Genomic DNA, 230,686 nt, shown 5'->3' with positions numbered 1-230,686 from the left:
CGGTTTTCTCCCAATATTGATGAATAAAAACGCCTGCGACGATAAGACTCCCCGCAGACTCATTCTGTTATTACCATGAAAATACGTCAAAGATCGGTCGCGACAACGGCGTTGAAGCCCAGTTGACTCAGACACGCGGCACTGGCGCTATCGTTACAGATGACTTGAAGTGACGACCATTCGCGTCGTTCCTGATAATGCTTACGCAGACGATCAAAACCACCACTTAAATGTGCAGCCTGACGTAATAACGCATCATCGCGGCGCACATCATACACCAGATGCACCAAACGCTTTAATAACGCCTGATTCAGCGGCGATGTCAGCACCACTCGGGCAAATTCTGGCTCAGGCAATAAGGACGATAAAACGACCTGCTCAGGATGGCCGATAAACGCACTCCATGCCTCAAACACCTGAGTCGTTCCTCGCGCCTTACCCTCCAGCGTATAGCCAGCGATATGCGCCGTCCCAATATCAACGAGCGCCAGCAGTTCAGTCGATAACGCGGGTTCAGGTTCCCAGACATCAAGGATCACGCTGAGCTGTTTTCCCTTTTTCAATGCGGCGAGCAATGCGGTGTTATCCACCACCGGGCCGCGACAGGCATTGATCAGAATGCGCCCATCGGCGAAATCATTCAGAACGGCTGCATTGACCAGATGCTTTGTTCGGTAAGGGCCATCGGTATACAGCGGCGTGTGTAAGGTTAAAATATCAGCATCTCGAACCAATGCATCCAGCGGCAAGAAATGTTCAACATCACCACGATCGGCTCTGAGTGGATCGCACAATAGCGTCTTTACCCCCCATGCCCGCAGCCTGTCATTTAGCCGACGTCCAACATTTCCCACGCCGACGATCCCGACAGTTTTATCTCGTAGCTCAAAACCATCGCGTTCGGCAAGCATCAACATGGAGGAAAAGACATATTCGACCACCGCGATGGCATTACACCCCGGCGCAGCGGAAAAATGAATGCCGTTCGCGTCAAGCCAGCGCTGATCGACATGATCAGTGCCTGCGGTCGCACTGCCGACAAACTTTATCGTCGTTCCAGTCAATAATTCGGCATTCACTTTCGTAACCGAACGCACCATCAGGGCGTCCGCGTCTTGCAGACATTCCGGAGGGAGCGGACGACCCGGTACGACCTTCACCTCGCCCAAGCGACGAAATAACTCGCGGGCATACGGCATATTTTCATCAACCAGAATTTTCATTTTCGTCCCCGATAACCGGTCAGCCTGCCAAAATAGGGTCGTTATTCTGCCACTGAATGAAGGATAAGCCCAAATGCTTATTCTCCGTTCAGCACAGTGTTAAACTCAACGTTTTACCGCATTATGAGAAGCATCAATTTGAATACGCTGTTCCCCATCATCGCCGTTCTGATTTGGTCCGCCAATGTGATCGTTAACAAACTTTCCGCCACCGCCATCGATCCGGCCGCGATCTCGTTTTATCGTTGGCTGCTCGCCTTTATGGTTATGACGCCGTTTATGCTACCGGGCGTACGCAAACACTGGCGGACCATTCGTCAATATGGCTGGAAACTAATGTTTCTTGGATTTTTGGGGATGGCGCTATACCAAAGTTTGGCCTATTACGCCGCACATACCATTAGCGCGCTGATGATGGGTATTTTGGGATCGTTAGTGCCTTTATTAACCGTGATCGTCAGTATCCCTTTACTTCGCGTCGCGCCGACACAAGGCATCATCATAGGGAGCCTGCTGTCGTTCGGCGGTATCGTCTGGCTCGTCAGCGCTGGTCATCCAGAAATGATTCTTTCTCAGGGTATTGGTATCGGTGAAATTCTCATGTTCTGTGCCGCAGGAGCCTATGCACTCTATGGTGTGCTAACCAAACGCTGGGATATTCCCCTGCCTAACTGGCTGTCGTTATATACACAAATCACGTTTGGCGTATTACTTCTGCTCCCCAATTTTCTGTTCGCTGACAGCATAGAACTCAACCACCAGAATATTCCGTTGGTTGTTTTCGCCGGAATTATGGCTTCCATCATCGCACCATTCATGTGGATTCAGGGCGTCATGCGTCTGGGGGCAAACACGGCCTCTATCTTCATGAACCTGACGCCGCTATTTACCGCGATTATTGCCATTATCTTTCTGCGTGAGTCACTACATGACTACCATTTGGTTGGTGGTGGCATCACATTACTGGGCGTCATTCTTGCACAACGACTGAGACGTCCGATTACTCACCGAAAATCATCGTAATTAGTACCCGATTTTACCGTGTATTATGCTATCGAAGGTGCAGAGAGCTTGCTATGATTCCTCCCATTAACGGCCAGCGGCGAGGATAGCCAGTATGCAACCTGTAAGCGGACCTGGTGCGCCATTGCCGGGTGAACGTTCGGTCACATCATCAACATCGTCATCCGTTGCGGGTACAGCCAGCAGCGATCATGGCGATCAGCCACTCACCCCGGCACAACGTACGACGCTGGAAAATCTGGTGCTTAAAGTGGCGGCGTTAACCACCTCAAAAGCGACAGAAATATGGAATAACGTGAAGCAAGGGCTTGGATTGACGGAAAATGCAGAGCTGCAATCACGTCATTACCAACCTGCGGAACAACTGTTGCAAAATCGGTTAACGCAGGCACAGGATAGCGGTGGGCGTCAGCAGTTATTGCAACAACTGACCGATATGCTATCTCAGGGGAACAACCGACAGACCGTCAGCGATTTCATTCGCCAGCAATTCGGTCATACTGTCCTGGGTTCGCTCAGTAAGGCGCAACTGCAACAAGTGGTCACGCTATTGCAAAATGGACGACTGACGCAATCCTCCACCACGGCGTCACCCTCATCACAGACTATCGTTAACACCATTGAGCGACCGCTAAACCCTGCCGAACAGAACAGCCTGAACCAATTAGTCAATCGGGTAGCCTCTCAGATGCAAGAGCAGCCAGCCAAAATCTGGTCGACGCTGATGTCCATGCAAAACTTAAAAGCGGGTGAGGCCATCCCGCTAAAAAACCTGCCATTCTTGACTCAATTTATTCAGGCACAGTCAACGCTGCAACTGGTGCATCATACCCAGCAAATGGCTTCACCGTTACCTGCAGCACCGCAACCACAGCCGGGTCAGGCCGGTATTGCCGATTCCAGCCAACCGGGACAACCAGCCACCGCCAATAGCAATGCCGCAACGCAGGCCAACGCATCTCTTTTAACATCGCAGCCCAATCCACAAACGGCGGCAACGTTCGCCGCATCGAGTCTCTCCGTGCTGCAAAATGCCTTGCAACAGCCCCTAACGGCACAAGAACAGCAAATGCTGCTGGATTACACTCAGAACCGTTTTCATCTCGGGTTACAAACGCCGCTCACGCCAATGCAAATGAATGACATCCTGACGCTTCTGTTTGCGCAGCGTATTCAACGAGCACAGGAAAATGGATGGGCAACATTCGCCTCCCATCCACAACCGTTGCTTAACCCTTTAATTGCGTCACTACCGCTGAATTGGCAATCTTTATTCCAGAAACCATTGTTTCTGGTGATTGTCAGCGTTTGCGTCGTCACGTTTCTGTTATGGGTTCTACTCTGACAATAGATAGGTCGGCAAAGGATAGGCAGTGCGGGCGTAAGCATAGCTGTGTTTAAACAGCTATACCCGTCATACTTCAAGTTGCTTGTGCGTTGGCTACCCTTACTCACCCCAGTCACTTACCTGAGTAAGCTCCTGGGGATTCATGCGGTTGCCGCCTTCATGCAACTCGAATTATTTTGGGTATACGTTTAACGTTAACTGAAGGGAATTACTTTTCGAATTTGCTCATGACCAACGCGGCATTCGTTCCACCAAAGCCAAAGCCGTTGGACATCACCGTCGTCAGTTTTCTCTCGGTAGGTTCCGTGATGATATTCATCCCTACGGCGTGTTCATCCAGAGTATCGACGTTAATGCTTGGTGCAATAAAGCCGTGTTCCAGCATCAGCAGGGTATAGATAGCTTCCTGTACGCCAGCCGCCCCCAGTGAATGACCGGTCATGGCTTTCGTCGCAGAAATTGCCGGAATGTTATCGCCGAAAACTTCACGGATCGCCCCCAACTCTTTCACATCGCCCACTGGCGTAGACGTCCCATGCGTATTGATGTAATCAATTGGGGCGTTAACATCCTGCAACGCCATCTTCATGCACCGCACCGCACCTTCACCAGAAGGCGCAACCATGTCGGCACCATCAGATGTCGCACCGTAACCAATCACTTCGGCATAGATATGGGCACCACGCGCTAACGCATGTTCAAGCTCTTCGACCACCACCATGCCACCGCCACCCGCGATAACAAAACCATCACGATCCGCATCGTAGGTACGAGAGGCTTTTTCTGGTGTGTCGTTATATTTGGTCGACAACGCGCCCATAGCATCGAATTCACACGCCAGTTCCCAGCACAGTTCCTCACCGCCGCCAGCGAATACAATATCTTGTTTGCCCATCTGAATTTGCTCAACCGCATTACCGATACAGTGTGCTGATGTGGCACAGGCAGAACTAATCGAATAGTTAACACCGTAGATTTTAAACGGCGTCGCCAGACAGGCTGAAACGCCCGACCCCATTGCTTTGGTCACCACATAGGGACCAACCGCTTTCAATCCACGCGGGCTACGCATTGCGTCAGCGCCCAGAACCTGATTACGGGCAGATCCGCCGGAACCGGCGATCAATCCCACGCGAGGGTTACATTGATAGACTTCTGGAGCCAGCCCCGCATCTTCAACGGCCTGCTCCATTGACAGGAAAGCATAGATAGAGGCATCACTCATGAAACGTACAACTTTGCGCTCAATCAGTCCGGCAGTATCCAGTTTAACATTGCCCCAGACGTGACTACGCATGCCGGAATCTTTCAGCTCTTGAGAAAAAGTAATACCTGAACGTCCTTCACGCAAAGAAGCCAACACTTCCTGCTGGTTATTACCTATGCTTGATACGATCCCCAGACCAGTAATCACTGCACGTTTCATTCAATACCTCTTCCACTTATAAAATTGGGATTTCGCCACGCACTTTAGCGTACAGTTGTAAGCTGAACAAGTCCGATCAGCCGAACTTTTGCTAAATTTGCCCCCAGACATTCCGCTCGTTAAAATCATTGCATCGCTTGAATAATGAGTCAGTTGCCGTGAATAGCCTTCCCCTCCAGCACGCCTCCCTGAGCTGGAATGAACAGGGTACACCTGTATCGCAACAGTTTGATGACGTCTATTTTTCTAATCAGGATGGACTGGCAGAGACACGCTATGTCTTTTTACAGGGCAATCAGTTCCCTGAACGATTCCTGACACACCCTCGCGCCAACTGCATCATTGCAGAAACAGGTTTCGGCACAGGATTGAATTTTCTCACGCTGTGGCAAGCCTTCGATCAATTCAAAAAACAATCGCCAGATGCCACGTTACAGCGATTACATTTCATTAGTTTTGAAAAATTTCCGCTTCGTCAGCACGATCTTGAGGCCGCACATGCTCAGTGGCCTGAGCTATCACCGTTTGCTGACGAGCTACGTCAGCAATGGCCAATACCGCTAACAGGCTGTCACCGACTCATTCTGGCCGAAGGAACCATTATTCTCGATCTCTGGCTTGGCGATGTGAATGCGCTATTGCCGGAGTTGGATGACTCACTGACCCATCAGGTCGATGCCTGGTTTTTAGATGGTTTTGCCCCTGCTAAAAACCCGGACATGTGGACAAATAACTTATTTCAGTCCATGGCACGGCTATGCCGTGAACACGGGACATTCGCCACGTTTACCGCGGCAGGGTTTGTTCGCCGCGGATTACAACAGGCCGGATTCAACGTCAGCAAAATCAAAGGGTTTGGTCAGAAACGCGAAATGCTGAATGGCATGTTGCCTTTCGCACCGCCCCCCTCGTTGTCTGCACCGTGGTATCACCGTTCAGCCGGGGAACGCCCCCATGACACAGCAATCATTGGCGGCGGTATTGCGAGTGTCTTAACGGCACTCGCCCTACAAAGGCGCGGAGCCCGTGTCACACTCTACTGCGCAGAGGCACAACCCGCCGCCGGCGCATCAGGCAACCGACAAGGTGCGCTCTATCCGCTACTGAATGACAAACACGATGCCCTTTCTCGCTTCTTCTCAATTGCTTTTACCTTTGCCCGGCGTCAATACGCTGCGCTCGCCGCGCAAGGTGTGGACTTTGAGCACCAGTGGTGTGGCGTCAGTCAACTCGCTTATGATGATAAAAGCGCCCGCAAGATTGATCATATCCTGCAAGGTGCATGGCCAACTGAACTGGTGTTTAGCGCAACCGCACAACAACTCGAAACAGAGAGTGGGTTAACGCTGGGGGTTGGGGGCATCACCTACCCTGATGCAGGATGGCTATGCCCAGCAGAACTGACCGCCTCAGCAATGGCGTTGGCTCAGACACAAGGGCTAACGGTTAGCATGAATACGCGGGTTTCCTCGTTCGAACAAACGGTTGATGGCTGGACATTAACACTTGGCGATGGGCAGCAGGTCACCCATGCAACGCTGGTACTGGCGAATGGCGATCAGATATCCGACTGGGCACAAACTCAGCAATTACCAAGCTATCCGGTTCGCGGACAAGTCAGTCATATCCCGACGACACCCGAACTACAGCAGTTGAAACAGGTATTGTGTTATGACGGCTATCTCACGCCAGTCAGCCCACAACATCAGGAACATTGTATAGGCGCCAGTTATCAACGAGGCGATACCCGTTGCGATTATCGCGAAGCAGAACAAATTGAGAATCGCCAGCGGCTATGGCATTGCCTGCCTGAAGCCGACTGGGCAAGACAAATCGACATTAGTGGGAATAAAGCCCGTCAGGGAATACGTTGTGCGTTACGCGATCATCTTCCGTTACTGGGTGCCGTTCCACACTATCAACAAACATTGACCGCTTATCAGGATTTGCACCAACAACAGCATCCGGCGGCAAACATCCCTACCGCACCTGTTTATCAAAATCTCTTTATTATCGGTGCATTAGGATCGCGAGGACTCTGCTCTGCACCGCTCTCAGCAGAAATATTGGCCGCGCAAATTTATGGCGAACCGCTGCCGTTAGACAGGGAAACATTAGCGGCGCTAAGTCCAAATCGATTTTGGATCAGAAAGTTATTAAAAGGCAGACCTGTCTGACTGAACATCTGATGCCCCTCGATGATATCGACAGCAATTTTGTTCTATACCCAAGGAGGCTCAATGTGTAGGAATAAACCGCTACGTAAAACAATAAAGAGTTAACCCCATCGCAGCATGAGAGAGATTAAATGAACGAAAAGGAAAAAAGCCAGGAGCTAACCCAATTCAGCCATCTGAAGGAATTTGGCGGTCTTGAAATGCTTCAGGCCCACTATAAAAAGCAACGATTCTCCCGACATGCCCATGAAAACTTTTGCATCGGCGTCATTGAGGAAGGTGCGCAGCGGTTTTATCGCACGGGTGGTGAGCATGTCGCCCCCAAAGGCGATATTATTTTGGTGAATGCCGATGAGATTCATACGGGATATTCCGCGATGGCCGATGGATGGGCATATCGAGCGATTTACCCCAATCCTGATTTACTCTGTTCTCTTTCCCGTGATATGCAACAGCCACAAGGGTCGGTGCCTTGGTTTCCCGATGCCGTCGTTCACGATCCTGGCCTGTCGCAACAATTGCGTATGACGTTTACTCTGCTCACGCAGGAGGGAAATACGCTACTGAAGGAGAGTCTGCTTTTCTCTTCTCTCGCCTGGTTGATCATGCGCTACGGTAAAAGCAGGATCCACGAACGGCATTTACCTGATGCAGATCATCATATTACCAACGTCAAAGCGTTAATGGATGCCTGCCCTGAACGTGACCTTTCTTTGATCGAATTGGCCGATTTCGCCATGCTCAGTCCATGGCATTTCTTACGACAATTTAAAAAATCCGTCGGTATGCCTCCCCATGCTTATTTGATTCAGGCTCGCCTGAGAAAAGCAAAATCATTACTCTTAACAGGACACAGCATATTATCCGCCGCTTCCCGATGTGGTTTTTCCGATCAAAGCCATTTCAATTGACATTTTAAAAAAGCACAGGGCGTCACACCCGGCGAATTTATCCGTTCGCTGCATGTCCCTGCCGCTGATTATCAGCTGTTACCTTAAAAAACCCACGCTAGTCCGCGCAATTTCGTCCAATACATCCGTTTTTTATCATCGTAGGCTACATCCATAAATATGATTTTAGGATGTCGTCATCAATGAAAACTGACGTTTCTGACACACATTTGTCTGAAAAAAATAAGGGAAATAAAACGCTATCTCCCTGGCGTGGTTTTATTTCTGGTTCGATAGAAATGCTACCGCTATGCCTCTCGGTCATTCCCTGGGGATTATTAGCAGGGTCAATGGCCATTCAGTCCGGCCTGACACTATGGCAATCTATTGGTATGTCAGCCATTATCTTTGCCGGTGCCGCACAGTTGGTAACGTTAGGGCTATTGCTATCTGGAGCCAGCGTATTCACTCTGCTGGTTTCCGTATTTTTTATCACTGCCCAACATTTTATTTACGGATTAACGCTCAGGTCTTTTATTGCCCATTTAAATATTCGTTTTCGTATTCCTATCGGTTTTCTCCTTACCGATGAATTATTTGCATTGAGCATTGCCAAAAAAAATAAAAAAACGCTGACGCCCGGCTATCTCATCGGAGCTGGTCTGGTTTTTTATCTCACTTGGAATATCGCTAGCCTGCTGGGCATTTTTATGGCGACGGCTATTCCCGATCTGGATAAGTACCATCTGGATTTTTCAATCATCGCCACGTTTATTACGCTAATCGTCCCAATGATTAATCGGCTCAGCGTCGTGGCCGGAGTGGCATTATCACTCCTGCTTTCCATACTGCTGTCTTATTACCATGTTGAAGGCGCCGTGATAATCGCTGGCCTCTGCGGCATGCTTTTCTCCGTCATTATTTCTCGTTTACTCAAGGAACATGCATGAGCTGGTTATTACTTTGTTCACTTGCCGCTATTGTTTTTTTTAATCGGTATGTTTTCCTTGAACCACGAACACCGGTTAAATTACCCGGGATCATTAAAGATATGCTGAACTATTCTGCACCTTGCCTACTCACCGCACTGTGTGGACCGATCATCGTATTCGCACAAGGAGAACTGCGTCCTTTTCCCGATAATCCTTATTTTTGGGGCGCGATCCTCTGCGTCATTATTGCGTTTTTTATTCGAAATATGGTGGTCTGCGTGCTAGTCAGCCTGACTCTCTTTTATTTGCTGAGCTCACTCATGTAGACAGAAAGCTTACTGATGAACCCATAAAATGGGTTCATCATCGCCAGCGGCGTTAGTGCGTTTGCGAATGCTGCGCCTGTTGGAACAACGTATCCCACATACGGTTAACCAGAATCTGATCCGGTGGGGACAACTCACCGTTTTTAATCGCCTTGTCGATACTTTCACTCACACGACGGTGCAACGCCTCTAATGTCTGCTCACCCTGTTCTTCGGCTTCCGCCACCGACACCGTTAAATGACCACGCAAGTAGCCACCGGCAAAAAGCTCATCGTCGCTGGCATGCTCTACCATGTCATCAATCAGCGCCAGAATACGCACTTCAAATTCTGCGATCATTTATTACCCTCGGTTAATCTCTTCTTCACGCATTCAGCAAAGATCGGCTGGATACGGGAAATGTTCTGCCGTCAGCGACGGTGTATGGTAAAACGCTTGTAATGCACGAATAAAGCGTGCTGGACGTGGGGGAATGCCCTTCTCCAGATATGTCATCACCTGCGCATGTACGCGTCGCTGGAATGCGATCCGATCCGGCTCGCTGCTGCCATTCAGATTGTCACAACTGACATTAAACGGAAAATCCGCCGCAACACAAAATAGCCAGTCAAAAGCCTGTGGTTTAATTTCAACCGATTCAAACTGCTTTTGCGTATCGTCATCTCTGCCATCAGGACAATACCAGTAGCCAAAATCAACCAGCAAACGACGCTGAGCCCCCGCGATACACCAGTGAGAAATCTCATGCAACGCACTGGCATAAAAACCATGGGCGAAAACAATCCGATGGTAGGGAACATGCTCATCAGCGGGCAGATAAATGGGTTCATCATCGCCTTTAATCAGACGGGTATTGTATTCACTGCTAAAACACTCGCCAAAGATATCAATCAGTTGCTGGTAGTGATGTTTATCCATTTTCTTATTCGTCGTCATCAGAAAAACTGCCCCAACCAGGCACCGATCTCCGTTCCATGGCTATCGTAAATGAGCTTACAACTCATCACGGCAGAGACTATCACCAACATTGGGCGAATCAGTTTTTGCCCTTTGTTTAGCACCATTTTTGCGCCAAGCCGCGCCCCGAGAAACTGTCCGACCAACATCACGGCCCCTAGCCCCCACATCACCTTTCCACCCAAGATAAAGAACAACAGGCCGCCGAAATTCGACGTGAAGTTAAGTATCTTGGCATGCGCCGTCGCTTTTGCCAGATTAAAACCGCTCAGCATAACGAACGATAACGCATAAAATGACCCGGCTCCTGGACCAAAAAAACCATCGTAGAAGCCCACACAGCCGCCTGCAACCATTGCAAACGGCAGCCCGGAAAGACGGCGCTGACGATCCTCATCTCCGACTTTGGGTGACAACAAAAAATAGAGGCCAATACCGATGATCAATACCGGTAGTAGCTGCCGCAAAAAGTCAGCATGGATCTGTTGAATCAGCCAGGCACCAAACGTCGATCCGGCAAAAGTGAGCGCAATAGCCAACTTCTGCTCACCGAGATTGACTGCACGTCGACGGATAAAATACAGACTGGCCGAAAAAGAACCGCCAACAGCCTGAAGTTTATTGGTTGCCAATGCCTGAGCAGGAGAAAGCCCAACCGCCATCAATGCAGGGAGACACAATAGACCACCGCCTCCGGCAATCGAATCAATAAATCCCGCCAAGACAGCAACAAAAAACAAAATGCCCAACATTTCGGGCCCTACAACAAACCAGTCCATGAATTATTCCGCTGCAAAATGTCTGTCGACCAAAGCCTGGCAAGACGGAGGTAAAGGAGGTGGAGATGTTTTGACCGGTGATTCGCCGCCCGGTTGTTTAGGCTGGAACCAACTGGTTAACTCAGCACCGCACCCATCTCCTGCCGGGGGCGGATCTTGATCCTGACATTCCAGACTATCGGCTGGACAACGCAGGCGAACATGCATATGTGCCCGATGAGCAAACCAGGGACGAACCTTGTTCAACCAATCCCTATCGTGCCCTGCTTCGGTACACAACTGCTTTTTAATCGCCGGATTCACAAAAATTCGGGTAACGTCATTATCCTGCGCCGCCAATTTAATCAGCGTGGTGATTTCACTCTGCCAGTGACGCGGATTAACCTGGCGGCCATTTGCCGTCACCAGATCAATCGGTTGAGGGTTCAGCAATTGCTGCTGACTCCAACGCTGCTTCGGCAATTGCAGCCAGATATCCACATCCAGACCGGATTGATGGCTGGCGTGCCCACTGCTGAATCGACCACCCGCTGGCATCCCCATATCACCTACCAGCAGGTTACCCGTTGTACGACGTTTTACATTAACGCTCAGACGATGAATAAACGCCAAGAGATCGGGATGACCAAAATAACGTCGCTGATCGACTCGCATCACCTGATAGTCAGATGCCTGCAATGGTAAAGGCTGCGCGCCAATGATACACCCATTGGAAAAGCTACCGATGGACTGCGACGTGCCGCCCACCGGATGGGTTATTTCCTGCCAGGGGGTTTTCGCCCACGCCATTTTCATTAACAATGGCGCACTCAGCACCAGTGCCATCACCCCAACAAACCCTTTTTTCATGATTTTCTACCAGCGGGGAACCTGACTCGCCACATCACCACACTGCGCACGCTGACGCAGCAGGTGATCCATAAGCACAATCGCCATCATTGCTTCGGCAATCGGCACCGCACGGATCCCGACACACGGGTCGTGACGTCCGCGCGTCACCATTTCCGTGGCTTCGCCCTGACGATTAATCGTCCTGCCGGGCACCATAATACTGGATGTCGGCTTCAGCGCCAGATGCGCGACAATCTGCTGTCCACTGCTAATCCCACCCAAAATGCCGCCAGCATGGTTACTCTGGAAACCATCGGGAGTAATCTCATCACGGTTTTCACTGCCGCGTTTGGTCACCACAGCAAAACCGTCGCCAATTTCAACGCCTTTTACCGCATTAATGCTCATCAACGCATGCGCTAAATCCGCATCCAGACGATCAAATACCGGTTCGCCAAGCCCGGCCGGGACAGATTCCGCCACCACGCTGACTTTTGCGCCGATAGAATCGCCTTCCTTTTTCAGTCCGCGCATTAATTCATCCAGCGCATCCAGCTTATCCGGATCCGGACAGAAAAAAGGATTCTGCTCAACCTGTTCCCAATCCTTAAGCTCACAGGCTATGTCGCCAATCTGCGATAAATAGCCACGGATCTTCACACCATATTTCTGTTGCAGATACTTTTTGGCGATAGCACCCGCTGCCACACGCATCGCGGTTTCACGAGCAGACGAGCGGCCACCCCCGCGATAATCACGCAGGCCGTATTTTTGTTCATAGGTGTAATCTGCGTGGCCTGGACGGAAAACATCTTTAATTGCGCTGTAATCCTGAGAGCGCTGATCGGTGTTCTCAATCAGCAGGCCAATACTGGTGCCCGTGGTCACGCCTTCAAACACGCCAGACAAAATGCGAACCTGATCGGGTTCACGACGCTGGGTGGTATAACGCGATGTGCCAGGGCGACGGCGGTCCAGATCGTGTTGCAGATCGGCCTCCGTTAAAGGAATACCTGGCGGCACACCATCAACAATACATCCCAGAGCAATACCGTGGGATTCACCAAATGTGGTGACACGGAAAAACTGCCCGATACTGTTTCCTGCCATCACAACTCCTTAGCGTATAGGTATGTAATAGGTATATATAGGTATAAGGTTTCGCGTGAACCATGCGCCCATTCGGCGCACTGCCGCGCGGCTTAATCACGATAAATGCTGAAATGCGCTTGGCTGTCGAGCAGTTGCGCTTTGGTCAGCATAAATACCCCGTCACCACCATGTTCAAATTCCAGCCAGGTGAACGGGATGTCTGGGTATTGATCAATCAGGTGCACCATGCTGTTGCCCACTTCACAGATCAATACCCCATCATGACTGAGATAATCCGGCGCACAGGCCAAAATACGTCTGACCAGCGCCAGACCATCGTTGCCAGCAGCCAGTCCCAATTCAGGTTCGAAACGGAATTCCTGTGGCAAATCCGACATGTCCTCTTCGTCAACATAAGGCGGATTCGTCACAATCAGGTCATATTGAATCGCAGGTAATTCACGGAACAAATCGGAGCGAATAGGGATAACCCGGTCTTCCACACCATGCTGCTGGATATTCTGCTCGGTGACCGCCAATGCATCCTGAGAAATATCGACGGCATCGACTTCCGCTTCTGGAAACGCCTGCGCGCAGGCGATCGCGATACAGCCACTGCCCGTACACATATCCAGGATATGATTGGGTGCTTTGGGCAACTGATCGCCGAAATAATTGCCGATGAGTTCGCCAATGGGCGAACGCGGTACCAGAACGCGTTCATCGACATAGAACTCCAGACCACAGAACCACGCTTTATTCGTCAAATACGCGACGGGAATACGTTCATTAACACGGCGAATCACCCGTTCAACGATCCGGTGACGTTCACTGTTCGTGAGCCGGGACGTATACATATCCTCAGGAAGATCGAGCGGCAGAAATAGGCTAGGCAAGACGAGTTGAACGGCTTCATCCCAGGGATTATCCGTACCATGACCGTAATAGATGTTGGCTGCGTTGAATCGACTGACAGTCCAGCGCAACATATCCTGAATGGTATGAAGATCGCTGACGGCTTCATCGACGAAAATTTTGTCCAAAGTTGCCTCCGCAGACACATCGGAATAAGAAATTGGCGCTTAGTTTGCCATGAAGCCCACGACAAATCAGCAGATATCACGGCGCAAACACACGGTTATCCAGACTTTTATTTAGCGACAGGACAGAGACAGGGTAAACTGAGCGAATGTTGACGCACGAAGAACGAGCGATGAGTAATAAATATTCACTGAATGACGACGAGTTACAGCTTTTTCGCTCGTCGATTTCTGGTACGAAAAAGCTACATCAGGATACCTATACCCACAAACCACGACGCAGGAAGCTCGGTGAACTTCCCGCCAAACGGGTTTTGCAGGAACAGGTCGATGCCAGCTTTTACTTTTCAGACGAGTTTCAGCCGCAGTTGGAAACCGAAGGACCAACACGTTATGTCCGTCCCGGTGCCAGCCATTATGAGTTAAAAAAACTGCGCCGGGGGGATTATTCTCCCGACCTGTTTCTGGATTTGCATGGGCTGACGCAACAACAGGCCAAGCAGGAACTGGGCGCACTGCTGGCAGCCTGCCGCCGGGAACATGTTTATTGTGCCTGTGTGATGCACGGTCATGGCAAACATATTCTGAAACAGCAAACCCCCTTATGGCTCGCTCAACATCCTGATGTACAGGCTTTCCATCAGGCTCCCAAAGAGTTTGGTGGCGATGCCGCATTGCTGGTGCTGGTTGCATTGGAAGCACCCAGTCTTGATTAGACTGGGGGAACACAAGTGCAAACCTTATGGCTTTGGTGTTAATTGTGTCGGACCGATCTTCCAATCCAAAACGCCATGGCCTGTTTGCGCATCCACAGTAACCTTAGCGATAGCTGATGTGGCAAACATTGGCGCGGTTTCCTCTGGGCATAGTGCCGCGACCAGATAGCCAACCATCGGAAGGTGAGACACCACCAGCACCGCGTTGGTCCCCTCGTTGGCCAGCGTTTGCAAATAATAGCTGACCAGTTGCGCATCTCCGCCTGGCGTCAGTTCGGTCAGACAATCATTTTCTTCAGGCAAAGACAGGATGGACTGCACCACACTCAGCGTTTGCTGAGCACGTAAATAAGGGCTGACCAAGACACGATCAATGTCTATTTGTTGGTCACTTAACCAAAACGCCATTTGGCGCGATTCATCACGACCCCGCTCGCTGAGTGGTCGTAACGCATCGCTGACTGCGTCAGGAACAGCATCACCATGACGCATGATTAAAACTTGCATATCACACCGCTACATTGATAAGACATAGTCATTAAATGCTTTACAAAACAGTGAACTGAATTGTAAAAGCGATTTAACTCAAGACGACATCCAACTACGAAGGCGGTTATTATCGCAGATTCCGATCGTAAATTTAATCACTAAGTAAAATCCCCTTTTCTTCCTCGGTCTGCGCCGATATCAATGCCCTCACCCCAATGGGTGACCTTATACAAGCGACAATACTCCAGTCGATGTTCGCTACTCGCCCTAGCAAACCCAACGCGGCATGTTGTTCAACACGATGAGGCTCTGCCCGATGGCTCAAATCATTTTGGGTATAGACATCAAACTCGAACATGTTAATAATTTGTTTTTATTAATTAATACAACATAAAAAACCACAAACAAACAATAAAAAGAACGAAAAAACCACATTAATATGATTTATAGGCTTTTTATCATATATCAATTTTATCGCGTTGTTAAATTTCACCAGAGCCTCTATCTTTAAAATCATCTCATTAATCTATTTTAATAATTAAAAATGAGAATAAATAAACCAGTATTGTATTGATAATGACCGTCACTTAATTTTTATATTGTTCGGCGTCATCGTTTATTTATCCAAAGCCACTGATTTATCGTCAAAAACATACTAATTATTTTAAATATTGCAGTTATTTTTGTTTCGCCTTCATTATTTCACCAGGTAGAAAACTTATGTAAGAAATAAGGCACTACCAGCGGCCTTATTAATAACAAGTCTAAACAGTTATCGTGCTAATGATAAAACGTATTTTTATCGGTGAAAGAAAGCAATATAGAGACAAAAGGATCGTTATGAATGCGAAAAAGACAGCATTACCTACGTTAATTGCCTTGTTGATATTGGGTGCAACGTCAACGGCCCGAGCAGAAACGATCACTGGCACCATTGGGGTAACCTTAGCCATTACCTCAGCCTGCATTGTTGATAACGGTGCAGGTACGGGAACATCATGGGGAACGTTAGATTTCGGTTCCTACACTAATCTGGCAACCGATATCGATGCTCAAGTCACCAGTACCGTGGGAAATGGCCTGACAATCACCTGCTCAATAGGCCTGCCAGCTACCGTCTATATTCGTCAAGGTGCCAATGACTCGGGTTCCCTACGCACACTATCACCCAGCGCAGGCACCTATAGTATTCCTTACCGCCTTTATTCCGATGCAGGAAGAACGGCAGAAATCCCACCGGACGGTGCATCCGGAATACCGTTAACATCAGACGGAACGCCGCAGTCTATTCCTATTCATGCTCGAATTCTGTCTTCCGATCAAACCATTATTGCGCCAACGGCCGGTGCTTATACCGATACCGTTTCAGCAACCATTGAGTGGTAAAACATGAATATCGCTGGATCACTGATTGATTAATGCGGGTAAGAAAAATGCGTCTTCAGTTGGTATGGTTCTCATCTGTTGCGCTTTTTTCCTCACCGCTGGCTGCGCTGACGGTGGATAGCACCTTTACCGTTAGCGCCACGATCCAAAAAGGATGTGCATTCGGCAGCAACCAGAGCAGCAATCAAACCGCAATGGGAACAATCAATTTTGGTACACAGAGTGCCGCCGCAACCAATATTGATATAGCAAGCACCGTTGGCAATGGATCCATTGTTATTACCTGTACGCCAGGCATCAACATCTCCGTTGCCATGGACTATGGCCTTCACGGCGGGAATAGCGCCCAACGCTATGTAATGAATGCCGCAGGAACGCGCTCACTACCTTATCAACTCTATCGTGACGCCGCCCGAACCGAGGTGTGGGGAACCGGTGCGCAGGCACTGAATATCACCGCCTTTCCCACAACCACACAGACTTACACCGTCTATGCCCGTTATTTTGGCGCGCAACCCTTGCCACCCACGGGGCAATATAGCGACAGCATAACGGTCAGCCTGACCTATTAAAATAAATAGGGTAACTGCATGAAAAGCAAACTGGTGATATTTATTCAATGGATGACTGTAGCATTATTTACACTAAGCGGATCGACCTTTGCCGCAAGTAGTCTGCTTGTCTGGCCGATTTATCAGGTGATCGAATCAAATGAAACCAGCGCAGCATTATGGCTGGAAAATAAAGGCAACCAACCTGTCGGATTACAAATCCGCATCGTGGCCTGGAAACAGATTGATTTTCAAGATCGCTATGCTGAGCAAAAAGACGTTATTGCCACACCGCCATTTACCACGTTAGAGCCGGGTAAACGGCACCTGATACGACTCATTCGAGTCATTCCATCAACAGCCAAGACGCAGAAAGCCTACCGTATCATTATTGATGAAATTGCAGAGCCCTATAATAAAACATCGGAATCGCCCCAAATGGGTATTCAATTCCAAATGCGCTACCTGTTGCCTTTGTTTCTTGATGGCGAAGGGATCTGGACACAAATCCGTCCAGAGAAAAAGCGTGCCAGCGGCACCCCCAATCTTCCCGAACTCTATTGGCGCGTGGAGAACGTCGCAGGAAAACCACATCTGTATGTGCACAATAAAGGCATCGTCAGTGCCCGCTTAAGTAATGTGTTCTGGGCCGCGTCTAAAGAAGGAACGGGAAATAAAATCCAAATAAATAGCGGTTTCCTCGGTTATGTATTAGCCGGGCAGCAAATGCGCTGGCCTCTCCCGTCTGGGATATCCGTACCTGGAAACGCTTTACAGCTCTTTACCCATTTATCAGATATGGCCGAGCCTGTTTTAATTAAACGTGAATGACGTGATATTCAATAACGGGAATAGAATCAAACGAGACACCCCATCAGGAAAACTGGCCTCACTAAAACATTTCCTGATTGGAACGGTCATCACGAGTTTATTGTTTAATTCTGCATTATTTGCCGCGGAAGAGTTTACCGATTTACCCGCCCCACCTCGGAGCAAGCCCACCATTAATGACGCGATCTATTATTTAACGATTAGCGTCAATGGACAAAGTAATCAGGATGCGGTGCCCGTGAACTATCGCAACGGCCATTATTATGTTGATGCCTCAGAACTGAAACGTAACCATATCAGGCTACCGGATGATGGCCGCGCCGATCGCCGCACCACGCAGATTAATGTTAACGACCTACCGGACGTTACCGCAGAATATGACCCCGGTTCGCAACAGCTAAAACTGAGCGTTCCCACTGACTGGCTCCCCCTTCAGGAAGTAAACGGCCACAGTACGGGCACCGAACGTCTTATTCCTCGTAGCAGTACAGGACTGCTATTCAACTACAACCTTTATTATTCTTCTCCAGCAACCGGTAACGATACGATTAACACGTTGATGGAGCAGCGTCTCTTCAGCGATTACGGCATGATAACCAATACCGGTATTTATGATGTGACAACCGGAAAAAATAGCGCTTCTCAACGGAATGGTTATCGGCGTTTCGATACCTATTGGCGTCATAGCGATAGTGAACGTATGCTGACCTATCAGGTTGGCGACCTGATCAGCAATTCATTAACCTGGAGTAATTCAGTACGTATGGGAGGCGCCCGCATCAGCCGGGATTTTGGTATCAGGCCCGATATCATTACCTATCCGTTAATGCAGTATACCGGTTCCGCGGCAGTCCCTAGCACATTGGATTTATTCATCAACGGCTACAAAGCAACCAGCTCGACACTTAATTCCGGCCCATTTACGTTAACCAATACGCCCTATTTAAACGGTGCAGGCGAAGCAACCGTCGTTACCACGGATGCTCAAGGGCGGCAAATTTCTACGACCGTACCGTTTTACGTCTCAAATGAATTACTACGTGCCGGACTCAGTGATTTCGATCTGTCCGTTGGTGCTCTGCGTCAAGATTATGGTTTCAGGAATGAATCTTATGCTTCTGACCTCGCCGTTAGCGGTCTCTATCGCTATGGATTAACCAACTGGTTAACGCTATCCAGCCACGTCGAAACGGTAAAAAATCTTTATTTACTCGGCGCTGGCGCTGACTTTACCGTTGGGCGCTGGGGAACCATCAGTTCGTCTTACAGCCAAAGTGAAAAAGAAACCACAGGACACCAATATACCATCGGGTATTCCTATTATGCCCGGACGTTTGGCCTCAACCTGCAACATGCGGAGCGCGATATCCACTATCGCGATCTCACGGTAGCCTATCAGGAAAACCAGCTTAGCCGTCAAAGTAATCAGGCCACCTTAAGTAGCCAACCATTCGGCTCAGGAAACGGCACATTTGGGGTAGGTTATTTCGATATACAGTCTTTCGACTCTGCACGAACACAGTTACTGAACCTGTCTTATACCCGCCAACTCTGGCAAGGGAGTTCTGTTTATGTCGCGCTGAATAAAACGCTGGGTGAAGACGACTACAGTGTGCAGTTGCAATTTGTTATGCCCATTGGTTCACGCGACTCAATCAATGCCGGTATTCAACGTAATAATCGCGGGGATTATGCCACGCGTCTTGGTATTACCCGCTCCACGCCGACAGAAGGTGGGTTTGGCTGGCATGCGGCCTACGCTGCGGGCAAAGATCCCTATTATCAAGGCGCACTAAGCTGGCGCGGACCTTACAATCTGGTTCAGGGAGGCGTTTATGGTAACGAGGGAAATACCACACAATGGGGGGAAGTCAGTGGTGCGCTGATCTACATTAATGGCGGCCTGTTCCCCAGCAACCGCATCAACGATGCGTTCATTGTTGTCGATACGGAAGGTTATGAAGGCATCCCTGTTAAATACGAAAATCAGTTGGTCGGTCAAACGAATAAACGCGGCCAGTTGCTCGTTCCCTGGGTGACATCCAACTATTCCGCGAAGGTCGAGATTGACCCATTACAACTTCCTGCTAACGTTGAAACGCCGAAGGTAGAAGAGCGAATTTCCGTCAAAGAAGGCAGCGGAACCATCGTAAAATTTCCGGTTCATCGCGTCTTATCCGCCAATATTATATTACATAACACAGATGGTCAGCCGCTTACCGTTGGCACCTGGGTAACGGACGAAACCAGTGGCACCACCACCGTCAGCGGTCATGAGGGACTGACGTATTTCTCCAATCTAAGGGCATCCAACACGCTGCGTTTTACACAAGAAAATGGGCAAATCTGTCGGGTTGAATTTTCATTACCGGAAACGCAGGAAATGATGGCAACAATAGGGCCGCTCATGTGCCAACCTCATCCAAAAGGATAACAGCATGCAAAAAAAAGCGTGGTTACTGCGTCTGGGATTTCTCTTCGGTCTATTTGTGGCACACGATAGCATCGCGGACTGTAGCGCACCGCCCAGTTCCATCCTGATCGGCCCATTCGCCTCATCGATTGTCGGACCGCCACTCACTGGCGGCGCATCGCAAGTTGTGACATCTGGCAGTGGTTTCAAGTGTAGCGGTAGCCTGTTAAGCATTGCTGGGACCAACACGATCACCGCTACCGTGATCTCTGATACCAACCCCAGCGGAACAACCATGCGAATGCGACGTGGCAACAGTTCAGACTACATCCCCTACAGCCTGTGCATGGATTCAGGTTGTAGTACGCAGTATAACATTGGCTCCAGTAACACCTGGAGCCAGACGACCTTTCTCGGCATATTAGGTTTGTTCAATTCGGCCGACGGCACCATGCCAATTTACATCCGCACCAGCGTGGGAAACAACGTGGCAGCGGGCAGCTACACCGATGTGATCAGTTTCCGATGGGACTACAACCTTTGCGCTATAGGGGTAGGACTGCTTTGCTTCCAGGATCGAGGTTCCATCACCTCTACGTTGAGCATCACGATGAATATCACGAATGACTGCCAGATCGCCAGCGCACCGAACATCAGCTTTGGATCCGCAGCGCTACCTGCCGACTTTCCTATCATCACCAATAACTTAGGGGTTCGTTGCACCAATCTGGGCGCTTATACCGTAAAACTGACCAGCACTCATCCTGACGATGCCAACTGGCGCAGGATGACAGCGACAGTGGGCGGAACGCCTCATTATCTGCAATATCAGATTTACCACTCCGGCAACGTAGCCTGGACAGAAAATAACGACTATTCCGGTATCGGGACCGGAATCGCTCAAACCATTCCCTATACCGCTCGAATTAATACAAATCAGGCCAATAAACCTGAAGGAACCTATACCGACACGGTCACCGTTAGCGTGACGATTAACTAAACGCATGACGTTTGATGTTGACAACCGTTCCCTGCGAGATCCCTCCGCCTGACAAACCGGTGCGCGCACTTGAGCCTTCCCTGATAAGAAGAAAAGTGAGAAACAGAGGTATGGATTAACTCTCCATACCCGAAGCATAAAATGTTTGCTGATTTTCCTGCATCGACAACAGGCGCTCACAAGGCGCGAAACGATCGCCATATTGTTGCTGCAACACCTGCAATGTTTTCACGACCGTGGTCATACCAAGGCGATCCATATAATGAAACGGCCCGCCCAAAAACGGGGGAAAACCGATACCAAATACAGCCCCGATATCGCCATCTCGGGCACACCGGATGACCGCCTCATCCAGACAGCGAGCCGCTTCATTCAGCATCATCATGACACAACGCTGGCTAATCAATGCAGGATCAATATGAGCTTTCGGCGTAACATCCAATAATGGATAAATCGTATTATCGACGTCTCTTTTCGATTGCCAGAAATAGCGTTTCTCGTTATAGCGGTAAAATCCTTTCGCATTTTTTCGCCCTTTTCGCCCATCCTTCAGGATGGCATCAAATGTCGGCGGCGGGGTAAACCGTGCACCAAACGCGTCGCTTAACACGGGGACAATTTTCGTCGCGATATCTATTCCAACTTCATCCAACAACGTCAGCGGACCAACCGGAAAACCAAATCGTACTAGCGCCCGATCAATAGACTCGACAGGTTCGCCTTCCAACAGACAATAGGCTGCCTCATTAATGTAAGGTGCAAGGATACGATTAACATAGAACCCGGCGCGATCGGCAACTACTATGGCGATTTTGCCCTGCTTTTTTGCCAACGAAACGGTCGTGGCGATGGTTTCCGCGCTGGTTTGTGCGTGAGGAATCACCTCAACCAATGGCATTTTTTCTACCGGACTGAAGTAATGCAAGCCAATAACCTGCTGTGGACGACTCGCTTCTGCGGCAATCTGGTGAATGGGTAAAGATGACGTATTAGAGGCAAAAATAGTCTGTGGAGCCCCGAATTGCTCAATCTCAACCACCATTTTCTGTTTGAGAGACAGTTCTTCAAATACGGCTTCAATCACGACATCAGCATACTCAAACCCACGGTAATCGGTGCTCCCCGAAATGAGCGTCATCACTCGCTGCCGCTCAGCAGGTTTCATGCGCTTACGCTGAACACGCTGCGTCAGGAACTGCCAGCTATATTTCAGGGCATGATTGATGCCTTGCTCATTGATATCTTTAATTCGCACAGGCAGTGCCCCGCGAACCGCCGTCACGCTGGCAATACCGCCCCCCATTAGCCCGCCGCCAAGAATACCAATTCGATGAAGTGGCTTGGCTTCAACGGAAGAACCCGACTCTTTTTTCAGCGACGTTGACGCAAAAAACAGGTGACGCAGTGCGGCAGACTCCCGCGTCATCACCAATTTGCCAAACGCCCGAGCCTCTTGTCGATAACCTTCGTCAATGCCTTTTTCCATACCGCGACGTATCACCTGAATGATACGATCGGTAGCCGGATAATTACCGTGCGTTTTTGCTCGGGTTTTTGTCTTAACAATCTTAAATAACACACGTCGAATCCCCGGACTGCCTAACAAACGAGCTCGCCATCCCAGGGGGGAAGCTTTCCGTTTTCCCTTCGCAATCAGCGCAACAGCCGTCTCCAGTAAAATACTACGCGGTACGGCATCATCAACCAGCCCTATTTTTACCGCCTGACGAGCGCCAAGGTGCCGCCCCGTCAGTATCATATCCAGCGCTTTATCCACCCCAATCAAACGGGGCAGACGCTGCGTTCCCCCCGAACCGGGCAATAGGCCAAGTTGGACCTCTGGTAAACCGAGCTTGGTTTTATCATCCAGCGAACACACCCGATAATCACACGCCAGCGCCATTTCCAGCCCGCCGCCCAGGCAAGCCCCGTGGATAGCAGCAACAACAGGGAATGGTAATGATGAAAGATGAGAGAAGACAGCCTGCCCCTGCTTTGCCAAATCTTCAGCTTGCTCAGCGCGAGTACATTCGCCCAACATGGCAATATCGGCCCCGGCAACAAAGGTATCCGGTTTGGCGGAAATCAGAATCAGCCCACGCAGAGACGCATGTTGCTGTGCCTGTTCAAAAATAGCCATGATCTGAGAAGCAAATTCGCTTTTCAGCGTATTCACTTTTTCTCCCGCGACATCAATGGTGACAATGCCAATATTGTCTGTTCGGATAGTCAGCGAAAACGCCCTATTTTCGACTTTTTCTGCAACTAAAACGGATTGTTCGGTCATGGTGTTACCTCCAGAACCATGGCTGCGCCAAGTCCGCCTGCGGCACAGGCCGTGGTTAACCCCAATCCACCGCCTCGTCGACGTAATTCATTCAGCGTCTGGGTTATCATGCGCGCGCCCGTTGCAGCAAAGGGATGTCCATAGGCGATAGAACCACCAAGCACATTGAACTTATCCCTATCGACTTCCCCTAACGCCGAAGACCGTCCCAACTTATTACGGGCAAATGATTCACTGGCAAACATCTTCAGGTTTGCCAACGTCTGGGCGGCGAACGCTTCGTGCATATCAATTAAGGTTAAATCCGACAGCGTAATACCGGCCCGTGCCAATGCGAGCGGCGAGGCATAAGCCGGGCCGAGCAACATGTCTTCCCACACATCAATGGCGCTAAATGCATAGCTACGTAAATATCCCAACGGGGTGATCCCCAAACGGTTAGCCTTATCTTCACTCATCATCAAAATCGCGGCAGCACCATCCGTTAATGGCGTACTATTCGCCGCCGTCACGCTTCCATGCAGGCGATCGAAGGCGGGTCGCAGACGGGCATAATGCTCCGGAGCCGAATCGTGGCGTACGTTATTATCTTCGTGTAACGCCTGTTGGTAGGGAGGAATATAAGCGGTGATTACTTCGTCGGCCAACTTCCCTTCTTCCCATGCTCGTGCCGCCAGACGATGTGAGCGATGGGCCAATGCGTCCTGTTCCTCACGCGAAATATCATAGGTTTTTGCCATTTGCTCAGCCGTGTCACCCATCCGTAATCCGGTGGAATATTCAGCCACCGGAGGGGCGACCGGCAGTAAATCGCTGGGGCGTAGGCGGGATAATAGTTTAAGCCGTTGGCTTAACGAGCGGGCTTTGCTTAAATCCAGCAATGTTCTGGCCAATTTTTTGCTCACGCCAATAGGCAAAACAGAAGAAGAGTCCGCGCCCCCCGCAATACCGACATCAATCGTTCCGGCCATAATACTTTCTGCAATATTGACGACGGCCTGGAAGCTCGTTGCGCAGGCACGGGAGACACTATAAGCGTCGGTATGAACACTCATGCCCGTTCCCAGTACGATTTCTCTGGCGATATTCGGTGCCTCTGGCATCTGAACCACCTGACCGAACACCAACTGCTGTACCTCATCAGGATTGATTCCGGTCCGAATAAGGAGTTCACTCACCACCATCTTTCCCAAATCCATCGCGGGCACACCGTGATATGCCGTTGCCTGACGGGCAAATGGCGTTCGTAACCCGTTAACAATCGCCACGCGATCGCCACGACGGGTTATCAGTGGTAATACCTCGTTCATAAACGCTCCTGTCTAACAGAGGAATACAACACGCGCACAACAGGTCTGACCTGATCTCATTGTTAACGAAATAGTTACATTACGCAAACGGGAACGGCACAAAAGTGTGAATATGAACAAGGAGTAATACGAGAAAAGAGAAATAAAAAACAATAAGGAAGGAAAGCTCATCGTAGCCGTCAACACCGTAATGATAACGGCCACCATTCTTTATCTAAAGTTCGGATGCCCGACCTTCAATAAGGATAACGCTATTAACGCAGACCGAGTTGAAAAATCATCGTTTCAGCCTGGCAACTGAAGGTAAAATCGATATCCAATTTCACGCCACCATCGACCGCATCAATCTTACTTTCGATCAGGCAAGGCTCAGACTCTACGGCGCGTGCTTTTCCCGTCAATGCGCTTAATGTCTCTTCCGCTTCGGCGCGATTGGTGAAAACTCTACTATAAGATGCTGTACAATCGGTATTGTCCATCACGGTACCCACATCCACGCAGCAACAGGCAGCGGTTTCTTCAGCACTACATTTGTTTATCGCGTTTGTCATCGTTCATTCCTCTATGGTGCGGCAACTTGATCCAGTTCAAAAATCCTGCATTCCTTTTTATTTTACCTGCCAGACTTCATCAGCACTAGAATTTACTGGTTGCAGAGAAATTTAGTGACACTCATCACATCCTATTGTTATGACTAAGTAATCTTCACGTAACCTCTCATTACCAAAATTAACCAAACTGTTAAGTGGATCTAATTTCGCATCATTTTAGACATCTTTTTAATACACAAATGCAACATTTTGACATTCCCAACTTATACTTTGGCAACTGGTCTGATTTGTCAGACTGACCGCGCCCCCTACAATGCGCGTCCCTTGTTACCCCGCGTAACAAAGTTAAATAACAAGCACATAAAGAGGTTTTGGTCATGAGCCAGAAAAACCTGTTAAAACATACTGCAATCGCTGTCGCAGTGGCACTGATTTCAACGAATGCATACTCCGCTGGCTTCCAGCTTAATGAATATTCATCATCAGGTCTGGGGCGGGCATTTTCAGGTGAAGGCGCGGTAGCGGACAACGCGACTTCCGGGAGTCGTAACCCCGCGACCATGACAATGTTCGATCGCCCTTCCTTTTCGGGTGGTGTGACCTATATCAATCCAGATATTGACGTTCAGGGCAAAAACTCACAAGTCCCAGGACAAAATACTAGCGCCAAAAATATCGCCCCTCATGCCTGGGTGCCAAACCTGCACTTTATTATGCCACTCAATGAACAATGGGCGATTGGGGCATCGGCAGTGACCAACTATGGTCTGGCAACCGAATTCAACGATAACTATGCCGCAGGTTCCATCGGCGGAGAAACCGATCTGGTGACCTCTAACCTGAACCTGAGCGCCGCTTACCGTCTGAATCAACATTTCAGTTTCGGTCTGGGTGTGAATGCTGTTTATGCCGATGCAAAAATCGTTCGCCGGGCCGGTGAACTTGCCCCAGCATTTGGATTGCAACCCTCCTCTGAACTCGCACATTTAGAAGGTAAAGAGTGGGGATATGGCTGGAATGCAGGCATTTTATATGAAGTGAATGATAAGCATCGCTTTGGTCTGACTTACCGCTCTAAAGTCGATATTGATTTCAAAGGCGATTATCGTAGCGATAAGTCATCATTGATCCCAGGTGCGCCAGTTGGTACAAATGGTGCAACCATCCCCGGCAAACTGACATTAAACTTACCTGAAATGTGGGAAGCTTCCGCTTACCATCGAGTCGACCCTAAATGGGCGGTTCACTACAGCCTGACCTACACGAGCTGGAGCCAATTTCAGGAGTTGAAAGCCACGGGGAATAACGGGCAGACCTTGTTCCAAAAAGAAGAAGGATTCCGTGACGCCTATCGTATCGCACTTGGAACAACTTACTATCATGACGATAACTGGACGTTCCGTGGTGGTATTGCGTTTGATGACAGCCCGGTCCCCGCGGATAAACGTTCCATTTCTATTCCCGATCAGGACCGTTTCTGGCTAAGCGCCGGCACCACCTATGCTTTCAACAAAGATGCCTCTGTCGATGTTGGCGTTTCTTATATGCATGGTAAGAAGGTGAATATCAGCGAACCTATCTCTGATACCGCTGGATCTCCACGCTATGAATTCAGCTCTAAAGGCAAGGCCTGGTTATACGGTGTGAACCTGAACTACGCGTTCTAATCTTGCTGTTTAGTTTGCGGTACAGGCAGGTAAGCGATCTTACCTGCCTTAGATTTGAAAGGTTTTAAACGGATAATACTGAATTTACTCGGCGTCGATTTCGTCGAGCGAATCCTGAATTGCTGCTGCATTTGGATTAGCCTGCGGGGTAATTTGCCCATCGCTCGCCAGGAAATCATGACGCTGGAAATACGCTTCACGCATCAGCAGATAGGGATCGGAAGAATTACGCAACAGGCCATCAGAATCAAGCAACTGTGCACGCGTTTCCACCCCTTCAATCGCCCATTTACCAGCAGACATCCAGAATGTCAGATAACTCAGCACCGGATACAGGGTATCCACCACACCGCCCACATCTTCCCGCGGTGTCACACTACCATAGCCAGGTAACACCACATAAGGGCCGTATCCCATACCATAATTACCCAACGTGCTGCCGAATCGGCGAGACTCTTCCTTTGCCAGTTTCGGGTTAGCCATCGTAGCCACGTCGATCAGCCCCCCCATCCCCAGCAACGTGTTCAGGAAAAAGCGGTTAAAGTGAACCATCGCTTTATACGGTTTTCCCTCAACAAAGTAGTTCACCATGGTGGCTGGTTCTTCCAGGTTACTGAAAAAATTGCCTAAACCATTACGCGCAGGTTTGGGGACATAATCACGCCACGCCACCGCGACCGGGCGCAACACATAGGGATCCAGCACATCGTAGTTAAACGTGAACATGGTACGGTTAAAGCCTTCAAGCGGATCAGAACGTCCCTCCTGAGACCGTTCACCCGAACTGGCGCAGCCGATAAGTAGCACACTGGCAAACACCACCCCACTCAGGCGGTAATTCATATCTGTTCTCCCTGATTATATTGCGTTATGCCCTGTCGCTGAGAATAAACATTCTCAACCTCATCCGACCCAGAGGATAGCAAGTCAGAGCGCTGTAATACCAACAGTGTAACATTTTATCGTTTGGCTTCTACTTTGGTTTATTGATTCCCACTTAAGAGGAAAAAGAGAAAGATTGCTGACAGTTTAAGCAATCGCACCGTTAAGTGCTTATTCTCAGGAAGAAAATGAGTATAATAACCCCGTTTTAAGGCCTCATAGTTAAATGGATATAACAAGCCCCTCCTAAGGGCTAGTTGCAGGTTCGATTCCTGCTGGGGCCACCATTCACACTTCTCCTAACGTCTACTCCGGTCAACAAAACCCAGTAATACCAAGCCTTCACACCAGATTTCATTATCTCAACGTCTACGACAATCTATTGCAATCAACACATTTCAGGGGGTACATTTGGGGGTATTCTGTGTTCGGTCTAAAAGAGATACCCCCAAATGAAATTAAACGCTCGTCAAATCGACACAGCCAAACCCAAAGATAAGCCTTATAAGCTGGCTGACGGCGGCGGTTTATATCTGCTGGTCAATACTAACGGGGCGCGGGACATAGCATTGCCGCCACAGTGAGCCGGAATCGGGGGACGGGTTGCTTTATCAAGCGACTGGCGAAACTGACCGCTCAAACGCAATAAGGGCTATGTTGGTTCACATAAATCCAGTGCTGGCGAGGCTTAGCAGCCTGTGAACCAACCGAACCGACACCTTTCTGCTGATCTATAGGGAAATTTGGCGGGAATAAAAGATAAAAAAACAGGAAGCAGCAGCCCAGCTAACTGGGCTACGTTCAGGCAGCTTTCGGTGAAAACTTCTCTATAAACTCCTGTTTCACCTGAATATCAAAATCGGTGAACATGGCTACCGGCTTAACACTTCTGCCCACTTTTTCCAGTCTTACAAAGCCATGCGAGTTCAGTGTCTTGAGCGTCACAGATAAATTGCTTTTCTGACGACCAGACATTTCCGCCAGTTCGGTGAGGGTTTCGGGTTTTTGTTCATCCATAAGTCGCAGCAAAGCGATATTCTCATTACTGAGTACCTGAGCCAGCGCATTCATGGAAGTAAACCAGACTTTAGGCTCCCCTTCTTCCGGTTTGTACTGACCTTTGACGATGGCAAGCATTCTTGCGCGGATCACGGCTTCAGGCATAACGCCAATCAGGGCTTTCATCGTATTAACCTCTTTTTTCACGTTCTGCGATGACTTCATCTATTCGGGTAAAGAAATCTTCAAGTAACTGTGCGACAGACACAAACTCATACGGATAACCTTTATCCACAGGCGTTCGGTGTACATGGTCATAGACCAGACGCCCCGAAAACTTCCCTTTCTTGGGCGGCTTAATGGCGTGTGCGTTATCCATTCCGAATACCCGTGTATTGTGTTTGTCATGCAACGTCAGCGCATACCGGATACCATGCGGGATGAAAGCCGTCGCTTTAACTTCCCAGGCATCCACTTTCCACCAGTATCCATCTTCTCGGTATACCGTCTCGCCATGCAATGACAGCAGGTAATCTAAAGCACTATCACGTTCCATATGCTACCCTAGTATTGTTATGATCCAATCATAACAATAAGTATGTGTATGTCAAATTCAGTCAGACAATAATCCACATTCTGCTTGCCCCAATCATCAATACGCGCTAAATTCGCGAAAGATACCGGAGTATGGCTTAAGCCCCACGCCGGTATTTTTTTGCCTAAAATCTGCCATAACCCCCAAGCCTGCAATGGTTCGCCTTGCAGGCTTTTTTCATGGATAAATACAATGGAACCCAACGAATTAGTCGAAGCTCTGCGCGAAGAGGAAAAGCATCAAGACTGATTAAACCTGTAACGGGTTTAATCAGGGAAGGAGAAACAAGACATTCATATCATCTGATTTTTAATCATAAATCAGAGAGTTGATTTTAGCCGAGACTTGTTCTTGATCCATCGATTGTCGAACATTAATTCCCATACCCAGCACGTTGAGCTGATCGTGTAATTTTTGCAGCAAGGTTTCATCATCCCTCAGGCAAAGAATATAAGCATTTTCAAAAGGGAGAAGATCCACGAGCCTGACGCCATAGGGTTTCAGATAGAAATTGATATGTTCGAGCCAAGGCATAACATACGGTAACTCATCAGGATCAACACTGGCCGTTGACCAATCAATCTCCTCAATAAGCGAGAAAATAAACTCGGCAGGATCCTCTGATATCGCTAAGTCCGACAGCGGTTTTAATTCCGGAATATCGCCGCTATATTCTCCCCACTCCTCATAAACCATCAGTCCTTGTTCACTCAGTTGCTCATACAACCAGTCCAATACCGTTCCCTGTTCGCTGCTTTCAGGAAGGCTGGCCAGCATTGGGCCAATATCTAATCCTGGAAGGCATTGCTCCAAGGTTACTACCAGGTTTTTTATCTGTTCCATTAACATTTCCTTTTGTTTTAGATGAATAACCTAGCGCTCATCATAACCGATTTCGACCACATTTCACTGGCTGGAATGAGCGTTGATCTAAAAAACCGACACGCCACGTTGTTCAAGGCGATAACATTTTGAACCACATAAATTAGTGATCATCATGTTGACAGCAGGGACATACATCAACCTCTGAAACGTGCATGGAGACAACCCCATCAGAGTCCCATTCAACGCGGATGGGATGCCCCTCAGGAAGCGAATGATGTAAATATTTACTGACGGGGCTTTCCGTCATTCCGGAGATTTCTTCTGTCGCAATCAGCGTCTCCCCGACAAAAACTCTGGCCGTGGCTAAAGACGCAATTCGCTGCTCTCCCGCCAGTTGGTACAAATAATCAATAGTCAATTTGATACGAGACATGACAACCAATCGGCTCCTTGTTTAGTAATAAAAAGAATAAAAATTATGCAATTTTGATATTAATGAAAAAAATAAATCAGCCGATTTACTTTACGATAACATATCTTTTGCAAGGTTATACCCTCAACCATTCGAGTTGCAGGAAGGGTCGGTCATGGGTGCGATTAACGCACATACAATTTGAGGTATGACGGATATATAAAAAAGGAGTTATATTGTGGTCATTCCAGATATTCAGTCCTTAAATGTCAATCTCCAGTCTACTATGCCGACAACGGGCGTCGCTACAAATGCAAACGCCGTTGCTGCCATCAGTACTGGTAATAACACCGACACATCGACGACAAACTCTGATTCATCTTCCTCAATGGAGTCAAACAGCGCAACAAAAGTCACGCTGTCATCGGATAGAAAGCGCGTAATTGATAGCGAGCGTGCAGAGAAAAAAGCGGTTGAAGACAGAGAAGAACAGCCTGATGCCACTGCCGAATATTCGCTGTCTACAACAGGTATTCCTCTTTATAACGGCAAACTCGTTTCCGTCATTAAATATCCCGATGGGCAATCCGAAATGTTTGATGCCTTTACTGGGAAACGCATAACACAAGAAGACCTTGCTTTATTGAGTTTCCTGCAAGGGTCAGATCCAGAGCAGGTGTTGACATTCGAAAGCACGACATCCTATAGCAATATGTCTGCGGCTGAAGTTTACCAGCAAATTCAGGAAATGCTGCACGGTAAAGGTAATACCGAGTGACGGTAAACAATCATTTCTCTGCCACCGCGTCGAGTACCGATGTATCGTCACTGCGAGCCGTCTTCGCTGGGCAAATTCATTTCTAATGAATCCCGCCTGCTTACAGTCCTCGGCCCGTAGTGACAATCCATCCTACCCGCGTTATTTTAACAACCTGACTTTGCAGTTTTTCCCTTTTATTTTTCCTGATTGAAGTTGCTGCATCGCCCGTTTCGCGCTGGATTGACGAATCGCGACATAAGCATGCATCGGGAATAGATCAATTTTACCGACCTCTGCGGCGGTAATCCCCGCCTCCCCTGTCAGTGCTCCCAAAATGTCGCCGGGACGAATTTTAGCTTTACGCCCCCCGTCAATACACAATGTCATCATTTCTGGTTCCAGCTCAACCGCATGACCACGGCTGATTTCTGCGGTCGATGACCATTTAATCGTTATACCTAAATAATCTTCCAGCAGGTGGGCACGGTTCATCTCCTGAGGCACGCACAGGCTGACCGCCACGCCTTGCATCCCCGCTCGCCCGGTACGACCAATCCGATGAACATGCACTTCCGGATCGAAAGCCAGTTCGAAATTTACCACCAACTCTAATTCTTTTATGTCCAGACCGCGGGCAGCAACATCGGTCGCCACCAATACGCGACAGCTACGATTGGAAAAACGAACCAATATCTGATCGCGATCGCGTTGTTCTAAATCGCCATGCAACGCTAATACACTGATCCCTCGAGAATGCAACGCATCAAATACGCTTTGGCAATCACGTTTGGTATTACAGAACACCACACAGGAGGCTGGTTGGTAATGGCCCAAAAGCGAAATCAGCAAGGGTAAACGCTGCTCTCTTGTCGTTTCGTAAAAACGCTGTTCAATTGCAAGTTCTGCTTCTTCGTCAATAACATCAACGTTCAAAGGTTGGCGCTGAAACCTGGCGCTGATCTGCTCGATTTCATTCGGATAGGTAGCAGAGAACAACAATGTCTGACGATCCATGGGGGCATAGCTAACCACATCCTCAATCGCGTCAGTAAAGCCCATATCCAGCATGCGATCGGCTTCATCCAGCACAAATATTTTCAAAGCATCCAGTGAGAGCGATTTTTTACGTAAATGATCCTGGATACGTCCGGGGGTACCGACAACAATGTGCGGCGCATGGACCAGTGAATCCAACTGATGCCCCATGGGCTGGCCACCACATAACGTCAGTATCTTGATATTCTGAGCAAAACGCGCGAGGCGACGCAATTCTTTACTAACCTGATCGGCCAGCTCACGTGTCGGGCACAACACCAACGCCTGCGTGACGAATGATTCAACAACAATCTGGTTGAGTAGTCCGATACCAAAAGCAGCCGTTTTACCACTGCCGGTTTTTGCCTTGGCTCGCACATCGGAACCTTGCAGAATCGCGGGTAGCGTCGCGGCCTGAACGGGTGTCATTGCGGCATAACCCAGTTCATTCAGATTAGAGAGTTGCTCAGCCGGTAGAGCAAGGGAAGAAAACGAGGGTGTACTCACCATAATGACTCTTATTACCAACGGTAACACAACAAAAGATTACGCCAGACTAAAGACAAAGACGGGCGCGGAATTTGCCGCAATAATAACAGAGATGATGAATATTGCCCGATTTACCTGATATCAGCCATTAAGAGGGAATATCTTTGTACCGGTCTTATCGAAACACGGAAGAAAAACCATATTGAACTAAACCGCCTTGCCCCTGTGTTGATAACAGGTATTGAGCCAATAATCGTGCTTCATGACGAACCGGTTTGAGTGTGGCAAACATATATTCCGCCGTCACCGCATAAGACTCAGGAAGAAATACAACGTGTAAATCTGGTTGATTCATCAACATAGGCGCATAGCTAGAGTAGCCGATGTGCATATCGCTTTGCCCGGAACGAATCAGATAGCTGCCCGCCGTCATCCCCGCTGGAATCTCATGCTGCATTGAACCACCCACCAACGGTCTGGCTTTTTCCCGTAATGTCACCCCGACCCCACGATGGTGCCGTTCTATCTTATCGAACAACTGCAATGCATAGTCTCCACCGGGATCGTTACCGGGCGTAGACGTTGATAGCACAAAACGGGGATCGAGTAACGCCTCAAGCCATGACTGCGACGTCAGTTCGGACACATTACGCATCACGATACATAACCCGTTCGTCGCAAAAATCGCCGTTTCATCCGCCATGCCTAACGCTTTTAGCCGTTGCGGATGAGTACAATTGGCCGAAGCAAAGAGATCGACTTCAGTTCCCTGAATAATGCTTTCACAAAGCATGCCGGCTGGCCCAAAAGTGGAGGCAACCGTCACGGCATATTGTTCACTAAATGCAGCTAACAACGGAGAGAATGCGCGACGTAGACTACCTGCGGCATAAAGACGTAAAGGCTGATTCATTGGTCCTCCGTAAGCGTAAATACCGGTACCAACGTACGATAGCGTTGTGATTGAATATCGATCGTCACTTGCTTAACCGCGATGCCATAAAGTCGCAATAAATTATCTTCATTCAATACATCCTGACTGCGACCATAAAGATATTGCTGATCATCCATTAATAGCAATGCCAGGTCTGCCATCGCCAATACCTGTGCCGGATCGTGTGTCGTCAACACAATGCAAAGCCCCTGCTCTTTAGCCAATCGCTTCAGCAAACGCAATACGATGGCTTGATTTTGCAAATCAAGCGCCGCCATCGGTTCATCTAAAATCAGCGTTTGACAACGTGAAGCAAGCGCACGAGCAATCAGCACCAATTGGCGCTGACCACCAGAAAGCTCACTGAATGGCTGATCCATCAGTGATGCGATATCCAGCGTTTCCAGGGCTTCGGTAGCAATGGCGATGTCTTGTGCGGACGGACTCACAAACCACGGAATACTCGCCGCTCGCCCCATCAACACCATATCCAAAACACGATAAGAAAATGGCGGAGTAAATATCTGGGGCACAAACCCGATTTGTCCGTTGCGGTGAACCCGCCCCGAAAGCGGATTCAGGTTACCCAGCAGCGTATGCAACAACGTGGTTTTGCCACGCCCGTTCGTCCCAAGAATGGCAGTGATCTCTCCCACATGGCAACACAGGTTCAAAGGCTCAAAGAAACGTTTTCCTTGTGCATAACCGTATGTGAGTGCATCCGTAGACAACATAACGGGTGACATGCTAGCGGCTCCCGTCCTTACGCTGATTACGATAAAGCAGCACGGCAAAGAGCGGTGCCCCAAGAAGGGCCGTAATAATACCCAGCGGGATCTCCGCCTCGCTGAGATTACGGGCTACATCATCGACCAAAATCATAAATCCCCCACCCAGCCACAGCGCAACAGGAAGTAAACGACGGTGGTCTGCCCCTACAAGCATTCTCGCCACATGTGGGATCACCAAACCAATCCAACCGATGCTACCGCTTACTGCAACCTGCGCGGCAACGATCGCCGCGCATAAGCTCAAAATCAACCAACGCAATGGCTGAACGGCCACCCCGAGAGTACGAGCATCCTGTTCCCCCATCGACAGCACATTAATCTGCCAGCGTAATCGCCACAGCAAACCACCCGCAATCAGCAACGGAATAAACAGCATGACAAACTTATCCCAATGCGCGGTTGCAAAACTGCCGAGTAGCCAGAAAACGATGCTAGGTAGCTTTTCCTCAGTATCGGCCACATATTGCATCAGGCTGACCAACGCACCAAAGAAACCGCTGAGGATCACGCCAGCCAAAATAAGGATAAGCATATTATGTTTACCCAATACCGCCGCTATCATGAACACCAGCAGCAGAGCCAACATGCCAAAAGTGAACGTTGAAAACAGCAATATCAGCGGTGTCCAGCCAAGCAGAATCGCTAATGTGCCGCCAAAAGCCGCACCTGCCGAGACACCAATAATATGCGGATCAACCAGTGGGTTACGAAAAATACCTTGTAAAGCCGCGCCACTCAATGCCAACCCGGCACCGGCACACAACGCCAACAACACGCGCGGTAGGCGAACACGCCATACCACCTGTCGTTCAATATCACTGAGCGCATCGTTCATTCCGATAAACGGTTCAAACAGGATCTGTACTATTCTCCAGGGGGACAGGCTAAAACGACCCATCCCCAGTGAAAATACAGCAATAGCCAGTGTTGCACCCGCCACAATGAGCAACGTCATGCGGTATGACTGAGGTTTCATTGCGCCACAGAGGCATCGGCCTGATAGTCAGTGCGATAGAAACGCTGGTAATAATCTGTCGCCGCCTTCTGCATATCAATATCGCCAAATCGTTCTGGATAAAGTTTCTTCGCCATCCACAATTCACCAATAGCTAACGCTTCCGGCATTGGGTATCCCCATGCTTTGGCATATTCCGGCATCAGATAAACCCGATGGTTTTTCACCGCATCGATCGCTTGCCATGCCGGGTCACTGATGATGTGTTTCACCACATCAGGATAACGATCCTGCACAAAAATGACCTGAGGATTCCAGGACAGCACATTTTCAATAGAGACTTGCTTAAATCCTTTAATAGTGGCTTCCGCGACGTTCAACGCACCAGCATGTGACATCATTAATCCAGTGTATTTACCTGAACCATAAGTGGTGAGGTCTGGATTCGCCATATAGACGCGTACGCGTTTTTCCACTGGGATGTCACGCAAACGCTCTCCCACTAACTGACGCTGAGAAAAGGTATAGTTGATAAGTTCCTCTGCCTGCTTCTGACGACCAACCACTTCACCGATCAGGCGGATACCTATTTTCAGCCCTTCGTTATAGGCGGTGTTCTCATCGCTCATCGTTGGATTGATTTTATCTGCTTCCCCCGGCTGGTCCTGACGCAAAGATACCGCGATGACAGGAATACCCGTGCGCTCAATCTGTGAAATCATTTCAGGCGGTGCGTAATTCGCGACGAACACGACCTGGGGTGATAACTGCAACAAACTTTCAATATTGACCTGAGTCAGATCGCCAGGCATGGGTAACTGGGCCAAATTAGGTGCCAAACGCAAATAACCTTCACCCAACTGCTTTTTCCAACTGGATAGCACACCGACCACACTATCTTGAGCATCTAATTGAACCAAAAGATTAAGCGTTTGATGCTGAAGCACGACGACCCGATTGATCTGGTCAGGCAGAGTCACATGGCGTCCCAGTTGGTCCGTCACCTGACGGGTTGCCCAGGCATTAGAAAAAACAAATAGCAGTGCGACCCACCATAATGTGCGGCTATATTTCTTTATCATCATTGTGTCCTGAATTATCGATATATATAAAACAATACAACGATTGAGATAAAGAAAATACTGATCTCACTCATAATAATATCCAGATACTAATTTAGAGGTAGAGGCCTAATCACGACCGAATCGCCCAGGCAGACTCACGACAAACCTTCGTTAATCCACTCAGATATTCACCTCGGATCTATCCATGATCTGCCTCCGACGCTTTTTAATGCTATTTCCGTAAATTTTGTACGATTTCCATAAATATTGTATCGAAGCCCTCTTGAATTGTGCCCCTGACTCAGCGTAGATTGAGCGCCGATCCCGTCATAACTAGTGTGACCCCTGGTGATGACAGCGGGGATGTGTTTTTCCGTGAAAAAATAGCAAGCGGTAAACATGTCTCTTTCATAATAAAACGCACAATCGGGATCGTTGCTGGCGTGGTTTCTTTCTGCTGGAGAATATATCGGTGAAGTATTTTTTTATGGGTATCTCATTCTGTCTGGTTGTTTGGGTGAGTACTTTTATGCTGATGGTGGAATAACCCGTCATTTGCCTGACAGAAACCCATTACTGAAAGGCACAATACAGTGGTAGACAGAATAACGGGCATAAATCGGGCTGAAAGTGTTTGCACTTTCGGCCTTTTTACTTTTCAGTTTTCCTGCCTGTCAGTTTTTACGGCATGAGCCAAACATCGGCCCCTTTAGCCATATATACCCAAAATAATTCAAGTTTCAGGAAGGCGGCAAGAGAAGGAATCCCGATGAGCTTACTCAAGTAAGTGATTCGGGTGACTGAACGCAGCCAACGCACATGCAACTTGAAGTATGACGGGTATATTACATGTCATAACGCATCAAGTAGCAGACTAACACTGCCGCCTAGCGCCAACCAGGGGCCGAATGCCAGGGGTTCATCGACATTTTTATGCCGTATTTTGCGCCACACAAAAATAACAACCAGCCCGCTTAGCGCAGCGATAATGACCAGGTGAGGCAACCCTCGCCATCCCATCCAGGCCCCCAGCGCCGCTAATAACTTAAAATCTCCGTATCCCAACGCCTCTTTCTGCCTGAGCAGTTTGAATCCCCAAAATAGCAGCCAAAGTGATACATATCCTGCCATCGCCCCAATAACTGCATCGTTTAATGGTACAAACGTTCCTGAAAGATTAAACATCAGACCGAGCCAAATCAGCGGCAGCGTGATCACATCCGGTAGCAGCCCGGTTTTGATATCAATAACCGCCAGCACCAGTAGAGATGATAGCAAGATCAACGCCCCTAACAGCATCATACCCGGCGGCCATCGTTCTACAGCAATAATAAAAAGTAATATGGTCAGCACTTCAACCAAGGGATATTGCATGGAAATGGGGCGCTGGCAGCAGCGAGATATCCCCCGTAAAAGTAGCCAGCCGAATACGGGAATATTGTCTCTCACAGCAAGAGTGTGCTGGCAATCGGGACAATGGGAAGGCGGCCAGCAAAGGTTGTAACGCGAGCGCGCGGCAGACAGTGGTACGCCAGACCGCAAATAGGTCTCTCGTCGCCATCGTTGCTCCAGCACGAGCGGCAGTCGACATATCACAACATTCATAAAGCTACCAACAATCGCGCCCAGCAGCGCGAATATTCCCAACCACCACGCAGGAAATTCCTGAGCAAATTCAGCTATCGCATCCATGTGACCTTGTCCTAATGACCGCGTTGAGTGAAGCATTCCCTTCACTGCGCATATTTTCACATCGGATGTGACACGCCAATCGTTCCAATGAACAAAAGTGGATTATTGCGTATTGCTACGCAATTCTGTTTGTTAGGGCAAGATGGACAAGGCATCAAACATGACAGCGATCGTATAAGCAGATATGGCAGGATAATCAGGACGATAATCCTGGATAGGCTCTATACCCAAAATAATTCGAGTTGCATGAAGGCGGCAAGTGAGGGAATCCCGATGAGCTTACTCAGGTAAGTGATTCGGGTGACTGAACGCAGCCAACGCACAAGCAACTTGAAGTATGACGGGTATAAATACCCGCGCCGTTTAGCGCGGGATAATGCCTTATTCCTGTGCGGCCTCAAGATTAATCGTTTCTTCTCCCGTGGTAGTGATAACACCACCGCGATTAACCTTATCTTCCAACCTGATATTTTCAACATGACCAAACTTCCAGGCCGCAGCAACATTTTCAAAAATCACATTTTTGAATTCGCTCGCTTTCAGGAAGGTGATATCCGTGGCTTTGGTATTTTTGAATTTCACATTTTCAAAATGAAACCCTTGATGATAAGCATCGCGATCAAAAGAAAAGCCATATGCATTGGCCATTTCAGCAACGGTCATGCCGTCGATCAGAATGCTATTTTTACTCGCCGTACCATCGATAGTGACATTAGAAACATTCACGTCTCGAAACTGAGCAGGTTGAGCAGCGGGTTTAGTATCGTTTACGTCGGCCTTGTATTTGATGGTAAAGACAAAAGGTTCCTTGGCAATATCGCGCATGGCGTTATGACGGAAAACCACATCACGCGCGCCACCACCGTAATAGGGGCGACTTTTCATTCTCAGCCCCACATCCGTCTGATTCATGACGTTATTTTCAGCGACAATCTTCTCAATCCAGGCACCCGTATGACTCCCCGTCACAACCGCACCATGCCCTTTCCGAAAGTAATTGTTGAAAATCCATGCGCCACTTTGCGCTTTTTGCCCCAGCGTTGCCACTTCAGCACCATAGCCCGCCGCAAAGTTAACGCTATCATCCCCAGTATCAAAAAAGTTATTGAATACAATGACATTCTGGCTATTACCAAATTCGATGCCGTCAGCATTATTTGCATCATAGGTCGTATGCACCAGCGCATTCATGGCAACATTTTCAGATTCCAACACCATGATACCGTGATATGCCGGATTCAAAATCGTCAGCCCTTCCAGATAAAGATGACGGATGCCACGTAATGTCATCAGGCTGGAGCGGCGATTCTTATAGGCTTCATCAATCGGCATCCCGTCAGCCACCGCTTTCTCCGTTTGATTTTTAGCCAAAATTCCATCCGTAGAGACATTGGCAGCCTTACTGGCACGATACTGCGGCAGTACATTCCCTAGCTCATCGGTCACCGTTGCCGCACCACCGGCTTTTACCCCACGCGTCCAGCCATTACCGTCTATGGTTCCTTTACCAACAATACGAATATTTTCAAATGTCCCCACATGCGTATTGCCTTTATCATCCTGTTCCAGCACGTTAATTAATGAAGGCGGACGTTTTGGCAATGCTGGCGACGTGTAGGGATAGAGGTAATAACCGCGCGCTATCGGATAATCATCACCATTATCAGAGCCGCGCAATATTGCGCCTTCAGCCACTTCAAATGTCATATTACTGTGCAAAAACAGCGCGCCAGTCTTAAACTCTCCCCCTTCAACCACGACCTTACAACCCTGTGGATAGGTTGCTACCGTACACGCGTCAATCGCTTTCTGAATCGCCAGAGTATCGTTAGCTACGCCATCCCCAACCGCACCATGGCGAGTCACGCTAATGATATGCGGCACTGGCGTGGTTTTCTGAACGATAGTTTCGCTATCAATGGATTCCTTACCGTCGGCATAAACCGCTCGTACTGTAAAACGATATTCCGTGTCTGGCGATAATCCGGTCGCTTTAAAATTATGGAAACTGATACGCGTGTGCCATCCCGTCGTGTCAATTTTATTATAAAAATTATCGATATAAGGCTTAGCGGGGGAATGGGCATTCTGATTATCGCTGACATTTCCCAGCAATGACCCATTCATATAGACATGGTAATCCTTAATGGCTGATTCCGCCTGGAGCGGCTTTTCCCACACTAACGTCACGCTCGAACTATCATAGGCCAGCGCGGGAATTTTCACGTTTTGTGGCGCAAATGAGCGGTTCATAGAGGGTGTTGTCGCCGCGCTACTATTGCTATATCCAACAAATAAACCGCTTAATACCAAAGCGGCCCCCATCGTCATGCTGGTACGAGGTAAGAAATAAGCCATATTATCGTTTCCTGTATCTTCTTTTGATCGTGGTAAAAAATAAAAAAGAAACACAACACCTCAAATAATAAAACGTAATTTTATTAAATCTCTTTCACATCTCTTTTTTGCGACGCTCATCAAAATTTCATCGCTAACCATTTTTAAAATAAGACATTTTTAATGAAATTTGGACTCACTCATATCACCACCTCCCATCAGAATGACACGCCATCACAGACATAAAACAAACGATATGTCGCATCAATAAAACGCTTTCTCTTTACAGAAAAACAAGAAATGTTAATTCATTGTTATTCCAATCGATTATTTTTTACCCATCGATCCAGCTCACAAATTAAGCTAAAAGCGATTGTCTCTTTTTTTGGCTTAAAATAGATTGCTAACTCGAGTTAGCAAGTGAGGTGTCGCGATGAAAGATGATTATTTTATTGGTGTAGATGTGGGCTCAGCCAGTGTCAGATCGGGCGTTTTCAACCATAACGGCCAACGCCTTGCTTTTGCCGTTCGCCCAATAAGCCAGTCCCATCCACGCACCAATGTGGTTGAGCAATCATCTGCTGAAATCTGGCAAGCCGTCTGCGACACCATTAAAGAAGCCGTGTCATTATCTGATATCGAGCCTGAACACATTCGGTCAATTGGATTTGACGCTACCTGCTCACTGGTGGTGGTCGACAAGCATGGCGAAGCCATCTCGGTTTCCGAGCAAGGCGAACCTGAACGCAACATCATCATGTGGATGGACCATCGTGCCGATGTTGAAACAGCCGCGATTAACGCCACGAATGACGAAGCATTACGCTATGTTGGTGGCGAAGTCAGTATTGAAATGGAACTGCCGAAAATCATGTGGCTTAAACGGCATTTTCCAGAACGCTATCAGCAAGCATGGCGTTTGTTCGATCTGGCTGATTACCTGGTCTGGAAAGCCACTGGCGAGGATGTTGCCAGCATCTGCACACTGACATGCAAATGGAACTATCTGGCTCATGAAAATCGTTTTAGCCAGTCCCTGCTTAACGCGATAGAACTCGCCGATCTCCCTGAAAAAATCCCGACTCAAATCCTGAATATTGGTGAGAAAGCGGGTTACCTTCAAACACACATCTCCCAACAATGTGGATTGCCACCTCAGGTGGTGGTCGCCAGCGGCATGATCGACGCGCATGCTGGCGGACTCGCCCTCGTTGGTCAACAGCCTGAAGGCAGCCTTGCACTCATTAGCGGTACGTCTAATTGTCATATGCTGGTCAGCCGTGACCCTATTATGGTTCCAGGCGTTTGGGGCCCTTACTGGGGCGCCATGCTGCCACATTGGTGGCTAAACGAAGGCGGACAAAGCGCGGCTGGTGCGCTGGTTGATTGGACGCTGCGTCAACATAGTTGTTGGGAACCGTTACAACAGTCATCAGAAAAACAGCAATGCAGTCCCTATGTATTACTGAATCAATGGGTTGCTGAACTAGAACAACGGGATCCTCACCCTACTCGGCATTTACACGTACTGGCAGACCATCATGGCAACCGTTCCCCGCGAGCAAACCCTCACGCCCGCGGTGCCGTTTTGGGGCTGACATTAGAACAAGGCCCTGACGCCCTCGCACGACTCTATCTCGCGACATTACAGGCCATTGCTTATGGCACCCGCCATATTATCGAGAGCCTCAACGAAGCGGGTCACAACATTAGCCGGATAGTGTTATGTGGAGGCGCGACCAAGAACCCACTGTGGTTGCGTGAATACGCCAATATTACTGGCTGTGACATTCATCAGGTCAGCGAAGACGACGCCGTCACGTTAGGCGCAGCGCTACTGGGCGCAGTAGCCTGCGGGAAATACCGCTCATTACCCGAAGCCGCAGATGCATTGGTTAGACCTGGTAAGGTGGTGAAAGCCGACCATTCACAACGTGCTTTCCATGATGCCAAATACCAGATCTATCTCCAGATGTATCAGGATAGCCAATTGGCCAGGCAACGGATGGACGCATTGCTCTGATACTCCGAAATAAACCGACTCGTCCGACGTTTGAACGCAAACAGAACATGACTTTTTCATTTAGACCAGGAGAAAACTATGCTGAAACTCACACTCCCGCCCTCTCCGGCAACGATTACGGCGGCACAAAACGAAGTCCTGCTGGTGACAAACGCTGATTTACGCGAATCGGCAAACGTCACCTGCTGGCCAACGCAGTTGCAATTCGAAACTCGCTTGCAGACCGCATTAGAAAATCTCGGATACAAAATGAAACGCGCCCATGCAATCAACGAACAACGCGGACACGGTTTCATTAGTAGCCAAAAAGAAGGCAGCGATTTATTTGCCGCAATTGATCCCGAAGCACCAGTGATTGTATTACTGACCGCCTGGCAGTATTCCCACCATATCGCGCCGTCACTCGTACACCACCGAGGCCCTATTCTGCTGTTAGCCAACTTCGACGGCACCTGGCCCGGCCTGGTAGGCATGCTGTGTATGGCTGGCAGTTTAACCAGTCTTGGTCGTCCTTTTTCTCGCCTATGGTCTGAAAGCTTTGCAGATGAATCCTTTTTACAAGGGCTGAACACATGGTTGCGTGACGGTGCCGTCAATCATAAAACACACTATCTGCACGACATTCCCCCCACACATGAAGTGATGTCCACCCACGCCGGACAAATCGGTCGGCAGGTCGGTCAATATATTCTGCAACACAAAGCGATTGTCGGATTGTTCGATACTTTCTGTATGGGAATGATCAACGGCGTGTTCCCTCATCAGGCAATGATCAATACGGGGATCCCTGTCGAATCACTATCCCAGTCAGCTCTGCTGGTTGAGATGGCAAAAGTACCGCTTTCGCTACGCGAAGCGTGTCTGCAATGGTATGAACAACGCGGGATGCAATTTCAATTCGGTCATGATGGACGCCAACATTTAACGCGAGAACAAGTGTTGGAACAGTGTGCCATGATGATTGCAATGGCACGGTTCGTGAAACGTTTTGGCTTAAGTGCAGTCGGTGTGCAATATCAACAGGGGTTGAAAGACTCTTGCGCCGCCTCCGATTTCGCCGAAGGTGCAATCGGAAATGCGGAGCGCTTCCCTATTCCAGACGAAAATGGCGAAATTATCTGGCCTGGCCGCTCAATTCCTTGTATTAACGAGGTCGATATGGGCAGCGCCATTCCACAAGTCATGTTGTGGCAGCTATTACAGGCGCTAGATATGCCGACAGAAACTACGCTGCACGACATCCGCTGGGGAAGTGAATATGAAGGAACGTTCTATTGGGATTTGGAGATCTCCGGCGCGGTTCCCTTTGCCCACTTGAAAAACGGTATCGCCGGAGCAACCGGTTATCGCCAACCTGCGATGTTTTTCCCCTACGGTGGTTCAACCATTGCTGGTCAAGGAAAGGCAGGCCGCTTTATCTGGGCTCGGGCACACTATGAAGGCACGCAAGTGATTATGCATATTGGCACAGGAACCGGCGTCGAACTGCCAGAGGCTGAGTTTGAACGCCGCCGCCGGGCGACAAATTATGAATGGCCGCTGTTAAACGCCGTACTGGATGGCGTGACTCGCGATGATCTGATGGCCGGACACCAGAGTAATCACCTGACGATTGCTTATGTCGACGAGGCCTCGCTCGCCGACGTACTGAAAGCCTTTGTTGCTCAAGCGCTGACGCAGAACATACGGGTCCGCCTTGCCGGTGATGCCCACAACACGCTCATAGGGGCCGAATAATGTCCAGCTCACATCAACAACACCAGTCTGCGCAATGCCAGAATGAACCACACCGAAACGTGCAGGATAAGTACGTCGGTGTCTGGCCAGTGATGCTGACACCGTTCAACGCACAACGCGAGATTGACTATGACTCTCTCGCGAATCTAGTGGAATGGTATCTGGCGTCGGGTGTGCATGGTTTATTCGCCGCCTGTCAATCCAGTGAAATGTTTTTCCTCAGCGATAAAGAGACTCAGGAACTGGTACGTTTTGTCGTTCAGCAGGTTGATGGGCGAGTGCCCATCGTCGCTTCCGGCCACACGGCAAGTGGCGCGAGTCAGCAAGTTGAACAACTTAACGCCATGGCTGAAACGGGCATTGATGGCCTCATTCTGATCAGCAACCGTCTGGCGTTAGCAGGTGAATCCGACCAGCAAGCGCTTCAATCGCTACAGCAACTGACCGAACAATTACCGAAACAGGTCGATTTAGGCATTTACGAATGTCCTTATCCCTATAAACGCCTGCTGTCAGATGACATCGTGGAGTGGTGTGCTGAAAGCCAGCGCTATACCTTTATCAAAGATACCTGCTGTGATTTACCCACCATTCAACGACGACTGCAACGTGTTGCGGGGTCTCGTTTGCACCTTGCCAACGCGAATAGTCAGACATTGCTAGCGTCGTTCCAGGCAGGATGTCAGGCGTATAGCGGTATCATGGCGAACTTCCACCCACAGTTGTATGTATGGCTATATGAAAACTGGCGTGATCAGCCGCAACAGGCCCTGGCATTAGCAGATTATCTGTCAACCTCGGCACTGGTGGAAAATCTGGATTATCCGGCCTGCGCTAAATTTTTCCAACAGCAGATCGGGAACTTCGCCACGCATGCCTGTCGGGTACGTAACAGTGACGCCTACAGCAAAGGATTCTTTCCCGAGGCCATCGACAGCATGGTACGTCTGGGAGAAGCATTCCAGCAGGATTTAACACAGAGATAATGGGTTAACCGATGAAACTACAGAGTGAATGGCAAGAGAGCCTGATGCCAGCCGATCACCATTATTTTGGCAACTGTCATGCTTCCACACTGGTGGCGTTGCCGAACGATCAATTACTGGTCGCCTGGTTTGCCGGACAGAAAGAAGGCAGTGGGGATACGGCTATCTGGCTTGCGAGACGTAGCCAGGATTCGTGGTCGGTCCCCCAAAGAGTCGTTGCACAAGACGGTCTGGCACATTGGAACCCGGTATTACACCGGCAACATGGTCGAATCTGGTTGTTTTACAAAGTTGGCCCAGATGTACATCACTGGACAACTCGCCTGGTGACCTCGGACGACGATGGTGTGAGTTGGTCATCGCCACAGCAATTGGTTGAAGGTGACTCACGACCTCGTGGCCCGGTAAAAAACAAACTACTGGTGATGTCCAATGGGCAATGGTTAGCCCCTTCGTCGGTAGAAGACGATCGCTATTGGGATGCCTTTGTTGATATTTCAAATAATGCAGGCAAACAATGGCAATCCGTCGCCATTCCTCTGGTACATGAAACACCGGAAAACGCTTCTCAAGACCAGATGTGGCAAGGCTTGCAGCAGGATGCTCTGTGGGAAAACGATCTGTCTCGCGTCTTCCAGTGGGATGGGGTGATACAACCCACAGCGTGGGAATCAACGTCCGGCCACATCCACCTATTGATGCGCAGTACACGAGGACGCATTTACCGTAGTGATTCATCAGACTTTGGTCAACATTGGACAGTGGCTTATCCTACTGAATTACCGAATAATAATAGTGGCATTGACCTAGTACACCTTGGAGAAGGGAAACTGGTATTAGTCTATAACCCGATTCCCGGTAACTGGAACCGACGTTATCCCTTATCGGTCGCTTACTCAGCCGATAATGGGCTGACATGGGAAAAACAATGCGATTTAGAAAGTGAAACTGGCGAGTTTTCCTACCCGGCGATCGTTGTCGAACGGGAAAATATTCACATTACCTATACCTGGAACCGTAAAAATATTATTTATCAGCGCATATGCCCTAAATAACTCGAGTGAATGACGTACTTGCTCCAACCCTACCTATAAGGATAAGACGATGAAAAAGTATTTATTTCTATTATTAGCATCAGCACTTCCCTTCTGCGCAAGTCAGGCTCTGGCAGAGTCAACCATTACCTATGCTAAAAAGAACATTGAAGTCGTCATACCGAAAAATCCCGGCGGTGGCACAGATACCTCTGCTCGTACGCTAATTGAATATGCTAAGGATCGCTTACCAAAAGGCGTTATCTTTGTTCCTGTTAACAAGCCAGCTGGAAATGGCATCACCGGATTAATTGAAGTCGCCAAAGCTAAACCCGATGGTTATAAACTGGTCATGACGACAGTGGAACTGGCAATGTTCCCTTACCAGAATAAGTCTCCCGTCACTTATAAAGATTTCACACCGCTGGTAACCACCATTGCCGATCCGGTAGCCGTTGTGGTGAAAGCCGATTCTGGCCTTAACACATTGGAAGATTTTATTAATGCAGCAAAACAGCAGCCTGGAAAACTCAAAGTCGGTAACTCCGGCATGGGCGCAATTTATCATCTGGCTGCGGTGAACATCGAGAAAAATACAGGCACCAAATTCAACCATATCCCTTATAACGAAGGCACAGGGCCTTCCATTGCTGCATTGGTTGGAGGCCATATCGACGCGGTATTAACAACGCCTGGCTCGGTGAAATCTCAGGTTGATGCCGGTATTCTTCGCGTTCTGGCTGTGATGGATGAGAAACGCTTTGAACTGTTTCCTGATGTCCCCACCATCAAAGAAGCGCTCGATCTGGATATTAACGTGAAAATGCGCGCCTGGGCGGTCCTGGCCACGACAGCCAAAGTCCCTAATGACGTCACCGACCAGCTAGTTAAAGCTTTTACCGACGTTATTAACGATCCGGCTTATCAGGATGCGGTCAGAAAACAAGGGATTATGCCCGTCAGTATCGTCGGCCAGGATGCGCTCAAGATGATGCAGGAAGATGATGAGATGTATAAACAACTCATTGCCGATACGCTGAAAAAATAATAGTGCAGACACTCCTGCTGGCCTTAGTCAGCAGGAGGGAGAATATCTATGCGCAAATTTAATATCCTCATCGGTTTCATATCCGTAGGACTGGGCGGGTTGATTTTGTTCCTGTCAAAAGATATGTCGATGTTTGATGAATATGGTGTACCAGGGGAAAGATTTTGGCCTTATGGTCTGGCATGGTTATTTATTGGATTAGGCATTCTTCAATGGTTTGTCGTTATCAAAGACCGCCTGGCGGCTGATAAACCGGTTGATTTATCGTCTAAATTCGTCCGATTAACCTATGTTCTGAGCATGATTGCCGTTATATATGGCGTGGTACTTTATTGGGCTGGTTTTATTCTGTCCGCAATTGTCTTTATTCCGGTCACCATGCTGTTTATGAATGAACGTCGAACATGGTATATCGCGTTATCCACATTACTCATCGTGGCCGCGGTTTATTTCTCTTTCACTTATTTATTTAATTCGCCGTTACCAACTTCAGTTTTCAGCGAATCCTGAAAAGGGAATCATTATGAACGACGTCCTTATGGCTTTTTCTATTGTGTTCAGTTTTGACACAATAATAGTGGTTTTCTTAGGTGCGCTGGCTGGTATTCTCATTGGTATTATTCCCGGTCTGACGGTGAATATGGGGATCGCATTACTCCTTCCCCTAACCTATTCCTTTCAGGGCGTCAGCGGCATTTTATTATTACTCGGTGTGTACTGTGGCGCGATTTATGGCGGTTCAATCACCGCGATACTTATCAGTACACCAGGCACCCCGGCCTCTGCGGCAACCGTGCTAGATGGTTACCCGATGGCGAAACGGGGCGAGGCAGGCCGTGCTCTTGGACTGTCTACGATGGGGTCACTCTTTGGCGGCGTATTCAGTACCATCGCATTGATTTTGGTTGCGCCGATGCTGGCAACCGTCGCCACAGGTTTTTCCGCACCTGAATACTTTGCACTGGCTATTTTCGGCATCAGTATCATCACCAGCGTGTCATCACAATCGATGATCAAAGGGCTGATAGGTGGCGGTATCGGGCTTGCGATTGCAACCATCGGGCTCGACCCGATGACCAGCGGCATGCGTTTCACGTTTGATTCGGTCTATCTGATGGGCGGAATTTCTTTTATCCCGGTATTAGTCGGTCTGTTTGCGTTCTCCCAAGGCTTGCTTAGCTTTGAAGAAGACTACCGTGAACGCTTCTCCAACACAGTTCAGCGAAATGTCGCCAAGATCACCCGCATCTTGCCAAGTTGGGAAGATTTCCGTCGCTGTCTGCCAACCTGGGTACGCTCATCTGCCATTGGTACCGCTATTGGAACCATTCCTGGCGTCGGAGGTGATATCTCATCCTGGATTGCCTACAACGAGGCCAAGCGCTGGTCAAAAAAACCTGAAGAATTTGGTCATGGCTCACCTGAAGGTGTCTCTGCACCGGAGGCCGGAGCCAATGCCGTATCGGGTGGATGCATGGTGCCCTTGATGACATTAGGTATTCCTGGCGATGGAGCCACCGCCATCATCATGGGGGCGTTCCTCGTACAAGGGCTGGCATTAGGACCACAACTCTTTACCGAACACCCCGTTGAAGTGAATACCATCTTTATCGGCCTGATGCTGGCTAACCTTTTCATGGGGTTGCTAGGCTTTATGGGAATGAAAGTGTTCGTTAAGGTAATGGATATTCCACGTACTATTCTGGTTCCCAGTATCCTGTTGTTATGTACCGTCGGTGCATACACCGTCAACCACAGTATGGTTGACGTGTTTGTCATGATGGGGGCAGGCATTGTGGCTTATATCCTGATTAAGCTAGAGTTTTCCATGTCGCCCATTGTCATCGGCATCATTCTTGGTCCTTTGGCGGAAACCAACCTACGGCGCTCGCTAATGATGTCACAAGGCGATCCGTCGATTTTCTTCACTCGTCCAGTGTGTGCCGCATTCATCATCATTGCGCTATTAACGCTGTTTCTGCCAATATTCTCCCCAGCCATTAAGAAATGGCGGAAGAAAAGAGGGAAAGTGAGCGAAAATGCAAGCTAATATACGTTGATTCGCCCCACACCATTCAGCATGGCAGAAATCTCATGACCTGAAGCCCACGGATGGGCTCAGCCTTGTATGGCACCTTACTGCATGTGAACGATGAGAAGTTGAATAACCAATAATCTTAATCTGGCGCCCACCTATGTCAAAAACGGTAGAACAAATTGCTAATGCATTAAAGATATCAATCACTACCGTACGTTTAGTGCTCAACGGCAAGGCAGAACAGTACCGTATTAGTGAAAAAACACAGACGCGGATTAATGAATACGTTGCAGAGCACGGTTATGTGGTAAACCATACGGCTCGTAGCCTCAAACTCAATAAAACCGACACGTTGGGGCTGATCGTTCCTCGTCTCTCCAACCTGTTTTTCTCCACACTGGCGGAAAAACTGGAAATGCGCTGCCGGGAAGCAGGCTATCAGTTAATGATCAGTTGTACTTACAGTGATGACCGTTATGAAAACAAACTGGTCGAATCGCTACTACAACGCAATATTGATGGTTTATTTGTGGTGCCATCAACCCGGCAAACACAACTCCATCACCTGAAACTCATGAACCGACCATTGGTGTTACTTGACCGTGATTTTGGTACCAGAGATGCCTCACTGGTCGTGAGTGATAACTTTCAGGGCGCGGTTCAACTGACCCAAACCATGTTGGAGAGCAATCCCTCCGCACCATTATTCTTTATGGCTGGCGATACACTGCAACCAGCTATAAAAGAGCGTTTACGTGGCTATCAACAGGTAATAACGCAGCAAGGTTTACTTGATGAAGGCAAGAACTGGATTCTGGAAGCCAGCCATAACCGCCGGGAAGACGGTGAGCAGATGATGCGTCAATTCCTCAGCGATCATCCTAATGCGCCGGAGGCTTTTATCGCTTCATCCTTACCCGTGCTGGAAGGGGCTCTGAGCGTATTACGTGAACGCTACGGCTACATTCCTGCTGAAATGAATATCGGTACATTCGATGAACACGCAATGCTGGGCTTTCTCTCAAATAAAATCTGGTCTATGCGCCAGAATGAAGACGCTTGGGTAGAACACGCCTTTGCTGCGATGCAGAACGCATTACAGGGCAATACCGACATCAGTAAATCCGTTATTCCGATGAAAATGCTCCATCGCCATCGAGCCGCCGTCACCCCAGAAACATGATTTCCTCCCGTCCCAATAGGCAATACAGGTTGGAAACGTATACTGATATTACGGAAAAAATATTCCCGACTATAAGCCGGGAATAAAGGAAAAATTGGCTAACACGAGGAAATTTTATTTAGGCTGTATGAGTTTTGTCGACGGCAAAAGTCCATCGGCACGAAACATCGCTTTAATACCCCGCACTGCCTGCCGGATTCGATCCTGATTCTCAATCAAAGCAAACCGCACATGGGTATCACCATAATCACCGAATCCAATACCGGGAGACACACAGACCTTCGCTTCAGCCAACAAGCGTTTAGCAAACTCAAGCGATCCTAAATGCGCATAGACATCTGGAATTTTTGCCCAAACATACATCGACGCTTTCGGCTCATCCACCATCCAGCCAGCTTCATGCAGGCCACGCACCAGCACATTGCGCCGCTGCCGATATTGCTCGGCAATATCGCGTACACATTGCTGATCGCCTTCTAATGCCGCGATAGCTGCCACCTGTAGCGGCGTAAACGTCCCATAATCGTGATAACTTTTGATACGAGCAAGCGCGCTAACCAGTTCCTGGTTCCCCACCATGAAACCGATACGCCAGCCCGCCATGTTATAACTCTTTGATAGGGTGAAAAATTCGACGGCGATGTCTTTCGCCCCCGGAACCTGCATAATAGAGGGCGCTTTCCAACCGTCATACACGATATCGGCATAGGCCAGATCGTGAATAACCAACACTCCATACTGTTTCGCCAACGCTACAACCCGCTCGAAGAAATCCAGCTCAACACACTGAGCCGTCGGGTTAGAAGGGAAACCAAGAATCATCATCTTTGGTTTTGGAATCGTTTCCCTGATAGATCGTTCTAACTCATTGAAGAAATCAACACCATCGACAAGCGGGACCGATCGTACCTGCGCACCAGCAATCACCGCACCATAAATATGGATAGGATAACTGGGATTCGGTACCAACACGGTATCACCGTGATCCAACGTTGCCAACATCAAGTGCGCCAAGCCTTCCTTGGAGCCAATGGTGACAATCGCTTCACTTTCCGGATCAATATCAATCTGATAGCGATCGGCATACCAACGAGAGATCGCACGACGTAAACGCGGAATACCCCTGGAGGTAGAATAACCGTGGGTATCTTCACGCTGTGCAACCGTACACAATTTTTCCACGATATGAGGCGGTGTTGGCCCGTCTGGATTACCCATGCTGAAATCAATAATGTCTTCGCCACGACGACGAGCAGCCATTTTTAATTCAGAAGTGATATTGAATACATAGGGGGGAAGACGATCGATGCGCGTAAAACGGCGCGGAGAAGTAGAATCAGCCATAACATCCTCATAGTCACGTGAGCGCCCGGACCGTCCGAGCGACGCTTGGTTCCGATTGGCGGAACCGACATTAAAGCTATCTCAGATTATGGCGTCTGTCGATATGGTCTCTCATAAATTTTTATCACTGAAAACTGGCTAACTTTGAATCGTATGTGCAAGGATTGTTCACTTAAATTCATCTGTTGCGCACAGAATTAATCTCAGAGGAGAACGTTTAATGCCGCCACGTATTGTGTTTGTTGATGGTCATTACGTCGAAGAGGACAAAGCTCAGGTTTCAGTGTTTGACCGTGGCTTCCTCTTTGCCGATGCCGTCTATGAAGTCACCGCCGTTGTAGACAGCGCTCTGGTAGAATTTGATGGTCATATTGAACGCTTACAGCGTTCTTGCCATGAATTATCACTAACATTGCCAGTAACACTACCCGAACTGAAAGATATTCACGATATTCTGATCGAGAAAAACAACCTGAAAGAAGGAGCCATTTATTTACAGCTCAGCCGAGGTAACGCAGGCGATCGCGATTTCCATTATCCACCGACTGACGTCAAACCTACGCTAGTATTATTTACCCAGACAAAATCGATCATTGATAATCCCAAAGCAGAAACGGGGCTACGAGTTGTCACCTGTCCGGATATCCGTTGGCATCGCCGAGATATTAAAACGGTCAGCCTGCTAGCGGCATGCATGGCCAAAGAGTATGCACATTATCATCATGCCGATGATGCTTTTATGGTTGAAAACGGTTTCGTCACAGAAGGAAGTTCATGCAACTGCTATATCGTGTTACATGACCGCACTGTTGTCACTCGCCCACTAAGCAATGACATTCTCCACGGAATTACTCGCCGTTCATTATTGAAACTGGCTGCAAACAACGATATCAGGCTGGAAGAACGGTTATTCACCCCCGAGGAGGCCTATCACGCAGCCGAAATTTTTATCAGCTCTGCGACCACATTTGTTTTACCCGTCGTTGTTCTGGATGGAAAAAGAATTGGCGATGGGAAACCTGGCCCCATCACCCGCCGTCTGCGAAACATTTATATTAATATGACCAAACAGCACGTTAAATAATGGATATTGCCATCAGATTGATTTATAACGATAATCCCCATTACCTTTACTTATATATCCGTCATACTTCAAGTAGCATGTGCGTTGGCTACTCTACTCGGCCCCTCGTGGGCCTCGCCCTAAAGGGCCGCTATAAGCAGCGTTCAAACCTGCCTCTGGCAGATTTGTAAGTCACCCGAATACTTGCTCAAGTAAGCTCATCGGGATTAAATGAGAGACATCCGGTCTCTCACCGGAGGCCAGCCGTTGGCTGGTCAAATTCGTTTCCGACGAATTTGTCCTTCTCTTGCCGCGTTATTCGGCCTTATGGCCTCACCCCTTCGGGGTCAGCGCAAGCGCTGTTCAAAAACGCTTTGCCGTTTTTGTCCTGAAACTTGAATTATTTAGGATATAGAGATAACGGGGTGAATCGTTTACTCACGATTAACTTTTATCTTCCAGAGCACTCCCTTCAGACATCACGACACCATTCTCCAGCACCATTTTCTGCGGCACAGCTAAAGGAATGCTCGCGGCACGTAAACGTTTGATGATCTCAAACAATAAATCGCTTTTTGCCTGTGCCACCATTCCCGGACCACTAACGTACCCCGTCACACTCAGCACCATGCCTGTCGGTGTTAACTGCGTAAATTTAACCGAGGGGGCTGGCCCATCAAGGATTGCGTCATGGTTAAGGAATGCATCCAGTAGAATAGTGCGAGCATCTTCCGGATCAATATCCAAAGGAAACGTCAGCGCTAGTGTTGCCACCCCCAACGGATGACCCATTGTGATATTGCGTACGTTCTGTGAAATAAACTGCGAGTTAGGGACGATCACCGTTGAACGGTCACTTAATTGAATTTCCGTCGCCCGAACATTAATCCGCCGAATATCACCTTCCACCCCGCTAATATTAACCGTATCTCCAACTTTTACCGGACGCTCTGTCAGCAGAATCAGACCAGAAATAAAATTCTTTACGATCTCTTGCAGACCAAAACCAATACCAACAGAAAGCGCACTGACGATCCAGGCTAGCTTATTCCATTGAATACCAAGCGTCGCCAACGTTAATAAAATAATCAGAATGTAGCCAATATTACTGAATAACGTCACCAGCGACGCTCTTATACCGCGTTCAAGCGTCGTTTTTGGCAAAAACTCATGCTCTAACCAACGTTTTGATGAGCGTAAAACATATACCCCGACGACTAAAAACAGTGCCGCATTCACCAAATGAGCCGGCACAATACTTAACGTTTCTAATCCTTTTCCACCCCAGATTTCAACGGCCTTTTGTACCAGTTCAAGTGGAGTTGTTGTACCAAATGTACCGTTGAGAAGCGCGACTGCCGCCATCAGTATCAAGAAGACTTTGCTACAGGCAGAAAGCAACGACGTCGCCTGCGCTAGGTGTCGATCATCCAGATTAAGAGAATTTTTGATACGTTTGCCACTGGCATTGTTGGGAGAAAAAACACTTTCACAAATATCGGCAATAAACGTGGAAAACAGATAAAGACACGATAATACGATGCCGATCCAGATCAACTCATAAGTTAAAAAGCGCGCTAACGAAATATAACCAATCATCAGCGACACTAATACAACCAACGATGTCGCCAGTACTGCCAGATGAATAAGCCCAGCAAGCGTGGATCGCGCTTCCGGTTGCTCACCTGAATGTACCATTTGGCGGCGAACCTGGTCGCTCTTGAGCGTAATCGCGCCAACGGTAAGGGATAAAAACAAAGCTGATAATCCCGTTACCATAATGGTTGCAGCAACGGAAGCCCCGACGGTTGCCGTAATCTGCTCAACAATGCCAAAGATTAAGATGAACACAGCCGCCACAATTGGAAATGGCTTCATTGCCATTGCAACAGGGTTAGAGATCGATGGCAATCGCCAGGAAGGCCTCTGGTTGGAAAGAAAAGCACGGCCTAACCCGGCAACCATAGAGGAAAATATCGCTAATCTGACAAGTGCATCTAAAAATGACGATACGCGTTCAGATGTTTCCCCATGGCGAGTGAAGGTAATATCCAACAGGTTTGCAGCAATACCTATTGTCAGGACGGTAGATATCACCCCAGCCGTTGCCAAAAAGCTTCTACGCAGCCGCCCTTCGGGCAATAGATGAATCCCGGCCCAGGCCAAATACTTTTCAAGTAGTTGCCGCCCGGTAGTCACCAGAATACCCGCTAGCAATAACAAAAATATCGAACCATAGCGCCAATCCGGTGCCCACGATGCCATAAATGCATCGCTTAATTGCGCTTGAAAAACACCAAACCGTCTCTGATCCTCTGCTTGGGGAGCAACAATGGGTGACCAAAACCGGGAGCCTAAAATACTACCTGAGTTCAATGCCAACTGCGTTTTCAACGCATTACGTCGCAAAGTCACAATTTGCGCGGATAAGTTAGTTGCATTCGCGCGCAGTGCCTGAATCTGATCAATCTGCGCATCCATTTTGGATTTTTGGGTATTCAGGCTATTGCGTTTACGCGTTACTTCATTGGTCTCATTAATGCCTAAGTCAGCTTCTGGCGCAGGCCCAAGGACATCTAGTTGTGCCTGAATTTGTGCCCGCAAAGGGGTGACCGCCGCAGAAAGTTCATTCGTATTGTTGACCAACTCCTGCGTCGTATCATTCAAGGCACCAAACTTACCATCGCTATTCGCATTTGATACCTGCTGTTTAATACTATCCAACTGTTTTTGTAGCTTCGCCAGTTCAGCATCAACATTTATCTTTACCACCGACTCAGTTTGCGCTGGCAACGGTTCAGCATCTGACTCTGCTGCAATCGCATATCCGACAGGCGACATAAACGTCGCAAGCAGGAAAATACGCAATAACACGGATAATAATGTATGCATAAATCAAAACGTTCCTCGTTCAACAAAAATCTCAGATGCTGTAAAAAATAGAGGTGATGAGCAACATTAACCGAATCAAACAACCTGTAGAAAAATCAAACACACTTCTATTCTAGTGTATCAACGCCAGATTCCGACGAATACGCCTGAATACAACTTACACGGGATTTTTGAAACCAGGCCGCAGAAAAAACTGAAAGACTTCATTTTTTCATCATTGTCTACAATGTCTCCCGCAACCACGCCAGAAACCGTTTACCATAATGAGCAATAGAACCAAGCTGTACAGAGATTCACCGTATAGCGTAAATCCTACCTCAATCCGTTGACTCATTGAGGTGTGTGGGTGGCTTTGTTGAATAAATCATTTACGAGATACAGCAAAGCCGTTTTCCCCGCAGATCAGCCAATGCGTACACTGTGCGGCATACCCTGCAACGTCATGATGTTGAGCGCTTTCACTAACGCCATGGCTTCGCCCTACCTGCGTATCGTTGTTCCGCAGCTCTGTCGGTGAAATCCGCACACAGCTATTCATAACCGGCAAAGTAACCCAGGTATTTACCCAAACTGCCCTGAAAATAGAAAGAATCAATAATGCTGTGGAGAGCTTTCGAATGGAGAAACCCTTGCGCAGTGATATAACGCAACAAATAAAAACTCTCCGACACATTACCTGTACTTTATGACATTTTCTTGGCGTCCATAACGATAGCTTACGCTGACATTGAAATTTCATCCCTCAATTCGAGCCATGTGTAAAAATGGCTCATACAAAAACAATTATCATTTGATAAATAAATTATGTAGATTAAACACATCGCTATAAATATTATTTTATAACGATATACTGTATTTCAATCCACGCTATTTATGATCATCATCAATATACATTAAAATAATCTCGTCTGAAATTCCGTGTCCGCCCTACCCTTCAATCAGATAAATCACCGCCACAAGGGAGAAAAACGGGATATATAGAAAATACTAATAATGGCATATCGAAAAAATCCATTATCCTTATACAGTATATGGATATAGTATTTTTTAACTTAAATAACAGCTTTGATAGAATTTAACAAACAAACAACAGATAAATAAAAAACAGTCAAAAATACATACAAAAAAAAATAAAACATATTGTTTCACTAAATTAGTGTCATATTTCCCTATATAAGCCAGCACGAGGTGAATGTTATTAATACTTCGTTCAACGATGACATTGTCGTAACGTCTGATTGTATCCGAAATAAAAGCCGGAGAGTCGAATGTCGGCTATGCACAGAGGCATGTTCATCTGCAGCTCTGTTTATCACCAACGCTGGTATGGTCAACATTATTCCTGATGCCTGCTCAGGCTGCGGCGGATGCATAGCAGCGTGTCCAGTAATGGCGATAACAGGCTCATTCCCCGAACGTCAAACTGTTGCTGACCATTTATATTTGGATGCGATTACCGCCCCGTCGGTGAAAGAACTTTTACTCTATTATCATGCAGGGTACCGTACGCTGGTTGTAGATGATAATCATTTCTCATGGTGTGATGTCGTCGACCGCACAAATAACCTATTACGTGCATGCCACCAAGCGCCCTTCTCTCTGAATAATTACCGGCATGATGATAATCATGCCAGCACAGAACCATTAGATGTGGCTATCGCGCGGCGTCGTTTTCTGCGGATTGGAACTGTTCAGCGGTATTTAGGAAAAAATAGATCGCCAACAAACAGATTAATCAGCGATATTCTCCCTGATTATCAATTGTTCAGTATCAATATCAATAAAGATACCTGTTCATTATGTAGTAGCTGCTTGAAATTATGTCCAACGGGCGTTTTCCATTATCAAAATAAGCAATTGGTTATTGAGTCAGGAAAATGTGTTGGGTGCCGGCTCTGTCAGGCAAGCTGCCCGGAATCCGCTATTGAGATGAGAGAAGAAATAACAAAAAAAACACAGACGCATTATTCCTTTAACGTTGCATTTTGTCCTCGCTGTCAACAACCGTTCCCATCGTTGAATCCAGATGAGCACCTGTGCCCTGCCTGTTCCATGCAAGAAAAGCTCCGCTTCACCGGGGATCGTATCGGCATGAAAAGCCTGAATTTCTCTGCGTAATGGAGGATAAAAAATGAACATCATCAATAGCACGACCTTTCCGTGTATTAACGATCCTGATTTCGCACAGTACGCTCAACGATATATCGAGATTGAGCAAAAGACCCTACACGCCATCACACAGTATGGTCTGCCGTTTGAATCCACCAGCGAAAGCAACGATGAAGCACTTGCCCTAAAACACCAACTGCGCGCCATGGGAGCCCTGTTTTCCAACAATGATAAAAGCATTCACATCAACTGGATTTCTGGTGCATGCGTTGCCTGCCGCACAGGAGAAGGAAGTTACACTGCGTTCATTTCGCTAAAATGCCATCGTCAATGCTATTTCTGTTTCAATCCCAATCAACAGGATTATGACTACTACCAACACCATCTGCGTCAGGCAGCAACGGAAGTTGAACAGATTGCCGCCAGCGGGGAGCCCTTGCAATTTGCGGCATTGACCGGGGGAGAACCACTATTACACAAAGCGGAAGCGACCGGTTTTTTCAAACAGGTTCAGCACCATTTTCCTGATATTCACACACGGCTCTACACTGCCGGCGATCCCTTGGACGAGCAAACCGCACAACAACTGCAACAAGCCGGGCTAAAAGAAATTCGGTTTAGCATCAAAATTGATGATCCGGTAGAGAAGCAAGCCCGCATACTGCGGCGCATTCGCCTGGCAAAAAAGTATATTCCCACTGTAATGGTGGAAATGCCGGTTATTCCCGGCAGCGGCGAACAGATGAAAGCGTTATTGCGCAAACTTGATGCCCTCGGCGTTGACGGTATCAACCTGCTGGAATTTTGTTTTCCTCTGACGAATGCCGATGCGTTTCGCGAACGCGGTTTTACTCTGAAATATCCCCCCTATCAGGTGTATTACAATTATTGGTATGCCGGCGGATTAGCCATTGCCGGTAGCGAAACATTGGCACTGGAGTTGATGCTGTTCGCGTTAGAGCGCGCGTTGAGGCTGGGCGTACACTATTGCTCTTTGGAAAATAAACATACCGGCCAAGTGTTCCTGCAAAACCACCTCAGCCCAGTTGATAACACCTACTATTTTTCTCCCCGAGACGCTTTTTTCAAATGCGCCAAAGTATTCGGCTCGGCCATTACTGCCGTGAAAAAACTTCTGGCCCAGAACCACATTCCCGTCAGACACAATCAGCAACATCACTGTATTCAGTTTCACCCCACGGCCATTTCCTTGCTTGGTGCATTGCCCGTTGAGGTTTGTCTTTCACTCAACGTTATTGAACACCTTTCAGAGACCGAGCATTACGTGAAAGAAGTGCAATTACAACACGTGACGCCATCCACCTTTTCACTGGCCGACATTTAAAGGATATGACGATGACCCCTCATCAATTCCCGCAATACCTCATCCAACGCACCGTGGGTTACGATCTTTTACGTCGGTTGCTGATCGAAGAACCCACGCCTGCACTGTTGAATTTTCTCCAGCAGCAAGATCTGTCGACGCTGTTCCCTGCGATCGCTGACGCAAATTTCTCTTCCGCAGTAGAAAGTGTGCAGCACGCGCTGGCAGAAGAACCCTTTATCATCGGTGAGAGCGCCTTTGAAAACCTGCATTGGGATTTCACCCGCCTATTTATCGGCCCCGAGACGCCCCCTGCACCACCGTGGGAATCCGTCTATGTATCGCGCGATAAGCTGTTGTTTCAACGTTGCACCCAAGAGGTAAAGCAGGTTTATCAATCCTGCGGGTTGGCCATGTCTGACGATGACAGTGAGGCCCCAGACCACATCGGGTTCGAGCTCGATTTTCTTTATCAGCAAAGCCAGTCCGTTGCCGAAGCGTTGCACAACGGCGCGGCACTTCAGAGCGTCATGCTTTCTTTGCTAAGGCAACGTGATTTTCTCCAGCAGCATACGCTGGCGTTCTGTGATGCGTTTTCTCATAACGTAAAAACACACGCAGAGACCGATTTCTATCGCGGCATCGCTCAGCTATTGCCGGTGTTTTTAACCCACGATGCACAGCAACTCAATCAGGTCGTTGACATGGAGACTGTGCAGGCAACGTCATAACAAAAACGATAACACGCTATGCCCACCGCCATGTCGGCAATGCCGTATTGGCAGATCCGACGGCGGCAGGGTTTTTTATGCAATGTGAAAGTAGGAGTATTACATGATCAATAATTTACTTTCTGGAATCAGTCGACGTGCGTTTATCCAGATAAGCTCCGCGGCAGCCGCTATCGCAGCGTTGCCCATGAGCCGCGGATTGCGCGCTGAACCGACTGCCGCCCAGCCGGCAACGGCTGTGACGGACAAAACAGGCACCTGGAAACCCGCGGCATGCTGGCACAACTGCGGCGGCCGCTGCTTGAACAAGGCGTTGGTGGTAGATGGCGTAGTAGAGCGTCAAAAGACGGATGATACTCACAGTGACACCCCTGATAATCCTCAACAGCGGGGATGTCTGCGCGGCCGCTCTCAGCGTAAACAAGTCTTTGGTGCCGACCGTATCCGTTATCCCATGAAGCGTAAAAACTGGGCTCCTGGCGGCGGTGATAAATCGCTCCGTGGGCGTGATCAATGGGTACGCATCAGTTGGGACGAAGCGCTGGACATTGTGGCCAGCGAAACCAAGCGTATCAAAGAAAAGTATGGCAATGAGTCAATCTGGCTCACTGGCTCTAACGGCACGCATTACCTTAATGTGTACGCCAACTACGGCGGTTATACCTCAGACTGGGGAACGACATCCTGGGGAGCATGGAAAGACACGCCGGGATATATCGGCGTTCATGATGGTTGGGTCCGTTTCGGCACCAACGATCGTCTGGATTTACGCAAATCTCAGCTGATTGTCCTGTGGGGAGCTAACCCCGCCTGGAGTAGCCCAGGCAGCCCGACCTATCATTATCTGCAAGCGAAAAAGGCGGGGGCCCGCTTTATCTGTATTGACCCGAGCTACCATGCAACCTGTGAGTTGCTCGACGCCGATTGGGTTCCGGTCAACCCTGGCACAGACCATGCGCTTGCATTAGGCATTATGTATGCCCTATTGGAAGAGGACGATCCGCAAAACAACCCGCTGATAGATTGGGATTTCCTGAACCGTTGCTGTGTTGGCTTCGATAGGGATCACATGCCTGCAAGCGCTAATCCCGATGATAATTTCAAAGATTATCTGTTGGGCACCTTTACCCACGAACCCAAGAATCCTGAGTGGGCCGCCGAAATCTGTGGTGTTGCGCCAGACACTATCCGTAGCCTGGCAAGACAAATCGGTGGCACTCGCCGCGTCGCCCTGCTCACTGGGTGGGCACCAGCCCGTATTCACAATGGTGAAGGATGGGTTCATGCGTTTTCTACGCTAGGTTTTATGACTGGGCATATGGGCCGTTCTGGCCGAATGACTGGCGTATGCTGCCATTACACGGCTGGCAACGGCGGTACACGTTTGGTTAACGGAGGCGGCACAGGACTCCCCAACTTCCCAAACCCGATCAGCAGCACCATTAATCACAACGAAATCAACCGGGCATTGAGGGAAGGCACATTTCGCCAGCGCGGTAAGGGTGAGAAACAAGTGGATATCCAGATGATGTTCCACACCTTCAATGCCACGATGCAAACGCGAGCCAATATTACGCAAGGCATCGCTGCACTAAGGGAGAAAGTCGAGTTCATCGTCTCTCCCACTTATGTGTTGCACACCAGCGCCAAGTATTCTGATGTGGTCTTGCCGGTCACGACCGAATGGGAACGGGAAGGCACCATTTTAAACCCCAGCAACCGCGACGTGCTGATTGTGGCAGTGAATATTGTTAAACCGCTTTATGAAGCGAAAAGCGATCAATGGATTGCAAAAGAGATCGGCAAACGGCTGGGCGTTGATGTTGATAAAATCTTCCCGATTTCTGAAAAGCAGCAGTTTTTCAATACGCTGCAAGGGGCTAACGTCATTGATGAAGACGGTAAGACCAAGGTTCCCTTGTTAACCATCACTGAACAGGATCTGGCAGCATGGGGGGTTAAGGGGAAAACGCAGCAGGGCAAAACCTCGCTGAATGCATTCCTAACCCGTGGCACCTATCAGGTAGAGCGCACAGAAGGGGATAATTACGGCTATATCGCCTATAAAGATTTTGTCCAAGCTCCTGAGAAGAATCCACGCGACACGGATAGCGGGAAGTTTGAAATTTATTGCGAGAAACTCAAACGAATCAGCCATGAGTACGGCTGGAATGAAGTACCTCCTATTCCTGCCTATACCGCCAAGCCCAAAGGGTATGAAGAAAGCTTCGCAGATTGGAACGCTAAAGTGAAAGGTGAGTATCCCTTCCAAGTTTACAATCCGCACTATTTAAGACGTTCACACAGTACGTTGGATAACGTGCCCTGGCTTAGAGAAGCCTGGCCCTCACCCGTCTATCTCAATAAATCTGATGCCACTCGCCTTGGCATCCACCACGGTGAAACCGTGCTCATTACCAGCTCCTCAGGAAAAACACTGCGCCCAGCCTGGCTGACCGAAACGTTGAAGCCCGGCGTTGTCGCGCTGCCTCACGGCAGTTGGTTCGAACTTGATGAGACCAGCGGCATTGATTTGGCCGGGGCGGATAACGCTATATCGGAACAGGTCGCGACCGGTTTTGGGACATCGGGCTGGAATACCGTGCTGTGCGACGTGAAAAAGTGGCAAGGCCCTGCATTGATTCCTGATGTAGACAGACCACAACGTATCATTTTTGGTGAGGAGCGATAACGATGGAACAGGTTGGATTCTATTTTAATGCCGCCGCGTGCATCGGTTGCAAAACATGCGTCATCGCCTGCAAGGATAAAAACGATCTGGAAGTGGGACGTAATTTTCGACGGGTCTACGACTTTGAGGAAGGTACGTTTCCCAAGCCGAAACGTTGGCATCTTTCTATCGCGTGTAATCATTGCGACTCGCCTGCCTGTGTCAGCCATTGCCCCACCAAAGCGATGCATAAGCGCGAAGAAGATGGGGTGGTTGTGGTTGATCACTCACTGTGCGTCGGCTGCCGCTACTGCACTTGGGCATGCCCTTACGAAGCACCTCAGTTTGATGAGAAGTCTGGCATGATGACGAAATGCGATACCTGCTTGAATCTGCGCGCCAAAGGGGAAAACCCTGCCTGCGTGGATGCCTGCCCCATGCGAGCCTTGGATTTCGGCTCCATCAGTGAACTACGGAAAAAATACGGCAACAATGCGGATATCGCAGGTCTGCCCGACTCATCGCTAACTCGCCCCAACTTGATCGTGGGTACTAAAACACAGCGAGGATACTGACATGCACGAATGGCCATTGATCTTTTTTACCTTGCTGATGCAAATCACTATCGGTTGTGTCGTCACCGTTTGGTATTGCCATACATTCATTTTCACTACGTTGACCGATGACAAACGGCTGAAGCTTGCGAGTCCCGCACTCTTGTGTGCGTTACTGTGCGGCGGCATTGGCTTATTGGCATCCGTTGCGCATCTGGGTAACCCGTGGCATGCGCTATTTACACTTAGCCATATCGCCTCATCCTGGATGAGCCGCGAAATCCTGTTCACAGCGCTGTTTATGGGCTTGCTATTTTTGACACTGGTTTATGCACTAGTGAAAAAACAGCTACCTACCACACTGCTGGGGCTCACCGCATTGGTCGGCGTGTCGGATATCTTCGTCATGTCAGCCATTTACGACCATAGCCGTTTTATCCTTTGGCAAGGATGGGGAACCTATGCAGGCTTTTATGGTTCGGCGTTTATGATGGGCAGCCTGTTGTATGCGCTGTGCCTGTGGCCGCGGTTACACCAACTGGCAGAGGATGAGAGTGCGCGTGCCATGACACCTTTGCTTCGTTTCTACCTGCTGGGTTTTGTGCTGGTTACGGTTGCAATCATTGTCATGTTTTCTGCCTTTGCCCCCAATCTTGCGCAAGGTATCAGCATTAAAACCGCTGCTGTGAATGTCGGAACACTGACGCTGTGGCGTTATCTGCTGTTGGGCATCACACTGGTCCTGCTGGTGACCTATGTAACCCGATTGCCACGAAAATCATTGCCCGCTCTGCTCTCACTGGCGTTGATGATAACCATCATTGGCGAGTTCTTAGGGCGCTACGCGTTCTTTAGCGTTGGAGGGTAATCGTGCGCTAGCCATCAATGGGCTGGCTAACAGCCCATTGATGGCACAGAACAGGGGGATGATTACGCATTTTTTTGTTTACGGATGAAATCTATCAATATTTCAGCGCTGGGCAGCAAAGGACGCGCTTGTAACCACACGGCCCCAATATCCATCGAAGGGATCACGTTACTCACATCCCGCCGGACAATACGATTGCCTTCCAACGACCAGGGACGATACACAAAATCAGACAAAATGGTGACACCGTGGCCTTGCGCCACCATACCTCTTATCGCCTCAATGGAGGTCGATTTAAATTTGATGCGTGGTTGCAGATTTTGCTCAGCCCAGTAATGATTGACGGTAGGGATATGGTCATCCATATCGAGAAGCAAAAAATCTTCTTTCGCAATACTTTGCAACGTAATCGTTGGCGCATTCTGTAATGGATGACCAGCACAGGTCCATAATCGCCGAGTCGATCGAATGAATATCTCTGTCGCAAAATCCTCTGGCAGCACGATGTTAGACACCAGCATCAACGCCAGATCAACCATCCCTGCCCTTATCGCCTGACATAGTTGGGGAGAAGGATACTCAACCAGGCTAAATTGCAAAGAAGGAAAGCGCGCCGTAATCGAGTTCAGTAGCGCTGGTAGCATATAGGCCGAGAGGGTTTCAGTGACACCAATGCGCAGCGTTCCACTCAGATCGTTAGACGGAATCAGCATATCATCCGTCGCGAGCTGAACGGTGTTTAATACCTTTCTGGCATGACGTAATAGACGTTCTCCGGTTTCCGTCAGGCGTATTCCTTTAGCATGACGGGTAAACAGCGCTCTTCCGCATTGCTCTTCCAGATTTTGCAGCGCAACCGTCATTGACGATTGGGAAACGTTACAAAACAACGCTGCCTTAGAGATTTGTCCGGCATCGGCAACAGCGACAAAAAATTCAAGTTGGCGCAGCGTAAATAACATCGAAAATCCATAGCATAAATGTGGATAATCCATATTATCATTCATCAGCCGCGATGAATGTCGATGAGATCAGATCATTCCAGTAAAATGACCTGATGCTGCCTCTTTAACATCAGTCCGCTTAAAATCTTCAAAACCGAGAGCTACCTTGGTCAAGCGTGCTGCATCGGCGATATCGTTTACCGATCCAAGGTAATACCAGTTGTGGATAACATGCATCTGCCGCACATCGCCGTGCTACTCCACCAGCCCGACTGCACCCAAGTAGAGCCAGTTGAGCACGCGTATCTGTTGCCGCCTATCGAGCAAAAGATCACACAACGGCCAACGGATCCGCAGCATCCGATATGTCTGATAATAATGTCACTACACCTTTGTGGTCAGGTTTTATGAAGACAGGCTGGACAAGAATGGACAAACGTTGATGCAGGGATTCATAGAAACCAATTGGTGGCATGGACCATCATCACAAGCCATGCGCATGGATGAAACGACAGTACGGGAACCGATGCCTGCCGATCGTGCCGAATACAAATTTGGCGTAAAAGGAAATGTGATGCATAACCTGAGTGTGACGGGCGCTATCGGTGTAGATACCAATATGCCATCTTATAAGGCAGGACGGGTCTCACTTGGCGTGAATTATTCCTGATAATCGCTCGCTGTTATCATTATCGGTAATGATAACGGCTTTCCGACATAGCGTACTGAACGATGGACTCGCCAATAGAACTGTACAGCGATTCACCGTACGGCAGAAAATCAGGCGCAATCCGTTGACTCATTGAGGTGTGTGGGTATAATCCAGCCCACTGTTTATCCCACTAACAGTAGCATCTCTTTGCATGCGCCCTTAGCTCAGTTGGATAGAGCAACGGCCTTCTAAGCCGTAGGTCACAGGTTCGAATCCTGTAGGGCGTACCATTCCTTCGTCTTTTGACGTCAATTAAAGTCTACTAATCCCTTTAAAATCAGCATATTTACCTAATATCAGGTCTTCTGACGTCCACCTGTGTCTCTTGTGTTCTACGCTCAAGTGGGGGTATGTTTGGGGGTATCCGCAGGTTCAATAAAAGTGATACCCCCAAATGAAGCTAACAGCACGGCAAGTTGACGTCGCTAAACCCAAAGATAAGCCTTACAAGCTCGCTGATGGTGGAGGTTTGTATTTACTGGTTAACACCAACGGCTCACGCTATTGGCGTTTAAAATATCGCTATGCCGGTAAGGAGAAACTACTTTCCATAGGCACCTACCCTGATGTGTCACTGGCAGATGCCAGAGCGAAACGAGGCGAAGCGAAGAAGCTTCTTGCCAATGGCGGCGATCCCAGTGAAGAGAAACAAGTAGAAAAACAGGCCAAAATTGCTGCAGTCAATAACAGCTTTGAACTGATCGCTTTGGAATGGCATGAGCACAAGCGACCTAACTGGTCAAAAGGTTATGCTGATGACATCCTAGAATATCTGAAAAAAGATATTTTCCCCCATATTGGTAAAAGACCTATAGCTGACATCAAATCCAAAGAGATGTTAGATGTTCTGCGCAAACTGGAACAGCGTGGCGTACTGGATAAGTTAAAGAAAACTCGTCAGGCATGTCGGCAAATTTTCACTTACGCCATCATTTCAGGACGCGCTGAGAACAACCCCGTCACCGATCTGGTTGGCATACTGAAAGCACCAAAACAAAAGCACTTCCCTCACCTAATGGCTGATGAGCTTGGATCGTTTATGAATGCCTTAGCCAGTTATAGTGGAAGTCGCATTACTCAAATTGCCACTCGCCTGCTGATGTTGACAGGTCTACGCACCATTGAACTAAGGGCTGCGGAATGGCAGGAAATCGACTTTAACAAAGATATCTGGCAGATCCCTATTGAACGCATGAAAATGCGCCGCCCTCACCTCGTGCCGTTATCCAGTCAGGCAAAAGCTTTACTTTTAGAACTGCAGGAAATTACAGGCGGTTATTGTCTGGTTTTTCCCGGTCGTAATGACTCCAGAAAGCCAATGAGTGAAGCCAGCATTAACCAAGTGATAAAACGTATTGGCTATGGTGGCAAGTTAACGGGTCACGGCTTCCGTCATACCATGAGCACCATTCTTCATGAACAGGGCTACAACACCGCGTGGATTGAAACCCAACTGGCGCATGTTGATAAGAATGCTATCCGTGGCACCTACAACCATGCGCAATATCTCGATGGTAGACGTGAGATGCTGCAATGGTATGCCGACTACATGGCAAGCCTTGAGAAAGGCGGCAATGTGGTGCAGGGAGCGTTTAATCGACGTGGGTAAGGATAACTGCTGATGAAAGAAGGGCTATGTCTTAACGGGCATAGCCCTTTTTCTTGGCTAAAGCAGATAAGAATTAAGTCAGAATTTAAACTGATATTGATTAACCAATTGATTAATATGTAAATTATAAAATACCTTAAAACAGCAAAATAAATAGCACTTATTGATAAATCGCTCTACACCCCGCCCAGTGACAGCTCTCCCGCCATTTCATCTTTTTTTGTATGAAAAACACTCAATTCAAGTTCAATTCTGATTTTCCGAGGCTTGAACGTCATAAGCGATCTGCAGATACTACATTCATCAAAACAACAACGGAGAAATATATGACAACAAGAAGACTTATTCGCCTGCCGGAAGTGATGAATAAAACAGGATATAGCAAAGCATGGATTTATCGACTTATTAGCCGGGGCGTATTCCCAGAACCGATAAAGATTGGAATAAGAGCCAGAGCTTTTGTTGAAAGTGAAATCGATGAATGGATTGAAAACATTATTCAGTTTTCACGTAAACACGCTGATCAATGAAAAATACATTATTAATACGATGAGGAGGTTCTATGTAAAACGTTAAACGCTGTGTTTTTTACAATACTATAAAATAAAAACTAAAATATTTCATGCATTAATAATGCAGGGTGTTTTACACTATAAACAAAGAAAAGGAAAAATATATGAATAAGAAAAATAATGGTTTTGATAGGATCGCTACTGAGATGTTTCTAATATCAGCGATGAAAGAGTATTACCGTATCTATTGGGATATAGTCAAAAAAGGGCCAAAAGAGGCATTTAATTTACTTACTGATAATCATTATATGGAAACAGTCTATGACCAAGTAATCGAACGAGCTAAAAAGGGTGTGGCAAAAAATAAGCGCTATCTTATCGATTTCGAAGGAGTAAGAATGGAGGTAATGACGCTGCATACCAAAGCATTAATGTTAGCCTATATGTAAATCTATTTGGCCCCTTCTTGGGGCCGAAAATAAACTAAATATTAAATAACCATATAAAAGTGAGAGTTAATTATGTCTAAAAATAATAAAGTTAAAAACAAATCTACAAAACTGTTCCTTGATCTTGCTAAAAGATCGTTTGAGGCAAGTTGGATCAGTTTACAAAATGATCACGATGGGGATATAAGAGAGTGTATTAGTGATCATGATTTTATGAGTGCAACTATCATGTGCGTGATAATGCATATTAAAAATAACTTTCAGAGTTTAACACAGAAAGAAGGAAATACTGTAAATATTGACGAGGTTGATCTTAAGGTTATCGCTAATCTGCTGGTAAGGCATTCGTATTTATTTGTTCATAAATCTTTGTAGTTTCCATTGATGATATATTTGCCTCGTAAGGGGCAGATAAACAATGTTTATTATAATAGGAGAAATCTGATGATTGATGAGTTCCACGTTATGTTTATGTATAAAAAAATCCAAGCTGAAGCCGCTACTACTGACATGAAAACACTGAATCAACTGTTGAAGAAGTTTAGAAAAGTGGTAGAGGAGCGGCGTGAGGAGTATTATCAGGAGATTGGTGAAAATAAGGTGCGTAAGCTGAGGATGAAGAGGCTCCTCAAGCTGATGGCGCGAGATGGTATTTCACCACAGGAACTATGTGACTGGCAGTAGCCAGTCTACAAGAAATATACTCATTAAGTTCTATCGAAAAATTAGTAAAGTTGGTGTTTGCGAAAGTTTGGTGGCTATTAATATTTAAATTTTACATTTTGTTATTAGCGGCTATCGCCACGATCATTAATGAATAAATCCATCATTAACAGGGGCAAGCCCTGTCCAGCAAAGTGATTGTTGGCGACAATCACCAAGTGCTGCTTTGATAAATGGCTTTTGATCCAATAGGAAAAATATTTTTATGTCAGCATTAGGGCGTAGCCGTGCGTCAGCACATGAGCGTTAGCTCATAGATGGTGGGGATTTTCAAAAAAAAGATTTTAGTTAAATAGAAAGTAATAATTAGCAATAAATTATTAGAAACCCTGTATGGCGATCATAAAAATCGCCCGGTTTCTTTTAATCCTCTTAAATATTATCTCTTACTTCTTGCAAAATTAAGTTAAGACAAAAACGGCCTGTAGCCCTTGGGGAATAAGGCTTGTGTTGGAAAACAACGACTGACTATACGGTCAGTATTACTGACTCTATGGTCAGCATTACTGGCTGCACAGTAAGTTTTCCTGACTCTGTAGTCAGTTCTTATATCATTTTTACGCTAAAAAATGACAGTAATTTAAATCATCGTCACGGGAAAACTTGCGATTTATAAAGTATTTTCGCAAAAAAATATGCAAAAAAACTTGATATCTGTTTCATGCATGGTATTTACTTTATTATAAATAAAATAATAAAAGGTGATAATATGATTAAAGAAATGGAAGTTGACTTGGATTTAGGTTTAAACCCTTTTTGCTTTGAGACAGAACTAAAGATTGAGACAAGAAAGAAAAATCTGACTGTTTCAAGGGGAACGGAACTTATAGAAAGAAAAGATGCCAGTCGAAGCTACTTTGCTAATATTGTGCATACACAAGAGGTTGATAAAGAAGAGTTCATCAAACTCTATACATCACAAATAAAAGCCTATTTTGATCTCACGAAAACAGCATACAAAGTATTTTTTATCTTTTTACGTATTTATCAGGATGCGATAGGCAAAGATCATTTCTACCTGAGTTGTAAAAAAGCAATGTCTCTTGCGGAAAAGATAGATCATTTTGTCTTATCTGAATCTATCTTTTACCGGGGGATAAAGGAACTCATCGAGAAACGTATTATTGCTAAAACTAATGAAAAAAACTGGTATTTCATAAACCCTGCAATTGTTTTCAACGGTGATAGGGCTCGCTTTGTTTCTGAGATTAGAAAAAAGAAAGAAACTATAGAGATTGAACGAGATGAAAGCGTTACTGATAGCGGAGGAGACTATACTAAAAATGAAGATAAGCGTAGGTCTATTGAGTCAGTCATTCAAGATGTAAATAGTCAAGAAGACATCGATGTGCTAATCGCCAGATTACAGGCTAAAAAGTCGCAGGGATTCGCAAAGCGCGGAAGTATAAAAGTCAGCACCTCAGTTGAAAACATAAGTCTTGTGCCACCAGATGAACCATTATATTGGGATGATATTTAGGAAGACGATTGATTTACAAGAAAGGTGAACAACTAATAAATCAATACGACACATGAAAAAAATAATATAGTAATGATAACAGTTTTTTTTTCAGATAGTGCCGTCGATCGGATGACGGCCTATTAATTATTTATCTGCTTTGCAAAATCAATCCAACAACCCACGCGATACCTTACTCGCCGTCTGGCTGAAATTATATCGGTCAACAACATTTCCCTTGAACCAGATCTCAAGGGAGTTTATGTGAGCCGTGTTGCTGTTCTTAAGCAGGGCCAGACCGGGAATGTAGTTTGAGATCTGACTCTCACCTGACATGCTGGAGTAGGACCACATTTCCTGTCCCTCATTGGTGGCTCGCGTTTGTGGTTCCCCGAATGCGTTAATAACATCTTGCTGGGTAGTTTTCCCTTTAACGATTTTGTTTCTTACGGTTTGTTGCGATTCGTCTTTAAGGGATTTGTTGCCGTAGGTGGTGCAAGCGGTAAGAGGCAGGATCACCAACGCAGCGATAAAAAGTTTTTTCATGTTAACTCCATATAAACAGTAAACGTAAAATAGGCGTAAAGAGACCGGGACCAGCGTTGTGTCGCATCTGGCTATTAAAGTTTGTGTTAATCAATAGTGAAGAAAGCCGCTTATTAAAAGCCTGTGTGTTTTTTTATCTAATCAGCTAACGGCATCCCTTATGGTTGTTTTCCCTGATGTTGCATTAATAAAGGCTAAGCAAGGGTCATAGGGCAGTGCTGGCTGTTGGTCATAGGGTTTGACTTTCTATCCCTACAAACCAGCGTGTAAACGGTCCTGAGGTCCTTCCGCTCACTTTATCCAGTAACGATTCATCTAGCAAGAAAATGATCGATAACTCAGATCGATAAATTGATATTGATAGATATTAGCGATTAATAATGCTTTTTCGATCGGTATGTTAATTGATTTAATCGATCGAATAATAAAATATGATAGTTAATATCTATCATTATTTTGATTTTGATCGTTACAAACGATATGACGGCCCACAAAAATAATTGAATCCTATCAATTGGTTAATCAGATGGTTTTGCTGCGTTATGCCAGTAAGAACAAGCTTTAACGACTACAGGTGTGCAGCAGACTACCTCTACATAACAGCATTGGTGATTATCAGGATGGATAGGAAGATGAAGAAAATTTTATTCGTTACTTGCACAGCCCTTGTTCTGGCGGGATGTGGTGAGAAAGGCGATTTTGAGAAGGCGATTAACGCGAAAATTTCAAAGTCAAAGGTGTGCTACTCACTGCAAAACAATGACTTTGCGTTCAACAAAGGTTTTCCAGTAAAGGTTAATCATGGTTACCGTTCTGCTGGATACAATGCCAGCGATGAAATCCTGAAAGGGCTTGTTGAACAGGGATTGCTCACTGTTTCACAGCAGGCAAATGGCTTTAGCAGTGTTGATGTTCTGGAAGTAACAGACAAAGGACAAGAGGTTGAGTTTTGGGACCGTAAGGAAGGTGCCTGTGTTGGTAATCGTGTTGTTGCTGAGATCACCAGTTGGACTGAACCGAGTGATGGCGCTAGAGCTAAAATGACGCAAGTGACCTATACGTGGAAATTGGATGGCGTTCCGGGCTGGGTAGATAAAAATGCGTTCTCTGGCGTGAAAGGGATGGCTGAACCAGAAGATGGCAAAATTGTTCTGGTGAAAACCAATAACGGCTGGGCCGCTCGGTAATTACAGGAAAAGACGCTATGAACACTATCTATTGGGTGTTTTTCACTGGTCTGCTGATGAACATACCATCACTGGCTCCGGTGCTGTTTATCGGTAATAGACAAAAACAGGTGAAGGTATCGATGGCTGTCAGGCTTTACCTGCTTAACACTTTCTTGGTGCTGTCGCTGGTGACGCTGTCGCAAAACATTACGCAAAAATACGGGCTGTTTCCTGTATGGCTGGTGTTAGTTGCTATCGCGCTGTTTGTGGTCATGCTGATGCCAACCGTGAGATTCATACGTAAGCATTTAACCGTCGGGAAAAGTCGGGCTGTTATCCTGTCATCATTCTTGATTGTCTACGCGATTAGATTTCACGGCGTGTTTTCAGATGTGAATGGTAGTGGATATACGCTTAACGGATTCAATGTGGTGTGGACATTTTTCTTCTTGTTTGCCAGTCTGTTGGCTTATCTCGATTGTGCTGGAAGTAAAACATATTCTGGCTCTTATGCGCCGTCATCCGCACTGAAATCCGATTATTTTAAACCGACCAAAGAATATGAAATACAATCTCAAATTGACTACGATATTGCTGTGAAGGGCGCAAGTGTTCTGTCTGATCCCAATCTGAGTATCGTTGAACAGCAGCGTTATCGGGATGCCCTTAAAAAAAGAGACGAAAATCTTTAATTTCAATATTGAACGTTGTTCTTCCTAACCCTGTGAGTGACATTGTTGGGTGAGGTCCTGACTGCTATCAGCTCTCGGCTGTTTATTCATACCGAGTTCTTCTTGTTTTTCAATTGGCTATAGTAAAGAATAAGACAGGTGCTTGGGACAAATTATTACAAGGAGTTTTCTTGAAAAATTTCGCATTTGTTAACGATGCCGCTGAAAGGGAATACAAAGCACTTCCTGCTGATGTGCAAGATGAGTTTGGAAAAGATTTACGTCGTATTCAATTTGGGCAAGATCCTGAATTGCCTATTGATTTTCTTGATAGCGTTGGTATAGGCGTTATTGAGCTGAAAATAAATGGTAGCCCGGCATACCGATGCACCTACGTCGCAAAGTATCTTGATACCGTGGTAGTTTTACATTCCTTTAAAAAAACTACCAACGGTGTTGATCGTAAAGCTAAAGACGTAGCTGAAAAACGACTCAAGGAACTTATGGCTGATGTCAGAGAGGCTGAACGCTGTAAAAAACGTTAAGCGGCTGCTTCGGTTTCTGTAATTGCGATTGATGCCTGATGCAGACTTGTCATTGACATTTTAGCTCTGAAACCGAGTGCATCTAACATGTCGAACATGGCATCAATAGTGAAAAGCTCAATTTTGGCATTTTTCAGTTCTGAAACACGGGATTGGTTGATGCCGAGTTTTTCAGCCGCTTCTTTTTGCGTCCAGCCTTTCTCTTTGATCAAATTGATGATCATGATCGATAAATCCATTTTCATTGCCATTTTGCTGGCAGTATCAGCATCATGTGTCACATGGAAAGGACTTTCGTAGAATTTTAAGGCCATATACACCTCCTGATAACGATGTGTGGATTATCTAATATTTTAGATAATCCGTCAAGTCTACTGGACAAAAAGTGTTCTGTTTACTGATCACTCTCTATCGCGATAACCGGGTGGGCGCAGTGTGGGGAAAGGACCTTTTCTAATCTGCTTCGATGAGATAATTGAAGTGAGACACATACTGTTATCTGTTTCTGGCTGCTTCTGTCTGGGACGACTCGGAAAACGTGCGATCTCTTCCTTGGTTGGCTTGTAATCATCACTGTTGAACCTTGTGCGTCTTTCATGTTCAGCGCGTGGAACATAGATCCCCTGCACCTCATCAAAGACATAGTTTTCGGCAATACGCTTATCGTGCTCAACATCAGGGATAGCAGGCTTCTTCTTGGCCCAGACTAATTTCTCCCTTATATATTCAACCACCAGTAGGGTGAAACGCTTGAACAAACCATCCTGACTAGGTTTAACCTGCTTCCTATTACTTTTAACGGGAGCGCGTTTAACCGCTCTGGCAGTTGAAGAGGATGGGGTTTTCAATTTAGTGCGTGTATGAGATGCAGGGGCAACCAGAACAGGCTGTTGCTCTTCGGATGATGACGACTGCGAACCTGTTTCCGGTAATACGATTTCAACAGGCTCAGGAAGCTCGGACACGGTGAAACTTCTGAGGTCAACAACGACCTGAAGATCCAAATCTTTGAAGGTGTTGTATGTGGCCTGAGCTTCTTGTTTCATCTCATCACGAACAGCCTGTTCAGCAGCACGTTTATCCTGAACGCTTTTGCTGTTCCATTTGGCACGATGAACACGTTGCATAGGGGAACGGCTGGTCAACGTTGCCTTGGCAAGCCATAGCGCTTTTTCTTCCACGTCTAAGGTGATAGCGGCGTTTTCGAGTGCTTCATTGTATTGGGTATCAATAGAACGGTGATCAATACGCTCATTGCTGCCAGCAGCAGTAAGATAGCGATTGGCAATCACTGACCATGATTCGCGCCAAAGAATTACGTTTTTCTTGTCGTTCCAGCTTCTTTCTTTTTTGCCGAAGCCATCAGCGGTGATCGGTTTTAAAGTCAACATCACATGAGCATGAGGATTTTCACCATTGAGATCATGAAAAGCGATATCAGCAATCATCCCTTTATCAACGAAATTCTTCTGGCAGTATTCAACAACCAAGTTTATCTTATCTTCATTGTTCAATTCACAGGGAATAGCCACATCAAAATAACGGGCTGTTTGACCGTCTTTCTGACGCTCAACCCTTTCTACTTCATTCCAAAGAGCTGTAGAGCTTTCAATAATATGAGAAGGAGCAGAATCAGGGGATAATATCTGATGGTGGAATAAATCAGAACGATGGCTGAAATCGTAGGTATTGCCAGTGCGATCATCTGTTATCTTGCAACGCGCATGGTAGGCAGCCTTCCTACAGGAAGACATGCCCTCAGAACGTTTCACAATTTTAAACTCCAGATGAAATATCGCCATATACTAATTAACCTCAAATATAACCATGCTGCTGTTAGTTTTTCGTAAGAAAAACTCTATGTCTTGACCTTGGTTTTGCTTTTAGCCTGCGGCAGGCAACCCCCGGTAGGGCCCACACGCTCACGCAGTGAGTGTATAAGTGGGCATTGTTTTCTTAAAAAAAGAAAAAATGTAAAAGCCTTCTTATTAATTAATACGAAATATATGAGTGCCTGTAAAACAAAACGCCGAATTAAGCGGCGCAATCTAGATAAAAGGACGAAGTATTCCGCAATATTACCCCAATGGCTTTTAGATGGCGTCCGAAGGACAAGAAAAGTGTTAATTTATCCCGCCGTAAGGCGGGAAAGACCTAAAACAGAAAATAAGAGGCTTGTTAGATAGTTTTCCCTGTTGCACAATTCACAGGCTAGCCATGAAAATCAGAATAAAATTTAACAGGTGAAAACAAAAGCACTAGTTAACAAAAATAAGTAACGCGGAGAGATCGAGGTTTTAAGCACAGGGTGGTTTTGCACACTATGTTTTTAAATTTCATTTTCCTCTTCATTTTATCACAATTATCTTTTATGGTCTGACCTATTTTACGTAAGTGAGCACTAGCAAAATATCTAACTAAAAACCATGATTGGACAAATCCAATATTAACAGGGGCAGGCTCTGTTTTCAGCGATGTGATTGTTTGCGACAACCACAAAGTGCTGCTTTTGACAAAGATAACCATATCGAATAAAACCAGTATAGTCATCGAACTAAAGGATAAATATAATGAATAAAAAAGATGAGAGACCAATAAAAGCAAAGAAACCGTTTGAGCATATCAATTTATGCATAACACGAGATTTCTATTTTTATGGTAAATTTTATGATGAGTTAAAGGAAATCATAAAAACATATAATGATGAGATTATAGAAATAAAAAGAGATATAGGTGAAGAAGTATCTTTAATTCTTTTACGTGATCCTAACGATAAAATAAACAGTGAAATGGAAAAGGTGATAGAGGATGCTGATATACAATTTAATGCAGGTGTTGAAAAGTTCAAGAAGATAGCTTTGGATAAAATAGTTAATTGGCTAAATAGCGGTAGGGGCGTGCATTCTGACGTTCCAATGGTTATTACTATTTTTCAACAAGAAGCCTATGGGTTTAATTTTCGAAAACTAAAAATAAGATCATACATAAATGACGGATTGATTAAAGAATTTGGTAAAAGTATCGATCATGGGATGGTGAAGTGGTAAGTGTATAAATTAATAACTATGGCCTCATTATGATAATTTGTCATTTCAATAAAAATAAAGTAAACAATAACAGACGTGAAAGAAAAGGAGAATAACATGAGGCTTGGTGAACTGGATGAAACAGCATTAATTTTAATGACAATAAATGCTGTGGCTTGGGGAATAAATATTGGGCTGTTGAGTTTGTGGTTTATCAGATAAAAATATAATTCTCTATCCTGTTGATAATTATTCAAAATGTGTTAATTGAATTGCACTGAATATTACAAGGAGAGAGTATGCATAAAAATCATGATGAGGCCATTGATTGGGTAGCAAGACGATTAATTGAGGATGGTATCTACACCAATATTGAACAAGCTTATTCCCATGCAACAGATATCATTAATAGAAAGAGAGAGGAAGTTAGAAAAAAAGAAGAAAAGGATTATTTCCGTTTTCGTATTAAATCCATAAAGAAAAGAATAGCCTCTGGATACGAATACACAAATATTCCATACAAACCAAAAAAGCCGATAGTTAAAAACGACCATTCAGATTCATTTTGGGATTGGGACGCTGATAATAAATAAAATTATAAAGGAGAAACAATGATAAGAAAAACCATCAAACAGCAAATTGCTTCAGCACAGGAACGCCTATACTTCTTGGAAGCCAAAAAGAAACAACAAACGAAAAAAGAGAATACACGCCAGAAGATTATTTTCGGTGCAGAGGTTGCCAAAGTCTTAGGATGTGATATTGGTTATGTAGATAAAGAGTTAGTTTTTGGGATTCTGCTCGATATCCCTAATCTTCATGAAAATGATATTGAAAGGTATAAAGCACAAGGCCAATACTATATCGAAAATGTTTTAAATAAATCCAAGTCCTAATCATGTTTTTCACGTCCGAACGGTGAGCCGACCTAAAACTTGTTTCTAGGTCGGTACCATTTATATTAAAATAATTATGACTATTGGTCAGGTTTTCGGTTTGTCGCTTGTTCAAGCCTTTTCATGAGCAAAGATTTTAATTCTGTATTATTTTTGTATTCAGGGCAATTGTAAGCGGCTAAGTCGAAATGAATTTTTGTGCCAAACTTCCTGTAAAGAATAACTCTTCGCCCTAAAGAATGGGCATATCCTATCTCGTAATAAACACTAGGACGTTCATCGGTTAGATCTCCTAAAAGAAATTCACTATATTTTATTTCTTCAATTATTTTGCTGGTTATGACTTCATCATGCTCGATCTCATCCGCTCTTACGGCTTTAATTCCAAATTTATCAAAACATTCTTTATATATATTATAAATATCTTCATTTTCAGGGGAATTATTGATTGACATCATAATAAAAGCCGTGTTGGGCTTATAAGATTGTGGTAAATTTTGGTTTTTTGTAATTAACCCATTAGGGATATTTGTAGGCGTTAATTTTATTAATTGCAGAATATCCTCTAGTTGTTCAACACATTCAAAGAACTCTTTCCTTGCATCATCTGGGAAGTTGTATCTATCTTCGGATTGTCCGGGGGGAGATACCCCTAAGACAGAGCCTTCATCATGAAGAACCTCGATATCCCAAGACTTAAATTTTCGAAGCCTAAGTGTAGCACGCATACGTTTTGCACAAATACCTACATCTTTCTCATCAGCATCATTAAGTAATGAGGAATTTTTAAGTATAGGTATAATTATGGCGATTACTTCTAGAAGTTTTTCTTGGGTCTTTTGTGACTGCTTATGAGTTTTTTGAGAAAGAGTTTCCCAATAAACATTTCTGTCGGCTCTTACGAATGGATATTCTTCTTCTTTATTAACACACTCTAATCCTGCTAAGTCAAAAAAGATTTTTGCTTCTTTTTTTAGTGTTTCAATTTCGTCTGAAAATTCTTTTATATCCATTTATTATCCCCTTTACTACTATTAGATCTCAAAATCTTCTAGGCGATTATCGTTTTCCAGCGCTTCCTTGATAACTTTAGGAGTACGGCCCTGACCTGTCCACGTCTGCTCATTGCCATTTTCATCAACGTATTTATATTTAGCAGGACGAGGTTCACGTTTAGCTTTTGCAGATTTTGGTGATATACCTTCAAGCAGTTCAGCCGGATCAATTCCATCAGCCAGTAATTGAGCACGGAAGGCTTCAAGCTTGGCCTGACGTTCTGCATTTTGTTGTTGGGCGTTGGCTTCTTCTTCACGGCGGTCTTCAACAATCGCGGTCAATTTTTCCAGCATTTCTTCTAATGTTGCCAAATCAAGTTCACGCGCCTGAGCACGCAGGGTACGAATATTGTTTAATACTTTTAAGGCTTCGCTCATAGTCGGCCATCCTGATAAAGAGAAATAGGTTGTTGTTGAGTAGTGGGTCAAAAATTTGACAATCAACAACGTTAAATTATATATCAATATAACTAAGGAGGAAACAATGAAGAGGGAAAAATTAGGTATCTACTCTGGATTTATTTATACAATAGTATTTTTAGCCGTTTTAATCGTTCCATATGGTTTGGGATGGGCACTTTTCCATATCAGTCATGATTTTTTAAGCCATCTTATTTTGTATTCTTTGGGGGCTGCTGGGGTTGGTGTGTTTTTCATGTTGTTAGGTATCGTACTGATGATAACTAACAGTTTATGGTGTTTTTTAAAGAATGCTCAAAAATATTTCTGAGAGGAAACATATTAAAAAAATAACAAAAGGTCGATATGGTTTTGTTTATGTGACTGTATTTCTTATTATCTTGGCTGTTAATGTAATTATTGATTTTCCATAGGTACTTATTATAAAAAGTCAGCAGTGATATAAATATGGTAGCCATTGCATCATCGTGTCAGTCTGGTGGAAACAGCAATACGATTACTTTCACTTCATTGTAAATAAAAGGGCGCTCACCCTTTTATCAATTAATCCATTATAGATATCTTGACCCCATTTTTATTTTTGTTAATTAAAGAGTACGTAAAAATGAAAAAGGACGATGAAATGAAAGTAACAAATAAAAAAGGGTTTTCTCTATTAGAAATAACATTGGTGTTAGGCGTCGGTGTTGCAATGGCATTCATGAAGTTTCAGGATATGAAAAAAGATCAAGAAAATATCTTGGCTAATACCGTAGGTTCACAGATGAAACAGATGGGAGAAGCGGTAAATCGTTATATCAGCATCCGCTATGACAAGCTTTCAACGCTCTCATCCAGTAGTAGCCAAACCTGCGATCCGGGTCCGAGGACCTGCTCGGCTAATGGCTGTGAAATTACTTATCAGACGTTGGTGAATGAAGGGTTGTTGCCTGCGGGTCATACTGGTATCAACATGCAAAAGTCTTCTTATAAGATTCTGTTAAAACGTGCAGGAACTACGCCCAACTACGTTATTAACGGACTTGTTATCACAACGTTGCCTTGGTCAGAGGGGAACCGTATTCGTTATGACCTGTTAGGCCGTGCTATGCAAGCAGCAGGAATTGACAGTGGTATGACGCAATCCGCTACTGTTGCATCAGGAACCGGAGGTCAATGGACGGAAGCGTCGGCGGATTACAATGCGATTAATAAGGCAGGGTTGTTGGCCTACCGTGTTGGATACGATTCCGCTATGTATTCGGTTTACCTGCGTCGTGATGGCACACTCCCGATGACAGGGGATCTGAATATGGGAGGCCAGAGCATTAATAATGCCAAAAATATTACTGCATCAGGCGTGATTCAAACTACAACACTTACCGCATCAGGAAATATTTCATCTGATGGCACGGTTTCGGGCCAATACTTAAAGCTGACATCAACGGTGGTATTAGGGGCAGCCTGTGAATCTACAGGGCTTATCAGTAAAGACGCCAATGGTATGATGCTAATTTGTCGAGCGGGCGTATGGAAAAGCATTTCTGATTTTCCCGTAGGGAGTCCTATTCCTTGGCCTACTGCCACACCACCAATAGGCTGGTTAGTTTGTAATGGTCAGGCATTCAATAAATCCGCTTATCCATCATTGGCGAAAGCGTATCCGACAGGTTTTTTACCCGATTTAAGAGGTGTATTCATTCGTGGCTGGGATAATGGACGTGGGTTGGATGATAACAGAGCGTTATTAAGCTATCAGGAAGGCCAAAGCGAAGGAAGTGTTGTTCCTAACTATGGTGGCTATTTAAAAGGACATCATAGCGGCATGACTTATTATGTTCCTGCTTCTTCTATGGGATTAGAAACAAGACCAAAGAATGTGGCATTTAATTATATTGTGAAAGCTGAATGATTTTTCAAAACAAATAATAAATAGCGCCTTGCCAAGAACAAATAAATTGATTATCTCCTGAGTATACAGTAATAAACTTCAGGAGAATGTATGATATTCAAGAGAGCAAGATGGCTATGTTTATTTCTAGCCAGTGGTTTTACATCACAAACTATGTCGTCCGATAGCATTTTCAAAGCGCCAATCGGTAGCCTATATTTATTGGAATATAATTCAGAATATATTGGTGCTAATGTTTTAAAACTGACGCTAAGCCATGTGCCAGATAAGTCCTGTGCGACATTGGCAACACAATTAGCAGGTCAACATTTTGAAGTGATGGTTAATAATCAATATGTGCCATTAACACCACCGGCTTCAGGAACCACATGGAACAGAAACACGGTTGTGACGGATAAAACAGCCGCATTATGTAAATCAGGAAAAGATAACACAATTGTCGTCAACCATTTTGTTTATCCGAAAACCTACACCCTATATCAATCTGAGGGGGATATTGTTCATTCCTCTGGTGGTTCTTCTGAAAAAGAAAATATCGTAAACGTCAGTTATGAAATTTATCGAAAAACCATGCAGGCCAGAGAAAATCATCAGCTATCGATAAAATAAGGATAAATATTATGATAATAAACAAAAAGGGATATTCAGTATTAGAGATTGTTTTAGCGCTTGGGATTGCTTCGGGTATTGCCTACACCGCATTAAGCTTTTATCGTAATGAAAAACACGATGCGGCAGTCAGGGAAACCGTTCAACAGGTTCGTACTATATTCAACACGGCAGATGCTTATCTGATGAGTGCCAAGCCGGATGGAAGCGTTCAGGAAACCTATCCTATCTCTATGCAGATCTTAAAAAACACGTTGTCCTTTCCGTTGAATCTTGGGGAACTGCGTGAAGGCTCTGAGGCCGAAGTAGCAGCAAGCACGGCAATATCGACTTCTGCATCCAAATCTGCCAGTACGTCTGCATCACTGTCTACGAGTAAATCAGCGTCAACATCGGCATCGGTGAGCGCCAGTAAGTCGGTATCATCGTCTATATCAAATTCGGTATCTGCTTCTAAATCAGCCTCAGTGTCGGCCAGCGTGAGCGCTTCAAGTAGTGCATCTGTATCGGCTTCCAAGTCAGCAAGCACAAGTCAGTCAATCAGTGCTTCTGTGAGCAACAGTATCAGTGCCAGCCAATCAGCTTCGACCTCTGCGTCTAAATCTGCTTCAACATCGGCAAGTTTAAGTGCTTCAACGAGCGCCAGTCTGTCGGCATCAAAATCAGCCAGCACCAGTGCAAGCCTAAGCGCGTCCAAATCTGCATCGTTATCTGCCAGTACATCGGCTTCGTTATCGGCAAGTAAATCAGCCTCGACTTCCTCGTCGATCTCAACAAGTTTGTCGATCAGTCAGGGAGCAGCAGAAAATAAGACGACTCCAGATGTTGAACAAATAAAAAATAGTATAAAAGAAATAAGCACATGTAATTTAGGTCCATCACCAACAGGCCAAATATGCGGCAACTATGCGTTTATACAATTTAATCGTTATATTAGTTTTTCTGGAGAAGATGAGTCTCCTGCTGGCTATTTTGATAGTAGTAGCAAGAGTAAAAGAAATAAAGAGTTAAATGCCGACCCGATTGCTTATTCTTATAAAATATTAAGCATCTTCTTCGCGCCAACTATATACTATGACGCTTCTGTTTTAACTGAGGCTGAAATAAAAAATATGCCACTTTATAAAAAATGCGGTCGTGGTTGTGAATTACAGGCTAAATAATCATATTAGAATCAACTAAAAGGGCTATCAGGCCCTTTTAGCGTTTTATAATCTGAACGAGGAATATTAGCTTACAGCTTCTTTATGATAAGCCAGATGAAGTGTGTTGAGCCTTTCCCACAGAACAAAAGACAGGATCTCTTTTGCTTTAGGCTCATCCAGCTCAACAACCGCATAAATTAATGCCCGACACTGATCGATGATTTCCTCCAGTTCCAGAGGTGTGTTATCGAACATGATAAGCCTCCTCTGCTGGATATGGCAAAAAAGTAGTAGCCAGATGCAGATTTTCAGGCGGGGAATAGGTAAACTGACAGACAGCCATAGCGTTATCCTTGTAACGTTGAGGTTAGCCCTTGTCTGGTATCGCAAGTACCTTTCAGGGGCGACAGGTTCATAGGTAGTCCTGTATACAGACGTGAACTTTTTCGGCTGCAATTTAGTCTCAAGGTGTGTTACTAGTCAATTACTAAATTTGATATGAGAATATCCACGGCGGTAAGCTTCTGACATTTCAAATCTGCATAGCCTCGGAACTGAGTTAACTATTGGATGAAGTTTCTACGAATTCGGATATAATTGGTTTAAAGTTTCCGTTCTAAAAGGACCAAAAAATTTGGTAGCATAAGGATGATGTGTGGTTTAATATTGAGCCGTTATTAGTTCCGCAATTGAAAAGCTATGTGTTTTTTACATATGAGGATATCAATGACATATGTCGATTTTTTCTGATAATTATTTTTCTTTAACTAATTGGGAAATTATTTTAGTAAATCATATCGTATTGAATATATTTATTTAGATAATTCCCCTTCACTCTCCTATTTAACTGTTACTTTGAGGTCCTAGGTTGTTTTCTTCTAAATAATTTATTGTGTTGTTACATTGCTCTTTATTTTTTAAATAAAAGAAAACATTCTTTAATAATTCAAAGTCTATGAGAATTATTTTCTGGAATAAATAATCTATAATGATGTTGTCATTAATGTTTTTTCTTTTTTTACATATGCTAAGCATTATATTGTAATCGGTTTTCTTATTATCTTTGAAAATTAAATCATTGGGGTTTTTCTTATTATCTAATTCCATTGTTTCTAGAAAAAAATACTTCTTCCCCGAAGGACTGATTTCTTTTGATATTAATTCCTTTTCCTTTGGGGATGGTGTATTTATAATAAATGGCATTTCATTGAAATTGATATCATAAATTATAATTTGTTTCTCACTAAATAAAGTGTTATAAGACTTATTTTCTGCTAAAAATGACGAGTTTAGGTTTGCTCCAATAAAGTTTGTTAAATAAATTAAATTACCAGAAAAAGCAGAGAAAGATATATCGCTATGATTAAAGTTTGCCAACGAAAAATTTGAATCACTAATTGTCGCACCTCTTATTTTTGCATGACTTAAATTAGTATTTATTAAGTTGGAATTAAAGATATAAGCTCCGTCTAGTGTTGATCCTGATAAGTTTGCTCCTTGCAGTTGGGTATCACTCAGAACAACCCCTTGTAGTTGCGAGAATAATAAATTAGCTCCCTGAAGTTCTGAGTTTGTAAACCATACTCTAGGTAGATTTTGCATAGGTAAAGCTGCATACCTTAAAGATCGATTTCTTAAGTCAACTGACATTCCTCTGGTAAGAAAATTATGTAAGGAACTACTATCCTTCATTAAAATATTAGTGCCAAAAAACTTACTATCTTCGCTTTTGGCTATCTGGGTAGTTCTGTCGATCTTTATTATTGGCAACAAACCATAGAAATCATTAATGGATCCGTCATCATCAGTGTCATTGTAATAGTGATAGATTATATTTTTTGAAAAAGAATCACCCCAATCTCTTATGAATACATCCCAACAAACCACTGCTTTGATAATAATAAAAAAAAGAAATATGTGAACCAAATAATTTAATGTTTTATTATATCCAAAAGGTAAAAGAATTGAGTTTGGCATTTCATTTCTATTTTTCACTCTACTAGGTTTTTTGTTAAATGATTTGCTAAAAATGATAATACAAGCGAGATCAAGGGATAATATAGCTAAGTGTAAAATGAATATAGTAGTGCTTTGATAATCTGAGAATCTAAAAAAGGTTACTGATAATACAATAGGGGCTGCATATATATATAATATGTTTGCCAATACTTTGTACGTTTTAGAGTGGAAGTTGTTATTGCTTAGAATTGCTATATCTAAAATATTATTTTTTATCTTTATATCCGGCACTAAGCTATTATATGTATCATTTAGGCTCCTTAGTTTTTTGCAGGTGATTAACGCATGCAAGATTAAGTTAGCATGTATGAACAATATTAATAAAGGAGCTATTATATAAAAACCCACTAAAGAAACATGTATATTAAGAAGTGGTAGTATTATTCCTTTTTCCTCTAAAAGGAGTTGTAAATCTGTAGTCGATGATACAATAATAAGTACATAAGTTAGTAAAAATATGTATACCAAGAAGAATCGGTGATTTTTTTCAGATGATTCGTATGCTTGATTTTCAACTTCTTTTTTTATATTTTCTATTTTTAGTTTCTTTTGATTTATAATGTTAAAGCTATTTTTGCTCATAATTTAACCTGTTTTAAGATTGGGCGTTATATGTGTTGATACTATGATTTTTTAATTTATAGGTTGAAATTTAATCGTCTATTTGTGCGGTCGAATTATTTAAATATCTCAAAATCTTCATTATTGAAAAAATCAATATAGATAGGCCATTTGTTGATCTTACAGATACAAGTGATACTATCATTATTCTTTTTTGTATGATTTTTCTCAGGTTCTATTGTATCTTCAGGAATATAACTGACTAACTTAAGATACAACATCCTAGTGTGCGAAAATCATAGACACATAGATCGATATCACTGTTTGCGCCATAGCTAATGATTTTTTAGCTCTTCTAAAATACCTAATTCTTAAAAATACACAAGAACAGTATATCCTTTAGTTTCCTATCCACCATATCTTGGATGATATCAATTGGCCATCGTTAGCCATAAAATCTAAGCTTCCTGCACAAACCCAAACGGCCTAACCATCCCATCCCTGTTAGCATCCAGAAAATCAGCTTACCATTGCAGCTTCAGGCGGCGTTGCTTAAATAGGCAGTACGAACGTTGTTCTTTTCCATGTAGCTCATCTGGCTACTACGATTTCGTATTAACATAAGATCAGATTAACTCAGCACCCACAAACCTAATTTTTTGACCACTGTATTGGTGCTCGGTATGCTTTGTATTTTGAAGAAAAAATCCTCGTTCAATACAGCAAGCTAAGGCTGGGGGTATTATTGGGGGTGTCGATTCGCATTGAATACAAACATTTACAATAAAAACAATTAACTAATTATTACTATCGAATCCTGTAGGGTACCATTTTAAGTTCTCCCAGACTCTACCGAATTCAACAAAACCCCGTTATATTCATTGATACCACTAGGATTTTCTGTCGCTGAGCTCTACCGAGGTCAACCCAGCATACCGGAAATCAAGTCGATGTTGGGGGCCTCTATGGGGGCTCTTCTTGTTCAATGACTATTAGGGGCCCCCACCATGCCACTTAATGCTCGACAGATAGAAACCGCCAAGCCACAAGACAAAGAGTACAAACTCACTGACGGCACAGGTCTTTACCTTCTGATAAAGCCGAACGAAGCCAAATATTGGCGTTTGAAGTACCGTGTTGCAGGGAAAGAGAAAAAATTATCTATCGGTGTTTATCCCGATATCTCGCTAGCAGAAGCGCGACTAAAACGGGAAGAGGCTCGAAAAATCGTCGCCTCAGGTGGCGATCCTAGTGAACGGTAAACCCACCCCTGACAACCGTGGCAATATCTCTACGCAATTGATGGAACAGATCCGGGAGAATCCGGCTAAGGAAGCTTACGAAGATGAATGGATTTCTATGAATAATATTAATAATGCTAAACGGATTTTAGATGAGAACACCAAAGTGCTTTATGGCATCTTTGGTGTCATTAGTTCTTCTGGCTATTTCCCTCCTTTGCCCTTTCTGAATGAATTCTTCCTGATTGGCAGTGATCCATGTGATCAAGATGGAAGAATGGGTTGTTGGCGTCCATTCACCCTTATACTCTCGGAATATGAAGTGGTAAAGGAATGGTGGTTTGCATCTCATCTGGGTACAGTTGAGTCACGACTTGGTTGTGAATGTTGGGGGGATTGGGTTCAAGAGATCCTCGAAATGTAAGTGTAAGTATCCCTCTTAACCGAGCTATTCACTTTTAGAGCTCTTCCAACATACTGATTAACCAGATTGACCTGTAAACATCACAGCATCCCCCCATGAAAAGCCCCAGATAAACCTATCCGGGGTCTTTAAACAGCCAAAAAAACCGTCGCCGTTTCAGACTTAGCCGCGGTTCTCTTCAATATAGCGAGCCAAATCCGCCGGGGTCTTCAGAACGGTGGCAACTTCGGTCGGCGGGATCACGCAGCCGTAAACGTCCTGCACTTCCAGCACCAGATCGACCGCCAGAATCGAGTCGAGGATATCGGACTCAATCAGTTCATCATTGAAGCCCACTTTACGGGATAAGATCTTTTCAAACAGCACGAGTATTTCTTGTTCCATAATTTCTCCTGGGATAATTAAATCGTGCGGGCATGGGTGTCCAGCAATTTACGGTCAATCTTGCCGTTAGGATTAAGCGGCAACGCATCTTTGATAATAATTTGGGAAGGCACCATATAGGACGGAATCACCTTAGAGAGCGAGGTTTTAATCGCTTCTGGTGCTAAGTTCGTCACGCAGAATGCGGCAATACGCAGCACGCCACCGCCCGATTTCATCAACGGCAGGACAACCGCTTCGCTGATGTCGGATATCGCCAGCAGGCGGTTTTCAATCTCGTTGATTTCAATACGGTAGCCATTGAGTTTAATCTGACTGTCATTACGCCCCTGACAGTAAATCAGCCCGTCCGCGGTCTCGTAGCCCAGATCGCCGGTTCTGTAGCCCCGGAACGCTTCGCTTTCTCGACGCAGTAATTTTTCGGCATTCTCCTGCGCGAGCCCAAGATAGCCGCGCATCACATTTTTACCCCAAATGATCAGCTCGCCTTCAGCGGTAATGTCCATTCTGGAGTCCGGCATCATCGTACCTACCGGCAGCAGATCGTTGTCGTTGTGCAGAATTTCATCGGTGATTTCGATGACGGTGGTCGCGATAGTCGCTTCCGTTGGGCCATAGGAATTGAGAATTTTGGCATGCGGGAAGCGGCGGCGTAACTGTTTTACCAGCGCCTTGTTGAGCACTTCGCCAATAAATACAAAGACATTGAGTTCAGGTAAATATTCACTGTTGAACTGAGGAGAAAGTAGTTTCTGGTAAGCGAAAGATGGCGTGGAAACCCAGACGGAAACACCGTTGTCTTTCAGGCGATCGAGCCAATTTTCTGCTGCAATATCCTCTTTGGCATTCAGAACGATGTGCCCCCCGGTTGCCAGATTCGCCAGTAGCGGAATCAACGAGAGATCGAAGCTGAACACCGCATGGTTCATCAGCACCGGTACGTCCGGCAGCGAAAAGTCCTGACGCACCCACTTCATGAAATGCCACAGGCTTTCGCGCCCGATCTGCACCCCTTTCGGTTTTCCGGTGCTGCCGGAGGTGAACATGATATAGGCGAGGTCTTGCTCGACTAACGCCTGCCCGTCTTCTCCGGTTGCAATAAACTGTCGGGTCGCCACATCGTAGTAGTAAGGAGCACTCGCCAGATGGCAAATCTCGTTAAGCCGCTCCTGCGGATAGATGCAATCCACCGGGATATACGGAATGTTATGCAACAGGCAGCTATAGATCGCCACGGCGAACTCCGACTGCTGGTGCCCATATAACACCACTGGCGGACCAGCAGGCTGCCGACATTGCTGGTAACGATGTGACCAGTCAGTAACGGCAACCGATAGCTGTTGCCAGGTCATCACTTCATCGCTGCCGCTAATCGCCAACCGATCTGGGTTCGCGGGGTCGAGTAATACCGCACGGAGGAAATCTTGCAGTTCCTGAAGCTCGCAGTGTTGATTCATAGAGGAGACATTCCGCTAAAGATGTAGAGGGAAGCCGCAGCGCTTGTCAGCGTCAGAATTCGGCCGATGAACACACTAACCGGATGATGTAGAAAATTATTCAACGCCGGACTACGTTTGGCAGACCACTGCAACATGTTATGAACAACGGAAATGGCACCAAATAGCGCGCCGCTAATAACATAGTGTCGTTCAAGCCCGTTCCATGCTCCCATACAAAACAGGGTGCAGAAGATGCCAATATTCTGCGCCAGCGTTTTGTTCTGTCGAAAAAAATCGAGCTTCATCAGATTCATATAAATCGGCATAAAGACTACGTCTCTCAGCCATTCAGACAGGCTGACGTGAAAGCGTCGCCAGAAATCCTGCGGGTTTTTAGCCAGGATGGGCATATTGAAGTTCGCTGGGATATTCAGGCCAAATAAGCGCCCTGCCCCGATAGCCATATTGCTGTAGCCGGCAAAATCAAAATAGAGATAGGCGCTGTAGGCCAGTGACATCACGACACCCACGCTTAACGTAAACGGACGCTGGCTCCACGACTCAATCACCAGATTATTGATCAGCATAGCGAATAAGAACTTCTGAATAATGCCGGTAAAAATTTGTTCCATCGCCACTAAAAACTGTTCACGGGTAATGATGAAAACGGGCTTATTAATATCATTAACCCATGTCCGCCAGCGATACATCGGGCCAGCCAGAATAATGAATGGCATAAAGAGATAGCAGAAGTAATGCAGGAAATGCTGGCCGTCTTTTTTATTGCGATAAAGCAGAACATCAATGGCGCGGAAGGTCATAAAGGACAGACCGATCATGCCCCAGTGGTTGTTAAGGTGTAATTTCACTAAAAACAGCGGGAGCAACGTCAGGCTGACTGCCAGCCAGGTTTTTAACCACCCTTTCTCTTTTAAGGTAACGAGAATATAAAAGCTCAGGAAAACCGCGATGGGAACAACATAATCCCCCTGGAAAATATATCCCCAGCCTAACACCGCCAATACAGAAAAGGCGGATAAATATGTCAGTCGATAACTGAATACGCGATTAGTCAGCGCAAACAATAATGCTGATGAAAATAGAAGGAGAAAAAACATTCCGGAGCTGTACATCATTCATCCTTCAGAATTTTTGATATTCAAAATGCACTTTTAAACTCATGCTTTCGTCAACAGAGGTCCACGCAACAATAGTGATTGCCAGAAAGAGATAAAGGAAAAAAAGGCGAATCGCGGTTTTCATCATTTAAAACTCTCAGCAATAAATTGATCCATCGCGACCCATGCTGGCTCGGTTGGATGCAGGCGATCCCAATTCCAGCCGTTCTGATAAGGCTGCGCATACATATCAAAATAGCGAACCTGATTTTCCTCCAGCATCGCTCTAATCTGGCTATCGACGGGCTGGAATTTCTCAGAATTTTTAATTGCCCACGGATTGATCGGATCAACAATGACGACAAACTGCGCATTGCGCACTTTCAGCAATTTGATCGTCGCGGATAACGCCTCCATTTGCGCAGGAACAATCGGCGCGTCATCCCACTCTTCTCGCGTTTGATCGTCTGCAAAAATAGATTTATCCATCCACAGCGTGGCTGCGCTTTGCTGGCGAGATTTATTCAGCTCATGAGCCTGAACCCGTTCACGATCCCAGTCAGGAATCACGTTGGTCGTTGGCACATGAGGCCACGGTCGTACAGGCTGAGGAACAATGCGTAACATCGCTAACCAGTCTTTTTTTATCAGCTCGCAGAAATTAGCAAATTGATAACTCACTTCCTGCCAGATTATTTGCGAGTCCCAGCCATAGACTTTCATTTGGCCGAACGTTAAATGGCTTATCTCTTCTTTATCGATATGGTGTAAGTAATTGACCAAAAAGGGACGCGTCTGGTCGTCCTTTATTAACGGGTTAAAAATAGATGTTGGAAAGTTGTTGGCAAAAATGGCCGGAGGAATACCGTCAGAATAAAAGCTATCGGGCGCAAGCAGTAAAACAACTTTACTGTTAGCGTTAAGATCATTTTTAAAACGTGAAAGCAGTAAAAAATGCGTGACGCTATCAACATAACTGTCACCATAGGCCACAACCTGACGATGCAGTTGGTTATTAAAATAATTATAGACCGCGTAATGTTCATCTTCAGAAGTAGAAACTTCGGATGCCCCAAGGAAGAAGATCGCATTTCCCTGCAACACATGAGAAATAGTCGCTATTTTTTCCCTTTGTTCTTTCGACGTGCCTTCCATGGTGTTAATCAGCGGTTGGAATGTTAACGCCGGATCAAAGCTTGTCGCTAGCGGGTGAACGCTGAGAAACAGGATGGCGAGAGTCGCCATCAGGATATGTAGGCAGAAAGTATTTTTTATTTTCATTATGTAAAGTGCAACGACATGATATTAATTTATTTAAAATTTGTTAATTTATATTCACTGTCAAATTCTTGTGCTGTCTGGATTATATATCAGGCTTCTTTCCGATGATGAGCGTTGCTGTGTAACGGTATGTACAGTGGTTATCTCCGTCACAATAATTCGTCTTACATCCTGTATCCGTCATACTGCAAGCGGTATTCAAACCGATAACGTTTGTCACGCCACTCGAACTATTTTCGGCCTATACTAGGTGGATAACATGGTCGTTAATCGATTAAAACATTCTTAAATTAACGTCTATAAAAATTAATCCATAAAAAACATAAAGAAGCGCTTATGAAAAACTATCAGGTCAATCTATCTCGGCTATTCGTCATTTCAGGTGCGATGTTAGTTATGGCCTGCTCATCCAGTACGAAAAGTCCCCCCGATGCTGAAACGCCAGCGTGCATGAAATATCATTCAATGATGACAGCGCCCTTACCACCCATGGAAATGATGAAGCTAAAAGATCAGTGTGAGCAATCAAGACGTTGACGACATCTCGTCGTCATGGCCGTGCTTATTGCTAAACTAAACGCAGGCGAAATGATTGATGGCATTCCAGCTCGAATTCAATGCAAGATATAGATATTGATAACACCGACGTAAAAGTACGGTCTTCATCTGATCGCTAATGAATGCCCCTTACATTCCCATTAATCGCAACGAACAAGAAGAAAAAAATGATTAACTTTAACAGTCTTTCAAAAAGTACGGTGGCAGATGCACAATCTGCCAATGACAGTCGCACAATACATAAGCAGGAAAATGTGCCTGAAAGCACACAGTCCATGTCTGAAACGATTGATGGTTATTCAAATAAAAAAAATACCGGTATCACAACACTGGCAAAACAGCTTAGCGATGCCGCGGTTAGGGCCGAAGCCAGAGACGCCACCAGCGATCGCAATACATTGGCAGACAGAGCCAGAAGCGTGGATGATGAACTTGTCGGCATGAGTTACGTCAGTAGCAAGAAAACACACGATGCTGAAGTTCCTAATAGTGATGACCCCGAGCGATTAGCCCGAGCGGAACAAGCTACGGCCTACGCCAATGGTAAAGGGAGCAACCCTTTTAGAGGTCTCTCTCGTGAACAATTGGCACTGATTACCTATGACGATAGCGGGACTTTTACGGTGAATGAGCGGCGCGCAGCCTGGAGCGAAGCTTATGACCAGGAGCAAGTATGGCGCACCTTCGCCATAGCACAAAGCAAGCTGGAGTGGAGTCGTGGTGAGTTTAAACAAACTGAATTTTTCAAAATGGTGTTAAATCACCATGAAAGCTTGCCGTTAATTGTGCAAGCGCAGGCACCGGAAGGCTATGTACCACGTCTGAAATACCTGATAGAAATGGACTTTAATTTTATGACCGGGGAATCAGGCAAAGATGCCGATCCGTTCAAACGCCTGTTTGAACTACTTACCCCTACAGCGCTTCAGGACCCGTTCGATGTGCCGAGGTCTAACCTCTCAGCCCAACAGGTAGGTTAAACATTCACCAAAGCAACCACGTGTACTAAGTACGGAAGCCACTGCCGATATCTGTTTTTTAATCATGATCACCATGGTTCAGGCAAGCGAATAAGGAATATTCAAGAAATTAATGTTTACGCAATGCCTGACAGCAGGCGCGGCTTCTGACAAAATAGTGCCATTCCCCCGTACTTAATACAGATGGATTTCATCTCAGATGTCAGCAAAGATTATTGATGGTAAAACGATTGCGCAGCAGGTTAAAGACGAAGTCGCTGCACAGGTAAAACTACGTCTGGCTGCCGGTAAACGTGCTCCCGGGCTGGCCGTTGTTCTGGTTGGTGAGAATCCTGCTTCACAGATTTACGTTGCCAGTAAACGCAAAGTTTGCGAAGAGGTCGGTTTCATTTCCCGTTCCTACGATTTACCGGCAACGACGACCGAGCCGGAACTACTGGCGCTAATTGATAAGTTGAATGCAGACAAAACCATTGACGGCATTCTGGTTCAACTCCCACTGCCAGCAGGTATTGATAACACGAAGGTCATCGAGCGTATTGCACCAGATAAAGATGTCGATGGTTTCCACCCCTACAATGTTGGCCGCCTATGCCAGCGCGCACCGTTGCTACGCGCCTGTACACCACGTGGCATCATTACGCTGCTGGAACGCTATAATATTGATACTTTTGGGCTTAACGCGGTCGTTGTTGGTGCCTCCAATATCGTTGGTCGACCGATGAGCCTGGAATTGCTGCTGGCTGGCTGCACAACCACCGTCACACATCGTTTCACTAAGAACCTACGCCACCACATTGAGCATGCGGATTTGCTGGTAGTTGCCGTAGGTAAACCAGGTTTTATCCCAGGTGAATGGATCAAACCGGGTGCGATCGTGCTTGATGTCGGTATTAATCGCCTTGAAAACGGGAAAGTCGTGGGTGATGTGGTATTTGAAACCGCACGGGAAAAAGCGGCGTATATCAGCCCGGTTCCAGGTGGTGTTGGGCCGATGACCGTTGCGACCTTAATTCAAAATACACTTCAGGCATGCGAAGAATACCACGATAGTGCCGAATAATTAGGCAGATTACCTAAGCATAAAAAACAGGAAATTATGAACACTTTTCATCTTGAAAACCATCCACACGTTGAGCTATGTGACCTGCTGAAACTACAGGGATGGAGAGAGAGCGGCGCAACCGCCAAGCTGGCAATTGCAGAGGGCCGAGTCACCGTAGATGGTCAGGTCGAAACCCGCAAACGCTGCAAGATCATTGCAGGTCAAAAAGTCGAATTTGATGGCGAAGCCGTCAATGTTGTTGCCTGAGGCTTCATCGTCTGCAAAGCCAATAACATCATGGTTGTAAAATAAAAAACCCCGTCAGTGGCAACATCGACGGGGTTTTTATTTGCTCAGCACCATAACCGATTATTTGCGGCGCCAGGTTGTACCCTGTGGACCATCTTCCAGAACAATACCAAGCTCATTCAACCGATCGCGCGCCTGATCTGCCAACGCCCAATCTTTGGCCGCTCTGGCGTCTTTACGCTGTTTGATCAAGCCTTCTATTTCCCTGACTTCATCGTCATCAGACTGCGCACCACTTTGCAGGAAGACATCTGGATCTTGCCCCAAAATACCCAGCACGCTGGCCAGTTTTCGCAATGCAGATGCTAACTGATTGGCCGCATGCGGATCTTCTGCTTTTAGACGATTGACATCCCGCGCCATGTCAAACAGAACTGAATACGCTTCCGGCGTATTGAAGTCATCATCCATCGCTTCACGAAAACGCGCTTCAAACACTTCCCCGCCCTGAGCATCGACACGACTATCCGTACCACGCAATGCCGTATAGAGCCGTTCAAGCGCTGAACGCGCCTGTTTTAAGTTCTCTTCGCTGTAATTCAATTGGCTGCGATAGTGACCTGACATCAGAAAATAACGCACCGTTTCAGGATCATAATAGGCAAGTACATCACGCACGGTAAAGAAGTTGTTCAACGACTTTGACATCTTTTCCCGGTCAACCATCACCATGCCTGAGTGCATCCAATAGTTCACATAAGGACCATCGTGGGCACAGCTGGACTGCGCAATTTCATTTTCATGATGCGGGAACATCAAATCAGATCCCCCACCGTGAATATCAAAATTCTCACCTAACTGTTTACAGTTCATGGCCGAACATTCGATATGCCAGCCTGGACGCCCTTCCCCCCATGGAGATGTCCAATGTGGCTCTCCCGGCTTAGACATTTTCCACAGCACAAAATCCATCGGATTACGTTTAACTTCGGTAATCTCGACGCGCGCTCCCGCCTGAAGTTGCGTCAGGTCCTGACGGGAAAGCGCACCGTAACCCGGCGCCGTATCCACAGAGAACATGACATCGCCATTTGAAGCGACATAGGCATGTCGGCGAGCAATCAGTTTTTCAACCAATTCGATAATTTCAGCAATATGGTGAGTGGCACGCGGCTCGGCATCGGGGCGTAAAATATTCAACGCATCGAAATCAGCATGCATTTCTGCAATCATTCTGGTGGTCAGTTGTTCGCTGGTTTCGCCATTTTCCGCAGCACGTTTAATAATTTTATCGTCAATATCGGTAATATTTCGCACATATTTCAGCGAATAACCTAAATAACGCAAATACCGAGCCACCACATCGAACGACACAAAAGTACGCCCGTGACCGATATGACAGAGATCATATACGGTGATCCCGCACACATACATCCCCACTTGACCAGCGTGGATAGGTTTGAATTCCTCTTTTTGACGACTTAGCGTATTAAAAATCTTTAGCATCAGGGCATTCCATGGTGTTCGCAGGATAGGTGTCAATCATCTTTCACTGTCGGCGTAAATAACATCAATTGATAAGGGCGTTGCAACCCTAACAGCGTATTGAAACCTGAACCCCATCCTATTGCAAGGCTGATACAACGGAATAAACAGATAATTGACAGGGATTAAAATCGTGACAGCACATCCGCGCCAAGCGACGCGAAAGCAACGCAACAAAAAATAGGAGATAGCAGATCGTAAAAAGGTCCGGATTTACCGGACCTCTTACCAATCGTACTTGTTTTGTCTGATGCAGTATTAACGCCAGCGAGGATTCGACATGACGGAATATTTACCACTCCCCAACAACGCAATTGCCAGGCCAGCAAAGAAGAAGACCGCTGTTCCTTCTACACCCCATGCCCCCGTTTTTGCCAATGAGACAAACCCTTCAGGATGTACCAATAATGTTGCGACAACCATGGTAGAGGAAAAAATCAGCGCTGAGGGGCGAGTCAGGATTCCCAAAATCATTAGCAATGGCGTAACAACTTCACCAACATAGACACCATAGCCAACAAACGCCGGGATACCCGCCGCGGTGAGCATGCCTTCGATACCGCCGATCCCACCGTGTACCTTGTGCCATCCGTGAAACAGCATCAAAACACTGAAAGAGACACGCAGAAGCAATTTGCCGAAATCGGGCTTATCTAATACTCGATTAATACTATCCAGCATAATTCACCTATCTATTTAGAGTTACTCGGGGGTAATACGAATCACTCTCAGATTAATCTGAGTCATTACCAATGAACACGTTGATCATTCAATACATTGATCTAGCGCAAGAAAAATATTATTCAAATAAATTAACTAAAAAAACAATATTTGATCAATTTATTTGCATTGATGATTTTTCTTCTTATTGCCAAATCAGTTTCCCCTTCTTCTCCTGTGTTTAAAAGCCCTGCTATAAAGGCTCTGCTGACTCATCGAGCCAGTTATGTTATAAGAACGCACTTGATTGCTCGTCATACACAATGAGCAATCATTCTCATTACTTATGGCTATCTAGGGTTCATCACTATGATCACGTTGCATACAAACCACGGCGATATCGTTATTAATACCTTCGCAGATAAAGCGCCGGTTACCGTAGAAAACTTTCTGAATTACTGCCGAGATGGTTTTTACGACAACACTATTTTCCACCGTGTTATCAATGGTTTTATGATCCAGGGCGGCGGTTTTGCACCAGGAATGGCGCAGAAAAGCACCAAAGAAGCGATTAAAAACGAAGCCAATAATGGCCTGAAAAACACACGTGGTACGCTCGCCATGGCACGAACCAACGATCCACATTCTGCTACTGCGCAGTTCTTTATTAATGTTGTCGATAACGATTTCCTGAACTTCCGTTCAGAGCGTGCCGATGGCTGGGGCTATTGTGTCTTTGCCGAAGTCACTGAAGGCATGGATGTCGTTGATAAAATTAAGGGTGTCGCGACAGGACGCAGCGGCATGCACCAGGATGTCCCCAAAGAAGATGTCGTGATCACCAGCGTTACCGTTAGCGAGTAATCGCGCCTACATGACGACGCTGTTCATTGCCGATCTTCATTTAAGCGTTCACGAACCGGCGATCACCGCCGGTTTTCTGCGTTTTTTACGCCGTGAAGCCATGAACGCCGATGCTCTTTATATTCTGGGCGATTTGTTCGATGCCTGGATCGGCGATGATGATCCGCAACCACTGCATGCAACGGTTGCCACAGCACTGCGCGAGCTGCATCAACATGGTGTTCGCTGTTATTTTGTGCACGGTAACCGTGATTTTTTGATCGGCAAACACTTTGCTCAACAAAGCAGGATGATTTTGCTACCAACAGAAACAGTGTTGGATTTGTATGGTCAGCGAATACTCATTTTACATGGCGATACGCTGTGTACTGACGATCCGGCTTACCAAAAATTTCGCCGTCGGGTACATAACAAATTCATACAACGTCTTTTTCTACTATTACCTTTGCGTTTTCGGCTCAACATAGCAAAAAAAATGCGAGCGGCCAGCCAATATGCCAACCAGAGCAAATCACAACAGATTATGGATGTGAATGCTGAAGAGGTGATCCGGCGACTCGACTATTATCAGGTAAACACGATGATCCATGGTCATACTCATCGTCCGAAGATTCATCAGATTGCGACTGAGCATATTCATGCACAGCGTGCCGTGTTGGGTGCATGGCATCACGAAGGATCGATGATCAAAGTGACCGGACAGAACATTGAATTAATCACATTCCCCTTCTGATTTTTTATTTCCGTTAATGCTTTTTCTCCCATTAGGTTAGTTTGTTATCACAGCATTAATCCGTATTTCAGGCTTACGCAACCGTTTTCCTTACTATAAGGTCATGGTATGCTCTACGCCCTTAACGCCAGCGCATTGTCCATCTGGCTGATGAGGTTACTCACGCCGCATCACGATCATGTAAAATCACAGGAGCTTTACAGGCATGTCATCCAACGTTGCCCCGGCTAAAATCGCCATCGTCATGGGTTCAAAGAGTGACTGGGCCACTATGCAGTTTGCGGCAGAGGTTCTCACCACGCTGAATATTGCTTTCCACGTCGAAGTCGTTTCTGCACACCGTACCCCCGATAAATTGTTCAGCTTTGCCGAGCAAGCTTCTCATAACGGCTTTGACGTTATTATTGCCGGAGCCGGTGGCGCCGCACACTTACCGGGTATGCTGGCCGCTAAAACGTTGGTTCCCGTGCTGGGTGTTCCGGTGCAAAGCGCCGCGCTCAGCGGTGTTGATAGCCTGTATTCTATTGTTCAAATGCCGCGCGGTATTCCTGTCGGCACCTTGGCCATTGGTAAGGCTGGCGCGGCGAATGCCGCCCTGCTGGCCGCACAAATTCTTGCTCTGCACGACAGCAATATCGCCACTCGCCTGGCAGACTGGCGACAGAGCCAGACCGATGAAGTGCTATCCAATCCCGATCCCCGGGAGGAAGCATGAAGCCAGTTTGCGTATTAGGTAATGGACAACTGGGCAGGATGCTGCGTCAGGCTGGTGAACCGCTGGGTATCGCGGTTTATCCCGTAGGTTTAGATGCAGAACCGGAATCGGTTCCTTTTCAAAACAGCGTGATTACCGCTGAGATCGAACGTTGGCCGGAAACAGCGCTCACCAATCAACTTGCCGCTCACACCGCCTTTGTTAACCGTGATATTTTCCCACGCCTAGCCGATCGCCTGACGCAAAAACAGCTGCTGGATTCATTGAATCTGGCAACTGCCCCCTGGCAGCTTCTTGCCAGCGAGGAGGAATGGCCCCACATTTTCACCACGCTGGGTGAACTGGCTATCGTCAAACGCCGCGTTGGTGGCTACGATGGCCGCGGTCAGTGGCGCTTACGCTCGGGTGAGCAGTCAACACTACCCGCCGACTGCTATGGCGAATGTATTGTCGAACAAGGCATTAACTTCTCTGGCGAGGTGTCACTAGTCGGTGCCCGCAACGTTCACGGCAAGTGCGTATTCTATCCGCTAACGCACAATCTGCATCAGGATGGCATCCTACGAACCAGCGTGGTGTTACCACAACCCGCCCGTCATCTCCAAGATCAGGCGGAACAGATGTTATCGGCCATAATGAACGAGCTGGAATACGTCGGCGTGATGGCGATGGAATGTTTCATTGTTGATGATCGTTTGCTGATCAATGAACTCGCACCACGTGTACACAATAGTGGACACTGGACGCAAAATGGTGCATCCATTAGCCAGTTCGAACTGCACCTTCGCGCCATTCTGGATCTGCCCATGCCTTCTCCGGTTGTCGGCACGGCATCTGTCATGGTCAATTTGATCGGCACCGATATCAATATCGAATGGCTGTCTTTGCCATTGGTGCATCTGCATTGGTATGAAAAAGAAGTGCGTCAAGGCCGAAAAGTCGGGCATCTGAACTTACAGGCTCAGGAAAACCTCCAACTTCAACAGACATTAGCTGCTCTAGCGCCCATGCTCCCTGAAGCGTATCAAAGCGGTTTACTGTGGGCACAGGAAAAACTGTCTGCTCGGTAATCGTTACACCTCAGATAACCATTTCACCGTTGTCTGAGGTGTCTAATTATTTAAAGTACGTCATGATCAAGCGAGTATATCGCCACAAAAATGAAAGCAACCATCGGAAAGGTAAGATAAAAAATCATTTTTTAACGTGACATCACGATGTTTAGGTTTATTATTTAAACATCATATTCTTTGTAATAGTCCTATTAATAATTACCGCCGTCATTTCAGTATCGAATAAAGCATCAATAAAGAGCCATTAAAAATAATTAAAATAAAGTATCATCATTGATATTTTATTTTCCGATTAATTTTATTAAAATAATCCCCGTCAATTCATTTATGTGATCGCCACAATATTATTCGCTGACCGCCACGATATAGAATGCAACCCACAAAAACAGTATTGACTCATCAGCATAATTATTATGCTCTGTTCGCTTTTTAAACTCTGTAACGGTAACTTTCCGCTACTGTAATTATATGTACTCTACACAATTCAGGTTTCAGAACAAAAACGCCAACGCGTTTTTGAATATCACATGCGATTTGAAGTATGACGGGTATAAACTGTGTTCACCGAGGAGACACAAGTATGAGCACAATTCAAGACAACAGTCAGGTATTAGAACAAACGTCAAGCTGGCGTAAAAGCGATACCGTTTGGATGCTGGGCCTCTATGGCACAGCGATTGGTGCCGGTGTGCTATTCCTGCCGATAAATGCCGGGATTGGTGGGTTAATCCCATTAATTATTATGGCAATTATCGCTTTTCCCATGACGTATTATTCCCATCGTGCTTTATGCCGTTTTGTATTATCTGGTAAAAAAGGTGGTGAAGATATTACAGAAGTTGTTGAAGAACATTTCGGCGCTGGCGCTGGGAAATTAATCACATTGCTGTATTTTTTTGCAATTTATCCGATTCTTCTGGTTTACAGTGTCGCAATAACTAATACGGTTGATAGTTTTATCACACACCAATTACATCTTCCCTCACCACCGAGAGCTGTACTTTCATTAATATTGATTCTTGGCTTAATGTTCATTGTTCGTTTTGGCGAAGCCGTCATCGTTAAAGCAATGAGTGTTCTTGTTTATCCATTTGTTGCAGTATTAATGCTCTTGGCTTTGTATTTAGTTCCTCATTGGAATACCTCTGTTTTTGAAAATATTTCACTTGCCAATAATGTCACTGGCAATGGATTACTGGCGACATTATGGCTAGCCATTCCAGTCATGGTTTTCTCTTTTAACCACTCCCCTATCATCTCTTCATTCGCTGTTGCGAAACGTAAAGAGTACGGAGATGAAGCGGAGAAAAAATGTTCACGCATTCTGTCCTATAGCCACATCATGATGGTACTTACCGTCATGTTCTTTGTTTTCAGTTGCGTATTAAGTCTGTCACCTGCTGAACTGATGGAAGCGAAAGCACAGAACATCTCTATTTTGTCTTATCTGGCTAACCATTTTAATAACCCGATCATGGGCTATCTGGCGCCGATTATCGCAACTATCGCGATCTCCAAATCATTCCTGGGGCACTATCTGGGGGCAGGTGAAGGCTTTAATGGCATGATAACGAAAGTGTTACGCAGCAGAGGAAAAACCATTGCCAACACAACACTAAACCGAATCACCGCCCTGTTTATGCTGATCACCACCTGGATCATCGCGACGAAGAATCCAAGTATTCTCGGCATGATTGAGACACTCGGTGGCCCGATTATTGCCTGTCTGCTGTTCCTGATGCCGATGTATGCGATTCAGAAAGTCCCCGCCATGAAGAAATATAGCGGTCAATTGAGCAACGTCTTTGTCACCATTATGGGATTGATTGCAATCAGCGCGATCGTTTACAGCCTGTTTGGCTAATTCGCTCTGATTCACTCATCTCAACACCGGTACGTTATATAAACACACGCGAGTCTATTCGAGTTGCAGGCAACGTTCTCACGTAGAACAACGAGCCTGCAACTTGAAAGATGATGCGTATATATGCCGATGTTTCTTAGAGGAAGTCGCTATGGTCAGCGTATTTGATATTTTCAAAATTGGTATCGGACCATCCAGTTCACATACCGTAGGCCCGATGAAAGCTGGCAAAATGTTTACCGATGATCTGGTCAGTAAATCACTCATTTCATCCGTAACGCGCATTGTTGTAGATGTTTATGGTTCACTATCTCTGACAGGAAAAGGTCATCATACCGATATCGCCATCATTATGGGATTGGCGGGGAATCAGCCGGACAGTGTCGATATCGATGCCATTTCCACCTTCATACAGCGAGTCAAAGATACCCAACGGCTCCCTATATTCGATGGTCAGTACGAAGTCAGCTTTCCACTGGACACGTCCCTGTGTTTCCAGCCAGAAAATCTGCCTCTGCATGAAAACGGGATGATCATTCGTGCCTATAACCAACAGGAAGTGGTTTACAGTAAAACCTATTATTCCATTGGCGGCGGGTTCGTGGTTGATCAAGAGAATTTTGGTAAAGTTCACCCGACAGAGGAAAGTGTGCCTTACCCCTTTTTCTCTGCACAAAAGTTACTCAAACACTGTCACGATAACTGCCTTTCCTTATCCGCGATCGTCATGAAAAACGAAATCGCGATGCACGGGCGTGACGCGATTGAACAGTATTTTGCTGAAGTCTGGAAAGTCATGCAAAACGGTATTCATCGCGGTATGAATACTGAAGGCGTGTTGCCAGGCCCTTTGCGCGTGCCGCGTCGCGCTTCTGCCCTGCACCGCTTGTTATTTATTAATGATCGTTTCTCTAACGATCCAATGGATGCCATGGACTGGGTGAACATGTTCGCGATGGCTGTTGCGGAAGAAAACGCCTCTGGCGGCCGTGTTGTGACCGCACCAACCAACGGCGCTTGCGGCATTATTCCTGCAGTTCTGGCTTACTACGACCATTATATTCAGCCCGTCACGCCAGAATCCTATCTGCGCTATTTCATGGCATCCGGCGCAATTGGTCTGCTGTATAAAATGAATGCTTCCATCTCCGGCGCGGAAGTCGGCTGTCAGGGGGAAGTTGGCGTAGCATGCTCCATGGCCGCCGCCGGGCTGGCCGAATTGCTCGGTGCCAATCCTGAGCAGGTATGCATTGCCGCCGAAATCGGCATGGAACATAACCTGGGATTAACCTGTGATCCCGTTGCAGGACAAGTTCAGGTGCCCTGTATTGAACGCAATGCCATCGCATCGGTAAAAGCCATCAATGCGGCCAGAATGGCCATGCGACGCACCAGCGAACCTCGAGTCTCTCTGGATAAAGTCATCGAAACCATGTACGAAACGGGTAAAGACATGAATGCCAAATACCGTGAAACCTCACGAGGCGGGTTGGCGATTAAAGTTGTGCTGTGCGAATAAACCGTACTACGGTTTACCATCAGCACCATGCTTTATCTGTGTCAAAAAGCACATCATGCCTGCGAAAGCAGGCATCTCTTGCCCTGCTCTCTTTTCAGATACAGACACAACCAATGAATATAGGGACGACGGATGGGGGAAATGAAACAAAGGCCAGCAGTTTACTGACCTAACGATTAACTGTTTTTACTTTTTTCATTCTCAGGCAACGACCAAATAATATTGTTTTCAGCCGCAGCAATGTACCAATCGACGGTACTACTCGATGGTTTTTTCACACTCTCATGTTTGGCAATCGATTTAGCGGGAAATGCTGCTGATTTCTTTCTAATACGCAGCGGCGTATGTTTTTTCTCACCACTGACCATGTTATTAAACGACTCAACTTCAGCGTCAAACAACACACCTTCCAATTGATGCAAGCGATTTAAGCCGCGCAGAATGCACAAAAGACTACTGAGCGTGATCGATTCCCCCATTTCAGCACGCTTGATGGTCGCAATCCCCAGACCGGCACGTTCAGCCAGATCGACCTGCGACAAACGTTGCTGAATACGGGCATTTTTTATTCGACGACAAAGCTCTGCAACGATGTCCTCTTCATTCATTGTGCTGAATCTCATTTTTCCTGCGCCATCCAAACGATGAAATTGCGTGCATTTTATCATCAGTTTTTCAAATGGCACGGGCAATTGATGTACGACACCAATAATCTTGATCTATGACATAAAAAAGGACAAAAACACCAGATAACGGCAGTTAAAGGACGTAAATATCAGGATTCATAATAGCTAAAGATAAAAAAACTTTTTCTTACCTTCTTTGCTTCATACTAAAATACCAAATAAAGACACAACTACAGACTTAACCAAAACGGCCCGTAATATAATCTTCTGTGCGTCGCTGTGTTGGTGACGTAAACAGATCATCTGTTTGATTATATTCGATTAGTGTCCCCTGATTGATAAAGGCGGTGTAATCGGAAACGCGCGCCGCCTGTTGCATATTGTGCGTCACAAGCACTAGCGTAAAGTGCTGTTTGAGCGTGCCAATCAACTCTTCAATCACCAGGGTTGAGATAGGATCGAGCGCTGATGTTGGTTCATCCAGCAGCAGAATCTCGGGTTCAATGGCAATAGCACGAGCAATGACCAGGCGCTGTTGCTGACCACTGGACAGCGTTAACGCATTATCACTGAGTCGGTCTTTCACTTCATGCCATAATGCTGCCGCGCGCAGTGCTTGTTCCACCGCCTCATCCAGCAGACGGCGATCTTTCACACCTTGTAACCGTAAGCCGTAAATCACGTTTTCATAGATAGATTTAGGAAACGGATTGGGGCGTTGGAATACCATACCGATCCGGCGCCGTAACATCGCCACATCCAACAGAGGATCGGTGATCGGCATGTCATGTAACCAGATCTCGCCCTCAGTCCGGCAATGATCAACCAGATCGTTCATTCGGTTAAAACAGCGCAATAACGTAGATTTACCACAACCGGAAGGCCCAATTAACGCCGTCACCTGATTTCTGGGAATACGCAGTGAAATATCGTTTAGTGCCTGCTTCTCACCATAGTACAAATTAAGATGTTTGACGGTCAGCGCTGTCTGCTCGTCGCTTAACTGGTGAACGTTCAACGGTAACGCCTTTTCCATCTGCATCCTCAATCCCATATCGCTAATTCCATCATTGCGCCTTACATTACATTCAAAACGATAGCGTACGATATTTCTCACGCAGTACATGGCGGATACCGATCGCCGCAAGATTCAGTCCCACCACAATCAAAACCAGTAGCAGTGCGGTGAGATACACTAACGGTCGGGCCGCTTCCACATCGGGGCTCTGAAACGCCAGATCGTAGATCTGGAACCCCAGATGCATAAACTTCCGCTCCAAATGAAGGTACGGAAAAATATCATCAACCGGCAGAACGGGAACGGATTTCACCACGCCAACTAACATGAGCGGTGCCGTTTCACCCGCTGCGCGTGCCACGGCGAGGATCAACCCGGTCATCATGGCAGGCACCGCCATCGGCAACACAACATGCCACAGCGTTTCCGCCTTCGTCGCGCCCAATGCCAGAGAACCATAGCGCACCGACATCGGAATTCGCGATAACCCTTCTTCCGTCGCAACAATCACCACTGGCAGCGTTAACAGCGCCAACGTCAGAGACGCCCAAAGTATGCCAGGTGTACCAAATGTCGGGTTTGGCAACGCCTCAGAATAGAAAAGTTGATCCAACGTACCGCCGATAAGATAGACAAAAAAACCTAACCCAAACACGCCATAGACAATGGATGGCACCCCCGCCAGATTGACTACCGCAATTCGAACCCAGCGAGTAAGAACATTTTTACCTGCATATTCATGTAAATACACCGCAGCAATCACACCCAGCGGCATAACGATGATCGACATCAAAATCACCATCAATACCGTACCAAAGATCGCAGGAAAGAGATGCCCAGCGCTGTTACCGTCAGGAGAATAATGAGTCAGCATATAGCCAGCTTGTTTACCCCAATGCCGGATTTTATCACCTAACCCCATCGCATTAGGAAACCAACCTTGTTCAATGTCTTTCAGTGGCACCAGATGAATCGCGCCATTCGCATCACGCAGTTGCACCTGGTCACGGTTAATTTCCAGATTCAACGCCGTCAATTGCTGTGATAGTTCATCAAAACGCCGCTGTAGCTCAATACGTTCAGCATTCAATCGCGCCTGACTCTGGCTATCAAACGAATTCGCCTGTCGCCGACGCCGTTCTTCCAAACGCAGCGATTCAGATTGCTGATTCAGTTTCGCCATTTCGCCAAGCCGGATGGACTGAGACATCGCCAGTAACCCCTGCACCTGCCCTATACGCCTCTGCAATGTGCCGGGTAAATCATCGGCCAATAGGGGTTGCCCATCCTCCAGCATCCCAGCCAGATAACCATAAGCCGTACCGTTATTTGCTCGCTTCAGCACCAGAATATCGACTGGCTGACTCATGCTGGCAATATCACGGGATAGCAATGTTCGGAAACTTTGCCCATGGATTTCACGCTGACCGATTTTAATCAGGTAACGCGTTTCTGGCTGTTCATGCTGTGCGGACGATAAACCTGCATTGTGGAGTTGTTGCGGCGATAATATTTGTTCTGCATAGATTTCGCCGATCAGAGCCCTTGTTTCCGTCGGTGCATCAGGTGGCACATCACCTTGCGTCACCTGATTTTGCAACGTCAATAACCAAACCGACTGTGGCCATAGATAGCGCATTCCCTGCCCGGCCAATAGCATAAAAATCGTCAGCATCGCCAATAAACTGATGCTGATCGATGAGGCTGTGAGCCATACCCATGGCCTGCCGGAACGAAACCAACGCCTCACGCATTTTCTCCTTCATCACGATAACGTTGTCGCAGCCGCTGACGAATGGACTCAGCCAGTGTATTCACGATAAAAGTGAAGACAAAGAGCGTTAATGCCGTTAGGAATAACACCCGATAGTGTCCACTGTTTGTTACCGCCTCCGGCATTTCGATCGCAATATTGGCCGCTAACGAACGCAAACCTTGTAACAAACTCTCATCCATAATTGGCGTATTTCCCGTTGCCATCAGAACAATCATGGTTTCCCCTACCGCGCGGCCAAAACTCAGCATTAGCGCCGCAAAAATCCCGGCGCTGGCAGACGGTAAAACCACACGCCACAGGGTTTGCCACGGTGTCGCACCTAACGCCAATGATCCTTGACTCAAGCGAGAAGGTACGCTGAATAACGCATCTTCCGCCAGTGAGAAGATCAAAGGAATCAACGCAAACCCCAATGCCATTCCTGCCACCAGCGTATTGCGTTGCACGAAATCATCCCCCAACCATTGATACAGCGGTTGACCAAACATCCAGATTTCCAATATCGGACTGAGCCAGCAACCAATCAGCAACGTCAGAAAAATCGTCGGCAACAGGAACACTGCATCCCAACCGGTGGGAAAACGGCGATGTACGCTATCAGGAAGGCGTTCAACCAGCCAACCGCAGCCCAACACTGCCAATGTCCAGAGGAACGGCATGATCAAAATGGCGGACAGATAAGTCTCCAGATGAGGAGCGAGCCAAATCGCAGCGACTAAACCAATCACTACCGTAGGCAGTGCGCCCATAATTTCCATTGACGGCTTGATCCAACGACGTAACGCAGGCGACATAAAATTCGCGGTATAAACCGCGGCGGAAAGTGCCAACGGCGTTGCAAACAACATGGCATAAATAGCCGCTTTCAGCGTTCCCAACATCAACGGCATCATGCTGAATTTAGCCTGATAGCTGTCATCCGCCGAGGTTGACTGCCAGATATATTCCGGCTCCGGATAGTTTTCATACCACAACTTTTGCCATAACCCTTGCCAACCGATATCCGGATACGGATTGTCAATCTGATAGGCTTGCCAGCCTTGCCCGGTTTCTACCAGCATGGCGCGGCCACGCTGAGAAAACGCCAATTGTTGTACATCGGCCGGTAACGTCTTCGTCAGCAGCGCACCGGATTGTTTACTGGCAAACAGCGACAAGTCTCCCTGCGACGTCAATACGGCAAAAACACGCCGCAATGCCTCGGTTGCCAGCAGAGATATTGACGCTGATTCAGACGGAAACTGTCGAATTTCCGTCAGTTCGACACCTTTATCTGTCGGTACATCAAACCACTGGCTGATGCGGCCGTCGGCAGACTGCACCAACAAAGATTGCCCGCCAGAAAGCAAAGACAGGCGCAGTGGACCGGGTACATTCAACTGATGGCTCTCTCTTAACCGCAACCCCGTTGATGCCCGCTGCCATAGGGAAATCTTTGTCCCTTCCAGCAGGTAAATCTGTTTGCCGTCTGGCGTGATCAATAGCTGTTCAACCTGCGCCCCCGACAATGCAACCTGCGCTTTCAACAGCACTTGGCTGTTATCCAATTCAGTCAGCACCAGTTGGTCATCCTGAGTCACTGTTGCCACTAACAGGCGATTTTCCGTGATAGCGGACACAGCCAGGTGGCGCAAGGGCTGCTTAGATAACCCCAGTGAGATCGGTTGCTCACCGTAAGGAAAGCGCCATTTCGCAGGCTGATCGTCTCGCAATGGTAGAACTGGTTGTACGATGCTAATCGTGCCGTCCTGTTGACCCAGCGCAAAAACGTGCTGCTCCCCATGACTTTCGGCAAGCTGAACCACCGACGAAGCCAGCGCAACTCGCGTCATCGGGTGACCGGAGACCAATGAGAAAAACTCACCGTAACCTTGCCGATCGATCCGAAAACCGGTTTGTCCGTTATCACTGATGCCTATCGCCAATGCTGGCGCACTGACCTTCAGCGCAATCGGCTTTTGCCCATGCATTGAAGGTGCAAAAAACAGCGGCGTCACCACATACAGCAGATAAAAGAAAATCAGCAGCAACGCCACCAGCACGAGCAAACCACTGCCTGTCACCACGCGGTGCGTCACGCGATCCACCCAGACGCGTTGGCGATCTTTATACTGTAATCTATTACCTATGTTTGCCATTAAGCTTGCCGTTAAGTGTGTGTCGTCCATCTATGTATGCATATTCTTCCGCAGAAAAAGCGGGTAGCATATGTTGCCTTTACACCCATAATATGACAATGGTAAGTCAACGGGTGTATTCAATTCTATCGTCATGAACACGCCATAATGTTGTTATACCTTGAGTCAAGTTGCAGTGATGTAGGCGCAGGCAATCATCATTGTGACCTGAAATCAACAGGGTAGAAGTAATTGGGTAGACAACAGCATATTAATTAAATGGAGTGATAATGAGTCAGGGCAAACTCTACATTGAGAAAGAGTTAAGTTGGCTGTCCTTTAATGAACGCGTACTTCAGGAAGCGGCAGATAAAAGCAACCCATTAATCGAGCGTATGCGCTTTCTTGGCATCTACTCCAACAATCTTGATGAGTTTTATAAAGTTCGTTTTGCCGATCTGAAAAGACGAATCCTAATCAATGAAGAACAAGGCTCGGATGGCAACCTACGTCATCTGTTGGGAAAAATTCAGGCCCGCGTACTCAAGACCGATCAGCTATTCGATAATCTCTATAACGAACTGTTACTTGAGATGGCGCGTAACCAGATTTTTCTGGTCAACGAACGTCAGGTATCCCCTAATCAACAAGAGTGGCTGCGAGAATATTTCAGGCAGTACCTGCGCCCGCATATCACCCCGATCCTCATTCTGCACGACACGAATCTGGTGCAATTTCTGAAGGATGACTATACCTATCTCGCCGTCGAGATCATCAGAGGCGATCAGATTAATTACGCATTGTTGGAAATTCCGTCAGACAAAGTCCCACGCTTTGTCAATTTGCCAGCGGAAGCCCCCCGTCGTCGGAAGACGATGATTCTGATCGATAACATCCTACGTTATTGTCTGGATGATATTTTCAAAGGCTTTTTTGATTACGATGCGCTCAACGCCTATTCGATGAAAATGACGCGTGATGCAGAGTACGATCTGGTCACGGAAATGGAATCCAGTTTGTTGGAATTGATGTCATCCAGTCTAAAACAGCGTCTGACCGCCGAACCGGTAAGATTTGTCTATCAGCGTGATATGCCGGATGCCATGGTGGCCATGCTACAAGAAAAACTGGGCATTTCTTCATTCGATTCCGTCATACCGGGTGGCCGTTACCATAACTTTAAAGATTTCATCTCGTTCCCAAATGTTGGCCGTGCCAATCTGGTCAATAAACCCTTGCCACGCTTGCGCCACACTTGGTTCAATCATTTCCGTAACGGCTTCGATGCCGTTCGGGAACGGGATGTACTGCTGTATTATCCGTACCACACCTTTGAACACGTGTTGGAATTGTTGCGTCAGGCCTCGTTTGATCCCAGCGTACTGTCCATTAAAATCAATATTTATCGTGTTGCTAAAGATTCTCGCATCATCACTTCCATGATTCATGCCGCGCATAACGGCAAAAAAGTCACGGTGGTGGTGGAACTGCAAGCACGTTTTGATGAAGAAGCGAATATTCACTGGGCAAAACGCTTGACCGAAGCCGGCGTTCACGTCATTTTCTCCGTTCCCGGCCTGAAGATTCACGCAAAACTGTTTTTAATCTCGCGTCGCGAAGGCGAAAACATTGTGCGTTATGCTCATATCGGCACGGGTAATTTCAATGAAAAAACTGCCCGGCTGTACACCGATTATTCCCTGATTACGGCTGATGAACGCATCACTAACGAAGTCCGACGCGTATTCAACTTCATCGAAAATCCTTATCGCCCGGTCACTTTTGAACACCTGTTGGTTTCCCCACAAAATTCACGCGACAAACTTTATCGTTTGATTGATAAAGAGATCGACAACGTTCAATCAGGGCTTGATGCTGGCATTACGCTAAAAGTTAACAACCTTGTCGATAAAGGGCTGGCTGAGAAACTGTATCAGGCTTCCGCTGCGGGCGTTAAAGTCAATTTACTCGTTCGAGGCATGTGCTCACTGATCCCCGATCTCCCCGGAATCAGTGAAAATATTCAGGTAACCAGTATCGTTGATCGCTATCTTGAACACGATCGTGTGTATGTCTTCCATAACGGCGGAGATGTGAAAGTCTATCTTTCTTCTGCCGACTGGATGACCAGAAACATCGATTATCGTATTGAAGTGGCTGTCGAAATGCTTGACCCCGTGTTAAAAAATCGGGTGTTGGACATTCTGGATATCTTGTTCAGCGATACCGTGAAAGCACGCGTGATTGATAAAGAATTAAGTAACCGCTATGTGTTACGCGGCAACCGGCGTAAAGTACGCGCGCAAAATGCCATCTATGATTATATCAAAGCGCTTGAGCAACCCGGAGATAAGCCTGAATAATGCCATTAACGAACAAAGATAAAGATACGGTAAAACCTCAGGAATTTGCCGCCGTCGACCTGGGATCCAACAGCTTTCACATGGTTGTCGCTCGCGTGGTAAACGGCGCGCTCCAGGTTCTCAGCCGTTTAAAACAGCGTGTTCATCTGGCCGATGGTCTGGATAGCAAAAATATGCTCAGCGAAGAGGCGATGGAGCGCGGTTTAAGCTGCCTGGCACTCTTTGCCGAACGTTTGCAGGGTTTTCCTGCGCTACACGTCTCTATTGTCGGTACGCATACCCTGCGTCAGGCGGCGAATGCACAAGAGTTTCTGCGTCGTGCCGCAGCCATTATCCCCTATCCAATTGAAATTATTTCCGGTCATGAAGAGGCGCGTCTGATTTTTATGGGCGTAGAGCACACTCAACCGGAGAAAGGCCGCAAGTTAGTTATCGACATTGGTGGCGGTTCGACTGAACTGGTTATCGGTGAAGATTTTGAACCCATGCTGGTTGAAAGCCGCCGAATGGGATGTGTGAGCTTTTCACAGCAGTTCTTTCCCCACGGAGAGATTAGCGAAACCAATTTTAAACGTGCACGATTAGCCGCCGCTCAAAAGTTGGAAACGCTGGCGTGGGAGTACCGCATCTACGGCTGGCAATATGCGCTTGGCGCGTCAGGCACGATCAAGGCTACACACGAAATTCTCGTGGAAATGGGAGAGAAGGACGGCTTAATTACACTAGAGCGTCTGGAGATGCTGCGTAACCAGATTTTGCAGTTTAAAAACGTGAAATCATTAAGCCTGCCGGGGTTACCCGAGGAACGCCAATCGGTTTTAGTACCAGGATTAGCCATCCTGTGTGGTGTTTTTGACGCACTGGCAATTAAAGAACTCCGCCTTTCCGACGGTGCGCTGCGAGAAGGTGTTTTATACGAAATGGAAGGCCGCTTCCGTCATCAGGACATCCGTATTCGTACCGCTCAAAGCCTTGCCAGCCACTACAATATCGATCGTGAACAAGCGCGGCGGGTAAAAGAAACCACCGAACATTTGTATGCTCAATGGGCAAAACAAAACCCCAACTTTGTACACCCACAGCTTGAAGCCATTCTAAACTGGGCTTCCATGCTTCATGAAGTTGGACTAAGTATTAACCATAGCGGTATGCATCGTCATTCATCGTATATTTTACAAAACACCAATCTGCCCGGCTTCAATCAGGAACAACAAATCCTGCTGTCGCTGATTATCCGGTTGCATCGTAAAGCCATCAAGCTGGAAGAGTTGCCACGTCTGAATCTCTTCAAGAAGAAACAGTATTTACCCATGGTTCAATTGTTACGTCTGGCAACGCTGCTGAATAACCAGCGACAGGCGACGACTACGCCGGAAACGCTAAGGCTACTGACCGACGATAATTACTGGACGTTGATTTTCCCGCACGGCTTCTTTGCTCAGAATACCCTGGTACAACTCGATCTCGAACGAGAGCAGGAATACTGGCAGGATATCACTGGCTGGAAATTGATTATCGAAGAAGAAAAAGCGTAATCAATCGGTCAACCACGCTGAGGTCGGGTAACCTCAGCGTGGTTGGCGATATCCCCTTTATCCCCATCTTATTTCAAGTTACTTATGCGTTGACTACTCCCCTACTTCACCCATCGAATTTATCGTAATCATTGAGATGATTTCCCCATACCACGCTTTTATAAAATTGCGCTTTCGATAATGATTTTATGTTTTTAATCGGTTTTTAATGAATGGGTTTAGCCGCCTGATTAATCGAGCGAATCATGGATTGTTTCGCCGTGTTTAAATGGTTATGCAGCGCAAGCGTTGCATCTAAATCGCTACGACAAATCAATGCGCTTAAAATCGTCATATGCTCATCGATCGCAATAATATTACGCTGTTTAAGGTCGCTTTCATCCCATTGATAGTGAAAGTGGAAAATGACGGAAATGATTTCAAGCGATTGATTAAAAAACACATTATCTGCTGCTGAAAGCAAAAGAGCATGAAAATCATGGTCCAACTGAGAAAACATACGAAAGCTGCTGCCGATGCTGTCACGTAATACACGATGGCGCTCCAGTAATGTTTTGGCCTGTAACCAGCGAGGATCGTTATCTGGCAAATTAAGGAAATGTTGCAGTGAATGGGTTTCCAACATCTCCCGTAATTCAAATAACTGCTCGGCATAGGCCAGGTCAAACTGCCTCATGCTCCATTGACCCCGCTTATCGTTTTGAATCAGGTTATAACGTCCAAACTTTAGTAAGTACTCTCTTACCACGACAGGGCTGACACCAGCGGCACGAGCCAACTGTAGTTCTGAAAAGGACTCACCGACACAAAGTTGCCTCTGGTTAATCATGGAGAAAAACGCCCGTTCGAAAATACGGCTCTGCTCATCCAGCGAGGCACTGGTGCACGAGAATCCATCGTGACGATCGGGGCGACGTACCATCAGATAGTCCCTGTTAACCTGAGTCAACACCCCTCTCTCCTGAAGATGGCTGAGAATATGACGAACGGTCGTACGGCTAATGTTATACATCTCTGCCAACGCGCTTTGCGAGGGGAGCGGTGAAGGAATATGCCCACGCGTCATGTCGTCAATAACCTGATTAATCACATTGTGGCGTAAGTTTTGCGAACGGCTCATTAGCGTCTCCTGTTTTTTATCTATTAAAACCCGATTTAAAACATTTTTATGAGCAGGGTTTCACAATTTAAGTGTCCAATTTCTTCGCAATTGTTTTTTTCGTCGATATCTGGAGCAACAAAAAAACAGGAGAGAAAAACAATGTCAATAATGAATACATTGGTCTGTCAGGAACCGAAAAAATTAATCTGGAAAAAAAGAGAAATACCGACGCCCAGTGAAAATGAAGCATTGGTAAAAATAAAAACGGTCGGCATATGCGGCACGGATATTCACGCCTGGGGAGGAAACCAGCCTTTTTTCAGCTATCCACGCGTTTTAGGCCACGAAATATGTGGCGAAGTGGTTGGTTTAGGTAAAAATATAAACCACTTAAAACCGGGTCAGCAGGTTTCTATTATCCCTTACGTAGCCTGTCAAAAATGTCCGGCTTGTTTAAGTGGGCGAACAAACTGCTGCGAGAACATTTCCGTCATTGGCGTTCATCAGGATGGTGGATTCTGCGAGTATATTTCCGTCCCCGTCAGTAATTTATTAGTGGCAGAAGGTATAGACCCACAAGCGGCAGCATTGATCGAACCTTTTGCTATAAGCGCCCATGCAGTGCGTCGCGCTGATATTCAACCGGGTGAACAGATCCTTGTCGTTGGCGCGGGACCGATTGGATTGGGTGCGGCAGCGATCGCCAAAGCAGAAGGTGCCGAGGTGCTCGTCGCGGATACCAGTGCGTTTCGGCGGGAACACGTTGTGAAAAATCTCGGGTTACCCGTTATCGATCCCTCCATCAGTGATTTCGATGCACAACTCCGCGCGGCTTTTGGCGGATCATTAGCACAGAAAGTCATCGATGCCACCGGTAATCAGCATGCAATGAATAATACGGTAAATCTCATACGTCACGGCGGCAGTATCGTATTTGTTGGGTTGTTTAAAGGTGACTTGCAGTTCTCCGATCCTGAATTTCATAAGAAAGAAACCACAATGATGGGGAGTCGCAATGCCACGCCAGAAGATTTTGCCAAAGTGGGACAATTAATGTCTGAAGGTAAAATCACCGCAGGGATGATGCTAACGCATCAATATGCGTTTTCCACACTGGCAGAAATTTATGAGCAGGATGTTATTAATAACCGCGAACTGATAAAAGGCATCATTACTTTTAGCCATACCGAGTAATGCCTCCTGAGCATTAAAAGCCATTATCACCCCACCGCCCAGCGAGTGGGGTAACATCATACGGTCGCCCATTATTTTCCTCGCTGACACGTTAATTCTATTTTCTCCTTACGACTAATCCCCTTTTCAGCCTGTGATTTCCTATTACGTTTCTTTTTACACTGACGAATCTCATCAGTTCGCCCAAAAAACCAGCGGCCCATCATCTCAAATAAAAGAAAATTAAAATCAGATAAAAAACAGTAAAAGACAATCTATGCCACGAAAACAGTAATGGATAGCATACGCCGCCATTTTTCCCTTTTATTATCCTCTTGTGTGATCTTCACATTTTCGCAACAGAATAAGAAAGTAAAATAATTTCGGTAAAATATCGTAAAAACAACGGATTATGCTGTGACATTCGCTCACTCATTTCGATGGAGCAAATGTCAGTAGATGGATATCTGCCCACCAGCAAAAGGAACAGCAGGGTTGTTTACGTTTCTAGAAAGATTGAACTTCTACACTGGAAAGAGATAAAGATATGATAAAAGCAATTGGAACATTGTTCACCGTATGTACCCTGGCATTCAGTCTGTTGGCTCCGATTAATGCGCAAGCCAAACCCCTGTCAATTAAAGTCGCTTATGAAAATAATCCAGGAGAACCGCTGGATCTGGTCATGCGACACTGGGCTGATTTATTAAAAGAGCGTAGCAAAGGCGAAATCACGCTGGTGCTCTACCCGAGTTCTCAACTTGGTTCAAAACAGGACGTAACAGAACAGGCCATGATGGGAATGAACGTCATTACGTTGAGTGACGTAGCCTTTCTGGCCGATTATGAACCCGATCTGGGCATCCTGTTTGGGCCTTATCTGACCGACGATCCGCAGAAACTATTCAAAATTTATGAAAGTGACTGGTTCAAACAAAAAAATGAAGCCCTGAAGAAAAAAGGCATTCATATTGTCATGAGCAACTACCTCTATGGTACTCGGCAGATTATCGCTAAAAAACCTATCCGCACGCCTGAAGATCTGGCGGGAATGAAAATCCGCGTACCCAATAATGTTATGCAGATTAAAGCTATCCAGGCGATGGGGGCCACACCGACGCCGATGCCATTGAACGAAGTTTATCCGGCACTCACTCAAGGTATGATCGATGGCGTAGAAAACCCGATCTCCGTACTACAGGGACAAAAACTGTTTGAGCAAGCGAAATACCTGTCGATGGTGAACTACCTGACCAATACCTCTGTGTGGGTGGGCGGAGAAGCCTTCTTTGGTAACCTGCCACAAGAGCAATTGGAAATGATCCATCAAACGGGCTATGAAGCGGGTTTGTATAGCCAAAAACTGACGTTGGAACGCGACGCCGAGATGTTGAAAAACATGGAAAAAGAAGGTGTTGAGGTGATCTATCCTGACGTAGAACCTTTCCGTAAAAAGGCGCTGGAAGTCTACTCACAGTTCCCTGAGTGGTCCCCTAACCTGTACGACACCATTCAAACACAACTTCAATAAGCAACATGAGGCTCTGCCGCCACGGTGTCATTACACCGTGGACTGGCACGTCACATTAAGGAGAGGTTCATGCGCATTTTTGGCAAGCTTGCGGAGATATGCGCCGCTTTAGCTCTGCTTATCCTGGTAGTCATCACCATTGCAGGCGTATTCATGCGCTATTTTATGGGGCAGCCCATACAATGGACCGAAGAAATGTCAGGGTTCTTAATGATTTGGGTTGTGATGCTGGGCGGCGTCGTTGCCGAACGTGAAAAAGCACACCTAACCATTCCGTTCGTTGTAGATATATTGCCAGTAAAAATCAAAACACTCGTCGCCGTGCTGGTTTCCATTGCCTCAATCGGCCTGCTTCTGTACATGGCATGGCTAGGTTATCGCTTGGCTGAAATGGCGCAATTCAAGGTGACACAAATCCTGAAAATTTCCTGGTTCTGGATCGATCTTGCCGTCCCGGTTGGCGCTCTCGCCACCGCTTGTTTTGCACTGTACTGGTTAATTGACGACCTGAAAAAGAATATCTCCCCGGAGGAAAAATCATGAGTTGGTTGTTAATTATTCCTATTATGATCGCCTGTCTGTTTCTTAACATGCGCGTCTATTTAGCGATGTTCGCCGGGATTATCTCCTACTTTTTATTCTACTCATCGGTTCCGCTGGAAATCGCCATCCAGCGCCTGATTGCGCCCACCCAGAGCCCATCATTACTGGCTATTCCGTTCTTTATTCTGCTGGGAACGTTAATGAGCTACACCGGTATCGCTGAACGTATTTTGCAAATAGCCAACGTATTGGTTGGGAAAATGCGTGGCGGGCTAGGTGTTTCCAATATTCTGGTCAGTACCATGATGGGTGGAGTCAGCGCGTCCAACCTGGCAGATGCCGCCATGCTGTCACGTATGATGGTGCCGGAAATGGAACGTAAAGGCTATAACCGGGCATTTGCCGCGGCCATCACCGCAGGCGGCTCGCTAGTTACGCCGATTATTCCACCGGGTATTGCACTGATTATCTACGGGCTGATTGCCGACGTGTCTATCGGCAAGATGTTTATGGCCGGTTTAGTGCCTGGTCTGCTTTGCGCCGTCGTACTGATGTTTACCGTTTATCTGGTTGCCAGAAAAGGGGATTTTAAACCTTCTCGTGACACCTGGCCGACAGGAAAAGAGGTCGTGGTATCGTTGGGCCAAGCCTGGCCAGCGCTATTCCTGATCGTGGCCGTTGTCGGCGGTATCCGCGCCAATATCTTCACGCCGACGGAAGCCGGCGCCGCCGCGGTGTTTATCGTTCTGATCATCGGTTTCTTTATTTACCGTAAAATGAAAGTATCAGACGTCGTAAAAGCACTGGGAGAAACGGCTCGTTCAACGGCATCGGTCATGCTGGTCATTATGGCCAGTGCCGCTTTGGGCTGGATCTTCTCAATGGAGCATGCAGGCGTTGCCGTTGCCAATTTTGTTACCTCGTTGACAGAAAACAAGTACATGTTCTTGTTGATCATCAACATACTGCTGCTAACGCTGGGCATGTTTCTTGAAGGGAATGCAATCCTGCTGATTCTCGTCCCCTTGTTAAAACCTATCGTCCAGCACTTCGGTATCGATCCGGTACATTTTGGCATCATCATGATCTTTAACCTTTCCATCGGGGCATTTACCCCTCCGGTGGGCACCGTGATGCTCTTGGTATGTAATATCACGCAGGTATCGGTAAGCGAGTTTTTCAAAAAATCACTGCCGTTGCTATTCGCGTTATTATTTATGCTGATGCTGGTTACCTATATCCCGGCAATCTCGTTGTGGCTGGTGTAAGACTCTCGTTGAGGAAATAATCAAACAAAAGGATAAATCACGACGCCTGTTACCACCGTGATTTATCCTGATAGCGCCATCACCAACGTAACCAATGAATGATTGATCTATTCTGATGCTTGTGTATAAATAAAAGACAGCGAATGTTCGCTTCCATTGGAGATTGACTGGTAATGTCCACGCTTGCCCACAAACGACGAATGTCCATGCGCCCTCGACGAAGTGGCTCTCGTATTGCTCGCGCCGTATTACTGATCAGTTTTGTTATTCTTTTAGGCCGCTTTGCTTACTCCACCATTAGTGCGTTTGCCCATCACCAAGACAAACAGCAGCAATTTGAACAACCCTTTACGCCAACAACCAGTGTGCTAATCAATCAAAAAGAATAGCGCTACACGCTGTAAAAACACGAAATTTTGACACTCCGTAAAGACACCTGAATTTTGTCATGTGCCGCACCTTTCTCATGCCTATAAATCATCCGCCTTTCTTAACCCTCTGAGTTTGCGCTACGTTTATCCAGCGTCTATAACATCGTTATACCGCCGTATAACAAACGCATGAAATAATCATCAGGCCAAACATTTCAATATATAAAGTGAACCTCATCCATGTCGACCGTAAAAAAACTTAGCGCCCAACGACGTCGCATTTCCCTTCTGTTATTGGAAAATAAGGCCTTGGTTGACGACATCCTCCGTCGACCATCTCATGAGATCGAAAAAGAACACCAGACTGGCGAAGAAAATAAACGATTACTCGATCAAACGGCTGAAATCTGCCAGTTGATTACGGAGCTCCATGCTGCTGACCTGGCTGATTTATTAGAATCTCTGCCATACGAGGAGCGTTTAGCCCTATGGCGTCTCATCCCGATTGAAAAACGTGGGCACGTTTTAATTGAAGTGTCGGATAGCATTTCTGACGACTTAATCGAAGACATGCCGGATAAAGCAATTCTCAGAGCGGTTCGTCTTCTGGATGTTGATGAACAAGCACAGTTATCGCGTCGTCTACCACGAAATCTGCTTGGCAGGATACTGACCGCATTAGAAGCCAAGCAGCGAGCACAGCTCAGGGAAGCGATCCATTACGACAAGGATTGCATTGGTTATCTGATGGATTTTAAGCTCGTGACCATCCGGGCTGATGTCTCCCTCGCCGCCGTCCAGCGTTATCTGCGTTATCGAAAATTCATTCCCGACTCTACCGATAAACTGTTCGTGACCGATAGAAAAAATACGCTGATCGGCGAACTATCACTGGCCGATATTTTACTCCATTCACCAAAAACACCGGTGTCTGCGGTAATGGAAACACGTCCACTGATGTTTCAACCCGAAGAACAACTGGAAGACGCCGCCGGAGCTTTTGAACGATACAATCTGATATCCAGCGCCGTCGTCGATAGCAAAGGAAAATTGATGGGTCGCCTGACGATTGAAGACATCGTCGACAGGGTGAATAAAGAAAGTGATAGCCACCTTCGCCGCTCTGGAGGATTGACGCCTTCTGAAGATGTTTATGCCCCCGTGTACAAATCGTTCCGTAACCGCTGGGCCTGGCTGGCCGTCAATCTTTGTACCGCTCTCGTGGCCTCGCGGGTTATTGGCCTGTTTGAACACACGCTATCTCACCTCGTGGCGCTGGCGACACTCATGCCGATTGTCGCCGGTATTGGCGGAAATACCGGTAATCAGACGATCACCATGATTGTGCGAGCGCTGGCGCTACATCAGCTAGAACACGGTAAAAAGTCTTACCTGCTGCTCAAAGAATTAGGCGTTGCGTTGGTCAACGGCATGATATGGGGCACAATAATGGGCCTGGTAACCTTCCTGCTCTATGGTAGCGCCGCCATGGGCGGCGTCATGATGTTGGCAATTCTGCTAAATTTGTTGCTTGCGGCACTGATGGGCGTCGCGATCCCGCTGATCATGATGAAACTCGGCCGCGATCCGGCCGTCGGCTCCAGCGTCATGATCACCGCCATCACCGATACCGGCGGTTTCTTTATCTTTCTGGGTCTGGCAACGCTGTTCCTGCTCCCTTGATAAAAGGCTTTAAATGAACATAAATGATTATTTAAGCAACATATAAGTTGTCATTTTATACAAATAAGTTAGTGTAGTTATAGGGTGAAAACTGAGCAACGTGGCGGGATGCCAAATGAAATACTCTGAATTCAGACGCTGGCTTCTGCAACAAGGCGCAGAATTGACTAAAGCATCGGGAGGTGGGAGCCACCTTAAAGTTAAATTAAACGGAAAAGCATCCGTTCTGCCTTTTCATGGCGCAAAAGAAATACCTGAGCCTCTTCGTAAGAAAATCATGAAAGATTTGGGGCTATGATACTTAAGGCTTACCAGCCAATTTGGCTATCTCATATACCAAACTTCCGTAAATTCAGCGAATTGGTTAGAAGAACCACTAATATGATTAAGTCGATACCACTATATATCCTAAATAATTCAAGTTTCAGGAAGGCGGCAAGCGAAGGAATCCCGATGAGCTTACTTGAGTAAGTGATTCGGGTGACTGAACGTAGCCAACGCACATGAAACTTGAAGTATGACGGGTATAATTTATGTAAGTGCGATTTTCGTGACATCGGGGGGAACCCCATTTAGAGGTAAAAGTATGTTCAACTATCCCGTAAAACTGGAACTCGACGAAGCAACCGGACAATACGTGGTTTCTTGCCGCGATTTGCCATTAATGAATTCGGTTGGTGACTCCGTTGACTCAGCCCTTCTGGAATCTGTTGACGGAATTGTTACCGCCATAGCCATCGAAATTGAAGAACGCCGCCCTGTTCCTTACGCTAGCGTGCCAATAGCGGGAGAGCACGTTGTCACGATCCCAGTATTAGTGACGATGAAGGCTGCATTACATAATGCAATGATTGAAACAGGAACGCGTAAAGCTGAACTTGCCAGACGGTTAGGCCAAAAAGGCCCGCAAATTGATCGCCTTTTGGACGTTGAACATTCATCAAAAGTTGAAACGATAGAGTTAGCTCTGCGCCAGCTTAACCGTAACGTTAATGTTTCTATTTCCCCACAGGCTCGACAATAAACTGAGAAAGGTGAGGTTCCCCTCACCTTCTCAGTCAGAATTTAGTTCAAGCGACCAGCACCGCCGGATGCCTGACACAGATAGATGGACGGTTGAAGCCCGGTGCGCGCCGGATATTCACGTTCAATTACCTGTTTGACTTCATCAGTCAGTGCCGAAGGGATAAGGGCGACAATACAGCCCCCAAACCCACCGCCGGTCATGCGTACACCGCCCCGCTCACCGACATAATCCTGAATCAGCGCAACTAACGTATCGATCGGCGGCACGGTAATTTCAAAATCGTCGCGCATGGAGACATGCGATTCAGCCATCAGCGTAAACAACCGGAGGGCATCCTGACGAGCCAGCGCATCGGCCGCTTCAAGCGTGCGGCGATTCTCGGTAATCACATGTCGAGCACGGCGTACTGCCACGGGGTCCAGTCCCTTGAGTCCTGCTTCAAACTGAGACAGCGAAACATCGCGCAGCGCCTTGACGTTAAAGTGGCGCGCAGCCTCTTCACACTGCTGGCGACGCGTATTGTATTCGCTGTCAACCAAACCGCGACGCACGTTGGAATTCACGATCAAGACATCGAAACCCTCGAGCATACGGACAGAATGCCCTTCCAGCGAGCGACAGTCGATCAACATCGCCTGCCCTGCACGCCCTTGAGCGGAAATAAACTGATCCATAATGCCGCAACTACAACCCACAAAATGGTTTTCCGCCTGCTGACCGTTTAACGCCACTTCCAGTTGGCTAATATTCAGATGATTCAGTTCCTTAAACGTCTGTCCAATCACCACTTCCAGAGACGCTGATGAACTCAGCCCTGCACCAGAAGGCACGTTGCCGGAAACCACCATATCCATACCACTGAGTGGCAAACCACGCGCCAGCAAAAATTTCACCGTACCACGGATATAGTTCGCCCAGGTGTATTCAGGGTGAGGCACAATCTCTTTAGCGAGATCGAATTCATCCTGTTGGTTGTCAAAATCCACCGCGACTACCTGCACGATGTCATCTTGACGCACTGCCGCACTGACCACCGTCTGGTAATCAATCGCGCAGGGTAAGACAAAACCATCGTTATAGTCGGTATGTTCGCCAATCAGGTTGACCCGACCGGGGGCCTGAATTGCTGCATGCGGCGCGTAGCCAAACAGACGGACAAAAACAGACTCGACTGACTGACGCAGAGAATCAACACGGCTCATAAAACGCCCTCAAATTTGTTCACGAAAATGGACATCACTCACGCTACGTAAGCGTTCAGCGGCCTGTTCTGCCGTTAGATCGCGCTGCGCTTCGGCCAGCATTTCATAACCCACCATAAATTTACGTACGCTGGCGGAACGTAACAACGGGGGATAAAAGTGAGCATGCAGTTGCCAATGCGTATTGGCATCACCGTTGAACGGTGCTCCATGCCATCCCATCGAATAAGGGAACGAGCACTGGAATAAGTTATCGTAACGACTCGTCAGTTTTTTCAGGATCAAAGCCAGATCATTACGTTGAATGTCGTTCAGTTGCGGTAACTGCTGCACAATAAATTTGGGTAACAGCAATGTTTCAAACGGCCAGGAGGCCCAATAAGGAACAACCGCTAGCCAATCGTCCGTTTCAACAACAATACGTGAGCCGTCGGCCTGTTCACGTTGCACATAATCAAGCAGGAGTGGCGTACCGTGACGGGCGAAATAATCTCGTTGCTGCACATCCTCACGTTGCACTTCATTCGGCAAAAAATCATTTGCCCAGACTTGCCCGTGAGGATGCGGATTAGAGCACCCCATCATCGTGCCCTTGTTTTCAAACACCTGAACCCACGGATAGCGTTTACCCAGTTCCGCCGTTTGTTCACTCCAGGTATTAATCACGGCCTTTAGCGCTGGCAATGAGAGTTGCGGCAAGCTTTTACTGTGATCGGGAGAAAAACAGATGACGCGACTCACGCCACGCGCTCGCTGCACACGAAAAAGATCATCCTCGTTCGATGGCGTATCGGGGGTATCCTCCATCAGTGCCGAGAAATCATTGGTGAAAACAAAGGTGCCCTGATAATCCGGATTGATATCGCCCGTAATGCGTTTATTGCCTGCGCACAGGTAACAGCTAGGATCGTAAGACGGTGGCGTCGAACGCTCAGGTTCATCCTGCTGGCCTTGCCAGGGACGCTTGGCGCGATGTGGCGAAACCAGCACCCATTCGCCCTTCAGGGGATTAAATCGGCGGTGCGGATGTTCAGTTGGCTCAAACTGCATAAGCTCTTCCTCAGAATACAAATAGGCCAGGAAACCACGACGTCAGCCATTTCCCACCAGATATCTACGTTGCCGTTTTTTTTCCAAAAACGACATGCGCAACAAGGCAGCACTGCCTTTATTTTGTAACCAGTTTCACTCAACAAAAAACAGAAAAAACCAGTAAGTACGAGAGTGAAATAAAAAATAATTTATTCGATCATCGTTTAAGTGTAAACGGTTACCCTCAATGTAAACCTCAAAATAGCCTTTGGGAAGGTACAACGTCGCGAGGATTATTGACACCGATCACATAAGCAGGGTCTGAGTACCACAAAGTCAGAGAGGAATAGGTAAGATCAATAGAAATCTGTCTGTTTTAACAAAAACACGCTCTCTGTTTTTTCACCTAATTCATGCGTTAAGCGATATCATACGATAATGCTTTCACCGCTCAGGAATGCTCAATGGCAACAATAAAGGACGTCGCCCGTCTGGCCCGTGTATCAGTGGCAACGGTTTCACGAGTGATTAACGATTCGCCAAAAGCCAGCAGTGCCTCACGAGAAGCCGTTCATCAAGCGATGGCTGAATTACAGTATCACCCTAACGCCAATGCTCGAGCGCTGGCTCATCAAAGCACGGAAACGCTGGGCATTGTGGTCGCGGACGTTTCCGATCCGTTCTTCGGTACAATGGTGAAATCCGTAGAACATGTTGCGCAGGCGGCAGGAAAATTTTTGCTTATTGGAAACGGTTATCACAATGCCGAGCAGGAGAAAAAAGCGATCGAACAATTAATTCGTCATCGCTGTGCCGGACTGGTGGTGCATGCCAAAATGATTGCCGATCGGGAACTAGAGGCATTAATGAGCCATATACCCGATATGGTGCTGATCAACCGAACACTGCCAGGCTATGAAAACCGTTGCGTTGCGCTGGATGACCGTTATGGCTCATGGTTAGCAACCCGTCATTTAATTCAGGAAGGGCATCAGAAGATTGGTTTCCTGTGTTCGAATCACCAGATTTCTGACTCATCCGATCGTTTACAGGGATATAAGGATGCATTACGTGAGCACGGCATTGAACCAGATGAACGTCTGATTTCACGAGCAACCCCCGATGAACCAGGGGGAGAATCCGCCATGATGGCATTGCTGAGTCGCGGAGCAAAAATGACGGCGGTGGTGTGCTATAACGACTCGATGGCGGCGGGTGCGCTGTCCGTGCTGAGTGATAACAGCATTCATGTCCCGCAGGATATGTCTGTGGTGGGGTTCGATGATGTTCTGATTGCTCGCTACCTACGCCCCCGACTCACCACCGTACATTATCCCGTATCGGCGATGTCCATACATGCGGCAGAATTGGCTATCTCACTTTCTCAGGGAACGCCACTCAAAGAAACGACAAACCTATTCAGTCCGACGCTGGTTCGCCGCCATTCTGTCAGTGCACCACCACGCAATCAGTAGGGGCCAATATTGACGGAAACCACGTCATTTTCCAGCAGGCTTAATGAGGTGCGTAAATATATCGAATGCTTTTTCGATTCACACAGAGAAAACTCGGCTAATGACTGTCCGGGTTTTCATCATGATATACCCAAAATAATTCGAGTTGCATGAAGGCGGCAAGTGAGGGAATCCCGATGAGCTTACTCAAGTAAGTGATTCGGGTGAGTGAGCGCAGCCAACGCACAGGCAACTTGAAGTATGACGGGTATAAATTGATCGAAGGAAAAGGATTGAACCAACTACAGAGCAATCACATTAATGAGAATATTATTTGAATGCAGACAAACTTTCCTCTACATAAAGATAGGCAATCCCCATAATCTGTTGCTGACGTGTCAGTTGACCAAACGCTATTTTTGTTGCATTTTTTTTAATATTATTCGCGGGGTCGAAAGGATTCACCACCACATGGCGAATAATCATTTCCAACCATTTATCACCAAAACCACAACTGCCACCATAGAAAAGAATTTGATTAATATTCAATACATTAAGAAAGTTATATAAACTAATTCCGATGGCATTCGCCCCCTCCTCTACCAGTTTATGAATAATGGGCACACCGTCGTTCCACATGTTAATAAGCTGGGCGGTATTAAAATGTTCAATATCATACGTATGAGAAATCGGATGCTGCTTTAATCCTACCCGAGCTTGTTTTTTTATTGCACTAAGTGAGGCGATTGTTTCAAGACATCCATATCGGCCACAGCTACACGCCCTGCCATTCGGGTTGATAATCGTATGACCAATCTGACCACTTCCATGGAGGCTGCCGCGATAAATAACATTATTGATGACAAATGATGAGCCAATACCGTAATCGACATTAATTACGCAAAAATCTTTTTTTTCATGATAACCCTGCCATTTTTCTGCCAAGGCTAGCATCACACAATCATTATCCATCATGACCCGACATTTTAGCCGCTCTTCGAGCAAATATTTTACTTCAATGGGTTCTTTCCACGGAGCTTGCGGCATCGTCTGTGAAACACCGGTTTCTGGATCAACCTGACCGTGCATCGCAATAGCCAAACGTATTTTTTTATCGGGAATATTTATCTGGCACGTTATATAGGCCTGAACAATTGCCTCCAACAACGCTTGCGGTGTAGGTGCATCAATTATTTTATGTGTTAATTCACCCATTGGTGAAATTTCATGATCTACCAATTGGCTTTCAATCGTTGTTGGCGTGACATTCAGACATAATGTTATTGGATTTAATTCAGGAAGCATGTAGCTCCCACTGCCAATTCCTCTATTACTTAAATTAATGTCTGAATGACGTACATAGCCCTCACTCAGTAACTCTTCCAGGATGTTACTAACAGCAGGGATGGTCAGGTCTGTTTGTTTGGCGATCAATGATTTTGTCACTTTTTTCTCTCTCCATATCAATGACATAATCAATTCTTTGTTTAATTGTCGCATTCTGAAATTGTTAAGACCGACCTCAATCATACAGTTAACTCTCTTAAGTTTAATGCGTGATCGTAACGAATTACGCAACAAAAAATATTGTTTAGAGTTTCATTATACCGAGGATAACTTACATTTTTTAGTGGAGAATTAAAAATGTACAGTAAAGTAATCGTCCGGCAAGAAACGATTAAATTACCAACCTGGACAACAGATAAAGAAGATCCTAATCCAATGTTTCTTGAGAAACGTGTTTATCAGGGATCGTCTGGTGCTGTTTATCCCTATGGCGTTATCGATACATTGACGGGTAAATGTGAAGAAAAAGAATATAACGCTATCTGGCTTGAAAATGATTTTATCCGGGTCATGCTACTTCCTGAATTAGGCGGTCGTATTCATCGCGCTTACGACAAAGTGATGCAGCGCGATTTTGTTTATTATAATGAAGTGATAAAACCAGCGCTTGTCGGATTAGTCGGTCCCTGGATTTCCGGCGGAATTGAATTTAATTGGCCACAACATCACCGCCCAACCACATTTATGCCCGTCGACGTCAATATTCATGAAAATGAAAATGGCTCATGTACGGTTTGGCTCGGTGAGCTTGAACCTATGCGCGGTCTTCAGGTCATGACGGGCTTTACCTTATATCCAGAAAAAGCATTAATTGAAATTACAGGCAAAGTGTTTAACCCGAATGCGACACCGCGCCATTTTCTATGGTGGGCTAATCCGGCGGTAAAAGGTGGCGATGATCACCAAAGTGTCTTTCCACCGGATGTCACGGCCGTCTTCGACCATGGACGGCGTGATGTCTCCTCTTTCCCGATTGCACACGGCACTTACTACAAGATCGACTACTCTGCCGGTGTTGATATTTCCCGTTATAAAAATATTCCCGTTCCTACCTCCTACATGGCGGATAAATCAAATTACGACTTCGTCGGTGCCTGGCATCATGGCGAAAACGGCGGGCTACTGCATATCGCCGATCACCATATATCACCAGGGAAAAAACAATGGACCTGGGGATACGGCGATTTTGGCCAGGCATGGGATAGAAATCTCACGGATGAAAATGGGCCATATATTGAATTAATGACGGGCGTATTTACGGATAACCAACCTGATTTTACCTGGCTGGCCCCTTACGAAGAGAAAGTGTTTGTACAAAATTTCCTTCCTTACGGTCAATTAGGGACATTACAGAATGCCAATACTCAAGCGGCAATAAAACTGGAACGAGGCCATTCAGCTATACACATTGGCGTGTACGCCATCGAGCCATTGACCGATATTCGAGTAATATTAAAAGATGGCGAAAAAGTCATTTGGGACACCCCATTATCACTTGAGCCCGCCACCGCATGGTCACACGATGTCGTGGGTGAGCATACTCAGCGTTTGACGCTGTCTCTGTCAGACAGCGCCGGAAAAGTATTCCTCTCATACCTTGAACATATTCCAGAGGAAACACCACTGCCCTCACCTGCAACAGCGCCAGCATTGCCCGCAGAGTTGATAAGCTGTGACGAGCTCTTTTTTATTGGTCAGCACCTCGAACAATATCAAAATGCCAGTCGTTCTCCGTTTGATTATTACCAACGCGCCCTTGAGATCGATCCTTATGACTATCGTTGTAATGTGGCATTGGCCTCGCTCGAATTTAATCGAGCAAATTGGGTAGAAACAGAAAAATATGCAACCAATGCGCTTGTTCGCGCCCATAAGCTTAATAAAAATCCGAAATCCGGTGAAGGAAGCCATTTATTGGCTTCGGCATTAGAGAAACAGGGAAAACACCAAATCGCTTATGATCATTATTTCAAATCGAGCTGGAGTGGAGACTGTCGCGATTCTGCCTTCTACAATCTTGCCAGACTTGAATGTATCAACGGAAATATTGATAAAGCGCTCGATTTTTGTAAACAAAGCCTTCGCTTTAATGGCTGTAATAATCTGGCCATGGGCTTATATGGGCTGCTGTTGGGTAAAGCAGGGAAAGACGAGGCGGCAATTCGCTATATCGATGAACAACTGGCTGAATACCCGCTCAGCTATGTATTACATTATGCCCGTTACTCCGTTGCCAGAGATTCAGACTCATTAAGCAGGTTAATCACGATCGCCAATCATCGTGGGGTCAATTCCTCGATTCTTGCTGGTTGGCTTGTGAATCTGGGTATGGCTAAAGAGGCCTATGAAATATTAACGCTACTTGATAACCATGAAACGATGCCTCTGTTATGGCGGGCTGCATTAACTCAGGATCATACTGAAAAATCCGAACTGGTTGCTAAAGCTCAGCGCAATTTTGCATTAAAAGTTCGTTTCCCTAATCTTATTGAAGAAGTTGATATGCTTCGTCAGTTGGCAGATCACGGCTTTGCTCAATATCTCTTGGGATGCTTCTATTACAGTAAGAAGGTCTACGATAACGCAGTAAGTTGCTGGCAATTTGCTCTTCAACGTATGCCAGACTTCGCCCCCGTTCACCGTTTATTAGGCATCTGGGCATGGAATAAACAAGGTGATTTCAAGCTGGCAGAAAAATATCTGCAACAGGCCGTTACATTAGAGCCGAACAATGCGCGTTTGCTTTTTGAACGTGACTATTTGTACAAAATAAATGGAAAGTCGCCAGCATTCAGGCTCGATGCACTTAACGATAAAATCGCTATCGCGTTAATGCGAGACGATCTCACTGCGGAATTATTAAATTTATGGAACATACAGGAACAAACCGATATTGCCGCCAAAGTCCTTGCTGAGCGAAAATATCACCCCTGGGAAGGAGGGGAAGGAAAAGTCACAAACCAATATTTAATCAATAAACAGCGTCAAGCGATTGCGGCGATAACGTGTCGCGATTGGCATCGCGCCCGCGGTTATTTGCAAGCGGCATTAATCTACCCACTTAATTTAGGTGAAGGTCGTCTGGCCGGGCAGAGTGATAATGATATCTGGTACCTGTTGGGCTGGTGTGCCGCACAACAAGGAGACATCGACCAGTCTGACGCGGATTATCGCCACGCAACAAAAGGAGGCTCCGACCTTGATGCTGGCCGCTATTATAATGACCAGCCCGTTGACTATTTATTTTATCAAGCCATGGCTTATAAAAAACTGGGGCAACTCGATAAGGCAACCGACATGTTCAATGGATTTATTACCTGGTCTAATGAACATTACGATGAAAAAGTAAAAAGTGATTTTTTCGCCGTTTCTTTACCTGATTTGGTTGTTCTGGATAATGATGCGCAAAGCAATCATACCCAACATTGTATTTTTGTCCGCGCATTAGGCCATTTAGGCTTAGGTGAAACGATCAAGTTCAATGAATGTATTGATACATTACTTGAAATGAATCCATCACATGATAAGGCGCATTTAATTCGCTCCGCCTTTGAAGCAAACCTTTATAACTAAGATAAGAGGGAATATTCCCTCTTCTACTCTACCCTGAGTCATTCAAGTTTCAGGATAAAAATGGCAACGTGTTTTTGAACAGCGATTACGCGTCCCCTACAGGGTGTAGGCTCATGGATGAGCCGAGTAACAAACGCTGCCAATGCATAGGAAATTTGAAGTATGACGGGTATATCAAACCGTATAAACATCAGAGGAATGGATATGAAAAAAGATCCACATCAATTGCATATGGGCTATGTCTGGATGATATGCCTTGTTGCAGCATGCGGGGGATTGCTCTTTGGCTTTGACTGGGTTGTCGTAGGCGGAGCAAAACCATTTTATGAAGCCTATTTTAATATCACCGATCCCGCAACCTCGGGCTGGGCAATGAGTTCAGCCTTAGTCGGTTGTATTTTCGGTGCAGTCATTGCCGGATGGTTAGCAGATAAATTCGGACGAAAATTGCCGCTTATTTTATCTGCATTTTTATTTACAGCATCTGCATTAGGTATTGCGCTATCGGCAAATTTCGATGTCTTTATTATTTTCCGTATTATTGGCGGGCTTGGGATCGGTATCGCATCTGCTATTAGCCCGCTTTATATTGCAGAAGTCAGTCCATCGGAAAGAAGAGGTAAATTTGTTGCCGTTAATCAATTAACGATTGTGATTGGCGTTCTGGCGGCACAAATTATTAATCTTCTTATTGCCCGCCCAGTTGAATCCGGGGCGACGATGCTTGATATTCAGCAAAGCTGGAATGGGCAACTAGGATGGCGGTGGATGTTTGGGGCTGGCGTGGTTCCCGCTATCGTATTTTTACTACTCATGTTTATTGTTCCGGAATCACCACGCTGGCTTGTTCGCGCAGGTAAAGAACATCGGGCCAAAGCGATGTTGTCCAGAATCGGCGATAGCCACTATGCCGACGAAACATTTAATGAAATCAAGGCATCGGTTGGTTCTGACGCCAATGCTAAAAAAGTTAAACTCGATGCGCTTTTTGAAAAAAATGTCAGGCCCATCATTATCATCGGGATGGTCATCGCTATTTTTCAACAATGGTGTGGCATTAACGTTATTTTTAATTATGCGCAAGAAATCTTTGCCTCAGCCGGTTTTGATATCAACAGTACGCTTAAATCAATTGTGGCTACGGGCCTCATCAACCTTATTTTTACGGTTATTGCCTTACCGCTAGTGGACAAAATTGGTCGAAGAAAATTAATGCTAATCGGTGCTGGAGGGCTAACCCTGATTTATGGCTTCATTGCTACCGCCTATGCCACAGGCGTGTTGGGATGGCCGGTTTTATTATTAGTGTTAGCGGCTATCGCGGTTTATGCGCTGACACTCGCCCCCGTCACATGGGTTCTGCTCTCTGAAATTTTCCCATCCAGAGTTCGCGGCCTGGCGATGTCAGCAGGAACACTGGCATTATGGGTAGCGTGTTTTGTACTGACCTACACATTCCCATTGCTCAATGCAGGCCTCGGTGCAGCAGGTAGCTTCTTGTTATATGGGGTTATCTGTGCATTAGGTTTCGTCTTCATTTTCCACAAGATACCGGAAACGAAGGGAGTCTCACTGGAAGCACTGGAGCAAAAAATGCTCAGCGCCGATCCGGTAAACGCGAAACAACAGACGACAAAACAAACATACTAATATGGATATCTATACGCTGGAAAACCCGTGCTTAAGGGCACGGGTCACATCGCAAGGCGCATGTACGCTCAGCCTCGAAACCGTGCCAAATTCTGCGGCTATCTTAAGGCCATGGGACGGCAGCAAAAGCTGGCACCCGGCGGACTCCGCGATGTTCCCCATGCTCCCTTTCGCCAATCGCATCGCCGGTAATCGTTTTGTCGTAGGGGACCGTGAATATCATCTGCCTAAAAATGAGTACAACGATCCATTCTATCTCCATGGCAATGGGTGGCTAGCTCATTGGGATGTCTCTTATCACGATGAAACAACTCTCGTATTTTGTCTGAAATCAGCCACATTAGCGGGTTACGAATTCACGGCTGAGCTGAAATATTCATTGCACAATGATGAGTTTCATACCGAAGCAACACTCATCCATACCGGAGCCCATCCGATGCCCTATGGCATCGGTTTTCACCCTTATTTTTTACTGTCACCGGAGGACCGTGTTCAGTTTTCATCCACTGGATTTTGGACTGAGGATGAACACCACCTACCGGTTGAGTGGTATACACATGACCATAAGGCGGGTTTAGATTTTTCTACACCTTTGAGCCCGTCAGGACGCTGGATTAACAATGGTTATTCCGGTTGGAACGGCGTGGCTAACATCGTGAATGACCAGCATCATATCGCGATGAGATGCGATACACCGTGGCTAATGGTCTTTCAGACCCATGATGGCGGATTTATCTGCCTTGAACCGCAGACTCATCAGGTCAATGCCCACCACGCGCCGGGCAGACCGGGACTCAGAATGCTCAATAAAGGCGATTCACTGCATTTAAAGATGGTTATCAGTGTTTCTGCTCATCGCACGTAGCTTTGAATAAGGATAATAGAAGGACTCACTCGCTAATAGCCGATGAGAAAATAGCTATTGCCGCATTTTTGTCTGGCGACATCACAATTCAAAGATATCGTTATCGAATATCGTGTCATCGTATCCGTACCCGCTAGACTCAATAGCGTTTTCATTCAGAAATGACGCAAGCCAATCACACAATCGGTTTGCCATTCCAACAAGGTGACAGCGATGGGAAGAATCCATAACTTCAAAAAATTGTTTGCATCCATGCTTGGCAAGAAGCAAATCGCAGATATTGAGATGACTTCGCCGCTGGATAAAGAAAATTTGCAGCAGTTAGTGAGCGCCTTTGGGGGTAAAGAGAACATTATCAGTCTGGATGCCTGCATTACCCGACTACGTGTCGAAGTGGACAATCTACGACTAGTCAACAGCGATCATCTACAAAAGCTTGGCGCTCGGGGCGTGATTATTGTCGGTCACCAGGTGCAGGCCATCTTTGGCAGGCAGTCCGATAATCTGCGACAAGAATTGGCAGACTGGTTCGACGCGGACGATACCCCAGACCATTAACGCCACAATACCTCTCAAAACATCCAGTGTACGAAGGCCACCGCGCTTCGGCGCTGGATGTTTATCGCCACAATCAACCTGACCAGGATTAAATAACGGGGTAGGCCATTCAGTTTAGGCGCTTTCTCAAGATATAATTATGGTTTTGCGTTCTTTATCTCATTTTAGTGTATGCGTTACATAGAATGATGTGAAAAAACCTATCAGACCTCACATTTGGAGCACTCATGTCGCTATCCCATATTGCGCAATTTATTTTGGCGTTAGTTGTCGTTGCCGTTCTGGCGCTGCTGATTTGCCGGGATCGTAAAAGCATCCGTATCCGCTTTATTATTCAACTGTTAGTGATTGAGATCCTGCTAGCCTACTTCTTCCTCTATTCTGATGTCGGATTAGGCGCAGTCAAATGGGTGGCGGCCCTCTTCGATAAATTACTCGGGTTCGCGGGTCAGGGAACCGATTTCGTCTTCGGTGATATGGTCAACAGTGAAAAAAACCTAATCTCCTTCTTCTTCAAGGTGCTCTGCCCTATCGTTTTTATTTCTGCGCTGATCGGGATCCTGCAATACATCAAAGTATTACCTATCGTCATTCGGGTCATTGGCACCGTGCTGTCGAAAGTCAACGGTATGGGAAAACTCGAATCATTTAACGCAGTGAGTTCATTGATCCTGGGTCAGTCTGAAAACTTCATTGCCTACAAAGACATTCTGGGCAAGATGTCCGAAAAACGCATGTACACCATGGCCGCAACCGCGATGTCAACGGTATCCATGTCCATCGTCGGCGCTTACATGTCGATGCTTGACGCTAAATTCGTGGTCGCCGCGCTGATTCTGAACATGTTCAGCACCTTTATTGTGCTGTCACTCATCAACCCTTACAAAGTCAGTGATGAACCAGAGCTCCAGCTAGGTAACCTGCATGAGAATCAAAGCTTTTTCGAAATGCTGGGCGAATACATCCTTGCCGGTTTCAAAGTCGCCGTCATCGTTGCCGCCATGCTGATCGGTTTTATTGCCTTAATTGCCGCCATTAACGCCATCTTCAGCGCGATTTTCGGCGTCAGTTTCCAGGATATTCTCGGTTACGTTTTCTACCCGTTTGCCTGGATTATGGGTATTCCGTCTCATGAAGCCCTGCAAGTTGGCAGCATTATGGCAACCAAACTGGTATCCAATGAGTTCGTCGCCATGCTGGAACTGCAAAAAGTGGCCGATACGCTTTCTCCGCGCAGCGTCGGCATCCTGTCCGTGTTTCTGGTGTCCTTCGCGAACTTTTCGTCAATCGGTATCATTGCCGGTGCGATTAAAGGCCTGAATGAACAACAGGGCAATGTGGTCTCACGCTTTGGTCTGAAACTGGTATATGGATCAACGCTGGTGAGTATTCTTTCCGCTTCCATCGCAGGGTTGGTGCTATAACCTTTTTATCGCTCTCCGACGGTATCATGCCGCCGGAGAGCGATACCGCTACAAACCCTGACACATCTTCCATATTTCCTTCATTTTTGTCCGGTATGAACTGTTTAAACTAGTATGATAAAACGGCTTGGTTATATAGCGTATTGTTTATGTAGCGTACTGTTTTTATGACGCCTAAGCCGTTCCCCGTGCCATCTGGAGTGTTACCCCTTTATTATGAATGCCAAACGTCCCTCACGTCTGTTGATTATTCTTGCTGCCGTTACGCTTACCGCACTACTGCTTTGGCGCCATTTCAGTCAATCCTCGACAACGCCGGTGTCTGGCGGGGAGAAAAACGCGTCTCAATCCCGTGGAAACAGCAATAGCGGTGGACGACATGCGGCGATGAGAGCCTTGCCCCCCGTTCAAGCAGCGTTCACACAATCAGCATCGGTGCCCTATTATCTTTCGGGCCTTGGCACGGTCATCGCCGCCAACACGGTCACGATCCGTAGTCGTGTAAGCGGTGAGTTGATGGCGCTACACTTTCAAGAAGGGCAACAGGTAAAAGCAGGCGATTTACTGGCAGAGATTGACCCGCGCCCTTTTCAGGTTGAACTGACGCAAGCCCAGGGACAGTTGGCTAAAGATCAGGCCGTGCTGGCAAATGCCCGCCAGGATTTATCGCGCTATCAACAACTGGTCAAAACCAACCTGATTTCCCGTCAGGAGTTGGATGCGCAAATCGCCCAGGTCCGTCAGGCTGAAGGTACGCTGAAAGCGGACGAAGGTGCGGTAGCCAGTGCAGAACTCCAGCTGACTTACAGTAAGATTACCGCCCCAATCGATGGACGAGTCGGTTTGAAACAAGTGGACGTAGGGAATTACATCACCAGCAGCGATACCAACGGTCTGGTCGTCATTACACAAACACACCCTATCGATGTGCTTTTTACCGTGCCGGAAGGTGAGATCGCCACCATTTTGAACGCGCAGCAATCGGGCCATACGCCTACGGTTGAAGCCTGGGATCGTGCCAATAAGAAAAAGCTATCACAGGGTCACCTGCTCAGTATGGACAATCAGATCGATGTGACAACCGGCACCATTAAACTCAAGGCGCGTTTTGAAAATCTGGATGACGTGTTATTCCCTAACCAGTTCGTCAATATTCGTATGCAGGTTGATACGCTACAGGATGCCATCGTTGCGCCCACGGCAGCGATACAAATGAGTAACGAGGGCCGTTTTGTCTGGATCCTGAATGACAAAAACGAAGTCAGTAAACGCCAAGTCACTATCGGCATTCAATATGGTCAGCAAGTTGTGATTACTGCCGGTCTTGATGCGGGGGTACAGGTCGTCACCGATGGGATCGATCGCCTGACCGAAGGGGCAAAAGTTGACATTCTATCCTCCAGTGACCTCGCGAAAACGTCGGTCGCCACCGGGGAGAAATCCTGATGCAGGATACGGTGCCCACCCGCGGCGGCGGCCCCTCACGGCTTTTTATTCTACGTCCGGTTGCCACCACACTCCTGATGCTCGCCATTCTGCTGGCTGGATTGATTGGCTATCGGGCGCTGCCCGTTTCCGCGCTACCGGAAGTGGATTACCCCACGATTCAGGTCATCACCCTGTATCCGGGTGCCAGCCCCGACGTGGTGACATCGGCCATTACCGCACCATTGGAACGCCAGTTTGGTCAAATGTCCGGGCTGAAGCAAATGTCGACGCAAAGTTCAGGCGGGGCTTCGGTGATCACACTACAGTTCCAGTTGGAACTGTCGCTGGATATTGCGGAGCAGGATGTACAGGCGGCAATCAATGCGGCTACCAACCTGCTGCCCTCAGACCTCCCCTACCCACCAACCTACAGCAAGGTTAATCCAGCCGATCCTCCGATTATGACGTTGGCGGTCACCTCTAGCGCCATGCCAATGACGCAGGTTCAGGACATGGTCGATAACCGCATCGCGCAAAAGATCTCGCAGGTCACTGGCGTGGGTCTGGTGTCGCTGGCTGGCGGGCAACGTCCTGCGGTTAGAGTGAAATTAAATGCGCCAGCGATGGCGGCTTATGGACTCATTAGCGAGGATGTTCGAACCGCCATCACCGCCGCCAACGTGAATTCAGCCAAAGGCAGCCTCGACGGGCCAACGCGTTCTGTCACGTTGTCCGCCAACGACCAGATGAAATCTGCGGAAGACTATCGGCAATTGATCGTGACATGGCGTAATGAGGCACCAATTCGCCTGCGTGATATTGCCACGGTCGAGCAAGCACCGGAAAATACTTATCTGGCAGCCTGGGCCAATCGCCAGCAAGCCATTATTATCAACATCCAGCGTCAACCCGGTGCCAATGTGATCGCAACCACCGATCGTATTCGTAGCATGTTGCCAGGGCTGGCGGCCAGCTTGCCAAAATCGGTCGAGGTCACCACGCTGACCGATCGCACCACCAGTATTCGAGCGTCGGTCAAAGACGTTCAGTTCGAGCTGTTGCTGGCGATCGCGCTGGTCGTGATGGTGATTTACCTGTTTCTGCGTAACGCGGTTGCGACACTCATTCCCAGTGTCGCCGTGCCGCTGTCGCTGATTGGCACCTTTGCCGCCATGTATTTCCTCGGCTTTTCCATTAATAACCTGACGCTGATGGCGCTCACCATTGCGACTGGCTTTGTGGTCGATGATGCGATCGTGGTGATTGAAAACATTTCCCGTTACATCGAGAAAGGCGAAAAACCGCTTAATGCGGCCTTAAAAGGCGCGGGAGAAATCGGTTTTACCATTATTTCATTGACGTTCTCACTGATTGCCGTACTGATCCCGTTGCTGTTCATGGGCGATATTATCGGACGCCTGTTTCGGGAATTTGCCATCACATTAGCGATTGCCATTCTGATTTCAGCCGTCGTTTCACTCACGCTCACCCCGATGATGTGCGCACGCATGCTTAGTCACCAGTCGCTGCGCAAACAGAACCGTTTTACCCGCGCCAGCGAACATCTGTTTACCCGGCTGGTCGAGGCATATGGTCATTATCTGCGCAAGGTGTTGAATCATCCCTGGCTAACGCTCAGCGTCGCATTAGGCACCCTTCTGATGACCGTCTTGCTTTACCTGTGGATCCCTAAAGGATTCTTTCCGGTACAGGACAACAGCGTGATTCAAGGAACGCTACAAGCGCCGCAATCCGTCTCTTTTAGCAATATGGCAGACCGTCAGCAGCAGGTGACGTCGATCATCATGAAGGACCCGGCAGTCCAAAGCATTGCATCCTTCGTTGGCGTCGATGGAACGAATGCCGCGTTAAACAGTGCGCGTTTACAAATTAACTTGCGCCCTCTAAACGAACGTACCGAACGCATTCCCGATATTATCAGCCGATTGCAGCAACAAACCAACCAACTTCCCGGCATACAGCTTTATTTACAGCCGGTACAAGACTTAACCATCGATACTCAGGTAAGCCGTACACAGTATCAATTTACCTTACAGGCCATGTCTCTCGATGAACTGAGCCTGTGGGTACCCAAACTCATGCAAGAATTACAGACGCTGCCACAGTTGGAAGAGGTGAGCAGTGACTGGCAGGATCGTGCGCCCGTGGCCTATGTTAACGTCAATCGGGACAGCGCCAGCCGTCTGGGGATTACCATGGCACAGGTCGATAACGCGTTGTATAACGCGTTTGGGCAGCGTCTGATTTCTACGATATATACGCAATCCAGCCAGTATCGCGTGGTGCTGGAACATAATACGGTCACACCTCCAACAACCGATAACACCGATACGAGTCGTACCACGACAATACCCCATGCGCTGGAAGCATTGAACGATGTGCGATTAGTGAACAGCGAAGGCGGGAGCATTCCACTCAGCAGCATCGCAACCATTGAAGAACGTCAGGGGCCTTTGGCGATTAATCGTATTGACCAATTTCCCTCCACCACGATCTCGTTTAACGTGAACCGCAACCATTCGCTAGGTGAAGCGGTAGACGCTATTACCCAGGCTGAACAACGCATGAATTTACCCGCCGATATCACCACCCGTTTTCAGGGGAGCTCGCTGGCGTTTCAATCCGCATTGGGCAGCACAGTATGGTTGATTGTCGCGGCCGTTATTGCCATGTATATCGTGCTCGGCGTGCTGTATGAAAGCTTCATTCACCCGGTGACCATCCTTTCTACCTTACCAACGGCAGGCGTTGGCGCACTGCTGGCGCTGATGATGGCCGACAGTGAACTGGATGTGATTGCCATCATCGGTATCATTCTGCTCATCGGTATCGTGAAGAAAAACGCCATTATGATGATCGATTTCGCGCTGGCGGCGGAACGAGAACAGGGAATGACACCCTACGATGCGATCTATCAGGCCTGCCTGCTGCGTTTTCGCCCCATTCTGATGACCACCATGGCGGCGCTGCTCAGTGCCTTACCGCTTATGTTGAGTGGCGGGGTTGGCGCTGAGCTACGACAACCACTCGGCATCTGTATGGTTGGCGGCCTGATCATGAGCCAGATTCTGACGCTGTTTACGACACCGGTCATTTATCTGCTGTTTGACAGGCTGGCGACACGCTCACGCCGTTCGCCACGTCTGGAGGAAGAGACTGAGTGAAGTTCTTCGCCCTGTTCATTCATCGGCCCGTCGCGACCACCTTGCTGACACTGGCGATTACCCTCTGTGGCGTGATGGGATTTCGTCTGCTCCCCGTTTCCCCTCTGCCGCAGGTAGAGTTTCCGGTCATTTTGGTTAGCGCCTCGCTACCGGGTGCCTCGCCGGAAACGATGGCTTCTTCCGTCGCGACGCCACTGGAACGTTCTCTGGGGCGTATTGCTGGCGTCAGTGAAATGACGTCCACCAGTTCACTCGGCAGCACGCGCATTATTTTGGTGTTCGATCTCGAGCGCGAGATTAACGGTGCCGCCCGCGATGTTCAGGCCGCGATCAATGCGGCGCAAAATATGTTGCCGTCCGGAATGTCGAGCCGCCCGGTTTACCGCAAGGTGAACCCTTCTGATGCCCCCATCATGATCCTGACGTTAACGTCTGACACCTACGATCAGGGGAAACTCTATGACTTCGCGTCAACGCAATTGGCACAGAAAATCGCCCAGATGGAAGGCGTCGGCGATGTTTCTATTGGCGGCAGCTCCCTGCCCGCCGTTCGTGTCGCCCTCAATCCTCTGACGCTCTTCAATCAGGGAATATCGCTGGACACGGTACGTCAGGCCATCAGCCAGGCAAATGTACGCCAACCGTTGGGAAATATTGATAATCACCAACAGCATTGGCAGATCCAGACTAACGATGAACTGAAGACGGCGGACGCCTATAAACCACTCATCATTCATTACCGTAACGGTGCGGCGGTACGACTGAGCGATGTTGCAACGGTGGAAGACGCGGTACAAGACGCACGTAACGCCGGGATGGCTGACGGAAAACCGGCGATTCTGGTCATGATCCGTCGATCCCCCGACGCCAATATCATTAAAACGGTCGATAGCATTCGTGCCGCGCTACCAGCACTCCGCGCTACGCTTCCCACCACCATTCAACTGAATGTGGCGCAGGATCGCTCGCCAACCATTCGCGCCTCACTTGCTGAAGTCGAACAATCGCTGGTGATTGCCATCGCGCTGGTCATTCTGGTGGTCTTTCTGTTTTTACGTTCTGGACGCGCCACGCTGATCCCTGCCGTGGCCGTACCGGTTTCACTGATTGGCACATTTGCCGCCATGTATTTATGCGGTTTCAGCCTGAATAACCTCTCATTGATGGCACTGACTATCGCCACCGGTTTCGTCGTAGATGACGCGATTGTGGTGCTGGAAAACATATCTCGCCACATCGAAGCGGGAATGAAACCCAAACAGGCTTCGCTACAAGGCGTGAAGGAGGTGGGATTCACCGTACTTTCGATGAGCCTGTCGCTAGTCGCCGTTTTCATCCCGCTCTTGTTAATGGATGGCTTAGCGGGACGGCTGTTTCGGGAGTTTGCCGTGACGTTATCGGTGGCTATTGTGATTTCCCTGCTGATTTCGCTCACGCTTACGCCCATGATGTGCGCCCGTTTACTACGGGGCACGTCGCCCAAAAACCAACAGCGTAACCGCGGGTTCGGCCGTGTTATCACGGCGGTGCAACAGCACTATGGCCGTTCGCTCAAGTGGGTGCTTAACCATGCTCGCTGGGTATTGCTCCTGCTATTGGGAACGATCGCCCTGAATATTTGGCTGTATATCAGCATACCCAAAACGTTTTTCCCTGAGCAGGATACGGGCAGACTGATGGGGTTCATTCAGGCAGACCAAAGCATCTCTTTTCAAGCGATGAGAGTGAAATTACAAAATTTTATGACCATCGTGCGCGACGATCCGGCTGTGGATAACGTGACGGGCTTTACCGGCGGGATGAGAACCAACAGCGGCTCCATGTTTATCTCCCTTAAGCCGCTATCTGAACGTGATGTCAGCGCCCAGCAGGTCATTAGTCGTCTGAGAATTAAGCTGGCAAAAGAGCCCGGAGCCAATCTGTTTTTAATGCCGGTACAGGATATCCGTATCGGAGGACGGGAAGCGAACGCCAGTTACCAATACACGTTATTATCTGACGATCTTGGCGATCTCCGTTCCTGGGAGCCGAAGATTCGTCACGCGCTGAGCACACTCCCCGAACTGGCCGATGTCAATTCCGATCAGCAAAACAAGGGGGCGGAAATGGCACTCTCTTATGACCGTGACGCCATGGCGCAGTTAGAGATCAGTGTTGCCAGCGCCAACGCATTGTTGAATAACGCATTTGGGCAACGACAGATCTCCACCATTTATCAGCCGCTCAATCAATATAAAGTCGTCATGGAGGTCGATTCAGCCTATACGCAAGACGTCAGTTCGCTGGATAAGATGTTTGTGATTAATAACGACGGTAAGCCTATCCCATTGTCTTACTTTGCGCATTGGCAGCCCATTAATGCACCGCTGTCGGTCAATCATCAGGGGCTGTCAGCCGCTTCAACCATTTCATTTAACTTACCGGAAGGGTCGACGCTGTCACAAGCCACCACGGCGATTGAACGGGCCATGACCTCGCTGGGCGTCCCCTCAACCGTTCGAGGAGAATTCTCCGGTACCGCACAGGCGTTTCAGCAGTCACAATCCTCCCAGCTATTGCTGATTCTGGCTGCCATCATCACGGTCTATATCGTGTTGGGAATATTGTACGAAAGTTACGTACATCCGCTCACCATCCTGTCCACCTTGCCTTCTGCGGGCGTAGGCGCGTTGTTAGCACTGGAATGGTTTGGATCACCGTTCAGTTTAATCGCGCTTATTGGCATTATGCTGTTGATCGGTATTGTTAAGAAGAATGCCATTATGATGGTGGATTTTGCTTTAGTGGCGCAGCGAACCGGCGGTATGAGTGCTAAAGACGCGATTTTTCAGGCCAGTCTGTTACGATTCCGGCCGATTATGATGACCACGTTAGCCGCGCTGTTCGGCGCGCTGCCGCTGGTGCTTAGCACCGGTGACGGTGCCGAGCTACGTCAGCCATTAGGTATCACCATCGTCGGCGGGTTAGTGATGAGCCAACTATTGACGCTCTACACCACGCCGGTGGTCTACCTGTTTTTTGATCGTCTGCGGATGATGCGACGTAAAACGCCGGAGAAAGCGTTGTCACTGTCGTGATGAAGTCGCATTGATAATGAGGAAGTCTTAAATATGCCCCGACCGGCCTCCGTGCGCTGGCAACTGTGGATCGTCGCCTTTGGCTTCTTTATGCAGACGCTGGATACGACGATAGTGAATACGGCCTTGCCATCGATGGCTGCCAGCCTGAATGAAAGCCCGCTGCATATGCATTCGGTCATTGTTTCTTACGTTCTGACGGTCGCCGTCATGCTACCGGCCAGCGGCTGGTTGGCGGACCGAATCGGCGTGAAGAATATTTTTTTCGCGGCAATTCTGCTTTTCACGCTGGGTTCACTGCTATGCGCACGTTCAGAAACATTAAATGAACTGCTGATCTCGCGAGTCATTCAGGGCGTGGGAGGTGCCATGATGGTGCCGGTAGGCCGTTTGACGGTGATGAAAATCGTCCCGCGCGATCAATATATGGCCGCGATGACATTCGTGACATTGCCCGGTCAGATTGGCCCGCTCATGGGGCCAGCACTTGGCGGCTTTCTGGTCGAATACGCCAGTTGGCACTGGATTTTTCTTATCAACCTGCCGGTCGGCATTATCGGTGCGTTGGCAACCTGGCTGCTGATGCCTAATTACACCATGCAAACTCAGCGTTTCGATATCAGCGGTTTCCTTTGGCTGGTCGTCGGCATGGCGACACTCACCTTGGCTTTAGATGGTCACCGTAGCCTGGGTATTCCACCGATCGCCATTTTTGCATTGATCGCGATAGGATTGATCGCATTATTGAGCTACTGGTTACATGCCCGACATAACGAGCGAGCGCTATTCAATTTACGACTGTTCGATACTCATACCTTCTCTATTGGTCTGACCGGAGGGCTACTGGCGCGTATCGGTAGCGGCATGTTACCGTTCATGACCCCGCTGTTTTTACAACTGGGAATGGGATTTTCCCCCTTCCATGCTGGGCTGATGATGGTGCCGATGGTGCTTGGCAGCATGGGGATGAAACGTGTCGTCGTGCAGATCGTCAATCGATTCGGTTACCGCAGAGTATTAGTCGCCTCCACACTGTTGCTGGCGCTGGTTACCGCGTTGTTCGCCTTAGTGGCACTGATGAAATGGATCTGGATGATCCCGATCGTGTTGTTCTTCCTTGGAACGGTAAACGCCATCCGCTTCTCGACCATGAATACGATCACGTTGAAAGATCTACCGGATGCGCTCGCCAGTGGGGGTAATAGTCTGCTGTCAATGACAATGCAATTGTCTACCAGTCTGGGCGTGAGCATTGCAGGTATCCTGTTAGGCATGTTTTCTCAACCGCACATGACGGCAGGGAGTGGCGAAACCCACACCGTGTTCCTCTACACGTATCTCAGCATGGTGGTTATCATTGCCCTGCCCGCGTTGATTTTTAAACGTGTGCCAACCGATGCCGTTAAGCAATCCACGCTCTCCCGTCGATCGTGAGGTCATCATGAAATTCGGAATCACCGCCAAGCTCTTTCTCGCGATTTTCGCCACCTGCATGCTGGTGCTGATCACCATGCACTGGGGGGTACGCGTCAGTTTTGAACGCGGGTTCATTGACTACATCAAACACGGTAACGAACAACGCGTTGTTCAGTTGCGTGATGCATTAGCTGAGCAATATCAACAGCATGGTAACTGGTCGTTTTTGCGCAATAATGAACGGCTGGTGTTTAAAATGCTGCATTCCATGGATCAAAACACCGATGACAATACTCATAACGGCATGCAAGGCTGGCGGGTACGTCTCTGGGTGTTGGATGCGGAAAAAAACAAGCTGTTTGGCTCACCCGCGCCCGTGTCCAGAGACAGCACATGGCAGCCGATTATCGTACACCAGCAAACCGTTGGCTGGATTGTCGCTTCTCCGATTGAACGACTCACCCGCAATGCCGACATCAACTTTGATCGACAGCAGCAGAGAACCAGTTGGCTGATTGTCGCCCTGTCGACGCTGCTGGCGATCATTGCCACCTGGTTAACCTCACGTGGCCTATTGGCCCCGGTAAAACGGCTGGTCAATGGCATACACCATTTGGCGGCTGGGGATTTCAGCGCACGCGTGCCGGCGAATACACACGATGAACTGGGGCGCTTAGCGCAGGACTTTAACCAACTCGCCAGCGCGTTGGAAAAAAATGAGCAATCCCGTCGTGATTTTATGGCCGATGTCTCTCATGAACTGAGAACGCCCTTAGCCGTACTGCGTGGCGAGCTTGAGGCGCTGCAAGATGGTGTTCGCCAACCCAATGCCAGCTCATTGAGTTCATTACAGGCTGAAGTGACAACGTTGACCAAGTTGGTAGACGACCTTCATCAGCTATCACTCTCCGATCTTGGCGCGCTGGCCTATCGTCGCGTCGCCGTGGATATTGTGCAATTGATCCATATTGCCATTGCCGCCTTTGGCGATCGCTATCAGAAAAAACAGATAGATCTGACCATCGATCTTCCCGAACATGCCACGGTTTTCGGCGATCCCGATCGGCTAGGCCAACTGTTCAATAACCTGCTGGAAAATAGCCTGCGCTATACTGACGAACAGGGAAGAATGGCGGTTCGCGTCGTACGACGCCAAAAATTGCTGCTAATCACCTGGCAAGACAGCGCTCCTGGCGTCACCGAAGAGCAACTGGCGCTGATTTTTGAACGATTTTACCGGGCAGAAAACTCACGCAACCGTGCCAGCGGAGGCTCTGGTTTGGGGTTAGCCATCTGCAAAAATATCGTTGAGGCTCATGGAGGACGGTTGTATGCTGAACATTCCTCATGGGGTGGCTTATTGATTACCGTTGAACTCCCTTTTCTTTCAACGGAATAGCGTGCCAATACGGAATCTGAAACAATGACAACTGAATCCACGTTAGCCAACCCACCTCCCATCTTGATCGTCGAAGACGAACCCAAGCTAGGGCAATTGCTGGTCGATTACCTGCAAACAGCAGATTATCCCACCCACTGGATCACCGACGGAAATCATGTTGTTGACTGGGTGCGTTACCATTCACCCGCATTGATTTTATTAGATCTTATGCTGCCGGGCTGTGATGGGCTGACAATCTGCCGCACCATTCGCCAGTTTTCTAACGTGCCAATCATTATGGTGACGGCGCGTATTGAGGAAATTGACCGTTTACTCGGTTTAGAGATCGGTGCTGATGATTACATTTGCAAACCTTTCAGCCCACGGGAAGTGGTCGTTAGGGTCAGAACGTTGCTTCGCCGCTGCGGTTGGCAAAATGAATCGCAGCATCCACAGGAAAAAACCGCATTACTGATTGATAAAAACGGTTTTCAGGCCAGTTACCTCGGCCAGAATCTCGATCTCACTCCGGCAGAATTCAGACTGCTCAAAACGCTTTCTACCGAACCGGGCAAAGTTTTTTCCCGTGAAGCCTTGTTGGATAAGCTTTATGACGATTACCGTGTCGTGACCGATCGTACCATTGATAGCCATATCAAAAATCTGCGACGCAAGCTGGAACAGATTGATGATGAAACTTCATTTATCCGCACAGTTTACGGTATTGGTTATCGTTGGGAAGCCGCGCCTTGCGATGCGATTTAATCCCGATCCGACTTTCCGGCCAAACCGCACAACGGCTCGTCAAAAAATCTGTTTAACATATTTAAAAATTTGTCATTTTTTCTTTCTCTTAGGCTGTTAATCTTCCTAATCTAAAATAATGATGAAGACATATAGGACGAGGGGATAAAACGATGTCAGGTTTAGTAGACGGTAAATGGGTTAATGGTGATGTTGCCGCCGAGGAAATCAAAAATGGCGCGTTTCACCGACAGGAAACCACCTTCCGGCACAGTGAGATTATTCCCGAACCGGGTCGTTACCAGCTTTTTGTCTCCTACCTTTGCCCGTGGGCTTCCCGCACGCTGATCTTTCGCAAGCTAAAAGCACTGGAAGATATCATTCAGGTATCCATTGCTGAACCGCGCATCGGCGATAACGGCTGGGAATTCACCACCCCGCAGGATGCGGGCAAACACATTGAGCCCGTTCGTTTTCTGCATCAGCTATATACCGCCAGCGAACCGCACTACACAGGAAAAGTCTCAGTGCCGGTTTTATGGGATCGTATCGAAGGACGAATTGTGAATAACGAATCGGCCGATATTATTCGTATTCTGAACCACGCCTTTAACGATCTGAATAACAACCGTCTGGACTTTTACCCGACCACGCTGCACGACGAGATCCATCGTTGGAATGAGACGATCTATCACAATGTCAATAATGGTGTGTATAAAACAGGCTTTGCCAAAACACAGGAAAGTTACGATCTCTCGGTTACCGCATTGTTCGACACACTGGATGAACTGGAAGCGCACCTGGCAACCCATCGTTATCTCGCGGGCGATACCCTGACCGAGGCAGACTGGCGTCTTTTTGTCACGCTAGTCCGTTTTGATGTTGCCTACCATGGTGCATTTAAATGTAACCTGCGCCGAATTGAAGATTATGCCAATTTGTCGAACTACCTGCGTGAACTGTATCAGTGGCCAGGAATATCCGAGACGGTGAATATCCCTCATATCAAGGCGGGCTATTATGGTATCGCCTGGCTGAACCCAACTCAAATTGTCCCTGTCGGCCCCAGTGTGGCTTTATCTCGCCCACACAATCGCGCGGCGCTAGGTGAATCAATCGTTGCCAGCCGCGTATAATCGCCTGTAAGCCTGCGCCTTTGTTACTCGCAGGCTATCAACCGATCGCGCCTCAAATAAGCCTACTTTTCGTCGTCCATCTGCTGCATTTTCTACAGATTAGCGTTAGAATCCCCCGCCTTTACTGCCCCCTGTCGGGGTAGCCTGACTTGTCATCAGAATCGAGAATCTCACCATGTTCAAACCGGAACTACTTTCTCCGGCCGGTACGCTGAAAAATATGCGTTACGCCTTTGCCTATGGCGCTGACGCTATTTATGCTGGTCAACCTCGTTATAGCCTGCGGGTTCGCAACAACGAATTCAATCATCAGACGTTGGCTCAAGCCATTAACGAAGCCCACGAACTGGGCAAAAAATTCTATGTTGTTGTGAATATTGCTCCGCATAACGCCAAGCTGAAAACATTCTTACGCGATCTTCAACCCGTAGTTGAAATGGGACCAGATGCGCTGATTATGTCAGATCCCGGTTTGATCATGCTGGTGCGAGAAAACTTTCCCCAGATGCAGATCCATCTTTCTGTTCAGGCAAATGCCGTGAACTGGGCAACGGTGAAATTCTGGCAGCAGATGGGGTTAAGTCGTGTCATTTTATCCCGCGAACTGTCGTTGGAAGAGGTTGAAGAAATCCGTAAGCAAGTACCGGAAATGGAGCTGGAGATTTTTGTGCACGGTGCGCTGTGTATGGCCTATTCCGGACGTTGCCTCTTATCCGGCTATATCAACAAACGCGATCCGAATCAGGGAACCTGCACCAATGCCTGCCGTTGGGAGTATAAGGTTCAGGAAGGTAAAGAAGACGAAGTCGGTAATATCGTCCATCAGCACGAACCCATTGCCGTGAAAAACGTTGAGCCAACGCTGGGTATCGGTGAACCTACCGATAAAGTTTTTATGCTGGAAGAAAGCCAGCGCCCCGGCGAATATATGAGTGCCTTTGAAGATGAACACGGCACCTATATCATGAATTCCCGCGATTTACGCGCGATTCAACACGTGGAACGCCTGACGCAAATGCAGGTGCACTCGCTGAAAATAGAAGGCCGTACCAAGTCATTCTATTACTGTGCCCGTACCGCACAGGTTTATCGCCGCGCCATCGACGACGCCGTTGCGGGTAAACCGTTCGATCCGACATTACTACAAACGCTGGAAGGTCTGGCCCATCGTGGTTATACCGAAGGTTTCCTGCGCCGCCACGTTCATGAAGATTATCAGAATTATGACTACGGCTATTCCGTGTCGGATCGTCAGCAGTTTGTTGGGGAATTCACCGGTGTGCGCCGCGATGGTTTAGCGGAAGTCGCCGTCAAAAACAAATTCTCCTGCGGCGACAGCGTGGAAATGATGACGCCTGGCGGTAATGTTCAATTCACCATTGAATCCATGCAAAATACCAAAGGTCAGGCCACGGATGTCGCACCAGGCAACGGACACATTGTCTACTTACCGGTTCCCGACGATATCGCGCTGGATTATGCCTTGCTATTACGTAACTTACCCGGCACGACCACCCGCAATCCTAACGCGAAATAACCTCCATTGAACAGGCTGGTTTATCGCCAGTCTGTTCAGCAAAAACCACGGCCACAATCCTGTGGCAGGTGATAGGGCGGTAACATTCATGCAAGATAGTCGGTATTGCCACAAAGTGCAGGGCTTTTAATAAATATTAGAATCAGATCACATCAATTACGAAACCATCTGGTTACTATTGCGTCGCTGAGAAAATCTAAAATGAAAAATAAGCGTAGTGATACTACTAGGAACCACCTCCTTGGCCAGCTCAATCTCCCTTGAGCTGGCTTTTTCTTTTCTCGCATCCGCCGCTTTCACACCAACATCACGCTGACCATCGCACTATTCACCGATTCTTCCGATACCTGTGTTGATATTTCCTGACTATGATTATCAGGCATTATGTTTATATCCAATGCCCTGATCTGAGATGGAGAATACTATGGATAAGCGCCCGGTGACCTTACTCATTCTGAATGGAAAAAGCGCGGATAACGAGGAACTGCGCGAAGCCATTATAGCATTCCGTCAAGATGGCTATTCATTGGATGTGCGCGTCACCTGGGAGTTTGGCGATGCCCGACGTTACGTAGAAGAAGCCATTCATTTGAACGCCGACAATGTCATTGCCGCTGGCGGCGATGGCACCGTCAATGAAGTGGCAGCCGCGCTTGCCAGCCAACCGGAGGGGAAACGCCCCTGTCTGGGTATTATTCCGCTGGGAACGGCAAACGATTTTGCAACCAGTTGCCAAATTCCATTAGCCCCTCATCAGGCATTAATCTTAGCCATTAAAGGCCGCGCAACGGCAATCGATATGGCGAAGGTGAATGATAAACACTATTTCATCAATATGGCGACCGGTGGCTTCGCCACGCGGATCACCTCAGAAACGCCAGCCAAAATGAAATCAGCGTTGGGTGGGGCATCTTATGTTCTTCATGCCCTGTTTCGTATGGATATGCTGCAAGCCGAACGTTGCGAGATTCGCGGACCGGGCTTTAACTGGTCAGGCGACACAATGGTGATTGCGATAGGCAATGGTCGCCAAGCTGGCGGAGGACAAGTCCTTTGCCCGGATGCTTTGATCAATGATGGTTTTCTGGAGCTTAGCGTACTTTCCGCTCAGGAACTCCTGCCCAATATGCTTCAGGCATGGTTCACCGGCAGTGAGAACCAGAATATGATCTCCGCCACGCTGCCCTGGTTGGAAATTATCGCGCCAGATGAAATGACATTTAATCTGGATGGCGAACCACTCAAATCAACACACTTTCACATTGAAATACTGCCTGCCGCCATTCAGTGTCGTTTACCGCCGCAGTGCGCTTTACTGGGATAGTCGATATCCCAGAGCCAGGTTGATTGAACAAAGCATAGGATTAACACACGCTATTCGCGCTTTAGTCGGTTACTGTTTGCCAGATAAAGCGCCACTACCAGCACTAAAATAGCGGCCGAATACATCAGCGTATCGGACGGACTTTTGTGATCGACAATGATCAATCGGATAATGGCAGTAATGCCGATATAGACAAAATAGCGCAGTGGAAAGTGGTAACCCGACTGAAAATATTTAACAATTAACGCAATAAACTCAAAGTAGAGGAAGTAAATCACGATCCCCTCGATCAATTGATAAGAGGAGTCTTTCTCATTACTGATCAACAATACCTTCGCCAGATGTACCGTCTCCTTGACCAAAAAAATAACCAATATTATCGCCAACACCAGCAGTCCAATATTTAATATCGTCTGAAGCACCTTAGCGGCCATCACGCTACGAGCCGAACCTGCCATATCCATTCCCTCATACCCATTACATTATTTGCCATTTAAAGACAGGTTTGCCATTAAAGGCAGGTTTACGATGAAAGGTAAGTTGTTCTTGTTATTGTCTTGCTTATCCGGCAAGTGTACGTTCTCGATATGTCAGAAAATCGGCAACCTGATGTCACCGATTGTTAACCTATCTGCCAAAAATTACCGAGCGCACATCAGAATGTCTACGCGTTTCAGCACTTAATTTAATTAGGATTGATAGAACGGACATCATCGCAGGATATGTCTTGCCAGATAACTGGCAAGACGGCATCGAATCTGAGCGACGATTTAAGACCGGTTGTGATTTAAGACCAGTATAAGACGTCGTGCGATAGGCTTCACCACCAGCGATGGAAGTGGTGTACAGGCCCAATCCCCTGCCCTACTTCGAGTGAATCTGCCTGCTGTAAGGCCTGTTGCAGATAAGCTTTCGCCTCGCTCACCGTCTCCTGCCAGGACGCCAGCCGTGGACGCAACGCAGCCAACGCCGCAGAGAGTGTACAGCCCGTACCATGCGTATGGCGGGTATTCACGCGTGAAGAGGTAAAACGCAGCGGTGGAGCATCACGACTGAATAACCAATCCGGGCTTTCTTCTTCACTCAAATGTCCGCCCTTCATCAACACCGCATGACACCCTAGTGATAGCAAAGCCTCTCCTTGCTCAACCATCTCCTGCTCGTTGGCCGCTGGCGAACAATTCAGCAAAGCGGCGGCTTCCGGTAAGTTAGGCGTAATGAGCGACACCAAAGGCAACAGAGATCGCCGCAGGGAATCCACCGCATCAGGAGAAAGTAGCGGATCGCCGCTTTTCGCCAACATGACCGTATCCAGCACCACATAAGGCAGTGAGTAATGTTGGAGACGTTCAGCAACGGCTTCGACAATATCCGCCTCCGCCAGCATCCCAATTTTAGCGCTATCAATACGAACATCACTGAGCACCGAGTCTAGCTGAGCCGCGACGAAATCGGGTTCGATGCGATAAACCGACTGCACCCCGCGCGTGTTTTGTGCCACCAGCGCAGTAATCACCGTGGTGCCATACGCCCCTAATGCGGAAAACGTTTTTAAATCGGCCTGGATACCTGCACCGCCGCTAGGATCGGTACCTGCAATCGAGAGAGCATTGATCCGTTTCATACCAACGCCTCCGCACGTAAACCATATAGCTGGTCGAGAAAAGCCGGAATAAAGCTTCCCGGCCCTTGCGCCAATGAAGCTGCCCGCTCGCCTGCAAACGACATAACATGGCACGCAGCGGCAACATGTTGTAAACGGTCGCCCTCAAGCGCGCAAAACCCGGCAACGACCGCCGATAATGCGCACCCGGTTCCCACGACGCGAGTCATCATTTTATCGCCGCCGCTGATCAAGAAATCCCGTTGACCATCCGTTACGTAATCCCTTTCTCCCGTAACGGCAACAACCGTAGACAGACGGCGAGCCAGTTCACGTGCCGCAGGCAGTGCACTTAGCGAATCGCTGGTGCTGTCCACGCCACGCCCTTGCGTATTCATGCCAGACAGCGCCATGATCTCAGAGGCATTTCCGCGAATCGCCGCGGGTGCCAGCGTCAACAACTCATGAGCAAATCGCGTTCGATACGTTAATCCGCCGACGGCGACAGGATCGAGTACCCACGGCGTCCCCGCCTGATTTGCACTCTGTATCGCTGCCAACATAGCATCAGCGCGATCGTGCTCCAGCGTTCCGATGTTAATTAACAACGCATCGGCTAACGCACTGAATTGAGCAGCCTCATCAGGATCGACAACCATGGCTGGCGAGGCGTTTAACGCCAATAAGACATTCGCCGTAAACGACTGCACCACATCATTGGTCAGACAGTGGACTAACGGAGATCGAGCATGGAATTGCGTTAATGACGCAGCCGTACAGGCTACGGATAAAGAGACAGGTCGAGTGTTCATCATTCTCCCAACCGGCGTTCAAGAAGGCGGTAACCGGCTGGAATACCGTGACTTCCCTCCGCTGGCATTATCCAGTTCAGGTAATACGGGTATTTCTCAGCCCTTTACCAAGAAAGGGGCACCCCGAGTCATGTACTTACGGTTGCAGCATAAGTAAGTGGTGTACGTAAAGCAAGCAGACGGTACATTCTGCCGATAAATCCGGTTTGCATGGTATATCCGTCATACTTCAAGTTGCCTGTGCGTTGGCTGCGCTCGTTACTCGGCTCACTTACTTGAGTAAGCTCATCGGGATTAAATGAGAGACATCCTGAATAATTCGAGTGGAGAGAAAAATTATCATTTTAAATAACACAGATAATTTGAATTATTTAGGATCTATCAATCAATTCGTATCTTACTGTAAAAATCATTCTCCAGCATTTTCTCCATAATAGCCTTGATCTCGATAGAAAGGCTTTTGTAAAAATCAGACAATTCGTCATCCCGGCATAACAACACAATTTTTCGATTCTCTTTACGATGGTTAATGTCTATAAACTTTAACGCATCAAAAAATGAGGGATTAATAGAAACAAACAGCGGCGTTGTTAATGTCCAACCATAGCCACAGGCAATGAGTCTGATAATATCGTCAGCATTGCTGATTTCAAATTGAATGTTAGGATTGAAGTTATTCCATTTCAACCAGTTAAGCGTCTGCACACCCGTTGGGGTATCACTGGTATACGCAATATAATCCCGGTTTTTACATAATGCGTTCAAACTGGTTTCTGACCACGATTTAGGGCAGACACACATAAATTCTTCTTCAATCAAAGGATATATTCTCACACCGCTGGGTATTTCCGTGTGAAGCATGGTCACCGCCAGATTAATTTCCCCTTTGTTTAAAGCCGCTAATAAACCCGATGCCGTTCCCGTAATTTGGTAAACATGCTTAACCTTTGGTTGAAGCGTTTTAAGAATATCAAGCCCTACGGTTTTACTAATCGAGTCGACAAATCCAATTTTTAAATATGAAATCTGTCCTTGCCTGATCGCATTAATATGCTCTTGTAAGTAGACCCCTTCATTGATCAGCCTTTTTCCAAGTTGATACAGCGCCTGCCCGGTAATCGTCATCTGAATAGGGCGTTGAGAACGATTAATCAACTCGGTTTTGAGGGCATTCTCTAAATTGGCAATCTGCTGCGAGATAGAAGACTGTGTCAAATTCAGTTTTCTGGCGGCAGCCGTGAATGAGCCCGTCTCGGTGACAGCAAGAAACGACTGCAACTGCTTAAAATCAAAATTTATCTCTTTCATATCCCGCCATACTATTAATTTTTTTAATAAAGATTATCTATATTACCAATGCTTTTTTTTCTTTGAACTGGATCAAATTATATCCTACGCCACATAACTAATGTGGATAACGACTTTTATCCTGGAGATATTGATATGCGCGAAGAAAAAGATTTATTAGGTAATTTAATGGTACCACGGAATGCTTACTACGGAATTCAAACTCAACGGGCCGTGTTGAATTTTTCTGTTTCTGGTCGCACAGCGGCCGATGCGCCCTATTTCTTATGGTCAATTGCTGCGATCAAGCAAGCCGCTGCACAGGCTAATGCACAGATTGGCGCACTGAACGGAGAGAAAGCCGTCGCAATCGTTAAGGCATCACAAGAAGTGATGGAGGGTGCATTTGACTCGCATTTCCCCATTGATATTTTTCAGGGCGGCGGTGGCACATCAACAAACATGAATATGAACGAAGTGGTTGCCAACCGGGCGAACGAAATCATGACCGGTAATCTTGGCTATGACGCCGTTCATCCCAATACACATGTCAATATGGGACAATCAACGAATGACGTGATTCCAGCGGCAATGAAAATGACCAGTCGCACCAACGTCAAACGCTTGGTGGCAGAATTAGAAAAACTGGAATTAGCTTTAGCCGATAAGAGCCAAGCCTTTGCCAATAAGGTCAAGCTAGGACGGACGTGTTTACAAGATGCCGTTCCAATGACATTTGGACAGCAATTTGGCGGCTATCGCACACAAGTGACCCGGTTAAAAGAACGGCTTATACAGGCCAATGAAGATGCGCTGGCGTTGCCTCTGGGCGCAACGGCGATCGGAACGGGGCTGTCTACACATGAGGGGTATATCACTGCCGTTTACCAATGGCTTGAGAAAGTTACAGGAGAAAAATATTACCCGGAAGAGGATTTTTTTGATGGACTCCAGAACGGTGATTTTTATCTTGAAATCTCCGCTCAGCTTAAAAAAATTGCCGCATTTATGTCCAAAATGGCAACCGATTTCCGTATTCAGGGATCTGGCCCGCGCGCAGGCTTTAATGAAATCAAAGTACCCGCAGTCCAACCAGGTTCCTCCATCATGCCAGGCAAAATTAATCCCGTGATGCCCGAGTTGGTCAACCAAATCGCTTATCAGGTCATTGGTAACGATCTGGCGGTAACGATGGCGGTAGAAGGTGGAGAACTGGATTTAAATGTGTGGGAACCCGTTATTCTCAAAGCATTATTTGAATCGTGTTCCCTTCTGATTAATGTCATTCCGCTCTTTATTGAAAAATGCCTTCAGGGAATTGAAATCAACGAAGAAGTCAGCACTCGCTACGCACATGAAAGTACCGCGCTGGCCACGATCATATCAACCCTGTTCGGTTATCAGGTTGGCACTCGTATTGCCAAAATGGCTTATGAGAAAAAATGCAGCGTAAGGGAAGCCGTTTTATCCGAGAAATTACTGACGCCGGAACAAGCCGATTATCTTCTTGATCCTATGACTATGACCGATCCCAAGAAAAGTACAGCGGCGATTAAACGTTACCAGTCTGAAAAATAATTCAGACCAATAACCGTAATATTTATTTTTTAATTATATATATACCCTAAATACTTCAAGTTTCAGGGCAAACCGTTATTGCTTTGAACGATGCAATGCATTGGCCCGTCAATGCGAGGCTTATGAATGAATCAAATACGAGCGTAGCCAACGTACATGCAACTTGAAGTATGACGGGTAGATGACGGATATAAATGTAATGAGCGTGACCCAATGCTCATTACGCTTTAATTCCCATAACAATATACCCAAAATAATTCGAGTTGCATGAAGGCGGCAAGTGAGGGAATCCCGATGAGCTTACTTGAGTAAGTGATTCGGGTGAGTGAGCGCAGCCAACGCACAAGCAACTTGAAGTATGACGGGTATAAACACATTAAATTCCATGGTGAATATATGATAATCATACATATTTTTCTATTATTAGGCGCCATTATGCTTGCCGCTCGATGGGGTGGGATGGGTGTTGGCTTTGCCGGTGGTGTGGGATTAGGTATCGCTGTATTTATATTGGGTATCCCGGCTGGCTCCCCTCCTGTTGATGTCATGCTTATTATTCTGGCAACGATTATGGCGTTAGCAGTGATGCAATTGGCTGGAGGAATGGATTATTTAGTCTCCATAACAGAAAGAATATTACGTAATAATCCTAAATACCTTAATATTCTCGCACCAAGTGTAACCTTTATATTAACCGTTTTATCCGGAACCGGTTATACCGCCATGTCGGTTCTGAATGTTATTCAGGAGGTCGCTAAAGATAATGGTATCAGGCCCAGCCAACCGCTAAGTTCAGCCGTAGTAGCATCACAGTTGGGGATTACCGCCTCCCCGATTTCCGCAGCAACGGCGATTATGTATGTGACAGTGGAAAGTATGGGCGTTCCTTTTGGTCATGCCATGCTGGTCATCTTTCCAACGGCATTATTTGCCATGTTGGTCGCATCGTTTATTGCCAGTAAACAGGGAGTCTGCCTGGCAGAGGATCCTATTTATCAGAAAATGGTACAGGATAATTTGATTAATTTGCATACGCACAACGATTGCCAAATTAAGAAAAGTGCGAAGTATTCTGTTGCTATCTTTTTATCAGGTGTTGTTTTTGTCGTCTGTATGCTGCTTTTCAAAAATATCATAAAGCATAGTATTAACTCCCGTGATCTTATCATTATTACGATGTTTATCATTTCAACGCTGACCGTGTGTTACTGTAAACTGGATATCAAAGAAATCAAAAATACGGCTTTATTTAAATCAGGCACCGAGTCATTAGTCGTCGTATTAGGTATCGTCTGGCTGAGCAGTACAATCATCGGCGCTCATCTGGAAGACATAAAATATGTTGCCAGTGAGTTTCTACAAGAATATCCGGCTTTGCTGGCTGTGATCTTTTTCTGCACCAGCGCGATGCTTTTTAGTCAGGGGGCAACCAGCGCGTTACTCATGCCTGTCGCCGCGTCAATAGGGATCAGCCCCAATGCAATATTGGCCAGTTTTGTCGCGGTGAGTGCGCTATATATTACCAACATCTACCCTACCACGGCATTCGCGATTTCAACGGATGACACCGGATCGTTTATGAGTAATCGATGGAACGGTTCCAAAATCATTAATCATCCATTCTTTTTACCAGGATGTTTATCCATCGTCTGTGCAGTGCCTTTTGGCTTCGTGCTTTCAAAATTCATCATGTAAACCGAGAAACAAAGAAAACCCTCTATTTTTATTGTCGTCATCTTCCACAAACCGTTTATCACAGATCGGCCTGGCATGATGCCGCTAAAGCGATCTTACTGAAAACCGATATATCAGGCGCCATGACAGCACCATGTCATGGTTCCTGCAACGTTCGGCGTATTGAAAATACTGAGCCATTCCCCTCTGAACGAGACGGAAAAAACGTGCAGAATGCGGCCGTAAATAGATTAATGGAGATAATTGCACATATGTGCAAAAAATTCGCAAGACTGTAACATTGCACCGATATAGTCCTGCCTGTCACCAACAGCCAGGGATTGAATCAGTGTCTTACCAAGCCGAAACCCGCCGCAGCAAAATAGCATGGCATAAATTCCGCCATACGCTGTCTATTGTTAGTCACGAACCCGCCAATCTGCTGGGCGCACTACTGGTGATGCTCTTTAGCTGGATAATTCTGGCCCCGATACTCTCTGTTCTGCTCAACGCAGTACGGGTGCAGAGCGGTGACGAAAGCCGTACTGACGCCGCAGAGGGAGCACTCACTACCTATTATCTGCTACGCACGCTGAGTTCACGAATGTCCGATCTATTACTGTGGACGCCGTTACTCAACACGCTGGCCGTTGCTCTGAGTACCGTTATCGGTGCACTGATCGTTGGTGTGACACTCGCCTGGCTCATCAATCGTACCAATATTGCGGGCAGAAAATGGTTTGCTACCCTGCTTATCGTGCCATTTATGTTGCCTTCCTGGACCTTCGCACTGGCGTGGACCACGCTCTTTAAAAATCACTCGATCGGCGGCCAACCGGGGTGGCTGGAAGCGATGGGTATCCAGACGCCAAACTGGATGGCCTATGGCTATGTCCCCATTGTTGTCATCATGATCCTACACTACACACCGCTGGTCATTCTGATTGTCGGCAACGCACTGCGACGCATGGATAGCCAAATGGAAGAATGCGCCCAAGTTTTGGGGGCTTCACGCCATGTGATTACGTTCAAAATCATTATCCCCTTAGTGCGTCCAGCCCTGCTATCCGCCGCTCTGTTGATTTTTGCCGATTGCATCGGTGAGTTTGCCTTACCCTATATTCTTGGTCTCCCGGTTCATTTTGATACGCTTTCTACCGGCCTTTATCAGGCGATCAGCACTCGTCAGTCAGGCGTAGCGGCGGTCATCGCGACCGTCATTATGTTGATGGGCATGATCACCCTGATGCTAGATATGAAAATGTTGCGTGAGGCAAAACGCTTTGTCACCGTCGGCGGCAAGGGCGTCATGGAACGCCAGCACCAATTGGGACACTGGCGTATTATTGCGGCGGCAATACCGCTGGCATTTGTACTCCTGGGTGTCGTCATTCCCCTGCTGACACTGTTCCTTTCCACGGTGATGACGCTACCAGGCCGATTTACCGCCGATAATTTCACACTGGCTTACTGGATAGGCCATAACCTCGATACGGTCGCACTGCATAACGGTATTCTGCTGACGCCGGAATTCTGGCATACGGTGTGGAACACGCTGATTATCGTCGGTTCGGCCTCCATTGCCTGCGGCGTACTAGGGCTCTTGGTCGGCTATGCCGTCATGCGCTGTCACTTCCATTGGATAGCGGCCTTGTTGCGCCAAATGACTTTCCTGCCATATCTGGTGCCCGGCATTGCTTTCGCCACTGCGTTCCTTTCATTGTTCGCGGTGGCTAGGGGGCCAATCCCTGCGCTATACGGTACACCGCTGATTTTGGTGCTCGCGCTGATTGCGGAAAAAATGCCTTATGCCAGTCGCTCCGGCATCGCTGCAATGACGCAATTAGGGAAAGAAGCCGAAGAAGCGGCACGGATCGCCGGCGCTGGCTGGTTTGCCCGAGTTCGCCGCATCGTTATTCCTATTCAGGCGGCCCCGCTGGCGACCGGTATCCTGTTGCCGTTTATTTCGGGGATTAAGGGCGTCAGCCTGTTTGTCATCCTCGCTACGCCCGCAACCGACGTGCTGACAACCTATTCCCTGCGTCTGATTGACTACAACTACCAGCAGGCTGCAAATGCCGTCGTGCTGATGATCGCGCTCATTTCATGGGCCGGCACGGTGATGATTCAGAAAATTACCGGCACTGGTCTGGCTGAAGGACTGGAGAAATAACATGCCCTCTATTCATTTAACTCACCTCACAAAAACCTATCCCGGTAGCGATACTCCGGCGGTGAATCGCATCAATCTGACCGTCAAGGACGGCGAGTTTATGTGTTTGTTAGGACCATCCGGCTGCGGTAAAACCACTATTTTACGTATGATTGCCGGTATTGAGCACGCCAGTAGTGGCGAAATCATCATCGGCGACAAGATTGTAGATTCTGTCGCTCAGGGTATCTACGTACCACCGGAAAAACGCGGTATCGGTTTAGTGTTCCAAAGCTACGCGCTCTGGCCCCACATGACCGTCGAACAAAACGTCGATTTCGGCCTTCGCTTGCAAAAAGTCTCCGCACAGGAACGCATTGCTCGTAGCCAGGACGTGATGGAAAAACTGCGTATTGCAGACTATGCCAAACGTTATCCGGCACAACTATCGGGTGGGCAACAGCAGCGTGTTGCCCTCGCGCGAATGCTGGCCGTCAATCCTGGCGTGCTGTTGCTTGATGAACCTCTCTCCAACCTGGATGCCACACTGCGTCTGGAGATGCGCGCCGAACTGCGACGTCTGCATGAAACCTTTGGCACCACGATAGTGTTTGTCAGCCACGATCAGTGGGAGGCGATGACTCTCGCCACCACCATTGCGGTCATGAGCGCGGGCCATATGCAACAGGTCGGTACGCCGGATGAGATTTATGCCTCCCCCGCCAACCGTTTCGTCGCCGAATTTATCGGCACACCCAAGCTCAATATGATCCCGCTGCATCTGCCATTAAGTCATTTGGCACAGCACCTTCAGCAACGCTTCACTCTGCATAAGCATGCCCAGGTCTGCGGTATTCGCCCGGAGGAGATCGTGCTCAGCACAGAAGCGGAAACCAACAGTGTGCCGATGACTATCGATAACATCATGCCGACCGGCGGCAGTTGGATCATTGAACTGGTGACGGGAAACGATCGTCTATTCCACTCCACGCAGCAACGACCTCGCTGGCAGACAAATCAGCAGGTGCATTGCCAATTACCGACCCACTCCCTGCACTTTTTCAACAGTAATGGGCTACGTCACGACGTTTCAGCGAACTAAATCTTATTATTTATACTAAGGAACCGAGATGAACAGAAAATTAATCGCCGTATTCATCGCCAGTGGATTACTCACGGCTCCACTAGCCCATGCAGAAAACTTCGATCTCCAGACGTTGATCGCCGCAGCCCAAAAAGAGCAACCTATCACCGTTTACGCCTCTACCGGGAAAATTGTTCAACAGGCTAAAGCCTTCAGCGAGCAGTATGAAATTAGCGCCACGGGCGTAAAAGCCAATGCGCCACAAATCATTGAAATTATTAGCCGTGAAGCACAGGCCAAGAACGTCAGAGCCGATGTAGCCATTATTGAGGATGCGCCAGCAGGGATCACGCAATTGCTTAATAAAGGTTATGTTCAAAGTTGGATTCCGGATGATCTGAAAAGCAATATTGCCGATCGCTATCAAAATCCGCTGACAGTGGTACTGGCTCCCAACGTGCTCGCTTACAACACGGCACACCACACAGCCTGTCCGGTGAACAATATCTGGCAACTCACCCGCGCCCAGTGGCGTGGTCGAGTCACGATGCAGGATCCCACCGGTAAGCCGGCCTATACGGATTGGTTCAGCCAAATGGAAACCCATTATGATCAGCAAATGCGCGACGCTTATCAGCAGGAATTTGGTGAACCACTGCAAACCGATGAAAAATCCGCCACGGCTGCCTTTGTGAAGGCATTGGCAGGGAATCGCGTCTTACTCACTCATTCCGATAACGATGCGGCGTCCGCCATTGGCGCACCAGATGGGAAAACCGATTTTATCGGTCTGGTTTCAACCGCTAAATTCCGTGATAACAAGCAAGGGATGAAACTGGGCCTGTGCCACGGGCTCAAACCGTTTATCGGCTGGAATTACCCTAGCCTCGGCGTGATAGCGACGGGGAGTCACAGCCCCAATACCGCAAAACTCTTTATTCACTATCTACTGACAGCCGAAGGGATCGCGCCACAAGGCGTGGATGGAAAAATGTCGACTAATCAGGCGATAAAGCTGCCTGCCGATGAAGCCTCGGGGATCGAACAATATCATTCAGAATTGATGGAATACCTCACCGTGACGGCCAAAGACGACTGGAAAAGCCGACAGGACTGGCAGGATATTTGGAGACTAAGTTATAAAAAATAATTAAAAATTCAATACATTAGACAATTGACTTCCATTTACGAACAGGCGAATCGCTTTGACCAACATTGATATTGAACAGCGGGCTGCATTATTACAGCGCATAATTATCGAAGCGGGTGACATGGCCCTGCAATATTTTCACTCACGGAAAGCCGGCGAATACGAACTTAAAGGTCATCAGGATATTCTCACGGAAGCCGATACCCTCGTGGAAAAACTGATCTTTCGGACAATTGCCGACGCTTTCCCCAATGATCTTATTCTGGGAGAAGAATCTGCCAGCCAGCCTGCCAGCGCGGATAGTTTGTGGGTGGTAGATCCGATCGACGGTACCGCCAATTTTGCTCGTGGTATCCCCCATTTCTGCGTCTGCATAGCCTGGGTATGCAACGGTGTCACCGAACTTGGTGCCATTTATAATCCCGTCAGCCAGGATTGCTATCTGGCACGTCGCGGACATTACGCTCTCAAGAACGATCGCCCACTCCGGTGTGCCGACACAACCGACACACGGCGAGCCACCTTTGAACTGGGCTGGTCTTCCCGCCACGGTCAGCGCCGCTATCTGGATATGATGGCCGCCATGCTCAATCTGGGTGCCAGCGTTCGTCGCGGGGGCTCGGGGGCGCTGGCACTCGCATGGGTGGCAGAGGGACGTACCGATGGTTATGTCGAAATTCATATGAACGTCTGGGATTGCCTTGCCGGATTGCTGCTGGTTCGTGAAGCTGGTGGCTACACCAGCTGTATTCCCAGCGATGCAGAAGGGCTGTTCAATGGTTTGCCCGTTCTTGCCGCCGCACCGGGGATCGCCGCACCGTTGGCCCGTGCGGCGAGTATTCCATTAGCGACAGAAAGCACATCGCCGTCACCCGATAAACCGGTTGCGACGCACTTTATTCACCCGGCAATCAGCCTTATCGCTGAAGATTTTCCTGGCTGGGGTATGAATATCTATATCGGTGGCACCTGCGGCGCGTGCGATGCGGCGCTATTGGCAACGCACGATATCGGTATCGTGATCAATTGCGCCGTTAATCTCGATATAGATTGGGTGAATACACCGGAGAGCGCAACAGCGACACATCTGCTTCCCCACGGTTCAGGACCGGTTCGTTATTATAAACTCGGCCTGGTTGATGGTGATGGTAATGCGCCTGAAATGCTGCACGCAGGTTATCAACTGATGCGCTCAGCATTATTACAGCATATTCCCGATAAACCCTCTTATCAGAACCGAAAACGCGGCAATATTCTGGTGAATTGTCGTGGAGGACGTAGCCGTTCCGTGGCGCTGGTCGCACTATTTATGCATCTGGAATGCCCCACACTTTATCCAACGCTGGAAGACGCTATCGCGCTGATCCGCAATAAACGACAACTGCATCCTGATGAATGGTTCGAAGCGCCAAAACCGTCACTGATTCGTCTGGCCGAACAGGGGATTGCACGCGAAAAGCGATTAACCACGGCGGAATGGTGTAATGAGCAATAATAATCAGAGTAAACACAGCCGATTTGCCAGCGCCACCGAAGTCGCTCGTCTGGCGGGAGTCTCACGTTCGGCAGTTTCACGTACATTTACCCCTGGCAGCAGCGTTTCGGCAGAAACTCGGTGTAAAGTCCTCGCGGCGGCCCAAACGCTCAACTACCACGTCAACCATCTTGCTCGCGGCCTTTCCAAAGAAGCCAGCCGCCCGGTCTGTATTCTCGGTGGTAACCTGGCTTCCCCCTACCAATCCAGCTTACTTGAACACCTCACCCGCCGCCTGAGCAGAGCTGGACGGGCAGTAATGGTCATTAACACCGATGATGGCGAAGAAAATGCCAGAGAAGCGTTGCAACAAACATTGAACTACCGTTCAACTGCGACCATCGTTTTATCGGGAAGCCCCCCCAGTTCGCTGATCGAAATTTGCCTACAAAGCGGACAGCAAGTCGTCCTGATAAACCGAATGGGGCAATTCGCGGGAGCCGATAATATTGAAATTGACTACAGTTCAACAATGGATGTCGCATTTAACCTGTTTCTCACCGCAGGATGTCAGAATATTGCTCTCGTCTCCTCGTCTACCCGTTCACCCAGCATGGTGATCCGCGAAACTCGCTTTCTCGAAGCCGCGGCCAAAGCAAAGATAAGTGTTCCGCTGATCAGAGCAGGCAATACCAGCTACCAGACTGGCGTTATCGCAGCGCGGGAACTGTTAAAACGTGAGTCACGGCCAGATGGTGTGTTTTGCGTCACAGACCTCATCGCCTGCGGGTTTATCGATGCCGCACGGCATGAATTTGGCCTTAAGATCCCAGAAGATATCAGCATCATTGGTTTTGATGATATCGAACAGGCGAGCTGGCTGAGCTATCAACTGACAACCTTCACCCAACCACTGGCGGAAATGGCCGAAGCGACCTGTGAACGACTACTTGCCCCGACCAAAGACATCCCCTACAGACGGCTGTTTCAGGCATTACCCGTCTTACGCACAACGCTACGCAAGGCAGTGGATTAAAATGCTGTCTATTCCTAGCCAAAATCAATGCCTGCCCCGCCATGGGAATAACAGGCATTAACACCATAAAATCGTCGCCTTACGGTGCCTCTAATCACATCGTTCCCTTAACGCCCTAGCGCTTTGAGAACATAACGAAAATAGTCCACTTACTCGCCCCTGATATCACATTTTCCACCGCGTACCGCTTTGGGTTGCAGGATGGTCATGCATGCCGTTTGTGCCGCAAATAATGCGCTTTTAATGCTGGGAAGCCGCTCATTAAAACGATAAGACGGCATCACCACGGATAGCGCATGAGCCGGTTGCCCCGGTATCGCAAGCGGGATTCCCACGGCGCAAACGCCTTCCGCATGTTCCTCGATATCAAGTGAAAAACCCGTGGCGCGAACCTCGGCAATCTGCTTAAGCAACGTTGGAATATCGACCACCGTATGCTGGGTTAGAGCAGGGATTTGATTATTCAACATGGCAACAATCTGCTCATCCGTCAGCAAGGACAGCATCGCTTTCCCATTCGCCATCGCATAAACCGGTTTTGGTCGATCGTACACCGGCACCACACGCACGGCCTGATCGCTGACGATACGATCCAAAAAGATCACCTCGCGCCCGTGATAAGTTGAAATATCAACCGTCTCCCGCGTTTTCTCAAACAGTACCTCAAGCGGGTGCCGCAACTGTGCCACCACATCGGAATAGGCATTTTTCGCAAGTTCACTGAGTCCCCAGCCCAGGCGGACACCGCATACCCCGGTTTCCACCAGATTCTCCGCCGCTAACGTGTCGACGATGCGCTGTACGGTTGAGCGAGGTAAATCGCTCATGCGAGCGAGTTCTCCCAGACTGGTGCCCCGCTCATTCAATAAGCGTAGTATCTTAATTGCTCTCGAAATGACCTGAATACCTTGCGTCTTTTTCATCACCATTTCACCCGATGTACCGCATTGTGGTTAATATTGTATTGTTTTTCACTAAGTGTATATTATAACTTGATGGCGCAGTGATACGCATCCTTGTCTATCACGACAGCGAAAAAGCGCCAATCTTCGGTATGTTCTGCCTCACTACAGGTAAAACCATCGCCGACATCCATGTGAGCATCATACTTTTGAATAGCTTGTTTTCAGGAGGTTTACAGTGGGATATGCAACAACCAACCCGTACACGGGTGAAGTCATCAAGACGTTCCCTGACGCGACAGACGCTTTTGTCACTGACGCTATCACGAAGGCACACCTTGCTTTTCTTGGCTGGAAAGAGACCTCTTTTTCAACACGGGCCGCTATCTTACAAAAAGCCGCCGATCTGCTGCGCCAGCAAAAGGACGAATTTGCCCGTTTACTCACGCTGGAAATGGGTAAACTGATTGGCGAAGCCCATGCTGAAATCGAATTATCCGCTCAAATCTTTGAATATTATGTTCACAACGCAGAACGCCTGCTGGCACCTGAAACACTTCCTGTCGCCAATCCAAAAGAAGCGACGGCACAGATTGTTCATGAACCATTAGGCGTTTTGTTGGCGATCGAACCCTGGAACTTCCCGTATTACCAGATCGCTCGCATTATTGCCCCGCAACTTTCCGCAGGTAATACCATTCTGCTGAAACATGCGTCGAACGTACCGCAAAGCGCGGCCCGGTTTGAAAAATTAATGAAAGATGCGGGTCTGCCGGAAGGTGCTTTCACCAATCTCTACGCCAACCGCAAACACATCGAAATGATCCTAAACGATCCACGCGTCCACGGTGTCGCATTGACCGGTTCAGAAGGTGCGGGGGCAACCGTAGCCCAACAAGCCGCGAAAGCGCTGAAAAAATCAACGCTGGAACTCGGCGGTGCCGATGCCTTTGTTGTTCTGGCCGATGCCGATTTAGAGAAAACCGCAAAATGGGCGGTGTTTGGTCGTCACTGGAATGGTGGTCAGGTCTGTGTTTCCTCTAAACGCATGATCATTGTTGATGACGTCTACGATGAATTTCTGGATCGCTACACCGCGGGCGTGGCCGCGCTGCGTGCAGGCGACCCGTTTGATGAAAAGACCACACTCGCCCCGCTTTCTTCACAGGAAGCCGCCGATGAAGTGAAACAAAAAATTCAGTTGGCCGTGTCACACGGAGCCATTGCGCTGGAAGTCGGCCCGAAAGTACCGCAACAAGGCGCTTTCGTTCAACCCACGATCCTAACCGATATCACTCCCGATAACCCAGCCTACCACATGGAGTTTTTCGGTCCGGTATCTATGCTGTTTCGGGCTAAAGATGAAGACGATGCGATCAACATCGCTAACGACTCTCCGTTCGGCCTTGGTGGTTCAGTCTTCACCCGCAACACGGCTCACGGTGCTGAAGTGGCCAAACGCATCTCTACAGGGATGGTCTACATCAACCATCCTACGCGAGTAAAAGCCGACTTACCTTTCGGTGGTGTCCGTCGCTCAGGCTATGGCCGCGAACTCACCGGGCTGGGTATTAAAGAGTTTGTGAATCACAAATTAATTTCTATTGTCGATATTGATGCAGAATTTTAAGGACAACGTAATGAGTACCATTAAATTATTGGGTATCGCAGGCAGCCTGCGTAAAACCTCCACCAACCGTGGACTGCTTCGCGCCGCGCAGTCGGTTCTTCCGTCTGGTGTATCGCTCAATATCGCCGATTTGCTGGATGTTCCGTTTTATAATGCCGATCTGACCGAAATCCCTGAATCCGTGCAGCGGATTGCTCGTCAGGCACAAGAGGCCGATGGCTTCGTTTTCGCCTGTACGGAATATAACTATTCCATGGCACCTGCCCTGAAAAATATCCTTGACTGGCTTTCCCGCCTGCCCGATACCAATGTACTCAATGACAAACCCGCCGCGCTGATGGGTGCCGGCGGCGGTATGGGAACGTCTCGTGCGCAGTATCACCTGCGTCAGACCTGCGTTTTCCTGAACATTCATCCGTTGAACAGACCTGAAGTGTTCTCGAATGCGTTTGCTGGTGGTTTTGATGACCAGGGCAACTTGAAAGATGAAAAAATCGTTGCTTTGATTACCGAGCAAATGAAAACTCTCGCCGACGTTATCGCGCAGAAAAAATAATCCGCTTCACCCTCTGGCCCGGCCATCCATCCGGGCCATTTTTCCTTCTGGCATCGCTAAATCATTGCTGCACAAACGCTCTCCCCCTATCCATCTTGTCACTACCACGATGATTTTCTCATCAGGCGACAAACCATGGATTATTTTGATTTGTGAGTGAACATAAGACAAAAGAATCCAACTACTGAACAATCCCACCGCTACAGACCTATTTTCCCTACATGCTACGGTAACGGCCGAATGAGAACAGAGGCAGCCAGACCAGCATGAAAAATCCTTTATTATTTGCCAATCCGCGCGTTTATTTTGGTGAGGACGCGACCGAGGCACTGCGTGATTTCAACGGGAAAAACGTCGCTATCGTGACCGATGCCTTCATGGTTAAGTCAGGGAAAGCGGACTATTTGGCCGGTTTTATGCCAGATGCTCACATCGAGATTTTCGGTGATGTTAAACCCGATCCCGATGTGGGCATCCTGCAAGCCGGTGCGACGCAGTTCAAGTCATTTCAACCCGATGTCATTATCGCGCTCGGTGGTGGTTCATCACTGGATGCAGCAAAAGGCATCAGAGTGACATTACAGGAATATTGCCCGAAAAAAGCCATCACGTTAATTGCCATTCCGACCACCAGCGGATCGGGTTCCGAAGTCACAAACTACGCGATTATTTCCGATCCCGAACATGGACAAAAATACCCACTGGTTTCTGATCAGCTATCACCCGATATCGCTATCCTCGATCCCAATCTGGTATTGAGTGTGCCACGGGGTGTCGCGGTTGATACCGGTATGGATGTACTCACGCACGCGATTGAGGCTTACGTCTCTTCTACGGCAAATGATTTCAGCGATGCATTGGCGGAAAAAGCCATCTCGCTGGTCTGGAATTATCTGCCGCAGGTGTTCGAGCATGAAAAAGATCTCGCCGCGCGAACCAGAATGCATAACGCATCCTGTATGGCTGGCATGGCGTTTAATGCCGCAGGGCTCGGTCTGGTTCATGGCATGGCCCATGCGCTGGGCGGTATATTCCATATTCCACACGGCAAGATTAACGCCATGTTGCTGCCGCTAGTGATTGACTACAACGCTGCCCATGCGTCCCCCACCACGCTGGAACGCTATGCTCATTGCTCCCGTCTGCTTGGCGCAACCCGCGACGACAAACGCGAGAGCATTCAGCAATTGACTCAACTTATCCGCATGATGAACCGTCGATTTGGCATTCCGTCCACGTTGCGCGAATTGAATATTAGTCAGGCCGATGTGGCACAGCATCGCCAACGTCTGATTCAGGCGGCATTGGCCGATGGATGCACCGCCACCAACCCGCACACACCGACGCCCGATGATGTGGATAGCTTAATCACACAAATTGCGGGCTAGTCTGGACGGAATTGTCCTGTATCGCATCAGTAGGGCAATAAAGTCCTCCTGAATAGCAAAACTTAGCGCGCCGGATTGATTATGTTGATGATCCGATGTTGACGATCGTTTGAGTGCTTTTCATTCGATCATCTCTTCTCAGCAAACGGTCGTGAACAAGATAACACCAGGTAATTGAACGTATGAATGTCACTCAGCAACAAGTCGAATGGATTACCCAGCAAGTTCTTCAGGAACTGGCTGCACGCCATCAACAACAGTCTACTTCAGCCACACCAGCACCAGAAACGCTTCAGGTACCGGTGGGGATCTCTAATCGCCATGTTCATCTTTCTCGTGAAGATATGGATGTGCTATTCGGCTATGGTTCAACGCTTACGCGAATGAAAGCCGTCAAGCAACCCGGTCAATTCGCGGCGGAAGAAACCATCACCCTTCGTGGTCCCAAAGGCGATATCAAAAATGTCCGGGTACTCGGTCCATTGCGCCCCAGTACACAAGTGGAAATTTCTGTCGCGGATGGCTTTTCACTGGGTGTAAAAGCCCCCGTCAGAATGTCCGGTGACCTACAGGATTCTCCGGGTATCGAACTTATCGGCCCGAAAGGCAGCGTGAAAAAAGATCGCGGCGTGATTGTCGCCTGGCGGCACATTCACATTTCTCCGGAAGAAGCCGAACGTAACGGTTTGCATGACGGAATGGAAGTGAGCATTCAGGCAAACGGTCAACGTGGTGGCCTGATGCAAAACGTCATTATCCGGGCAACACAAGACTCCGTTCTGGAACTGCACATTGATGTGGAAGAAGCCAATGCCTACGGCTTACGCAATGGCGATCGGGTCAGCATTCTGACGGGAGAACACCATGGCTGACGTTTCCGTTGAGACCCGACTGCATACGTTGGCGCAATATATTGCTACCCAAACCTGCCGTGAACATCGCGGCACATTGAAAGTCGGCGTCGATCTGGGAACGGCCAATATTGCCATTGTGGTACTTGATGAAAACAACGACCCGATAACCGGCATTACCTACCCGTCATCCGTCGTAAAAGACGGCATTGTGGTTGATTACCTGACGGCGACGCAGGTCGTAAAAGATTTGAAGCAGCAACTGGAAGATCGGCTTGGGCAGGAATTGACTCATGCCGCCACGGCAATTCCACCGGGCATCTCCGAGGGGAACACCAAGGTCATTGCCAACGTGGTGGAATCATCGGGCCTGATTGTCACCCACGTCGTGGATGAACCGGTCGCAGCGGCCTCCGCGTTGAAAATCCGCAACGGTGCCGTCGTCGACGTCGGCGGCGGAACCACCGGACTCAGTATTTTGCGTAATGGCAAAGTCATTTTTTCCGCGGATGAACCCACTGGCGGTACGCATATGACGTTGGTGTTAGCTGGCGCATTAGGTATTGATTATGCCGATGCAGAGTTAATGAAAAGGGATAGGCTTCAGGAAGACAATATTTTCCCAGTAGTCCGTCCCGTAGTGGAAAAAATGGCCAGTCTGACGCAGGGGTGGCTGGCGTCTTACAACGTGAGGAAAATTTACGTTGTCGGCGGTGCCAGTAGCTTCTCCGCTTTTCCTGAGGTTTTTCGTAAAACGACCGGAAAGCAAATCATTCAGTCCATCGAACCTCTGCTGGTGACGCCATTGGGCATCGCCATGCATGCGGCCTGAACAACAGGAATTACCGGCTATGAATCATCAATCGAGGCATGACCAATGATGAACCCAACGCTGTCATTACTGATCGATAAAGTGATCGTCGATGTCATGGCCGCCAAGGTTCAGGACGCCCTCGTCATTCCCCAGCATACGGTGCTGGTACTGATCACGGGTGACGATGCTGTCGGGTTTCCGACAACGTGCCGCTATCTGAACGCGTTAGCGCAATCGGGTTATACCGTGCATTTACTATTTTCCCAAAGTGCACAAGCTCTTCGCACCATAGCCGACGAGTGTTTAGCACATGCACGCATACTCACGGAAACGGATATCGCGCCAGCACGTCTGCAACGTTACGAAATGTTACTGCTGCCTGCACTATCCAGTAATAGCCTGACCAAAATCGCGATCGGTATTCGTGACAATTTAGCTAGCCGCATCGCTTATCTGGCGCTAGCAGGAAATGTTCGTGTTCTGGCAACGCTTAATCGTGAATGTGACATGACGCCTCCGTTGACTTCACTCCCGGCCGCGTATTTGGCGCAGTTGCGTCAGTACATTAGTACGCTGGAAAATTTCGGTATTCGTTTTATTGCCGCACAAGCGAATACCCGCGTAGCGGCAAATCATTCACGCCCAGCGACAGTCCATCACACACACACCACAAAACGCCTGATTACCCAGCGAGATGTGAGATTGCACGATGCCGGACAAGCGCTATACATCACACCCAATGTACTGATTACGCCAGCGGCGCGTGATGAAATCGCCAATAGAAGAATTACGCTGATAACCCAACCGCAGGAGGCTGCATGTATCTGGCAAAAGTAACAGGAACGGTGGTCTCAACCACTAAACATTCGTCATTAAACGGTATGAAATTACTGATCGTTTCTCGTCTGGATGATCAGCTCATGCAAACCAATCGAACACAGGTCGCTGTGGATACGGTGGGCGCGGGCAATGGCGAAATTGTCATTGTTGCAACAGGCAGTTCGGCTCGTATGACCAACAGTAAAGAGCATTCGGTCATCGATGCCGCAATCGTTGGCATTGTGGACGATATGGAACGCGGTGAGGGGTAAGCAATGAACGATCGGTTAATGCGCCCAGATATGACGCTGGAAACGAAAATCGAACAGGCAATCAGCGAGTTACATGCTACACAGTCTCAACGTTCTCTGAGTCTTGGGTCGATAGCGTTGCTGGCTCAACTGGCTCACGATGCTGCACAGGCTATGTCCCTGCCGATCGTGTTTAGCCTGGTGGATGCGCAGGGTCATCAACGTTATTTCTTCAGCATGGATAACGCATTACTGATCAGTTACTCACTGGCTTACCAAAAAGCCTATACCGCGGTGGCATTGAAACGACCAACGCAGGAATTAGCCACGCTGATCCAACCTGGCGGCGATCTTTATGGTCTACAGCAACATCCCAATTTCTGTGCCATTGGTGGTGGCCTTCCCTGCTGGCATCACGATCGCCTGCTCGGTGGGATCGGCATCAGCGGTGGGACAGTAGAAGAAGACATGGCGATTGCTCATCATGTTTTCCATGCCTTCAGTCAACAACGGTTTCCGGTAATGTCTACATACCCTAAATAATTCGAGTTGCGTGAAGGCGGCAAGCGAAGGAATCCCGATGAGCTTACTTGAGTAAGTGATTCGGGTGACTGAGCGTAGCCAACGCACAGGCAACTTGAAGTATGACGGTATGCCTTATTAATTGATGTTCCGATTATTTAAATTAATTATGGGGGACACATGTCCTTATCTTCGCTTGTTTTGGTTATTAATTGTGGTTCATCGTCATTAAAATTTTCCGTTATTCCGATTAACGAAGAAAAGCCTATTCTTTTCGGATTAGCGGAACGACTGGGATTAGATAATGCGATTATTACGTTTAAAGATAATGACGGGAATAAATCGGTTATTTCATTACAGGATGCCAGCCACCACGAAGCACTCAACGTTTTATTTAAAACATTAACGGAAAAGAAATTGATCGATAGCCTTGCCGCTATCGGCCACCGGGTTGCGCACGGCGGTAATGATTTTAAACAATCCGCATTAATTACCCCGGATGTCATCGAAAAAATAAAAGCGCTCTCCGTTTTAGCGCCGTTACATAATCCGGCAAATCTAACAGGGATCGAAGCCGCGATGGCGCTGTTACCCCATCTTGCCCAGGTTGCCGTTTTTGATACCGCATTCCATCAAACGCTAGCGCCATCGGCCTATACCTATGCCATTCCTTACGAATATCAGCATAAATATCAGGTACGCCGTTATGGATTCCACGGCACATCACACCGTTATATCGCGGGTGAAACGTTGTCGATGTTGAACCTGAAACCAGACAATCACGGTATTTTAGTCGCGCATCTTGGCAATGGTTCGTCCATCTGTGCAATTAAAAATGGACGCAGCGTCGATACGTCAATGGGGATGACCCCATTAGAAGGACTGGTGATGGGTACCCGCAGTGGCGATCTGGATTTTGGTGCCGCCGCCTACATCGCCAAATGTACTCAACAGTCGATTGAAACCATCTATCAGACCGTGAATAACGCGTCCGGCCTATACGGTATCTCTGGTATTTCCAGCGATTGCCGAACCTTGCAGGAAGCACGGGAGAATGGGAATGAACGGGCCGGTCTGGCAATTGATGTGATGGTTCACCGACTCGCTCGCCATTTAGGTGCGCATCTGGTTTCGCTCTCTCAACTCGATGCACTGGTCTTTACCGGTGGGATCGGCGAGAACTCCGCGCTGATTCGCGAGCTCACGATCGATCGTCTGTCAGTACTGGGATTGAAACTGGATAAGCAAAAAAATGCTAACACCGTCGGCGGACGCAGTGGTGTCATTTCGGCCGAAGGTTCGCCAACGATTGTCGTGATCCCGACCAATGAAGAGAAAATGATTGCCAAAGATGCAGCCGATATTGCGCAACTGGCTTAAAAAGCATTCATCTATTATTAATAATTTATTTAATGTGAACCACATTGCAAATATTAATGTGAATGATTGTTTATTTTCACGCGATATTGAGTGCCTAAAAAGCATCCCATGAAAGGAAATGTTTTTTACAACAGAGTGGATTTTATTGTCTCGTTAATCGATGAGAAAACAAAAAAGTCTCGCTGATGGGCAAAACATTTTGCTGTGAAATTCATAATATCCTAGTGCAATGAAGTTATTTATACCCTAAATAATTCAAGTTTCAGGAAGGCGGCAAGCGAAGGAATCCCGATGAGCTTACTCAAGTAAGTGATTCGGGTGAGTGAGCGTAGCCAACGCACATGTAACTTGAAGTATGACGGGTATATTACGGGTGATTACTCGCTAGAGGATAATCATCTTATTCCCAAAAGATTTATTCATCGTTATTAAAATAGTCGAGGTTGATATGCAACAAGAAGCATTGGGCATGGTTGAAACTAAAGGTCTGGTTTCCGCGATTGAAGCCGCAGATACCATGGTGAAATCCGCTAACGTAACGCTGGTTGGTTACGAAAAAATCGGTTCTGGCCTGGTGACTGTGATGGTACGTGGCGATGTTGGTGCAGTAAAAGCAGCAACCGACGCTGGCTCTGCTGCCGCCATTAAAGTGGGTGAACTGGTTTCTGTACACGTTATTCCACGTCCACATACCGAAGTGGAAAAAATTCTGCCGAAAGCGCTGGGCTAATCCCTAAACCGAGAGGGTCATTCCGATGAGAGATAATCTTGTTGAACAGATTATATCTGAAGTGATGAAAAAGCAGACCGACACGCCCAGTTGCAGTAAAGCGCTCTCTTCCGTCGCCGGATGTGGCCTTACGGAATTTGTTGGCACCGCGCTGGGCCATACCATCGGGTTGGTGATCGCGAATGTCGATCACCAACTGCACGAACTGATGAATATCGATAAAAAATACCGTTCTATCGGGATTCTTGGTGCGCGCACGGGAGCCGGTCCGCATATTTTTGCCGCCGATGAAGCCATTAAAGCAACCAACAGCGAAATTCTGATCATCGAATTGCCTCGTGATACCGAAGGCGGTGGTGGACACGGTTCGCTGATCATCTTCGGCGCGGAAGACGTTTCCGACGTTCGCCGTGCTATCGAAGTTTCGTTGTCCGAAATCGACCGCACCATGGGTGATGTTTATGGCTCACCAGCCGGCCATCTGGAGTTCCAGTACACCGCGCGCGCGAGCTATGCACTAAACAAAGCCTTCGGTGCACCAATTGGTAAATCATTCGGAATGACCTGTGCCTCGCCTGCGGCGATTGGCGTGGTGATTGCCGATGCTGCGGCCAAAGCAGCCGTGATTGACCCGATTGGCTATGCCAGCCCAGGTAACGGCACCAGTTTCAGTAATGAAGTGATTTTCACTTTCGCCGGGGATTCTGGCGCAGTACGTCAAGCCGTGATCGCCGCACGAGAAGTCGGTTTGCAACTGCTTGCCACGTTAGACCCGTCAGAAATCAGATCGACTACCACGCCCTACATCTGATCCCATCGGGACAAGTGAGCGCAGTACGATGTGAGGTAAGGAACCAAAAGATGAACGATCTCGAAATCGCTCAGGCCGTTTCCAACGTCCTGAGTAAATACAGTGCAACCGCCCCCGTAACCGGTGGCGAACCCATCGCCAATACGCCGAAACCATCCGGTATGGCACAACTTGATGACATCGTGGCGCAAGTGTTGGCACAGCAAAAACAAGCCGTCCCGACTTCAGCCCCCGTATCATCGGCAGCAGATTCCGGCGCAGGCATCTTTAACACGATGGATGAAGCGATTACCGCGGCAGCATTGGCGCAAGTGCAATATCGCCATTGTTCCATGCAGGACCGTGAAACCTTTATCAACGGCGTACGTGATGTGTTTCTTCAGGATGATGTTCTGGACACCATCTCACGGATGGCGGTTGAAGAAACCGGTATGGGCAACTATGACGACAAACGCACCAAAAACCGCGTTGCCGCATTAAAAACGCCTGGGTTACAGGATTTGCCCACCAGTGCCTACAGCGGCGATGGCGGTTTGACCTTGATCGAACATTCTGCGTTTGGTGTGATTGGTTCCATTACCCCGACCACCAACCCGACGGAAACCATCATCAACAACACCATAAGTATGTTGGCGGCGGGTAATACCGTGGTATTCAGCCCACATCCGCGTTCTCGTCAGGTGTCGTTGCATTCAGTCTCGTTGATTAACAACAAGCTGGCTCAGTTGGGTGCCCCTGCCAATCTGGTGGTCACCGTCTCTAAGCCGTCTATCGACAACACCAATGCGTTGATTAACGATCCGCGCGTCAACATGCTGGTGGCAACAGGCGGACCGGCGATTGTCAAAACCGTCATGTCTTCCGGTAAAAAAGCGATCGGCGCAGGCGCAGGTAACCCCCCCGCTGTCGTTGATGAAACCGCCGATATTGAAAAGGCCGCTCGTGACATCGTTAAAGGCTGTAGCTTTGATAATAACCTGCCTTGCGTAGCAGAAAAGGAAGTGATCGCCGTCAACCAGGTAGCGGATTATCTGATCCACTGCATGAAGAAAAGTGGTGCTTACCTGCTATGTGATAAGTCGTTGATTCAACGTCTGCAATCTATGGTAATGAACGAAAAAGGCACCGGGCCGAATACGGCATTTGTGGGTAAAGATGCGCGTTTCATTCTGCAACAACTGGGCATTTCCGCCGCGCCTGATATCAAAGTCATTTTGATTGAAACGGAAAAAGATCATCCTTTCGTCGTACACGAATTGATGATGCCAGTGCTGCCGATTGTCAGAGTGGATAACGTGGACGATGCGATCGATCTTGCGGTCAAGGTGGAACACGGCAATCGTCATACCGCCATCATGCACTCAACCAATGTCGAAAAACTGACCAAAATGGCAAAACTGATTCAAACCACCATTTTTGTCAAAAATGGACCGTCTTATGCGGGCATCGGGGTTGGCGGAGAAGGACACGCCACATTCACCATCGCAGGGCCTACCGGAGAAGGGTTGACATCAGCCCGGTCATTCTCCCGTCAACGCCGTTGCGTCATGGTTGAATCCCTTAATATCCGTTAGGTTCCATTCAGGCTTAGGGTAGCTACCTTATGAAAAAACGAATCATTAATGCGCCAACACCCGACATTCTGGCTATGTTGAAGCGAAGAATGCCTGGTGAGTTTCGATCGAAGCTCGATCTGATACGCATTGACGCCATTGCTCTCATCATGCTGCCGGTACCGGATCTCTATTTCTACGCCGATGCGGCCTGTAAAAGCGCCAATGTTGTCGTTTCGGAAATTTTTGGTAGCTGCCCACAGCACATTACCACGCTGGCCATTTTCGGCGAGGTTTCTGCGGTAAATGAAGCCATGCGGTTCATCGAAGATGACGACAATCAATTCTGAGAATTAGCCTATGAAGAAAATCTTACTGCTGACAGGTGATTTTTCTGAGGATTATGAAGTCATGGTGCCGTGGCAGGCATTAAGTGTATTAGGTTTCCGGGTCGATGCGGTTTGCCCCGGAAAGCGGGCAGGAGAATTTATTAAAACGGCCATTCATGATTTTGAAGGTGACCAGACCTACAGCGAAAAGCCGGGTCACTTATTTAGATTGACGGCCTCTTTTGATGATATTCGTTTGCAGGATTACTGTGGGTTTTATATTACCGGCGGACGTGCACCAGAATATTTGCGGCTGAATAAGTCTGTTCTAAGTATTGTTCAATACGCCATGAATTTCTCATTGCCCATTGCCGCTATCTGCCATGGACCACAAATATTAGTTGCCGCTGGCATTCTCAAAGGAAAAACGCTAACGGCCTATTTTACCGTAAAACCGGAAATTGAACTTGCTGGCGGTACTTATCGCAATGCCAGTGCCGAAGAGGCCGTTGTTGATGGCAACCTTGTCACGGCAACAACCTGGATGGGGCACCCGGAACTGCTACGGCAATTTATTACGCTGATTGCCAGCAAGTCATAAATGCGTCTGTATCGCCTACCCGATCAAAAAAATTTAAAATTCAGGAGTCATGGATATGTTAGAGAAAGGTTTTTTAAATCCGACAGAGCGTGTCGTTAGACTTAAAAATACGATTTTAAATGCCAAACCTTATGTTGAAGCGGAACGCGCCGTATTAGCGACCGATGCTTATAAAGAAACGGAAGGTTTGCCCGCTATTATGCGCCGGGCGAAAGTGGTCGAGAAAATCTTTGATCATTTGCCTGTGACTATTCGTCCAGATGAATTAATCGTGGGTGCAGTCACCATTAATCCACGTTCAACGGAAATCTGCCCTGAATTCTCTTACGATTGGGTAGAAAAAGAATTCGAGACCATGGAATCCCGTTTGGCTGACCCTTTCATTATTCCGAAAGACACAGCCAATGCATTGTATGAAGCCTTCAAATACTGGCCGGGCAAAACGACCAGCGCCCTCGCCTCCTCTTACATGTCCGAAGGCACCAAAGACAGTATGGCCAACGGCGTCTTCACCGTCGGTAACTACTTCTACGGCGGCGTCGGCCACGTTAGCGTCGATTACGGCAAGATCCTGAAAATTGGCTTCCGTGGCATTATCAATGAAGTTAACCGTGCGTTGGAAACGCTGGATCGCAGCGAACCTGATTACATTAAAAAAGAACAGTTCTATCAGGCTGTCCTGATCAGCTACAACGCTGCGATTCGCTACGCTCATCGCTATGCCGAGAAAGCCGCCCAACTGGCACAGCAGGAAAACGATGCCACGCGTAAACAGGAATTGCTGCAAATCGCACAAAACTGTCAACGTGTGCCAGAAAATGGTGCCACAACATTCTGGGAAGCTTGCCAGACGTTCTGGTTCCTGCAAAGCATGCTGCAAATTGAATCCAGCGGCCATTCCATTTCTCCCGGACGCTTCGACCAGTATATGTATCCGTACTATGCTGCCGATAAAAACATCACTCAGACGTTTGCTCAGGAGTTGGTTGACTGCTGTTGGATTAAACTCAATGACATCAACAAAACCCGCGATGAAGTTTCCGCACAGGCATTTGCTGGCTACGCCGTGTTCCAGAACCTGTGCGTGGGTGGTCAGACCGAAGATGGTCGCGATGCCACTAACGAACTGAGCTACATGTGTATGGAAGCGACAGCGCACGTCCGTTTGCCGCAGCCATCGTTCTCCATTCGCGTATGGCAAGGTACACCAGATGAATTCCTCTATCGCGCCTGCGAATTGGCTCGTCTCGGTCTGGGCGTTCCGGCTATGTACAACGATGAAGTCATTATCCCGGCGCTGCAAAACCGTGGGGTTTCTCTGCACGACGCACGCGATTACTGCATCATCGGCTGTGTCGAACCGCAGTCACCGCACCGTACCGAAGGCTGGCATGACTCTGCGTTCTTCAACGTCGCCAAAGTACTGGAAATCACGCTGAACAACGGTAAGGTCGGCAACAAGCAGCTTGGCCCGGTAACCGGCGAGTTCACGCAATTCTCCAGCATGGATGATTTCTATGCCGCATTTAAGAAACAGATGGCGTATTTCGTACATCAACTGGTAGAAGCTTGTAACAGCGTGGATATTGCCCATGCGGAACGTTGCCCGCTGCCTTTCCTTTCTGCGCTGGTTGATGACTGTATTGGTCGCGGTAAATCACTGCAAGATGGTGGTGCCATTTACAACTTTACCGGTCCACAGGCCTTCGGCATTGCCGATAGCGGCGACTCGGTTTACGCCATTCAGAAACAGGTTTTTGAAGATAAGAAGATTACCCTACATGAGTTGAAAGGGGCGCTGGATGCCAACTTTGGTTATCCGGTAGGTAACGGCGCGGTAAGCGACACATCAGCGAAATCCTCTCTCAATGAACAGGATGTCTACGATGTAGTGAAACGTGTCATTGAACAAAACGGCGCGTTAGATCCTGCTGCTATCAAGAATGAAGTTTACCGTCAGCTCACGTCTGGCATCAAACCAGCCAGCAGCCAAGGCGGTTCGGAACGCTATCAGGAAATCCGTCGTATTCTGGAAAGTACGCCTTGCTTTGGTAACGACATCGATGAGGTCGATCTGGTCGCTCGCCAATGTGCACTGATTTACTGCCAGGAAGTAGAAAAATATACCAACCCACGTGGCGGCCAGTTCCAGGCAGGTATCTACCCTGTTTCCGCTAACGTGCTATTCGGTAAAGATGTCAGCGCACTGCCTGATGGCCGTCTGGCAAAAGAACCGTTGGCTGATGGTGTGTCTCCGCGTCAGGGTAAAGATACGTTGGGCCCAACGGCTGCGGCAAACTCGGTTGCTAAACTGGACCACTTCATCGCCTCCAACGGTACGCTATACAACCAGAAGTTCCTGCCATCTTCACTGGCTGGCACCAAAGGCCTGCTTAATTTCGCCGGCATGGTAAGAGGCTACTTCGACCGTAAAGGGATGCACGTACAGTTTAACGTTATCAACCGCGATATCTTGCTGGAAGCACAGCAACATCCGGAAAAACACCGCGATCTGGTGGTACGTGTCGCTGGTTACAGCGCCCAGTTTGTGGTGCTGGCAAAAGAAGTGCAGGACGACATCATCAGTCGTACCGAACAACATTTCTAATCGCGTATCAGGGCTATACGACCAACCCCGGCGTATAGCCCGATAACAGGACGGTTGCGTTATTTGATGCGTCCTCATCGGCGCATCGTTTGTGAGTAATGTTATGAATAAAGTTCAGTATGATACAGAAGGCGTACTTTTTAATATTCAGCGCTATTCTTTGCACGATGGGCCCGGCATACGCACAATTCCTTTTTTCAAAGGCTGCCCGCTGGCATGTAAATGGTGTAGTAACCCTGAGTCACAGCGTCCTGAACCCGAATTAATCTACAAAAAAAGCGATTGTATTCAATGCGGAAAATGTATTGATGCCTGCCAGCAACAGGCCATTTCAGTGCAAAATCCTCATTTTATCGACCGCCAGCGCTGTATTAACTGCGGTGACTGCACCCGTGTTTGCCCAACAGCTGCATTAGAGATGAAGGGAAAACGCATCACGGTACGCGAAGTCGTGCGGGAGTTGCAGAAGGAAGAGAATGTCTACCGTCGTTCAGGAGGTGGCATAACGTTATCAGGTGGAGAACCGCTTTCCCAACCTGATTTCGCACGCGAATTATTAAAAGCCTGTAAAGAAAAAGGCTGGCATACCGCGATAGAAACCACTGGGTTAACCTCCAAGGACGTTATCGAGAGCGTATTCCCCTATGTCGATCTCGCATTGACCGACATTAAATCGCTCAACCCGGAAATACATCGCAATAATACCGGTGTTGATAACCAAAAGATTTTAGAAAACCTGATTAGAATATCCTTTATCACTAAAACGGTTGTCAGAATTCCGCTGATCCCTGGCGTGAATGATAATCCGGAGGAAATCAGAGCGATCGGTGAGTTCGCCCGTATGATGCAAAATGTGGATACGATTCATTTATTGCCTTATCACACCTACGGTGAAAATAAATATACATTGCTCGGTCGAATTTATCCCATGGGGGATACCCCCAGTATTGCCGATGAAAAAGTCAATAACTTGAAACGAGAAATTGAATCATTGGGTTTCCAATGTCACATCGGTGGTTAATCTATACCCATCAATAAGCTAAATTTTATGACTGGTGTATAAAAAATAAATGATGACCTAATACGATAATGCTTCCTGTGCAGATAAGTGTTTTTCTCTGATACTGATAAATATACCCTAAATAATTCAAGTTTCAGGAAGGCGGCAAGCGAAGGAATCCCGATGAGCTTACTTGAGTAAGTGATTCGGGTGACTGAACGCAGCCAACGCACATGCAACTTGAAGTATGACGGGTATATCAGGGGAAACGCTATCCGCACAGGGATATTATTATCTTAATCAGGTATACGAATAACAATATTATTGTTCATCATCTGCATTATTTAATCATGTCTGAATATGATTATCTCACTCTCTACCTATTATCGAGGATTGCTATATGAATAGCATGGATCTTTTAATTGCCTTCGGCGCCGGAATATTTGGTGCCGCGATTGGTGCATTGGCCGCATTTGAATTTGTCGGATTATTAGTGATTGCCATGGCGGTAACACAAATAATTACCGCAGCACCTTCCGATTTTATTCAGTTTCCCTTCGGATTTTTTGGCCCACACGCCGGCGGATTTGCCGCAGGTGTCGCCGCTACAGCTTACGCGGCTAAAAAAGGAAGACTGGCTTCCGGTCGGGATATCACGGCAGGGCTAAGCGGATTAGGTGCCCCCGATGTCTTACTGGTTGGCGGGGTTTTTGGTGCGCTGGGTTATCTCATCGCCTGGGGATTAAATAAGATCCCTGCCTTCCCTACCGGCCTAGCCTGGACGGATACCGTGGCTCTGACTGTTGTGATTTCCGGTGTGATAGTTCGTCTACTATTTGGGAAAACGGGTCTCTTGGGAAAACCAGATGCGGGCATTCGTCGCTGCTACCCACCGCAGGATAAATGTTGGATGCCTTACCACAGCCGGACCCCCCAACTGAGCGTACTCGGCCTCGGTATTGGACTCATGGCTGGTTACCTTGGTCACTCGTTTGGCGGTAATGGCGCACTGCTGGCTTTCGGTATTTCGGCATTTTCGCTTATTTTCCTCCACTTCAATACGCAAGTTCCGGTATCCCACCATATTGCACTGCCTGCCGCACTGGTTGCCGCGCTTTCTGGCAGTCTGATCTGGGCGGCAATTGTCGGCATACTTTGCGCACTGTTAGGTGAACTGATCTCCCGTATTTTCCTCGTACATGGTGATACGCACATTGATCCACCCGCCTTTACCATCGTGATCATGACGACACTGGTGAATTTGCTGGGTACTATCGGATTTTTTACTCTGCTTCCATTGCTATAACGCTTTCCTGATAGCCCCTGTTCAGGCAGGGGCTATCACTGGCCTCACGCTCGCTAACCGAAGGGTTTTATTCTGCTTCATTGTCTTATATGCTTATCAAATAACCTTGTCTTCAGCAATAGGTCATGAATCATGAAGAATAATGAGCTAATCACCCATTCCACTACGACATTGCTGATGCGCACAGAACAGGTGGGCAAACTACAATTGCCCGGCATTCCTGGTGAATTTGAAGTACTTAGTTTTAAGGAGCGCCAAAACCGGCCCCGGTTGCTCGTTGTACATGAATCCTGGCATCAGCATAAGCCTTGGGAATATGTCACTCCTGTTGCCGTAGTGAATGTCGAACAGAATGGTTCGGCACGTATTAATAATCAAATCGATAAGACACAGAGCTCACACTCAAAAATTGGTGAAGAAGTGCTAGCTATTTACCATCGCTATAAACAAGTGCATGCCTGATGCCAGCACTCATTTCATCACATTATGAAACACTTAAGTGGCCAGATCTGCTTCAGCAAGATTTCGTTGAAGCTACATGGTTACCAGAGCTTCAGGATCGCGATGGTGATGGATATGATGCTGTATTAATAGCCGAAACAAATAATACGGTACGTTTTCATATCCGTCATAAAACGACAGGATGTATCGCAGCCAATCTTGTTCTTACATTCAACTTAACAGCACCCAGTGGGTTCCCCAGCCGTTTACCCCAGGTTGAATCGGTATATGTTGCAGCGGACTTTCGAGCAGCAGGATTGGCAACACTCTCATATTGCACACTTATAGAACATTATGGCGCACTAGCGAGTGATACACACCAAACCTATAGTGGTATGTCAATGTGGCTGAACGGGATCGCAAAAAATCCTGATATAGAATTGTTTATAGCAACGCTCGAAGACAATAATCACCCATCGCTTCGTCTCATTGATGGTCGTCCAGAAAGCTACATCGGTAACCGTAAAGGCCTACTGGAAGCAGCACATACCGTATGGCATAGTGGGAGAGATGTTCAAAAAAATATCCCTCATTTTCAAAGTCTTGGCATTACCCTCCCTTCAGCCAGTGATTCTGTTGTGATTCTCCTCGCCAAACCCGCGACAACTCAACCGGCAGCAGCCCATGAAGATTGGCCAGAGAATGGCAAATAAATTCACACATATACCCTAAATAATTCGAATTGCAGGACAAAAAACAGCAAAGCGTTTTTGAATAGCGCTTGCGCTGACCCCGAAGTGCTGTAGCTCATGAATAAACCGAGTAACAAACGCGGCCAACGCACATATAACTTGAAGTATGACGAATCATCACCCCTTACGTGGCGACTTTTTTCCACCTGATTGACGGCCTGTTTTTGGAGTCGTCGTTGATGCAGGCATCGCCGATTCTGAAGCATTTGTCGCCTTAGGTTCACTGAACGGCGCTTTTTCCGGCTCTGCCGCCAATGAACCGCCATTGCACAGTGAATCGCCTTCATCCGCCTGATTATCCAGATTAACCACGGGGATCGTTGACGCTTTATCCACGGATTCTTCCGCTTCGCTGGCAATCTCTTGTGCAACAATCTGTTCATCAATAACATCGACGGTTGAGTGAGCAACACCAACCGTTTCTGCTGACTCAATTAATGCTTCAAGGTTATCAGCGGTACGAGCAATTACTTTCTGAGCGTAAACGTCTCCGACTTTAGCCGCTGCGTAGCTGGCCGCAGAAATCGCTGCGTTAACCGCACCCACTTCCCCTTCCAGTTTCACCGTTACCATACCGCCACCTTTGGTCAGCTCATACCCCACCAGCCTGACGTTAGCAGACTTAAGGGCTGCATCCGCCGCTTCAACCGCCGCAGCAAGACCAACGGTTTCTATCAGACCTAAACTTTGCTTCGCCATAATTCATTCCTGTTTATCTTTGAATTCGTTGTTTTTAAATACGCTATTTTGAATGCATTTCCTTTTGGGGAAATGAGCTACACGGACGCACGCAATTGCTGTGCTTTATCTACGTTTTCCCACGGGAAAAGAGAACGCCCAAAATGGCCATAGCAGGCTGTTGTACGGTAACGTGGCACCAGTAAGTCCAACATCTGGATGATGCCATATACGCTAAGATCGAAATGTTGATCGACAAGCTGTGATAATCTGGCAGCCGGTATCGTTTCAGTACCAAATGTGTTAATCCGTACCGCAACAGGACGCGCCACACCGATAGCCCATGCCAATTGAACTTCACAACGCGAGGCTAGCCCCGCCGCCACAATATTCTTGGCGACATAGCGAGCGGCATAAGCGGCAGAGCGATCGACTTTAGAAGGATCTTTCCCCGAGAACGCGCCACCGCCATGAGGTGCCGCACCACCGTAGGTATCGACAATAATTTTTCGGCCAGTCAAACCACAGTCACCCACAGGCCCACCAACCACAAACGCACCTGCCGGATTGACTAAAAAACGGGTCTCCGGCGTGAGCCAGCGCAGAGGAATAACCGGTTTGATGATTTCTTCAATTACAGCTTCGCGTAACGTTTCGAGAGAGATGTCGGCTTGATGCTGAGTCGATACCACAACGGTATCAACCCGCTGCACCTGATGATGATGGTACTGTAGCGTGACCTGACTTTTAGCGTCCGGCAGTAGAAAAGGTAAACGGCGGGATTTACGTAGCCATGCCTGGCGTTCCATCAGACGATGTGCATACACCAACGGCGCGGGCATGAGCTCCGTCGTTTCCCGTGTTGCATAGCCGAACGTAATGCCCTGATCGCCTGCGCCCAATAGCTCTGGCGAATCATGATGAATGCCACGCGCAATATCCGGCGACTGACGGCCAATCAGATTCAAAACACCACAGGTATTACCGTCATAACCGAGGGAGGAATGATCGTAACCAATATGTTTGATGGTTTGCCGAATAATATTTTCTACATCGACATTCGCTGACGTAGAAATCTCACCCGCGACAATCGCAATACCTGTTTTCACCAGACTTTCACAGGCCACTTTAGCCCAAGGATCCTGAACCAGGATAGCATCCAGTATGGCATCCGAAATTTGATCGGCCATTTTATCCGGATGCCCTTCGGCTACCGATTCGGAAGTAAACAGATAATCATCCACGTCTGCACCGTTTCTCGCCTGAAATTTCTCCCTATTTTATAAGTCAGGGCCGTGCCAGCGAGTGAACTTTCTTGTTGTCACTGTGGATTATTTTGTTTCATTCCTCTGGTCATAGCAAAATCCAGCATTGGGCTGGTGATTGCAGGTATCACGCATTGGCCGACATAATTTTTCGATAATCAGAAGGAGACATGCCTGTTTCTTTTTTAAAGATACGGCAGAAATAGTTCGCATCCTGATAAGCCAGTTCAAGCGCAATAATATTTACTTTCAAGTCGCTAAACTGTAATAACGACTTGGCAATTTTTATTTTTCGATTAGCCACATAGGTGGAAAATCCTGTCCCCATTGTCTTTTTAAATGCCCGACTCAAATAACAGGCGCTGACAAATGATTTCTCAGCAACATCGTCTAACGTAATATTGTTAAACAGGTTTTTCTCAATATGAAACTTCGCTCTATCAATAAAATCCGTCAGGTGCGCAGCATGTTTAAAGGCCTGTTCAAACAGTGCCTCACTTAAAACGAAAACACTCTGCAAAATACGATAATACAACGAATCAACCAGACCACGGCTGGAAACATCTTTAATCAATAATGCTAACGTCGCTTGTGAAGCAGAAAACTTGTCGCCTTTCGTATCGAGATACTGATTCAGTAACGCTAAAAAATCGACAACCGTCTGACGACGATCGCCAAATTTATCCCAATATGCACCGTCAATCGTTTGGAAAACCAGTTCATTCCACCCAGTGTAGTCACCTTCGTCAATCAATGTGAATACTTTTTGCTTCAGTTCACGCGTTGCAATATTGTCATCCGCATCATAATGCAGCGTTTTTTTAATAACGTCTGTCAGGATGCTTTGTTTTACCGGTTTGAGTAAATAGTCATCCACTTTCAAGCTCAGCATACTACGAACGATATCAAAATCGTCGTTCGCCGTAGTCACAATCACTTTCGTTTCACTATTGGTACGCCGCAAATACTCAATCACCTCTCTACCGTTTGGCAAAGGGATATTAATATCAACTAAAATCATATCTATTTGATTAAGCTGATCAATGAGTTGAATCGCTTTTCGTCCCGTTGAAGCCTCATGAATATTCGCATTCTCTATATGCGCCGAAATAATGCGACGCAACGATTCGGATTCGATGTGTTCATCTTCAACAATCACCACATTATACATGGCACATGTCTCCCTTTATTATCAGGCTTCTTGCATCGGGAAACGCAACTTGATCGTCGTTCCCAAATTCGGCTTATGTGGACTTGATATCTCCAAACCGTAGCTTTCGCCAAACAATAGCTGGAGTCGATTTTTAATATTATTGATACCTATTCCACCTTTTTTGCGATTTTCATCGCCGGATAAAATCCCGTTAATATCCTGTTCTGATATCCCATCGCCATTATCCGTCACCTCAATAATGACATCCCGACCATCATCCGTCGCTTTAATCAGGATATGGCTCTTAATCTCTCTGGGCTCGACGACATAGTTAAAGAAATTTTCAACTAAAGGTTGCAGGATTAAAAAAGGACAAATCACATCCAGATATTTATCTGGAATGCTGAAAACATAATCAAATCGGTCGCTCATTCGTACTTTCTGAATCGACATATAGCTATTGACATAGCCTATTTCATTACGCAATGTAATTAATCCATTATTACTTTTACGTAACAAATAACGCATCATATCGGAAAAGTCATGCACCATATTCTCTGTCCGCTGTGCATTCTCCAAAAAAGCCAGACGCCCGATAGTGTTGAGCACATTAAATAGAAAATGGGGGTTGATCTGATAAGAAAGTGCTTTGAACTCAGCTTCATGTAAAGAACGCTCAATCTCAACCCGCTTACGAAGCTCCGTCGTCAATTCAAGATCTTTTTCGTGCAACTCACGCTGAATATTGTTGCTGTATGCCTGTTCAACCAGATAAGAAGCCACATGCAGTAGCGTATACGCCGTAGATTCAAAACGCTCATAGGACATGCGTTTCATATTTTCATGCATATTCACCAGTAGCGGATTTTCCTGCCATACCCGATTTTCATTCAAAATATAGGGAACAGCCTGCTCTTTTTCGCTTTCAACCTTCACCTGACCAGAGATAAATGCACCAAAATAATGATTATTGATCATGATCGGCACAGCAAACTCAACAAAACCACAATAACAGCGATAAACCACCGGTTTACACGCTTCCATCGCCGCTCGTCCCCCGGCGTTATCACATTCGTAGCAATGGGTGGCAAGCGTCGGGTTAAGTCGGGAACGTGCGCAAAAATCAGAAAAGCCACTAGGCTTAGTAACGGGGACCCCTTCCTCATCAACAACCACCAACGCAATCATCATGGATTTGCTGAAGTTGTCCTGCAACGTCTGCAGCCGATTAACGTCAAGGATTTCATGCAGTTGGTATTTGTTGTTCATATCACATTAGCCAGTCTATTATTAAGGGCGTCATCTCCCGCGGTAGCGTAATAAATCACTTAAACCCCTATTGATAACGGATCTACATTATTTTCTATCTGATGAAAAGATGCTATGACACGTCTCACAGACAACGACAGAAACAGAAGGAAGGTGGCAATAAACTGAAACGATACACGTCCTTTTTCTTTATTTTTTTGCGCAAGATCGACAAATGCCAAGCGAAGCACGTCCACCTGATTCAAACGCCGTCATATTGACACCCATCGAGCAAAAAAATGCCAGACAGATAACCTGGCTGGCATGCATGCTAAGAACCCTTGTTGTTTATTCCCATCGGGAAGCAACTATTCGCGTTAAAACGTTTCCCAATTGGTTTGGTTAGTGCTTAATTTCTTTGATGTTGTTGGCAGCATCACGGGTTTCGACTTGGCTGGCGTTCTCTCTTGCAACTTATCCGCTGATTCGGCAAGTTGAAATATGGAAACAATTTCAGTCAGACGACGCGCCTGCTCCTCAAGCGAAGCTGACGCCGCAGTTGATTGCTCAACCAGCGCGGCATTCTGCTGAGTAACACTGTCCATCTCAACCATCGCCTGACCAACCTGAGTAATCCCTTTACTCTGCTCATTGGAAGCAGAAGCGATTTCACCCATGATATCGGTCACATTGACGACCGCTTTCACAATATTTTCCATCGCTTCACCGGCGAACGATACCTGCTCGGAGCCCGTTTTCACATTGCTAACAGATTCAGCAATCAGCACTTCAATCTCTTTCGCGGCTTGTGCGCTGCGCTGCGCCAGATTACGGACTTCGCTTGCGACAACCGCAAATCCGCGACCTTGTTCCCCGGCCCGAGCGGCTTCCACCGCGGCGTTCAATGCCAGGATGTTGGTCTGGAAAGCAATACTGTTAATCACATTAATGATGTCCCCAATTTTCTGAGAACTACTGGTTATTTTGCCCATCGTCTTAATGACGTCACCAACAATCTCTCCCCCTTCATTGGCGGTTTTAGAGGCATTCTGAGCCAACACGCTGGCCTGATTCGCGTTGTCTGCGTTCTGTTTTACGACAGCACTCAACTGTTCCATGCTGGCTGCGGTCTGTTCGAGCGCCGACGCCTGCTCTTCCGTGCGGGAAGATAAATCTGTATTGCCCGAAGAAATCTCACCTGAACCACGATAAATCTCTTCTGCGCTACCGCGAATTTCAGATACGGTCTTCACCCAGTTAGCCTGCATTGTTTGAACGAATGGAATCAGTTGCCCAACGCAGTTTTTCCCCATATTAATCATTTGGGTATGTAAATCCCCCGATGCGAGAACCTGAAGGTGACGCTTAATCAGCTCAAGAGGTTTCACAACAAACACGGCCAAATAGCGATCGGTAAGCAACACGATAATCAGACCAATTGCCAATGCGAATATCAGAATACTTTCACACCAGCTCACCCAGGCATCAATCCTGCCCTGTGCTTCACCTTTCAATTTCGCAATGACAACATTGTATTTATCGATGGATGCAGTGAAATTCTGACGCAGAGGGCGATAGACCTTGGTAGATTGCTGCATGAAATCATCAAGCCGATCGGCTTTAACTGATTCATACATCGGAACCATGGCCTCACTAAACAGGCGATAGGAACTATTGTAAATATCATCAATCGTTAAAGGGTCAATATTTGCATGATCGATGACTTTAAACTGAGCCAACCCGGCTTTTAAAGAATCCAGTTCTTTTGTCACAGCCTGAAGCTCTATTTCAGCTTCGGCCACATCATTTTTTTGTTTCGCTCGTACGGTACGATCCAGAGCGCTCATTGCTCGATAATACTGTCCATTTGCCCCATTAATAATATCGCCATTACTTTGTTGTACATTCGTCAGCGCCAACTCTGTAGTGAGCTGACCCAATGAGTACAATGCAAATGCGGATACGCCCCCCCACAGTAAAGAAAACAGAATAAGGATCAGAACCATCATTGTTCTGATTTTTAGATTGCGAATAACATTCATAATATAAACCCTGATGATAAAACGTACGACAATTAACCCCAAAAACAGGGTTGCTATTAGCGTTTCCTTTCAAATGCCGACCTATATGTCAGTCTCTAGTAGGTAGGTCTATACCCGTCATACCTCAAGTTGCATGTGCATTGGCGATACTCCGCGCCTACCTGAGCCTAACCCTGACGGGTCGCCACAAGCGGCGTTCAAAAACGCTTTGCTTTTTTGTCCTGCAACTCAAATTATTTAGGGTCTATGTCCATGTGGTGAACGACGTTCACCCATGTTATCGGCATGTAAACAATGAACTTCATCAATAATGAACGTTACTTCGTTTACTAAAATTTATTTAAATACTTCCTATTGTAATAATGGCATTACCCAACGAGGTAAAAATGCAAAAAAAACCAAAAATCAATCATAACCACTTGTAAATAAAACAAACAAAATGAATAGCCATTCACAAAAACCAAATAAAAAGTGCATTTAAATAGAGAAGCACAAAAAACATAAATCATTAATTATTTTTATATATCTAATTAGGAAAAATCCCACAAACGATTAACAAACAGACAAGTGTAAAGATAGCTAATCTTAAGAGGATAAACTCAGAAACATCGGGTATGACAAAAAACCCTGATGCAGTGAAAATGCCTATACGCTACTATTCGCATGAAAATATCGACATCAAATGTCATATTTATCCTCATCTGCCATTCAAATCGTTTTACAAAAGGACCTGTTGCGATGACATTAATACCGAGCAAAAAACAATGGAATGGTTGGAGTCTCCCCAGCAAGATGACCGCTATTGGTTTTTATATCGCAATAATCCCGTTTATCTTCAGCGTAATATCTTATTTAACGCTTACCGCCAAGCAGTATCTTGCCGAGCAAATTAGCATCAAAAGCGTCACGCTTTCCCCCTCGGATATTAAAAAGCAAACCGGCATGACACTCGCCGCTAAAGAGGCCGATATTCAAATCAATTACCCAACGATCGATTATCTGCTACCCAATGATTTTCTCAAGAGAATCAACAACGAACTTAAAGAAAATGTCATAAGCTACCTCACTGATAATCTATTGGAATATCGAGTGGACTATGAAATCGGGCTGACATCAAAAAACATCATCAGTTTACGTGTCGATCAATATTATTATTACGAGGGAGCAGCGAATGGAAATAATTCACAATTTTCTATTAATATCGATCCTCAAAATCAACGCACTATCGATTTTTTTGATATTTTCGATGCTCGCCGTAATGCTTTGAATGAAATCAAAGAAATTATCGCATATAAAATCACCGACGTTTGCGAATATGGTCTTTTTACCGACAAACTAGAAAAAGCCAGCTTTATCCCTCGTTTCGTCATTACGCCAAGTGCAATCCACTTTATCTTTAGCGAGTATGAAATCACCCCCGGTGTCTGCAATGGGGTGACCGTCTCAATAGGCTATGACGAACTCATTGGCTACATCCGCAATGACGGCCCGTTGGGTGAATTAAAACCTCAATCCGGTTCATGGGCCGCAGGCGAGCATTTTGTTGATAGCATGATGGGCCATATGAAAAAGATGTCTGAATAACTTCAGCAGGGATACGCTACCGCCAAATGCATATCCCCGGACATCAAGCCATCGATGCATTGGCGCAGGCTTATTTCAGCACCAACATTGTGATGCCGACGCCCACAAGCACCAGACAAAATGCGCCTCTCAGGTAAGCAGCGGGTAATTTATGCGCAATGGCAACACCCCAGGAAACGCTGAATATTCCCCCCACGGCTAAAGGAATGCCGATGTGCCAATCGACATTACCAGCCTGTGTATACGAGACCAGCGCCGCCAATGCACCCGGGACCACCAAGATCAACGCCATTCCCTGCGCTTGTGTTTGAGTAAAAGCAAATAGCGTAACCAACATCGGAACGACCACCAACCCGCCCCCAACGGTAAAAATGCCAGACATCGCCCCGCTCGCTATTCCCAGCAACGGTAAATATCTGGGTGATAAAACAATTTCCGATGCTTGATTGCGCTGTTTGTTATACCACTGCCACAGGTAGTAGGTAGCTAGCACCAGTAGGAAAAGAGCAAAGGCACGCTGAAGATGATGGACGTCGAGCAACGACGCGAAATGCGCGGCAAAATAGGCTGACAAGGAGGCAAAGGCACACATTATCAACGCCATCCGTGTATCGATTTTATTGCGTTGACGATAGCGTAAGAATCCAATCAGAACGTTAGGCGTAATCATCACCAATGCCGTTCCTTGCGCAATATGCTGATCCATATTGAAAAGAATCCCTAATATCGGAATGGCGATCAGCCCACCGCCAATGCCAAGCATTCCCCCACAAACGCCTAACCCAACTCCCAAAAGCAAGCACAGCAACATATCGCTAAAAACCATTAAGCTTAACATGACGTAATGAAATGATCCGTGTGGTAGGAATATCTGGGGATATCTGCTTGTCAGGCCGAGTCCCTATCAATAAGAAAAACGACATCGTTACATAAGAAATGTGACAACACGCTGAGCTACGTCAACCCCACGGCGACCGATCAGTCAGCTTTTGAGGTCATGATAAAAACACATCATCGCAACCAATCATACATTCGCCTCATCCCCATTGTTGCTCTTTTTTACCACTGATACCGACACTCCACGATTAGAACCTGTTCACGCACTTTCTCCGATAAGGCATACTACCTATAATGTATACGGACGTTCTTGATAAGCTCATGAACAGGATGTTAGGTAAAACGATGAAAAAATTTGCTCTGACGGCAACAGACATTAAACCACGGGTAAAAGGGTATGGCGGTTGTATTGCGACAGAACTGATTACCGTTCAGGGCTATAAAGTGGGATATATGTACAGAGATCATCCCCATAACCCACAAGACAGCGGATGGCGTTTTATGGCTGGCATTGAATCGCCGCAGTATATGGAAAACGCTGGCAACCATGCTATTTACGATGTGAATACCATTGCTAACTACGATCCGGATATTATTCCGTTATTAGACTCGCCTATTGGCGCCACTTATGAACGGGATGAAGAAGGTGACTTTATTCCCGCCCCACCTTTTGAAGTGAACTAAACACAGAATAGAACAAGGAAATGCTCAGATAATGAGTAAACCAATAACGTCTCCAATCATTGCCTGTCAGACGGGCTTTGATGAAGCCTTTTTAATTGGGACACGAGAAGAATTACTGGATTTTGCCAATGCGATTATTGAGGCCGTTGATAAAGTTCAGCCTGATATATGCTTTGGCGTCACAGTAAAAACCAGTAACCTGCTTGCCGAAAAACTTGATGTTAAAAGCGAGGTCAGACTTGACTATCTAGTCGTCACTGAGACCCCTGAAGAAAAAGAGGTTATTTTCCAGAAAGTCACTGGGGTGTAATACATTCATTGGGGTGATAAGAAATGATAAATCCATCAGTTTGTGAAGCCCACAGCCACCAAGGGTTCTCATGACAGAATCAACATTAATCCGGTTTTACTGCCAGTATGGTGGTCATCATCCCATCGCGGGAGAGGTATGGTATCGTATAGCCGTTGCAGATGGCTACCAGTCTGAACGATATGGGCGCTACCTGTGCGCAGCATTGACAATGATGGTGCATACGCCATCAGAATGTCTGAATGTCATGACATTAATTGATTCCGTCGCCGCTGGCGAAAGTGAAGAAGAGTGCTGGGGATTAAATGATACCAGTGTCACGTTCAACGCTGACGGGGCGCAGGTTGAGATACTGATTGAAGAGGATCCCGATATGTCCGCCGCACACTTTAGCCTACAAGAATACCGACAGGTAGTTTATGGCTGGCATCAGTTTTTACTCATGCCGGAAAGTCTGGAATCACAGCTACAACTGGTGTTGGCATAATTTATGGTTGGTTCCTGATTTATGATGAGTTCATCCTTTCTGGTCAATTGAGTTTGCATACATGAAAGATCCCTGGAATCCGCAAGAAAAAGCGTTACGACAATGGGCATTTGATACCGAATCGCCGTGGCCTGAACAGGATTTTGATTTAGCCGTCGCAGATCGATTATTTGCCGATATTATTCTCGAATTAGCGGCGGATAATCATTGTCCAAAGCAGTCATTCTTTTTAAGTTGCGCTTATTTAATGGTTGGTGATGCGGTCAGAACAAATTTTGAGATCTGCCCCAAAGTCGATATTCAGCACTTTCTGGCGAGAGCTGAACAAAGTGGTCATCAATATCTTATTATGTTAGCTGAACGCGGTACTTTTTTGATCGAGCATCCTGATACATTTGATTATAACCAATGGTGCAATGGTGGTCTGGCTGATGCTGACGTTTGCCAGAGATGAGATCCGCAAGTTACGGGCATGTAACTATTATCAATGTTAGACCTTACCTATGAACAATACAGAAAAAATCTGCAATATCATTCCTCTTTGGTATGCTCAACGAGCTTGGGCAGAAGCGCTGTTGCAAAAAGCATTCGGTCTGACATCCGCTCAAGATATTCTTCAACCTGGCTATCGGGGGAGAAAACCGATTCCAGGGACAAACTGGATGTATGTGACACATGGCGTCGGTGTGAATATTTACCGGACAGAGGAAGTCGGCGGAATAGATTTTGATTTTGATAAACCGCATCCTGATGAATGGCGTTTACGCGTCTTTTTTGCAAAGCAATATAATGAAGGTAATCTTCCTCTGGCCGAATACCGGGAGTTATATGAAGACGAAGCGCTGTTAAAGCAGGCTATTGAACAAGCATTAAAATCTGGATTGGTTTGATATAGAACGTCGGATAAATAGCAAAAATGCAAAATCCCCCCGAAGAAATTGATGGTGCCGCCGTACTGGAATGGGCTTATGCATCTGATAAACCATTTGGAGTGGTACATGCAAATAATGAAATCGATGCAATTGAAATTGTTGCTCTGGCGATCTGTCGCTACCCGAATGACAGCAAAATTTATCGGTTCAGTTGCGATGCAACATGGGAAACCGTACAGGATTTTTGCTATAGCTCAATAGCTGAAGCAAAAACGGCTTTGCCGGAGCAATACCAGAACATAGAGATACATTGGAAGAAGTATGACTGATATTGGAAAAATAAAAGCACTGACAGAAGCATCGACAGCATTGAAAGAAAACAATATCGCTGCTCTTTTCAGCTATGTTATCCAGCTTTATGTCTCTGAGCGTATCGCTCAGACTGACGTTGACGCTGATGGCGATATGCTGTTGTATCAGTGGGGAACTTATCGCAAATATTTTGAATTAGATCTGACACGGCAAATAATGCCAGACCTTGACGATCCCGATGACTGTGCTGATGCCATGATGCAACTTTCAGTCAGGTTCCGATTCCATTCAACGAAAGGGACGAAAGCGATTGGTGACGGTAATATCTGGTGCCATACACCATCTGAATCCGATGAATTTAAAACAACGTTGATGAATTCCGCTGCTTTTCTATTGGCACAGCAAGCGATGGTTGTCGATGTTTCCATCACGCTTGAACGGGTATAACGTGACAGATACATTGAAGAAACTTGATTCATTGCTCAGTGCAGACGATGAACACTACTATAGCGACGACCTATTTTTAGAGGCCGAAGAGCTGATTGCCACGTTATCAGCCATCGATATTCCGTTATTAACTGACTACTGGAAAACCCGCAACGAACGATGGTGTGAACGTTTTTCACAAGCATCTGCTGACATTGATCATACTGTATTGAGGGCATTGCTCAGTGCCGTAATTGGTATCACGCCCTATCATGACCCAATACTGTCGCTTTTTATGCGTTTACCTAAGGAAGCGGATCATTCCACTTTTTATGATTCACTGCTTGGTTATTCCGAAAATCTTTGGCACACACAACCTGAGCTTCATCGACAGATACAAATGAGTTGCTGGAGCTGTGGTCTGTCTCGTCGTTTATTAAACCGCCTCGGCTTTCTATCATGGGCTGACGTTTCAGCAGGTAAATAATAAGTCATGTGCACGTGTATACAACGCCCTGAAGTCATGGATATCAGCAATCATTATGCTGACATCACAGCAACATTAAAGCCACTGGCAGCAGCCAACTGGCTATTGTTGATGCAGTGTCCTGATTGCCTACAACTTTACAGTGTTGATGAATGGGATAAATACCTGCCATGCTACGCCGTAAAAATAGCGGATCAGCATCGCTGGCAGCAGTTTGATCGCACGTCTTTAATTAAAAACTATATTATTCAGCAGCATAATGGTCTTGGCAGTAAGCCATGTATATGGGCGGGTTGTGACATCCGACAGGTGAAAGGGAGTATGTATTGTATTCACCATCTGTATGACAACATGGCGGAAAATAAATGAAAGCTATAAATCTGATCGCAGAGACAATATCCTAGCCCCACTAAAATAATGCTGGCTAGGTCAGTCATTTTTAAATATATTCTTCCATATTATATAATATTGTTTTTATAGGTTGGGCAACATCGTGATCAAAAGCAGTTTCGTGTTCATCCTGTTTTTCGTTATCTCGATACTTTCCCTGCCAACCAAGGCAAGCGAACCGAATCAACTCATCGCTGAAATGACAAAGATATCACCGGATCAGATTTACCAAACTGTGTCTGGAATTATCAGCTATTCCCGTTGGCCTGTCCCCAAAACACCGCCAACGCTTTGTGTGTCCTCATCGGCCTATTTTCTTACGCCACTGACCGTTCGGAAAGAAACAAAAAACGCGCCTAAATTTAATGCAGTAGTGCTACAGAAACTCGATGATATTCAGCAATTACAATGTGATGCAATATATTTTGGGAAAGAATCAGTTTCACAGCAAATCGAAATAGCCAGTCGCTCACCCAATCAACCATTATTGACAATTGCAGAGCAAAACCCAGAATGTGTCAGCGGAAGCTCGTTTTGCCTACTCTTTTCCGATCAGAATGTACGTTTTTCGGTTAACTTAAACCACCTTTCAAGAAGTGGCATCAGGGTTCATCCTGATGTTCTTATTCTTGCTCGACATTAGGTTATTGTCATGAATGGAAAAAGGATTCACTCTTATAAAGAAAAAAGAAAAATAACATTTAAGTCCGCCCTGACCCGAATCAGTACCATTACATTAACTATCACAATGGCGGTATCATGGACATTAATTACGACGGCGTCTCTCATCTCTTTCAAGCAATTTTCTGAAAAAAATTTGCAATTACTGGCTTACACATTAAGCCAAAGCGTAGAAGCCGCTGTCGTGTTTCGGGATGGTACTGCCGCATACGAAAAATTGAATGATCTTGGTCAACAAGGGCAATTTAGTAGCGCTGTTGTAACCGATGATAAGGGAAACACATTAACCAAATGGCATTCAAAAAACAGTATTCTCACTGACACCACACATAAAGTCATTACCCGGTGGATTCTGCCGGATCCTGTTATTCAACCTATTTACCATCAGGGAGAACTAATAGGGAATATCGAAGTATCGGGAGAAAGAGAAACGGTTGAACAATTTATCTTATCTTCACTCACCATACTTACGCTGTGTGTTATTTTAGTCTCTGCTATTTCTATTTTTATTTCAAAATATTTACATAACGGCCTTATTCTCGCACTAAAGAGGATTATTGACGTAGTTCATGATATCCGGGTAAGTCGTAACTTCTCCCGGCGAATCCCATCGGGAAACATTGTTGAGATAGATATTTTAAGTCAAGGTTTCAATAGCTTAATGTCCGAAGTGGAACATTGGCAATACCAAATCTTAAAAGAAAAAGACTCTTTGCTTAAGCGTTCACTGCGCGACCCGCTCACGGGTATCGCCAACAGAACGGCTTTTTGCAGCATGCTGGAATCCTTGTTGAAGGATAAAAAGAAGAAATCAAATATTGCCTTGCTTTTTATGGATGGAAATAAGTTTAAAGATGTTAATGATACGTATGGTCATGCAATTGGCGACGAAGTTCTTATTCACATTGCTAATAGGTTGTCACTTTGTGCAGATGATAATGCCCTTCCCGCTCGATTAGGTGGTGATGAGTTTGCATTAATCTTTGTCGCTGAAAATTTAGATAAAGAATGTATTGATACCGTCATTGATAAAATAAATAAAAAAATGAGCGCCCCAATCTGTCTATCAGAGGGAATTACTATTATAATGTCACTTAGTATTGGTGCAGTGATCGCGGATGAACATTCAACGCCCAAATCACTGATGGAGCAGGCTGATAAAAATATGTATAGCGAAAAAAGGAAGCACCATAATGTAATTGTCACATAGTGTATGTCGATAGGATGTTTTTAATGAGAAAATCACTTTCAATATTGTCCATCTCTGTTCTTTTATTTACCGCTGGTTGCCAATCATCTCCTGAAAAATTTTCACCTGAACAAATCAGTGCGCTGAAATCACAAGGTTTCGAAAATAATATGGATGGTTGGATGTTAGGTTTGTCAGAGAAATTGCTCTTTGCAAAAGAAAAATCAACATTAACACCAGAAAGTAAAGAAGCGATTAAACGGATAGCGTTATCCTTAACCTCTGTTGGATTACGCCATGCACGAATGGATGGGCATACTGATAATTATGGTGATAATAATTACAACCAAGAATTATCACTAAAACGGGCAAATGCGGTTGCTGATACTTACGCTAAAGAAGCCAATATACCGCGTAGCAATTTAACGACGCAGGGTTTAGGTTCACAATATCCGATTAGTAGTAATAAAACATCCGTTGGTCGCGCTGAAAACAGACGCGTTTCGATTGTGATTACCGCTCCATGAATTGATCCCATATTTCAAGTTGCTTATGCAACTTGAAATATAACTGGTATATACCCAAAATAATTCAAGTTTCAGGAAGGCGGCAAGCGAAGGAATCCCGATGAGCTTACTTGAGTAAGTGATTCGGGTGACTGAACGCAGCCAACACACATGCAACTTGAAGTATGACGGGTATATAATCTATTTATCAAGAGATTCAATACGAGCAATGTGCCCTTGCCCATCGTGCCATACTCGTTGTATCTGATTTCGATTAAGCATATCCATCTCCTCTGGCTGAACCGAAAAGCTCGTGGCAATATCCTCATTGAGCAATGAACTCACTCGCTGACGACGCTCCTGACTGAATCGATACTGATTGTATTTGGCCCACAAAATAATCATCAACGCGTTAACCAATGCAATAAGAAAATAAAACAGAAACGTCTGTAATTCAGGCCAGATGAAATGAGGCACGATCACCGATCCGCCATTCATAAGGGAGAGAATTCCATATCCGATCAACCAGATATATCCCAACCATGCACACAGCGTAATTAAAATATCGATAATCCGAGGTAGAATTCGCTGTTCTGTGAAAATAAGTGGTGAGTTCATTTTTATCTCTTCTCAATACCACGATCGGGACTTTCCCATCGTGCTCGCTGGCTACGTGCTTTTAACATGACCTTGGGGAAACTGATCAGGCTGGTAAATAAATTCAGCATCCAATACACCATGGGATACCAGATAATCCAAAAAAGCGAGCGACCAATATTTTTCTCATAACGCGTTTCGATTATGACGCTAATTGAAAACTGTAATAAACACATGGTTGCCAAGACTAATCCGGTAAACTCGGGCGGAAAAAGCCGCTGCACCTGAATTCTATCGGGGATCTCCATCACCATGCCAAGAAGAAAAAGAATAACGCTGATGGCATAGGTAAAAGCCCACAAAATAGAAACTGAATATTCAAAAAATAATGCCCAAATTCTACGATGTCGCCACGACCAGATAGCCCCCAGGTTCTTCAGGAAAACCTCGGCACCACCCTGAGCCCAGCGCAGACGCTGTTTCCACAAGCCTTTCAATGTTTCCGGCATCAGAATCCAGCATAGCGCTCTGGGTTCGAAAAAAATGGCCCAATGACGTAGCTGAAGTTTCCAACTGATATCAATATCTTCGGTAATGATATCTGAACTCCAGTAGCCCACATCTGCCAATGCCCGACGACGAAATGCCGCGACCACCCCGGAGACCGTAAAGACTTTTCCATAAATGCGCTGGGTTCGTTTAATCAGGCCGATAATTGAAGAAAACTCACCAACCTGAACCCGCCCGACCAACGTTGAACGAGTTCGAATTCTCGGATTTCCGGTTACCGCCCCCACACGGGGATTATCCAGCAATGGGGCAACCAAATAAGCGACAGCGTCTTGATCGAGCAAGGCATCCCCATCAATACAGACCAAAAGATCGCTATTTGCCGCTACGGCCCCCGTTTGAAGTGCAATGGCTTTCCCCTGATTATGAGCCAGATGGATCACCCGTAACCGTTCGTATTCACTCGCAAGCTGATTCAGTATGTCGGCCGTTCCGTCTTTAGAGCCATCGTTAATAGCGATGACCTCAATATTGGTATATCGCTGACCTAGCGCAGCTTCTATCGTTTCCCGCGCGTTGGGTTCCTCGTTATAACAGGGAATTAATATCGAGACTAACGGATTACCTTTTAATTCCGGCGGTGTAACGTTTTTCCCCCACGGCCAATGGCGTTCATAATGAAACCAGAAATAAAGCCCTCCCGTGATCCATATTCCTGACATAAATAACGGCCAGAAAAAAACGAAATAAAGAATAATTTCGCCCGTAAAAACAAAGGATGCACCGAGTGGAATACTAAATACCAGGCATAAAATAAGAAACGCAATAAGACGATCAATCATGACTGTGGATACCATTCTAATGATAACGAAGGACGGATCACCGTTAATTCAGGCTGATTGGTTAAGAAATTATCCGGATAATAACCATAATTCTGCGCGCCATTCAGTTGCAGACGCGTCATCCAATCAACTAATCGCGTAGAATTAAGCCAGTCTTGCCCCGCAGTTTTCCAGTTCCGGCTTTGTAGCTCAAAAACGGTTTTATGTAGCGCATTAGGTCGCATCGCAACCTCGCGTACCAATTTATCCAGCCAGACATTACTTTCTTTTAACGGCACATTTTCCATTAAAGGCATCGCCATCACGGCAACCCAGTCATAGTTGGTCAGAAAGTCATCCAAATTCTGAGCAAACCAAGTCTCGCTTTGAGGTTCCAAAATCGGCAACGCAAACAGGTTACGTGCCGTTTTGATTTGTGGCCCCCGGATATCTCGAACGTGTGCCGCCAATGTCTGGGTAAACGACGTCAACGCCCGACTTTTAAATTGACTCCAGCGTTGGAAAAGTATCGGATCGTTTCGAATAGTGGCAATAGATGCTGGGAACCCAGCAAGTTGGTAGGCCCGCACGGCATCGGTACTGGCATCCTCATCATCTGCCAGAACGGCATCATCATGAAACAAGATGCCATGAAATGGCGCGTAAGCAGCAAGATCTTCATAGATATCAATGATTCGCTGACGTGCTTTTGCGTCCCAAGGCGACAGTCTTTTGTACTGCATCGCATCGACCCGGCTTTGGCCTGTGGCAAGATTGATTTTTTCCACCCGACTGAGCGAACTATCGTCAAAATCAAACGCCAGCACAGGCATCCATGCATAAACCTTTACATCAATACGATTATCAAGCTGCCAGGCAACATGGTTGAATAGATCCGATCTAACCGGTAACCAACGGTTCTGAAAATAGAGTGAACGGACATTGCCATCACCATCGGGATCGGAAAAAGCCTGTAAAAATACAGTATTCACGCCGAGATCAGCAATGCGTTGAACCAGCATGTCAACATTACGCGATTGCTGTACCGGATCGGGATCGTAAACGTAGTCCAGATCAACATGCACAACGCGCATCACCTGCCGATTACGCGCATCATTCACCATCTGCGCAAAACTTTTGATATCAGGATTATTGCTAATCAGCACACGTGGCACGTTAAAGGGCTTATCTACCGATGCCAACCCATCTTCCAATGTCAGCGCCATTTGATAACCATGCTGCTTAATAATGCTTAACGCCTCACCGCCTGCGGCCCCATACGGCCATACCCAGACCCGGGGAGTTTTACCGGTCGCGGCGACGATACGCTGGGTAATAAGCTCGACATCCTTATCAACACGTCGTTGATAGTCGGCCTGGCTTTCATACCGCTGTATGTCCGGGAAATAACGCCGGGTAACCGCTTCAGGTTGCGTATTTCCCTGAGGGTTAGCCAATATTCCTTTATGCATCGCATACGTATGCGACGCGATCTCAACTAGACCAGAGCGGGACATCTCGCCTACCTGTGGCCAGAATAAAAACTTGTCACGCGCGATCGGTTCACCACCATAATCCACTACCTGATCTTTCGGCGTATCCAGCCAGGTGCCGACCGGTGCCAACACCGCTGGCCATTGGTAAGCCTTCAGCAGGGGGTAAACCCGATAATAGAAGCTACTGAAACCATCATCAAAGGTCAGCAACACCGCTCTTGCAGGCAGCGGTTTTCCCCCAGCCTGAGCCTGAAGGATCTGGTCAATCGAGACCGGCTGGTAACCATTTTCCCGTAGCCAGGTGAACTGTTCATTAAGCGCACTGGTTCGTACTGACATAAAACGTTGATCGGCGGCGTCATCTTCAACATCGTGGTAAGCCAGCACAATGTAGTGATTTTTAGGCCAGCTTTTCTCACTTTCACTCAATGGCCGATCGGCTGGCGCGAGAAAATGCGGACGATCGGCCTGAGAGCAGGCAGAGCAGACAACCAGGCCAAATAGGATCAATGAATAACGTAGCATGACTAAAAACATGACTGGCCCTTAAAAACGGTAATTAAGATCGAAAGAAAGAGATAAATTTTGTTCCCGCACACCGTCATAAGGGCGTTTCATCCATTCCACCCGAACACCGGTATCAAGTACGTCGTTCCAGCGCACTCGCTGACCATAACCCAGGCTTGTTATCGCCCCTGCGGAAGCCTGCTTTTGCCAATATCGCCCCACACCAGCCGTTACTTCCTGATGCCACTCAGTTTGGTAATGCCGGTACATCAGGTGATCGAGTGTGACCGCTGGTAATACCGCGATATCTCGTTGTGGACTGTAATAGGGCACGTCAGACTCGCGGCTATGACCAACGCTGACGGACGGAGTGAAATCCACGGTAAGGTAAGACGAACTGTACAATCGTTCTTTACCTTCCAGAACGTAATCGAATTGGCGATTGCCATCAGAAAACCATCCTTGTGAGAAGGTCATTTGCCATTCACGCCTTTCACTTTCACGCCAGCGTGCATAAACCTCCGCACCATTTGCCGTCACATTGTTCTTCAAAGCGCGTAATGGCGTCCGGTTCATGAGTCGCTCAACATTTCCGCCTAAACGCCATCTGTCATTAAAATCATGCCAGCCAGAAAGTCGTGCACCCATTTTGTTCCCCTGCCCGTAGCCTTGACCCGAAACTTCCATTTCCAGCCAATTCCCACGATTGGTAAACTCCACGCCGCCCCTAACCCGACGGTTCACCGCCTTTCCTTCTTCAAATTCCCCACGATTAAATGCAAATGACGAAAATAATCGCCAGTTATCAGCAATCGGTGGGCTATAGAGCGCGACATCAATATCGACGTCACGACTACCTTCAACGGGACTATCGGATTTAATTCCTCGCGATCCTTCAATGCGTAACTCAGACAAATGGTGAACCCGCCGCAAGCGATCGACACGTTGTGCACTAAGGCTTTCAGGAAAACGCGTAATGACGTCGTCGGCTAGCAAATCCGCCTGACGCCACTCCTGTAGCGCCAGCGCGGTCAACGCCTGCTGTTCTTCCAGATAACTGTTCCTCGGTTCCAGGCTTTCTACTCGTTTCATCTCTTTCTCTGCCCGGTATGGCCATCCACGCATTAAGTAGATGCTGGCGAGATCGATACGTAACCCCTGATTACCCGGCGCAGTATCTGCCAGATGCGTCGCAAATTGCTGTGCCTGCGGAAGGTCATCGTGCAATAACAGTGACTGCACGCTGAGTTGCCGTATTTCCAACCAGTCATCGTTTGGCTGAGGTAGCGGTGACCCATAGATATGGCGCAAATAGGGTGTGAGTGCACTACGCTTATCCACCTGATGTTGCGCCTGTGGAATCTGTTCATTTTCTGACAGGCTATAAAACAGGTTGGCGTAATCCGGCATATCCAGCGCATCGTCCGCTGTCGAACGATAAAGTTTTTCGGCCTTGTCCGGCGCTTTCAGATAGAGGTAGGCTGAAGCAACCCAACGCAAGGCATAAGGCGGAACAGAGATGCTCGCTTGCTCCAGAGCCTCATACTCTGCAACAACCTCCTGCATACGGTAACGCGCCAGCAGTGCGCCTAGTCTGTCTATGCGCGCCCGCTGATAGTCAGATTGCGCTTCAGGAAGCGATCGCCATTGATTAAGTAACTGGTCATAATCCGCCAGTGCGCGATCGGCCACAACAAAACGCTCTTGCTCCGTCGCACTGGGCAATAGCGCTATACGAACACGTTCAGCCGCCGCCGAGGCTAAACGCTGCCGTAACACATCGGGAGGAACATTTCCCTGCGTTGCTATATCCAACGCCGCTCTGTTGACGCGGTTCGATGCAAGCACGGCGCTATACTCATGCCGTAATGTGGTATCGTGTGGCGTTGCTGCACTAGCCTGTTGCAAAGAGACTTGGGCATCCCATGTCAGCCCAGCGGCGTTTTGCACCCATGCCAACTCACGCCAGTGCGCGGCAGAAGGCTCGCGCTTTACGCGCTGCGAAGCCAGATATAACGCCTGTTCAACATGACCAGCGTCTGCCAGTGTCATGATCAGGCCACTGCTCGCATCATCATTATCGGGAGATCGCTCAAGAACACCGCGCCACAACGCAAGCGATTCCGGCCATTGGTGCAAATTACGATATGACCGCGCAACGGTCGATACCGCACGCTCAGGTAATGTCATGGCAGGATGATAGCGTTGCCATATTTCGATCACCTGTTCGTCATTTTCCGCCCAACCTTGAATTTGTATCCAGTCGGCAACCTCATTGACCGTTAGCCTGCGTTGCAATGATTGCTGCGAAAGCCAGGTTGACGCACCGGCAATATCACCAGCCCGGGCTTGAATAATTAATGCATCGTAATCCGGCATGACTGCTTGCGCATATCCCAGAGGCGCCAAAGAAGAAATAGTGATTAAAACTTTTTTCCATTGACGATAACAATAATGCCGCTGTCTATTAAAAAAAGGCAGCATAATATCTCCCTGCACTAATAGGATTAATAAGACTTAACCAGATAATTCTTAACGTTTTCTTTTAAATTTCATGAAACCGGAAGGTGTTGTCCGTCAACGGATATGATTCACAAGCCCTGGCAACCTCTCTGGACGTAAAAAACGTTTAGCGTATAATTATAATACGTATAATTTTAATACCCGTCTAGTATTTATACTCATATGCCTAAAAATTCTGCACCTACAGCATCCAAAGGGCGTAGTTGGGGACTGGAGCGCCGCCTCCAGTTCATTGACTTTCGTCTGAGATGGGAAGGAAATATCAACCGAACCGATCTGACGACCTTCTTTGGTCTATCGATTCCTCAGGCCTCGTTGGATATTTCCAAGTACACGGAAATCGCCCCAAACAACCTGTTTTACGATCGCAGCGCCAAAACCTATGTCGCCACACCGTCTTATCGGCCGGTTTATCCACAAAGCTCCGCCTTGCGTTATCTGGAAGAGTTGCTGGCGATGAGAAGTGGTGTATTGGAACCTGATGCCAGCTTTATTGGTTCAGCGCCTGAAGTCGATTGGTCTCATACACCGTCCATTGCGATTGATGAACAGACCGTCACCACCCTCGTCAAAGCCATTCGGAAAAAATTGGCTGTCTGGGTCAGCTATCAATCTTTGCTGCATTATGAGGCCACGCTAAGCTTGATCTCACCTCATGCACTGGCGCATGACGGCTTTCGCTGGTATGTCAGAGCATTTTGTAACACTCAACAGCAGTTCTGTAACTTTGCTCTAAACCGAATTTTGCGCATTGACGGCATCGAACCGTCTGTCGAAGAGCCCGCTACGGATAAGCATTGGCAGACGCACGTCACATTGATTCTGGCACCGCATCCGTCTCTATCGCCGGTACAAAAGCGTATTCTCGAGCTGGATTACGGCATGAAAGAAGGCGAGGCCTCACTGCGTTGCAGACAAGCTTTTTTACGCCACACCTTAAAACGGCTGGGTCTGCAAACGAAAGAGCAGGACGAACTGAACAATTCGCAGCTTATTTTGAAAAACAGGCCGGCGCTTCAGCCCTACATAGACGCACTGCCAGAAAGCATTTAAATCGGGCTGATATACCCGTCATACATCAATTTTAGTTCACCACTAAAAACCGATGTCGCGTTGTCGTTCAAAAAACGGTAGTGTTTTTGAACGACAACCAAGGGAACGAGGGAATCAGTCAGAGGAAAAGTGAAAAAGCGGAATAGAGGCTGGCTCCTTAGCTTTCTTCATCCTTTTCTTGTCGCACATTGCTGTAACCGAATCGACCAATAAAGGGTAAACGCAAGGCTGGGGGATTAACATCCAGCCCCATATTTATGCCCATAATATTGGCTTCAATCCCCTCTTCCATGCCAATTGTCACCCCAAGCACGCCCAGCAACGAGAGTTGTACCCCTCGACCAGACGGCGGTAAACCGACCAAATGCATGATCGAGCGATAATCTTTTCCAATAGCATTAGCAGGCAGATCCAGCTTCAAGGTCGGCACATTCCGACCAATATGCGCCATAAACGTATTACTGTTCGGTCCCGGCCAGGCGCGATAAGTCTGCGGCCAAGGATAGCTTTTAATCGCTGCATCAATCTGAGGGATCATCGCCTGCGCTGCCGCCCCCCGATGCTCCACCAATAATGTCGGCATTGCGCCGTACCAGAATCCATCGGCTGGCGATCGATTAAGGCGCACAACATTACCACTCCCCCAACCGATCACCTCGTAACGCCGATATTGCGTTTCGCCTGCATTCTTGAAAATAATCCATGGATGAACGGCGACCAACCCACGCCAACCGTAAGTAGGCGCAGCATAAACCTGAACGATCGCGGTATTACGGAACTGCACCGGATTTGGAGCCAGACCCGCGGAATCACGCCGGAACGACGACAAGCTCTGCCCACTGAATATATCTCCACTCCGAGGTGGATGCGCCCAACTCTGCCAAAATGACAACAAAAGCACACAAATAAAGCCAATACCCAACACTTTGAGGTACGTCATCAATCAACTAACTCATAAAAATAAGCAAAAAATTGCAGTAGAAGTCTTGTTTCACTCAGCCATTCTTGGCAGAAAGCGAACGTAACAGAACACCCAATGTGGTGCCATTATGCAGCAACGCACTGGCCGTTGGTTTCAGCCACCCCATTGCTGCCGCCAGCATAATCGAACTATTCACCCATTCCGTTAGCCGAATATTACTGTTAACCAATCGCATGGCTTCCTGCGCCATTTCACAGGCGGTCACCACACCGTAAAGGTTATCCTGTAATAACACCGCGTCAGCGGCCTGCTGCGCCAGTTCGGTACTCTGGTTCATCGCCATACCAACATCAGCCTGCGTTAATACTGGTGCATCATTGATACCATCACCAATAAACAGCACTCGCTGCCCCTGCTGTTGCAGATGACGCACCACGTCAACCTTACTTTCCGGGGTCGCCTGAGCAAAAAAACTATCAATAGATAAGGTCTGTGACAACAGTTGTGCTTTCTCCGCTTTATCACCCGTCAGCAATACCACATTCTTCACACCCAACGACCGCAGTCGCTGAATCACTTCCACTGCCTCTTCCCGAATACGATCTTGCAGACCAATAACCCCAACTAAACGCCCATCCAGACCAATGAATAATAGGTGCCTTCCCTTCGCATCCAGTTCAGCAATGTCCTCTTCGAACGGCGAAAAATCGATATGATAGTGGTGGCTCAGGAAATGACGACTCCCGATCACCATGCGATGGTTGTCCATTTCTGACTGCAAACCATGAGCAATAATATATTCCACTTCACCATGGTTGATGTGAGGTAATTCATGATGAGCGGCGGCAGCAACCACCGCTTTTGCCAGTGGATGGTTACTATGTTCTTCAACAGAGGCGGCAATAGCCAGCAAACGCTCGGCCCAAGCCCTTTGCGGATCGAAGCTGACCACATCGGTCACCTGCATATCGCCATGCGTCAACGTTCCCGTTTTATCAAAAACCACCGTATCCACAGCCGCGAGTTGTTCAATCGCTCGTCCTCCTTTGAGCAATAATCCCTGGCACGCCGCACGGTGCATGATCGATTTAAACGCAATCGGGGTACTCAATTTCAATGCACAAGAATAGTCCACTAAAAAAACCGAGGCCAACCGCTGCCAATCACGCGTTAAAGCAAAGACGGCCGCACCAACACCCAAGGTAATCGCCACTCGTCGGTCGGCCATTTGTTGAGTAACACGCTGGGTCTCACTCCGCTGACTGAGTGAATCACTGATGAAACGACGAATATTCGCCGTGGATGACTCATCACCGACCCGTTCTGCCAGAACGGTAATATTGCCATCCTGCACCTGCGTACCGGCATAAACCCAGGCTCCCCGCTCCCGGCGCACCGGTACGCTTTCCCCCGTCATGGATGATTGATTGATTAATCCCACACCATGAAGAACCGTGCCGTCAGCAGGAATATTATCGCCGGGCCCCAGCAACATCCGATCGCCATTTACTAACAAACTACTTTGGATAGCCTCACGTTTATCCTGCCGCTCAACCCAAACGGTATGTTCTTTGGGCTGCATGAGATCCGCCAGCAGTGCGTCAGAATGACGGCTGGTTTCCTGTTCCAGATATTCACCCAGCGTCAGCAAAGACTGGGTGATCATTGCGGTACGATGATCACCACGCGCCATGGATAACCCCAACGCCATCGCATCCAGCACTTCCACTTTTAGTTGACCATGCGCCAGCGTTTCAGCACCTTCAACCAACGTGGGCGCGGTTAACAACAGCGTGGGCAAAGATGCCCAATTTTTGGGCAGTAACTGAGCCAGAATCATACCGCCCAAATTCATTAGGTTATCGCTGTTGCAATATTCCGCGTCATAATCCCCAGCCGTGTATGTCTGCCAGTCCAGTGACTGCGCTTTTTGCAGCAGGCATTCGCCGTGGGTTTGCCGACGATCATAGGTCATCACCGCAGAACAGGCTTCAGGACGCAAACGAACGCCATTCACACCGCTAAACGACAGCAGTTGCCGTCTCAGCCAGGCCAAACTCTGAGGATATGTCCGCATCTGAGGAATACGCAGACGTACCCGTCCCGGCAGTTGATGAACCAGCGTAATGGTTTCGGGCAAATGATGACTCACTCGGCACCTTGTTCACGGTTGCGGTAGTAATCTAACTCAGCCTGTAAATCGGCTAACCGTTCTTTAAGTTCTTCAACCTCACCACGCACCGTCCCCCATGCCTTGCTAGCCGTTGTCGTGATGCCTTGCTGAACATCACGGTTGCTGAGTAAATAGGCAATCGCCGCACCCGCCACGACGCCGGTCAGCAAATGAGCACGACCATTGGCCTGACGGTACGGGGCTTGAGCAGGTGGAATAGTAGGTGCATAGGCCGCATAATACGGGTAGTAGGCATAGGGATAATTAGGCTGTTTCATGATTTGCATCCTTTTTACTGATCGCATCCATCAAATAGATACCGGCTGCGCCAGCGCTTAACAGCGTCAGCAACGTCAACGCAGGTCGTCCAGCCGTCGCATTCGCGACAGCCATCACAACACCACCAACCACTGCACCTTTAGCCGCATCGTACATTACCGTCGTCGCCGTCTGATGCAGGGTTTTCTCACCCTCTTGATAACGACGCCATTGTTCGACACAAGACGCCGTGGTTCCCACTAACGCACCGGCAATGGCTGCCCGGCTCACCGGGCTCAGGCTATCACGATTGTTGCTCATTCAGAGGTTCCTCGCTGGCAGGGCTCCCTTGCTGACGATGACGCTCGACCGATTCATTAAACCCGTCTTTTCCTGCTTTCAACGTATCGCGGAAAATTGTCGAGCTGGTCGTTGCCGTTTCTTTCAAACTTTCAGCGCCGCTTTTTACACCATCTTTAACTTTGGCCCCGCCCGTTTTGAGCAAATCACCGGTACTGGCAACGGTTTGCAGCAGCATATTGCGTACGCTTTCATTCGTTAATAACAGGGTGACCGCTGCACCAATCATGGCGCCTTTCCAAAATTCTTTATCGTCCATACCAATTGTCCCGATAATGTTTTTCAGTAATCCGGCCTGTTCGCCCATCATATTATCCACGACGCTTTGTGCCTGAGCATTCCAGTCAAATCCGGGTTGCATATGATGATGAGAAGGCTGTGGCGGTACCATCGTATGTGGCGGAATGCCTGCCTGAGGCGGCATTGGATATCCCATAGGCGGCACTCCCGGCATCATTTGTGGATACCACATTGGAGGATGAGGCCAATACATGGGTTGGGGTTGAGGAGGGATAGCGGCTTCCGGCGCAGGTGCGACGGGTGGATAGTACGGGTAGCCAAATGGCGGATAATAAGCGCCACCTTGGTTCGCAGGATTGCTTTTATCATTGCTCATATTCGATTCCTTAATGATTAGGATAACGGCGAGAGCGACTGAACCAACTGTTCCAGCGCATGCTGGGCCGCCGCGTCATCCGATCCAAAAAGCTGCGTCAACACCTCGGGCTTAATTCGGCTGGTGTCATACTCCAGTAATACACTCCCGGTATGATGATTAAAGGTATAACTGCGCAACGCATTTTCGGGATGGCATAACGCCTCAAGTTTTTCCAGCTTTCCCTTACCGATACTGGGAATCAGCCGGTTGGTGAAACGCAAACGTATACGTCCGGGTATATGATGTTCTACCGCAACAAAGCGACGTAGCATCATCAGTCCGCTTAAGTCATCTAACTCCATATGGCTCCTGGATCTGCGATTGTGGCGGACGGGGTCCATCCTGAAATCAAAACCTGTCTAGCATGGATTCAGGAAAATAAAAAACCCAACAAACATTGCCATTATCATCCGATGTCACCTTGATACCTTGCGGTTTATCAAGTCGCTCAGTTTTTTGTGACAAGAGAACAAAAAAATTCTGGGAGAAATTTTTAACCTCGTTTACGACAGCCATAGGACACCGCTCTCACCATAAAAAATCAGCGGTTTTACCGGCAAGAAGTGGACAAATCAGGAGTGGTAACGTAACTTATTCGTATTACCATTTTCGTCCTTGAGGTTGTCATGACGCCTTACCTGCACCAGACCCAGAATCGTATTCGTGTTCGTTCTGATTTCATTCAGAAAAACCCCAAACTGGTCGCGCATACGGTGAAGCAGTTGGAGCAACTGGACGGTGTGCATGAGGTGACACATCGTCTCTATGCAGGATCGGTTGCAATCTGTTTTGATAATCAAAAAGTCTGTGTTGATCAATTGCTGGAAAGAGTGGAACAGCTAGGTTGGATGCGCGCGGGTAAAGATAAGGATTATATCGACAGCACGATTCGTCGCGGCGCAAAGACATTGTTGAAAGGTTTGGCGATAGGCGCACTCAAACGCACCGTAGGTGGCCCGATTATCACCGCCATGAGCGTGTTGGCCCGTTAAAAGGCTCAGTAAGTAAACCGATCAGGGTGGGGTAAATAGCTCACGTCCACTATTTATTTCACTCATTTTCGTACAAACGGAATCGATCCACTGGTCGTATATTGATATCAGCAAGATTACTGCCTACGCAGGGATAACGAACACACCGCCGATTGCCTCCTCACCGTATTGTCTCTTCATTTATCTGTCATCAAATCGTCTTATTTTATTCTGCGACAAGAATCGGCAAGACGGATAATCAACAATGCTCCCTCCTTTACGCGCCCTGCTCGCTTTTGAATCCGTGGCTCGACTCGGCTCTATCGGCTCCGCCGCCCGAGAGCTTCATGTGACTCAATCCGCAGTCAGCCAACAGTTGAAAAGCCTGGAACAGCACCTCGGCAGCCCCCTATTCGAACGCGGTGGCAATCGAATCGTACCGACGGACAAAGCGCAGCAGTATCTACCGGTTGTCACCGGCACCCTACAGCATTTACGACAGCAAACACAATTCCTGTTCGGCAACAGCCAACAGGAAAATTTCTTGAAAATCAACGTGAACCATTCCATTGGCCACAACTGGCTGATCCCCAAACTCGCCGATTTTACTGAGCGCTACCCGTTCATCCGTCTCAACCTGAACCTGGTCGACTGGCCCTCTCGAGAACCTTGCAAAGATGCCGACATCGAACTCACCAACGGATTTATCGAAACGGCCGATACTCGGGCAGAAAAATTATTTCAGGAGCACTGGCTGATGGTGTGTAGCCCTGCGTTCAGGATGCGACATAAGGACGCGTTGGAGCGAACCGATCTCAGTCAACTACCTGCTGTGCAAGTCAAAGGTTACGAGGAGAGTTGGTTGCAATGGCTGGCGCATAACCATCTTCCACCTGTGACACCCAATATTCGCATTGAAATCAGTAATTCCCTGCATGGATTAGAAGCGGTGAAGCACGATGCCGGTATCATGTTGGTACGCTCACTCGTCGTCCATAACGCGTTAAAGAATAAAGATGTTGTCCTCGCAATCAATGGCTCAATGCTATCCGACTCCGGCCATTATCTGATCACCCAAAATCAACGTTCCGCAAAAGTCAGCTTTTTCTGTCAATGGCTGCATAGCCAGCACGCCGAAGACTTGTTCAAGGCAACAGAGTAGTACGTCCTTAAGTTTTTCTTATTCCTTTCATTAAAAAACATAAGGCAACCTTCATCAGAACTGTCACACAAGCGCATTACTATCACAGCATCAACGAAGGACATGAAAAGATGAAGATGCGATCCCATACTCTGCGAGAAAAACTAAATGTGCTGTGCTTTGTCGCACCGCTACTGGTTCCGCTCATCACATTCTGGCTTATTCCGTTGGTTATCAGCGTTTATATCAGTTTTACCAACTGGGACTATATTTCCGCCGATTACAATCTGGTTGGGCTGGATAACTATCGCGATATGTTGACGGGTGATGATTTTCTTCAAGCGCTGGGAAATACCCTTCTGTTTGCCTGTGGCGTCATCTTACCCACACTAGGTTTAGGGCTACTGTTCGCGCAACTGCTACACCGAAACTTTCGCGGTAGTCATCTCTATCGTGCGGTAATTTTCTCCCCCTGGATCACCCCCACCATTGCCGTTTCTATCGTGTGGTCATGGGTTTTCGATACCAAAGCCGGACTCATTAATCTGTTGCTGGAAAAATTCGGTATCGCGCCCATTCCGTGGCTGGAAAGCGGCGACAGCGCCATGCTTGCCGTCGCCATCGTGACAATATGGCAGGCGGTGGGATGGACCATGCTGTTCTATATCAGTGCGCTAAACCGTATCCCTCATTCTCTATATGAAGCCTCGCTGATCGACGGTTGCCACCCGTTAGCGCGTTTCTTTCACATTACGCTGCCATTGATCTCTCCGACCACGTTCTTCCTTGTCATCGTCAACATGGTCAATGCGGTACAGGCTTTTGATCAGTTCCGCATTCTGACTCAGGGTGGACCAAGCGGCAGCACCCGAACCTTACTGTATCTGTTCTATCAGCAGGCCTTCGAGCAGTTCGATATGGGTATGGCCACGGCAACATCACTGATCATTCTGATTATCACCGGTGCACTCACCCTGCTCAATATCGTCATCGGCAAACGCTGGGTTTACTACTAGGAGATAGCTTCATGACCGTCGATACGCTTATTCTGGATTCTCGACCCGATCGACAGATACGGTTGCGCCCCGTTCGCAAAATGTGGAGCTTATATGCAAGCACCGTATTTCGTCACACTCTGCTCACGTTAGCCGGGCTGATGATGGCATTTCCTTTTATTTGGATGCTGTCCGGCGCACTGAAATCCAACGATGAGATTTTCAGCAGTCCGCTTAACCTGATTCCACAACATTTTCGCCTATCAACTTTCGTCGAGACATTTCATAGCGCGCCATTTGGACAATACATCTATAACAGTTTCAGCGTCGCACTGATTACCGCGCTGTTCGTCATAGCCAATTCGTCCCTGTTCGCCTATGCCATCACCCAGTTAAAATTTCGTTCCCGCTCCGTGTTGTTCTTCATCGTGATGGGCTGCTACATGATACCGGGGGCAGTAACCTATATTCCGGCATACATTATTCTGTCGCACCTCCATCTGTTGGATACTCACGCTGGTCTGGTGATCTCCAACGCCGCCAGCGTATTTGGCGTGTTCTATTTGCGTCAGGTATTCCTGAACATTCACCCATCGTTAATCGAAGCCGCACGCATTGACGGCGCGGGAGAACTGAAAATTCTGTATCGCATCGTATTGCCACAATGCAAATCGGCACTAGCGACCCTGTTTCTCATTACCTTTATTACCAATTACAACAACTACATGTGGCCAAGCCTGGTGATTACCTCTCAGGATCTGAATCTCATCGCAGCGGGCGTCCGTCAATTTTTTATTTCGGACGGCCATTACGGTCTCAACTGGTCGCAAGTTATGGCAGCGAGCACCATCGCGGTATTCCCTCTGCTGCTGCTGTTTATCCTTTCACAAAAAACCATTTTGTCTGGAATTGCCGACAACGGCGTAAAAGAGTGATCATCATGAAATTAACAAAAATAGCGGTTGTATGTTCGACTGTCGTCTTGGGCGCGCTCTGTTTTTCCATACCGGCGCAGGCGAAAACAGAAGTCAATTTCTGGTATTCCGGTGGTGCCAAACCCCAGCAATTGATGAAAGAGCTCATTAGCGAATTCAACCAGAGTCAGGATGAATACGAAATCAAAGGTGCGTTGCAGGGTGACTATCAGGAGACGTTCCAGAAATTACAGGCAGGTTTGGCATCAAAAACGGCACCAACGTTTGCGCTGGTTGATTCCATCACGGGTAAGACGCTCGGAAGTCGTGGCGTACTGCGGGATTTACGCCCTTATCTGGATGACGAATTCAATTTCACCGATTTCGTCGGGGCATTCCGCCGCCAAGTCACTGGTTCGGATGGTACGGTACACGCTATCCCGGCTTATGGCACAACGCAGGTACTTTATTACAACAAACAGAGACTTGCCGATCTCGGTTTCAGTGCAGAAAATCTGAAGACCTGGCAAGGTCTGGCTGCCGTTGCAGCCAAAGCGACCCAGCGCGATGCACAAGGTAACGTGACCTTTTATGGCTGGGAACCCATGTGGGGTAACGGTAACCTCATCGATGCGGCTTTTTCTAATGGTGCCAAAGCGATCAGCGATGATGGAAAAAAAGTGCTGATCGACTCCCCCGCCTGGATAGACGTATTTGAAGGTTTCCGTAAATGGATCCATGACGATAAGATCATGCGCATCCATCATGGTGGGCAAGGTTGGGAATACTGGTACAAAACGATTGATGATGTGATGAAAGAACGTGCTCTGGGCTATACGGGATCTTCCGGCGATCAGGCCGATCTGGATTTCACCAAACTCGCCGCGGCCCCCCAACCTGGATGGGGAACCCATCCGGCAACCCCTCAGGTTGGCGCTCTTGAATTTGTTTTACCAAAAGGAAGCAACGAGAAAGCCGCCAAAGGTGCCTTTGAATTCATCCGTTACTATACCAAGGCAGCCAACACGGCTCGCTGGTCCATGCTCACCGGCTACATTCCTGTGCGCAACAGCGTTACTACCGATCCCGCCTATAAGGCATATACCGACAAAAACCCTCAGGCATTGGTGCCTTTGATGCAGGCCAGTACCGGTACTCCGGATTTTATGGACCCAACGGGTGGCAAAATTCTCGACGCACTGGCCATTGCAGCCGATCAAATTGAGATCGAAAACATCCCAGCGGAGAAAGCATTAAAACAAGCAGCTAAGAACGCACAACGAGCCTTGGATCGCAGCAACCGTCCTTAATTCGTTCATTCCTTAATTGGTTACGAGGCGGCATATTCGCCGCCTCATTACCGACCCAACCCATGCAGGAACTTCCCATGACCTATTTCAGCGGCGAACTTCGCTTCGGCCATGACACGCTTACCTTTACCGTATCCGACGCCGAAAGCATCGCACTACGCGGCAGCACGGCCAAGAAGGGATTCATCTACGCCTATTTATACGATCCGCAAGGTCAAATTCGCGCCAACATTCTATTCGAGAAAAAAGAAAAGGAACTGATCATCAGTCGCCACAGTGCGATGCCTGGCGGTTTTAAAGGCGAGCTCATTTCAGGGGAATGGCAACTACATCTCTACCGTCTGGATGGAGAAAATCGAGATCCCGACCCGCTAAGCTATAGTCTTGAAGTTGAGTTCGATGTGCCACCGCAAGAGTATGGCATTCCCACCACGCCAGCATTTGACACAAATAACCGATCACTCTTTGACTACGCCGCAAACAAGCACCCTGTGACTCGTTGGTATCGCGGCGATCTGCATGCTCACAGCACACTCTCCGATGGGCATAATGCCCTTGCTGACATAATAGCGATCGTCAAACAGCAGCGGTTGGATTTCTTTTTCCTGACCGAGCACAACATCTGCCATCCCGAACTTCCGCAGTTGGAAAACACTCTGATCCTGCCAGGGATAGAAATCACCACCGATCTGGGGCACTTCAACGTACACGGTCCCCATCGAGGTCTTAATATGAATGGTGCCGCCTTTTCCAGCGCAGAGCTAATCGCTCAGGGATTGGACATGGCCTTAGGTCGCGGCAACGTGAGCATCAATCACCCGATGATGAAACCGTGGCACTGGCTCTACCGCGATATGCCGCTTGCTCGGGTAAATACGATGGAAGTGTGCTGCGATCCCACCTGGTCAACTTCACCACAATCTACCAACGAGGCACTGAACGTGCTGAGTGCTATGTGGAATGCCGGTCATCGTATTGCGGCCGTCGGCGGCAGCGATGCTCATCTGGTGCCTCATGAACGCAACCCTAACGCCACAGAACCTTCGATCTATGGCGATCCTGCCACCGTTGTTTACGCCAATGGTTTAACGGGTGACAGCATCCTGAACGGATTACGTCAGGGCCATATTTATATTGAGCGTCACTGTGGACTCACATTCACAATCAACGACGGCGCGATCCTGCCGGGTGATGGCATTCGAGACGATATCGTCAGCTATCAACTTGCCGTTGCAGACACCACCCAGCATTACGTCGCCGAGTGTATTGTTGACGGCGACTGTGTCGCCCGTTACCCATTAAATCCTCAACCAACCTGTTTCGACATCGATCTGAGCGGAAATGATTGGGCCAGAATCGACATTCGGCGCGAACACAATGATGAATTCGAGGGATTGATCAACCCGGTTTATCGCCTTAAATCAACACGATTCGACCACCCTACCGTCCAAACCTGGGGCGAATTGCTGGAGGCAATGCAATACCATGACCGCTAAAGGACTGCTCTTCGATAAAGACGGCACGTTGTTAGAGTTCCACGCAATGTGGAGTCAGATCGCCTGCGAGGTGACGGAACGATTGCTGAAAACATATCCAGACACCACCGTGACGGCTCAGGCGCTGCTGGCAGCAATCGGCGTCTCCGGTCAGCGTATCGACAATAGCGGCCTGCTTGCCGCGAACCCGACGGAAGATATTGCAGCCGTATGGCACCAGATGCTCATGTTCCGTGGCGATCTTAAAGGATTCACCCAGCAAGTTAAGGGGCTGTTCAATTCTCAGGTAGAAGAAAACCCTCAATTAATTCGCCCACTGCCGGGCGTAAAAGCGACGTTAATGTCGCTGAAAAATCAGGGGTTCAAACTTGGCGTCGCAACAGCAGACAGCAAAGATGCCACCCTCTTCAGCCTTGAACATGCGGGAATCTACTCCCTTTTTGACTACATCGGTTATTCCGATGGTAACGTCGCTCCCAAGCCTGCCCCCGAGTTACTTGAGCGATTCTGTACCCATTGCGATTTGTCGGTCGATGAAATTGTCATGTTCGGCGATACAGTCTCCGACATGCTATTTGGCCGCAACGCTGGGGTTAAAAAAATAGGGGTATTGACCGGTGCAGCGACACAACACGAACTGGAACCCTACGCTGACATGATTTTGCCATCGGTGGCGGACTGTAACCTCCATCAGCTACAGCAGTTGTTCTAAGGAGAAAAAATGGCTGGCGTAACGCTACACGGCGTGAAAAAAACTTACCCGAACGGATTCAGAGCAGTACACGGCATCGATCTCACCATTGAAGAGGGAGAATTCATGGTCTTCGTCGGCCCTTCAGGCTGCGCCAAATCGACGATTCTGCGAATGATCGCCGGGCTTGAGGAAATAAGTGGCGGAGAAATTTCCATTGGTGGCAGAGTCGTTAATCATCTGGCACCCAAAGATCGGGGCATCGCAATGGTTTTTCAAAACTATGCGCTCTACCCACACATGTCAGTATACGAAAACATGGCATTCGGACTACGGCAGCAGAAATTGCCAAAAAGCGAGATCGATGGACGTATCAAAGAAGCGGCACATCTGCTGGAAATATCTCATCTACTGCACAACAAACCCGGAGAAATGTCGGGCGGACAGCGACAACGCGTGGCACTAGGACGTGCGATGGTACGGAAACCGGATGTCTTTTTATTTGATGAACCACTCTCCAATCTGGATGCCAAACTACGCGTTACCACCCGTGTCAGCATCGCTCAACTACACCATACACTCAAAAGTGAAGGGCAAAACGCGACCATGATCTACGTCACCCACGATCAGGTAGAAGCGATGACGCTGGGCAATCGCATCTGTGTGCTCAATCAGGGCGGCATTATGCAAGTCGACACGCCAATGAACCTATATCATTATCCTGCCAATAAATTTGTTGCCGGGTTCATCGGTTCACCAGCGATGAACTTACTCAAGGGTGTGCTCGTCGCGGATGGCACGAATCTGCGACTGCAACTCAGTCCCGATATCACTCTGCCGCTACCGCCAGATAAGGCCCATCAGTTAGTAGAGCATGTCGGCAAGACGGTCTGGTTCGGCATCCGTCCGGAGCACATAGCAGTAGCCTTCACGGCGGAAATTGGCACTACCGTCACCTGTCGCATTGATGCTATTGAGGCAATGGGCAACGAATCATTTATGTATTTCTCTCTGAATGGTTCCCAGACGATCGCACGCATTCCTTTCACCCCCGAGAACACCTTCAGTCACGGTGACATCATATCGATGCGCTTCGAAATGGCATATTGCCATCTATTTGATCTCACTACAGAAAAATCGCTGCTGCGATAAGAGTCAGCAAGCCAATTATCACGACATCAATCCGAGAGCAAAGGTCTGCTTTGCTCTCGAAATCTGATCATTAGGATCGGATAACCAATAGCTCAGGGGACATGATTCCCTAACATCACCGCAATTAACGCGTTGATATGTATTTCCATCGTATCCAAACAATCGACCGATTGTTGGCGCTGACCAAATAGCAAAGGTAATTCTGTACATCCAAGCACAACAGCATCAATGCATTGCTCTCTTTTCATTCTTTCAACGATATTGCTAAAACGCGCATAGGTCTCTTCTTTTACAATGCCATGTTCTAGTTCTTCAGCGATCGTTTGAGCAACAAAGTCGATTTCATTTTGAGTCGGTACAACAACTGCAATACTTTTATCTCGAAATGCTTTTTTGAAAAAGTCAGACTCCATCGTAAAACGTGTTCCCAATAGTCCAACTTTGGTTTTATTGAGACGTCTTGCCTCATCACAGGTAGATTCAATTATGCTAATCAGAGGAACTGTTGCTTGTTCTTGCAATTCATCGAACACGATATGCGGGGTATTACCAGTAAGTGCAACGACTTCTGCACCAGCAGCTACCAAGTTCTTGATCCCCACCATCAGATAACTGACTAGAGCGTCATAATCTTTGTTCTGGCACATGGTCAACACATCAAAAACATTTAGGCTTTCAATAGTCAAATTAGGGAAAAAGGAACCACCAACCCGCCGATGTACTTCATAAACCAGTTTACGATAATACAAAAGTGTCGACTCTGGCCCAATGCCACCAATTAACCCTAATTTTTTCATTTCAGCTCAGTCTCAACAATCAGTTTAATGTGATGATGACGATTTCTGCTTATTACGCCGAACGGTTGTACTTTCACCACCAACTCCCCAGTTATCCATATCAACCTCATCGATAATCACAACCGTCGTTGCAGGATTCTTATTGAGCACTCTGGCTAACAGCAGTGTAACCTCACGAATAAGCTCGCTTTTTTGTTCCGCTGATGGTGCTTCCGCACCGCCAGTCACTTTGATGTTTACATATGGCATGCTATATCCTTTTAATATATTGATTTTTATAATTAAATTAGCTTCACTAACAGCAATATCGGATTAAATCAACTTGCTGTTTTTAAGGAAGTTATATAAAACATTATTTCTTTTCAATTGAATAAAACTAACAAACATTTTCTGCTTTGGAGAATATGTGGAAATTGCTGACTTTCGGACGCTGATCGCACTTGTCGAGCATGGTGGTATTACTGCGGCGGCTAAAATACTTAACCGCGTTCCATCTGCTGTTACCACTCGTCTACAACAATTAGAGCACTCTTTAGGCGTCTCCCTTTTTGTTCGGGAAAAAAAACGTTTTATCCTTACACCAGAAGGGCAGACCCTTTATGAACATGCACTCCAAATTATAGCCCTGGTGACAACAGCGGAAAGTCAGGTCAAAGGCGCAGAGCCAGGAGGAAAATTCCGCTTGGGGGCAATGGATAGTATGGCTGCGACCAGGTTACCAAAACCGCTGGCTGCACTTTATCGTCGATATTCCGACCTTGAATTAGAATTGAGTACCGGCATCAGCCGTTTTCTTTACGAATCACTTATTAATAATCACCTTGATGCTGCATTCATTGCTGATGCACCTCAGGATGATCGACTCGAACGAGTTGCCGTATTCAGCGAAGAATTAGTTATCGTTGCCTCGGCCGGCCATAAGGCAATACGAGAGCCTAATGATATCGGTAAAAGCTCGCTACTCGTGTTTCGGGATGGATGCTCTTACAGAGATAGGTTCACCCACTGGTTCCACATGTATGACCGAGAACCAGCAAGAATTGCAGAAATGACCTCCTATCACGCCATCTTAGGCGGTATTTCCGCAGGAATGGGCGTTGGGATTGTCCCCCGCCATATCCTGACATTGTTCCCTGATTTGTCCCTTATTTCCGTACATCCTTTTAACGAACCTTCGGGCAATGTCATAACGGAACTGTTGTGGCGCAAAGGGAGGATGTCAGCAAACATTCAGGCGCTAAGAAACGAAATCAGCAGTATCGATCAGGAAAACACAGCTTAATCCCCTATATCTACGTATATTTTTAACAAATAATTACTGGGGCAAATAGAAGAGTGTCCCTGCCTGAAGAAACCGACAACTTAAATTTGGTTGGTTAGACAATACGCTACGCGTCAGTATTGCCTTCTCAAGACGTACTTCGCTTACGGTTTACCCGTTTACGCCGCAAATCGCTCTCGCTCTTACGACCATGCATGACGTAATGCACCTCACACATTACCCGATACGCAGAAAAAAAGTTTACGAGGGCGGCATGTAGCTCACGGGCCCACGGCAGACGCTCCGAATTTCTATCAAAGAACTGACGCACAACTTCAGGATTTTCGCGAAGATGGAACACATTATTTCTAAACTCCCGGAGAGAGTCGGCATTTCTTTTCATCAATCGTCCAATATTATCTGATAGTGGAATCAGTTCGTTGAAACTCTCAGGCCGTTCTTTTTCCAGCAAAAGGCGCATCTTCAGCTTTTTAAATCCCTCACATGTGACACCTAAAAAACCAAGCCAGGTGGAAAGATAAATTCGACGATCAACGGCTTCGCGCTGACTGAGATAATGAGTCTTATCCCACTTTCGGCTGAGCTTTTCATAGTTTTCAAACATAAGTTCCGCGGTCTGGAAATAATGCGATTGAAGAACAAAGACGCGATCCTGATTACGACCAGGAAGCATATCGTCAGGAAGCCTACAGTCGATATCTATCGCATAAATACGGGGAACACCGGCGATATAATACAGGTCACTATCTGGATAAATCAGCGCTCCAGACGCTAAGGCCGTATCTAAACACGCCTCAAGTTCATCCTCACAACTAAAACCGTAATCAACAAGTCGTTCCCCTGCAAATTGAGTGAGCCACCATAAATTGAACCCACCAATTTCGCCCTGCTCACCAAAATCAAAATCGACATTCCCCGTATTAAGGCACACCCAGCATCCCACGCCATGTTTGTAATATTTCCCTCCACCATCAAGGTCGCCACTATGCGGAATATCAGCATTAATCCAAGCAGCACGGCTAGACGGCATTCGGATACCAGAGCGCTGCATGAGCTTCACCGCTGACTCAACGCTGGCTTGAAAATCAGTAATCAACTGAAAGAGTGAGTCATTCATAAGTCGCTCCTTTTACAAATGGCTAACTATGTTGGATCAACCCCAAAGCTGGTTGCATTAGCATGGCTTCTGCGCTCAGCAAAAACCATAGGGATTAAAGGCATAGCATTTCCTATACTTCTTCAAGAAAATATTTCCGTAGCGGACCTTATACCGTTGGGAGTACAACTCATGATGCTTAGATTAATTGTATTTCGGGGTAAGGGGTAAGGAGATCAATGGCATTTCAGATTACGGGGATGATGCTAACGCATCTATTCTCAGGTCATAGGCAGCAGCTTGACGGTATGAATACTTTTCAAACATCACAAAATAAATAAACCAAGTAGTTACAATAGATTATAAATATTTAATGTGTATCTTAATGTCAGACGATGCCATCATAAATATCGTTAGTTTTCAGGCCATGATCAGACGCCTGAACAACAACTGCTGGATATCTTGTCGATGTAACAGAATCGCATGTGCTGTCACTAACATTCCGTCTACTGAATACAAAACTCGATAACCTTCAGCGTGGTTAAACTCCCGGTACTTAGCACAACCAATTTTCAGCAACTCAGGACAAATCTGGCATCCCAGCGGGAACTGGCCAACGGTACTCTCAAACTGTATGAGTATATCCGCAATAACCGGACGCGGCTCGACATCGACACGGCGGAGATAACCCGCTATGGTGTCGATGCAGTGCTTTACAGTAAGCGTGTACTCAAAGGTAACCTGCTGTTCCATGGAAGTCCCTTAACTCTGGTTTAATCTGCAAGTCCATCCAGCAATTGGTCTTTTGAGAACACTCGCCCTTCAGATTTATCTTTCTCTGAAAGAGTCAGCAATTTCAGCAAAGCAATGGCGTTTTCCCGTTCCTGCTGCTGATCATAGGACTCTATAACATAAGCAGGCACACCATTTTGTGTGACCAGGATGGGTTCTGACAGATCAAGCGTTGCCGCGTTTTTTTTAACGTAGCTGATTGTCTCTACTTTCATTATGTATCCACCCGATAGTCATTGGTTATATATCGGTCTTAATATAGACCATATTTAAACCATCAGAAAGATGCACGAGTGCTAAAATTTGCCTAACAGACACCTAAGCCCATTGATGGCTAACTTCAGCACCTTACATCATACGGTACTTTTTCAAACCTGAAATCGTACTTCCCGTTGCTAACATCTGTCAGAAAGTGCCGGACAAAAAAAAACCCGCAGTTACGCGGGCTTAGAGGTACTTTTCTGCTTTTACATGTAGGCTGTTGCCAGACGCGGAATCATTCCCACTCGATCGTCGCTGGTGGTTTGCCCGATACGTCATAAACCACACGAGAGATACCATCGACTTCGTTGATGATGCGGTTGGAAACACGGCCAAGGAAATCATATGGCAAGTGTGCCCAATGAGCGGTCATAAAGTCGATTGTTTCAACCGCACGCAGCGAAACAACCCAATCGTATTTACGGCCATCGCCCATCACGCCCACTGAACGAACAGGCAGGAAGACGGTGAACGCCTGGCTAACCTTATTGTACAGATCGGCCTTATGCAGTTCTTCAATGAAGATTGCATCCGCACGACGCAGCAGGTCACAGTATTCTTTCTTCACTTCGCCCAGTACGCGCACGCCCAAACCAGGACCTGGGAACGGATGGCGATACAGCATGTTGTACGGCAGACCCAGTTCCAGACCGATCTTACGGACTTCATCTTTGAACAGCTCTTTCAGCGGTTCAACCAGACCCAGCTTCATCTCTTTCGGCAGGCCGCCAACGTTGTGGTGTGACTTGATCACATGCGCTTTGCCCGTGGCAGAAGCCGCTGATTCGATTACGTCCGGATAGATAGTGCCTTGCGCCAGCCATTTAACTTCAGACTGTTTACTGGCTTCTTCATCGAACACTTCAACAAACACGCGACCGATGATTTTACGCTTAGCTTCCGGATCGTTTTCACCCGCCAGTTCGCTCAGGAAGCGATCTTCCGCCGCCACATGCACAATGTTTAGGCCGAAATGATCACCGAACATTTCCAGCACCTGATCGGCTTCGTTCAGGCGCAACAGACCGTTATCAACAAATACGCAGGTCAGACGATCACCAATCGCACGGTGCAGCAACATTGCGGTCACGGAAGAATCCACCCCGCCGGACAGACCAAGAATCACCTTGTCGTTACCGATTTGCTCACGAAGACGAGTCACCGCATCATCAATAATTTTAGCGGGCGTCCACAGTGCTTCACACTGGCAGATGTCACGCACAAAACGTTCCAGCATGCGCTGACCCTGACGGGTGTGAGTGACTTCAGGGTGGAACTGCACGCCGTAAAAACGCTTCTCTTCGTTCGCCATAATGGCAAACGGGCAGGTATCCGTACTGGCAACGGTTTCAAACCCTTGCGGAATCGCGGTGACCTTATCACCATGACTCATCCAGACATCCAGCAACGGAGAACCTGCGGTACTCAACGCATCCTGAATATCGCGAACCAGCAGGCTATCCGTTTTCACTTCCACCTGCGCGTAGCCAAATTCACGCTCGCTGGAACCTTCAACGTGGCCACCCAATTGCATCGCCATTGTTTGCATGCCATAGCACACCCCTAAAACGGGCACCCCCGCCTGAAACACATATTCCGGCGCTCGTGGGCTATTAAATTCGGTGGTACTTTCCGGGCCGCCGGACAAAATAATGCCATTTGGATTGAAATCACGGATCTGGGCTTCCGTCACATCCCAGGCCCACAGTTCACAATAAACACCCAGTTCACGAACGCGTCGTGCAACCAGTTGCGTATACTGCGAACCGAAATCCAGAATAAGAATGCGATGTTGATGAATGTTTTGAGTCATGAGGCGTGTGTTCCAACAAGCTAAAAGCGAAAAAAGTAAACCCGACTAACCGCGCTGAATGGCACAGATGGAAAATTCAGCGCGGCGCGAAGTATGACGGATTTATTCCGTTAAATCACCTTATGATCCCATACGGTAATTTGGTGACTCCTTGGTGATGGTGACATCATGAACATGACTTTCCTGAATCCCCGCACCGCTGATGCGAACAAACTCAGCTTTAGTTCTCAGTTCATCAATGGTTCCACATCCAGTCAGCCCCATACAGGAACGCAAGCCACCCATCTGCTGATGAACGATCTCTTTAAGACGGCCTTTGTAGGCGACACGACCTTCTATACCTTCTGGCACCAGCTTATCGGCAGCATTATCACTTTGGAAATAACGGTCGGAAGAACCTTTGGACATCGCGCCCAGCGATCCCATACCACGATAAGACTTAAATGAACGGCCTTGATACAGTTCGATCTCGCCTGGAGATTCTTCTGTTCCTGCCAGCATAGAACCGACCATGACACAGGCTGCGCCTGCGGCGATGGCTTTCGCGATATCGCCAGAGAAACGAATACCGCCGTCGGCGATAACGGGAATGCCGGTGCCTTCCAGCGCTTCAACCGCATCGGAGATCGCCGTAATTTGTGGTACACCTACGCCAGTCACGATACGCGTCGTACAGATAGAACCCGGGCCGATACCTACTTTCACCGCGCTGACGCCCGCTTCAACCAGTGCTTTCGCACCCGCACCCGTCGCAACGTTACCGCCGATGATTTCGAGATTCGGGTATTTAGCACGCGTTTCGCGAATACGCTGCAATACGCCTTCAGAATGGCCGTGTGAGGAGTCGATCAACAGAACGTCAACACCGGCGGCAACCAGCGCATCAACGCGCTCTTCATTACCCGCGCCAGCACCGACCGCTGCGCCAACACGCAGGCGACCATGTTCGTCTTTACAAGCGTTAGGTTTACGTTCTGCTTTCTGGAAATCTTTTACTGTGATCATGCCGATCAGGTGGAATTTGTCGTCAACTACCAGCGCTTTCTCAACGCGTTTTTCGTGCATCTTTTGCAACACGACATCACGCGCTTCACCTTCTTTAACGGTGACCAAACGCTCTTTTGGCGTCATGAACGCGCTAACTGGTTTTTCCAGATCGGTAACAAAACGCACGTCACGACCGGTGATGATACCCACCAGTTCGTTGTCTTGCGCGACAACCGGGTAGCCAGCAAAGCCATTACGTTCGGTCAGTGCTTTCACTTCACGCAGTGTGGTTTCCGGGGTAACCGTCTGTGGATCAACCACAACACCGCTTTCGTGTTTCTTCACGCGGCTCACTTCTTCAGCTTGACGCTCAATCGACATGTTTTTGTGGATAAAACCCAAACCGCCTTCCTGCGCCAACGCAATGGCCAGACCGGATTCGGTCACGGTATCCATCGCAGCAGACAGCATAGGAATATTCAGGCGAATGTTTTTCGTCAGTTGAGTCGACAGGTCAGCGGTATTAGGCAGAACAGTGGAATGAGCAGGAACAAGGAGGACGTCATCAAACGTCAGGGCTTCTTTAGCAATACGTAGCATGGGCAATATCTCACCAAGGTGGGTGTAAGAATAGATAAAATATTGCCGTGGCATTATACAGAGCGTAATCGATTGCCTCCAGTATTTTTTACTAAAATACTTGATTACCTTCCACAGGCAGGTAGTATCAACCAATTAAGTCACTGTTTTAAAATTTGATCTGGCTCACAATGTCCCAATTCCCCGCTTCCGCTATTTTTACCGTCAGCCGCTTAAATCAGACGGTCCGGCAACTGCTGGAAAAGGAAATGGGGCAGATATGGCTTTCCGGTGAGATATCCAACTTCTCTCAGCCCTCCTCCGGCCATTGGTATTTCACGCTAAAAGATGAGCGAGCCCAAGTGCGCTGCGCGATGTTTCGCACCACTAATCGACGAGTCACTTTCCGCCCACAGAGCGGGCAACAGGTCCTGATACGCGCGACGATTACGCTGTATGAACCGCGAGGCGATTACCAGCTACTGGCCGAAAGCATGCAACCCGCCGGTGATGGTTTGCTGCAACAACAGTTTGAGCAATTAAAACAGCGTTTAGCGGCGGAAGGCTTATTCGATCAACAATTTAAACAGTCGCTGCCTTCTCCCGCTAAGCAGGTCGGCGTCATTACATCGGCTAGCGGTGCCGCGTTGCATGACATATTGCAGGTATTGCAACGCCGCGATCCGTCACTTCCTGTTATTGTTTACCCTACCGCCGTTCAGGGCAATGAAGCCCCGTTACAGATTGTTCGAGCCATTGAACTGGCTAACCTACGCGATGAATGTGACGTATTGATCGTCGGACGCGGCGGTGGCTCGTTGGAAGATTTATGGAGTTTTAACGATGAACGCGTCGCGCGGGCCATTTTTGCCAGCCGGATTCCTATCGTCAGCGCCGTCGGTCATGAAACCGATGTGACTATCGCCGATTTTGTGGGTGATCTACGTGCGCCAACGCCGTCTGCCGCCGCAGAGCTGGTAAGCCGAAATCAGTTGGAATTACTGCGTCAGATTCAATCCCAACGTCAGCGATTGGAAATGGCGATGGATTACTACCTTGCGCAGCGCCACCGCGAATTTACTCGTTTACATCACCGTTTACAGCAACAACACCCGCAATTGAAACTGGCACGTCAGCAGACCCACTTAGTGAAACTTCGGCAACGCCTGGATGATGCTATACAGGGGCAGTTAAGGCAGATTTTACGTCGTCATGAACGAACGGAACAACGCTTATTTCAGCAACAACCTTTGCCCAAAATCCATCGGGCACAGCAGCGATTACAACAATTACGTTTTCAAATGCAGCATGTTGCTGAACGTAATCTAAATAAACATCAGCAACGGCTAGGTGTTGCCTGCTCGCGTCTGGAGGGCGTCAGCCCACTAGCAACATTAGCACGCGGCTATAACGTCACGACCGCACCAAGCGGCAACGTACTGAAAAGTGTATCCCAAACCTCCCCAGGTGAGACGTTAAAAACCCGGTTGCAAGATGGCTGGGTGGAAAGCCAGGTTACCGCCCTCATACCACAAAACGCCAACGTAAATATGCCAACCGGCAAACCACGCAAAACGTCATGATTACCATTTGAGGATTTGTCCTAAAACCAAGGTCGGCCCTCAATATCCCCTGAGACTTCTAGACTATACTGACTGTTCAACTTACTCATTCTGACAGTGAAAATAGTGAGTAAGCTTTGTTGATCGTCTGCGTTACCCGATGACCGCCTGTTCAAGGAGATTAGGTATGAAGTCCAGACTGATTTATGGTGTGATCCCCCCCTATATTCTGCATCGTATTATTTCTAACGGCTCAGAAGAACAACGACAGTGTGCTCAACAAACGCTGATGCATGTTCAGTCGTTGATGGTCAGCCATCATCCCCGACCAGAACCGCATGCAACATTACCGGCAGGACAAGCGCAGCGTGAAATTTACGATGCTGAGAATCAGCAGCAACTGCCCGGCAAGCTGGTGAGAACGGAAGGACAAGCCAGCAATGGCGATATCGCAACCGATGAAGCCTACCGTTATCTTGGTATTACCTACGATTTTTTCTGGCAGATTTTTCAGCGCAATTCACTTGATGCCAAAGGGTTAATGCTGACAGGAACGGTCCATTATGGTCAGGATTACCAGAATGCGTTCTGGAACGGGCAACAAATGGTATTCGGTGACGGCGATGGGAAAATCTTCAATCGCTTTACCATTGCCATTGATATTGTTGCCCATGAATTAGCCCACGGAATAATCGAAAACGAGGCGGGATTGATTTATTTCCGCCAGTCTGGTGCGCTGAACGAATCACTATCCGATGTATTTGGCACAATGGTGAAACAATTCCACTTAGGGCAAACCGCCGAACAGGCTGACTGGATTATTGGCGCAAACCTGCTGGCTGAAGGTATTCACGGTATGGGACTGCGTTCGATGTCTCACCCAGGTACAGCCTACGATGACTTGCTGCTCGGCGTTGATCCACAGCCTTCCCATATGAATGAATACGTGAATACGCGAGAAGATAACGGAGGCGTCCATCTGAACTCTGGTATCCCTAACCGCGCGTTCTACCTGGTAGCCATCGCGCTGGGTGGTCACTCATGGGAAAAAGCCGGTAAAATCTGGTATGACACACTGTGTGATGAAACGCTGCCACAAAACGCAGATTTCGAAATTTTCGCACGCTATACCATCCGACATGCTGCTAAGCGGTTCAACCCGACTGTCGCAGATATTGTTCAGAAATCATGGGAAACCGTCGGCGTCGAAGTGAGGCAAGATTTCTTATGAAAAATACCTTGCCGGAGCTTAACGACGATGTCGTTATAGAATTGGCTCGTGAAGGAGGGATTGCCTGGATTCCCGCCCTGTCAGGGCCACGACGTTTTGCGCTGGCAAATGTATCAACCGCCGAGCGTGAGCGGATCGGCAATATCATTCGCCATGCCATGCCACAGGCTCGTGAACCCGGGGAAACCGATGGCCCCGGGCGTGGCGATCAGTTCTATTACCGCATTCATATTCGCTATAGCCACTCGCGACAGCATCAGTACGCAGAAATGGTTCTCTTGATTCCAGAGAACCACGCACCGCCGGAATTAACCGAATTGTGGCGCACAGGTGTGAGGCCTTAACGCTGAGTTGTTTCGCCTAGACAGCCGTCAGATAGCGAAACAGAACTCGTTTTTTGGATATCATCCCGTGTTGCTGGCAGAGATAATCCACAGCGCCACAAGACGTTAACCGCTGAAGTAGGTGCTGGCATTCAGGACAGCGGGCTTCACGCATATACCGATGCAAACAGGTGGGACACTGAAAAGTCTCACCATTTTGCCAATTCATTATGTCATGACAATCAGGGCAAACCGCGTCCATCCTTTTCCTCCCGAGGATTCTGTTTAAACCTCTACCGTTAAATGACGCCCAGCGATCGTAAAAAATACAGACCGAGCGCGGTAACAAAAAACGATCCCACCGTCGTCATGGCAATAATGTTCGCTGCCAGCGTGGCGTTTCCCCCCATCGCTCGCGTCATGGCATAGCTTCCCGATGCGGTTGGCGTGGCTGAAAACAGAAAAATGATTCCCAAAGAGACGCCGCGAAACCCAAAAATCCAGCCCCCCAGAGTCAATAACGCGGGCACCAGGATCAGTTTGGCTGCGGATGAAAGCGCGGCAACATTAGACGTACGTAACATCGTGCGGATATCCAGACTCGCCCCCGCGCAGAGTAACGCCAGCGGCAGTGCTAATGCGGATACCAGACTGCCAGTTTGTTTGATAACGTCGGGTATCGGCAGCGAAATACGAGAATAAGCAAGCCCTAACAACAAACCGATAATCAGCGGGTTCGTCGCGATACCCACCAAGAGATCTTTTTTGCTAATCTTTCCACCCTGCTCGCTGCGGCGCAAACTGCGAGTCAGCGTGATAACCGACAGTATGTTAAACAGAATGACTGTTACGGTCAGATAGATAGAACCTACCGCAACGCCCTCACTACCGTAAGCACTCATCGCAAACGCCAACCCCATCACACCGGTATTCGAGCGGAAACCACCTTGCACGAAGATCCCTCGTTCTCTCGGATCTTTCACCACGTACACGGCAACGCACTCCAATAGCAAAAATGTGGCAATAGTTCCCAGCGTACCGTAAATCATCATCGGCAAATGATTAGCAATTGACTGCTGATTCGTTGCTATGCTGAAAAAAAGCAGGCAGGGCAAAGCCAAATTAAAGACCAGTTTCATGGCGGAATCGCAGAACGCATCATCCAACAAATTTAACCGACGAACGCCCATGCCTAGCAATAAGAGCAGCAGATTAGGCATAGTGACGTGAAATGCAAACTCCCAAGTTTCCCAGGACATGGCTTTCCTCATAGGGCAGTCAAAAGAACGGGGCGAATAATGATATCCGCCCCGTCAGTCAATTATTTATTTTTTTTGAGATGCTGCATCAAACGCTTACGTTTACGGAGCTGGTTTGGCGTCAGCGTATTACGTTTATCTGCGAAAGGGTTTTCCCCTTCTTTAAACTG

215 protein-coding genes, 2 tRNA genes, 3 pseudogenes and 1 riboswitch (1 of these 221 running past the window's edge) are annotated in these 230,686 nt (G+C 47.4%); of the genes and pseudogenes, 138 read left to right on the top strand and 82 right to left on the bottom strand.

Translation table 11 applies throughout. The features are described from left to right. Positions 1 to 86: 86 nt before the first annotated feature. Positions 87 to 1,223 (bottom strand): DUF3410 domain-containing protein, encoded by a 1,137-nt coding sequence (locus ACKPVM_RS03430; protein WP_409306906.1) that lies wholly within the window; start codon positions 1,221 to 1,223, stop codon positions 87 to 89. A gap of 123 nt (positions 1,224 to 1,346) precedes the next feature. Here ACKPVM_RS03430 and ACKPVM_RS03425 point away from each other — a divergent pair, with 123 nt between their 5' ends. Together ACKPVM_RS03425 and flk are read left to right on the top strand one after the other, a co-directional pair. Further along, a complete protein-coding gene (locus ACKPVM_RS03425) occupies positions 1,347 to 2,246 on the top strand; it encodes a DMT family transporter (RefSeq protein ID WP_409306904.1) in 900 nt (299 codons plus the stop codon). 94 nt (positions 2,247 to 2,340) lie between these two features. Continuing rightward, entirely contained in the window at positions 2,341 to 3,591 is a 1,251-nt protein-coding gene (gene flk / locus ACKPVM_RS03420; RefSeq protein WP_409306902.1) for a flagella biosynthesis regulator Flk, read from the top strand. Between the two features lie 211 nt (positions 3,592 to 3,802). Here the strand turns inward: flk and fabB are convergent, their stop codons facing one another. Further along, positions 3,803 to 5,020: a beta-ketoacyl-ACP synthase I gene (fabB, locus tag ACKPVM_RS03415; RefSeq protein ID WP_409306900.1), complete on the bottom strand. Its 1,218-nt coding sequence runs from the start codon at positions 5,018 to 5,020 to the stop codon at positions 3,803 to 3,805. A gap of 158 nt (positions 5,021 to 5,178) precedes the next feature. Here fabB and mnmC point away from each other — a divergent pair, with 158 nt between their 5' ends. The 4 genes from mnmC to ACKPVM_RS03395 all read left to right on the top strand — a co-directional run bounded on the left by mnmC (position 5,179) and on the right by ACKPVM_RS03395 (position 9,345). Next, positions 5,179 to 7,197, top strand: coding sequence for a bifunctional tRNA (5-methylaminomethyl-2-thiouridine)(34)-methyltransferase MnmC2/FAD-dependent 5-carboxymethylaminomethyl-2-thiouridine(34) oxidoreductase MnmC1 (gene mnmC / locus ACKPVM_RS03410; protein ID WP_409306898.1), 2,019 nt, complete (start codon positions 5,179 to 5,181; stop codon positions 7,195 to 7,197). Between the two features lie 131 nt (positions 7,198 to 7,328). Continuing rightward, the gene (locus tag ACKPVM_RS03405) at positions 7,329 to 8,108 is read left to right on the top strand and encodes an AraC family transcriptional regulator (protein WP_409306896.1); all 780 of its coding nucleotides are present in this window, start codon (positions 7,329 to 7,331) and stop codon (positions 8,106 to 8,108) included. A gap of 278 nt (positions 8,109 to 8,386) precedes the next feature. Further along, positions 8,387 to 9,037 (top strand): AzlC family ABC transporter permease, encoded by a 651-nt coding sequence (locus ACKPVM_RS03400; protein ID WP_409306963.1) that lies wholly within the window; start codon positions 8,387 to 8,389, stop codon positions 9,035 to 9,037. Next, positions 9,034 to 9,345, top strand: coding sequence for an AzlD domain-containing protein (locus ACKPVM_RS03395; protein WP_409306895.1), 312 nt, complete (start codon positions 9,034 to 9,036; stop codon positions 9,343 to 9,345). Before ACKPVM_RS03400 ends, ACKPVM_RS03395 begins: the two co-directional genes overlap by 4 nt. 52 nt (positions 9,346 to 9,397) lie before the next feature. Here ACKPVM_RS03395 and ACKPVM_RS03390 read toward each other — a convergent pair whose 3' ends face one another. The 6 genes from ACKPVM_RS03390 to prmB all read right to left on the bottom strand — a co-directional run bounded on the left by ACKPVM_RS03390 (position 9,398) and on the right by prmB (position 14,048). Further along, positions 9,398 to 9,685: a YfcL family protein gene (locus tag ACKPVM_RS03390; RefSeq protein ID WP_409306893.1), complete on the bottom strand. Its 288-nt coding sequence runs from the start codon at positions 9,683 to 9,685 to the stop codon at positions 9,398 to 9,400. A gap of 33 nt (positions 9,686 to 9,718) precedes the next feature. After that, the gene (locus tag ACKPVM_RS03385; RefSeq protein ID WP_409306962.1) at positions 9,719 to 10,264 is read right to left on the bottom strand and encodes an elongation factor P hydroxylase; all 546 of its coding nucleotides are present in this window, start codon (positions 10,262 to 10,264) and stop codon (positions 9,719 to 9,721) included. A gap of 17 nt (positions 10,265 to 10,281) precedes the next feature. Next, positions 10,282 to 11,082 (bottom strand): sulfite exporter TauE/SafE family protein, encoded by an 801-nt coding sequence (locus ACKPVM_RS03380; protein ID WP_409306891.1) that lies wholly within the window; start codon positions 11,080 to 11,082, stop codon positions 10,282 to 10,284. Between the two features lie 3 nt (positions 11,083 to 11,085). Beyond that, the gene (mepA, locus tag ACKPVM_RS03375) at positions 11,086 to 11,931 is read right to left on the bottom strand and encodes a penicillin-insensitive murein endopeptidase (protein ID WP_409306889.1); all 846 of its coding nucleotides are present in this window, start codon (positions 11,929 to 11,931) and stop codon (positions 11,086 to 11,088) included. Between the two features lie 6 nt (positions 11,932 to 11,937). After that, the gene (gene aroC, locus ACKPVM_RS03370) at positions 11,938 to 13,023 is read right to left on the bottom strand and encodes a chorismate synthase (protein WP_409306888.1); all 1,086 of its coding nucleotides are present in this window, start codon (positions 13,021 to 13,023) and stop codon (positions 11,938 to 11,940) included. A gap of 92 nt (positions 13,024 to 13,115) precedes the next feature. After that, on the bottom strand, positions 13,116 to 14,048 hold the full coding sequence (prmB, locus tag ACKPVM_RS03365; RefSeq protein ID WP_409306887.1) for a 50S ribosomal protein L3 N(5)-glutamine methyltransferase: 933 nt from the start codon (positions 14,046 to 14,048) through the stop codon (positions 13,116 to 13,118). A gap of 170 nt (positions 14,049 to 14,218) precedes the next feature. Between prmB and smrB the strand changes: the two genes are divergently transcribed. Beyond that, on the top strand, positions 14,219 to 14,761 hold the full coding sequence (smrB, locus tag ACKPVM_RS03360) for an endonuclease SmrB (RefSeq protein WP_409306886.1): 543 nt from the start codon (positions 14,219 to 14,221) through the stop codon (positions 14,759 to 14,761). 24 nt (positions 14,762 to 14,785) lie between these two features. On the opposite strand, the gene sixA is transcribed toward smrB, so the two are convergent. Together sixA and ACKPVM_RS03350 are read right to left on the bottom strand one after the other, a co-directional pair. Continuing rightward, on the bottom strand, positions 14,786 to 15,268 hold the full coding sequence (sixA, locus tag ACKPVM_RS03355) for a phosphohistidine phosphatase SixA (protein WP_409306884.1): 483 nt from the start codon (positions 15,266 to 15,268) through the stop codon (positions 14,786 to 14,788). Positions 15,269 to 15,401: 133 nt separating this feature from the next. Continuing rightward, a complete protein-coding gene (locus tag ACKPVM_RS03350) occupies positions 15,402 to 15,608 on the bottom strand; it encodes a hypothetical protein (protein WP_409306883.1) in 207 nt (68 codons plus the stop codon). Positions 15,609 to 16,090: 482 nt separating this feature from the next. Between ACKPVM_RS03350 and ACKPVM_RS03345 the strand changes: the two genes are divergently transcribed. From ACKPVM_RS03345 to ACKPVM_RS03325, 5 genes are all read left to right on the top strand, one after another. Then, entirely contained in the window at positions 16,091 to 16,636 is a 546-nt protein-coding gene (locus ACKPVM_RS03345; RefSeq protein WP_409306882.1) for a Csu type fimbrial protein, read from the top strand. 47 nt (positions 16,637 to 16,683) lie between these two features. Continuing rightward, positions 16,684 to 17,208 carry a Csu type fimbrial protein gene (locus tag ACKPVM_RS03340; protein WP_409306881.1) on the top strand — a complete coding sequence of 175 codons (525 nt, stop codon included), beginning with the start codon at positions 16,684 to 16,686 and terminating at the stop codon, positions 17,206 to 17,208. Between the two features lie 18 nt (positions 17,209 to 17,226). Continuing rightward, a complete protein-coding gene (locus ACKPVM_RS03335; protein ID WP_409306880.1) occupies positions 17,227 to 18,018 on the top strand; it encodes a fimbrial biogenesis chaperone in 792 nt (263 codons plus the stop codon). Between the two features lie 100 nt (positions 18,019 to 18,118). Then, positions 18,119 to 20,452, top strand: coding sequence for a fimbria/pilus outer membrane usher protein (locus ACKPVM_RS03330; RefSeq protein ID WP_409306879.1), 2,334 nt, complete (start codon positions 18,119 to 18,121; stop codon positions 20,450 to 20,452). A gap of 4 nt (positions 20,453 to 20,456) precedes the next feature. Beyond that, positions 20,457 to 21,431 (top strand): Csu type fimbrial protein, encoded by a 975-nt coding sequence (locus ACKPVM_RS03325; RefSeq protein ID WP_409306877.1) that lies wholly within the window; start codon positions 20,457 to 20,459, stop codon positions 21,429 to 21,431. 115 nt (positions 21,432 to 21,546) lie between these two features. Here ACKPVM_RS03325 and fadJ read toward each other — a convergent pair whose 3' ends face one another. From fadJ to ACKPVM_RS03310, 3 genes are all read right to left on the bottom strand, one after another. After that, entirely contained in the window at positions 21,547 to 23,718 is a 2,172-nt protein-coding gene (gene fadJ, locus ACKPVM_RS03320; RefSeq protein ID WP_409306876.1) for a fatty acid oxidation complex subunit alpha FadJ, read from the bottom strand. Further along, entirely contained in the window at positions 23,715 to 25,028 is a 1,314-nt protein-coding gene (gene fadI, locus ACKPVM_RS03315; RefSeq protein ID WP_409306873.1) for an acetyl-CoA C-acyltransferase FadI, read from the bottom strand. Before fadI ends, fadJ begins: the two co-directional genes overlap by 4 nt. A gap of 254 nt (positions 25,029 to 25,282) precedes the next feature. Beyond that, a complete protein-coding gene (locus ACKPVM_RS03310) occupies positions 25,283 to 25,579 on the bottom strand; it encodes a YfcZ/YiiS family protein (RefSeq protein ID WP_409306872.1) in 297 nt (98 codons plus the stop codon). Positions 25,580 to 25,956: 377 nt separating this feature from the next. Here ACKPVM_RS03310 and fadL point away from each other — a divergent pair, with 377 nt between their 5' ends. Next, complete coding sequence (gene fadL / locus ACKPVM_RS03305; protein WP_409306870.1) at positions 25,957 to 27,246, top strand: long-chain fatty acid transporter FadL; 1,290 nt, start codon at positions 25,957 to 25,959, stop codon at positions 27,244 to 27,246. 84 nt (positions 27,247 to 27,330) lie between these two features. Here the strand turns inward: fadL and mlaA are convergent, their stop codons facing one another. After that, positions 27,331 to 28,089: a phospholipid-binding lipoprotein MlaA gene (gene mlaA / locus ACKPVM_RS03300; protein WP_409306868.1), complete on the bottom strand. Its 759-nt coding sequence runs from the start codon at positions 28,087 to 28,089 to the stop codon at positions 27,331 to 27,333. A 251-nt stretch (positions 28,090 to 28,340) separates the two neighbouring features. On the opposite strand from mlaA, the gene ACKPVM_RS03295 reads away from it, so the two are divergent. Together ACKPVM_RS03295 and ACKPVM_RS03290 are read left to right on the top strand one after the other, a co-directional pair. Beyond that, positions 28,341 to 28,415 (top strand) — tRNA-Arg (locus tag ACKPVM_RS03295). 165 nt (positions 28,416 to 28,580) lie between these two features. After that, positions 28,581 to 28,688: pseudogene (locus tag ACKPVM_RS03290) on the top strand (Arm DNA-binding domain-containing protein); the annotation flags it as partial. 241 nt (positions 28,689 to 28,929) lie between these two features. Here ACKPVM_RS03290 and ACKPVM_RS03285 read toward each other — a convergent pair. From ACKPVM_RS03285 to ACKPVM_RS03270, 4 genes are all read right to left on the bottom strand, one after another. After that, a complete protein-coding gene (locus tag ACKPVM_RS03285) occupies positions 28,930 to 29,313 on the bottom strand; it encodes an HVO_A0114 family putative DNA-binding protein (RefSeq protein WP_102119528.1) in 384 nt (127 codons plus the stop codon). Between the two features lie 4 nt (positions 29,314 to 29,317). After that, entirely contained in the window at positions 29,318 to 29,683 is a 366-nt protein-coding gene (locus ACKPVM_RS03280) for a toxin-antitoxin system TumE family protein (RefSeq protein WP_039346002.1), read from the bottom strand. Positions 29,684 to 30,031: 348 nt separating this feature from the next. After that, positions 30,032 to 30,565 carry a hypothetical protein gene (locus tag ACKPVM_RS03275; RefSeq protein ID WP_409306866.1) on the bottom strand — a complete coding sequence of 178 codons (534 nt, stop codon included), beginning with the start codon at positions 30,563 to 30,565 and terminating at the stop codon, positions 30,032 to 30,034. A gap of 142 nt (positions 30,566 to 30,707) precedes the next feature. Further along, positions 30,708 to 30,980 (bottom strand): hypothetical protein, encoded by a 273-nt coding sequence (locus ACKPVM_RS03270; protein ID WP_409306864.1) that lies wholly within the window; start codon positions 30,978 to 30,980, stop codon positions 30,708 to 30,710. 217 nt (positions 30,981 to 31,197) lie between these two features. Here ACKPVM_RS03270 and ACKPVM_RS03265 point away from each other — a divergent pair, with 217 nt between their 5' ends. Beyond that, complete coding sequence (locus tag ACKPVM_RS03265) at positions 31,198 to 31,737, top strand: hypothetical protein (protein WP_409306862.1); 540 nt, start codon at positions 31,198 to 31,200, stop codon at positions 31,735 to 31,737. Positions 31,738 to 31,878: 141 nt separating this feature from the next. Here ACKPVM_RS03265 and dbpA read toward each other — a convergent pair whose 3' ends face one another. The 5 genes from dbpA to ACKPVM_RS03240 form a co-directional block, all read right to left on the bottom strand. Next, on the bottom strand, positions 31,879 to 33,261 hold the full coding sequence (gene dbpA, locus ACKPVM_RS03260; RefSeq protein ID WP_409306961.1) for an ATP-dependent RNA helicase DbpA: 1,383 nt from the start codon (positions 33,259 to 33,261) through the stop codon (positions 31,879 to 31,881). A 157-nt stretch (positions 33,262 to 33,418) separates the two neighbouring features. Further along, a complete protein-coding gene (locus ACKPVM_RS03255) occupies positions 33,419 to 34,156 on the bottom strand; it encodes a molybdate ABC transporter substrate-binding protein (protein ID WP_409306860.1) in 738 nt (245 codons plus the stop codon). Then, positions 34,153 to 34,923, bottom strand: coding sequence for an ABC transporter ATP-binding protein (locus ACKPVM_RS03250; RefSeq protein ID WP_409306858.1), 771 nt, complete (start codon positions 34,921 to 34,923; stop codon positions 34,153 to 34,155). Before ACKPVM_RS03250 ends, ACKPVM_RS03255 begins: the two co-directional genes overlap by 4 nt. A 1-nt stretch (position 34,924) precedes the next feature. After that, on the bottom strand, positions 34,925 to 35,923 hold the full coding sequence (locus ACKPVM_RS03245; RefSeq protein ID WP_409306856.1) for a FecCD family ABC transporter permease: 999 nt from the start codon (positions 35,921 to 35,923) through the stop codon (positions 34,925 to 34,927). Positions 35,924 to 35,940: 17 nt separating this feature from the next. Further along, the gene (locus ACKPVM_RS03240; protein ID WP_409306960.1) at positions 35,941 to 37,005 is read right to left on the bottom strand and encodes an ABC transporter substrate-binding protein; all 1,065 of its coding nucleotides are present in this window, start codon (positions 37,003 to 37,005) and stop codon (positions 35,941 to 35,943) included. A gap of 454 nt (positions 37,006 to 37,459) precedes the next feature. On the opposite strand from ACKPVM_RS03240, the gene ypdK reads away from it, so the two are divergent. Beyond that, on the top strand, positions 37,460 to 37,534 hold the full coding sequence (gene ypdK / locus ACKPVM_RS03235) for a membrane protein YpdK (protein ID WP_099606229.1): 75 nt from the start codon (positions 37,460 to 37,462) through the stop codon (positions 37,532 to 37,534). Between the two features lie 305 nt (positions 37,535 to 37,839). Here the strand turns inward: ypdK and ACKPVM_RS03230 are convergent, their stop codons facing one another. Beyond that, positions 37,840 to 38,679, bottom strand: a complete 840-nt coding sequence (locus ACKPVM_RS03230; RefSeq protein WP_409306854.1) for a prepilin peptidase — start codon at positions 38,677 to 38,679, stop codon at positions 37,840 to 37,842. Between the two features lie 381 nt (positions 38,680 to 39,060). Next, complete coding sequence (locus ACKPVM_RS03225) at positions 39,061 to 41,037, bottom strand: glycosyl hydrolase family 28 protein (protein ID WP_409306853.1); 1,977 nt, start codon at positions 41,035 to 41,037, stop codon at positions 39,061 to 39,063. Positions 41,038 to 41,449: 412 nt separating this feature from the next. Between ACKPVM_RS03225 and ACKPVM_RS03220 the strand changes: the two genes are divergently transcribed. From ACKPVM_RS03220 to ACKPVM_RS03185, 8 genes are all read left to right on the top strand, one after another. Next, entirely contained in the window at positions 41,450 to 43,039 is a 1,590-nt protein-coding gene (locus ACKPVM_RS03220) for an FGGY-family carbohydrate kinase (RefSeq protein ID WP_409306851.1), read from the top strand. A 78-nt stretch (positions 43,040 to 43,117) separates the two neighbouring features. After that, positions 43,118 to 44,776: a signal transduction protein gene (locus ACKPVM_RS03215; protein ID WP_409306849.1), complete on the top strand. Its 1,659-nt coding sequence runs from the start codon at positions 43,118 to 43,120 to the stop codon at positions 44,774 to 44,776. Next, positions 44,776 to 45,762 (top strand): dihydrodipicolinate synthase family protein, encoded by a 987-nt coding sequence (locus ACKPVM_RS03210; RefSeq protein WP_409306848.1) that lies wholly within the window; start codon positions 44,776 to 44,778, stop codon positions 45,760 to 45,762. The genes ACKPVM_RS03215 and ACKPVM_RS03210 overlap by 1 nt, the downstream gene beginning before the upstream one ends. Positions 45,763 to 45,773: 11 nt before the next feature. Further along, positions 45,774 to 46,817: a sialidase family protein gene (locus ACKPVM_RS03205; protein ID WP_409306846.1), complete on the top strand. Its 1,044-nt coding sequence runs from the start codon at positions 45,774 to 45,776 to the stop codon at positions 46,815 to 46,817. A gap of 49 nt (positions 46,818 to 46,866) precedes the next feature. Beyond that, positions 46,867 to 47,844, top strand: a complete 978-nt coding sequence (locus ACKPVM_RS03200; protein ID WP_409306844.1) for a tripartite tricarboxylate transporter substrate binding protein — start codon at positions 46,867 to 46,869, stop codon at positions 47,842 to 47,844. 48 nt (positions 47,845 to 47,892) lie between these two features. Further along, positions 47,893 to 48,354 (top strand): tripartite tricarboxylate transporter TctB family protein, encoded by a 462-nt coding sequence (locus ACKPVM_RS03195; protein WP_409306842.1) that lies wholly within the window; start codon positions 47,893 to 47,895, stop codon positions 48,352 to 48,354. Positions 48,355 to 48,367: 13 nt separating this feature from the next. Continuing rightward, on the top strand, positions 48,368 to 49,894 hold the full coding sequence (locus tag ACKPVM_RS03190) for a tripartite tricarboxylate transporter permease (RefSeq protein WP_409306840.1): 1,527 nt from the start codon (positions 48,368 to 48,370) through the stop codon (positions 49,892 to 49,894). A 145-nt stretch (positions 49,895 to 50,039) separates the two neighbouring features. Next, the gene (locus tag ACKPVM_RS03185) at positions 50,040 to 51,065 is read left to right on the top strand and encodes a LacI family DNA-binding transcriptional regulator (protein ID WP_409306838.1); all 1,026 of its coding nucleotides are present in this window, start codon (positions 50,040 to 50,042) and stop codon (positions 51,063 to 51,065) included. Positions 51,066 to 51,179: 114 nt separating this feature from the next. Here ACKPVM_RS03185 and alaC read toward each other — a convergent pair whose 3' ends face one another. Next, complete coding sequence (alaC, locus tag ACKPVM_RS03180; protein WP_409306836.1) at positions 51,180 to 52,409, bottom strand: alanine transaminase; 1,230 nt, start codon at positions 52,407 to 52,409, stop codon at positions 51,180 to 51,182. A gap of 220 nt (positions 52,410 to 52,629) precedes the next feature. Between alaC and ACKPVM_RS03175 the strand changes: the two genes are divergently transcribed. Then, complete coding sequence (locus ACKPVM_RS03175; RefSeq protein WP_409306834.1) at positions 52,630 to 53,493, top strand: D-amino-acid transaminase; 864 nt, start codon at positions 52,630 to 52,632, stop codon at positions 53,491 to 53,493. Between the two features lie 423 nt (positions 53,494 to 53,916). Here ACKPVM_RS03175 and ACKPVM_RS03170 read toward each other — a convergent pair whose 3' ends face one another. Then, positions 53,917 to 56,364: a DUF3772 domain-containing protein gene (locus tag ACKPVM_RS03170; protein WP_409306832.1), complete on the bottom strand. Its 2,448-nt coding sequence runs from the start codon at positions 56,362 to 56,364 to the stop codon at positions 53,917 to 53,919. A gap of 1,326 nt (positions 56,365 to 57,690) precedes the next feature. Between ACKPVM_RS03170 and ACKPVM_RS03165 the strand changes: the two genes are divergently transcribed. From ACKPVM_RS03165 to ACKPVM_RS03140, 6 genes are all read left to right on the top strand, one after another. After that, positions 57,691 to 58,482, top strand: coding sequence for a 4Fe-4S dicluster domain-containing protein (locus tag ACKPVM_RS03165; RefSeq protein ID WP_409306830.1), 792 nt, complete (start codon positions 57,691 to 57,693; stop codon positions 58,480 to 58,482). 13 nt (positions 58,483 to 58,495) lie between these two features. Then, positions 58,496 to 59,818, top strand: a complete 1,323-nt coding sequence (locus tag ACKPVM_RS03160) for a radical SAM protein (protein ID WP_409306828.1) — start codon at positions 58,496 to 58,498, stop codon at positions 59,816 to 59,818. Between the two features lie 11 nt (positions 59,819 to 59,829). Beyond that, positions 59,830 to 60,528, top strand: a complete 699-nt coding sequence (locus ACKPVM_RS03155; RefSeq protein WP_409306826.1) for a TorD/DmsD family molecular chaperone — start codon at positions 59,830 to 59,832, stop codon at positions 60,526 to 60,528. A 103-nt stretch (positions 60,529 to 60,631) separates the two neighbouring features. Further along, the gene (locus tag ACKPVM_RS03150) at positions 60,632 to 63,220 is read left to right on the top strand and encodes a molybdopterin-dependent oxidoreductase (protein ID WP_409306824.1); all 2,589 of its coding nucleotides are present in this window, start codon (positions 60,632 to 60,634) and stop codon (positions 63,218 to 63,220) included. A 2-nt stretch (positions 63,221 to 63,222) separates the two neighbouring features. Further along, a complete protein-coding gene (locus ACKPVM_RS03145; RefSeq protein ID WP_409306822.1) occupies positions 63,223 to 63,774 on the top strand; it encodes a DMSO/selenate family reductase complex B subunit in 552 nt (183 codons plus the stop codon). 1 nt (position 63,775) lies between these two features. Continuing rightward, positions 63,776 to 64,621 carry a dimethyl sulfoxide reductase anchor subunit family protein gene (locus tag ACKPVM_RS03140; protein ID WP_409306821.1) on the top strand — a complete coding sequence of 282 codons (846 nt, stop codon included), beginning with the start codon at positions 63,776 to 63,778 and terminating at the stop codon, positions 64,619 to 64,621. Positions 64,622 to 64,683: 62 nt separating this feature from the next. On the opposite strand, the gene ACKPVM_RS03135 is transcribed toward ACKPVM_RS03140, so the two are convergent. Together ACKPVM_RS03135 and ACKPVM_RS20585 are read right to left on the bottom strand one after the other, a co-directional pair. Beyond that, positions 64,684 to 65,583, bottom strand: a complete 900-nt coding sequence (locus tag ACKPVM_RS03135) for a LysR family transcriptional regulator (RefSeq protein ID WP_409306820.1) — start codon at positions 65,581 to 65,583, stop codon at positions 64,684 to 64,686. 69 nt (positions 65,584 to 65,652) lie between these two features. Further along, positions 65,653 to 65,811, bottom strand: a complete 159-nt coding sequence (locus tag ACKPVM_RS20585) for a hypothetical protein (RefSeq protein ID WP_498044269.1) — start codon at positions 65,809 to 65,811, stop codon at positions 65,653 to 65,655. A gap of 148 nt (positions 65,812 to 65,959) precedes the next feature. Between ACKPVM_RS20585 and ACKPVM_RS03130 the strand changes: the two genes are divergently transcribed. From ACKPVM_RS03130 to ACKPVM_RS03095, 8 genes are all read left to right on the top strand, one after another. Next, positions 65,960 to 66,235 carry an autotransporter outer membrane beta-barrel domain-containing protein gene (locus ACKPVM_RS03130; protein ID WP_409306818.1) on the top strand — a complete coding sequence of 92 codons (276 nt, stop codon included), beginning with the start codon at positions 65,960 to 65,962 and terminating at the stop codon, positions 66,233 to 66,235. 195 nt (positions 66,236 to 66,430) lie between these two features. Then, positions 66,431 to 66,507 (top strand) — tRNA-Arg (locus ACKPVM_RS03125). A 164-nt stretch (positions 66,508 to 66,671) separates the two neighbouring features. Continuing rightward, the gene (locus tag ACKPVM_RS03120) at positions 66,672 to 67,886 is read left to right on the top strand and encodes a tyrosine-type recombinase/integrase (protein ID WP_409306816.1); all 1,215 of its coding nucleotides are present in this window, start codon (positions 66,672 to 66,674) and stop codon (positions 67,884 to 67,886) included. 326 nt (positions 67,887 to 68,212) lie between these two features. Beyond that, positions 68,213 to 68,416, top strand: coding sequence for a helix-turn-helix transcriptional regulator (locus ACKPVM_RS03115; protein ID WP_047458742.1), 204 nt, complete (start codon positions 68,213 to 68,215; stop codon positions 68,414 to 68,416). Between the two features lie 146 nt (positions 68,417 to 68,562). Next, positions 68,563 to 68,847, top strand: a complete 285-nt coding sequence (locus ACKPVM_RS03110; RefSeq protein WP_409306814.1) for a hypothetical protein — start codon at positions 68,563 to 68,565, stop codon at positions 68,845 to 68,847. A 72-nt stretch (positions 68,848 to 68,919) separates the two neighbouring features. Next, positions 68,920 to 69,222 (top strand): hypothetical protein, encoded by a 303-nt coding sequence (locus ACKPVM_RS03105; RefSeq protein ID WP_409306812.1) that lies wholly within the window; start codon positions 68,920 to 68,922, stop codon positions 69,220 to 69,222. 69 nt (positions 69,223 to 69,291) lie between these two features. Then, positions 69,292 to 69,531, top strand: a complete 240-nt coding sequence (locus ACKPVM_RS03100; RefSeq protein WP_409306810.1) for an H-NS family histone-like protein — start codon at positions 69,292 to 69,294, stop codon at positions 69,529 to 69,531. A 751-nt stretch (positions 69,532 to 70,282) separates the two neighbouring features. Further along, on the top strand, positions 70,283 to 71,050 hold the full coding sequence (locus ACKPVM_RS03095; RefSeq protein ID WP_409306957.1) for a hypothetical protein: 768 nt from the start codon (positions 70,283 to 70,285) through the stop codon (positions 71,048 to 71,050). A gap of 147 nt (positions 71,051 to 71,197) precedes the next feature. On the opposite strand, the gene ACKPVM_RS03090 is transcribed toward ACKPVM_RS03095, so the two are convergent. Further along, complete coding sequence (locus ACKPVM_RS03090; RefSeq protein ID WP_409306809.1) at positions 71,198 to 71,575, bottom strand: SEN1984 family lipoprotein; 378 nt, start codon at positions 71,573 to 71,575, stop codon at positions 71,198 to 71,200. 632 nt (positions 71,576 to 72,207) lie between these two features. On the opposite strand from ACKPVM_RS03090, the gene ACKPVM_RS03085 reads away from it, so the two are divergent. The 3 genes from ACKPVM_RS03085 to ACKPVM_RS03075 all read left to right on the top strand — a co-directional run bounded on the left by ACKPVM_RS03085 (position 72,208) and on the right by ACKPVM_RS03075 (position 73,960). Further along, the gene (locus tag ACKPVM_RS03085) at positions 72,208 to 72,762 is read left to right on the top strand and encodes a membrane lipoprotein lipid attachment site-containing protein (RefSeq protein WP_409306955.1); all 555 of its coding nucleotides are present in this window, start codon (positions 72,208 to 72,210) and stop codon (positions 72,760 to 72,762) included. A gap of 17 nt (positions 72,763 to 72,779) precedes the next feature. Next, on the top strand, positions 72,780 to 73,436 hold the full coding sequence (locus ACKPVM_RS03080) for a hypothetical protein (RefSeq protein WP_409306807.1): 657 nt from the start codon (positions 72,780 to 72,782) through the stop codon (positions 73,434 to 73,436). A gap of 170 nt (positions 73,437 to 73,606) precedes the next feature. Beyond that, entirely contained in the window at positions 73,607 to 73,960 is a 354-nt protein-coding gene (locus ACKPVM_RS03075) for a type II toxin-antitoxin system RelE/ParE family toxin (protein WP_264628273.1), read from the top strand. Here the strand turns inward: ACKPVM_RS03075 and ACKPVM_RS03070 are convergent. Then, on the bottom strand, positions 73,957 to 74,274 hold the full coding sequence (locus ACKPVM_RS03070; RefSeq protein WP_409306804.1) for a helix-turn-helix domain-containing protein: 318 nt from the start codon (positions 74,272 to 74,274) through the stop codon (positions 73,957 to 73,959). The genes ACKPVM_RS03075 and ACKPVM_RS03070 overlap by 4 nt on opposite strands. An 87-nt stretch (positions 74,275 to 74,361) precedes the next feature. Beyond that, positions 74,362 to 75,762 (bottom strand): MobQ family relaxase, encoded by a 1,401-nt coding sequence (gene mobQ / locus ACKPVM_RS03065; RefSeq protein WP_409306803.1) that lies wholly within the window; start codon positions 75,760 to 75,762, stop codon positions 74,362 to 74,364. 768 nt (positions 75,763 to 76,530) lie between these two features. Here mobQ and ACKPVM_RS03060 point away from each other — a divergent pair. From ACKPVM_RS03060 to ACKPVM_RS03050, 3 genes are all read left to right on the top strand, one after another. After that, positions 76,531 to 77,007 (top strand): hypothetical protein, encoded by a 477-nt coding sequence (locus ACKPVM_RS03060; RefSeq protein ID WP_409306801.1) that lies wholly within the window; start codon positions 76,531 to 76,533, stop codon positions 77,005 to 77,007. 278 nt (positions 77,008 to 77,285) lie between these two features. Continuing rightward, a complete protein-coding gene (locus ACKPVM_RS03055; RefSeq protein ID WP_409306799.1) occupies positions 77,286 to 77,579 on the top strand; it encodes a hypothetical protein in 294 nt (97 codons plus the stop codon). 18 nt (positions 77,580 to 77,597) lie between these two features. Beyond that, complete coding sequence (locus ACKPVM_RS03050) at positions 77,598 to 77,882, top strand: conjugal transfer protein TraD (protein WP_409306798.1); 285 nt, start codon at positions 77,598 to 77,600, stop codon at positions 77,880 to 77,882. A gap of 80 nt (positions 77,883 to 77,962) precedes the next feature. Here the strand turns inward: ACKPVM_RS03050 and ACKPVM_RS03045 are convergent, their stop codons facing one another. After that, the gene (locus ACKPVM_RS03045) at positions 77,963 to 78,895 is read right to left on the bottom strand and encodes a hypothetical protein (protein ID WP_409306796.1); all 933 of its coding nucleotides are present in this window, start codon (positions 78,893 to 78,895) and stop codon (positions 77,963 to 77,965) included. A gap of 21 nt (positions 78,896 to 78,916) precedes the next feature. Further along, on the bottom strand, positions 78,917 to 79,315 hold the full coding sequence (locus ACKPVM_RS03040; RefSeq protein ID WP_409306794.1) for an H-NS family histone-like protein: 399 nt from the start codon (positions 79,313 to 79,315) through the stop codon (positions 78,917 to 78,919). A 106-nt stretch (positions 79,316 to 79,421) separates the two neighbouring features. Between ACKPVM_RS03040 and ACKPVM_RS03035 the strand changes: the two genes are divergently transcribed. The 4 genes from ACKPVM_RS03035 (at position 79,422) to ACKPVM_RS03020 (ending at position 83,020) form a co-directional block, all read left to right on the top strand. Then, positions 79,422 to 79,667, top strand: coding sequence for a hypothetical protein (locus ACKPVM_RS03035; protein ID WP_409306792.1), 246 nt, complete (start codon positions 79,422 to 79,424; stop codon positions 79,665 to 79,667). 312 nt (positions 79,668 to 79,979) lie between these two features. Continuing rightward, complete coding sequence (locus ACKPVM_RS03030) at positions 79,980 to 81,248, top strand: tail fiber protein (protein ID WP_409306953.1); 1,269 nt, start codon at positions 79,980 to 79,982, stop codon at positions 81,246 to 81,248. A gap of 90 nt (positions 81,249 to 81,338) precedes the next feature. Further along, a complete protein-coding gene (locus ACKPVM_RS03025; RefSeq protein ID WP_409306790.1) occupies positions 81,339 to 81,857 on the top strand; it encodes a hypothetical protein in 519 nt (172 codons plus the stop codon). An 11-nt stretch (positions 81,858 to 81,868) separates the two neighbouring features. Further along, a complete protein-coding gene (locus ACKPVM_RS03020) occupies positions 81,869 to 83,020 on the top strand; it encodes a hypothetical protein (protein WP_409306788.1) in 1,152 nt (383 codons plus the stop codon). 66 nt (positions 83,021 to 83,086) lie between these two features. Here the strand turns inward: ACKPVM_RS03020 and ACKPVM_RS03015 are convergent, their stop codons facing one another. From ACKPVM_RS03015 to ACKPVM_RS03005, 3 genes and pseudogenes are all read right to left on the bottom strand, one after another. Beyond that, a complete protein-coding gene (locus ACKPVM_RS03015) occupies positions 83,087 to 83,257 on the bottom strand; it encodes a hypothetical protein (protein WP_409306787.1) in 171 nt (56 codons plus the stop codon). A gap of 588 nt (positions 83,258 to 83,845) precedes the next feature. Beyond that, a complete protein-coding gene (locus tag ACKPVM_RS03010) occupies positions 83,846 to 85,603 on the bottom strand; it encodes a pentapeptide repeat-containing protein (protein ID WP_409306785.1) in 1,758 nt (585 codons plus the stop codon). 437 nt (positions 85,604 to 86,040) lie between these two features. Continuing rightward, positions 86,041 to 86,180, bottom strand: a pseudogene (locus ACKPVM_RS03005) (tyrosine-type recombinase/integrase); the annotation flags it as partial. A 409-nt stretch (positions 86,181 to 86,589) separates the two neighbouring features. Between ACKPVM_RS03005 and ACKPVM_RS03000 the strand changes: the two are divergent. Both ACKPVM_RS03000 and ACKPVM_RS02995 read left to right on the top strand, forming a co-directional pair. Next, positions 86,590 to 86,838: pseudogene (locus ACKPVM_RS03000) on the top strand (Arm DNA-binding domain-containing protein); the annotation flags it as partial. A 103-nt stretch (positions 86,839 to 86,941) separates the two neighbouring features. Further along, entirely contained in the window at positions 86,942 to 87,247 is a 306-nt protein-coding gene (locus ACKPVM_RS02995) for a hypothetical protein (protein ID WP_409306951.1), read from the top strand. A 162-nt stretch (positions 87,248 to 87,409) separates the two neighbouring features. Here ACKPVM_RS02995 and ACKPVM_RS02990 read toward each other — a convergent pair whose 3' ends face one another. The 4 genes from ACKPVM_RS02990 to ACKPVM_RS02975 all read right to left on the bottom strand — a co-directional run bounded on the left by ACKPVM_RS02990 (position 87,410) and on the right by ACKPVM_RS02975 (position 91,469). Beyond that, a complete protein-coding gene (locus ACKPVM_RS02990) occupies positions 87,410 to 87,631 on the bottom strand; it encodes an acyl carrier protein (protein WP_409306783.1) in 222 nt (73 codons plus the stop codon). A 17-nt stretch (positions 87,632 to 87,648) separates the two neighbouring features. Then, positions 87,649 to 89,088: an AMP-binding protein gene (locus ACKPVM_RS02985; RefSeq protein ID WP_409306781.1), complete on the bottom strand. Its 1,440-nt coding sequence runs from the start codon at positions 89,086 to 89,088 to the stop codon at positions 87,649 to 87,651. Continuing rightward, positions 89,085 to 90,203 carry a membrane-bound O-acyltransferase family protein gene (locus tag ACKPVM_RS02980; RefSeq protein ID WP_409306950.1) on the bottom strand — a complete coding sequence of 373 codons (1,119 nt, stop codon included), beginning with the start codon at positions 90,201 to 90,203 and terminating at the stop codon, positions 89,085 to 89,087. The genes ACKPVM_RS02985 and ACKPVM_RS02980 overlap by 4 nt, the downstream gene beginning before the upstream one ends. A 129-nt stretch (positions 90,204 to 90,332) precedes the next feature. Next, positions 90,333 to 91,469, bottom strand: a complete 1,137-nt coding sequence (locus tag ACKPVM_RS02975; protein ID WP_409306779.1) for a D-alanyl-lipoteichoic acid biosynthesis protein DltD — start codon at positions 91,467 to 91,469, stop codon at positions 90,333 to 90,335. Between the two features lie 725 nt (positions 91,470 to 92,194). On the opposite strand from ACKPVM_RS02975, the gene ACKPVM_RS02970 reads away from it, so the two are divergent. The 3 genes from ACKPVM_RS02970 to ybcJ all read left to right on the top strand — a co-directional run bounded on the left by ACKPVM_RS02970 (position 92,195) and on the right by ybcJ (position 94,319). Further along, a complete protein-coding gene (locus ACKPVM_RS02970; RefSeq protein ID WP_409306778.1) occupies positions 92,195 to 93,007 on the top strand; it encodes a hypothetical protein in 813 nt (270 codons plus the stop codon). Between the two features lie 199 nt (positions 93,008 to 93,206). Beyond that, complete coding sequence (folD, locus tag ACKPVM_RS02965; RefSeq protein WP_409306776.1) at positions 93,207 to 94,070, top strand: bifunctional methylenetetrahydrofolate dehydrogenase/methenyltetrahydrofolate cyclohydrolase FolD; 864 nt, start codon at positions 93,207 to 93,209, stop codon at positions 94,068 to 94,070. A gap of 36 nt (positions 94,071 to 94,106) precedes the next feature. Then, positions 94,107 to 94,319, top strand: a complete 213-nt coding sequence (ybcJ, locus tag ACKPVM_RS02960) for a ribosome-associated protein YbcJ (protein WP_409306775.1) — start codon at positions 94,107 to 94,109, stop codon at positions 94,317 to 94,319. 102 nt (positions 94,320 to 94,421) lie between these two features. Here the strand turns inward: ybcJ and cysS are convergent, their stop codons facing one another. Next, a complete protein-coding gene (gene cysS, locus ACKPVM_RS02955) occupies positions 94,422 to 95,807 on the bottom strand; it encodes a cysteine--tRNA ligase (protein WP_409306773.1) in 1,386 nt (461 codons plus the stop codon). A 297-nt stretch (positions 95,808 to 96,104) separates the two neighbouring features. Next, entirely contained in the window at positions 96,105 to 96,527 is a 423-nt protein-coding gene (locus tag ACKPVM_RS02950; protein ID WP_409306772.1) for a DoxX family protein, read from the bottom strand. Between the two features lie 348 nt (positions 96,528 to 96,875). Between ACKPVM_RS02950 and ppiB the strand changes: the two genes are divergently transcribed. From ppiB to ACKPVM_RS02920, 6 genes are all read left to right on the top strand, one after another. Continuing rightward, on the top strand, positions 96,876 to 97,370 hold the full coding sequence (ppiB, locus tag ACKPVM_RS02945; RefSeq protein ID WP_409306770.1) for a peptidylprolyl isomerase B: 495 nt from the start codon (positions 96,876 to 96,878) through the stop codon (positions 97,368 to 97,370). Between the two features lie 10 nt (positions 97,371 to 97,380). Beyond that, positions 97,381 to 98,103, top strand: coding sequence for a UDP-2,3-diacylglucosamine diphosphatase (gene lpxH / locus ACKPVM_RS02940; RefSeq protein WP_409306768.1), 723 nt, complete (start codon positions 97,381 to 97,383; stop codon positions 98,101 to 98,103). A 205-nt stretch (positions 98,104 to 98,308) separates the two neighbouring features. After that, entirely contained in the window at positions 98,309 to 98,818 is a 510-nt protein-coding gene (gene purE / locus ACKPVM_RS02935; RefSeq protein WP_409306766.1) for a 5-(carboxyamino)imidazole ribonucleotide mutase, read from the top strand. Then, positions 98,815 to 99,888 carry a 5-(carboxyamino)imidazole ribonucleotide synthase gene (gene purK / locus ACKPVM_RS02930; RefSeq protein ID WP_409306765.1) on the top strand — a complete coding sequence of 358 codons (1,074 nt, stop codon included), beginning with the start codon at positions 98,815 to 98,817 and terminating at the stop codon, positions 99,886 to 99,888. The genes purE and purK overlap by 4 nt, the downstream gene beginning before the upstream one ends. A gap of 583 nt (positions 99,889 to 100,471) precedes the next feature. After that, positions 100,472 to 101,755 (top strand): HAAAP family serine/threonine permease, encoded by a 1,284-nt coding sequence (locus tag ACKPVM_RS02925; RefSeq protein WP_409306763.1) that lies wholly within the window; start codon positions 100,472 to 100,474, stop codon positions 101,753 to 101,755. 151 nt (positions 101,756 to 101,906) lie between these two features. Then, on the top strand, positions 101,907 to 103,274 hold the full coding sequence (locus ACKPVM_RS02920; RefSeq protein WP_409306761.1) for an L-serine ammonia-lyase: 1,368 nt from the start codon (positions 101,907 to 101,909) through the stop codon (positions 103,272 to 103,274). A 176-nt stretch (positions 103,275 to 103,450) separates the two neighbouring features. Here ACKPVM_RS02920 and ACKPVM_RS02915 read toward each other — a convergent pair whose 3' ends face one another. The 4 genes from ACKPVM_RS02915 to ACKPVM_RS02900 form a co-directional block, all read right to left on the bottom strand. Beyond that, positions 103,451 to 103,897 (bottom strand): helix-turn-helix domain-containing protein, encoded by a 447-nt coding sequence (locus ACKPVM_RS02915; protein ID WP_409306759.1) that lies wholly within the window; start codon positions 103,895 to 103,897, stop codon positions 103,451 to 103,453. A 241-nt stretch (positions 103,898 to 104,138) separates the two neighbouring features. Continuing rightward, entirely contained in the window at positions 104,139 to 104,936 is a 798-nt protein-coding gene (pstB, locus tag ACKPVM_RS02910) for a phosphate ABC transporter ATP-binding protein PstB (protein ID WP_409306758.1), read from the bottom strand. 52 nt (positions 104,937 to 104,988) lie between these two features. Continuing rightward, a complete protein-coding gene (gene pstA / locus ACKPVM_RS02905; protein ID WP_409306756.1) occupies positions 104,989 to 106,668 on the bottom strand; it encodes a phosphate ABC transporter permease PstA in 1,680 nt (559 codons plus the stop codon). After that, positions 106,665 to 108,833 (bottom strand): ABC transporter permease subunit, encoded by a 2,169-nt coding sequence (locus ACKPVM_RS02900; protein WP_409306754.1) that lies wholly within the window; start codon positions 108,831 to 108,833, stop codon positions 106,665 to 106,667. The genes pstA and ACKPVM_RS02900 overlap by 4 nt, the downstream gene beginning before the upstream one ends. A gap of 269 nt (positions 108,834 to 109,102) precedes the next feature. On the opposite strand from ACKPVM_RS02900, the gene ppk1 reads away from it, so the two are divergent. Both ppk1 and ppx read left to right on the top strand, forming a co-directional pair. After that, positions 109,103 to 111,175, top strand: a complete 2,073-nt coding sequence (gene ppk1 / locus ACKPVM_RS02895) for a polyphosphate kinase 1 (protein ID WP_409306752.1) — start codon at positions 109,103 to 109,105, stop codon at positions 111,173 to 111,175. Further along, positions 111,175 to 112,710, top strand: coding sequence for an exopolyphosphatase (gene ppx, locus ACKPVM_RS02890; protein ID WP_409306750.1), 1,536 nt, complete (start codon positions 111,175 to 111,177; stop codon positions 112,708 to 112,710). Before ppk1 ends, ppx begins: the two co-directional genes overlap by 1 nt. Positions 112,711 to 112,915: 205 nt before the next feature. Here the strand turns inward: ppx and ACKPVM_RS02885 are convergent, their stop codons facing one another. Continuing rightward, positions 112,916 to 113,830 carry a GntR family transcriptional regulator gene (locus ACKPVM_RS02885; protein ID WP_409306748.1) on the bottom strand — a complete coding sequence of 305 codons (915 nt, stop codon included), beginning with the start codon at positions 113,828 to 113,830 and terminating at the stop codon, positions 112,916 to 112,918. A 141-nt stretch (positions 113,831 to 113,971) separates the two neighbouring features. Here ACKPVM_RS02885 and ACKPVM_RS02880 point away from each other — a divergent pair, with 141 nt between their 5' ends. The 8 genes from ACKPVM_RS02880 to ACKPVM_RS02845 all read left to right on the top strand — a co-directional run bounded on the left by ACKPVM_RS02880 (position 113,972) and on the right by ACKPVM_RS02845 (position 121,405). Beyond that, entirely contained in the window at positions 113,972 to 115,006 is a 1,035-nt protein-coding gene (locus ACKPVM_RS02880; protein ID WP_409306746.1) for a zinc-binding alcohol dehydrogenase family protein, read from the top strand. A 526-nt stretch (positions 115,007 to 115,532) separates the two neighbouring features. After that, the gene (locus ACKPVM_RS02875; protein ID WP_409306744.1) at positions 115,533 to 116,516 is read left to right on the top strand and encodes a C4-dicarboxylate TRAP transporter substrate-binding protein; all 984 of its coding nucleotides are present in this window, start codon (positions 115,533 to 115,535) and stop codon (positions 116,514 to 116,516) included. Positions 116,517 to 116,585: 69 nt separating this feature from the next. Then, the gene (locus tag ACKPVM_RS02870) at positions 116,586 to 117,059 is read left to right on the top strand and encodes a TRAP transporter small permease (RefSeq protein WP_409306743.1); all 474 of its coding nucleotides are present in this window, start codon (positions 116,586 to 116,588) and stop codon (positions 117,057 to 117,059) included. Beyond that, on the top strand, positions 117,056 to 118,327 hold the full coding sequence (locus ACKPVM_RS02865) for a TRAP transporter large permease (protein ID WP_409306741.1): 1,272 nt from the start codon (positions 117,056 to 117,058) through the stop codon (positions 118,325 to 118,327). The genes ACKPVM_RS02870 and ACKPVM_RS02865 overlap by 4 nt, the downstream gene beginning before the upstream one ends. 206 nt (positions 118,328 to 118,533) lie before the next feature. After that, a complete protein-coding gene (locus tag ACKPVM_RS02860) occupies positions 118,534 to 118,716 on the top strand; it encodes a YfgG family protein (protein WP_409306739.1) in 183 nt (60 codons plus the stop codon). Positions 118,717 to 118,938: 222 nt separating this feature from the next. Continuing rightward, entirely contained in the window at positions 118,939 to 120,381 is a 1,443-nt protein-coding gene (gene mgtE / locus ACKPVM_RS02855) for a magnesium transporter (RefSeq protein ID WP_409306737.1), read from the top strand. A 115-nt stretch (positions 120,382 to 120,496) separates the two neighbouring features. Continuing rightward, positions 120,497 to 120,679 carry a type II toxin-antitoxin system HicA family toxin gene (locus tag ACKPVM_RS02850; RefSeq protein ID WP_039515475.1) on the top strand — a complete coding sequence of 61 codons (183 nt, stop codon included), beginning with the start codon at positions 120,497 to 120,499 and terminating at the stop codon, positions 120,677 to 120,679. Between the two features lie 288 nt (positions 120,680 to 120,967). Beyond that, the gene (locus ACKPVM_RS02845) at positions 120,968 to 121,405 is read left to right on the top strand and encodes a type II toxin-antitoxin system HicB family antitoxin (protein ID WP_409306734.1); all 438 of its coding nucleotides are present in this window, start codon (positions 120,968 to 120,970) and stop codon (positions 121,403 to 121,405) included. 41 nt (positions 121,406 to 121,446) lie between these two features. On the opposite strand, the gene galK is transcribed toward ACKPVM_RS02845, so the two are convergent. Together galK and galT are read right to left on the bottom strand one after the other, a co-directional pair. Next, complete coding sequence (gene galK / locus ACKPVM_RS02840; protein ID WP_409306732.1) at positions 121,447 to 122,610, bottom strand: galactokinase; 1,164 nt, start codon at positions 122,608 to 122,610, stop codon at positions 121,447 to 121,449. 9 nt (positions 122,611 to 122,619) lie between these two features. Beyond that, complete coding sequence (galT, locus tag ACKPVM_RS02835; RefSeq protein WP_409306730.1) at positions 122,620 to 123,660, bottom strand: galactose-1-phosphate uridylyltransferase; 1,041 nt, start codon at positions 123,658 to 123,660, stop codon at positions 122,620 to 122,622. A gap of 446 nt (positions 123,661 to 124,106) precedes the next feature. On the opposite strand from galT, the gene galR reads away from it, so the two are divergent. Further along, on the top strand, positions 124,107 to 125,117 hold the full coding sequence (gene galR, locus ACKPVM_RS02830) for an HTH-type transcriptional regulator GalR (RefSeq protein ID WP_409306728.1): 1,011 nt from the start codon (positions 124,107 to 124,109) through the stop codon (positions 125,115 to 125,117). Positions 125,118 to 125,426: 309 nt separating this feature from the next. Here the strand turns inward: galR and ACKPVM_RS02825 are convergent, their stop codons facing one another. Next, positions 125,427 to 126,626 (bottom strand): ROK family protein, encoded by a 1,200-nt coding sequence (locus tag ACKPVM_RS02825; RefSeq protein WP_409306726.1) that lies wholly within the window; start codon positions 126,624 to 126,626, stop codon positions 125,427 to 125,429. A gap of 114 nt (positions 126,627 to 126,740) precedes the next feature. Between ACKPVM_RS02825 and ACKPVM_RS02820 the strand changes: the two genes are divergently transcribed. From ACKPVM_RS02820 to yegS, 14 genes are all read left to right on the top strand, one after another. Next, entirely contained in the window at positions 126,741 to 130,016 is a 3,276-nt protein-coding gene (locus tag ACKPVM_RS02820; protein ID WP_409306724.1) for a DUF5107 domain-containing protein, read from the top strand. A gap of 204 nt (positions 130,017 to 130,220) precedes the next feature. After that, a complete protein-coding gene (locus tag ACKPVM_RS02815) occupies positions 130,221 to 131,666 on the top strand; it encodes a sugar porter family MFS transporter (RefSeq protein WP_409306723.1) in 1,446 nt (481 codons plus the stop codon). Position 131,667: 1 nt separating this feature from the next. Continuing rightward, positions 131,668 to 132,531 (top strand): aldose 1-epimerase, encoded by an 864-nt coding sequence (locus tag ACKPVM_RS02810; RefSeq protein WP_409306721.1) that lies wholly within the window; start codon positions 131,668 to 131,670, stop codon positions 132,529 to 132,531. A gap of 213 nt (positions 132,532 to 132,744) precedes the next feature. Next, positions 132,745 to 133,089, top strand: a complete 345-nt coding sequence (locus ACKPVM_RS02805; RefSeq protein WP_409306719.1) for a glucose PTS transporter subunit EIIB — start codon at positions 132,745 to 132,747, stop codon at positions 133,087 to 133,089. A gap of 227 nt (positions 133,090 to 133,316) precedes the next feature. Beyond that, on the top strand, positions 133,317 to 134,513 hold the full coding sequence (locus ACKPVM_RS02800) for a NupC/NupG family nucleoside CNT transporter (protein ID WP_409306717.1): 1,197 nt from the start codon (positions 133,317 to 133,319) through the stop codon (positions 134,511 to 134,513). Positions 134,514 to 134,729: 216 nt separating this feature from the next. Further along, a complete protein-coding gene (locus ACKPVM_RS02795; protein ID WP_409306716.1) occupies positions 134,730 to 135,959 on the top strand; it encodes an MdtA/MuxA family multidrug efflux RND transporter periplasmic adaptor subunit in 1,230 nt (409 codons plus the stop codon). Continuing rightward, a complete protein-coding gene (locus ACKPVM_RS02790; RefSeq protein ID WP_409306714.1) occupies positions 135,959 to 139,126 on the top strand; it encodes an MdtB/MuxB family multidrug efflux RND transporter permease subunit in 3,168 nt (1,055 codons plus the stop codon). Before ACKPVM_RS02795 ends, ACKPVM_RS02790 begins: the two co-directional genes overlap by 1 nt. Next, a complete protein-coding gene (gene mdtC / locus ACKPVM_RS02785) occupies positions 139,123 to 142,203 on the top strand; it encodes a multidrug efflux RND transporter permease subunit MdtC (RefSeq protein WP_409306712.1) in 3,081 nt (1,026 codons plus the stop codon). The genes ACKPVM_RS02790 and mdtC overlap by 4 nt, the downstream gene beginning before the upstream one ends. Before the next feature lie 33 nt (positions 142,204 to 142,236). After that, on the top strand, positions 142,237 to 143,637 hold the full coding sequence (locus ACKPVM_RS02780) for an MFS transporter (RefSeq protein ID WP_409306710.1): 1,401 nt from the start codon (positions 142,237 to 142,239) through the stop codon (positions 143,635 to 143,637). Between the two features lie 7 nt (positions 143,638 to 143,644). Then, positions 143,645 to 145,018, top strand: a complete 1,374-nt coding sequence (gene baeS / locus ACKPVM_RS02775) for an envelope stress sensor histidine kinase BaeS (protein WP_409306949.1) — start codon at positions 143,645 to 143,647, stop codon at positions 145,016 to 145,018. 24 nt (positions 145,019 to 145,042) lie between these two features. Further along, positions 145,043 to 145,765 carry an envelope stress response regulator BaeR gene (gene baeR / locus ACKPVM_RS02770; RefSeq protein WP_409306708.1) on the top strand — a complete coding sequence of 241 codons (723 nt, stop codon included), beginning with the start codon at positions 145,043 to 145,045 and terminating at the stop codon, positions 145,763 to 145,765. Positions 145,766 to 145,917: 152 nt separating this feature from the next. Beyond that, a complete protein-coding gene (locus tag ACKPVM_RS02765) occupies positions 145,918 to 146,880 on the top strand; it encodes a glutathione S-transferase family protein (protein WP_409306706.1) in 963 nt (320 codons plus the stop codon). Positions 146,881 to 147,055: 175 nt separating this feature from the next. Then, complete coding sequence (gene trhP, locus ACKPVM_RS02760; RefSeq protein ID WP_409306705.1) at positions 147,056 to 148,417, top strand: prephenate-dependent tRNA uridine(34) hydroxylase TrhP; 1,362 nt, start codon at positions 147,056 to 147,058, stop codon at positions 148,415 to 148,417. A gap of 424 nt (positions 148,418 to 148,841) precedes the next feature. Then, entirely contained in the window at positions 148,842 to 149,741 is a 900-nt protein-coding gene (gene yegS, locus ACKPVM_RS02755; protein WP_409306703.1) for a lipid kinase YegS, read from the top strand. 50 nt (positions 149,742 to 149,791) lie between these two features. Here the strand turns inward: yegS and psiE are convergent, their stop codons facing one another. The 4 genes from psiE to ACKPVM_RS02735 all read right to left on the bottom strand — a co-directional run bounded on the left by psiE (position 149,792) and on the right by ACKPVM_RS02735 (position 153,464). Next, a complete protein-coding gene (gene psiE, locus ACKPVM_RS02750; RefSeq protein ID WP_409306701.1) occupies positions 149,792 to 150,199 on the bottom strand; it encodes a phosphate-starvation-inducible protein PsiE in 408 nt (135 codons plus the stop codon). Positions 150,200 to 150,561: 362 nt separating this feature from the next. Next, a complete protein-coding gene (gene thiD / locus ACKPVM_RS02745) occupies positions 150,562 to 151,365 on the bottom strand; it encodes a bifunctional hydroxymethylpyrimidine kinase/phosphomethylpyrimidine kinase (RefSeq protein WP_409306699.1) in 804 nt (267 codons plus the stop codon). After that, the gene (thiM, locus tag ACKPVM_RS02740; RefSeq protein ID WP_409306947.1) at positions 151,362 to 152,156 is read right to left on the bottom strand and encodes a hydroxyethylthiazole kinase; all 795 of its coding nucleotides are present in this window, start codon (positions 152,154 to 152,156) and stop codon (positions 151,362 to 151,364) included. The genes thiD and thiM overlap by 4 nt, the downstream gene beginning before the upstream one ends. Positions 152,157 to 152,192: 36 nt before the next feature. Next, positions 152,193 to 152,292, bottom strand: a riboswitch (TPP riboswitch). A 245-nt stretch (positions 152,293 to 152,537) separates the two neighbouring features. After that, complete coding sequence (locus ACKPVM_RS02735) at positions 152,538 to 153,464, bottom strand: LysR family transcriptional regulator (protein WP_409306697.1); 927 nt, start codon at positions 153,462 to 153,464, stop codon at positions 152,538 to 152,540. A 135-nt stretch (positions 153,465 to 153,599) separates the two neighbouring features. Here ACKPVM_RS02735 and ACKPVM_RS02730 point away from each other — a divergent pair, with 135 nt between their 5' ends. The 7 genes from ACKPVM_RS02730 (at position 153,600) to ACKPVM_RS02700 (ending at position 163,591) form a co-directional block, all read left to right on the top strand. Further along, a complete protein-coding gene (locus ACKPVM_RS02730) occupies positions 153,600 to 155,021 on the top strand; it encodes an aspartate ammonia-lyase (protein WP_409306695.1) in 1,422 nt (473 codons plus the stop codon). Between the two features lie 396 nt (positions 155,022 to 155,417). After that, positions 155,418 to 156,716: an anaerobic C4-dicarboxylate transporter gene (locus tag ACKPVM_RS02725; protein ID WP_409306694.1), complete on the top strand. Its 1,299-nt coding sequence runs from the start codon at positions 155,418 to 155,420 to the stop codon at positions 156,714 to 156,716. A 328-nt stretch (positions 156,717 to 157,044) separates the two neighbouring features. After that, positions 157,045 to 158,868 carry an ABC transporter permease gene (locus tag ACKPVM_RS02720; protein ID WP_409306693.1) on the top strand — a complete coding sequence of 608 codons (1,824 nt, stop codon included), beginning with the start codon at positions 157,045 to 157,047 and terminating at the stop codon, positions 158,866 to 158,868. A gap of 1 nt (position 158,869) precedes the next feature. Then, positions 158,870 to 159,949, top strand: a complete 1,080-nt coding sequence (locus ACKPVM_RS02715; protein ID WP_409306691.1) for an ABC transporter ATP-binding protein — start codon at positions 158,870 to 158,872, stop codon at positions 159,947 to 159,949. 28 nt (positions 159,950 to 159,977) lie between these two features. Next, positions 159,978 to 161,081 (top strand): ABC transporter substrate-binding protein, encoded by a 1,104-nt coding sequence (locus tag ACKPVM_RS02710; protein WP_409306690.1) that lies wholly within the window; start codon positions 159,978 to 159,980, stop codon positions 161,079 to 161,081. A 55-nt stretch (positions 161,082 to 161,136) separates the two neighbouring features. After that, positions 161,137 to 162,576, top strand: a complete 1,440-nt coding sequence (locus tag ACKPVM_RS02705; RefSeq protein WP_409306688.1) for an inositol monophosphatase family protein — start codon at positions 161,137 to 161,139, stop codon at positions 162,574 to 162,576. Beyond that, a complete protein-coding gene (locus tag ACKPVM_RS02700; RefSeq protein WP_409306686.1) occupies positions 162,566 to 163,591 on the top strand; it encodes a LacI family DNA-binding transcriptional regulator in 1,026 nt (341 codons plus the stop codon). The genes ACKPVM_RS02705 and ACKPVM_RS02700 overlap by 11 nt, the downstream gene beginning before the upstream one ends. Before the next feature lie 149 nt (positions 163,592 to 163,740). Here ACKPVM_RS02700 and ACKPVM_RS02695 read toward each other — a convergent pair whose 3' ends face one another. Beyond that, positions 163,741 to 164,514, bottom strand: a complete 774-nt coding sequence (locus ACKPVM_RS02695; RefSeq protein WP_409306685.1) for an IclR family transcriptional regulator — start codon at positions 164,512 to 164,514, stop codon at positions 163,741 to 163,743. A gap of 217 nt (positions 164,515 to 164,731) precedes the next feature. Here ACKPVM_RS02695 and ACKPVM_RS02690 point away from each other — a divergent pair, with 217 nt between their 5' ends. From ACKPVM_RS02690 to ACKPVM_RS02600, 19 genes are all read left to right on the top strand, one after another. Next, positions 164,732 to 166,123 (top strand): NAD-dependent succinate-semialdehyde dehydrogenase, encoded by a 1,392-nt coding sequence (locus tag ACKPVM_RS02690; protein ID WP_409306683.1) that lies wholly within the window; start codon positions 164,732 to 164,734, stop codon positions 166,121 to 166,123. Positions 166,124 to 166,133: 10 nt separating this feature from the next. Beyond that, positions 166,134 to 166,679 carry an NADPH-dependent FMN reductase gene (locus tag ACKPVM_RS02685; RefSeq protein ID WP_409306681.1) on the top strand — a complete coding sequence of 182 codons (546 nt, stop codon included), beginning with the start codon at positions 166,134 to 166,136 and terminating at the stop codon, positions 166,677 to 166,679. A 266-nt stretch (positions 166,680 to 166,945) separates the two neighbouring features. Continuing rightward, entirely contained in the window at positions 166,946 to 168,067 is a 1,122-nt protein-coding gene (locus ACKPVM_RS02680; RefSeq protein ID WP_409306679.1) for a 1-propanol dehydrogenase PduQ, read from the top strand. A 182-nt stretch (positions 168,068 to 168,249) separates the two neighbouring features. After that, on the top strand, positions 168,250 to 168,939 hold the full coding sequence (locus tag ACKPVM_RS02675) for a phosphate propanoyltransferase (protein ID WP_409306678.1): 690 nt from the start codon (positions 168,250 to 168,252) through the stop codon (positions 168,937 to 168,939). Beyond that, positions 168,932 to 169,750 (top strand): ethanolamine utilization protein EutJ, encoded by an 819-nt coding sequence (gene eutJ, locus ACKPVM_RS02670; protein ID WP_409306676.1) that lies wholly within the window; start codon positions 168,932 to 168,934, stop codon positions 169,748 to 169,750. The genes ACKPVM_RS02675 and eutJ overlap by 8 nt, the downstream gene beginning before the upstream one ends. A 45-nt stretch (positions 169,751 to 169,795) precedes the next feature. Continuing rightward, a complete protein-coding gene (locus tag ACKPVM_RS02665) occupies positions 169,796 to 170,569 on the top strand; it encodes a flavoprotein (protein WP_409306674.1) in 774 nt (257 codons plus the stop codon). Beyond that, positions 170,551 to 170,823 carry a EutN/CcmL family microcompartment protein gene (locus ACKPVM_RS02660; RefSeq protein WP_409306672.1) on the top strand — a complete coding sequence of 91 codons (273 nt, stop codon included), beginning with the start codon at positions 170,551 to 170,553 and terminating at the stop codon, positions 170,821 to 170,823. The genes ACKPVM_RS02665 and ACKPVM_RS02660 overlap by 19 nt, the downstream gene beginning before the upstream one ends. Before the next feature lie 3 nt (positions 170,824 to 170,826). Beyond that, positions 170,827 to 171,345: a GlcG/HbpS family heme-binding protein gene (locus tag ACKPVM_RS02655; RefSeq protein ID WP_409306670.1), complete on the top strand. Its 519-nt coding sequence runs from the start codon at positions 170,827 to 170,829 to the stop codon at positions 171,343 to 171,345. 159 nt (positions 171,346 to 171,504) lie between these two features. Then, a complete protein-coding gene (tdcD, locus tag ACKPVM_RS02650; protein ID WP_409306668.1) occupies positions 171,505 to 172,704 on the top strand; it encodes a propionate kinase in 1,200 nt (399 codons plus the stop codon). A 448-nt stretch (positions 172,705 to 173,152) separates the two neighbouring features. After that, positions 173,153 to 173,434 carry a propanediol utilization system shell hexameric protein GrpH gene (gene grpH, locus ACKPVM_RS02645; protein WP_409306666.1) on the top strand — a complete coding sequence of 94 codons (282 nt, stop codon included), beginning with the start codon at positions 173,153 to 173,155 and terminating at the stop codon, positions 173,432 to 173,434. 25 nt (positions 173,435 to 173,459) lie between these two features. After that, a complete protein-coding gene (gene pduB, locus ACKPVM_RS02640; protein ID WP_409306664.1) occupies positions 173,460 to 174,245 on the top strand; it encodes a propanediol utilization microcompartment protein PduB in 786 nt (261 codons plus the stop codon). A 161-nt stretch (positions 174,246 to 174,406) separates the two neighbouring features. After that, a complete protein-coding gene (locus ACKPVM_RS02635) occupies positions 174,407 to 175,819 on the top strand; it encodes an aldehyde dehydrogenase family protein (protein ID WP_409306945.1) in 1,413 nt (470 codons plus the stop codon). 29 nt (positions 175,820 to 175,848) lie between these two features. Then, entirely contained in the window at positions 175,849 to 176,148 is a 300-nt protein-coding gene (locus ACKPVM_RS02630; RefSeq protein ID WP_409306662.1) for a BMC domain-containing protein, read from the top strand. A gap of 10 nt (positions 176,149 to 176,158) precedes the next feature. After that, positions 176,159 to 176,728 carry a DJ-1/PfpI family protein gene (locus ACKPVM_RS02625; RefSeq protein WP_409306661.1) on the top strand — a complete coding sequence of 190 codons (570 nt, stop codon included), beginning with the start codon at positions 176,159 to 176,161 and terminating at the stop codon, positions 176,726 to 176,728. Positions 176,729 to 176,783: 55 nt separating this feature from the next. Continuing rightward, complete coding sequence (gene grpM, locus ACKPVM_RS02620) at positions 176,784 to 179,336, top strand: glycyl radical diol dehydratase GrpM (protein WP_409306659.1); 2,553 nt, start codon at positions 176,784 to 176,786, stop codon at positions 179,334 to 179,336. 103 nt (positions 179,337 to 179,439) lie between these two features. Then, positions 179,440 to 180,357, top strand: coding sequence for a glycyl-radical enzyme activating protein (locus ACKPVM_RS02615; protein WP_409306657.1), 918 nt, complete (start codon positions 179,440 to 179,442; stop codon positions 180,355 to 180,357). A gap of 379 nt (positions 180,358 to 180,736) precedes the next feature. Continuing rightward, positions 180,737 to 181,642 (top strand): DUF7973 family transport facilitator, encoded by a 906-nt coding sequence (locus ACKPVM_RS02610; protein ID WP_409306656.1) that lies wholly within the window; start codon positions 180,737 to 180,739, stop codon positions 181,640 to 181,642. 132 nt (positions 181,643 to 181,774) lie between these two features. Further along, a complete protein-coding gene (locus tag ACKPVM_RS02605) occupies positions 181,775 to 182,104 on the top strand; it encodes a hypothetical protein (RefSeq protein ID WP_409306654.1) in 330 nt (109 codons plus the stop codon). Then, the gene (locus ACKPVM_RS02600) at positions 182,104 to 182,796 is read left to right on the top strand and encodes a hypothetical protein (RefSeq protein ID WP_409306652.1); all 693 of its coding nucleotides are present in this window, start codon (positions 182,104 to 182,106) and stop codon (positions 182,794 to 182,796) included. The genes ACKPVM_RS02605 and ACKPVM_RS02600 overlap by 1 nt, the downstream gene beginning before the upstream one ends. A 156-nt stretch (positions 182,797 to 182,952) precedes the next feature. Here ACKPVM_RS02600 and ACKPVM_RS02595 read toward each other — a convergent pair whose 3' ends face one another. The 5 genes from ACKPVM_RS02595 to ACKPVM_RS02575 all read right to left on the bottom strand — a co-directional run bounded on the left by ACKPVM_RS02595 (position 182,953) and on the right by ACKPVM_RS02575 (position 189,221). Beyond that, positions 182,953 to 183,534, bottom strand: a complete 582-nt coding sequence (locus ACKPVM_RS02595; RefSeq protein WP_409306651.1) for a BMC domain-containing protein — start codon at positions 183,532 to 183,534, stop codon at positions 182,953 to 182,955. A 77-nt stretch (positions 183,535 to 183,611) separates the two neighbouring features. Next, the gene (gene metK / locus ACKPVM_RS02590) at positions 183,612 to 184,757 is read right to left on the bottom strand and encodes a methionine adenosyltransferase (RefSeq protein ID WP_409306649.1); all 1,146 of its coding nucleotides are present in this window, start codon (positions 184,755 to 184,757) and stop codon (positions 183,612 to 183,614) included. A 148-nt stretch (positions 184,758 to 184,905) separates the two neighbouring features. Then, the gene (locus ACKPVM_RS02585) at positions 184,906 to 185,949 is read right to left on the bottom strand and encodes a response regulator (RefSeq protein ID WP_409306648.1); all 1,044 of its coding nucleotides are present in this window, start codon (positions 185,947 to 185,949) and stop codon (positions 184,906 to 184,908) included. 21 nt (positions 185,950 to 185,970) lie between these two features. Next, positions 185,971 to 187,200 carry a sensor histidine kinase gene (locus ACKPVM_RS02580; RefSeq protein ID WP_409306646.1) on the bottom strand — a complete coding sequence of 410 codons (1,230 nt, stop codon included), beginning with the start codon at positions 187,198 to 187,200 and terminating at the stop codon, positions 185,971 to 185,973. Positions 187,201 to 187,556: 356 nt separating this feature from the next. After that, positions 187,557 to 189,221 (bottom strand): methyl-accepting chemotaxis protein, encoded by a 1,665-nt coding sequence (locus tag ACKPVM_RS02575; RefSeq protein ID WP_409306645.1) that lies wholly within the window; start codon positions 189,219 to 189,221, stop codon positions 187,557 to 187,559. Positions 189,222 to 189,959: 738 nt separating this feature from the next. Here ACKPVM_RS02575 and ACKPVM_RS02570 point away from each other — a divergent pair. Continuing rightward, entirely contained in the window at positions 189,960 to 190,805 is an 846-nt protein-coding gene (locus ACKPVM_RS02570; protein ID WP_409306643.1) for a hypothetical protein, read from the top strand. Between the two features lie 70 nt (positions 190,806 to 190,875). Here the strand turns inward: ACKPVM_RS02570 and ACKPVM_RS02565 are convergent, their stop codons facing one another. Further along, positions 190,876 to 191,643, bottom strand: a complete 768-nt coding sequence (locus ACKPVM_RS02565) for a sulfite exporter TauE/SafE family protein (RefSeq protein WP_409306641.1) — start codon at positions 191,641 to 191,643, stop codon at positions 190,876 to 190,878. A gap of 344 nt (positions 191,644 to 191,987) precedes the next feature. Here ACKPVM_RS02565 and ACKPVM_RS02560 point away from each other — a divergent pair, with 344 nt between their 5' ends. The 12 genes from ACKPVM_RS02560 (at position 191,988) to ACKPVM_RS02505 (ending at position 198,007) form a co-directional block, all read left to right on the top strand. Beyond that, entirely contained in the window at positions 191,988 to 192,326 is a 339-nt protein-coding gene (locus ACKPVM_RS02560; RefSeq protein WP_409306639.1) for a DUF2185 domain-containing protein, read from the top strand. 31 nt (positions 192,327 to 192,357) lie between these two features. Next, positions 192,358 to 192,636, top strand: coding sequence for a hypothetical protein (locus ACKPVM_RS02555; RefSeq protein WP_409306637.1), 279 nt, complete (start codon positions 192,358 to 192,360; stop codon positions 192,634 to 192,636). 70 nt (positions 192,637 to 192,706) lie between these two features. Beyond that, positions 192,707 to 193,123 carry a hypothetical protein gene (locus ACKPVM_RS02550; RefSeq protein WP_409306635.1) on the top strand — a complete coding sequence of 139 codons (417 nt, stop codon included), beginning with the start codon at positions 192,707 to 192,709 and terminating at the stop codon, positions 193,121 to 193,123. A 61-nt stretch (positions 193,124 to 193,184) separates the two neighbouring features. After that, a complete protein-coding gene (locus ACKPVM_RS02545; protein WP_409306634.1) occupies positions 193,185 to 193,577 on the top strand; it encodes a hypothetical protein in 393 nt (130 codons plus the stop codon). Positions 193,578 to 193,626: 49 nt separating this feature from the next. Continuing rightward, entirely contained in the window at positions 193,627 to 194,013 is a 387-nt protein-coding gene (locus tag ACKPVM_RS02540; protein WP_409306632.1) for a DUF6896 domain-containing protein, read from the top strand. Between the two features lie 26 nt (positions 194,014 to 194,039). Then, complete coding sequence (locus tag ACKPVM_RS02535; protein ID WP_409306630.1) at positions 194,040 to 194,324, top strand: hypothetical protein; 285 nt, start codon at positions 194,040 to 194,042, stop codon at positions 194,322 to 194,324. Continuing rightward, positions 194,317 to 194,754: a hypothetical protein gene (locus ACKPVM_RS02530; protein ID WP_409306629.1), complete on the top strand. Its 438-nt coding sequence runs from the start codon at positions 194,317 to 194,319 to the stop codon at positions 194,752 to 194,754. Before ACKPVM_RS02535 ends, ACKPVM_RS02530 begins: the two co-directional genes overlap by 8 nt. Before the next feature lies 1 nt (position 194,755). Continuing rightward, the gene (locus ACKPVM_RS02525; RefSeq protein WP_409306627.1) at positions 194,756 to 195,220 is read left to right on the top strand and encodes a hypothetical protein; all 465 of its coding nucleotides are present in this window, start codon (positions 194,756 to 194,758) and stop codon (positions 195,218 to 195,220) included. 6 nt (positions 195,221 to 195,226) lie between these two features. Further along, the gene (locus ACKPVM_RS02520) at positions 195,227 to 195,589 is read left to right on the top strand and encodes a hypothetical protein (protein ID WP_409306625.1); all 363 of its coding nucleotides are present in this window, start codon (positions 195,227 to 195,229) and stop codon (positions 195,587 to 195,589) included. 124 nt (positions 195,590 to 195,713) lie between these two features. After that, positions 195,714 to 196,253, top strand: a complete 540-nt coding sequence (gene yfiR, locus ACKPVM_RS02515) for a regulatory sequestration protein YfiR (RefSeq protein ID WP_409306623.1) — start codon at positions 195,714 to 195,716, stop codon at positions 196,251 to 196,253. Positions 196,254 to 196,262: 9 nt separating this feature from the next. Beyond that, entirely contained in the window at positions 196,263 to 197,501 is a 1,239-nt protein-coding gene (dgcN, locus tag ACKPVM_RS02510; protein ID WP_409306621.1) for a diguanylate cyclase DgcN/YfiN, read from the top strand. A 23-nt stretch (positions 197,502 to 197,524) separates the two neighbouring features. Then, positions 197,525 to 198,007: an OmpA family protein gene (locus ACKPVM_RS02505; protein WP_409306619.1), complete on the top strand. Its 483-nt coding sequence runs from the start codon at positions 197,525 to 197,527 to the stop codon at positions 198,005 to 198,007. A 180-nt stretch (positions 198,008 to 198,187) separates the two neighbouring features. On the opposite strand, the gene pgaD is transcribed toward ACKPVM_RS02505, so the two are convergent. Genes pgaD through pgaA form a run of 4 tightly spaced genes read right to left on the bottom strand, consistent with a single transcriptional unit; the run spans position 198,188 to position 204,401 of the window. Then, positions 198,188 to 198,604, bottom strand: a complete 417-nt coding sequence (pgaD, locus tag ACKPVM_RS02500; RefSeq protein WP_409306617.1) for a poly-beta-1,6-N-acetyl-D-glucosamine biosynthesis protein PgaD — start codon at positions 198,602 to 198,604, stop codon at positions 198,188 to 198,190. Between the two features lie 2 nt (positions 198,605 to 198,606). After that, the gene (pgaC, locus tag ACKPVM_RS02495) at positions 198,607 to 199,935 is read right to left on the bottom strand and encodes a poly-beta-1,6-N-acetyl-D-glucosamine synthase (protein WP_409306615.1); all 1,329 of its coding nucleotides are present in this window, start codon (positions 199,933 to 199,935) and stop codon (positions 198,607 to 198,609) included. Continuing rightward, positions 199,932 to 201,947, bottom strand: a complete 2,016-nt coding sequence (gene pgaB / locus ACKPVM_RS02490; protein WP_409306613.1) for a poly-beta-1,6-N-acetyl-D-glucosamine N-deacetylase PgaB — start codon at positions 201,945 to 201,947, stop codon at positions 199,932 to 199,934. The genes pgaC and pgaB overlap by 4 nt, the downstream gene beginning before the upstream one ends. A gap of 9 nt (positions 201,948 to 201,956) precedes the next feature. After that, positions 201,957 to 204,401: a poly-beta-1,6 N-acetyl-D-glucosamine export porin PgaA gene (gene pgaA, locus ACKPVM_RS02485; RefSeq protein WP_409306611.1), complete on the bottom strand. Its 2,445-nt coding sequence runs from the start codon at positions 204,399 to 204,401 to the stop codon at positions 201,957 to 201,959. A gap of 201 nt (positions 204,402 to 204,602) precedes the next feature. On the opposite strand from pgaA, the gene ACKPVM_RS02480 reads away from it, so the two are divergent. Beyond that, positions 204,603 to 205,493, top strand: a complete 891-nt coding sequence (locus ACKPVM_RS02480) for a BrxR family helix-turn-helix transcriptional regulator (protein ID WP_409306609.1) — start codon at positions 204,603 to 204,605, stop codon at positions 205,491 to 205,493. Positions 205,494 to 205,650: 157 nt separating this feature from the next. On the opposite strand, the gene ACKPVM_RS02475 is transcribed toward ACKPVM_RS02480, so the two are convergent. Genes ACKPVM_RS02475 through ACKPVM_RS02450 form a run of 6 tightly spaced genes read right to left on the bottom strand, consistent with a single transcriptional unit; the run spans position 205,651 to position 210,166 of the window. Then, on the bottom strand, positions 205,651 to 206,433 hold the full coding sequence (locus tag ACKPVM_RS02475; protein WP_409306608.1) for a DUF3750 domain-containing protein: 783 nt from the start codon (positions 206,431 to 206,433) through the stop codon (positions 205,651 to 205,653). Between the two features lie 55 nt (positions 206,434 to 206,488). Further along, positions 206,489 to 208,567 carry a heavy metal translocating P-type ATPase gene (locus tag ACKPVM_RS02470; RefSeq protein WP_409306607.1) on the bottom strand — a complete coding sequence of 693 codons (2,079 nt, stop codon included), beginning with the start codon at positions 208,565 to 208,567 and terminating at the stop codon, positions 206,489 to 206,491. After that, positions 208,564 to 208,866 (bottom strand): YtxH domain-containing protein, encoded by a 303-nt coding sequence (locus tag ACKPVM_RS02465; RefSeq protein ID WP_409306606.1) that lies wholly within the window; start codon positions 208,864 to 208,866, stop codon positions 208,564 to 208,566. The genes ACKPVM_RS02470 and ACKPVM_RS02465 overlap by 4 nt, the downstream gene beginning before the upstream one ends. Continuing rightward, positions 208,853 to 209,167 carry a magnetosome protein MamC family protein gene (locus tag ACKPVM_RS02460; RefSeq protein ID WP_409306604.1) on the bottom strand — a complete coding sequence of 105 codons (315 nt, stop codon included), beginning with the start codon at positions 209,165 to 209,167 and terminating at the stop codon, positions 208,853 to 208,855. Before ACKPVM_RS02460 ends, ACKPVM_RS02465 begins: the two co-directional genes overlap by 14 nt. After that, positions 209,151 to 209,822 carry a hypothetical protein gene (locus tag ACKPVM_RS02455; RefSeq protein ID WP_409306602.1) on the bottom strand — a complete coding sequence of 224 codons (672 nt, stop codon included), beginning with the start codon at positions 209,820 to 209,822 and terminating at the stop codon, positions 209,151 to 209,153. Before ACKPVM_RS02455 ends, ACKPVM_RS02460 begins: the two co-directional genes overlap by 17 nt. Before the next feature lie 17 nt (positions 209,823 to 209,839). Continuing rightward, positions 209,840 to 210,166, bottom strand: a complete 327-nt coding sequence (locus ACKPVM_RS02450; RefSeq protein WP_409306601.1) for an HMA2 domain-containing protein — start codon at positions 210,164 to 210,166, stop codon at positions 209,840 to 209,842. Between the two features lie 324 nt (positions 210,167 to 210,490). On the opposite strand from ACKPVM_RS02450, the gene ACKPVM_RS02445 reads away from it, so the two are divergent. The 8 genes from ACKPVM_RS02445 (at position 210,491) to ACKPVM_RS02410 (ending at position 218,534) form a co-directional block, all read left to right on the top strand. Further along, entirely contained in the window at positions 210,491 to 210,856 is a 366-nt protein-coding gene (locus ACKPVM_RS02445; protein WP_409306599.1) for an HMA2 domain-containing protein, read from the top strand. Positions 210,857 to 211,100: 244 nt separating this feature from the next. Further along, positions 211,101 to 211,997, top strand: coding sequence for a LysR substrate-binding domain-containing protein (locus ACKPVM_RS02440; RefSeq protein WP_409306597.1), 897 nt, complete (start codon positions 211,101 to 211,103; stop codon positions 211,995 to 211,997). Between the two features lie 110 nt (positions 211,998 to 212,107). After that, entirely contained in the window at positions 212,108 to 212,992 is an 885-nt protein-coding gene (locus ACKPVM_RS02435; RefSeq protein ID WP_409306596.1) for a carbohydrate ABC transporter permease, read from the top strand. An 11-nt stretch (positions 212,993 to 213,003) separates the two neighbouring features. Further along, positions 213,004 to 213,906 carry a carbohydrate ABC transporter permease gene (locus ACKPVM_RS02430; RefSeq protein WP_409306594.1) on the top strand — a complete coding sequence of 301 codons (903 nt, stop codon included), beginning with the start codon at positions 213,004 to 213,006 and terminating at the stop codon, positions 213,904 to 213,906. 5 nt (positions 213,907 to 213,911) lie between these two features. After that, entirely contained in the window at positions 213,912 to 215,195 is a 1,284-nt protein-coding gene (locus tag ACKPVM_RS02425; RefSeq protein WP_409306592.1) for an extracellular solute-binding protein, read from the top strand. A gap of 77 nt (positions 215,196 to 215,272) precedes the next feature. Next, entirely contained in the window at positions 215,273 to 216,691 is a 1,419-nt protein-coding gene (locus ACKPVM_RS02420) for a CehA/McbA family metallohydrolase (RefSeq protein ID WP_409306590.1), read from the top strand. Then, positions 216,681 to 217,403 (top strand): HAD family hydrolase, encoded by a 723-nt coding sequence (locus tag ACKPVM_RS02415; protein WP_409306588.1) that lies wholly within the window; start codon positions 216,681 to 216,683, stop codon positions 217,401 to 217,403. The genes ACKPVM_RS02420 and ACKPVM_RS02415 overlap by 11 nt, the downstream gene beginning before the upstream one ends. A 9-nt stretch (positions 217,404 to 217,412) precedes the next feature. After that, positions 217,413 to 218,534 carry an ABC transporter ATP-binding protein gene (locus ACKPVM_RS02410; RefSeq protein WP_409306586.1) on the top strand — a complete coding sequence of 374 codons (1,122 nt, stop codon included), beginning with the start codon at positions 217,413 to 217,415 and terminating at the stop codon, positions 218,532 to 218,534. A gap of 92 nt (positions 218,535 to 218,626) precedes the next feature. Here ACKPVM_RS02410 and ACKPVM_RS02405 read toward each other — a convergent pair whose 3' ends face one another. Beyond that, entirely contained in the window at positions 218,627 to 219,331 is a 705-nt protein-coding gene (locus ACKPVM_RS02405) for an aspartate/glutamate racemase family protein (RefSeq protein ID WP_409306585.1), read from the bottom strand. Positions 219,332 to 219,355: 24 nt separating this feature from the next. Beyond that, the gene (locus tag ACKPVM_RS02400; protein ID WP_409306583.1) at positions 219,356 to 219,580 is read right to left on the bottom strand and encodes a tautomerase family protein; all 225 of its coding nucleotides are present in this window, start codon (positions 219,578 to 219,580) and stop codon (positions 219,356 to 219,358) included. Positions 219,581 to 219,737: 157 nt separating this feature from the next. On the opposite strand from ACKPVM_RS02400, the gene ACKPVM_RS02395 reads away from it, so the two are divergent. Next, entirely contained in the window at positions 219,738 to 220,613 is an 876-nt protein-coding gene (locus tag ACKPVM_RS02395; protein WP_409306581.1) for a LysR family transcriptional regulator, read from the top strand. Positions 220,614 to 220,740: 127 nt separating this feature from the next. Here the strand turns inward: ACKPVM_RS02395 and ACKPVM_RS02390 are convergent, their stop codons facing one another. The 5 genes from ACKPVM_RS02390 to guaB all read right to left on the bottom strand — a co-directional run bounded on the left by ACKPVM_RS02390 (position 220,741) and on the right by guaB (position 226,162). Continuing rightward, positions 220,741 to 221,730 carry a DUF6896 domain-containing protein gene (locus ACKPVM_RS02390; RefSeq protein WP_409306579.1) on the bottom strand — a complete coding sequence of 330 codons (990 nt, stop codon included), beginning with the start codon at positions 221,728 to 221,730 and terminating at the stop codon, positions 220,741 to 220,743. Between the two features lie 399 nt (positions 221,731 to 222,129). Then, positions 222,130 to 222,462, bottom strand: coding sequence for a type II toxin-antitoxin system RelE/ParE family toxin (locus ACKPVM_RS02385; RefSeq protein ID WP_409306577.1), 333 nt, complete (start codon positions 222,460 to 222,462; stop codon positions 222,130 to 222,132). Positions 222,463 to 222,482: 20 nt separating this feature from the next. Further along, the gene (locus ACKPVM_RS02380; protein ID WP_015370385.1) at positions 222,483 to 222,716 is read right to left on the bottom strand and encodes a type II toxin-antitoxin system Phd/YefM family antitoxin; all 234 of its coding nucleotides are present in this window, start codon (positions 222,714 to 222,716) and stop codon (positions 222,483 to 222,485) included. A 281-nt stretch (positions 222,717 to 222,997) separates the two neighbouring features. After that, the gene (guaA, locus tag ACKPVM_RS02375; protein WP_409306574.1) at positions 222,998 to 224,575 is read right to left on the bottom strand and encodes a glutamine-hydrolyzing GMP synthase; all 1,578 of its coding nucleotides are present in this window, start codon (positions 224,573 to 224,575) and stop codon (positions 222,998 to 223,000) included. 120 nt (positions 224,576 to 224,695) lie between these two features. Continuing rightward, positions 224,696 to 226,162 (bottom strand): IMP dehydrogenase, encoded by a 1,467-nt coding sequence (gene guaB / locus ACKPVM_RS02370; protein ID WP_409306572.1) that lies wholly within the window; start codon positions 226,160 to 226,162, stop codon positions 224,696 to 224,698. A gap of 170 nt (positions 226,163 to 226,332) precedes the next feature. On the opposite strand from guaB, the gene xseA reads away from it, so the two are divergent. From xseA to ACKPVM_RS02355, 3 genes are all read left to right on the top strand, one after another. After that, entirely contained in the window at positions 226,333 to 227,724 is a 1,392-nt protein-coding gene (gene xseA / locus ACKPVM_RS02365) for an exodeoxyribonuclease VII large subunit (protein WP_409306570.1), read from the top strand. 166 nt (positions 227,725 to 227,890) lie between these two features. Continuing rightward, the gene (locus ACKPVM_RS02360) at positions 227,891 to 228,934 is read left to right on the top strand and encodes a M4 family metallopeptidase (RefSeq protein WP_409306569.1); all 1,044 of its coding nucleotides are present in this window, start codon (positions 227,891 to 227,893) and stop codon (positions 228,932 to 228,934) included. Continuing rightward, on the top strand, positions 228,931 to 229,278 hold the full coding sequence (locus ACKPVM_RS02355) for a protealysin inhibitor emfourin (RefSeq protein ID WP_409306567.1): 348 nt from the start codon (positions 228,931 to 228,933) through the stop codon (positions 229,276 to 229,278). Before ACKPVM_RS02360 ends, ACKPVM_RS02355 begins: the two co-directional genes overlap by 4 nt. 16 nt (positions 229,279 to 229,294) lie before the next feature. Here the strand turns inward: ACKPVM_RS02355 and ACKPVM_RS02350 are convergent, their stop codons facing one another. The 3 genes from ACKPVM_RS02350 to der all read right to left on the bottom strand — a co-directional run. After that, the gene (locus ACKPVM_RS02350) at positions 229,295 to 229,519 is read right to left on the bottom strand and encodes a zinc ribbon domain-containing protein (RefSeq protein ID WP_409306565.1); all 225 of its coding nucleotides are present in this window, start codon (positions 229,517 to 229,519) and stop codon (positions 229,295 to 229,297) included. A gap of 37 nt (positions 229,520 to 229,556) precedes the next feature. Then, positions 229,557 to 230,516 carry an AEC family transporter gene (locus tag ACKPVM_RS02345; RefSeq protein ID WP_409306564.1) on the bottom strand — a complete coding sequence of 320 codons (960 nt, stop codon included), beginning with the start codon at positions 230,514 to 230,516 and terminating at the stop codon, positions 229,557 to 229,559. Positions 230,517 to 230,578: 62 nt separating this feature from the next. Continuing rightward, positions 230,579 to 230,686, bottom strand: partial view of a ribosome biogenesis GTPase Der gene (gene der / locus ACKPVM_RS02340; RefSeq protein ID WP_409306563.1) — the 3' portion only. Its footprint extends 1,386 nt past the window's final position; only the last 108 of its 1,494 coding nucleotides appear in the window; its start codon lies off the right edge, out of view; it ends in the stop codon at positions 230,579 to 230,581.

It is taken from the genome of Pectobacterium hainanensis (assembly GCF_046237015.1).
Classification (GTDB): Bacteria; Pseudomonadota; Gammaproteobacteria; order Enterobacterales; family Enterobacteriaceae; genus JBJYIN01.
Note: the sequence above shows the minus strand (reverse complement) of the source record. Positions and strands in the feature narration are given on the sequence as shown.

Bases quoted from the DNA above. Each gene is read 5' to 3' on its own strand.
- ppx (WP_409306750.1), top strand. From the start codon at position 111,175: ATGCCATTAACGAACAAAGATAAAGATACGGTAAAACCTCAGGAATTT.
- ACKPVM_RS03110 (WP_409306814.1), top strand. From the start codon at position 68,563: ATGAATAAGAAAAATAATGGTTTTGATAGGATCGCTACTGAGATGTTT.
- ACKPVM_RS02815 (WP_409306723.1), top strand. From the start codon at position 130,221: ATGAAAAAAGATCCACATCAATTGCATATGGGCTATGTCTGGATGATA.
- flk (WP_409306902.1), top strand. From the start codon at position 2,341: ATGCAACCTGTAAGCGGACCTGGTGCGCCATTGCCGGGTGAACGTTCG.
- mlaA (WP_409306868.1), bottom strand. From the start codon at position 28,089: ATGAATTACCGCCTGAGTGGGGTGGTGTTTGCCAGTGTGCTACTTATC.
- fadJ (WP_409306876.1), bottom strand. From the start codon at position 23,718: ATGACCGAACAATCCGTTTTAGTTGCAGAAAAAGTCGAAAATAGGGCG.
- ACKPVM_RS03245 (WP_409306856.1), bottom strand. From the start codon at position 35,923: ATGACGTTGCTCATTGTGGCGGGTGCAACACTGGCTATTGCTGTATTT.
- galK (WP_409306732.1), bottom strand. From the start codon at position 122,610: ATGAGCCGTGTTGATTCTCTGCGTCAGTCAGTCGAGTCTGTTTTTGTC.
- ACKPVM_RS02990 (WP_409306783.1), bottom strand. From the start codon at position 87,631: ATGGAACAAGAAATACTCGTGCTGTTTGAAAAGATCTTATCCCGTAAA.
- ACKPVM_RS02630 (WP_409306662.1), top strand. From the start codon at position 175,849: ATGAAAAAACGAATCATTAATGCGCCAACACCCGACATTCTGGCTATG.
- ACKPVM_RS02625 (WP_409306661.1), top strand. From the start codon at position 176,159: ATGAAGAAAATCTTACTGCTGACAGGTGATTTTTCTGAGGATTATGAA.
- ACKPVM_RS02460 (WP_409306604.1), bottom strand. From the start codon at position 209,167: ATGAGCAACAATCGTGATAGCCTGAGCCCGGTGAGCCGGGCAGCCATT.
- ACKPVM_RS02660 (WP_409306672.1), top strand. From the start codon at position 170,551: ATGTATCTGGCAAAAGTAACAGGAACGGTGGTCTCAACCACTAAACAT.
- ACKPVM_RS03035 (WP_409306792.1), top strand. From the start codon at position 79,422: ATGAAGAGGGAAAAATTAGGTATCTACTCTGGATTTATTTATACAATA.
- ACKPVM_RS02545 (WP_409306634.1), top strand. From the start codon at position 193,185: ATGAAAGATCCCTGGAATCCGCAAGAAAAAGCGTTACGACAATGGGCA.
- ACKPVM_RS02360 (WP_409306569.1), top strand. From the start codon at position 227,891: ATGAAGTCCAGACTGATTTATGGTGTGATCCCCCCCTATATTCTGCAT.
- thiD (WP_409306699.1), bottom strand. From the start codon at position 151,365: ATGAAACGGATCAATGCTCTCTCGATTGCAGGTACCGATCCTAGCGGC.
- ACKPVM_RS02715 (WP_409306691.1), top strand. From the start codon at position 158,870: ATGCCCTCTATTCATTTAACTCACCTCACAAAAACCTATCCCGGTAGC.
- ACKPVM_RS03145 (WP_409306822.1), top strand. From the start codon at position 63,223: ATGGAACAGGTTGGATTCTATTTTAATGCCGCCGCGTGCATCGGTTGC.
- ACKPVM_RS02845 (WP_409306734.1), top strand. From the start codon at position 120,968: ATGTTCAACTATCCCGTAAAACTGGAACTCGACGAAGCAACCGGACAA.
- ACKPVM_RS03285 (WP_102119528.1), bottom strand. From the start codon at position 29,313: ATGAAAGCCCTGATTGGCGTTATGCCTGAAGCCGTGATCCGCGCAAGA.
- ACKPVM_RS02355 (WP_409306567.1), top strand. From the start codon at position 228,931: ATGAAAAATACCTTGCCGGAGCTTAACGACGATGTCGTTATAGAATTG.
- ACKPVM_RS02570 (WP_409306643.1), top strand. From the start codon at position 189,960: ATGACATTAATACCGAGCAAAAAACAATGGAATGGTTGGAGTCTCCCC.
- ACKPVM_RS02880 (WP_409306746.1), top strand. From the start codon at position 113,972: ATGTCAATAATGAATACATTGGTCTGTCAGGAACCGAAAAAATTAATC.
- ACKPVM_RS03425 (WP_409306904.1), top strand. From the start codon at position 1,347: ATGAGAAGCATCAATTTGAATACGCTGTTCCCCATCATCGCCGTTCTG.
- ACKPVM_RS02635 (WP_409306945.1), top strand. From the start codon at position 174,407: ATGGCACAACTTGATGACATCGTGGCGCAAGTGTTGGCACAGCAAAAA.
- ACKPVM_RS03430 (WP_409306906.1), bottom strand. From the start codon at position 1,223: ATGAAAATTCTGGTTGATGAAAATATGCCGTATGCCCGCGAGTTATTT.
- ACKPVM_RS02410 (WP_409306586.1), top strand. From the start codon at position 217,413: ATGGCTGGCGTAACGCTACACGGCGTGAAAAAAACTTACCCGAACGGA.
- ACKPVM_RS02925 (WP_409306763.1), top strand. From the start codon at position 100,472: ATGAGCACAATTCAAGACAACAGTCAGGTATTAGAACAAACGTCAAGC.
- ACKPVM_RS02780 (WP_409306710.1), top strand. From the start codon at position 142,237: ATGCCCCGACCGGCCTCCGTGCGCTGGCAACTGTGGATCGTCGCCTTT.
- ACKPVM_RS02805 (WP_409306719.1), top strand. From the start codon at position 132,745: ATGGGAAGAATCCATAACTTCAAAAAATTGTTTGCATCCATGCTTGGC.
- ACKPVM_RS02345 (WP_409306564.1), bottom strand. From the start codon at position 230,516: ATGTCCTGGGAAACTTGGGAGTTTGCATTTCACGTCACTATGCCTAAT.
- ACKPVM_RS02920 (WP_409306761.1), top strand. From the start codon at position 101,907: ATGGTCAGCGTATTTGATATTTTCAAAATTGGTATCGGACCATCCAGT.
- fadI (WP_409306873.1), bottom strand. From the start codon at position 25,028: ATGAACGAGGTATTACCACTGATAACCCGTCGTGGCGATCGCGTGGCG.
- ACKPVM_RS03250 (WP_409306858.1), bottom strand. From the start codon at position 34,923: ATGTCACCCGTTATGTTGTCTACGGATGCACTCACATACGGTTATGCA.
- ACKPVM_RS02480 (WP_409306609.1), top strand. From the start codon at position 204,603: ATGCCTAAAAATTCTGCACCTACAGCATCCAAAGGGCGTAGTTGGGGA.
- ACKPVM_RS03335 (WP_409306880.1), top strand. From the start codon at position 17,227: ATGAAAAGCAAACTGGTGATATTTATTCAATGGATGACTGTAGCATTA.
- ACKPVM_RS02400 (WP_409306583.1), bottom strand. From the start codon at position 219,580: ATGCCATATGTAAACATCAAAGTGACTGGCGGTGCGGAAGCACCATCA.
- ACKPVM_RS02445 (WP_409306599.1), top strand. From the start codon at position 210,491: ATGACGCCTTACCTGCACCAGACCCAGAATCGTATTCGTGTTCGTTCT.
- ACKPVM_RS02420 (WP_409306590.1), top strand. From the start codon at position 215,273: ATGACCTATTTCAGCGGCGAACTTCGCTTCGGCCATGACACGCTTACC.
- ACKPVM_RS03385 (WP_409306962.1), bottom strand. From the start codon at position 10,264: ATGGATAAACATCACTACCAGCAACTGATTGATATCTTTGGCGAGTGT.
- ACKPVM_RS03390 (WP_409306893.1), bottom strand. From the start codon at position 9,685: ATGATCGCAGAATTTGAAGTGCGTATTCTGGCGCTGATTGATGACATG.
- ACKPVM_RS03350 (WP_409306883.1), bottom strand. From the start codon at position 15,608: ATGTTCGAGTTTGATGTCTATACCCAAAATGATTTGAGCCATCGGGCA.
- ACKPVM_RS03140 (WP_409306821.1), top strand. From the start codon at position 63,776: ATGCACGAATGGCCATTGATCTTTTTTACCTTGCTGATGCAAATCACT.
- ACKPVM_RS02560 (WP_409306639.1), top strand. From the start codon at position 191,988: ATGAAAAAATTTGCTCTGACGGCAACAGACATTAAACCACGGGTAAAA.
- ACKPVM_RS03270 (WP_409306864.1), bottom strand. From the start codon at position 30,980: ATGTCTCGTATCAAATTGACTATTGATTATTTGTACCAACTGGCGGGA.
- mobQ (WP_409306803.1), bottom strand. From the start codon at position 75,762: ATGGCGATATTTCATCTGGAGTTTAAAATTGTGAAACGTTCTGAGGGC.
- psiE (WP_409306701.1), bottom strand. From the start codon at position 150,199: ATGGCAGGTTCGGCTCGTAGCGTGATGGCCGCTAAGGTGCTTCAGACG.
- ACKPVM_RS03210 (WP_409306848.1), top strand. From the start codon at position 44,776: ATGTCCAGCTCACATCAACAACACCAGTCTGCGCAATGCCAGAATGAA.
- ACKPVM_RS02520 (WP_409306625.1), top strand. From the start codon at position 195,227: ATGTGCACGTGTATACAACGCCCTGAAGTCATGGATATCAGCAATCAT.
- ACKPVM_RS03405 (WP_409306896.1), top strand. From the start codon at position 7,329: ATGAACGAAAAGGAAAAAAGCCAGGAGCTAACCCAATTCAGCCATCTG.
- ACKPVM_RS02695 (WP_409306685.1), bottom strand. From the start codon at position 164,514: ATGAAAAAGACGCAAGGTATTCAGGTCATTTCGAGAGCAATTAAGATA.
- ACKPVM_RS02550 (WP_409306635.1), top strand. From the start codon at position 192,707: ATGACAGAATCAACATTAATCCGGTTTTACTGCCAGTATGGTGGTCAT.
- ACKPVM_RS03255 (WP_409306860.1), bottom strand. From the start codon at position 34,156: ATGAATCAGCCTTTACGTCTTTATGCCGCAGGTAGTCTACGTCGCGCA.
- ACKPVM_RS02465 (WP_409306606.1), bottom strand. From the start codon at position 208,866: ATGAAACAGCCTAATTATCCCTATGCCTACTACCCGTATTATGCGGCC.
- ACKPVM_RS02735 (WP_409306697.1), bottom strand. From the start codon at position 153,464: ATGAAAGAGATAAATTTTGATTTTAAGCAGTTGCAGTCGTTTCTTGCT.
- purE (WP_409306766.1), top strand. From the start codon at position 98,309: ATGTCATCCAACGTTGCCCCGGCTAAAATCGCCATCGTCATGGGTTCA.
- ppk1 (WP_409306752.1), top strand. From the start codon at position 109,103: ATGAGTCAGGGCAAACTCTACATTGAGAAAGAGTTAAGTTGGCTGTCC.
- guaA (WP_409306574.1), bottom strand. From the start codon at position 224,575: ATGACTCAAAACATTCATCAACATCGCATTCTTATTCTGGATTTCGGT.
- ACKPVM_RS02900 (WP_409306754.1), bottom strand. From the start codon at position 108,833: ATGGCAAACATAGGTAATAGATTACAGTATAAAGATCGCCAACGCGTC.
- dgcN (WP_409306621.1), top strand. From the start codon at position 196,263: ATGAATGGAAAAAGGATTCACTCTTATAAAGAAAAAAGAAAAATAACA.
- ACKPVM_RS03185 (WP_409306838.1), top strand. From the start codon at position 50,040: ATGTCAAAAACGGTAGAACAAATTGCTAATGCATTAAAGATATCAATC.
- ACKPVM_RS02765 (WP_409306706.1), top strand. From the start codon at position 145,918: ATGTCAGGTTTAGTAGACGGTAAATGGGTTAATGGTGATGTTGCCGCC.
- ACKPVM_RS03220 (WP_409306851.1), top strand. From the start codon at position 41,450: ATGAAAGATGATTATTTTATTGGTGTAGATGTGGGCTCAGCCAGTGTC.
- ACKPVM_RS02415 (WP_409306588.1), top strand. From the start codon at position 216,681: ATGACCGCTAAAGGACTGCTCTTCGATAAAGACGGCACGTTGTTAGAG.
- ACKPVM_RS03045 (WP_409306796.1), bottom strand. From the start codon at position 78,895: ATGGATATAAAAGAATTTTCAGACGAAATTGAAACACTAAAAAAAGAA.
- ACKPVM_RS03115 (WP_047458742.1), top strand. From the start codon at position 68,213: ATGACAACAAGAAGACTTATTCGCCTGCCGGAAGTGATGAATAAAACA.
- ACKPVM_RS02975 (WP_409306779.1), bottom strand. From the start codon at position 91,469: ATGAAAATAAAAAATACTTTCTGCCTACATATCCTGATGGCGACTCTC.
- pgaA (WP_409306611.1), bottom strand. From the start codon at position 204,401: ATGCTGCCTTTTTTTAATAGACAGCGGCATTATTGTTATCGTCAATGG.
- ACKPVM_RS03225 (WP_409306853.1), bottom strand. From the start codon at position 41,037: ATGGCTTATTTCTTACCTCGTACCAGCATGACGATGGGGGCCGCTTTG.
- grpM (WP_409306659.1), top strand. From the start codon at position 176,784: ATGTTAGAGAAAGGTTTTTTAAATCCGACAGAGCGTGTCGTTAGACTT.
- baeR (WP_409306708.1), top strand. From the start codon at position 145,043: ATGACAACTGAATCCACGTTAGCCAACCCACCTCCCATCTTGATCGTC.
- ACKPVM_RS02970 (WP_409306778.1), top strand. From the start codon at position 92,195: ATGATTAACTTTAACAGTCTTTCAAAAAGTACGGTGGCAGATGCACAA.
- ACKPVM_RS03170 (WP_409306832.1), bottom strand. From the start codon at position 56,364: ATGCATACATTATTATCCGTGTTATTGCGTATTTTCCTGCTTGCGACG.
- ACKPVM_RS02580 (WP_409306646.1), bottom strand. From the start codon at position 187,200: ATGAACAACAAATACCAACTGCATGAAATCCTTGACGTTAATCGGCTG.
- grpH (WP_409306666.1), top strand. From the start codon at position 173,153: ATGCAACAAGAAGCATTGGGCATGGTTGAAACTAAAGGTCTGGTTTCC.
- folD (WP_409306776.1), top strand. From the start codon at position 93,207: ATGTCAGCAAAGATTATTGATGGTAAAACGATTGCGCAGCAGGTTAAA.
- ACKPVM_RS03135 (WP_409306820.1), bottom strand. From the start codon at position 65,583: ATGTTATTTACGCTGCGCCAACTTGAATTTTTTGTCGCTGTTGCCGAT.
- ACKPVM_RS03160 (WP_409306828.1), top strand. From the start codon at position 58,496: ATGAACATCATCAATAGCACGACCTTTCCGTGTATTAACGATCCTGAT.
- ACKPVM_RS02430 (WP_409306594.1), top strand. From the start codon at position 213,004: ATGACCGTCGATACGCTTATTCTGGATTCTCGACCCGATCGACAGATA.
- ACKPVM_RS03090 (WP_409306809.1), bottom strand. From the start codon at position 71,575: ATGAAAAAACTTTTTATCGCTGCGTTGGTGATCCTGCCTCTTACCGCT.
- ACKPVM_RS03380 (WP_409306891.1), bottom strand. From the start codon at position 11,082: ATGGACTGGTTTGTTGTAGGGCCCGAAATGTTGGGCATTTTGTTTTTT.
- ACKPVM_RS03310 (WP_409306872.1), bottom strand. From the start codon at position 25,579: ATGACAAACGCGATAAACAAATGTAGTGCTGAAGAAACCGCTGCCTGT.
- fabB (WP_409306900.1), bottom strand. From the start codon at position 5,020: ATGAAACGTGCAGTGATTACTGGTCTGGGGATCGTATCAAGCATAGGT.
- ACKPVM_RS02615 (WP_409306657.1), top strand. From the start codon at position 179,440: ATGAATAAAGTTCAGTATGATACAGAAGGCGTACTTTTTAATATTCAG.
- ACKPVM_RS02810 (WP_409306721.1), top strand. From the start codon at position 131,668: ATGGATATCTATACGCTGGAAAACCCGTGCTTAAGGGCACGGGTCACA.
- purK (WP_409306765.1), top strand. From the start codon at position 98,815: ATGAAGCCAGTTTGCGTATTAGGTAATGGACAACTGGGCAGGATGCTG.
- ACKPVM_RS02795 (WP_409306716.1), top strand. From the start codon at position 134,730: ATGAATGCCAAACGTCCCTCACGTCTGTTGATTATTCTTGCTGCCGTT.
- fadL (WP_409306870.1), top strand. From the start codon at position 25,957: ATGAGCCAGAAAAACCTGTTAAAACATACTGCAATCGCTGTCGCAGTG.
- ACKPVM_RS02450 (WP_409306601.1), bottom strand. From the start codon at position 210,166: ATGGAGTTAGATGACTTAAGCGGACTGATGATGCTACGTCGCTTTGTT.
- ACKPVM_RS02865 (WP_409306741.1), top strand. From the start codon at position 117,056: ATGAGTTGGTTGTTAATTATTCCTATTATGATCGCCTGTCTGTTTCTT.
- ACKPVM_RS02710 (WP_409306690.1), top strand. From the start codon at position 159,978: ATGAACAGAAAATTAATCGCCGTATTCATCGCCAGTGGATTACTCACG.
- ACKPVM_RS03340 (WP_409306881.1), top strand. From the start codon at position 16,684: ATGCGTCTTCAGTTGGTATGGTTCTCATCTGTTGCGCTTTTTTCCTCA.
- ACKPVM_RS02680 (WP_409306679.1), top strand. From the start codon at position 166,946: ATGAAAAATCCTTTATTATTTGCCAATCCGCGCGTTTATTTTGGTGAG.
- ACKPVM_RS03200 (WP_409306844.1), top strand. From the start codon at position 46,867: ATGAAAAAGTATTTATTTCTATTATTAGCATCAGCACTTCCCTTCTGC.
- trhP (WP_409306705.1), top strand. From the start codon at position 147,056: ATGTTCAAACCGGAACTACTTTCTCCGGCCGGTACGCTGAAAAATATG.
- ACKPVM_RS02535 (WP_409306630.1), top strand. From the start codon at position 194,040: ATGCAAAATCCCCCCGAAGAAATTGATGGTGCCGCCGTACTGGAATGG.
- ACKPVM_RS02600 (WP_409306652.1), top strand. From the start codon at position 182,104: ATGCCAGCACTCATTTCATCACATTATGAAACACTTAAGTGGCCAGAT.
- ACKPVM_RS02605 (WP_409306654.1), top strand. From the start codon at position 181,775: ATGAAGAATAATGAGCTAATCACCCATTCCACTACGACATTGCTGATG.
- ACKPVM_RS03325 (WP_409306877.1), top strand. From the start codon at position 20,457: ATGCAAAAAAAAGCGTGGTTACTGCGTCTGGGATTTCTCTTCGGTCTA.
- ppiB (WP_409306770.1), top strand. From the start codon at position 96,876: ATGATCACGTTGCATACAAACCACGGCGATATCGTTATTAATACCTTC.
- pgaC (WP_409306615.1), bottom strand. From the start codon at position 199,935: ATGATTGATCGTCTTATTGCGTTTCTTATTTTATGCCTGGTATTTAGT.
- ACKPVM_RS02820 (WP_409306724.1), top strand. From the start codon at position 126,741: ATGTACAGTAAAGTAATCGTCCGGCAAGAAACGATTAAATTACCAACC.
- ACKPVM_RS03150 (WP_409306824.1), top strand. From the start codon at position 60,632: ATGATCAATAATTTACTTTCTGGAATCAGTCGACGTGCGTTTATCCAG.
- ACKPVM_RS03280 (WP_039346002.1), bottom strand. From the start codon at position 29,683: ATGGAACGTGATAGTGCTTTAGATTACCTGCTGTCATTGCATGGCGAG.
- ACKPVM_RS03190 (WP_409306840.1), top strand. From the start codon at position 48,368: ATGAACGACGTCCTTATGGCTTTTTCTATTGTGTTCAGTTTTGACACA.
- ACKPVM_RS02565 (WP_409306641.1), bottom strand. From the start codon at position 191,643: ATGTTAAGCTTAATGGTTTTTAGCGATATGTTGCTGTGCTTGCTTTTG.
- ACKPVM_RS03395 (WP_409306895.1), top strand. From the start codon at position 9,034: ATGAGCTGGTTATTACTTTGTTCACTTGCCGCTATTGTTTTTTTTAAT.
- ACKPVM_RS02610 (WP_409306656.1), top strand. From the start codon at position 180,737: ATGAATAGCATGGATCTTTTAATTGCCTTCGGCGCCGGAATATTTGGT.
- ACKPVM_RS02985 (WP_409306781.1), bottom strand. From the start codon at position 89,088: ATGAATCAACACTGCGAGCTTCAGGAACTGCAAGATTTCCTCCGTGCG.
- ACKPVM_RS03015 (WP_409306787.1), bottom strand. From the start codon at position 83,257: ATGTTCGATAACACACCTCTGGAACTGGAGGAAATCATCGATCAGTGT.
- ACKPVM_RS03085 (WP_409306955.1), top strand. From the start codon at position 72,208: ATGAAGAAAATTTTATTCGTTACTTGCACAGCCCTTGTTCTGGCGGGA.
- thiM (WP_409306947.1), bottom strand. From the start codon at position 152,156: ATGAACACTCGACCTGTCTCTTTATCCGTAGCCTGTACGGCTGCGTCA.
- ACKPVM_RS03025 (WP_409306790.1), top strand. From the start codon at position 81,339: ATGATATTCAAGAGAGCAAGATGGCTATGTTTATTTCTAGCCAGTGGT.
- pstB (WP_409306758.1), bottom strand. From the start codon at position 104,936: ATGGAAAAGGCGTTACCGTTGAACGTTCACCAGTTAAGCGACGAGCAG.
- ACKPVM_RS02800 (WP_409306717.1), top strand. From the start codon at position 133,317: ATGTCGCTATCCCATATTGCGCAATTTATTTTGGCGTTAGTTGTCGTT.
- ACKPVM_RS03040 (WP_409306794.1), bottom strand. From the start codon at position 79,315: ATGAGCGAAGCCTTAAAAGTATTAAACAATATTCGTACCCTGCGTGCT.
- sixA (WP_409306884.1), bottom strand. From the start codon at position 15,268: ATGCAAGTTTTAATCATGCGTCATGGTGATGCTGTTCCTGACGCAGTC.
- galT (WP_409306730.1), bottom strand. From the start codon at position 123,660: ATGCAGTTTGAGCCAACTGAACATCCGCACCGCCGATTTAATCCCCTG.
- ACKPVM_RS02385 (WP_409306577.1), bottom strand. From the start codon at position 222,462: ATGGAACAGCAGGTTACCTTTGAGTACACGCTTACTGTAAAGCACTGC.
- ACKPVM_RS02730 (WP_409306695.1), top strand. From the start codon at position 153,600: ATGCGCGAAGAAAAAGATTTATTAGGTAATTTAATGGTACCACGGAAT.
- pduB (WP_409306664.1), top strand. From the start codon at position 173,460: ATGAGAGATAATCTTGTTGAACAGATTATATCTGAAGTGATGAAAAAG.
- ACKPVM_RS03230 (WP_409306854.1), bottom strand. From the start codon at position 38,679: ATGGATGCGATAGCTGAATTTGCTCAGGAATTTCCTGCGTGGTGGTTG.
- baeS (WP_409306949.1), top strand. From the start codon at position 143,645: ATGAAATTCGGAATCACCGCCAAGCTCTTTCTCGCGATTTTCGCCACC.
- ACKPVM_RS02575 (WP_409306645.1), bottom strand. From the start codon at position 189,221: ATGAATGTTATTCGCAATCTAAAAATCAGAACAATGATGGTTCTGATC.
- ACKPVM_RS03195 (WP_409306842.1), top strand. From the start codon at position 47,893: ATGCGCAAATTTAATATCCTCATCGGTTTCATATCCGTAGGACTGGGC.
- ACKPVM_RS02435 (WP_409306596.1), top strand. From the start codon at position 212,108: ATGAAGATGCGATCCCATACTCTGCGAGAAAAACTAAATGTGCTGTGC.
- mepA (WP_409306889.1), bottom strand. From the start codon at position 11,931: ATGAAAAAAGGGTTTGTTGGGGTGATGGCACTGGTGCTGAGTGCGCCA.
- ACKPVM_RS02505 (WP_409306619.1), top strand. From the start codon at position 197,525: ATGAGAAAATCACTTTCAATATTGTCCATCTCTGTTCTTTTATTTACC.
- ACKPVM_RS02850 (WP_039515475.1), top strand. From the start codon at position 120,497: ATGAAATACTCTGAATTCAGACGCTGGCTTCTGCAACAAGGCGCAGAA.
- ACKPVM_RS02685 (WP_409306681.1), top strand. From the start codon at position 166,134: ATGAGTACCATTAAATTATTGGGTATCGCAGGCAGCCTGCGTAAAACC.
- ACKPVM_RS02950 (WP_409306772.1), bottom strand. From the start codon at position 96,527: ATGCTGGATAGTATTAATCGAGTATTAGATAAGCCCGATTTCGGCAAA.
- smrB (WP_409306886.1), top strand. From the start codon at position 14,219: ATGAGTAATAAATATTCACTGAATGACGACGAGTTACAGCTTTTTCGC.
- ACKPVM_RS03175 (WP_409306834.1), top strand. From the start codon at position 52,630: ATGCCGCCACGTATTGTGTTTGTTGATGGTCATTACGTCGAAGAGGAC.
- ybcJ (WP_409306775.1), top strand. From the start codon at position 94,107: ATGAACACTTTTCATCTTGAAAACCATCCACACGTTGAGCTATGTGAC.
- pgaB (WP_409306613.1), bottom strand. From the start codon at position 201,947: ATGTTTTTAGTCATGCTACGTTATTCATTGATCCTATTTGGCCTGGTT.
- ACKPVM_RS02915 (WP_409306759.1), bottom strand. From the start codon at position 103,897: ATGAGATTCAGCACAATGAATGAAGAGGACATCGTTGCAGAGCTTTGT.
- ACKPVM_RS03155 (WP_409306826.1), top strand. From the start codon at position 59,830: ATGACCCCTCATCAATTCCCGCAATACCTCATCCAACGCACCGTGGGT.
- mgtE (WP_409306737.1), top strand. From the start codon at position 118,939: ATGTCGACCGTAAAAAAACTTAGCGCCCAACGACGTCGCATTTCCCTT.
- ACKPVM_RS02885 (WP_409306748.1), bottom strand. From the start codon at position 113,830: ATGAGCCGTTCGCAAAACTTACGCCACAATGTGATTAATCAGGTTATT.
- aroC (WP_409306888.1), bottom strand. From the start codon at position 13,023: ATGGCAGGAAACAGTATCGGGCAGTTTTTCCGTGTCACCACATTTGGT.
- eutJ (WP_409306676.1), top strand. From the start codon at position 168,932: ATGGCTGACGTTTCCGTTGAGACCCGACTGCATACGTTGGCGCAATAT.
- ACKPVM_RS02475 (WP_409306608.1), bottom strand. From the start codon at position 206,433: ATGACGTACCTCAAAGTGTTGGGTATTGGCTTTATTTGTGTGCTTTTG.
- ACKPVM_RS03120 (WP_409306816.1), top strand. From the start codon at position 66,672: ATGAAGCTAACAGCACGGCAAGTTGACGTCGCTAAACCCAAAGATAAG.
- ACKPVM_RS03030 (WP_409306953.1), top strand. From the start codon at position 79,980: ATGAAAGTAACAAATAAAAAAGGGTTTTCTCTATTAGAAATAACATTG.
- galR (WP_409306728.1), top strand. From the start codon at position 124,107: ATGGCAACAATAAAGGACGTCGCCCGTCTGGCCCGTGTATCAGTGGCA.
- ACKPVM_RS02995 (WP_409306951.1), top strand. From the start codon at position 86,942: ATGAATAATATTAATAATGCTAAACGGATTTTAGATGAGAACACCAAA.
- ACKPVM_RS03275 (WP_409306866.1), bottom strand. From the start codon at position 30,565: ATGGAACAGATAAAAAACCTGGTAGTAACCTTGGAGCAATGCCTTCCA.
- ACKPVM_RS02790 (WP_409306714.1), top strand. From the start codon at position 135,959: ATGCAGGATACGGTGCCCACCCGCGGCGGCGGCCCCTCACGGCTTTTT.
- alaC (WP_409306836.1), bottom strand. From the start codon at position 52,409: ATGGCTGATTCTACTTCTCCGCGCCGTTTTACGCGCATCGATCGTCTT.
- ACKPVM_RS03060 (WP_409306801.1), top strand. From the start codon at position 76,531: ATGAATAAAAAAGATGAGAGACCAATAAAAGCAAAGAAACCGTTTGAG.
- ACKPVM_RS03055 (WP_409306799.1), top strand. From the start codon at position 77,286: ATGCATAAAAATCATGATGAGGCCATTGATTGGGTAGCAAGACGATTA.
- ACKPVM_RS03215 (WP_409306849.1), top strand. From the start codon at position 43,118: ATGCTGAAACTCACACTCCCGCCCTCTCCGGCAACGATTACGGCGGCA.
- ACKPVM_RS03400 (WP_409306963.1), top strand. From the start codon at position 8,387: ATGCTACCGCTATGCCTCTCGGTCATTCCCTGGGGATTATTAGCAGGG.
- ACKPVM_RS03100 (WP_409306810.1), top strand. From the start codon at position 69,292: ATGATTGATGAGTTCCACGTTATGTTTATGTATAAAAAAATCCAAGCT.
- ACKPVM_RS02350 (WP_409306565.1), bottom strand. From the start codon at position 229,519: ATGGACGCGGTTTGCCCTGATTGTCATGACATAATGAATTGGCAAAAT.
- ACKPVM_RS02870 (WP_409306743.1), top strand. From the start codon at position 116,586: ATGCGCATTTTTGGCAAGCTTGCGGAGATATGCGCCGCTTTAGCTCTG.
- ACKPVM_RS02825 (WP_409306726.1), bottom strand. From the start codon at position 126,626: ATGATTGAGGTCGGTCTTAACAATTTCAGAATGCGACAATTAAACAAA.
- ACKPVM_RS02455 (WP_409306602.1), bottom strand. From the start codon at position 209,822: ATGAGCAATGATAAAAGCAATCCTGCGAACCAAGGTGGCGCTTATTAT.
- ACKPVM_RS02675 (WP_409306678.1), top strand. From the start codon at position 168,250: ATGAATGTCACTCAGCAACAAGTCGAATGGATTACCCAGCAAGTTCTT.
- ACKPVM_RS03205 (WP_409306846.1), top strand. From the start codon at position 45,774: ATGAAACTACAGAGTGAATGGCAAGAGAGCCTGATGCCAGCCGATCAC.
- yegS (WP_409306703.1), top strand. From the start codon at position 148,842: ATGGATAAGCGCCCGGTGACCTTACTCATTCTGAATGGAAAAAGCGCG.
- ACKPVM_RS03105 (WP_409306812.1), top strand. From the start codon at position 68,920: ATGTCTAAAAATAATAAAGTTAAAAACAAATCTACAAAACTGTTCCTT.
- ACKPVM_RS02665 (WP_409306674.1), top strand. From the start codon at position 169,796: ATGATGAACCCAACGCTGTCATTACTGATCGATAAAGTGATCGTCGAT.
- xseA (WP_409306570.1), top strand. From the start codon at position 226,333: ATGTCCCAATTCCCCGCTTCCGCTATTTTTACCGTCAGCCGCTTAAAT.
- ACKPVM_RS02595 (WP_409306651.1), bottom strand. From the start codon at position 183,534: ATGGCGAAGCAAAGTTTAGGTCTGATAGAAACCGTTGGTCTTGCTGCG.
- ACKPVM_RS02980 (WP_409306950.1), bottom strand. From the start codon at position 90,203: ATGTACAGCTCCGGAATGTTTTTTCTCCTTCTATTTTCATCAGCATTA.
- ACKPVM_RS03070 (WP_409306804.1), bottom strand. From the start codon at position 74,274: ATGGCCTTAAAATTCTACGAAAGTCCTTTCCATGTGACACATGATGCT.
- ACKPVM_RS02860 (WP_409306739.1), top strand. From the start codon at position 118,534: ATGCGCCCTCGACGAAGTGGCTCTCGTATTGCTCGCGCCGTATTACTG.
- tdcD (WP_409306668.1), top strand. From the start codon at position 171,505: ATGTCCTTATCTTCGCTTGTTTTGGTTATTAATTGTGGTTCATCGTCA.
- ACKPVM_RS02555 (WP_409306637.1), top strand. From the start codon at position 192,358: ATGAGTAAACCAATAACGTCTCCAATCATTGCCTGTCAGACGGGCTTT.
- ACKPVM_RS03165 (WP_409306830.1), top strand. From the start codon at position 57,691: ATGGTCAACATTATTCCTGATGCCTGCTCAGGCTGCGGCGGATGCATA.
- ACKPVM_RS02655 (WP_409306670.1), top strand. From the start codon at position 170,827: ATGAACGATCGGTTAATGCGCCCAGATATGACGCTGGAAACGAAAATC.
- ACKPVM_RS02390 (WP_409306579.1), bottom strand. From the start codon at position 221,730: ATGAATGACTCACTCTTTCAGTTGATTACTGATTTTCAAGCCAGCGTT.
- ACKPVM_RS03050 (WP_409306798.1), top strand. From the start codon at position 77,598: ATGATAAGAAAAACCATCAAACAGCAAATTGCTTCAGCACAGGAACGC.
- ACKPVM_RS02700 (WP_409306686.1), top strand. From the start codon at position 162,566: ATGAGCAATAATAATCAGAGTAAACACAGCCGATTTGCCAGCGCCACC.
- ACKPVM_RS03080 (WP_409306807.1), top strand. From the start codon at position 72,780: ATGAACACTATCTATTGGGTGTTTTTCACTGGTCTGCTGATGAACATA.
- ACKPVM_RS03240 (WP_409306960.1), bottom strand. From the start codon at position 37,005: ATGATAAAGAAATATAGCCGCACATTATGGTGGGTCGCACTGCTATTT.
- ACKPVM_RS03020 (WP_409306788.1), top strand. From the start codon at position 81,869: ATGATAATAAACAAAAAGGGATATTCAGTATTAGAGATTGTTTTAGCG.
- ACKPVM_RS02440 (WP_409306597.1), top strand. From the start codon at position 211,101: ATGCTCCCTCCTTTACGCGCCCTGCTCGCTTTTGAATCCGTGGCTCGA.
- ACKPVM_RS03345 (WP_409306882.1), top strand. From the start codon at position 16,091: ATGAATGCGAAAAAGACAGCATTACCTACGTTAATTGCCTTGTTGATA.
- cysS (WP_409306773.1), bottom strand. From the start codon at position 95,807: ATGCTAAAGATTTTTAATACGCTAAGTCGTCAAAAAGAGGAATTCAAA.
- ACKPVM_RS02405 (WP_409306585.1), bottom strand. From the start codon at position 219,331: ATGAAAAAATTAGGGTTAATTGGTGGCATTGGGCCAGAGTCGACACTT.
- ACKPVM_RS02540 (WP_409306632.1), top strand. From the start codon at position 193,627: ATGAACAATACAGAAAAAATCTGCAATATCATTCCTCTTTGGTATGCT.
- ACKPVM_RS02380 (WP_015370385.1), bottom strand. From the start codon at position 222,716: ATGAAAGTAGAGACAATCAGCTACGTTAAAAAAAACGCGGCAACGCTT.
- ACKPVM_RS02725 (WP_409306694.1), top strand. From the start codon at position 155,418: ATGATAATCATACATATTTTTCTATTATTAGGCGCCATTATGCTTGCC.
- ACKPVM_RS02425 (WP_409306592.1), top strand. From the start codon at position 213,912: ATGAAATTAACAAAAATAGCGGTTGTATGTTCGACTGTCGTCTTGGGC.
- pgaD (WP_409306617.1), bottom strand. From the start codon at position 198,604: ATGAACTCACCACTTATTTTCACAGAACAGCGAATTCTACCTCGGATT.
- ACKPVM_RS02585 (WP_409306648.1), bottom strand. From the start codon at position 185,949: ATGTATAATGTGGTGATTGTTGAAGATGAACACATCGAATCCGAATCG.
- guaB (WP_409306572.1), bottom strand. From the start codon at position 226,162: ATGCTACGTATTGCTAAAGAAGCCCTGACGTTTGATGACGTCCTCCTT.
- ACKPVM_RS03010 (WP_409306785.1), bottom strand. From the start codon at position 85,603: ATGAGCAAAAATAGCTTTAACATTATAAATCAAAAGAAACTAAAAATA.
- ACKPVM_RS02875 (WP_409306744.1), top strand. From the start codon at position 115,533: ATGATAAAAGCAATTGGAACATTGTTCACCGTATGTACCCTGGCATTC.
- lpxH (WP_409306768.1), top strand. From the start codon at position 97,381: ATGACGACGCTGTTCATTGCCGATCTTCATTTAAGCGTTCACGAACCG.
- ACKPVM_RS02530 (WP_409306629.1), top strand. From the start codon at position 194,317: ATGACTGATATTGGAAAAATAAAAGCACTGACAGAAGCATCGACAGCA.